A 230686-nucleotide genomic window follows, 5' to 3' on the forward strand; every position below is an offset into this window, starting at 1 on the left:
ACAACCCGAAGGCCTTCTTCACACACGCGGCATGGCTGCATCAGGCTTGCGCCCATTGTGCAATATTCCCCACTGCTGCCTCCCGTAGGAGTCTGGGCCGTGTCTCAGTCCCAGTGTGGCTGATCATCCTCTCAAACCAGCTAGGGATCGTCGCCTTGGTGAGCCATTACCTCACCAACTAGCTAATCCCACTTGGGCCAATCTAAAGGCGAGAGCCGAAGCCCCCTTTGGTCCCTAGACATTATGCGGTATTAGCAGTCGTTTCCAACTGTTGTCCCCCACCTCAAGGCATGTTCCCAAGCATTACTCACCCGTCCGCCGCTCGTCAGCAAAGTAGCAAGCTACTTTCTGTTACCGCTCGACTTGCATGTGTTAGGCCTGCCGCCAGCGTTCAATCTGAGCCATGATCAAACTCTTCAATTAAAAAGTTTTCATTCCCACTCAATTAAGAGATGAGAACTGCTCAATGAATTCTGAATTTATTTAATATCTTTCGATATTGAATTGACTGTGCCGAATAATTACCTAAATAACTATTCTGTTGGTCACTCAGTTTTCAATTGAGACTCTAATTTGTTTGCCTCGCTACGTAAGTAGTTTGGCTGTTAGAACTCAATCTGTACGAGTGCCCACACAGATGATTGCTTTATATTGTTAAAGAACGTTGCGATGATATAGTTAAACTTTATCTCGCTAGGGCTGCGCATATTACGCTTTCCTATTTTTTTGTCAATACTTAAATTTAAACTTTCTAAAAAGATTCAATCTAAGTTTTACTTAACACCCTGAGTAGCTTATGCCTCGCTATGCGTTGCGCTCTGCCGTCTCAGTGGGGTCGCATTATAGGGAGAACAGATTTTTACGCAAGTGTTTTATTTATAAAACTTTAAATAAAACACTGTTCGCTGAGTATTTGAGCTAAACATATTAAAAAAACAACATAACGAGCACTTTATTAACATTTAATGCCTTTTAAAGTGTTTGTTATAGCCTGCGCTATCAAGTAGTAATGTCTGTTGATCTGCTATTAAGCTATATATCTAAAAGCTATAGTTAAAACCAGCGTAATAACGACGACCTGAGTAGCTAGTATTGAGTAATCGCGCATCAGTGTCATTTCCTAAACGCGTTACTGATTCAGATTTAGTTAAATTAATAACCGCTGCGGTAAAGCTAAGCCCATCGTATAAATTTACGGATGCATTTACATCGAGTTGTTCGTAAGGGTCTTGGTATACATTTAATCCGCTATTTAAACCAAGTACTGTTTCGCCTCTTTTATTATAAGAAGCGCGCACATTAAAAGCGTCACCTTCATAATAAACAGAAGTGTTGTACTGATACTTTGCACTGCCTATTAATGCCGACTGACCAAACGCTTCACCATTTACTGTTACACCTGCTTTATTGGTTTTGTTATAGGTGTAGTTTGCATAAAAACCAAAACCATTATCAAACGCATGCTGAATAAATATCTCCGCGCCTTTAGATACTGCATCGGTACCATTACCTACAGTACTGTACGGAGCTATAGTAATAGTACCTGAATTTACTATATTATTTTTACCGACAAAACTTTGCTCTACATCGATCACCAATGGCACGACAAAGTTATCTACTTTTTTATGAAAAAGCGCCAATCCAACAGCAGAACCTTCGCCGTAATAATACTCAATAGATAAATCAGCTTGAACTGATTCAAATGGCTTCAAGTTTTTATTACCGCCACTGCCGCTAAAACCTGGCTGTTCATTAAATGCAGCTCTATCATCGGCCCATTCATCCGATACAAACGTAATACGCTGCTGCGCACCTAAATCGCTGTAATCAGGACGAGACATTACTTTTGCTATTGCCCCACGAATAACTAAATCGTCAGTTGCATCCCACGCTATATTAAAGCTTGGTAATATTTGAGTGTCTTTGTTTTTTTGAGTGACTAATTGATAGTCTTCTACAAACCGAGCGTCACCTGTTACTGGCTCGCCTGTTTCGTCATTGGTGTGATCTAATTGGTAGGTATATAAATCAGTAGATGAAGTAAGTGTTTTTGTTTGCACAACACGCACGCCCAAATTACCTCTTACTTCACTAAATTCAAAATCACCTTGTATATAAAAAGCCGATATTTTTTCTTCTATATCGTAAACAAAGTTATCTTCAATGCGCGTATAAGGGTTGTAGTTAGCTGTCACTAAATCACGATACTTGTCCCAGTCAACACTTGGCATTTGGTTTATGCTAAACCCACCTATTATATTTGTTTGATTGGTAAATACACCTTGTGCCAGCGGCATCCCATCATTCCATTGATAACTATCGAACTGCGTTATTCCTTGCTCACTCGCTTCACCTGCAGCAATATCAAAATTAGGATCTAAAAAAAACGTATTACCTGTTTCTCTATGAAGTGTCGCATGGCGATATTTAGCGCCTGTTCTAATGGTTTTTAAAAAGCCCCAGTCAACATAAAAATCGACATCGGCTTGATAGTAGTTTTCTTCAAGCTCGCTGCGTACAAAGCTTGAGTTTGAAGAGCCCGCATCACGACCGCCTCCAACTCCATTTTGTAAGTTGGCGAGTGTGTTTGGATCAATATTAAGTGATACGTTATCTTGCTCTAGTGACCAACCAGCCGTTTGAGCTGCATTTTGTATAGCAGTGGCGTTTTCGCCGGCGTTTGAACTTTTATATGCGGCTTCCCAGCTTTCTTCTGGCCCTCCTTCTGATTTTGTATTACCCACAACAAAACGCGCTTTAAAATTATCGCCTTCATAAGTTAAATTAAAATCAAAAGTATCTGAAGTAGATTCTTCACGTACATAACTGCCGCGCATCCACGGAAACTGCATATCATTTTCGACGCCGCTTGCCATTGCATCGTACTGCATACCTGTGACAATAGTGCCCGACTCATCAATGTTTACATCAGTTAAAAAATTAGGATTTAAAGACCACTCTGGTATATCAATCACAGATTCTGTTCTGTCTTGCCCGAGCGTAAAGCCAAAGTAATTAAATCCAAGTTCTAAACGATTTGTTGGTCGCCACTGTGTACTAAATTGAATCCCCTCACGCTCACGCTTTTCATTAAGAACAGAGCCTCGCACAACTTGTGGAAACCAAACGCCATCGTAACTGCTGCCATTTACGTCATTAATAGTATCCCAACCGTTATTGTTATCAACTGCGTTACCATTAACATCAGTTGGTTGGCCGCCACCAGTGTAACGCCAAACATTTGCATCAGTTCCGCCCGAAAGAGTTCGGTTTGTTCGCTCCTGATACGTATAGCCTACCAATACACCTAAGTCTTCGTCATCGTTTTTCCATGAATATAACCCTGTAAACTGTGGTTCGTATTCTTTTGTAACATCAGCGTAAGTACTCTCTACATTAAATACACCTGAGTTTGCATCCATACTCAAAGGTTTTCGGCTATGCATTAATACAGTGCCACCAACCCCCCCCTCATCTAAGCGTGCCTCTGGCGATTTATAAACCTCAACGCTTTCAATCATTGAAGACGGTAACAAAGCATAATCAAACGAACGCGAAGGCTCCCCTGGAGAAGATGCTATAAAATTACCATTAAGCTGTGTAAAGGTAAGTTCTGATGATAATCCACGAATACTGACAGATGAACCTTCTCCGCCATCACGCTCAATTACCACACCTGGAACACGTTGCAATGAGTCAGCCACATTTTTATCAGGGAACTTACCAATATCCTCAGCAGTAATTGCGTCTACGACAGATCCCGACATACGCTTAACATCTAAATTTTCGGCCATGCTAGAACGTATTCCGCGCACTTCTATTACTTCCATCTCTTTTTTATTTATTGCATTTAGAGCTTCTTGCTCTGCATAGGCGTAACCTGAACCAAGCGCTGAAAATACAGATAAATAAAGTGATGATTTACAAAGTTTTGAAAAAGGGAGTGAAAAATGGCGTGTTGATAACATGAGAGAGGCTGTTCCATTTAAACTTGCTTTAAACAAGCTAAAGCAAATAGTTAATCCTTTTACGTAATTATGTTACGTAATGGCAAATTTGCGCTAATTTTACATAGCCAAACTTAATCGTTTGTTAACGCAAATAAAAAATAGATTATTAAATAGCCATTACTGTTAATTATTTTAAAGATATACTTTTAATAACTTCACTAAGCTCTAAAAGGGTTGGTTTCCCTCCATAATAATTTGTATCAATATGATAACTATTGCCAACCCAAAAAGGCGCTTTAGTTGAGTTATGTCCATGTATTGAAAAGTCGACTCCATGACTTTTAACTACCTTATTTTGTTTAACTACTTCACGATCCCACAATAAAGATTGCACAATTAGCGATTTATCATCAGGGTAATTTTCCCAATCCCACGATTGTGCAAATGTATGAGACAACCCAATTTTATAACCACGATACTCAAGTACTATTGAAAGCGGTTTAGTTAGTAACTCATCGCACATAACAATGAGCTTTTCACTTGATACCGACTTGTGCCAATTGCCACCATTATCAGTCCATAATTTAAAAGCCGCTTTATCATCACTTAATAATGATTCCAACATTAAATGCTCATGATTACCTAGTATCATACATGCCCTAATGGCTTGTAAGTATGTAAATAAATCATATGTTTTATCACCGCGATCAACAAAATCGCCCAGACAAAACAAAGTATCTCTTTCAAGGTTAAAATTTACCTTATTAAGTGCGTTTTTTAAGGCCGGTAAATCACCATCAAGATCGCCAATTACAAATACTCGGCACTCATCATTAATAAATATGGCTTGTTTTGAAGATACAGCCTGAATAGCGTTAATACCTATATCCAAAATAGACTCCTATAGAATGCAATCTAAAACTTAGATTAATACTTGAGTTTATAAAGCCTTAAGGTAACACAATATAGTTGATAATTAATGAAGGTAATAAGATTTGATTGAAACTAAAAATGCATCACAGCGAACTTTAGCTACAAGCTAAATAATTAATGTAAGTAGTGTTTTTGGCCTAAATTAAAAGCGGCTTAGCAAAATACCTGACCAGCTATTTACCGGTTAACCGCACAAATTTTTCTGCTAGTTCGTCCAAGGTTTCACGCTTATTAGGATCGGGCTTTATACAGTCAATAGGGCAAACACTTACACAGGTAGGTTTATCGTAATGACCTACACATTCAGTACATTTTTGAGGATCTATTTGGTATATTTTAGCGCCCATATAAATAGCCTCATTAGGGCATTCTGGGTCGCACATATCGCAGTTAATGCATTTACTATTTATGAGTAGAGCCACTTTTTAGCCTTTTCAATTAATATCATTATAAAACAAAAAGATAGAGTTAAACTAAATGCTTTTTGACTACTTTTGATACAAGTCCAGTTCAATAATAAACCTTTATTTTTCTTTAAATCGTAGCACACATTCGTAACACACCATTTTATTTTTAGGTGTAAATTGCAGCCACGAATTATGCCTATTTTTCTCTGTTGCTTTGTTGATCTCAATCAATAAGAATCGCCGCAAGGCCTTTATTTGTAAAGGTGATAACAAAGCTAATAAATTTTTACATAAATCGTCCTGTGGCAGCGCTTACCTATAACTATATACCGCTGTCTTTGCTTGCAAACCCTATAAAGCGCTTTTCCTAGGTGGTGCAGATTAATTCCTCTAAAAACGGGAATATCCAAAATATCAGGTGCTTTTGACTTAGTGACGACTACTTTAGAACTTGACTCATTTTTAGTGTTATCAAGCATTGATGCCTAGCCAGTAAATTAATTTGTGTAATTGCGCGTTCCATTTTAATACGTGCTGAGCTATTAGCTGAGTGAACGGCTATTGTTGGTGGTACAAAGCCATCAATAAACACTGCTCGCTCAATCCAAAGTAAAACGTCATAGCCAGTGCCTTTATTATCATTTCCTAAATCATGGTCAAGGCTGAGCAGTTTTACTTTACCAGTCTTCAAAAGTTCAATCACTTCATCAGGCCAATAGGCTCTTAACCAACCGGCTGGTGTTTCTCTTTCATCATCTAAATATACGTTCATAGATTTTTATCACTGAAAAATGTATTCAGACTCTGAAAGCAATAACTAACAACCCTTTAAGCTATATAATAATAGTTATTTTCCACATGGTGCTGGAGCTTGATTACGTATAAATGCTGGTATGTCAAAAATATCAGTTGATTCTGATTTAGCTTTATTCGATTTTTTTTCTTCAGGCTTTTTGTCTTTACCCAAGTCATCAATAACCATTTTAGAACTCGCGTCCGTAGCAATAACCAGTAGCTCATAATTGGTTGCTAAGCTTTCTATTTTTGAAACACCACAAATAACCAACGCATTTGGGCTCACCTGCTGGCGCACTGTATCGGTAATGAGGTTATAACTACCTAGTGAGATTTCATCTTTGCAATTTACTTGTATTATTACACCCGTACTTGACGACATATCCACTTGATTAACCAACGGGTTATTGAGTGCCCCATCAAGCGCAGTAGTTAGCTCGCTTTCTTCATTACATTTGCCTACCCCAAGTACAGCATCACCTTGGCAATCCATAATTTTAGCAAAATCGTTTAAATCGACGTTTATTAAACCTTGAAAACAAAGCATATCTATCAACGATTTTATGAGTGAGTGGAGTATTTGGTTTGAGTGTTTAAACGCATCAAATAAACCAATATCGTTGCCTAGCACTTCAATAAGTTGATCGTTTGGGAGAGTAATAACAGCATTAGCATGCTCTTTAAGTTCATTTAGGCCAGTTTGCGCTATATTGCTTCTAAACTCACCTTCACTACTAAATGGCAATGTAGCAACAAATATAATGGGCTTACCTTGCTCACTAGCAAGTTGTGCAATGTAAGGGCTAGCGCCAGTTCCAGTACCACCACCCAACCCTGTTGCACACAGTATGATATCGCAACCATTAATAAGCGTTAAAAGCTGCTCTTTACTTTCCTCTGCTGCTTGCAGCCCAACTTTAGGATCGGCTCCTGCACCATACCCATGAGTGAGCTCTGCACCTATTAGTACAGCTTCATCACTTTGCGTATGCTCAAGCACCACTTTGTCGGTATTAACACTGTACAAGTGCGCCTGTTCAGACTCGCGTTGTTCAAAAATACTGTTAAGCGTATTACAGCCACACCCACCAATGCCAAATACACCGATTGATAAACCATCATTTTGCTGAATTAATTGAAACATAACCACTCCTTAACTTTTAAAGGAGCATAGCAAAAAGGTGCGTCAATTTTTGACGCACCTAAACTAATTCGAATTATTTATAAATGTTAGCGGTCGCTTTAAGCTTTGTAGTGATTCTTTGCCGCAGCTTTTCAGGTTTAATAACCTCTAGCCAATGAGCACATTTAAATAGCTCATCGGTTAATTGCTCGGTATCAATTGTATGGTAGGTAAGTAATACGTTTTTATCGTCAATCTGTTGCTTGTCAGTTAGCTCGCCAAGCTCAATAAACCCTTGATTAACCGCAGAGTGGCTAGGCACTTTGACAACTAACTCAATCGCTTCTTGCTTCATTCCTTTATTAATCGCACTGCGTAACGACTTTAACTGCTCAGCACTTGGCTCTCGTCGTGTTTTTTGCAAAATGTGTATATTACGGATACGGTAAACCGGCATTTGATAGCATTTATCGTGAAGCGACCCCACCATAAACTGCGCCATTAACACACCGCCTTGCTCAACTAAGTTATAAAAACTCAATTCAGCAAATTTTAGCCAATGCGCCTCATCATAAAGCACCCTATAAAGCTCAGCACTCACTGCTCGTTTATGTTTAATCGCATGCTCAAGTTGCGCAATTAACTGAGCATCAATATTCATTTTTAATAAAGGCCTAGGCAGTGTTGAAAGCCAGTCAGGCACATGACCATTAAAACGTTGAAGCGCCTGCTCAGCTTTAATATGTACGGACTGTTTAATCTCATTTGGTATCGATTGCGGTAGTAACTGCTCCAACAATAAATAATGCTCCGCTACTTCGCTGCTCATTACTTTTGAGTTGCCACCTCGCCACTGCGCGTTAATAGACCAACCATAAGGTTTACTGCGCATATCTTTTTCAAGACCAAAACAACCTTGATCGTAAAGTGATTGCAGGTCACGTTGGAGCATACGGGTTGATAATTCAACACCTCGTAGTGATAAGTTTTCTTGTAGCTGTTTGACTGAAATACTTAAAGGGCTGATAGGTATATATTCTAAAAGAGTTAGGTATCGTAAAGGTTTCATATTTATTAGTCTTATAAGCTAGTAGAAAATTATCTAATTTTCATAATATGTTATTAATATCAATTAATTCAAATATCTAATTAAATTATTACATATCAAACAAACCTCTAATATAAATTGAAATTACTAGTACTTTTGTTACTGTAAGTACATTACAGAGTCGATTTTAAATATTTATAAAGGGAAATAATATGGGAATTATAAAAAGAAGAGGAAGCTCTACAAACGCAATTTTGGTCTTAGAGTCGCCTTGGGGATTAGATGAAAAAGACAATAACAGAAGCTCTGTCGTTCCTTTCATGCAAGGAATTGCAAAATATACCGGTGATACAGAAGTCTTTCATGCAAACTTTTACGATAAAAAAAGCTTTGATTACGCACTAGATTGTATCACCCGTGAAGGCTTCAAAAATACCATTATTTATATTGCTGCTCATGGGTATGAAGATAAAATTGGGAATGTAAAGGTTGATCATATACTTGGGGAAGTGTCTTATATATCGAAACAACAAAACATAACAGGACTTTTGTTCGGCTCTTGTTTTATTGGAAAGAAAACCCTTGAAATGGAAGTGTATATTCAAGAATCAGGCCTTAGGTGGTGCATGGGATACGCTTCATCATGCAATTGGCTTGAAGGCACTATGATAGATGCTGCAATAATTGGTGCAATGATCTCATTAGAAAACGGAGATTTTGAGTCACGAGATATAATCAATTCAGCATTTGCAAATGCCATTGCTCCTTTTGCAGATAATTTCATCATCGGCGATGACTACTCTGGAGAAGCAGTATCAATTCGAGACTCTCTTAAATTTGTTTGCCAACCAGAAGGAAAAGGACACAGAGCAAAAGATGTTACTGATGATGTGTTTGAAATGGCAAACACTCTAAGGTTTGATTGATAGTAATAAGGCTTAATATTTATCAAATCAACATTACAGTAAATCTATTCTTTACAATAAGTTAACCACATAAAGAAAAACAATCATCAATCTTCACTTGCTTATTTAGCTAATTTATATAAATTAGCTAAATACTCATCTCAAAGTACACTCTTATGAACGAGCAAGTGATATTCGATAATATCAAAACAGCGTTAAACAACGCGCCACGCAATCAGTTTACTGTCGAAATGCACCTACAAATGATTAAATACGCTGATAATCTAAAAAGCATAACCGCTAAAGAGTTTTGCCAAGGCGTAGGGTTAAAAGGCAGTTTTGGCACTGAATTTTCAAAAATGCGCAACCTCACTCAACGACTCAAAGCCGCAGGCTTAAGCACCGACTTGCTCTAATAACGCTTTCACAAGGATTAAACGAAACTCCAATGGCTATTAAAAAACAGAACTCTATCCATCTCTTTGGGCAAGTTGTGACGAACTACGTGGTGGTATGGATGCCAGCCAATATAAAGACTACGTACTGACTATGTTATTTATGAAGTACGTAAGCGACAAATTTAAAGGCGACCCTTACGGCATGATAGTCGTACCAAAAGGTGCAAGCTACGACGATATGATTGCCGCTAAAGGCGATAAAGAAATTGGCGATAAAATTAATAAAATCATTTCAGCCCTTGCTGAAGAAAACGACCTTAAGGGCGTGATTGGTGTTGCCAACTTTAACGATGAAGACAAGCTCGGTAAAGGCAAAGACATGATTGACCGCCTAACCAAATTGGTAGGTATATTTCAGGGATTGGACTTATCAACCAACCGCGCTGGCGGCGACGACTTATTAGGTGATGCTTATGAGTTTTTAATACGTCACTTTGCGACTGAATCGGGTAAATCAAAAGGCCAATTTTATACGCCATCTGAGGTTTCTCAAATATGAGCCAAAGTAGTGGGAATAACAAAAGATACCCCGCAAGATGCTACCGCGTACGATCCTACATCGGGCTCAGGTTCGTTATTATTAAAAGCCAGTGACGAAGCTCCCCGAGGGCTGTCTATTTACGGGCAAGAAATGGATAACGCGACTAGCGCACTCGCTCGTATGAACATGATATTGCACAACAATACAACGGCTAAAATTTTCAAGGGTAATACGCTTTCAGAACCACACTGGAAAGACGCTGATGGCCAACTTAAAACATTTGATTTTGTAGTTGCTAATCCGCCTTTTTCAAACAAAAACTGGACTAGCGGCTTAACGCCAGAAAACGATTTATATAACCGTTTTACGTGGGACATACCACCAGAAAAAACGGCGACTACACCTTTTTACTACACATTATTAAAAGCTTAAAAAGTACCGGTAAGGGGGCAGTAATATTACCACACGGAGTATTATTCCGTGGTAATGTTGAAGCAACTATACGTGAAAACCTAATCAAGCAAGGTTACATCAAGGGCATTATTGACTTACCCGCTAACCTGTTTTACGGTACGGGCATTCCTGCTTGTATTATCGTGTTCGACAAAGAACACGCGCAAAAAGCGGTTACTAATTTTAATGAAGAGGATGAAAACCTACCAACTATTGAAGGTCGCTCTATTTTTATGATTGATGCTTCCAAAGGCTTTATTAAAGATGGCAACAAAAACCGCCTGCGCAGTCAAGACATACATAAAGTTGTTGATGTATTTAACAAAGGTTTACAGCTTGAACGCTTTAGCCGATTAGTACCGATTGACGAAATCGCTAAGAATGACTTTAACCTCAATATTCCTAGGTATATCGACTCTTCGGAGCCAGAAGATTTGCACGATTTAAGCGCTCACCTTCAAGGCGGTATTCCTAACCGTGATATTGATACCCTTGAGCATTACAGGCAGGTATTTCCAAGTATTCGAGCAACTTTATCCAAGCCAGCGCCTGACCCTAAACGAAGCGGTTACAGTCTCTGTATGCTTGAAGCCAGCCAAGTTAAAGCAGCATTCTTGCGCATCAAGAATTTAAGGACTTTGCTAGCCGCAGCTGATTGCCATTTAAAAATTGGATACCAGAAGCTAAATTAAAAGAAATTAAAGTCGGTGATAATCCAAAAGAGTTTATTTTCGATATTTCAGAAAACTTACTCAGCGCTTACGCCAATAGCGAACTACTCAGTAAATACGATATTTACCAAATACTAATGGATTACTGGGCTGAAACTCTACAAGATGATGTTTATGTAATAGCGCAATGGTAAGCAGAATAATAAAGGATACAGTCCATGCGGGCTTAATTAAACCTTATAATACCGATGCAGGAACCAAAGCAATGCGCTATGTACCACACTGGTATTAATTTGCTTGACCGTTGCTTGACTAGACAATTAATTAAGTGATTTTATAAAGCAAAAGAAACATAACAAGCTGTAATTCATAAACTTTATTTAAGTCAATTTGCTTGATTACTTTATAAATAAAGAGTTTTAATAATCTAAAATGTGAAGTTGAAATAATAACTATGACAGGAAAACTTAATAAGGACATTATATCGGTTAGCACTTTACTCAAAAAGAGTAATTTAGCTATACCCAACTATCAACGCCCTTACAAATGGACACAAGCTAACCTTGCTGATTTGCTCGGTGATTTAAAAATTTATAGAGGTAAATTAGCTTACCGCCTTGGATCTATTGTATTTCATCAACATTCAGAAAAAAAACAAGAAACGCTCGACATTGTAGATGGGCAGCAACGTACGCTCACGCTTGTGCTCTTGGTGAAAGCCTTGCTAGATGAACGGCTCAATACAAATGACTCCAATGCACAAATTAAACGTCAAGATGTAAAAACATTGCTACTCTCACTTGAGCAACCAATTAATAATTTTTTACAACGTCAAACCTTTAATAGTGATATATCGCATCGTAATTTACATCAAAATTTTATGGCAGCTAAACGCGCGGTAGCAAGAAGTGATTTTACCGAGGCCGACATTGAGTTTTTATTGAAACGCTGTGAAGTGGTTACTTTTGTACTTAATGATGTATCTGAAGCCTTTCAGTTTTTTGATTCACAAAATGCTAGAGGCCGAGATTTAGATCCGCACGACTTGTTAAAAGCCTTCCATTTACGTGAGTTTTCAGACGCTGAAACCGAATTAAAAGCCGATTCTGTACGCCATTGGGAAAGCTTAGAGAGCGGACAGCTAGCACGATTGTTTGCTAACTACTTATTTCGTATTCGCAACTGGGCACAAGGGAAATCGGCACTGTATTTTAACAAATCACAAGTGGGATTATTTAAAGGGGTAAATCTTGACCATATTGGACTTTACCCGTATGTAGAACCACTTCGCATTTCCCATCACTTTGTTGATGACTATAACGCGCAATATCAGCGCCATATTGATCATCAACATATGCGTTTTCCTTTCCACCTTGATCAAATGATTATAAACGGTAGGCGCTTTTTTGAAATGACGAGTCATTATCAGCAAAAAATTGCTGAGATAGTGAGCGATGAACGTAATAGCAAAAATAACGACCCTAAGCAGCTTATTCGCATATTAGATAACGAACTAGAACCACGTGCTTGCGAAATTTTGCACACACTAAACAACTACAGTTCACGTACACGAACAGGTGATGGCTATATACGTAATCTATTTGATTGCGCGGTGATTTTTTATTTAGATAAGTTTGGCCTACATGAGCTATCGCAAGCTATAGAAAAGCTGTTTATTTGGGCTTATAGCTGCCGCTTGAAAATGCAGGTTGTTGGTATTGAGCGCATGAATAAACATGCACTCACCCATAATGTGTTTGAGCGAATAAAACAAGCAGTACAACCAAGTGATGTATTAAATTGGCCCTTACCAACATTGAAAAAGTCTGAATGTAATGGAACCAAGCTTACCGAGATCGCTAATCTGTTTAAGGAAATGAAGTACTATGAATAATGTCCAAGCACCCAAGGTGCAAAGCAGTAAAGTCAACGCGAACAATCAGATATATAGTTACAAAGTTAAAGAGTTATTAAGTGATACTAACCGATATTTAGTCCCTATGTATCAACGTAACTATGCATGGGGTGAAGGTGAAATTAATCAATTAATACAAGATGTGTTGGATTATCAGGAAAATAAACCAAATCAAACCTATTATATTGGTACATTGGTGGTGTTTAAGCGCAAAGATGACAGCTATGAAGTCATAGATGGCCAGCAGCGCTTTACGACCCTTACCTTATTGGCTTTTGCTCTTAAACGTATGGTCACTAAGTATCAAACCTTTGATATGGGTTGGTATGACGTAGTAAATCTCAGTTTTGAAAGTCGTCAGAAGTCATCTGACACTTTTGCAAGTTTGATTCAGGGCGTTGCTTTAGAGAATCTAAGCACAGGTGACTATAATTTAGATGTAATTAATGGTTATACATTACTTGAAAAGGGCTTATTAGCGCTTGGAGCTAAGCTAGAAGGTTTTTGCTCTTACTTATTCGATAAAGTAGAAATTACTCGTGTTTGTGTACCAGAAGATACCGATTTGAATCATTACTTTGAGGTAATGAATAATCGTGGTGAGCAGCTTGAAAAGCATGAAGTGATTAAAGCAAGATTGATGTCGGTGCTAACCGATGACAATGATAAAGAATTATTAAGTAAGGTCTGGGACGCTACCGCTAATATGGAACGTTACATTCAGTATGGTTTTAACCCAGATGAGCGCCACTGCATATTTGGTAAAGACGACTGGGGGCAATTTACGCCAATAAATTATGCTGATTTAGCTGCGTGTATTGAAAGCGTAGCCAAAACAAAACAGAGCGGAAAAGTTGAAAGCGCCTCTCTTTCGCTAAATGACATGTTAGCCAAGCCACCACCGTCGTCTTTAGGGACAGATATTTCGCTTACACCTGAGCGCTTTAATAGCGTGATTAACTTTTCAAACTTCTTACTTCATGTGTTACGAGTTTTAACAAAGCAAGACATCGCATTAGACGATAAGCGCTTACTAGAACAGTTTGATAGATATTTAAAAGACAGCAACAATAAAGTTAAAGCAGTAAAAGACTTCGTTTATGCATTATTAAAGTGCAAATACCTTTTTGACCAATTCATCATCAAACGTGAATTTAGTGACGGTAAAGATAAATGGAGCTTAAAACGTCTGCATTTTTATAATACAAAAAGCCAAAGCTATATAAACACTTTTGGTGGCAGTAATAAACTAGATGATGAAGATGGCTTTAAGGGAGAAAACCGAGTATGCCTAATGTTGCTGTCGGCTTTTCATGTTTCCACTCCGACTTTGGTTTATAAGCATTGGCTCAATGCTGCTCTTCACTATCTATACAACGCAGAAGAAGTGGATTTTGAAGGTTACATGAAGCACCTAAGACGGGTAGCTAAACGCTTTATATTTGACCGTTTTCTCTCTCACCAAGAGGGTAAAGCGTACTTTGAAATGATTTATAAGTCGAAATCAAACGACTATCCAAAAAATTTAACCGCAAATGATATTAATATTGATAAGCTGTGTTTTGGGAAAATAGAGAATAACTTTGTTTTTAACTATCTTGATTATTTGCTTTGGCGAAAAAAGCGTAATTCAACAGCTGTTATTTCTGAGTTCGAGTTTACATCTAGAAGCTCAGTTGAGCACTTTTATCCGCAACATCCAATGAATGACTTCGAACCACTTAAAGGTGGTTCACTTCATGAGTTCGGTAATTTGTGCTTAATAAGTCATAGTAAAAATTCACGTTTAAGTAATTTCCCCCCTAAAACAAAACTTAATCATTTTACCGCTGGATTAAAGAAAAATCAGATCGATAGCCTAAAGCTATATGAAATGCTACAACTAATGGAGCAAGACGATAGCTGGGAAGACCCCCAAATAATAAAGCATGGACAAGAAATGCTGTCTATTTTATGTGGTTCAACAAAAACAAAAAAGAAAGCGCAAACAAGGAAGTAGTATGAGTAATGTTGGTCAATTAGAACGAAAACCCAAAACCGAGCAGTAACATTTTTCAAAGAGCAGCTAAATTACGGCTATTTAGGTGATTGGGAATACAGCAAAGGCAATAGCAACATTGAAACGACATTACTTACTAAATGGCTTAAAGCCCGAAGAACACCTGAAGCGCTTATTAAACGTGCATTACGAAAATTAGACGCTGCCGCTGCCCTAGGCGAAGGTAAAAAGCTATTTGATGATAATAAAGATGTATACCGACTACTGCGTTATGGCGTAAAAGAAAAAGAAGGTACGGGACAGCAAAATCAAACAGTTTGGCTGATCGATTGGGAGTACCCGGAAGCCAATGACTTTTCGATAGCTGAAGAAGTTACCGTAAAAGGCGACCAGCTCTCACCTAAAAGAAAGCGCCCTGATATAGTAATTTATGTAAACGGTATTGCGCTAGGCGTAATTGAATTAAAGCGCTCCTCGGTCTCAGTAAGTGAAGGCATTCGTCAAAACTTAGATAACCAGAAAAAAGATTTTATTCGTAATTTTTTTAGCACCATGCAACTGGTTATGGCGGGTAACGATACGCAAGGTATACGCTACGGTACTATTGAAACCTCTGAAAAATATTACTTAGAATGGAAAGAGCCAAATAGCACACAAGGCTTACCAGCTGCGGGGGTAACAGCAGACACTTTACTAGATACTCATCTTGCTCAATTATGCGATAAACATCGGTTTTTGCAGCTTATACATGACTTTATTGTGTTTGATGCAGGCGTTAAAAAAACCTGTCGCCATAATCAGTTTTTTGGTATTCAAGCCGCTAAAAACATGTAACAGCAAAGCAAGATGGTATTATTTGGCACACTCAAGGCTCAGGTAAAAGCCTCACTATGGTGTGGCTCGCTAAGTGGATACGCGAAAACATAACGGACTCACGAGTATTAATCGTGACGGATAGAACCGAATTAGATGAACAAATTGAGAAGGTTTTTCTGGTGTTGATGAAGAGATATATCGTACCCAAAGTGGCCAAGATTTAGTTGCCGCTGTAGTGTACTTGCTCAAAATAGGCAAGGTGTTTACTTTCAATTCGATCAAAGCTATTTAGACACATATGGTAATCTTTCGCCATTCTCACTCGCCTTCAATAGAGATGTTCAGTTAGCACCCAAAAGCCCACATAATGGATTGCATGGGGTCTTTTCTGATTGTTTACCTGATGGGTGGGGGTTACTACTACAGGACCGTGTATTCAGACAAAATAATATAATGCCTAACTTTGTTACCGCAATGGACCGCTTATCTTTTGTTGGCCATTCGGCTATGGGAGCATTTTCGTTTACACCTGAAACTCATTATGATGGCACAAATGACGATGAAGCTGGTCTTGCTACATTAGGTCAACAAGCCCAAGCAATATTTGACGGACAAACAGAAGAAGTACTTTCTGCGTTAGTGGCTGCTGGTAGCTCCGGCGGTGCACGCCCAAAAGCCCAAATTTATTTTCCTGACAATAATATACAAGAATGTAGAACAAAACCTAAAACAGGTGATGATGCTTGGTTAATAAAATTCACATCCAAAAACCTCGCTTTAGGACATGAGGAAGGGTTGTGTGAAGCTGTGTATTTAGATTTAGCTGAACAAGCGGGACTAAAACCTCCTCAGAGATTACTGGTACCCGCCCCAGAAGGGACCGGTGCAAAGCAATGGCTTGCCTTAAAACGATTCGATAGGTTTAAATTAATGGGTGATAAAATGGGCTGCAAAAATATGCATAGTGCATGTGGCTTGCTAGATGCTGATTTTCGCACACCTACATTAGATTATGAGGATTTAATTAAAGCGAGCCGTGTTTTATGCAAATCACCTGCTGCAGGGCAATTACAATTTCGTCGGGCTATGTTTAATTTATTTAGCTGTAACCAAGACGACCACAGTAAAAACTGGGCTTTTTTACAAGAAGATTCTGGTGAGTGGGATTTAGCGCCTTTTTATGATGTCACTTTTAGTCCTCACCCTTTTAACGAGCATGCTACTTCGTTTGCTGGATTTGGAAAAAACCCGCCACTAAAAGCGATTCAAAAGCTGGCCTCTGCAGCAGGTTATGCAAACTGGAAACAAGTACAAGTTGTCATATCTGAAATAGCAGAGATTATTTTAAACTTTAAAGACACAGCAAAAGCATTAGACGTAAATAAAAAACGATTAGTTTAATAGAGCAACAGCTTGATAACACGTACGCCATAAATAAGCATTTAATAGGTAGTTAATTGTATTAAGCTAATAATATTGATTTATTTATAACTCTAAAAAGGCAGCGGCAACTTTATTTCTAATTAACATTTCTAAATCTATTTCAATGACTCTAACAAGTACAACTTCAAACTACTTTTAATTTATTTGCTGAACAGATTGAGTTACATAGTTTACCAGTACCTTTATTGCAGAGTTATGAAATCAAAGTTATATAAAATTTTATTGCCTAACTTCAGTTCTTACTCCTTAATCTCTAATGAAATTTTGAAGCGTCGCTGTTAATATTGCCTACATCCTAAACAATAAAGTAATTCTGATGGCAGCTAATTATTCTCTCGATGATTTACGTTACTTTTGCACCATAGTAAAACTAGGTAGCTTTAAAAAAGCATCAGCAGACCTTGGTATGTCACTATCAACTTTAAGCCGTAGAATACGTTTATTAGAGCAAACCCTTCAATTAACGTTACTAAATCGAGATGCTCATCGGATAACACTTACGCATACTGGTGAGTTATATTACGACCGCTATCGCAAGTTATTTGACGAAGTAGAGTGTATTGAGCAAGCACTTTGTGATGAGAAAGAGCAACCTACAGGGAAAATTAGGATCTCTGCACCCATTTACATGGGTAAACATTTTTTAAGTGCTATTTTTTGTGAGTTTTTACTGCAATATCCCGATATTCAATTAGATTTACGCTTTTCCAATAATCTTATTGATATTGAAAAAGAAGGAATTGATATAGCGTTTAGAGTGAGAAACCCAGCAATTGAAGATTGGGTGATTAGAAAACTTAAGCTTACTCATAATCTGCTGTGTGTTCACCCAAATTATGATCATCAATCCATCACTCATCCTGAGCAATTAAAAGATCACCCAAAAGTTACTTGCCTTGGGTTAGCTCCGTGGCAGTTAAAAAACCAGCAAACGAGTGAAGAGTACAGTTTTAATCCAAACACGCATGTCCGGTTAGAAGTTGATGAAATTCAAATGATGAAACAAGCCGTTGAGTCTGGTGTAGGCATTAGCTACATTCCTGATTATATAGCATTGCCTCTTATTGAAGCCACAAAGCTTAAACGTATTCTTCCTGACTGGAAAAGTGACGGGCAGCCATTTTCTATACTTTATCGCGACAGAAAACAAATACCTTACCGAGTGCGATTACTGATAGACCATACACTGCAACACTTTACTAATGTGTAGCAGTGTAGGTTTTTATCATTGCAATAATTAAGCTAATTTGACGTTTAAAAACTAAGCCTTAGTACAATTACACCTAAAAATGCTGTTGCTAATCCTATCACTTCTTGGCGGGTAAACGACTCTTTTAAAACGATGCGTGAGTACAATAAAATAATTAAAATGTTCATCCCTGAAATTGCCGAAACGAGCCCTGTATTACCAATTGCAAAAGCCGATATTATTGCCACCATACCTGCCACGTTTGTTAATCCAATCAGTAATCCGCACGAAAATGTTTTACTCGCAGACCAATATGTATGAGAGCTGTCTTGCGATGCAAGTGCATTTTTACGCTTTACTAACCAGCTGACAGCAAAAAGAAAGCTGCCAAACCCAAACATAGAGGTTAAAGTTGCAAACGTATCTGCCTCAAGAAGTGTTGATTGCTTACCCATTAAATCATTAAATGCAAAGGCAAGTGCAGCAAGTAATCCCCATTGTGCACCTTGTAGGTTGTTCAACGAAATATCGCTTGAATAACGAATGATATAAAGGCCACCAAAAATAATGAAAAAGCCAATTAATTGAATTGTTGTTAAGGTCTCCTGCCACAATAAAAAAGCAAATAAAAGGACAAACAGAGGCGTTAATCCAGATAAAATACTAATTAAAGACGCCTTACCAACCGAAAACCCCTTATGCAACAAACCATTAGCAGCAAAAGAGCCAAAACCTAAAGCCAGCCCAACCGTAATGTCTGCCCAGCCATACCATGTGTGCTCAAACACCACAGTACCTAGCGCACTAATAATAAATCCAACAAAAAACACACCGAATAATAATAAGTTACGGTTAATCTTTTTTTGCGACGTCCATTGATACAATACTCCTCGAGCACCAAAAAAAACAGTCGCGAGTAATGCAAAAATTATCCACATACAAAATGATTCCTTTAAAAAGTTATGGGGTAACAGTGAGGAGCGATTTAACAACACGTGTTAAGTACGAATATCCATTATATTCGCTTTTAAAATTTTATAAATAAGCATAAACGATAAGGTAAATTCCATAAATGGTATTTAAAAAATAGCAGATGAAGATATAACTGCTCAGCGTCACTCTATTTAATAAAATAGCTTTGAGCAGTTATTAGAGTAGACTCTAACTGACCTCTTTGAATGGATTTCGGGTATCTTGGTGTGCATCTAGGTTACGCATTAATATTGCATGCTCTAAATTAATGCCCTCATCTAGCGGGATTTTTACAATGTGACCAGAGCCTTTAGCATCGCTAATACTTTCGCCCTTTTTGTTTTGCATGTATTCAAGTGTAAAAGTAATGTTTCCTTGTGGGGTCATCAGTTCAAGTGAGTGGCCGATGCAAAATTTATTTTTAACGTCTATGTTTACTAATCCGCTTTCGTCACGCCCTAGCACTTCACCTACAAATTGCTGCTTAGTAGATACCGAGTGACCGTATTCGTAATTTTGATATTCTTGATGGGCATGGCGCTTTAAAAAACCTTCGGTGTAGCCTCTATGTGCTAAGTTCTCAAGTGTTTTAAATAAGTTAGTATCGAATGGTTTACCCAAAGCCGCGTCATCTATTGCTTTTCGATACACTTGTGCAGTGCGCGCCACATAATAAAATGACTTAGTGCGCCCTTCTATTTTTAAACTATGTACACCCATTTTTGTTAACTGTTCAACATATTGCACGGCGCGTAAATCTTTTGAATTCATAATATACGTGCCGTGTTCATCCTCAAATGCAGGCATATATTCACCAGGGCGGCCTTGCTCCTCTAACATAAATACATCGTTACTCGGCGCGCCCTCACCAAGGGTAGGAATCATCTGTTTGGGATCAAACTTATGCACCATTTCACCCGTTTCGTTTTCAACGCCTGGTTTTACATCGTAATTCCAGCGGCATGCATTTGTACAGGTACCTTGGTTTGGGTCGCGTTTGTTTATATAACCAGAGAGTAAACAACGCCCAGAATACGCCATGCATAATGCACCATGTACAAACACCTCAAGCTCAGTATTTGGGCAAAGCGTGCGTATTTCCTTAATTTCTTCAAGCGAGAGCTCGCGAGATAAAATAACCCGCTCAATGCCCTGCTTCGCCCAAAACTGCACGCTTGCAAAATTAACGGCGTTTGCTTGCACCGATAAGTGAATAGGCATCGCCGGCCACTTTTCACGAACAAGCATAATGAGCCCAGGGTCTGACATAATCAGCGCATCGGGCCCCATAGCTATAACCGGTTCAATATCTTGTAAGTACGATTTAACCTTAGCGTTATGCGGGGCAATATTAGATACCACATAAAAATTTTTATTTAGTGCATGTGCTTCATTAATACCTATTTGTAATGTGTCTAGGTCAAACTCATTATTTCGTACACGTAAACTGTAACGAGGCTGCCCTGCATATACGGCATCTGCACCATAAGCAAAGGCATAGCGCATATTTTTTAAGCTCCCTGCAGGGCATAACAGTTCAGGTACAAAAGAAGTTAAAGAAGAAACAGTTGGCATGTGCGCTCCATACATCGAACCGAGTATAAGTCGGTTGCATGATTAATTAATTTATAAGTGCGGCATTATAAATCCGCCAAGCATTGTGCTTTTGATCAAGATCACAAAACTGCAATCAAACTGGTTTTTAATAAAATTAGGATTTTTCAGCTAAAGCGCGTATAATTCGCGCCCGTTAATATTCACACTTTTACTTATAAATTATTGGAGCATAAAGATGGCTTTAGAGCGTACTTTCTCAATCGTAAAACCAGACGCAGTAGCTAAAAACCACATTGGCGCTATCTACAACCGTTTCGAAACTGCTGGCCTTAAAATCGTTGCAGCTAAAATGGTTCACCTTTCACAAGAGAAAGCTGAAGGTTTCTACGCAGAGCACAGCGAGCGTCCTTTCTTTGGCGCATTAGTATCTTTCATGACATCTGGCCCAGTAATGGTTACAGTTCTTGAAGGCGAAAACGCTGTTCTTAAAAACCGTGAAATCATGGGTGCTACTAACCCTGCTGAAGCACTAGCTGGCACTTTACGTGCAGACTACGCTGATAGCATCGACGAAAACGCTGTTCACGGTTCTGACGCTGTTGAATCTGCTGCTCGCGAAATCGCGTATTTCTTCGCTGACGAAGAGCTTTGTTCACGTACTCGTTAATTCGAACTCGTTAACAAAATGAAAAGGGCTTTCGGGCCCTTTTTTAGTCATTACGTAAAGTATTCGTAAGTACATTTTTTGATATTTTACTTAATGATTAAACCGAGTGAATTGTGTACAATTCGTCCTTGTAAATTTTTATCTCCACCGTCACCGATTGAGGTTGTTTCATGACCGAGCAAAAAAAGATTAATTTATTAGATTTAAACCGAGATGCAATGCGCGAGCTATTTGTATCGTTCGGTGAAAAGCCATTTCGTGGCGACCAGGTGATGAAATGGATTTATCATTTTGGCGTAGATAACTTCGACGAAATGAGCAACGTAAATAAAAAGCTTAAAGAAAAACTTAAAAACGAATGCGAAATTGTTGCACCAGAAATATCTGTTCGCCAACAAGCAAGCGACGGCACAATCAAATACGCATTAGTACTTGAAGGCGGCCAAGAAGTAGAAGCTGTGTGGATCCCAGAAAAAGAACGTGCAACGTTATGTGTATCTTCACAAGTTGGCTGTGCTTTAGAATGTACGTTTTGTTCTACCGCCCAACAAGGCTTTAACCGTAACTTAAAAGTATCAGAAATTATTGGCCAAGTATGGCGCGTAGCTAAAGATATTGGCCTTGATGGCAACAGCGAAAAACGCCCTGTTACTAACGTAGTAATGATGGGTATGGGCGAGCCATTACTTAACGTTAAAAACGTAGTACCAGCTATGGAATTAATGATGGACGACTGGGGCTTTGGCTTATCTAAGCGCCGTGTAACATTAAGTACGTCAGGTGTAGTACCGGCACTTGATTTATTAAAAGAGAAAATTGACGTAGCACTGGCTATTTCACTACACGCACCAGATAACGCACTGCGCGATATTTTAGTGCCTATTAATAAAAAGTACCCTATTGAAGAGTTTTTAGCGGCATGTCGTCGTTACATTGATGGCTCTAAAGCAAATAAAGACGTTACAATTGAATACGTAATGCTTAATGGCGTAAACGACAGCACTGATCAAGCGCATGCTTTAGTTCAAACGCTCAAAGGTACTCCATCTAAGGTTAACCTAATTCCATTTAATCCATTCCCTGGTAACGAATATACACGTTCGAGCAATAGTCGTATTGATCGTTTTTCAAAAGTATTACAAGCCGCTGGCGTTACATGTATTGTTCGTCGTACTCGTGGTGACGATATTGACGCAGCGTGTGGGCAATTAGCAGGTGATGTAGTTGACCGCACTAAACGTATGGCGAAAAAGAAAATGCGCGAAGATAACGCTATTAGCGTGAATATTCATCAGGCATAATTGCATTAAGTGCTCGCATGTTAATTAAACCTGTGAGCACTTAAGTCGTTTATTTTTAAATAAATGATGCAACGTAAAAGCTTTTAGGTAATATAGACGCTATGGACAAAAATAAAGAGACAAGGTAATGCGATCTATACTTGCTTTAACACTATCAGCACTTGCACTAAGTGGCTGTGTTAGCGAAAGTAGCTATAACGGCAGTAACAAACCCGTCGTCAAAAATAAAATTAATAATACTGGCGCAGCACGTACTAGAATTGCTTTAGCCCTTCAATATTTAAAAACGGGTAATAACTCTCAAGCTAAATACAATTTAGAACGTGCGGCTGAATTTGCTCCTAACTTACCTGAAGTACATTATTCTCTTGCTTATTATTATCAACAAGTGGGCGAAAATCCGCGTGCTGACAAAGCATATCAAAAAGCGCTTGAAATAAAGCCTGATGATCCTAATACCCTTAATAACTACGGTGTATTTTTATGTGGTATTGATGAATACGACCGCGCTACTGATCAATTTTTAAAAGCCATTGAAATACCAAGTTATATTCGAGTTGCCGAAAGCTACGAAAATTTAGCTCTCTGTGCTATTGAATTTGACGATTTTGAAAATGCAGAAAGCTATTTTCAACAAGCACTTAATCACAGTTCTCAACGGACTTCTACATTAGTTAGCTTAGCTGCACTGTATTATGCTAAAAGTGACTTGTACAAAGCCAGCGAACTGTTAAAACGCTACGAAAGCACAGGTCGAGTATCTTCTCGTGCATTAATGCTTAGCTACCTTGTAAAAAACAGAATGGGCAGAATAGAAGAGGCTGAAAAAATCTCTAGCACTATTTTACAAACTTATTCTACAAGTGACGAAGCCTATGCACTAAAAGAAAAAAGAACACGTTTTAATGAGTTTGAAATACTGCGAGAAAAATACCGTAAAGCGCAGTTAAAAGAACTAAAAAATGACGCAAACGGCGCACACGTTAGTTCAAAACCAAAAATAAAAGTTATAAGAAAGAAGCGTTCCTCAGAGGACGGTTCAACAAGTTTAATTACTAAAAACAATGAGCCAACGCCAGTACTACCGATAGTAGTCCCTGCAGAAGACGCAAACCCTGTTATTGCCCGTACAGTGCAAGCGCAGCCAGCTCAAACAGCAATAACTAACCAAGTTGATAAAAGTACAAAGCAACTAGCAAATGCAGCGCCTACAGTTACAAACAAAGCCCCAGCGGCAAAGACGGCACCAAGTGAAAAAGTATTAACATCACGTACACCCACCGATACATCAGCAGTTATGCTAGCACTTACTACAGAGCACGACTCGGCAGATAACATTGTTCCTCAGCCAGAAAGCAAACAAAAAAGTACACCTAAACCGAGTGTTTCTAAGTCAACTGCGGCTAACGCTGTGCAAGCTCCTGCAATAACAGACGATGAAGTTAAAATAATTTCATTTGGTGCGCCTAAAGCAGCCAACTTTAACTCACCGCAAACAGCGAGTAACACGAGTTCTGTACCTACAAGATCTGCAAAAGATGAAGGCGCTGACGTGGTATTTTATGAAACTACTAAAGATGCCGGCGTATTTAACAATGGCGACTATCAAAGTAGCTCAGATATTGAGTTTAAGCCCTACAATGCAGTTCAAAAAACAGAACTCCCAATGCTTAATCCTAAAGTATCACCTTTACGCGTACCATTTCATGTAATTGCTGTTGGCGAAAACCTATTTAGCATTTCGGTGCGATACAATGTTAAACTACAAAAACTCCTGCAATGGAATGGTTTAAAAGAGTCGGATCGGGTAATGAATGGAAGTAAAATATACCTAAACGATCCTAATATTTATTACGAAATTAAAGCTGGTGATTCCCTTTACGATATTGCTACCCAGCGGCATGTATTAATTGATGAATTAATGCGATGGAATAAATTAAGTCCTGATATAGCATTAAAACCAGGGCACAGACTTTTACTAGTGGATCCAGACTCATACACATTATGAATGAAGAAAATACGCAAACACAGAGCGAACAGCCAACTGTAGGCCAAATATTAAAAAATCATAGAGAGCAAGCAAACGTTAGCATAGCGACTATTGCTGCACCGTTAAAGCTGTCTGAACTTCAAATTAAACGCCTTGAAAATGATGAATTTGCATTACTCGGCCCTATCACTTTTGTTAAAGGCTATATAAAAAATTATTGCCGTGAATTAAAAGTAGATAGCACACCTATATTAGCGATGATGCCCGCACCACCAGAGCCGACTAAGCCCGCTAATATGCAGAGCTTTTCACGCCGAACAGAAAAAGAAGCAAACGACAGTCGCTTAATGTTTTTTAGCTATTTAATTTTAGCGATTGTTATTGGCTCATCTGCTTTATGGTTTTGGCAAAACGCGACACCTATTGAAGAGCAAACCAGTAACATAAACGTAGCCAACTCAAAAATGAGCGAGCGCCAAGCCGCTCAACCCAGTATTTCAGAGCAACAGCAACAAGCCGACATTGACGACGAATCATTATTAGAATCGCAAAATACGCCTACTAAAATATCAACAGGCCCAGAAGCAGTAACAGAAACTGCTCCTATTACTTCTAACAACGCAAGCCAAGAAGATGTTAGCAGTACAATTATTATGAACTTTAACGGCGAAAGTTGGGTTGAAATTTACGATGGCGAAGGCGAAAAAATAGCATTCGGCGTTAAAAAAGCAGGCTACATTATGACCGTAAGCGGAACGCCTCCTTTTTCAGTTGTGCTTGGTAAGCATGACGCTGTAGACATTACTTTAAACGGCGAACCTGTAGATGTTTCTGCATTTCCTAAAAACCGTTTAGCCAAATTTACATTACCACTAGCAGAGTAGTCGCTATGTTTTCAGAATCTCCAATTAAACGCAGAAAATCCACCCGTATCAATGTAGGTAACGTCCCTATTGGTGACGGCGCCCCTATTGCTGTGCAATCAATGACCAACACCGACACCATGGATGTTGATGCAACCGTTGCACAAATTCAGGCAATACAAGATGCAGGTGCCGATATAGTGCGTGTATCAGTACCAACTATGGACGCAGCTGAAGCGTTTAAAAGTATAAAAGAGCAAGTAAGTATTCCGCTAGTAGCCGATATTCACTTTGACTATCGTATAGCCTTAAAAGTGGCAAAATACGGCGTAGATTGTTTGCGCATAAACCCAGGTAATATAGGTAGTGAAGAGCGTATCAGAGCTGTGGTCGATTCTGCTCGTGAGCATAATATTCCTATTCGTATTGGCGTAAATGGCGGCTCATTAGAGCGCGACTTACAAGAAAAATACGGCGAGCCTACACCTGAAGCCTTATTAGAATCAGCAATGCGCCATGTAGATATATTACGCCGCCTTGATTTTGACCAATTTAAAATATCGGTAAAAGCATCAGACGTATTTTTAGCTGTAGGCGCATATCGCTTACTCGCTAAAGAAATAGACCAACCACTGCATTTAGGTATTACTGAAGCGGGCGGCATGCGATCTGGCTCGGTTAAATCAGCCGTAGGTTTAGGTATGCTACTTGCCGAAGGTATTGGCGATACGCTACGTGTATCTCTTGCAGCTGACCCTGTTCAAGAAATTAAAGTAGGTTTTGATATTTTAAAATCGCTGCGCATACGTTCGCGCGGTATTAACTTTATTGCCTGCCCAAGCTGTTCTCGTCAAGAGTTTGATGTAGTAAGCACCATGAACCAGCTTGAAGAGCGCCTTGAAGATATTATTGAGCCTGTATCGGTTTCGGTAATAGGCTGTGTTGTAAACGGCCCAGGCGAAGCCCTTGTGAGCGATATAGGCCTTGCCGGTGCAAACCGTCGCTCAGGTTTATACATTAATGGCGAACGCCAAAAAGCACGTATAGATAACAACAACATTGTTGACCAACTTGAAGGCTACGTGCGCGACTTTATTGCTCAAAAAGAGCAGCAAACACCTATCGACGTTAAAATAGTCGAATAAATACCGCATAAAGCGCCAAACAGCGGTGTTTGGCGTTTACCTTTATAGCTAGAGGATACCCAAACGACCCCAAGATACAGAATTCAGCGTTTCACAGGCTCTTAATATCAAGGCGTTACTTTGCAAGAATGGCAACCCCTTTTAAAAAAGTAACAACGATGAGAGTAAGTGTCTGTGAACCGCCCAACGGGTTGGTTTAAAAGCGATTTATACTGCGTTATTGATTTTAACAATAGAACCACTATTACTTTCAATCAATGCCTTGCCTAAATCGCTTTTAATTCCAACTGAAACTCGCATCATGGGGTCATTTGGGTATATAATGACGGGTCAATTTTTAGCATTCTTGTTGTGTAAGCATTTTTTTATTACACATAAACAGTAATTAGGATTTATCAGTGGCAAAACAAATTCAGGCAGTTCGCGGTATGAACGATTGTCTGCCGGGCGACACGCAAGTTTGGCAGAAAGTAGAAAACATTTTACGCGAGACAGTAGCATCGTTCGGTTATCAAGAAATTCGTTTTCCTATTGTAGAATCAACCGACTTATTTAAACGCTCTATTGGTGAAGTTACCGATATAGTAGAAAAAGAAATGTACACCTTTGCCGATCGCAATGGCGACCTATTAACACTTCGCCCAGAAGGCACCGCAGTATGCGTACGTGCTGGCAACCAAAATGGCTTACTATATAACCAAGAACAACGCCTTTGGTACATGGGTCCAATGTTTCGTCACGAGCGTCCGCAAAAAGGTCGTTACCGTCAGTTTCACCAATTTGGTTTAGAAACATTTGGTATTGCCACAGCCGACATAGACGCAGAAGTTATTTTATTAACAGCGCAACTCTGGGAAGCCTTTGGTATTACAGAGCACGTTCGTCTAGAGCTAAATTCTTTAGGGTCTAACGAAGCGCGTGCAGATTACCGTGATGCGTTAGTAGCCTACCTTGAGCAACACATTGATGTGCTTGATGAAGACTCAAAACGTCGTATGTATTCAAACCCATTACGCGTACTTGATAGCAAAAACCCAGACGTACAAGCAATTTTAACTGATGCGCCTAAATTGTCTGAAAACTTAGACGCTGAATCAAAAGAACATTTTGAAAATTTATGTGAACGTTTAGACGCTGCTGGCGTCTCATATACGGTTAATGAAAAGTTAGTACGTGGTTTAGACTACTACAACCGTACCGTATTTGAATGGGTAACCGATAGCTTAGGCGCACAAGGCACTGTATGTGCTGGTGGTCGTTACGACGGCTTAGTTGAGCAACTTGGCGGCAGAGCAACGCCAGCAGTTGGTTTTGCAATGGGTCTAGAGCGCTTAGTGTTATTACTACAAGCGCTTGAGTGTGTAGGTGACATTCGTCGTAATGCTGATGTATATTTAGCAGCAATGGGCGACAAAGCAAGCATTCAAGCTCCTGCAATTGCAGCGCAACTACGTAAAGACGTACCAGGTTTACGCGTTATGGTGCATGCGGGCGGCGGCAACTTTAAAAAACAATTAAAACGTGCTGATAAAAGCGATGCACTTGTTGCAGTGATTATTGGTGAAGATGAATTAGAAAAAGGCGTTGTGACCATCAAGTATTTACGCGAGCGTAAAGAACAAGTCACATTAGAACTAGAACAAGCTAAAGCGCTATTAGCTGAGCTTATTAACGGCTAAGCGAACATTAGAGGTAAGAATGGATATTTATTCAACAGAAGAACAACAAGCAGAAGCCATTAAACGCTTTTTCCGTGAAAACGGCATTTCACTTGCACTAGGCATACTTGTTGGCCTTGGTGGCTTATATGGCTGGAAAACATATAACCAAAACCAAATTACTACCGCTGAAAAAGCATCAGATTCATATACAGCGCTTGTTGAAAGTGATGATGTATTATCTTCAGCTGATGCGTTTATTAGTGAAAATAAAGATACAAACTACGCAACACTTGCTGCATTTGTTGCTGCAAAAGACGCTGTAGAAGCAAAAAAATTAGACGTAGCAAGCGAAAAGCTTAGCTGGATAGTATCTAACACTGAAAATACAGAATTAAAAGCAATTGCGATTACACGTTTAGCGCGAATTCAAATTGCACAAACTAAATATGACGATGCATTAACTACATTAAATGCACCATTACCTGAAGCATTCAATGCAAACGTTGCCGAGCTTAAAGGCGACATTTACACACAGCAAGGTAATAAAGATCAAGCACGTACTGCATACCAAGCAGCAATAGATGCGGGTGGATTAACAAGTAACCCACTATTACAAATTAAGTTAGATGACCTAGCAGTAACTAGCCCAGCGGCATAAGGTTTTAGGTATGAAAAAATTTACAACAGCAGCCCTTGCCCTATGTATGGCAACACTGATGGGTTGTTCATCAAGTGATGATGAAGATGAACTAGTACTTCCTGAAATTGTAAACCAATTTGAAACTGACGTTGTTTGGCAAGAATCTGTAGGTGATGGCGTAGAGCATTATTTTTCTCGTTTAACACCAGCTGTTTACAAAGATACTGTATATGTTGCTAGTCGCGAAGGCCAAGTAGAAGCGCTTTCGCTTACTAACGGCGATACCAAGTGGGAAACCGATGTACGCCAAGATTTATCGTTTTGGCCATGGGCTGACAACGGTAATGCAAAATTATCAGGTGGTATTTTGCAAGCCTATGGTAAAATTTATATAGGTTCTGAACACGGCTTTATTATTGCTCTTGATCGCGAAACCGGTGAAGAAGTTTGGCGTAAGAATGTACCAGGCGAATCACTGTCTAAACCGACAGCAGGCGATGGCTTAATATTTGTAAATTTAGGCTCTGGTAAATTGTTAGCCCTTCACCCAGATACGGGCGAAGAGCGTTGGAGTTTTGAACAAGAAGTTCCACCACTAACATTACGCGGACAAAGCTCGCCAACTGTTGCTAACGGTGGTGTATTAGTAGGCCTTGAAACAGGCAAGCTAAGCGTTTTAATTTCAGACAGTGGTTACTCAGCATGGAGCGCAGAAATTGCGGTTGCTAAAGGCGCATCAGAATTTGAACGCCTAGTTGACGTAGACACTCAACCACTTATTAGCGGTCCATATGCTTACGCTATAGCTTACAACGGCAACTTAGCTGCTGTAGATATTCGCTCTGGCAACGTAGTGTGGAAACGTGAGTACAGCAGCTACCGCGAAATTGCGATGGATGCACAAACAATTTATTTAGTAGATAGCGATGGTGTTATTTACGCATTAGATAAAAATTCAGGTATTGAACGTTGGAGCCAACCCGCTCTACGTGGTTGGTACCTAACAGGCCCTGCAGTTGCAGGTAGCCACTTAGCTTTAGGCGACCAAGAAGGTAACCTACATTGGCTAAATAAAGAAACTGGCGAGCTAGTATCTCGAGAAGACTTTGACAGCTCAGGCTTTTTTGTTGAGCCAGTTGTTGCCGACGATAAGCTAATTTTATACACCCGTGATGGTGAAGTTAGTATGGTAAAAATACCAAACTAAGTTACTAATAGTCATATGGTTTTTTTAAGGCTTCGCACTGCGAAGCCTTTTGTTGTTTTTTAAAGAGGTAGTTTATGCTTCCCGTGATCGCTCTAGTTGGGCGACCCAATGTGGGCAAATCCACATTATTTAACCGTTTAACACGTACTCGTGATGCACTCGTAGCCGATTTCCCAGGTTTAACACGAGATAGAAAATATGGCCAAGCTAGTTACGATGGCTATGAATTTATCGTGGTAGACACGGGCGGTATTGATGGCTCAGAAGAAGGCATCGAAATCGAAATGGCAGATCAATCTCTGCTAGCCATTGAAGAAGCCGACATTGTTCTGTTTTTAGTAGATGCTCGTGTAGGTATGACCGTAGCTGATCAAGCCATTGCTAATCACTTGCGTAAACAAGAGAAAAAGTGCTTTGTTGTTGCCAATAAAACCGACGGCATTGATGCAGATTCAAACTGTGCTGAATTTTACCAATTATCATTAGGTGAAATACATCATATTGCAGCTGCACATGGCCGTGGTATTACCCTATTACTTGAACAAACACTTCAGCCGCTTATTGCTGAACTAGCTGCTCAAGATGAAGAAGTAACAGGTGATGACGAAGAACTAATCGACCTTTACGAAGAAGGCGAAGGTGATGATACCGATCATCAAGCGTTTGCAGACAAACCTGTAAAGCTTGCAATTATTGGTCGCCCAAACGTTGGTAAGTCAACACTTACAAACCGTATATTGGGTGAAGATCGTGTAATTGTATATGATATGCCAGGTACAACGCGCGATTCTATTTATATTCCAATGACGCGTAACGATAAAGAGTATGTGTTAATTGACACAGCCGGTGTTCGTAAGCGTAAAAAAGTAAGTGACGTAGTTGAAAAGTTCTCAGTAATTAAAACACTACAAGCAATCGAAGATTGTAACGTGGTTTTACTTGTTGTGGATGCGCGAGATGGTATTTCTGATCAAGACTTAAGCTTATTAGGTTTTGCGCTTAACTCAGGTCGTTCACTGGTTATTGCCGTTAATAAATGGGATGGCCTTGACGACTACGTTAAAGACCGTATTAAAACAGAGCTTGATCGCCGTTTAGGCTTTATTGACTTTGCACGCTTACACTTTATATCTGCACTTCACGGTACAGGTGTTGGTCATTTATTTGAATCAGTTGATGAAGCGTACGAGTCAGCAACTAAGCGTATTAGCACCGCAATGCTTCGCCGTATTATGGACATGGCACAGGCCGATCACCAGCCGCCACTTGTTCGTGGTCGTCGTGTTAAGCTTAAATATGCGCATGCTGGTGGTTATAACCCGCCACGTATTGTAATTCATGGTAACCAAGTTCACGATTTACCAGATAGCTACAAACGCTACTTGATGAACTACTACCGTAAAGCACTTAAAATTATGGGCACCCCAATCAAAATTGAATTTAGAGAAGGTGATAACCCATTTGCAGGGCGAACTAATAAAGTAACGCTTTCGCAAAAACGTAAAATACGTGCCTTTGCAAAAGAAAACCGTAATAAATAAATTCGTTAGAGTTAATTTACTACAAAAAAACGGCGTACTTTTTAGTACGCCGTTTTTGTTTTAATACGTTATTAAGAGTTACAAGCCAAGTAAAGCTAAGCGCACCAAGTTCTCAACCGTGGTTTCATGCGCACTTTTATTTTTATTAGTTGGCATAAACCTAGACGCAGGCGATTTAATAGTTATAAACCCATGATTGGTTGCCATTTCGTGGGCTAACAGCTTTCGCTCTCGGGGGGTTAAATGGTTTTCGTGTATTTTTGCCAGCTCGCCACTATCAAGCCATATTCCTGCACAACCTGGGCACTCGTCTATTTCAACCACTTTAAGCGGCGAAAAATACCGGCGCATCATTACTATACTTGTGCATTTAGGGCAATTTACTCGCGATGAGACATCCCCCTCACCTTCGGTATAATTACTCAAATACTTAAGTAAAACCTGACCATGCTTTAACTGTGGCGAGCTAAACTTAAAAATTTGGCTGTTATCAAAAATACGCCGCCTTGCGCTGACGTAAAAACAGTAATACCGCCAATTAATAACGGCTCAAGAGAGGTATTTGTGCGTGGGCATAACATTCTAAAATCCTTTTATTTTAATACTTAACTTACACTACTTTACTCAAGCGCTTTGTGAATAAGCCCAACAAGCGGCTCTGGCAATGTAATATTACCTGCAAGTACAAACTCATGCGCTTCATCTGACATTTTTTGCCATGTACGGCGAATAATCCCAATCCATTTTTCTTCATTGTAATCTGGCTTTGCATTAGCAAACCCAAGCATGTAATGCTCAATAAATACAAGGCTTGCTACGTCTTCTACTAATTGGCTGTCTGGATTACGTTTAATATTTTTTTTAGCGACTGCATCGTACACTCGGTTTTGCTCAACATCGCTGTACCCAGCTTGCTGCATAAGTGCAACAACACTACTTGCATGAAATATATAAAGTGCACTGCGCCACTGATGATAGCCCTGTTTATTCATTTCAAAGTCACTACGTGGCGACTTCCAACGCTGAATATGCTGTGCACGCACTGCAATTTTCATAAGCTCATCGGCATCGGGTTTAAATCGGCTAAGCATGTTGCTCATACGCTGTGAGTATAAATACTCTTTAGGAACACTCTCCCCATTAAGTTGCTCACTGTTAGGGTCTTGGTTGTTTGCTTCATCAATTAAGGCGATTACTTTATTAAACATGACGGTCATTTTTTATAATAAGTTTTAATCATTCTAAACGCTGGTAAAACAATAAACTAGTGTGTCACTCAGTTACGCAGTGAAATTTGTTCAATCAAAAAGTTATACTAAGAAGTACAGGTTATAAAAGTAAGCGCATTGATTAAATTAACTTGTTATTATCTTAGAAACAAAAATAACATATGTGCGTAAACTAATAAAAATCAACGCGCTAAAAATGAGAATAATATGTTTAAAAAAAGTATTTTAGCTATTTGCTTAGCTGTTACATCGCTACCAAGCCTTGCCGACAGTAACAGTGATTTAAAAACCATTATTGATAACCACTGGCAAAACGCCAAAGCTGAAAAAATATTTTTTCGTACCGACCCAGACGGCTGGAAGCCAAACGGTACATTGCCAAATTGGAGCGAGCAAGCCATTGCAAAGCGCCAAGCTTATAACAACAGCGTGCTAAAAAGCTTAGCCAGCATTGACCCAAAAACGCTCAACAACGAGCAGCTAATGAACTACCGCTTATTTAAATATGAGCGAGAAACCGAGCAGCAAAGCTACCTTTATCAAGATAAGTATTTTCCGGTTAATTTTTTAAGTGGCTGGCATACTTATTTTGCCGAAGCCCCCGCTAACATGGCATTTTTAACAACCGATGACTACAACGCATTTTTAATCAGCCTTGCCGACTACCCTCGCTTTAATCAGCAAAATATTGATTTAATGAAAAAAGGTATAAAAACAGGCTTTACTCATTACTGCAAAACTTTTGAAAATTATAGCCAAAGCATTAGCGCGCATATAGTTAAAAACCCCGAAAACAGCGCCCTTTACGAGCCCTTTACGCGTATACCTAATACCTTTAGTACAGTGCAAAAAGCAAGCTTAAAACAAAAAGCCCAAGCTATAATTGAAGAAAAAGTAATTCCTGCTTATCAGCACTTTTATGACTTTTTTAAAAATGACTATATGTCACATTGTAGAGCGCAGCCGGGCATTGCAAGCGTTAAAGGTGGGCTTGATTACTACAAATACACCGTTAATTACTACACCACAACCAATGCCACACCAAAGCAAATACACGAACTAGGCCTTAAAGAAGTCGCGCGTATTAAAGCGCAAATGCAAAATATTATTGATGAAGTAGGTTTTGATGGCACCTATAGTGAGTTTTTAGAATTTTTAGCAACCGATGAGCAATTTTACGCAAAAGATTCGCAAGACTTGCTAGAAAAAACCGCTTTTATCACGCAAAAAATGTATGGCAAACTCCCCACTTACTTTGGCCATTTACCGCGTAATACCTTTACTATTAAAGGTTCAGCAAGTCGTGGCGCGTTTTATATGCCACCGGCCGATAACCGCTCCCCAGGTACTTACTTTTTAGCCTCAACGCCTAAGCTACAGCCTTTGTATAACTTAGAAGCACTAAGCCTACACGAAGCAATACCAGGGCACCATTTACAAAACGCCATTGCAATGGAGTTAAATGTACCCGAATTTAGACGCACACTTAGCCACTCTGCTTTTGGCGAAGGCTGGGCACTTTACACCGAACGTTTAGGTAAAGAAGCCGGCTTTTATCAAAACCCTTACAGCGACTTTGGTCGTTTAGGCTATGAAATGTGGCGTGCAGTGCGCTTAGTGGTTGATACCGGTATTCATGCATTTGGTTGGAGCCGCCAAAAGGCAATAGACTACTTGGCAGATCACACCGCTTTGCCACAAAGCGCGGTGGAGGATCAAATAGATCGTTATATATCATGGCCAGGCCAAGCGCTTTCGTACAAAATGGGCGAAATAAAAATACGCGAACTGCGTGCAAAAGCCGAAAAAGAACTCGGGGCTAAGTTTGATATACGCAGCTTTCACGACACCGTAATCGGCCAAGGGTCACTCCCTATGGAAGTACTAGAAGACGTAATAAACGATTGGATAGCAGAGCAAAAATCAGCTATTTAAAAACAATACTTCAATAAGCTAAGAGGCGGTTTAATAATCGCCTCTTTTTAAAAGTCTATTAAACATCTCAAAACTAATCCCTACCCGCTTTTGCTTCGTAGAGTTAATGATTACAAAAACTTGAGCAAACCTATGAGCAAACGCATTTTATATTGGCTACAAAACGATTTACGAATAGACGACAACCCTATTTTAAGTGAACTTGCTACTGGGCAATGTACACTCGATATTGTATTTATAATAAATCCGCATTGGTTTAAAAATAATAACTACCAACAAAAACCCTATGGTGTGCATAAACAACAGTTTTTAATGCAAAGCTTATACGAGCTACAACAAATATTTATTGAGCGCGGGCAAACCCTGCATGTGCTTGAGGGCGAACCCGTATCGCTTTTAAAAGCGCGTATAAATGAGCAAAATATTGATGAAGTGGTATACAGTGAGCAATTTGGCCTGTACGAGCAACGCCAAATAAACTTACTTAAAGCACATTGTTCCAATACAAAATTTACAGGGGCGCAGCAAGATACGCTCTATAAACAAAGCGACCTCCCTTTTGATTTAAACGAATTACCTAAACACTTTACCCCGTTTCGTAAAAAGGTAGAGGCCGCTAATAACCCCATTACACCTTCTACTTTGCCAAACGGTTTGCTCCCCCAACCTATAACATTATGTGCGGCTAAACCAATTGAGCCTATTGATGACAACAACGCGATAATGCACGGCGGATTTAAAAGTGCGCAAGCTCATTTTGCGCAGTACTTTTCGGGCTTACTGCCAAGCACCTATAAAACAACTCGAAACGAGCTTGATGGCTTTAATAACACTACCAAATTTAGTACTTGGCTTGCCTTTGGCTGTTTAAGTGCAAAACAAGTGTATAAAGCCGTAGAAGATTACGAGCGAAGCAACACGGCAAACGAGTCTACCTACTGGATTAAATTTGAATTGCTGTGGCGAGAGTATTTTAAATGGCACGCACTTAAAGCAGGTAGCAGCCTGTTTAACTTTAAAGGGCAAAAACAGACTAAACCAATCACTACTTTTATACCAATACGTTTTGCAGCATGGTGTAACGGCACAACGCCTTACCCACTTGTAAATGCCATTATGGAAGAACTAAACACTACGGGTTACATTTCAAACCGAGCACGGCAAATTGCAGCAAGCTGTTTAGTAAACGAGCTTGGCCTTGATTGGCGATACGGCGCGGCTTATTTTGAACAGCAATTGATTGATTACGACGTAGCGGCTAATTGGGGTAACTGGCAATATATTGCTGGTGTAGGTGTAGATCCGCGTGGCGGTAGGCATTTTAATATTGAAAAGCAAACGACGCAGTTTGACCCAAATGGTACTTATACCAACAAGTGGCATGGGCACAGTAATAAAACACAGCAGCTCGATCACTTAAACGAAGTAGATTGGCCTATTTAAGCCAATTTACCTCCAGCAGGTTATATTTAAAACACTTGAGCAATGCCTACATTAATTGCAAAGCCACCCAAAGTTAAAAATAAAAATAAACAACCTGCTAATAACAGCGGTTTAATACCCGCTTGGCGAATTGCCCCAACATGTGTGCGTAAACCCAAAGCCACCATCGCAATGGTAAGTAATATATTATCAAACCAAACAACTGCGTTCGTAGTCACTTGAGGAATAATAGAGAGTGAATGCACACCACTTGCCACTATAAATAACACCGCAAACCAAGGAATCGTAATTCCCGATTTTTGCTCGCTGCTGTGCTTGCTGTTGTTTGTTTTTGCATGCTTTTTACTTTGCCAAAACGATAAACCCACTAAAAATGGCGCAAGCATCATCACTCTTAGCATTTTTTCTATTACTGCGGTGTCGGCCCCATTGGCACTTATCGCAGTACCCGCTGCAACCACTTGCGCTACTTCATGAATGGTTGAACCTACAAAAATACCGTATGCGTGCTCGCTCAACCCCATGTATTCAAACATTATTGGGTAGGCAAACATGCTTAACGTGCCAAACACCACCACCGTTGCCACAGCTACTGATACTTTGTGCGCTTGCGCTTTTATAACCGGCTCAGTCGCCATTACAGCTGCTGCGCCACAAATAGAGCTACCTGCGCCAATTAGTATGGTTGTTTGCTCATCAAGCTTAAATACTCGTTTGCCAAGCTGTATTGCTAATATAAACGTACCACTGAGCATAACAATATCGGTTAGTAAGCCATGCCAGCCAACGCCAGCTACCTGTGCAAAGGTAATTCTAAAACCAAATAAAATAATACCTGCTTTGAGTAAAATACTTTTAGCGTAATCAACACCTACATCGGTACGCGCAGCAATGCGCGAAAACATACTGTTACCCACAATAATGCCAAGCACAATACCAATAGTTAAAGAGCTAAATTGCGCACTTTGCATTATGGGTAACTTACTTAATGCAACAGATGCCCCCGCTAAAACAACCACCAGCAGCATACCTAACCACCAGCGTTTATCGCCGTATTGCTTAGTATTAATACCCAAAGGCTGAAACCCATTTTTAATAGCGCTAAGCATAATATTCTCTCAATTGAACAACGTTAAACTGTTGACTTCATTTTAAGAAAGCGCAAAATATAACTCCAATACATTAAAATCATGATTCGATAACTTAAGGTTATGTGATTTGAGAGGCACAATGAACTTACATGCACTTCGGGTGTTTTATACAGTGGCTAAATTGGGTAGCTTTTCAGGCGCAGCCGAGGCGCTTTTTATAAGCCAGCCGGCTGTATCTAAAGCGCTAAAAGAGCTAGAGCATCAGTTAAATATTCAACTTATAGAACGTGCATCTAAGGGTAAAAAGCTCACCTTAAGTGAAGGCGGCCAAGCCTTGTATGATCACGCCCGTAGTATTTTTGCCATTGAAAAAGCCGCCATTGACGATATTAAATCGCGTACAGGGCTTAAGCGCGGCACACTCGTTATTGGCACTAGTACAACCATTGCCAGTTATTGGCTACCGCCCTATTTAGCTAATTTTTGCGCGCAGTACCCGCATATAAAAGTAGAAGTACAAGTTGCCAATACCGCGCAAATTGAGCACGCATTGCTAGAGTGCACTATAGATTTAGCACTGGTTGAGGGCACACCTACAGAGCCACATATAATAAGTAAGCACTGGCAAAACGATTTAATGAGTGTTGTTATACCTAGTAACTTTAAGCCCACGAAAAACTTAAAAGCATGGTTAAACAATCAATTTTGGCTACTGCGCGAGCCAGGCTCTGGCACTTTAGAAATGTCGATAAAGTTATTAGCAGAGCATGGCGTACAAGCAGAGCAAAATATGCAATTGGGCAGCAACGAAGCCATAGCAAGATCAGTAGCACAAGGAATGGGCGTTGCTTTATTGCCAAATGTAGTCACTGATGATTTAGTGCAGCTAGGTAAATTAACACGCCTGAGCCAAAAAAATAACGAGCAACTCTCTCGGCCACTGTATCAACTGCATTATAAAGACAGACCGTCTTCACACGCCGCACAAGCATTCGAAAAAAGTTTATTTAGTGAGTAGTGCTCGCAATCTGTTAGTAGTGAGGCACCAGTAGAAAATTTACATAAAGTTTAATCCTTGAAGTCAAAATTTGAGCCCTTTAGTCTTTCTAATGCCTATTAGCTAAGTTAAAACTCACTTGTGTTACGTGATACACCTTTCATGCTTCACTATTAAATTAAAATAATTTTTAAACATGTGTTCAGAACTGGTATCCCTTAAATCCACATCAAAATAGTAGCCGTCTTCTAAAACTTTCAAACTCTCTAAATCATTGCAAATGCGCTCAAGAATCAAATATTTATATTTTGGCGTTATATTTTTTATTTCATCCAGAGTGAGCCCTTCGGCATCAAAATTCACAACAACTCTTAAACTGGTACCTGAATAACCATGCCTTACAAAACTAATTCTGCTATCAATTGATGAAAAAAAGGTACTGAAGTAATTTTTATCTTCCTCGTATTCCCATTAAGAAGCATCCCCCCAGATTAAGACAAAAATAGCACCAAAAACAGCTGTAGCTACATATAATTTGTTGGCATTTATCATAAACCACAATTGAACTTTTTCAGTTCGCATTAATTTCATAAGTCACATAACTTTTAAGTAAAAGACTAATAATCAAAACCAAAGTCTTGCTCATTCACATGCGTGGCTAATATAACTAGGGTTAAGAAAAATATCTTGATGCTACACCAATGCCTATAAGTAAAATAATTAATAAAACCCAATACCTTTTTGAACCATCTAAATTTTCACCGCAAACTGGGCAAGATGATGATGCGATTGGAGTCCCGTTAATATTTGTCGTTTTAACAACTGGGGAGGTAATTCCTGATTTACACTTTTTGCACTTCATAAATATCCATATTAATTATAAAAATCGCGAGTTGATGCTCACATAACGCTTAACTAATTGATGTAAAATGACAGGCTGTTATTAGCAACAAATCACAGAAAACCAAACTTTATACATCCTTTTAATTGAATTGCCATAACATGAGAATAGACCTTACAAACCCTGTGTTAAATCTTGCGCTAACGTACCCGTTGGCTTTTCAACTACCCGTAATAACTCTTTTCCATCATCTTTTACTATAAACGTAGGTGTGTATTGTAAGTCATGAGCCTGTGCAATGCCGGCATCATCGCGCTTGTTGTAACCTACGGCCACGTAGTCAATACTGGCAAGTGTAACTTTAGATTCATCAAGCAGCTTAACTAAACGCGGTACTTCGCGTTCACTGTCGTGACACCATGTACCAAATAATACAATTAGCTCCTTGCCTTCTAGCTTTTGCATTAGGGCTATATCTTGCTCGGTTGGTGTAAACGCTTTGTATTGTTCGTTAAATTTATCGTAGTCGCTTAACAGTGCCTGCGTACTTATCTCGCCAGAAAATGGCGCCGTAGCAGCGCAGCTTACAAGCGGCATACTTAAAGCGCACAGTAAAATTAATTGTTTAAACATAAGGTTGCTCTTAATTTAGGTATCAAACGACTATACCCAATATTGAGTGTGGAGTGAACAGCTCTCAGGCGTTACTTTTTATCCATAAAAAAGTTTACTTGCGATAAGTTAGTTAAATATTCTCGCCTTACGTCTTTATTCTCAGCTAGCTTATCTAAATCACCAATTAAGGTAACTAGTTTATTATGAGAATGGCTGCTTGTTTTTTCAAACTCGTCTTGCTTTTCGTCACTCTCAACACGCTCTTTTTTATTCATGTTGTAGCTGTTTTCGTTTTCTTCAAGCCAAATATCGTCAATTAAGCGAATGTCACTTTTGCTAATCGTTTGTTCTTGCATCGCCATTTGCAGCTCGTATTGATTAGTTTGTGGATTAAACTCAAACATTTTTGTATCAACATCAACTTCGTGAGATTGGTCAAGCCCCACAAGTTCTTTATTTTTAACTGCGGTACCTACGTTATAACTCTCTTCTTTGTCGTAGTAGTCGGGGCGACTGTATTGATAATCAAAGTGACTACTTACGTTTTTACTTTGTGTTAAACCGCTAAGATCCCCTAATTGGGTTTGTTCAGTCGCTTGGCTTAGCTCAATAGTGTTTTTAGGTTGATAGTCGCCGTTATCCAGCGCATATGAAAACGTAGCATCAAAATCAGCGAGCTTAGAAATACCCGATCCTAATGTATTTGGCGCTTTATTACCAAGCCCTTGGTAACGGGCATCGTTTGTAATCATATTATCAACTAAATCGGCAACCATGGCGCGCCCGTCATTAAAGTGCTGATCTGCAAGTGACTCTAAATTGCTATAACGCTCAGCCGCCGACGACATACTCGCAAAAGCACTTTTAAACAATGCAAAGCCTTGCTGCATTGCCTCATCGCCTTTGCGCCCAAATGCCGACTCTTTATCGTCTTTGGTGCTGTTTACTCGACTATCTTCTAGGCTTTGATCAAGCGACGCTAAATACTGCTGCATTTGCTGCGTGTCTTTAGCGCCAATGGTTGACATATCGAGTGCAAAATCAATGTCGTTTTGCCCACCTACTGCTTTAAACACAAGTGCTTGCTGATTTGATGCTTCATCAATGGAATAACTTAAATCAAGCGTATTCTGGGCAGTATCAAGCGCATCATTTTGCGTTGTTGAAAACGATACATTAAAACCGGCTAACTGCTCACTATTAAAGCCCGCTAAAAAATCTAAGCTCATGTCTGTTTGGTTTGGAACTATAATAGGATTAAATGAATTCTCACTCACTTTAAAAAACTCATCAGCCATTTCGCCAACACCCGCCATAACCTTCGTTAAAGCGCCATGTTCAGCCTCAGATAAATTGCCATTAACTTCGTAACTTATGCCAAAGCTATCTATCGCTTCACCGGTTTCTTCGTCATAACCTTGTGACGAATTAAAAGTGATATTTATAACATCACCTTCTTTAGTTTTTACCGAGAGCTCAAACAGGTAGTTATCGTCATCCTCGTATTTTGCGCGATTAAGGCTTTCCATGTACGGATTAAGCGTGCGCTCAACACGTTGCTGGCTTGAAGCTAAAAACGTTTTTTGCTCATGCCCAAGCTGCCCTAAGCTTAATAAAATATCGCTGGTATTAGCATAAGCACCCTGAATATTTTTAACTGATGTATTTAATCGCTCGATTAATTGGGTACTGTTTTCGTTTTTTAATAACCCCTCATGCTGAGAGCTTATTACGGTGCGCAGAGCGAGTTCTTCATTGGAGGGTTTATAGTTATTAAGGCTTGGTGTGCTCGATATTGTAAATAGTGAGGTTAATTGCTGCTGTAAAACATCCTCAACTTTTTGATTACTGGCTAGTGCTTCGTCAATAGTTTCGTTATTTAACTGACTAAGCAGCTCGTCGGTTATTTTAGGCGCGTTAATGTGTAAATCATTAATAGCTTGAAGGTCGCTGCTGGTTAGTAGCGAAGGACTCACAGAGCTTTGGTTAGTATTATTAACTGATTGAGCAAGCAAAGCGCTTAAATTAGCCTGACTGCCAAATATATTATTAACCATGATTATCCTTAATCGCTAAACCCTATTAAGTAATTTATCGGGCGCTTAGTTAAAAGCTTTAGCCTAAAGGCGCATTTTTTACCTATTATTTATACAAATAATTTATTAATAAGTTAAACAAACATAAATATAAATATATATCTGGTAAAAATAAATTGGATAAGCGTAGGTCGGATAAGCGCAGCGCCATCCGACACTCAATTAATCTACCCACCTTACTCTTAAGGGCTATTTTGTTTGCTTATTACCTTCACCTGTTTCTTTTATTCTTTGTACTAAAAAATCGACCGCCGCTTTTACCTTTGGCACTAAATAGCGCTGCTTTTGGTATAATAGATAAACGGCCATATTGGTGTTTTGCGTTATTGCCACCTCATGCTCAAACTTAAGCTCTTGCAACTGACCAGACTCAAGGTATGAGTCGAGCGCCCATCGAGTTGACATTAAAATGCCCTCACCATTACACGCTTTTTTAGCCAGCCACGATCCGTTATTTGAAATAGCGACCGCAGGCCCAGAAACATCGTGCCATTGATCATCCACTTTACATAACCATGGTGTAGGCCCCGAGGGTGTTTTAAAATATAGGCCACGGTGCTGCAGTAATTCCATAGCACTTTTAGGCGTCCCGTATTTTTGCAAATAACCAGGCGATGCAACAGGTATAAAGCTATTATCCATAAGCTTAATTGCTAACACGCGCTCGTTAGGTGCATACCCTCCACGAATGGCTATATCAACGTCGTCACGCCCAAGGGTAGAAAGCTCATCGCTTAGGCTTACATCCAGTATAATTTCGGGATACAAAACACTAAATTCATCAAGTAGCGGCATTAAAATTTTGTCGCCAAAGCCAACCATACAACTAATTGATAATCGCCCCATGGGTGTAGTTTGATAACTGCGCACTGTTTCTTGGCTCTGCGCCAGTTGCCCCAAAATTTGCTGCATATCGTTGTAATAAATATGCCCAACTTCAGTAAGCTTAACAATGCGGGTTGAGCGTTTTAAAAGCGTAGCGCCTAAGCTTTTTTCTAAATCGGCTACTCGGCGCGACAACGACGAAGGCGGCACACCAAACGCTTTTGCAGCTTTAGTAAAACTGCCTGTTTCGACTACTTTTATAAAATACCGTATAGCTTTTAGTTGATCCATGCTGCCTCTGCGTTAAGTAAGCTTTATTATTGCCTAAAAGGCAAAAGTGATTCGCATTTTCCCTTATATATAAGCAAATTAAAACAAGTAATAATAACCTTAACTTATCTACACGCTTTAATTTATTTAACGCCAATAGTTAAAGCTTAAAACCAAAGGCTACATTATGATTACTTTGCACGGCTTCGCAGCTAGTAACTATTACAACTTGGTTAAGCATGTACTTTTACACAAAGAGCTGCCATTTAATGAGCACCTTATATACAACAACGACGAGCAGTTTTTAGCTATAAACCCTATGGGAAAAGTACCGGCTATTACCACCGCTGATGGGCTAAATATTGCAGAGTCGAGCGTTATTTGCGACTACCTTGAAGAAACTTACCCAAGCAACACGCTATACCCTGAAGATTCAGCCGAGCGTGCTTTTGTTCGCCAAATTATGAAAATAAGTGAGCTTTACTTTGAATTGCCAAGCAGACGCTTAATTCCGTATGTATTTACAGGCTCCCCTGCACCTGAACACGTAAAAGACGACATTCGCAAGCTATTAACGCGCGGTGTAAACGCCCTTTGTGAATTAACGCATTTTTCGCCGTGGATAGCAGGCGAACAATTTAGCATGGCAGATATTTACGTTTACTACGTAAATACAGTGGTTAACGCATTCACGCCAAAAGAGCTTAATTGGGATGTACTGGCCGAAATCCCAGGTATGAAAGAATGGCAAGTAAAAATGAGTCAATCGACTATTGCACAGCAAATAGAGGCAGATCGCCAAGCAAATATGCCTGAGTTTATGCAAAAGGTAACAGCACAAATACAGGCAGCTCAAAGCAAATAATTACGCTATACGCTACCCATTCTCAATTTATAGGAACAGTATTATGACAGATAAAAATATCCAACTTACTTCAACTATCAGCGAAGACAATAAACTCACACTTGCCTTAAAAAACATCGAGATGCCAAAGCCAAATGCCGATGAAGTAGTTATTCGTATTGAAGCTGCACCATTAAATCCATCAGACTTAGGCGTTTTATTCAGCGCAGCTGATATGTCTACTGCAAAACAATCGGGTACTGATGAAAACCCAGTAATTACTGCTGATGTTCCAGCTCAATTTATGCCATCACTTAAAACACGTGTTGGTAAAGCAACACAAGTAGGTAATGAAGGTGCAGGCACCGTAGTAGCAGCAGGCTCATCACAAGCCGCACAAGCATTAATGGGTAAAACCGTTGCAGTAATTGGCGGCGGTACGTATCGTCAATTTATATGTGCCAATGTACAAAGTTGCTTAGAGCTAAAAGAAGGGACTACCGCCAAAGAAGGTGCATCATCTTTTGTTAACCCACTTACCGCACTAGCAATGGTAGAAACCATGCGCGCTGAAGGTCATAAAGCTATTATTCACGCGGCTGCAGCTTCTAACCTTGGCCAAATGCTAAACCGTATTTGTATTGCTGATGGCGTTGATTTAATTAATATTGTTCGTAAACCAGAACAAGAAAAATTACTGCGCGATATGGGTGCAAAATATATTGTTAACTCAAGCAGCGACACTTTTCTTGCTGACCTAACAGCTGCAATAATCGAAACCGGTGCAACTATAGCGTTCGACCCAATAGGTGGCGGCCAACTAACAAGTGACATTCTTAACTGTATGGAAGTTGCAGCTGCGCGCGATATGAAAGAGCACACAATTTATGGCTCTGATACATTCAAACAAGTGTACATTTATGGCGCACTAGACCGCGGGCCTATTACACTTAATCGTAACTTTGGCTTTGCTTGGGCTGTAAGCGGGTTCTTGTTATTTAATGCTTTAGGTAAATTAGGCACAGATACAGTAATGAAAATGCGCAAACGCGTTGCTGATGAAATCACCACTACATTTGCGAGCAACTACACGCACGAAGTGTCATTAGCTAAGGTATTACACTTACAGTCAATTGCCGCTTATTCTAAACAAGCAACAGGCGAAAAGTACTTAATTAAACCTCAAACTTAATTAAATGGGCTTAAGTAAGTATTAAAGACCGCAGCATTTAACGCAGTGGTTTTAAAATTAAAAAGCAGATGCTAATTAGGTATCTGCTTTTTTGTCATAATAAAAAGACTACTTTGTAACTACTTAAAGTCCAAGATTTAAGATAACGTCTAGATTGTCTTTCGTTCGCTATCAATATTGAGTGATGAAGATATTACTGATTATTACTGCCCAATTGGGTAACTGACTATTGTTTGATAGTCGGCTAATGCCATCATCTGGTTACCCTTTAATCCATGAAATGGGAATTCTGCAAACTCGTAACCCCTTGAGTTTAAATCTAGACATATTTTCCTATCGGTTAATATTAGTTTCCGTGCATGAGCTGGATATATACCTTCATTTTTCTTAGTTACCATAAATGCGATTGGAAAAAAGCTTAATAAACTGACAGTAGAAATATTTCCATTGTTATAAAATCCAACACACTTCGCGCTTAAATGTTTATTATAAGGGTAATACCAATAATATATATCGTGAGTATCATCAATAGCGCTATCTTCGCCAAGAACAAAATTTTTTAGTGGCTGAAAATAAGGCGAATACTGTGGCTCATCTTTACATTCTTTAACCGAAGTTGCGGCCAGAACATGACCAATCATTGCCCTTGAAAACTTTTTAGCATCAATATTTGTATTGATAAGTGTGTATGGGCTACCACTATGAAAGAAATAATCCTTTATTTGCAATGTTAGAGATTTACAGACCCTAGCCACTTCATCATCGTTACCACCTAGGTGAGTATTATTACAATTATGACAAATAGTTTTGAACTTACTACCATTTGGTGAATGTACGCCTTTAACTCTTGATGCTTCAACCTCCATCAACTCTGTAATATGACGCTGCTCAACCTTAGTTATTGTTATCGCACCTTTTGGAGGTACATGGTCTTGAGAAAGCCGGCCGTAAATACCGCAAATCAATCAAAACCCAGCTTGAATTTTTGTATGCTCAAATCGCTTTGATATGCTCTTACTATAGCTTCCCATATTTAACGTCCTTGTGTAATGAGTTAATAATTTCTTGAGTTGGTTTTAACAAATTATGTAAGAGATCGCTAATACTAAGTTTGTTAATTAACTCTGTAAAAATTGGAGGCAATAAAAAAAACGTGCTTCGTTAGTTTTATTTGAACACGAAAACAAAAAGATCCTCTTTGATCAAACTACTCAATAATTGTACTAATTAATGCAATTAGTCATAAATCTGTAACTTTGATCCGCGATAATCTCTATCCGATAAATGAATAGACTCAAGAAGATTAAGTAAGATGAGTACACCCTTAGTGCAACTAACATTTGCACAGCAATCATTTGATGATTCTATGTCTGCGGCGATGAGCCACGCTATGGAATATGAAAAGCTATCGCTAAAAGCCAATGCTGCGCATAACATTACGCTGCAGTGTGTGTTGCCTGATGGCGCAAATGAGAGCGATGTTATTTCACTAAGTGCTACGCAGCCCAGTGCGCGTGGGGCGCAGTATTTTACTGAAAAAACGCTGAGCAATGCAGACCTTGAATCTGGTACTGTAAATCTTACTTTAAGTAACATTACACAAAGCCAGTGTTTTGTAGTGCAAATGATGCTGCACGGAAAAAACACGACCTTAAAAGAAAGCCAACAACTCGATGTGTACATTAAAGCATTTGAGCAAGGCTACATTCCTGAGCAAATAAAAACTGAACACGCTAAGCCTCAAGGCGTTCGTAGCTACTTTGCGAGTATGGGGTCTACGTTTTTATCACTGTTTTAGTGCTGGCAGCACTAAAATTACACGACACTACTTATAAGTTGTTAGTCTGCAAAACTTACTTTACCCATAGTAACTCCCGCAATACCTTGTGCGGTATTACTTAGGTGTTGCTGCTCACCGGCTAGGCATTCGTTTGCTAAAATAGCAAATAACACGGCCTCTTTTGCATCAGGGTTTATACCTAAATCGTCGGTGTTTTTAAAAGCCTTAATACGTGGACAAAGCGCTGTAAGTTGCGCCATTAGTAATGGGTTATGAATACCCCCACCACTTGCATACACCACACAATTTTGTGCGCGCTCCGCACATTCGTTTACTGCATTTGCTATAACAGTAGCAGTAAAGGTATTTAAGGTGGCCATTACATCTTCATGGCTTAAGTGCTGTGTATTTGTAAGCTGCTGTGCGGCGTTTAAATACGCTAAGTTAAATACCTCAGGCCCTGTGGTTTTAGGCATTGGAAGGTTAAAAAATGCGTTATTACATAATGCATTTAATAATGGTGTATTTACCTTGCCTGCTTTTGCTATTTTTGCGCCATCGTCATAATGTTGCCCTATAAAATGCTGCTGAACGTAAGCATCCATAATGGTATTACCGGGGCCAATGTCGGAGCTAAATACGCCGTTTGCATCACCATTTTTGGGTAAAAACGTTAAGTTAGCTATGCCGCCCATATTTAGCAAAACCCGACTCTCAACAGCGCTCGAAAAATACAAATAATCACCATACACAGCCAGTGGTGCGCCCTCACCTCCTGCGGCTATGTGTTTTTGCCTAAAATCACCAATAGTTGTAATACCCGTAGTAACGGCTATTTGGTCGCTATCGCCAATTTGTAAGGTGCCATTAGTAAAGCTTTTGTGGTTATGCTGCGACTGCGGGCAGTGGTAAATGGTTTGCCCGTGGCTTGCTATTACATCAATACTTGCTGGGTTTATATTCCACTTAGCTAAGCACTGATTAACCATATTGCCATGGAGTTTACCTACCCACGGGTGCAGTAAAGTTACAAGCTCTAAATCGCACTCTCGTTTGGCAAATACCTGCTTTATTTTAGTTTTATAATCGTCGTTGTAGTCAACGGTGATAAAATTTAAAACCTCAATGTGTGTATTTAAGCCCGCGCCCGTTACTTTACACAGTGCAACATCAAGCCCATCCAACGAGGTGCCGCTCATTAAACCAATAATTAAACGGCTTGGTTTTTGGGCGCTGTTATAAAGTGCTTTAATGTGAGGGTGCATAATGGCATCTAAAATAAGTGTAATATTTTGCTTATATTAGAGGACTTTAAAACAAAGTAATAGCCGTAAACCGTTTAATTTAGGTTCTTATTGTTTAACTCTTAAATGATTGCTAAGTTAGTGTGCATACTAAAAATTTATGAAAAAATATGATCACCCTCAGAGAGTTTAAAGCCCAAGACGCGCCTTTTATTATAAACACCCTAAATGATGAACAGGTGACGCGTTTTCTATCGTCAAAAATTCCGTTTCCGTATACGCAAGCCGATGCTGATTGGTGGATAAACCAAGGCTCAAAAAACGGCGTAATTGATGCAACGGCTAAGGCCATTGTTGTAAATGGGCAATTTGCGGGCTGTATTGGTGTAACTCCCGGCGAATTTGAATACAGCCACAGTGGCGAAATTGGTTATTGGCTAAATAAAGCCTATTGGGGGCAAGGTATTATTACACGCGCTATTGAACTTATATGCAATGAAGCGTTTGCAAGCTCACACTTAAACAGAATTTTTGGTGCAGTATTTGCTGGTAATACCGGCTCAATGAAAGCACTTATTAAAAGTGGTTTTGAGCAAGAGGCTGTGCTTAAACAGGCTATTTATAAAAACGGCGTATTTTACAATAGCCATATTTTTAGCAAGCTAAAATAAGCCATTTAGAATAAATACTCTGCAAAGCTTGAATTACCAGTACCTCGCCCAAAGCTAATGTATTGAGGTAAAAATATATATTTACACTGCTTAGCGCGCATTATTGTTTAGGTTAGATATTAATTTAACGCATAAACATTCGCTAAGTACATTCACTTTAAGAGGAGATTTTTATGTCTGCAACTAGTCGTCAACTTACTTTAGCATCACGCCCTAATGGCGCCCCGAACGAAAAAAACTTTGAACTTAAAACGGTAGAGCTTCCTGCATTAAAAGACGGCGAAGTTTTACTACGCACTATTTACCTATCATTAGACCCGTATATGCGTGGTCGTATGAGTGATGCTAAGTCGTACGCTGATCCTGTTAATATTGGCGATGTAATGGTTGGCGCAACTGTGTGCCAAGTAGAAGAGTCTAAAAACGATAAGTTTAATGAAGGTGAATGGGTACTTGCCTACACAGGTTGGCAAGATTACGCCATTACCGACGGCGAAGGCTTAATGCAGTTAGGTAAAGAGCCTGCAAACCCTTCATACGCATTAGGTATTATGGGTATGCCTGGCTTTACTGCTTACATGGGCTTACTTGATATTGGCCAGCCTAAAGAAGGCGAAACCGTAGTTGTTGCAGCAGCAACAGGCCCAGTAGGTGCAACGGTTGGTCAAATAGCTAAAATTAAAGGCTGTAAAGTAGTCGGTGTTGCTGGTGGTAGCGAAAAATGCGCACATGCAGTTGAAAAGCTAGGGTTTGATGCCTGTATTGATCACAAAGCAGATGACTTTGAAGAACAGCTAGAAAAAGCCTGCGACAAAGGCATTGATGTTTACTACGAAAATGTGGGCGGTAAAGTATTCGACGCCGTAGTACCACTATTAAATACCGCAGCGCGCGTACCACTATGTGGTTTAGTATCGCAATACAACGCTACTAGCTTGCCAGAAGGCCCAGACCGATTAGGTATGCTAATGGGGCAATTGCTTACTAAGCGTATTAAAATGCAAGGCTTTATCATTTTTGATGATTACGGCGACCGTTACGACGAGTTTGCACAAGACATGCAAAAATGGCTACAAGACGGAAAAATTCAATACCGTGAGCACATGGTAGAAGGCATCGAAAATACAGTAGACGCGTTCAACGATATGATATGCGGTAAAAACTTTGGTAAAACTGTGGTTAAAATTAATAACCCACTTTAATTTTAAACGGCTTGTAAGGCAAAGCCCTTACAAGCCACAAAAGGACTGACATGATTAAACTACACCATTTAAATAAATCCCGTTCTAAACGTATAATTTGGCTTTTAGAAGAGCTAGATGTTGACTACGAAATTGTGGCTTACCAGCGCAATAAAGACACCTTCCTAGCCCCTGACGAACTAAAACATATTCATCAACTTGGTAAGTCTCCGGTAATTGAAGATGGCGGTTTAATTATTGCCGAATCAGGCGCTATTACCGACTACCTTATTACTAAATACGGTAACGGTAAATTTGCTCCAAAAGTAGATACCGCTGAATATGTTGACTACCAGCAATGGCTGCACTTTGCAGAAAGCTCAGCAATTTTACCGCTTTTACTTAAAATGTTTGTACTAAAAGACGGTGCTAAAACACAGTTTTTAGAAGGCTATGCAGACGCTGAAACAGCTAAAGTAATTAGCTACTTTAATGACCGCCTAGAAGGTAAACGTTATTTAGTGGGCGATACCCTAACGGGCGCTGACTTTATGATGTCGTTTATTGTTGAAATTGTTAAAAACTCAGGTCAATTAGCACACTTTAAAAACCTCGTTAAGTACGACGAGCAATTACAAAGCCATGAGAAGTTTCATACAGCTAACGAGCTAGAAGCAAAGTACGACTAACTACTTTTATATAATCTTTTATATAACACTAAGGGGCATTTAGCCCCTTTTTAATGCCTGTAAATATGCCTGTAAAATAGCCCCACCAAAGTTACGCTTGTAAACTAAATTAACAAATACCCCCTTATTGCTAATAAAGCTTCAGTTTATAGGGCATAATGCCGATATTATTTTGAAATTATCACTAATAATACTGGCTCCCCTTACTAGTATTAACTCAAACTTGGAATCATCCATGACAATAAATATGCGTTTAGCGACCGGTTTTGGCGTAATTTTATCAATGATGCTTATTTTAACCATCATTGGCATTTCGCGCGTTAGCCTTATTAATAATAACATTACCCACATGACCGACGTAAACTCGGTAAAGCAACGTTACGCAATTAACTTTAGAGGCAGTGTACACGACAGAGCAATAGCCGTGCGCGATGTAGTGCTAATTACCGATCAAAGCAGTTTAAGCACCGTGTTAAATAACATACAAGAGCTAAACGCTTTTTACCAAACATCTAGCCGGTCTATGGCCGAGCTAATGGGTAATATGAATAGTGAAGAGCGCGCTTTAATTAATAAAATAAAACAAATAGAGCAGCGCACTCAGCCTTTTATTCAAGGTGTTATAAACGCTAAAAGCGCAGGAAACCTAAACGAAGCTGAGCGTATTTTATTAACCGATGCGCGCCCTGCGTTTACCCAGTGGCTAAATGTTATAAACCAATTTATAAACCTACAAGAACAAGCAAATCAAACCACGACTATTGATACTCTCGATATTGCCAGCTCGTTTAAAATTTGGATGATTTCGCTCACCGCACTTGCTATTTTACTCGGTGCAAGTGTTGCGTACGTTATTAGCCAACTGATCAGAAAGTCAGTAGGTGGTGAACCACAAGAAGCCGCTGAAGTAATTGCCCTTATTGCCCAAGGCGATTTAAGAGGTGATGTACAGTCGTGTTGCCCAAATAGCATGATGGCTTCTGTAGGGGTTATGCAATCTAAACTAAAAACTATTGTAGATAGCATTATTAACTCATCTGAAGAGCTTTCTACTCACTCTGCAAGCGTAGCGTCTGGTTCGCAGCAAGCACTTAGTGCCGCTGACGCACAAGTAACTTATACAAACTCGGCAGTAAGTAGCCTAGAAGAAATGAGCCAAAGTATTCATGCCGTAGCCGATTCAGTTAGGCAAACAGAAGATAACTCAAAAATAACCGCGCAATTATCGCAGCAAGGCAGTATTGCTGTGCAAAAAGTAGCAGCCGAAATTGAGCAAATTTCAGTAACCGTAAAAGCCACAGTTACCCAAGTAAATGTTTTGCAAGAACATGTAAAACACATTGGCGATATTTTAAGTGTGATCCGCAGTATTTCTGATCAAACAAACTTGCTTGCACTCAATGCGGCTATAGAAGCAGCAAGAGCAGGCGAAACTGGCCGAGGTTTTGCTGTTGTAGCTGACGAAGTAAGGCAGCTTGCCCAGCGTACTGGTGATGCAACAGGCGATATTGAAAAGATGATTTTGCAAGTACAAGAAAACACGCAAGCGTCGGTAACAGCTATGGAAACCACAGTACCACAAGTAGAAAATGGCCTAACACTTACTCATGAGGCCAACCAGTTACTTAACCAAATACAACAACAAGCTAACGACTCATTAAGTAACGTGCTGGAAATTGTTGAATCAACATCAAATCAAGTAGCTACAGTGGCGCAAATTAGTACCGGCGTTGAAGAAATTGCCAGTATGTCCAAAGAAACCAGCATGTCGCTTAACAGTAACGCTCAAGAAGCCGTTGCATTAGCCGACCTTTCAAACACGCTTAAAAAGTATATTAGCTACTTTAAAGTTTAATTTTTATAGTAAGTAATAAACAAAGGGGCTTTTAAGCCCCTTTGTTGTTTATGTACTTTAATAATAGCGGACTATATACCGGCTAAATCGCGCTCGGTAATACACTCGTCTGAGGCCATTTCAAACTCGCGGCAAACTAATGGGCGGTTTTCGTAAATGGAGCACATAAGCGTATTGCGGTCGAGTGCTTGGCACCAACCGTCCTCAGCGCGTTTCATTACTTCGCTGCCCCATTTATCGTATTCAATGTAGTTAAAAGGCACGCCGGTGTCGGTTACTATGCGCACTTCTAATTGGCAACAACAGGCTTGGCAGTTAGCACACGTAACAGGCTCTGGGGTAGTAGAAATATTTTCAACGGGAATAACAATATGAGGCATAGTGGCTTACTTTTTTGAATAAGCCACTAGGATACAGTAACTAATTTAACGCGCTAGTAGTTTTGCTTTTATATCGCTGTAACGCATCTGCTCGCACAGTGCAAAACCACTCAATTGGCGCACTTTATTACGCGCAAATAATGGCACACTCATCCCCGCTAAAAAGCGGCATTGGGTTTCAATACCCACATTGTGATTACCTTTGTCTGCCATATGCACTAAAAACTCATCTACCTTTTGATAAATAAGCTGCTCCTCAATATATGCAGGCTCTATAGAGTATTCAAGCTTAACCGCATGGCCTCTACACACGCTACAATGCCCACATTGCTGTGGTGCATTTTGATCGTCAAAATAGCGCGCTAAGTTATAGCTTAAGCAACTTTGCAGCTCAAAAAAGCGCACCAGTGCAGCAATACGTTTAATTTCGGCTTGTTCTTTGTCACTAAAGTAGTCGTGAAGCTGCTGGGCAAGTTCTGGGTTATTTATAACCTCGCTATGCACTTTGTATACTTGGGTAATACGTTTGGTTTCGAGCGTTATTAGATTTTTTTCGGCTAGGTAGTCAAGAGCAGCCACTACGCGTTTTCGATCAACCTGCGCGGCTTGCGTAAGGGAGTCAAAATTAAGCGTGCCCCATATTTTTTTAAAATCGGTATGGCTAAATATTTGTGTTAAAAATGCTTGACGTTGCTCGTCAAATTGGCTTAGTAGCTCGTTTTTATCAACCAAAAATTTGTATTTAAAATCGGCGTAGTAAGCATATTGCGGCGTTATAGCGCCTTGCATTTCAAGCTGTACAAGTAAGGTTTTAAGTGCCAGTTGCCTAATATTACTTTCACTCGATAAGCTATATTCTTGCATTTCCCATTGCTGGTGGCTTTGGCGAATATCGTTAATTACGTATTCAATACCGCTAAGCTCTGGGGTGTCGCCATATACAAAGTTTTCTACCGTATTTAGGCCGTCTAGGTTAGCAAGCGTGTAGCAGTTTGATGGATTGCCATCGCGCCCTGCTCGGCCAATTTCTTGGCTGTAGTTTTCAATCGATTTTGGTAAATCGTAATGTATAACAAAGCGAATATCCGACTTATCAACGCCCATACCAAAGGCTATGGTTGCCACCACTACGTTAATTTTACCCGCCATAAAGTCATCTTGAATTTGCCAGCGTAGCGTATCTTCAAGCCCCGCATGATACGCCACCGCGTGCACACCTTGTGCACTTAGCACATTAGCAACTTGCTCAGCGCTTTGCTGTAGCGTTACATACACAATACCTGGGCCATTTTGCGCGCGCACAATGTTGGTAAGCTCGGTGTTTTTATCGGCTGTTTTAACGCTCAACACACTTAAATCTAAGTTTTCTCGATAAAAGCCCGTTTGCACAATGCACTCAGGCGATATAGCAAATCGCTCTGCCATATCGCGTTTAACTTTTTTAGTCGCTGTTGCCGTAAGTAGCAACACCAAAGGAATATTAAGCTCTTCGCGGTAACGCGGTAGTTTAAGGTAGTCGGGTCTAAAGTTATGGCCCCATTCAGATATACAGTGCGCTTCGTCTACCACTAACATCGAAAGCGCCACTTGGCTTATAAACTCTCTAAAACGCTCGTTTTTAAAGCGCTCAACCGACACCATTAATACTTTAATTTTACCGTTTCGCACATCATTCATTACGGTGCTGCTTTGCATTTGATCTTGGCTCGAATCAAGGCTTGCCGCGTAAATACCTTTGCTATTTAAAAAGCTAATTTGATCTTTCATCAATGCAAGTAAAGGCGAAACCACTAACGTTAAGTTTGGTAAATGCAACGCAGTTAATTGATAGCACAACGATTTACCCGAACCGGTCGGAAATATAGCCAACGACGATTGACCATTTAAAAGCTGCTCTATAGTTTGTTGTTGCCCTGTTCTAAATTGGCTAAAACCAAAGTGCTGCTCAAGTGATTGAATTAGTGGCGTGGTCATAAATGTCCTTTTTGGTGTTTTAACAGCAATTTAACTGCACAGCTAAACTATAAGAAAGTGAGTATAACTTATATGCCTTTATTCAGCATTTTTTGCTGACATATCCTTTATTTAGGCGCAGACTAATAGCGTAAAAATAAATAGTCACGTTTGCCAAAAATAACTTTTTGCCATACCCAAGTAACCTCAAAACACTAAAAATAATACAGATTATTTGGGTATATTATTTTTGAGGGCAACGTTATGAATATTACTACACCTAAAATCGTCGTTATTGGCGGTGGTGCTGGCGGATTAGAACTCGCAACGCAATTAGGTCATAAATTAGGAAAGAAAAAACAAGCTGAAATTCTACTAATAGACAAAAACCGTACCCACATATGGAAGCCGTTACTGCACGAAGTAGCGACAGGCTCTATTGACCCCGATTTAGATGGCGTTGTGTATTCAGCCCATGCTGCAAAACACCACTATAACTTTCAACTTGGTACTTTTTGCAATATAGACCAAAGCAATAAAACAATTACCCTTGCACCACTTTTAGACGAGCTAGGCCACACAATTTTACCAGAGCGCACAGTGCGCTACGACCACCTTGTTATTGCTATTGGCAGCGTAAGTAACGACTTTAATACCCCAGGTATAAAAGATCACTGCTACTTTTTAGATTCAAACCAACAAGCAGAGCGCTTTCAGCACTCATTACTAGATAGCTTTACCCGCCTTCACCAAGACGACAACCAACAGCAATCACTTAATATTGCCATTGTAGGCGGCGGTGCTACCGGTGTTGAACTCTCGGCTGAGCTTTATCATGTGTCTGAACTATTAAAGCTTTATGGCTTAACAAATATGTCGTCTAAGCGATTACATATTCATTTAATAGAAGCCGGCCCACGTATTTTACCTGCATTACCAGAGCGTATTGCCGTAAGTGCTAAACGTGAGCTATTAAAACTTGGCGTAAACGTACGCGAGCAAACGCAAGTAAAAGAAAGCACAGCACAAGGCTTTATCACCAAAGACGAAGAACACATTGATGCCGATATTATGGTGTGGGCAGCAGGCGTAAAAGCACCTGATTTTATAAAAGACTTAGGTATTTTTGAGCTGACTCGCAGCAACCAAATTCAAGTAAACGAATTTTTACAAAGCACCGTAGACGAAAGTATTTTTGTATTAGGTGATTGCTGCGCATTTACTCAAGCTGATGGCAAGCAAGTACCGCCTCGTGCACAATCGGCGCATCAAATGGCGCAGTGCGTCGAAAAAAATCTCATCGCAACGTTAAAGCAGCAACCACTACGCGGCTTTAAATACAGCGACCATGGCTCGCTTGTTAACTTATCAAGCTATAGCACCGTGGGTAACTTAATGGGCAACCTAACCAGCAATACCTTTTTTATTGAAGGTAAAATTGCCCGCTTTATGTATATATCTTTATACCGTATGCACCAACGCGCCATACACGGTAGCGCAAAAACCTTTGCATTATGGATAAGCGAAAAAGTGCTGCGAGTAGTGCGCCCTAAAATGAAGTTGCACTAAATCTATACTAAATTAAAGACAGTAATGCAGTTTTAGCGGTATTACTGTCTTTAATTTTTAACATTGTCTGTATAGAGTACTTAAAACAACTAAGGAAATTGGGTTATGACGGGTAAAACGCTAATTTTTAACTTTGATGGTACCGGTAGCGAGCCCCGTGACGCAGAACAATTTAGCTCTGATCATTTTAAAGAAGACTCTAATATTACCAACATTCTAAAATTGCATTTGCTGCTTGGCGGTAAATTAGAAGACTCCCCCGTTACTCCTTTTGCTAACCAACTCAGTTTTTATTATCAAGGTATTGGCACTAAAGGCAGCCGCCTTAAACGTATTTTAAACCAAACCTTAGCACCACGTAGTGACGACGTAGCCAGTATTTTAAATCAAGCATTAAGCGACTTTAAAGCGCACTACCTAATAGGCGATACCATACTGCTAACGGGTTTTAGCCGAGGCGGTGCACTTGCTAGGCGTTTTGCCAAAATCCTAGAACCTTTAATTGCTAATAGTGTTTACGTATGTGTGTTTGATACCGTTGCCTCTATTGGCTTATCAAAAGTAAGTAAAGCAACACGTGGCGCAGAGCACGTTATTTTTGAAAATCACACCATTGCCAACAACATTACTCAAGTGCTGCACTGCGTAGCCCTTGACGAAAAACGCCGCGCGTTTGAACCCACACTCATGAACCACCAAAACAACATTACCGAGCTATGGTTTGCAGGTGCGCATTCAGACATTGGCGGCGGTTACTACCGCGATGGCCTAGCCGATATTAGCTTGCGCTATGCACTTGAGTGGTTAATAGAACAACCACTTAATATATCGTTACTCACTAGCCACGATATAGATTACGAAACCCTACTCCCCGATAGCAACTTAGTAGCACAAGATGACGTAACAGTAACGCCCGATCCGCTCGCATTAAGTCATCAACAAAACTACTTTTGGTTTAACCCGTTTTTTAAATTAGTAGATAGGCAGTGCTATGTATTAATTGATGACGAAGCCAGCAACCTTGAGCCTTTAGTGCACTACAGCGTAGCCGAACGCATTAATAAGCTAACCAGTTACCGCCCAGAATCGCTTAAAAAACTGCATTACAAAATTAGCTACAACGACAACACCACACTTAGCTTTATTGGTTTAAGCCAACATATAGAACTGGCTAATCAAAACATGAACGTGCTGAGCATTAACCAAAGCCAAGATGTAATGGTATTTGCCTCTGAGCAATACAACGCAACCGGCCTTATGTTAGAGCAAGGCGCTACGTACCGCTTTACCTCATACCCAAATCAATACTGGTTTGACGATGGTATAAAGTGCACACCATTAGGCTGGAACCGCGATAACGTACAACTTGGCGTAAAAGAAATCCCAATGGCCGTGCTTGAACCATTTAGACGATTTCCTCGTGCACAATGGTTTTCACTCATTGGTGCTATAAATAAAAACGACGACCACCTTTTTGAAATAGCCAACGGCGCCGACATTAAAATAGATAAATCTGGCGAGTTTTGCCCATTTGCAAACGACTTAAGCCGCTTTTATGGCGCTAATGCCGGAAAAATAAAAGTGAAAGTAACCCGGCTGGAATAAGAGGTTGCAAGTATTTTAAAATGTAGGCCAGAATTTACATCGCGCTTTGGCTTTATAAAAACACCATGCGAGGTATAAAACCTCACCTACAATAATTCAAACGCTTATTCGCCTCACGTAATGAGGCGAATAGCAGAGTTAATTGCCTCATTACTTTTAAGCGCCATATTGAACAGTAATTCACTTTCCTGTGGTAAAAAAGTATTTGTAAGCGAGGTATAAAACCTCACCTACAATAATTAAACCACCGCACTCAACAAACCCGTAGGTGCGATTTTATATCGCGCTTTGGCTTTTAAATAAGACCAAGCTAAACACCTATAGGCGCCCAGCTTGCTCGCGCGAAAAGCGTAGCTTTTAAATGTAGGTGGGAGTTTCTCTCGCGTTTTTTGAACTTAAGCAGTATTCTTATTCGGTACTTCAATGATATTCTAAGCAAATACATGATTGAAAGGACGCCTCATGATTCTAAAAGATAAAACCCTCATCAACAGCAACTCATCTAAAATACAAGCAGGTCAAAAGCAAGAGCTCGACGTTGCCTTTTATTTACGCCGCGCCTTTAAAGATCATAGTCAGGTATTTGTGTTTAACGATGTAAAATTTAAACACAATGGCGAAACCGCACAAATAGACCACCTAATCGCATACACCTATGGCTTTATTCTTATCGAATCTAAAAGCATTACAGGCGAAGTAACGATTAATGAACATCAAGAATGGAGTCGCAGTTATCGTGGTAACTGGCAAGGTATGCCATCGCCAATAAAACAGGTTGAATTACAACTAGAACTATTAAAAAGCCTAATGCGCGACAATGCACCTAACCTACTCACTAAATTATTTGGCAAGCTGCAACAGGGTTTTGGTGGCAGAGAGTGGCATAGTATTTGTGCAATATCGAGCAATGCCATTATCAATCGAGAAAACACACCAAAAGCAATTGAAGATCGATTGGTTAAATCAGAATTTATAACTGATAAATTACTCGAAATAATGAAGCTTCCTGCGTCTAAACCTAATGCGCTTCATCTTTTTACAACAAACGTTCGACCTTGGTTCAGTGAAGAAACACTCGATAGAATTTGCCAGTTTATTTTAGATCAAAATATATCACCTAACTTACAAGAGCCTTCATATGTACCTGCAGAAATAAGCGAATCAGAATCTGTATACGATGAGAGCTTAATAGCGACTAAGCAAGCCATTACTGAACAAGTAAAAACTGATCTAATCAAAGAGATAACATTAGCTTGTAAGCAATGTAATAGCTCGACCAATTTGCAGCCTCTTTCTGGGCGCTATGGCTACTTTGTAAAATGCGGTAATTGCAGTACAAACACACCAATGAAATCACCATGCCCTGAGTGCTCAAGCATCAATACTAAAACAAGCAAACGTAAAGAAAATTACTCTTTAATATGCAAAGATTGTGAGATAAGTACGCCTATTAAGCTTTCGCATTTGTAGGTGCGATTTTATATCGCGCTTTGGCTTTTAAATAAGACCAAGCAAAACACCTGTAGGCGCCCAGCTTGCTCGCGCGAAAAGCTATAGGCGGGAGTTTACCTCGCGCTTTTTGTTTGTAATTTAAAATATATGCGCTTTCAAAGGTTTTTTTAACCTCTGAGAATATTCACGATTAAGATTAGGAAATTGCTTATACATCATCTTTTTTAATTGCTTTTCAGATAGCTTATTACAGAGAGATTCTTGCTCAGCAAGCATTATATTCTTAAGTAACGATCGCCCTGCTCGAGTATCCATTAAAAAGTAAATTGCAGCCCAACTGCTTGCATACAACTTACTGGTATCACCTTTTTTCCACGAGTTATCCAAACCCACTAACGAATCAATTAAAAATACACTTTTAGTAATATTGTTATTTTTCGTCCATGAACTATTCGGCTCAACAATAACTGTTTGCATATTATTTTTAGTAAACTCAAAGTATTCTGCAAATCCCTCATTAAACCATCTCGGGGTGTAGCCTAAGACCGCTTTATTAATAGCGTGCACTGCCTCGTGTACCGCAGTTCGCATTGCACTGTGTGCATTATCATAATGAATAAAAGCAGAATTACTCGCGTGAAAATACATACCCGCAGTGTTTGTAGGGTCACCTCCGCGTTGCTTAATTGCGGCCTCATAAGCGCGGCGCGTAGGCAATACCGTTAAATTAAGCTTTACCTTTTTAAGTGCATGCACGCCAATAATCTGTCCGTATACTTTAAATACAGTATTGAGTTTTATGCGTAACTCTTGGTTAAATGACGAAGGTAAATTAGGCGTATTTAAAGTGAGGTCAAAGTAATCTAGCGGTTCAATAAAACCAGTATCGTAAGTTGCTACCGCAAAATCCGGTTTTTTATCACTAAAGTGCGGCACACCGTCACTGTCCGTCCACGTAAATATATCGCCATTACGCTTATATTTAACCTTTCCCAACGATACATCCACGCAGCGTGTATTGTTAGCTTGCGATAAATGATTATCGGCAGGTACTGATACATTTTGTAAAGTTGCCGAGCTTACATTTTTAAGCTGTTTAGTTGTTAACGGTTCAGTAGTTACCTGCGACGATAAACTACTATAAATTCGTTTAACCTCGCCTATAGGATCATGATAATTAAATACCCGCCCAGTAAAATGATTAGCAATGAGCGCCGATGCAATTAGCAGCACAAAAAATACAAACACCACACGTAATTTTGTTTTAAACATCTTTATGGGCGCCCTTGCCACTGTGCTTCAAACAACTCTTTTTGCTTACCCCGATACTCGCTACACCATACAAAGTCGGCCGACTTCATCCCTTTCTTACGGCAACGTTTGGGCAATTTATAAAATTTTGACCAAGCATCAAGCTTAGCGGCATCTTTATAGCTATCGCTATGCAAAGACATGTTTGATACTTTTTGATTGAGTAACCAATTGCTATTAGGCGTACGATTTGGGGTAGAAGAAGTAGCCTGATAAGCACTACCACTCATTTTAGGCTTACTGCAGTGATTAGCAAGTAAGGTAAATAGCGCTTTATCGCGTGCAGTTAAACGCTCACCTTCTTTATTACTGTAGCCACTTCTAAATTGAGAGCGAATAGCTTCGCGCTGCTTTTTAATGCTATCGCATTGGGCTTGTGTGTAAGCATCACCAGCTTGAGGAAAAGTTGTAAATACGCTAATAAATACCAGTAAAATCCATTTAATCATTATTCATTCCCTGAATTAAAGCTTTAAAATAGTGTACCTATAAATGTGAAAAAACACATCAATATTACTAATCCCAAAAGTAAAAATTAAACCACCACACTCCACAAAACCGTAGGTGCGATTTTATATCGCACTTTCTCTTTAGTAACTAGCCCATTACCTCAATCAACGCTACAAAGCCCGCCTAAACACCTGCAGGCGCTCAGCTTGCTCGCGCGAAAAGCGAAGCTTTTAAAATAATTTACTTATATCGCATTGGCGACGGCAACCAAAGAGAAGTAACCGCCGACTTCTCTTTGGAATCACACGGCGCCCCTCAATTTCACTTATCCTTAAACAAATAATTAATATGAACGTAAACGCGATGAAAGCACAACTTTCACATCCCTGTACGCTGCCCAGTTCGGGTATCCCTACCCTCTCGTTCAAAACTACGTTTTTCACCCATTTACAAGCATCGCTTTCCTCGAATCCATGCAAGGTAATTACTCATTAATTATGTGTTTGCAGGTGAAGTTGAAAGGGGGAAATGTCTGAACAGCGGCCTTAAAATTTACTGTAGGCGCTCAGCTTGCTTGCGCGAAAAGCGAAGCTTTTAAAATAATTTACAAATATCGCATTGGCGATGGCAACAAAGGGGCGCATAGCGCCATGTGTTCATTCTTGAAATACATTATTTCAATAGCTTTATATACCTGAAAATTCTTTCATCCATTTTAAAACAGACTCTTTATTTGGCGTGTAGTAACTTAAATGCGGTAAACCTATTATTGCCGTTGACCTACCATTAATATTAGCTTTGAAACCATAACATTGCCTCTCTCCATGCCCTGCTGGAATAGTTTCAAAAGTATTTAAATTACTTTCATCACAGTACATCGATTTTAAAAAGCCAAACGGTGAGTGAAGTTTGCCATTACCAAAAGTGATGATTACTTTTGGTTTCACTATTTCTATAACAGCTTGATGAAAAGGCCAAAAAGTACCTGCAAAGCCAAAGTTATAATCCTCGTGAGAGGATGATTTTGAAGTGGTAAAAATTAAGTTGCTAGCGCATACATCAGCTACACTTTGACCCAGTCCTTCAAGTAAACCTTGAATTCGCTTTTGAAGTGGGGCGGAACCTTTTGCATATTTATTGTTGCCTTGCTTAGAAGTCGATTTCTTTTTGGGCTTTTCCCATTCTTCATCTAAAAAGGCATTACTCGTGCGAACTAGTGTATCTGCCATAAAATTACCTAACTTGCATTCACCAGAACCACCAGGGTTTAAACCTAATAAATACACATCTCCTTTTTAAAGGTTTCATGCGAGCTATAAATCCCCTCACCAAAGCGGTTATATAAATGACCAAATTGCTGTGTAGCTATGCCTAGCAGCTGTTCCTTCTTAATCCCTATATCCATATTTATTCCTTTTTTCCTAGTAAGACTTTATTGCAGGGTATGATTTATACATTAAAAAAATGTAATAAACTAATTAAATGTCGAGAGTACTAACTGTGAAATTGTCTTAGCACCAACCTTAAAATTAGCTGTAGGCGCGAAGCTTGCTCGCGCGAAAAGCGAAGATTTTAAATTGCCTTACTATCGTTTAAGGCTCGCTGCACCACTTGATAGCAAATAGCACGCTGCTGCTCTTGATTTAAGCTAACTTGTCGCATTGAAAGGATCGTTTTAACTATTTGTTTATGAGAAACGATTGGAAAGGTTGGTCTCTGCTTTAGTTCCACAAACCAACCAGGAAAGCATAAAACAGGTAAAACCGGAGTATTAAAACCGGTTGATTCATAAAGCCATTTATTCACCCAATTAGCTTGATTTTGAGCTTGCTCTAACGGCTTACTTTCAAACCAAGAAGGAAATGCTAAATGGTTATTCTCAAATTTAACTTTGTAATTTGTATCGTCTTTTATTCGTTTATGTCTGCCTTTGGTTTCAATAGCAAATATTCCATTTGGCCCAACAACTAAATGGTCAATATTAAAACCATCTGCTTGTATATCATGAAATACCTGATAACCGTGTGACTGTAATTCTATAAGCTCTGAAGCAACTGCTAATTCTGCATCACGTCCTAGTTTTAGCTTTATTAAGTCGTTAGATTTAACCCAAAGCTTTCGTGCCACATACGTTAGTCCCAATGCGATCACGATAATTAAAAAGTAATTGAGCTTGCCGCTGGCAAACATTTCAGCAATTCCTTTCAAAGCAAAAGGCATGGTGACTATCAAAGCAGACAAAAAGACTAAGCCTATTACATCTAAAACTTTATCATTAACTTGTTCATTAAGTGTCTGCGCTGCAACACGTTTAAGCTTTTTACGATCTACAGGTAGTTTTGCATTCTTCTGATGAAGCCATATTTTGATAAACAAAACACCTAATAGTGAATAAACACTACCAATAACAAATAAAAGGCTTAAACCTTGGTTTAATAAATCATCCATGATGAGTTCCTATAATCACAATGTTTACTTTATACCTTAAAAACAGGTACATGTCGCATCATTCAAACCCACACTACAAAGCTCACCTAAACACCTGTAGGCGCCCAGCTTGCTCGCACGAAAAGCGAAGCTTTTAAAATAATTTACAAATATCGCGTTGGCGATGGCAACCAAGGGGCGGATACCGCCGACTTCTCTTTGGAATCTCTCGGCGCCCCTCAATTTCACTTATCTTTAAACACTAAATTAATATGAACGTAAACGCGATGAAAGCACATCCATGTGCAAGCATCGCTTTCCTCGAATCCATGCGAGGTAATTACTCATTAATTATGTGTTTGCAGGTGAAGTTGAAGGGGATAATTTCTTAGCATCGTCATTTTATTGCTCTCTCGGCTAATACTTAACTCACACGTTTGTTCATGATTAATAGTAATTTAGTCGATTAATACTTGTAGCTGTACCGCATTTCAGTAAACTAACCACTCGCAAACAGGGAGTGGTTTTAATGCAGCAAATTGGTATTTACGAGCAGTTAATTACGCAAGTAATTGAGCAAAACTTAAATCGTGATCAATTTTATGTGGGTGAGCGCCAGCTTGAAACGGCCGAAGCGGCAACATGGCTTTCACGCTTTTTAAGCAAACTTGTAACGCATGCAATCGATGCCATTCCCAACTCAAACGAGCGCCTACAAGAACAAATTAGCCTAGCTAACAGCCTTGTACTTTGGCTTAAAGATCATATTCGCGATGACGAGCTAATTAACGAAAATCTTATCGACAGCCAAGGCCGAATACTTACCGCGCTGTTTAATACCCAAAACCCTATTGCGGCGAATCTTAAAGATTACTCAAGCGATATATTCCCGCTAACGGGGCTTACACAAAGCGAGTTATTTAGCGGTGCTAATGCAGGTATATCGCTCGAAACCGAACTAAAGCGCGAGATTAAATCGTCCGATACTATTTACTGGCTGGTCTCATTTATAAAATGGACAGGGCTGCGAATTTTTAAAAATGAGCTTGAAGCGTTTACCAAAAGCGGCAATAAACTCAAAGTAATTACTACCTCGTACATGGGCGCAACGGATGCTAAAGCCGTTGAGTTTTTAGCAAACCTACCAAATACCGAAGTAAAGCTAAGTTATAACAATCAGCAAGAACGCCTACACGCAAAATCATATTTATTTATGCGCAATACGGGTTTTCATACCGGTTATATTGGCTCGTCTAACTTATCGCATTCGGCGCTTACCAGCGGCCTTGAGTGGAACTTAAAAATTACCGCGCAAGAAATTCCGCACATAATAACTAAAACCAAAAGTACCTTTGAAACCTACTGGGAATCAAAAGACTTCGAGTTATTTACAGGTGCTGTTGAGTGTAAAGAAAAGCTCATTAATTCACTTAACGAGCAACGCGGTGTTGGGCAATCAAGCAGCCAGTTTTATTTTGATATAACACCAAAAACGCATCAGCTCGCTATTTTAGAAAAGCTAAGTGCTGAACGCAGCGTACATAATCGTTTTAAAAACTTAGTAGTTGCTGCTACCGGCACAGGTAAAACAATAATATCGGCGTTCGACTTTAAAACTGTTTACGATAAAAACCCAAACGCACACTTTTTGTTTGTAGCCCACCGAGAAGAAATACTTAAACAAGCGCAAAGCGCTTATCGCGGCGTGCTTAAAAATAACGACTTTGGTGAGCTGTGGGTAGGTAACTACAAACCACAGCGCTACAACCAATTATTTGCATCAATCAAAACGCTGAACAGCCAAATTGAATCGCTCAATTTAACCCACGATTACTACGACTATATAGTGATAGACGAAGTACATCACGTAAGCGCGGCCAGTTATCGCGCTATTTTAAGTTACTTTACGCCCACAATATTACTTGGCTTAACCGCTACACCAGAGCGACAAGATAGCGCAAATATACTCGATGATTTTTGCGGTGTAATAGCCGCCGAAATACGCTTGCCAGAGGCAATAAACCAGCGCCATTTATGCCCGTTTCAATACTTTGGATTGGATGACGACACCGACCTAAGCCAAATAACATGGCGAGGCGGCCGTTACGATATAAGCGAGCTAAGTAACCTTTATACAGGGGAGAACAGCCGCGCTAACAAAATTATATCGAGCTTGGCTGATATCGTAACCAACGTACACGCTATTAAAGCACTCGCGTTTTGCGTAAGCCAAAAACACGCTGAATTCATGGCGTCTAAGCTTAACTTAGCAGGCATAAACGCCGATGTACTGACCAGCAAAAACACCAATGAGCGCGCAGCTAAACAGCAAGCACTACGCCAAGGCGAAGTACAAATACTTTGCGTGGTTGATATTTTTAACGAAGGGGTCGATATTCCAGAGGTCGATACCTTACTATTTTTACGCCCAACTGAAAGCTTAACACTGTTTTTACAGCAGCTCGGCCGTGGCTTGCGTTTACCTGATAACAGCCAAAAGCAATGTTGCACCGTACTCGACTTTGTTGGCAATGCGCGCCCAGAATACGACTTTGCTAGCAAGTTCCGCGCATTGATTGGTAAAAGCAACCAACCAATAAAAACCGAGGTCGAAAACAACTTCCCGCATTTACCGCTGGGTTGTCGTATAGAACTACAAAAGCGAACACAACAAACAATATTAAAAAATATTCAGCAAGCCATAAACAGCAAACGCCGTTTACAACAGCTGATCAATAGCTATCCGCAACATACCAATGACGCGCTTACACTAAGTAACTTTTTACGTATAAACCCACAAGTCACCCTTGAAGATATCTACAAACCAAAAGATAAAAAACTCGGCGGCTGGCACTGGTTAAAAGGCGATGAAATACCAGCAGAACAAGCCGATATTTACGCCGCGTATTATCGCGCTATAAACACCCAATTACTCGGCTGCGACTCACTCAGTTATTTATGCTTTTTACGTGATTTATGTAATAACAACTTTAGCTTTACCCCAACAGCACAAAACCAACAGTACGCGCTTATGGCGCATTACAACTTTTGGGATAACACAGGTACAAGTTTAGGGTTTAAAGCGCTTGAACAAAGCTTACAAATACTTAAACACAAAGAGTTACAGCAGGAGCTTAACCAAGTAATTGCGCTTTTAATAAAACGCATTCACCAGCAAGAAAGCGATTTAGCATGCCTACCTAATCACGCAATAAAATTACACAGCCGCTACACCCGCCAGCAAATACTCGCAGCATTTGGGGCGCACACGTTTGATAAAAAATCGACTGCCCGCGAAGGCGTTTTAGAATTTAAAAACCAAAACTTAGAGCTGTTATTTGTAACACTTAATAAGTGCGAAAAAAGCTACTCGCCTACAACGCTGTATCACGACTACGCAATCAGCCCCACCCTGTTCCATTGGCAAACACAAAACAGCGCCCGACCAGTACACGGCCGCGGCCTAAGTTACATTCAGCACCAACAAACAGGCAAAACCATCCTGTTATTTGTGCGAGAACAAGGCAAAGATGAAAACGGCCGAACTATGGGGTTTGTAAACTACGGCGAAGTTAAGTACCAAAGCCACAATGGCAGCCAACCGATGAATATAACGTGGAAATTAACCAACCCCATGCCAAGTGAGATGTGGCATGAGGCTGGGAAGTTGGCGGTTGGGTGATGAGCTAAAACTTTGATTAAATCAAATTTTAAATATTTTTAAGGAATAACAAATGAAAAGTTTACGTGGCCTTGCTCTTGCCGCCTTTGTAATAATGATATCTGTATTATGTAGTATAATTGCTCAATTCGGCTTCTCACCAGATTCACCGATTGAGCAATGGGGAGCTTTTGGAGATTTCATTGGAGGAACATTAAATCCCATTTTTGCCTTTCTATCATTTATTTGTTTATTAATGACAATTGTTTTACAAAATACAGAACTAAAAGAAACAAGAAAAGAGTTTACCCGTGTAGCAAATGCTAATGAGCAGCAACTTTCACTTATTTCCAACCAACAACAAAAAGATGATACTTATAAAGTAATTCAAAAAGTTACTGAGCGTCTTAACAAAAACTACAATGAAAATAGATTCAAAGAAAAAACTCTTTCTTTACATAAAATTATCTTGGGTGGTGCAGATTATAATAAAAACCTCGATTTCAAACTTCTATATGACGCATGCAATGACACTAGTAGTGACGATTATAAAATCATTAAATACATTGAAAAAGATCTTTTCTTATTAAAAGATCTTCTTGAGAATTATGACAAGTTAACTAACTTAGAAACAGGGAAACCCAACCCATTAGTTAACTTTTATCGAAATGAGTATAGCGAATTGGTTAAAGCATTAGGCTCAAATGGACTTATTAGCCATAATTTATTGTACAACATCTTCTATTATTAATAATCAGCATCATCAATAAAACCTACCGGCAAACCATTTAATCGTTCTGAGTTGTAGTGGGCAACGATAAAACCTTTTAGGTCATTTACAATATGCTCAGGGACATCATTATCAACTAAGATAAATTGACAAGTTTTATTATTAATTTCATATTTTTCGGCCAATCCAATTATGAAATCATATATATTTTTATATTTAGCTGGATCTGATACGGCTTCACTTCGATCAGCATCAAGATTACTTACTTCTTTATATTTTTGCTCTTTAGTTTTACCTAAATACTTACCAACAGTATCAATCATTAAAAATGATGGGTAATTGATCTTATTATTTAAAGCTTCTTCCATCAATGAACACATATAACCGATTCCTACTATGGTTCTTAAACCACCAGATGTAATATCAGAATATTCTATATCTCGGACTCTTGGATAAAAAGTTTTTTTGTCAAAGCTCACTCCTTTAGGTGACTTTATGCGAATAAAGCGAAGATAAGACTGCAAGCTATCAGCTAAACTTTCTAGAATTTCTGTCATTGTTGGTGTACTTTTACGTAGTTCCTCTAGTTGTTCTTGTAAACTTATAATACTTTTTTCAATAGACTCTTTCGATATTGATAAATTATTATGCTTATTTCTTACCTTTAATCTTGAAACGAGCTCTTTGCGGCGCTGATTTAATTCTCCAAGTGTTGAAACAAATATATCTCTTTCAGCAATTTTGGGGGTAACTGCCGTGTTCTTTTCTTGAAGTATGTACGCTTCTTGCTCAGCAGCTTCTATCTCTTTTAATTTTAATTGACAGTTTTCCCAATCAAACTTTGCTTTGTTTGCAATACTTTCCGTTTCTTTGGCTCTTCTTTTGAGAAGATTTATTTCACTATATATTTTCTCATTAGCAATTATTTCAAAATTTTCTCTAGCAACGGTAACTTCAAAAGTATTATCGCAAACAGGACATAATTCAATCTCTTGCTCAACCTCACCAATAATCTTTTTCGCTGAAACAGACGCTTTATATTTACTAATATCATTTAAATAATCATTTTTTAGTCGGGTAAACCGTTCAATCTTTAATTGGTGTTCCTGCATATCTGCATTAATAACTCTACGTTCCATTGCTAAATTTGCCAATTCAGTTCTTAAGGCTTGATATATTTCAGGATCTTCTGCTTGTGTTTCATTCAATTTAGCTATTTCTTTACTAATATTCAGTATTTCGGCATCTACAGCGTCTATTTCATCATCTAGTGTCGTAAGCGTGCCAAATTCTGCATCTCGTAAAAACTCAGAAACAGTTTTGAATGTTTTATCTAGCTTATTTTTTTGATTGGTTTTCTCAGAAATAAGCCCTTCTAAATTACTAATGTTACTGTCTAAGGCGTTAAAAATGTATTTAAATACTTCTTTATTTTTTGTTTGTACAGCCCAATTATCAGACTTGAGAAACTTTTCACTACCTAAAACATCTTGGTTGATATAACTATACTTAAAAAGATCTCTAAAGCTCATTCTAACTTGTTTGGAGTCATCTTTAGTTGGTGCTTCTTTAAGTTTTACCCTACTAAAATTCAAAGCGTCTAACAAAAAGTCTGAGTAAAATCCCGCCTCTGGATATTCTGTATTCGGACTGAAATTTGGTAAGTAGTTTGTAGCTGCATATTCACCTATTTTATCATACGCACAAGGATATACTTCAACCACTCGATTTGGATTAAAAAGATCACGTTTGATTGTATACCTATCTTCATTAAGTGTTACATCTAACGCTGCGTACCTTCCTGCTAACTCAATTTCAGGATAAGATTTAAATTTCTTTCCACCTAATAAGTAATCAATTATATTAAGTATGCTTGATTTCCCTGTCGCTGAATCCCCGTAAATTATATTCACACCAGGGTTGAAATTAACTTGATAATTTTTATTCCTACCAACGACTATAACCTGATTAATTAAAATATTACTTGCCATTAAAATGCGTCCATTCTCATTATTTGCCCTAGTATATTGTTTAAACTGCTTTGACTTAAGCTCAATGTTTGTTTTAGTTTGTTGCAGTTAAGTGCTACTTCTTTGAAATAGTTTTCAGTAAATAAATCTGAAAGCTCATAACCCTTAGCTGTTAACTGATAGAAAAAACCATCATTTTTTTTATATTCTACTTTTACTAAACTTTGAGCCGTAAGAATTGTTAATAATGATTTCAACCCTTCTCTATCAAACAATGGATCTAAATTTGCAGAAATAGAAGCTATAGAATATGAATTTCGTTCACTAAGTAGCACCTTTGCTTTGCCCAAGATTTCCATCACTTTATTAAGCTTTACAGGGTTTTTTACCAAGAAATAATAAATATGTAGACGTTCATTATTTAACTTCAAAGTTTGTCGTTTTGTGTGACTTAAAGTTCTAACTATGATAATCAAAATTGCAAGATTTAGATTTAAGTCATTTTCTGGATTTATAAAGGGTAATTTCATTATTAATTACCTGTTTTAGGATTTAAACTCTGTTCTTTACACCACCAAATATCAAGCTCTTGATTGTTAGCCATCTGATGTAACATGCCTTTTTTATGATACAATCTTAATGCTGGTATAAAGCTTTTCAGTAGTGTCGAGTCTTGAGCAGATATCCTGCTATGTACCTCTGATAAGAGTTGACCTGAATTCATATTCCCATCAGCCAGATACATATCATAACAATCTTTATAGAGTTCACGTATATTCTCTATCATCTCTGTGAGATACTTTTGATCGTATTTTGAACTAAGTAACTTACGCATATATTCAGCATTAAAGAATAACTCTTTCGCATTATCTCTAGAGTGTTTTGCAATATCCGCGACAAGCATTTTAAGTACAAAAATCTCTTCTTCATATTGAGTGCAATCTGATAACGACTGACGACCAACTTCATATAACTTAGTATGTGTATGCTCTTCAATTATAAAGTTTTTTACAATACTGCAAACAACTGAAGTTGAATTCTCTGGTTTAGAAATAGAGTTATGGTCATCAGGTACCGACACCACATCTTTTTCAATTTTATCAACTGCAACTGCACTATGCTTTGTCACTACCTCGTCGTAAGTACCATACAAGTATTTAGTAGTAGGTTTTTCATCTAAATTAACCCAATTTTGGTTCAAATTATTAATAAATTGCTGAACTGGATTTAAGTTCTGTATTTGAAGGTTATTACTTATTAATTTGCCATACACAGCCAGCTCAGACCCCTGATGAGGTACAGCTAAAGAAACAAATAACCTAACACAAGTAGTACCACTTTTAGAGATATCGTTATTGATCAAGTTTTTTGTAATTAATCCCCCCATGCTATGAGCCACAATATAGATGTTGTCATATTGTTTTAACGTAAAACGTATATGAGTTGATAAGTTATTAGACAACTCATCGATGTCCAAGTTTTTTTCCTTTTTATGTGTGACTCTTCTTATTATGGCTTTTAAACGACGGAGCTTTACTTTCGCGTCAGCGAAAAGGTTTAGCAGTGTTGTAAAGTAACTATATGAGGCAATATCAAAATTTTCTTTGATATAATCATCCTCTAATAAAAGAGAAGCAAAAGATTTACCGTTGGCATTCACCCATGTTGTTTCTGAATCACCAGTAAAGCCATGAATAAACAAAATTAAATTCTTACATGACTCTTTTGATTCATAAAAGGTGAAGTTTTCATCCTGCATAAATTTTTCCTTTAGACATTTGTCATTACCATCCTTAAATAAGTAGCTAATGTTGCTTTGAATAGTAACAATCTAGCCATTGAAAAATTAAAATCATAAAAAGTATGGAATATATTAGTGCCTATATTCATAACCTTTAATCTACCAGCACACGCCAATTCCCCGTGATCACACCTGAAACTGAGTTAATGATGAGTAATTTACAGCATGGATGCTGTACAAAGCGTAGCTTGGCCATGGATGGCCTATCTACGCTGGTTACGTTCACATCATTAACGTAAGTTGAAGACACTGTGTGATCCTCGGGTGCGCCGTGGGATTCCAAAGGGCGGTCGGCGGCAGCCGCCCTTTGGTTGCCATCGCCAACGCGATATAACCTCGAATAGAGGTTTTTTAATCCTTTAAACTCACATCAAAACACCAATTTATGAACGCGATATAAAATCGCACCTACACATTAATTACGCCGAAATTTAAAAGCTTCGCTTTTCGCGCGAGCAAGCTCTGCGCCTACAACCCAAAGCGCGAGGTAAACTCCCGCCTACGGCACGAACTACAAATTATTCATTACACGTCATACCTTGGCTTTTCTTCCGCCACTAAATCAAACCCTGCACTTGGTTGCTGATATTTAAAACCTGGCGCCTCTTCAAAATAACCTTTGGCTACCCACAATTTAGCGCTGTTAGCTTGCGCTACTTGGTAGGCCCAATTGCTAACCGAAAGCGACTTATTTGAATCGCAATTAAAGTAATTACTCAGTTCACTTGTTAAATGCTGGCTATTAACTACTAAATTTTGTTCTTGCCAACGTTCGCGGTGAAGTTGCGCAGCTAAAAAGTCACTTTTACTGTTATTACAGGTGCTGTGTGCTGCCACAAAGTTATGACCTAAATCATTTGCGTAGCGAGCAAACGGTATAAAGTGATCAACCTCGGTTTTACTGTTCAACGGTTTTTGGCAATAAAAACAATTACCGTGCTGAAGCTCTATCAACACAGGCTTGGCCTTACTCAGTGCATTGCGATCAAAGCCGAATAAAAATTCGTGTAATTGGCTTTGTGGGCCAATTAAGGCTTGATTATGCTTAATACTTTGAATTTTTTGCAGCCATGCATTTTTTGCTAAATAAACAACTAAGTCGTAAAAACGCCTAAAGCAGCCTGCAATACCTTCATTTAAGGTGATGTATGATTGGCCTTTAATATGGGGATACAAGAAGCACTCTTCTTTGCCATTTAATTTTTGTAATAGCCAAAGCGGGCCGTCTTTAATGGTTTGTAATGTTGAGCTGCGTATATTTTTCCAACTGTCGCTCTTTTTTAATTGGCTAATTGAATTAATATTATTTAATTTTGCATCATGAAGCGTAGTTATAATTTTGGCTTGTTTATTAGAGTTGGTATTTTGTAAAAGTAGTTGCTCTCTATTATTACCAATTGCACCAAATGGCGACGCTTGGTGCCAATATAAAGTAATAAATTTGTCGACTAATTCATCAAATTTTATTTGTAACTGTGCTTGCGGATCCGCGTGGTGTTTTTCGATACTAATATCAGCCAGTGCATGTAAAAGTGCAAACTTATAAGTAGCACTAAAATCACCTTCAACTAATAAGCGCTGAATGTAAGCAATAAAGTCGAGCTGTTGTTGCATTGATCCAATCATAAAACGTGTACTACTTTTATAAGCGCATTTAACCACACTTCACTTTCGCGCTCTGGTCGCTTGTCAACACTTTGCCATTGTTTAATAACTTTTAACTGCGTAGCGCTAAGTAAATGCGTTAAAGCATTTTCGTTTAAATCGGTAAATTCACGGCCATTATGCACACGCTCTGTATCGCCATATTTAAACGATACATACAAAACGCCATTCGATTTAAGCGCATTTTGTAGGTTTAAAAACACCTGCGGTAACTCAGCTTTTGGAACGTGTAATAAACTAGCGCAGCACCAAATACCGTCGTATTGATTTACACAATCTAGCTCTTGGAATGTTTTAACCGCTACAGGTTGTTGTAAGTAACTGCTTGCCAACTCTGCCAGCTCTGGGCTTGCGTCAAATGCACTTACAGTAAAACCCTGCGCTTTAAAAAAAGCGGCATCGCGCGCACTGCCACAACCGGCATCTAAAATACTCCCGTGCTGTGCAACGTGCGGTAAAAACTCAACATAAAGCGCCGACACGTCAACGTTAAGTGTTGAGTCGCTAAAAGCTTTGGCATTTTGGTTGTAATAAGTAAGTGTGGTGTTTGACACGAGACTCACCGCTCCTTGGCTAATCGTTTAACAGCTAAGGCACTGTTAATACTGCATTCATTATTTGTTTAATCTACAGGAACAAGCGCATTAAATATAGGCTTAATAAGTAGAAATTTTTAAATTAATACGCCATTGTTATTAAGCACTGATGTTAAGTGATACATACGCAGTATAAAATTTAAAATGCAATACAAACGCCCTTCTATAAACACCTGCATACTGGCATTCTCATAATTACTGATGGTTTTTACATATTCACACAAACCCGTGCCGCTAAAATACAAAAGCTGGTTTATACTGTTTTAATAATAAACAAAAAATTACTCTTTTTGAGGCGCAATGAATAAAATAAAAACCGTATTACTGTGTTTGCTATCTAGTACCTCTTTGAGTGTTTTTGCCTGCGAAAGAACGCTCACCGTTGCCTCGCACGATGCCTTTTGGCCACCTTATGTAATGGGTATGAACGGCCAGTTACAAGGTAGTGAAGTAGATGCGTTAAACATTATTTTTAAAGACTCCCCTTTTTGTTTTGAAGTTAAAATGTTGCCAAATTCTAAACGTGCTTTTACAGAGATTAGGCATGGCCGAATAGATTTAGGATGGGCGGCAAGTTATACCGATAAACGTGCACAGTTTGTGCACTATACCAACAGCTATCGCACTGAGGTAATGCGCTTATACCAAAATAAAAACAATACGCATAAAGTTAAAAGTTTGGCTGATATTTTTAACCAAGGTTTAACCATTGGCGCTAATTTTGGTAGTTACTATGGCGCTGAGTTTGAGCAATATAAATCAACCCATAAAAGCCAAATAGAATACACCAGCGCAACCAGTAAACGCTTTGAAATGCTTAATAAACAACGCATTGATTTTGCCATTGAAGACGAGCTTGTTGGCACTTATTTTAGTAAGCGAGGTATAAGCTTGGTGGCTATGCCCAACTTTAATGCAATAAACAAAGACGACATTCACTTAATGCTTAGCAAAAAAACAGTGTCGGTTGACGACGTTAAAGTAATTAACCAGCTTATTTTGCAAAATAGAGCCGCACTTAAAGCGCTATTTGAGTAACACGTTTGTAAGGACCTTGTATGAAAACTTTACTAATGGCGTTTATTTTTTTATTTACTCAATGTAATGCCCTCGCATGTACTAAAACATTAATAATGGGCACCAACGAAACCAATTGGGCGCCATATTTAATTAAGCAAGGTGATAGATTTTTAGGCACAGAAGTGGATGCTGTTAAGGCTATTTTTGAAGATTCAAAATTTTGTATTAAATGGACTTATTTTCCGAGTTTTTCGCGTGTTCAAGCTGAGCTTAAAAATGGTCGGGTAGATATAACCTATGCGGCAAGTTATACAAAGCAACGCGCTCAATATGCGCACTTTAGTTTGCCTTATCGCGAAGAAATAATGCTGCTTTATAAACACAAAGATTCAGCTGATGTAACCAGCTTGGCTGATCTTTTTAGTCAAGATTTTACAGCAGGTATTAACCGAGGAAGCTTTTTTGGTGATGAGCTTGAACAACTCAAAACCAAATATTCAAAACAGGTCGTACTTACTGCTCAAGCAAATAATCGATTTACCATGTTAGATAAAAAACGAATCGACTATGTTATTGAAGACTCTGCGGTTGCGCAGTACTTTGTAAAAAAACACTCCTCAATTTCGCAGGTAAAAACTATTACACCGATTAACGTTAACAATGTGCATTTTATGCTAAGCAAGAAGTCGCTCACACTTGATGACGTGGCAACTGTTAATCAGTTAATTACTAAAAATGAGGCAGCTATAAAGTCAATTTATCAACCTGTGCATTAAAACATAGGTGATAACTTAGCTATTTGGTGCCTGCTCTTTAATGTTGCTTGGTGGCTGGGAGTATATTCAACGCCACATACGCTAAAAATAGTGACTTAAAACCGAGAATTGCCGTTATTTTTACTTGGTTATAAATTAGCTGCCTTTTATCTTTCATTCGTTGTGGCTGATCTGTATAATTCGCCAGCTAATTTACCCTATTGTCTGGTTCTTGTTTGTGGCGTTTTGCTGCAGCGTACTCCTGTCAGTACTAATCTAGGATTACCTTTTTTGATCTCCACCGCAAATATTACGATGCAGTTTGGCGCAGAGCCGTTGTTTGAAAACATTTCAGCTAAATTTGGTAACGGTAACCGTTACGGTTTAATTGGCGCTAACGGCTGCGGCAAGTCGACTTTCATGAAAATTTTAAGCGGTGCGCTTGTTCCAAGTGCGGGCAATGTATCTATTACTCCAGGGTTAAAAGTAGGTAACCTAAGCCAAGACCAGTTTGCTTTTGAAGAGTTTAGCGTAGTTGATGCCGTAATTATGGGCGACGTAGAGCTTTGGAAAGTAAAGCAAGAACGCGAACGTATTTACTCGTTACCAGAAATGAGCGAAGAAGACGGTATGAAAGTAGCCGATCTTGAAAGTGTATTTGCTGAAATGGACGGTTATACGGCAGAAAGCCGCGCTGAAGAGATTTTGCTTGAAGCGGGTATCGATAAAGAATTTCATTACGGTTTAATGGCAAACGTTGCTCCAGGTTGGAAACTACGTGTGCTTTTAGCGCAGGCGTTATTTGCAAACCCTGACATTTTGCTACTTGATGAGCCTACCAATAACTTGGATATTCATACAATTACGTGGCTTGCTAACGAGCTTAACAAACGTAAATGTACGATGATTATTATTTCGCATGACCGTCACTTTTTAAACTCGGTATGTACACACATGGCCGATATTGATTACGGTGAGCTGCGTATTTACCCTGGTAACTATGAGAAATTTTTAGAAGCTGCGGGCTTACAACGCGAGCAACTTTTAGCTGAAAACGCTAAAAAGAGCGCTGAAATTGACGAGCTACAAGACTTTGTTAACCGTTTTGGTGCTAATGCTTCAAAAGCTAAGCAAGCAAGTTCACGCGCTAAAAAAATGGATAAAATTAAGCTTGATGAAGTTAAATCTTCAAGCCGTATGAGTCCATCGCTTTCGTTTGACGAAGGTAAAAAAATGTATCGCCAAGCGCTTGAAGTTAATAAGCTTGGCCATGGTTTTGATGGCGAAACGTTATTTAGCGGCGGCGACTTTTTACTTGAAGCAGGCGCTAAGCTTGCTGTAATTGGCGAAAATGGTGTGGGTAAAACTACATTTTTACGCTGTTTAGTAGATGAGCTTAAAAGTAACGAAGGCGAAATTAAATGGTCTGAAAATGCGAGCTTTGGTTATTGCCCGCAAGACAGCACTAAAGATTTTGATAACGATTTAACGTTGTTTGATTGGATGTCGCAATGGCGTACAGCTAAGCACAACGATTTAATGGTTCGTGGCATGTTAGGCCGTTTGTTGTTTACCGCAGACGATTCAAACAAAAAAGCGCGTAACTGTTCTGGTGGTGAAAAAAATCGCCTGTTATTTGGTAAATTAATGATGCAAGACGTTAACGTGCTTGTTATGGACGAACCAACTAACCACATGGATATGGAAGCCATTGAAGCGCTTAACAACGCGCTTAAAGACTTTGAAGGTACGCTTATTTTTGTAAGCCATGACCGTGAGTTTGTTTCGTCATTAGCTACGCGTATCATTGATATTAAAGATAAAAAAGTAATCGACTTCCAAGGTACGTTTGACGAATACCTAGCAAGTTGTGAAGAGAAAAAAGCGTAAACTTTTTCTTATTGCTTATAAAAACGGTGCTAAATTTAGCGCCGTTTTTTTATGTGTGGTGAATAGTTAAATTAGGCGTTTTCATATAACCCTTGTGGGCGCGTAGCTTGCAGGTATGAATAGCTCAGTCAAAAGCCCTATTTGATCGGTGCTATTTAAGCCGCGATTAAATAGGACTCTTGTCCTGAATGCTTGTTGTTGCGTTTAAACGAGCCTTTGCCTTTTTTAGCTTTAACTACTTGTGGTTTAAATAATTTAGAGGTGACCATTGCCGCTAGCGCATTGTGGTTTATAACGCCTCGCCCTGTGTCTACCGCGCTGGTGTTTGCGGTTTTTGCTTTAGATTTTTTAGTCATATATTTCCTATTAACTAATGGTTACTTTAAGTAAAACTTGGATTTAAATAATAAAAAGGCTTTTATATTAGCCTATTTAAGAGATGGCGATTGTAGGCTTAATTTTCAACCGCGCAAGTATTTTTAATGCCCAATAAGTGTTTTTTTATAATAAAAAAGTATAAAAAAGCGCAGTTAATAACTGCGCTTAATAGATAACCTGAACTCTGGATAATAAATCTATCTCTAGCAGCTATTTTCAGCGCTAACTGCGTTGAATTTACTTGCAATAGGCTAGCTATTGACGCGTAAATTCGCCTTGTTTTCACTGAAAACCTCTGGCTAGAGAAATAAGCTTAAATATCATCATAATAAAATATATTGGTATATCTCTTAACCAGAGTTCAGGTTAAATAGTTTTTAGCTTTAATTAAAAACTAAAGCTTACTTTTGCGTAGTACGTTCTGCCGTCAAAGCCGTAAGGTAATGCACGTACAGGATATTTAAATGCGCCGTTGGTGATAAAATTAAGTACTTCGTCATCACCTAATTCATCTGGCGTTTCGTCAAATACGTTATCGGCACCTACCGAAAGTGCAAACATGTCATTAATTTGGTAACTAACGTTTAAATCAACTAACACCGCAGACTCAACCGTACTTGTTGGTTTAAATGAACCCGTAGGCGAAAGCTCACCTGGTAATGAAATATGGTCGTTACCAAAGTATTTTACGTCTGTTTCGCCAAAGTAGTTAAAACGAATGGTTGATGTGTAGGCATCGCGTTCGTAGTCAAACGTAAGCGTTGCACGTTCGCTCGGTTGTCCGTCGGTAAAAAAGCTGCGTTGTAAATCATCAAAAGCAACCGCTTCAGGAATACCGTCTTCAGCGTTTACGCCGTCAATTTTGGTATCGTTTAGGTTACCTGCAAAAGTTACTCCTAAATTACCGCCTTCAACTTCTGTGCGGTACGATGCAATAATATCAATACCTTGCGTAGTAGAATCAACTGAGTTTGAGAAGTAGTTAGCTTGCACAGCTCCCGTTGCTTGTAGCGCTGCAACTGCATCACCGCTAAACGATACGTCGTCAGCGGTAAGTAAGCTGCCAAGTGTAATACGGTCTTCAATTTCTACACGGTAAAAATCAACCGTTAACGAAAGCTCGCTTGTTACATCGTAAACAAAACCTGCACTGTAGTTTGTTGAGGTTTCAAGCTCTAAGCTATCTACGCCTAACGCACTTGGGAAAGCGGTCCCTGTGTTTGCCGTGAACGACTGCGTTAACGTGCCGTCTGAGCCTAAGTTAGTTGTAAACGCTGTATAACCACTTTGTTGAAGTGATGGCGCTCTAAAACCAGTAGATACTGCACCACGTACTGCAAAGTCATCTGAAAATTCATAACGTGTTGCTAATTTACCAATTAAATCATCCCCAGCATCTGAGAAGTCTTCATAACGTAGCGCACCACTTACGTTCCATGCGTCGGTGATCATGGTTTCTACGTCTACATAAACTGCGTAGCTGTTACGGTCGCTGTCGTTAGCTGCTTCAGGGCGTAGGCCGTTATAAGCTTGAAAACCACACTGTGCAAATTGATCCTGATCGTTTACAGATGGGTACGAGGTATCCATATTTGCTAAACCACACGCGTACGATGCTTCATCGCCAGGTACTATTTCGTAGTTTTCTTTACGGTATTCGGCGCCTACTGTTACGTATAAAGGCTCACTACGGCCAATATCTACAATACCGTTTACATCAAGGTTAACCGTTGTTTGATCAAATCTAAAACCACCTGAGTAACCACCAGTAGGGCCTGCGTTTGCTGCAATGTCGGCATCGCTTGCACTTGGGTTGTTAAATAAATACTCAGCCGCGTAAGAAGCGTTTAATGTATTACGTGATGTAAAATCGTATTGGTTTTCGCCATAAACAGCCGATACATCGTAAGTCCAATCTGTGTTTATATCGCCTTTAAAACCAAGCGCTACTGAAATATCTTGTGCTTCGTTATATATGCGCGGTAAAAAACCATCACTATATACTTGAGTTACGTTTTTAGAGGCTTCGTTAAAGTTACGGTAAAAACCATTACCCAGCGCCGTACGCTCTGAGTAGCCACCAAACGAGTAAAGCTCACCGTCGCCCATTGGTAATGCCATGTTGTAAAATAACGACGTAAATTCACTTTCTGAGTTACCTTGGCCCCAGCGTACATCTTCACTTAGCGTACCTGGTTCAACATTAAGCGAACCACCCGTATCGCGCTCTGCGCGGTTAGTGCCGTCTGCATCACGGTACTCAAGCGATAGGTTAATAAAGCCGCCTTCGTTACCTAATTCAAAACCACGGTTTAAACCTGCTGAAATAGTGTCGCCGTCACCTTCACTTGTGCCGCCGTATTGTACAAAACCCGTTGTAATACCGGTTGAGTTATTAAGAGATAAGTTAATTACGCCTGCAATAGCATCAGAGCCATACTGCGCTGCAGCGCCATCGCGTAATACTTCAACGCCTTTAAGCGCTGTTAGCGGAATGGCGTTCATATCGGTACCCGCAGCGCCTGCACCTACTGTACCATTAAGGCCAAAAATTGATTGGTTATGACGACGTTTACCATTTACTAATACAAGGGTTTGATCTGGTTGTAAGCCGCGAAGTGTCGCGGGTCTAAATAAATCAGAACCGTCTGATACTTGTGTACGCGAAAAGTTAAACGAAGGTGCTGTCGCTTGTAGGCTTTGGCCTAGCTCGGTAAAACCACCTTTAGTTAAATCATCTGCGTCAATTAAATCAATAGGAGAAGAAGATTCTGTAGAGGTACGGTTAGATACACGCGACCCTAATACAGATATTTGCTCTATGTTTTTAGCAGCTTGCACTGGTGCTTCTTCTGCGTTAACAATGCTTGGTGCGCTAAACGCGAAAGCAACGGCTACAGCAAGTGTGTTTAAACGGTATGTTGACATAGTGACGACCCTGTTTTTTTGTATTCTTAATAATATGTGTGTGGTTATGATGCTCATAACCTGTTGCAAACATCCTAGCAACATATGCAAACAAAAAGAAATGAAAAAACTAAATATTTGGTATAAGTATGCAAATAAACTTCAAGATAAGAAAAAACCACATCAAATTGATTGAAATGTGCGCTAATAAAGAATTAAACATCACAAAACAGAATGTTTAACGCTTTACTTACAATGCGGTTTTGTTCGTTATTTTACCCTTTTAAAGGAAATAGGCAGCGGATGGTCGTACCTGTGCCTAATATACTGTTAACTTCTATTTTTCCACCGTGATCGCTCACCATAGCGTATACAAGTGTCATACCCATACCGGTGCCTTTTCCGACTTCTTTTGTTGTGTAAAAAGGGTCAAACATATGCGCTATTGTGTCTTCATTCATTCCACAACCGTTATCTTTTATTTCAATACAAATATTTGTGTTTAGTTCAAAAATATTCACTTCGATAATGCAGCCTTTTTCTAAATCTAACTCGCAAGCTTGCCAAGCATTCATTAAAAGGTTTACAAAAATCTGATTAATGGACGATAAATTACACCAAATGAGAGGTAGGGGTTCAAACCGCGTTTTTATTTCGCATAATTTAAGTTTGCTACTCAATAGCCTTAAAGCATTATTAGCGCCCGTTGTTATATCGGCTAATTGTTTATCTTGCGAAGAGGTGGGGTGGGCAAAGTTTAATAGGTCATGCACTATTTGTTTAATTCGTTTAAGTCCTTCAACGCTGTCGTTAATTTGTCCCTGCAAATTGTTATAAATCCACGCGAACGGATACTGTAAATTGAGTATATCGATTTCGTGTTTAAAACGGCTCTCTTTAATTTCGTTATTTAAATATTGTTCGTTAAGTTTTAGCAGCGCTACCAGTAAAGGGCTTGCGTTTTGTAGGCTCTCTACGTTACTCATTGCATAGGCAAGTGGGGTATTTATTTCGTGGGCAACGCCCGCGCTCAGTGTACCTAAGGTCGCCATTTTTTCTGTTTGTACAAACAGCATTTGCTGATGTTCTAAGTCGGCTACTTTTTTTTGTAGTTCATTATTTATGGCAACTAAAACGCTACTTTTATCTTTGAGTAATTGCTCTGCAGCTAAGCGCAGCTTTTGTTCGTTTAAAAAAGCACGTTCAAAATTACCATTTGATCCATCCATTCCCTTCATCCATATAAGTAACTTTATACTTAACGTTTAGTCGTCTGTATGCAAATTTGCAACTTTAGTGTGGACAAGGCCTAATATTATGCATGAGTAATTATCCACTTATTACTAATAACCCCGTTATGTAAGTACCACTTAATATAAAAGGTAGGCTCAAACACACCATAGAATATTTTTTTAAGCTATTATTTAACCAGAAATAATTTAAAGGCGACTCAATGACTCAAGTAACACCAAGCACACCAATAAATCAGGTTGATGTACTTTGCATTGATGATGATGAAATAGTACTACGCACGTTAACACGGCTACTTGAAGTAAATGGCCTGTCGGTTATTGTTAGCGATAACCCGCAAAGCGCACTAACGCTTTTTAAAAATCATGAATTTGGTTTAATTATCAGCGATATGCGTATGCCGGTAATGAACGGCGCCGAGTTTTTAGAAAAAGCACGTGCGCTGGCACCCGATACTCAACGCATTTTATTAACCGGCTACGCCGACATACAAACCACCTTAGCGGCTGTTAATCAGGGCCAAATAAATGGTTATATTCAAAAGCCTTGGCAAAACGATTTATTACTTCGTAGCATTAGAGATAGCCTAGAAAAATTTGCACTAAAAAAACAAAATAAAAAATTAGAGGCACAAGTTAAAGCGCAAAACCAAGAGTTGCTAGAGCTTAATAATTCGCTTGAGCAACGAGTAGAAAAACGCACCTTACAAATCAAACAGGTTTTAAAAAAGCTTGAAGACGCCAACGAGCGCGAAAAACAAGAGCATAAATCGACCGTAGAGCTGCTATATAATTTTGTTAACGCAAACCCTTACCTAGATGGCAACAAAGCACAAAATATTGCTAATACCTGTACACAAATAGCACTTTATTTAAACTTGTCGCAAAAAAGCATTGATCTTGCCCCGATGGCTGGTTACTTAGCGCAAATAGGCTTGCTTGCTATGGATCCAGATCTTTATAAAAAACCAGTTAACCGCTTAAATGAGCAACAACGTAAAACCTTTTATACTCACCCAAGTACTGCACAATTAATGTTAATGCCCGCAATGCATTTACATGACTTATCAGATGCTATTTATTATCAGTTTGAGCGCTTTAACGGAAACGGAATGCCCAAAGGCCTTGCCGGAAACGACATACCGATAGGCGCTATGGTGCTTGGTTTAGCGCGCGATTACTGGGATGCGTTTGAGCAGAGCAATGCAAGTGATGAAAAGCAGCGCCACGATGATGCACTCGAAAGTGTAAAACTTTATAGTGGATCGTTTTACCATCCTAAAATTGTACGTGCACTTGAAGCAAGCCATGCAAAATTACATGAACAAAAAAGCACCGCCGGATCAGTGCTAATTTGTAATGCCCATGAACTTAAAGATCAAATGGTACTCGGCCATGCTCTACACAGCCATACGGGTATAATGTTACTGCCTAAAGGTCATGTATTTAGCCGTAAATCGATAGAAAAACTTCAACAGCTAGAATCGAAAAAACCAACCCCATTCAGAATAATGGTGAAAACTGCTAAATGATTGATCTAAATTGCAGTTTTTTTCGTTACAATGTGCATAAAATAGATTATTGAATTTGCTTGAAGGAGCACTCTGTGTCGCGATTTTCTGCGGTTACTGACAACCCCCATGATGGGCGTTTTAACCAAAAAACGGGAATACTGCTAACTAACTTAGGCAGCCCTGATGCACCAACAGCGGCTGCGCTTCGTACATATTTACGCGAATTTTTATCAGATCCACGCATTGTAGAAATACCGCGCTTGGTATGGATGATAATTTTACATGGCATTATTTTACGCGTACGCCCAAAACGTTCGGCTAAATTATATGAAAGTATATGGACCGAAAACGGCTCACCACTTACCCACATTACTCGCCAACAAAGCGTAAAGTTGAATACCTTATTAAAAGAGCAAGGTTATACCAATACAGAAGTAGTAATGGCAATGCGTTATGGCAACCCGTCAATAGAGATAGGCCTTGAAGAACTTCGTGATAAAGGCTTAACGCGTATAATTATTTTACCAATGTATCCGCAATATTCTAGCCCAACTACGGGTTCTACGTTTGATGCGGTATCAAGCGTATTGCGTAAATGGCGTTGGGTGCCAGAGCTTCATTTTATAAATGGCTATCATAAAAACCCCCGTTACATTGAGTCGCTTGCTAATAGTATTAGTGAAGATTTAGAAGCTAATGGTATGCCACAAAAAATTGTTTTTTCGTATCACGGTATGCCAAAATTGTTTTTAGAGCGAGGAGATCCGTACCATTGCCTATGTTTACAAACCACGCGTTTAGTTGTCGAAAAACTAGGCCTTGATAAAGACAAAGTAATTAGTACTTTTCAAAGTCGATTTGGTAAAGCCGAGTGGTTAAAGCCTTATACCGATGCGACGCTTGAAGCCCTGCCTGATGAGGGTATTACCGATGTAGCTATTATCAGCCCTGCTTTTAGTGCCGACTGCCTAGAAACACTTGAAGAGCTAGAAGGTGAAAATCGTGAAATATTCGAAAATGCAGGAGGTAAAAAATACCGTTACATAGCGGCACTAAACGACAGAGACGACCATATTGAAGCTGTGTTTGATGTTATAAAACCTATGTTGTAACCCAAGCTTACTAAAGCTAAATATATTTCGCATTAAGCGGTGTTAAAATTAACACCGCTTTTTTTGTTTTTAAGGCTTTTAAAATATTTAGTTAATTAATTCACAAAGAGGTTAAGAGGCGCTGCGCTTTTAGAGTAAGTGATACATATTGGCTGATCTGGTTTTTCTCAGTTATTACTGATTACCTTATCTTTGTGAAAGAAATTACTTATATTTTTAATAATAATTAAAATAAATAAAAATGTACGTTTGAGGGGAGGCAATACCTAAGCAACGACAATTAAACGCTATCGCTTAAAGTATAAATCAATCGCTTTTGTGAGGAGCTCGTCGAGTTGTTCTTCAAATTCTTCAATATTAATATCAAAGTGCTTTAAGTAAGCCCGAGCCTGAGCAAGTGATAAATTACGGCTGTTAACGCTATATTGTCGCTCGTCTATGGTTTTATCGTAACGAGGTAAAAATACAAATTGGCCATAAAAGGGGGATTTAATATGCTTGTTTGCAAAACGACAAAAATCTTCAATATGCTCAGCACCCTTAGGTCCAAGGCAACCTGGCTCAATGCGATACATTAAGCGAATTTTTTTGTCGTCATTTATTTGCATTTAAAGCCTTTATCTAAAAAACAGTACGCGTACTATTTTCCCATCTTTAATTTGATAACTCGAAATAAGTTCTGAGCGTTTATCAATTACGTTTTCGTCAGTTGAGCAGGTTTCTGAAAGTTCGTGATCAATCACTATATCACCGTGCACTATGCGCTTAATTGGTGATGAGTGAATACACTTTAACTTTTTAAACATTAGCCCATAACGTTCTATTAGTTTTTCTTTACCTTTAAATAATAGCTCATTAGGGAAAATATAAAACTCAACATCTTCGGCATATACACGAAGAAACTCTTCAATGTTACGTGCGTTATATGCTTTAACTAATCGCTCTACCACAGCAAGTGATTCGCGCGATTGTTTAGCTTTAGTTTGCTGCTTAACTGTAAGAGCCTCTTTTGCTTGCGTTACAGCTTTTTCAGCTTCGGCTACAGCCACTGCTTTTTCTATTTTATTTTTAGGCTTTTCAGCAGGTTTAATTTGCTCGTTACCCAGTACCTTTGAATCGTCTGGTTTAGTTGCATCAATTATTGGCTTTTTAAGCTCTGGTGCTTTGTATTCAAGCGTATTTACTTTGTCGTCAGTGTTGGTTTGAGTTACTGATTGCTCATTTTCAACTTTTGGTTTTTCAACGCTTGTTTGAGCTTCAACCTGTGGCTCTTTTTGCTCAGGGTCGCTTTGCTCTGCGGCATAAGTAATTAGCGCAACGGTAGTGATTAAAGAGGCTAAAATAATAGATAACGGTTTCATAACTTTCCTAAAATGAACACTAAATACGTGTAATACCAATTAAATTAAATAAGTCATCTACTATAGCGTTAAAAAATAGCACTATAACAAGGCGAAAATTGTGACATATAGATGTTCTATATGAATAACTTTTAACGCAGTTAGTGAGTTATTTAATGCAATAGAATGATCATATTTTTGATAAAATTGGTATAAGGGTGCAACATAGCAAATTTTAACGTTATCGGGTAGTTAATACCACCACTGAAGCCTACCAGTACTGCTCTACCGTAATATTGCCGGGGTTTTTACGGCGGTTACGCGTAAAATTTTTATCGAGAAGTAGCGCGGTTGTGTCTTTTACCATTTGTGGATTTCCGCAAATCATAAATTGCGCGTTACTAGGCTCAGGGTTTAATTTTACATATTCAAACAAGCCGTTGCTCTCAATTGCGTTAGTAATTCGCCCACTTAAGCCTTCCAATGGCTCCTCTCTACTTACAACCGGAATGTAGTTGAGTTGTTCTGGGTACACTCTTAATAGCTCGTTAATAAGTGCCTGATAGCTTAAATCGTTATTAAAACGCACACCATGCACTAAGTTTATGCTTTTGTATTTTTTCCATACATCAGGCTGTTGTAATATTGATAAAAAAGGTCCTATGGCGGTACCTGTTCCTAACATCCAAAGCTGATCGCTTTGTGGTATTTCATCAAGGGTAAAAAAGCCAGTTGCGTGTTGTTCTATAAGTACGGTTTCGCCAGGTTGTAATGTAGCTAAACGAGGAGAAAGCAAACCGTCAATTACGTTGATAAGATAAAACTCGAGATCGGGATTTTCGGGTGCATTTACATAAGAATAAGCACGAGCAATGCGCTTGTCGCCATCCATTATCGAAAGCTTTGTAAACTGCCCTGCTTTAAATGGCTCTACGTTTGCATTTACGGTTAGGCTAAAGAGTGTTTCGCTCCACCATGTTACGCTTTTTACTGTTGCTTCAACCCAGTTAGACATAGTTACCCCTTGGTTTAGCTAGTTATATCAACCTGCAATAATACCTAATCAATTTGAGAGATTAAACCGCACGTTAACTTCGTTAAAAATTTCTCATTTATGACTGCATGGATGCAGAAGGTAGAGCAATGCAGGAGCAATTAGTGATAACAACTAAATAACGAAACTTTACCTTGTTATCGACACGATTTTCTTACCTCAAAATAGACAACTTAATTAAGCTAATTGGTATTAAGTTTTAAATGACTCACTTAAAAGTAAGTTTTATTTATAAACACTAGCATTAAGTGACAAAGACTTACAGCTTCACGGGCTAACAAAAAGTTGTGTTTATGAGTTAGGTTTTATAGGAGGTAATATGATGTTGTAGGCACAGAAGTTTCTCACGCGATCAGTAAAGCTTCTAACTACTTAACCAGTTTAAAAACTGCGTTTTTAAACTGCCCCGCGTTTGCAATTAAATTAAACTAAAATTTTATACTACCTCGTAGTGCTTTGTTTTGGCCGTGTTTGGTTTTTTTATCCATACGTTTGCGTTGTGAATTACGGCTAGGCTTAGTAGCTCGGCGCGCTTTATTGACAACGGTAGCACTGAGTATTAAATCTTTTAAGCGTTTAAGGGCATCTTCGCGGTTTAGTTCTTGTGTGCGGTGGCTTTGCGCTTTTATTATTAAAACGCCTTCTTTAGTAATGCGCGAGTCGTTTAGCTTTAGTAGTCGCTCTTTGTAAAAGTCAGGTAACTTTGAGCGATTAATATCAAAGCGTAAATGAATAGCACTGGCTACTTTGTTAACGTTTTGGCCACCGGCACCTTGCGAACGAATAGCGGTTAGCTCTAGTTCCCATTCATCTATAGTGACAGTATTTGAAATAGTTAACATTACGTTCAGCTCTTATCGACAAAAATGCATTATAACATTTGTAACTATATTTGTGCTGAATCAGCTTAAGTTATAGGACTTTAAAGTATTTATACTACTTTATAGCCTAAATACACCTAATACTTTAGTTATGTATTGGCAAGCGCTTACATTTAGTTTTAAATAGCGTTAATTAAACAACAGGAAATGCTCAATGAAAAAAATACTTGTATCACTTAGCTTATTAGCGATGAGTTTCTCAAGCCTTGCAGAGGATATTAACGAAGGTCAACTTCAAAGCTATATGAAAGCACTGCCAGCGGTTACTAACTGGGCAAGCAGCCAAGAGTCGTTAAAAGACTTAGATTTAGCAAGTATGCTAGGTGGTTCTGCAGATCAAAGTGTTGGCGAACAAAGCTCTTTAGCTAACAGTGCATTAAGCATGATTAAAGAACAAGACCTGTACAAAAGCTTTGCGAGTGTTACAAACCGTTACGGTTTTACGCCAGAGCAGCTAGTAACTGTAGGTTCTGAAGTATCAATGGCTTATATCGAAAATCTTAAATCGGGCCTTTCGGCTGATAATCAAGAAACTGCTAATAAAGTAATGAGCGGTTTTCAAAGTATGAAAAGTGCTAAAGATAAAGGCGCTAGCTCATTAATGGGTTCGTTTGGTAAGTCATCAAGCGCAGCTGAGGAGTCTACAGAATCTTTAGTAAGCGAAAACAACCTTGAACTTGTGAGCGAATATATGCCACAACTACAAAAGCTTTTTGCACTTTTATAAGTTTTATTGCTTTAAAAAAGCGGGCTTGTCTAGCCGTGAAATTAAAACGCATAAAAAACGGGGGAGTATTTAATACTCCCCCGTTTTTATTTAGCGTACAGATTATTTAAGATCGAACCTGTCTGCGTTCATTACTTTTACCCATGCATTTACAAAGTCATGTACAAAACGTTCTTTATTATCGTCTTGTGCATAAAACTCACTTAGTGCACGTAAAATAGAGTTTGAACCAAACACTAAGTCTACGCGTGTGGCAGTCCATTTAATGGTGCCTGTTTTGCGTTCAACAATATTGTAAAGACCTGGCTCAAGTGGCTTCCAGTTGTTTGCCATGTCGGTTAGGTTTACAAAAAAGTCGGTAGATAGCGTGCCTACATTATGAGTAAATACACCATGTTTAGTGCCTGCGTAGTTTGTGCCTAGTACACGCATGCCGCCCACAAGTGCAGTCATTTCTGGTGCTGTTAAGCCCATTAACTGGCTACGCTCTAGTAATAACTCTTCAGCTGATACTGCGTAATCTTTTTTCAGCCAGTTTCTAAATCCATCGTGAATTGGTTCTAATACATCAAACGATTCTGCATCAGTCATTTCGTCTGTTGCGTCTCCTCGTCCTGGTGCAAATGGTACTGTTATATCAACACCGGCTTGTTTTGCCGCTTGCTCTACAGCCGCTGTGCCACCTAAAACGATTAAATCAGCCATGCTTACTGGCTTAGATAAACCCGCTTGTACTTTTTCAAGGGCACTAAGTACACTTGCTAAGCGCTCTGGCTCGTTACCTTGCCAATCTTTTTGTGGTGCTAGACGAATACGTGCGCCATTGGCGCCACCGCGTTTATCAGAACCACGATACGTACGCGCGCTATCCCACGCTGTATTTATTAAATCACTCGCGCTTACACCGCAATCAAGTAGCTGTGTTTTTAAGCTTGAGATTTCATCGTCTGATAATGTGTAATCAACTGCTGGGATTGGATCTTGCCAAATTAGGTCTTCGCTTGGCGCGTCTTTACCTAAGTAACATGCTTTAGGACCTAAATCGCGGTGAGTTAGCTTAAACCATGCACGTGCAAATACATCAGAGAAGTATTCAAAGTCGTTATAAAAACGCTCAATAATTTTACGGTACGCAGGATCCACTTTCATGGCCATATCGGCATCGGTCATCATTGGGTTTAAACGAATTGATGGGTCTTCTACATCTACTGGTTTGTCTTCTTCTTTAATATTTACAGGCTCCCACTGATGAGCGCCCGCTGGGCTTTTAGTGAGTTCCCATTCGTAATTTAAAAGTAAGTGGCAGTATCCGTTATCCCATGTTGTTGGGTGTGTAGTCCATGCGCCTTCAAGGCCCGAAGTTACAGTATGACGACCAAAGCCGCCTTCTTTAGTGCTGTTCCAACCTAAACCTTGCTCGTGTACATCAGCTGCTTCTGGCTCTGGGCCTAAATGCTCTGCTTTACCATTACCGTGAGTTTTCCCCACTGTATGGCCGCCCACTGTTAATGCTGCGGTTTCTTCGTCATCCATTGCCATGCGCGCAAATGTTTCGCGTACATGAGCCGCTGTTTTAAGAGGATCTGGTATACCATTAACACCTTCAGGGTTAACGTAAATTAAGCCCATTTGTACCGCCGCTAATGGGTTCTCCATTGTGTCTGGTTTTTCTACATTGTCATAGCGTTCATCACTTGGTGCTAACCATTCTTTTTCAGCTCCCCAGTAAATATCTTTTTCTGGATGCCAAATGTCTTCACGGCCGCCCGCAAAGCCATAAATTTTTAGCCCCATTGATTCGTATGCCATGTTACCTGCAAGAATAAATAAATCGGCCCATGAAAGTTTGTTACCGTATTTTTTCTTAAGTGGCCATAAAAGTCTGCGTGCTTTATCTAAGCTTGCGTTATCTGGCCATGAATTGAGAGGTGAGAAACGTTGGTTTCCGGTACTTGCGCCGCCACGACCGTCAGATAAACGGTACGTACCCGCAGAGTGCCATGCCATACGAATCATTAAACCACCGTAATGACCCCAATCGGCAGGCCACCAATCTTGGCTATCGGTCATAAAGGTTTTTAAGTCGGCCTTTACTTCGTCTAAATCTAAAGATTTAAATGCTTCTGCGTAGTTAAAATTAGTACCGTATGGATTTGATTTAGTATCGTGTTGATGAAGAATGTCTAAGTTGAGTGTGTTTGGCCACCAATCGGTGTTTACTTTAGAAACAACTGAATTACTACCGTGCATAACAGGGCATTTACCCGCTGTTGGGTTGCTCATTGTGAAATCCTTATAATAGAAAGGTAAAATACTTAATCAATCAGTATTATTGCTTATGTGTTTATAACTTTTTAAAAAGTAACGGTTATTTTTATTTAATAGGCTTACTTTTACTCAGCTTACCTACCTAAGTTCTTACGTATTCTTAATATAGGCGTATAAATTATGCTACGCCAGCCTCAACATACTATTTAAAACGATTGCTCCAATTTATATTTTTGATTGCCCTTACGTTAATGATGTATTTAACAATAGGCTTAAAGTCGCGTTTAAAATAATAGTAAAAAGGTCAGATGGCGCTCATATAAGGTATTACGCAAAATAAAAATACAAATCGGTGAATCAACCTTAACCTTTTTACTAGACCTGTGATCGAATTGAAAAATTTCGGCGTAATGGTGTGTGAAGGGTTTTAAAGTGGCTTTAGTTTACTAAAGTGCACATTGGAATACCCCCCTTCGCCATGAAATTGTAGTTAGATAGTTATAATGATAAAGGTGCATTACTTAAGCCCAATGCACCTTTACTTTATAAACCGAATACTTTGAGTATTCTTATATTTTTAACTAATTGAATTGAATTAAGTATTTGTTCATAAAGATTCAGTTAGTATGAAGTTGTTCTCCTGTGAATCCCTACGACATATTGTTGTTTTAAGCAGTTTTCGCCAGCTCACCTTGAGCTGGTTTTTTTTTGCCTATTTTTACTTAAATTACCTGAGCATGAGTAATATGCTTACGCTTTACTCTATTATTGCTAAGGTCATAAGGCTAAAAAATTCTTACAACTATTGCTCCTATCTAAATTCGGTCAATTTTAATCCTGAAAAGTAAACACGCCCTAGTGCCATTAAGCCCTGCATGTTAAAGTTATTACAGTAATTAATTTAATTAGGCGTACCAATGCGTTATTACCTATCTGTACTTTTTGTTTGTTTAACTTTGTTTTCGGGCATAGTGAATTCTGCTGAAGAACAATCAGCTTCACCTACTGCACAACAAGAACAGCAAGCTCTTCAACAACTCAAAGAGCCTATGTATAAGCCGCTAATGGAGCGTTACATATTAGATGAGCTAAAAGCAGTTAGGCAAGATCAGCAAAAGCTTCGTGAAGATGTAACTAAGCAGGTTACTCATGCGCAGCTTGATACTGCCGATCGCGCATTAACGTACACTACAGATACCATTAATAATGTATTTTTTATAATTACCGCTACGGCGTCGATTTTGGTTTTAGTGGGTTGGAACTCGCTACGTGATGTTAAAAACAAAGTAGAAGATATTGTAAATACACGTGTGAGTGTAATTACAGACGAGTATGAAGACCGATTAAAAATTCTTGAAGAAAAACTACGCGTACGCTCAGAAGAAATTCTTAGCAACCAAGAGCGCATATCGGTGACTAACGAAGTTCATTCGTTGTGGATGCGCGCAAACCTAGAAAGTGATTTTGCAAATAAAATTGAAATTTTTGATGAAATACTCAATCGCAAACCAGAAGATGTGGAAGCCATTGCTTATAAAGCCGATGCACTACTAGAAATTAATGAAACAGCACAAGCCATTGAGCTGTGTAATCAAGCTATTGATATAGATAGTGATTATGGTTATGCCTATTGGCAACGAGCATGTGCTTATGCACTAACACATAAGCATGCTGATGCCTTAGCCGATATTAAAATGGCGCTTGAATACTCTCCAAACTTACGTAATGAACTATTACATGAAAGCGCATTTGCAAGCCTACATGACAACGACAGCTTTAATACGATAGTAGCGGGTGAAGCCGTTTAAGCACTAAGTATTTAGCCTGTATGATTAGGCGCAACATCATAAAAAAGGGCCTTGGCCCTTTTTTTGTTTTTAAAGATAAAGTTTGTGTGTAATTAAGTAATTAGAAGCTTCGCTTCTCGCGTGAGCAACCTCTGCGCCTACAACACAGCGAATCACGTCAAAATGCGATGCAATATTGTATAGTGGCTCATTTTCTTCAGGCATAAAAAAAGCCGCATAAAATGCGGCTTTGGAGGTTTAGTCTCACTTCACTTTGGGCGTGTCTCCAAAACTTAGTGAATACGTTACCAAGGAACTGTTATATTTAACCTGAACTCTGGATAATAAATCTATCTCAAGCAGCTATTTCCAGCGCTAACTACGTTGAATTTACTTGCAATAGGCTAGCTATTGACGCGTAATTTCGCCTTGTTTTCACTGTAAATCTCTAGCTAGAGAAAATAAACATAAATATCACTTTTGATTCAATACGTTAGTAAATCTCTTAACCAAAGTTCAGGTTATTTAGTTAATTAGATAGACTCTAATGCAATTTTAACCATTTCGTTAAAGGTGCTTTGACGCTCATCAGCAGGTGTTGCTTCACCGGTAATTACGTGGTCACTTACTGTAAATAATGCCATTGCGTTTGCGCCGTATTCAGCTGCAACGCCATATAAACCGGCTGTTTCCATATCTACTGCTAGCATGCCTAACTTGTCTAAGTCTTTATAGAACGAGTCGTCTGCTTGATAGAATGTGTCTGTCGTAAATACGTTACCTACTTTTGCTTCTATTCCTAGCTCTTTAGCGGCGTTTACACCGTTTAAAAGTAAGTCAAAGTTAGCAATAGCAGCAAAATCGTAGCCACGAACACGTGCACGGTTTACGTTTGAATCTGTGCTTGCACCTTGTGCAAAAATTACGTCACGGATTTTGATATCTGTGCCAATACCGCCACACGTACCAATACGTATAATATTTTTAACGCCAAAGCTTACAATTAGCTCACGTGCATAAATAGACATTGATGGAATGCCCATGCCTGAACCCATGATGCTTACTGGCTTACCTTTGTAAGTACCAGTGAAACCGTACATGTTACGAACACCTGTAACTTGTACTGCATCATCTAAAAAGTTTTCAGCAATATATTGCGCACGTAGCGGATCGCCTGGCATTAATACTGTTTCGGCGAAATCACCAACGTTTGCACTGATATGCGGAGTACTCATTAATTGTTTTCCTTTTTATTTGGCGTTGTTAGCTCATTTAAAAAGCTGTCGCCGTAATCAAGCGCAGATAAGTTAAACCACTGTGCCAGTGTTTGACCGATATCTGCAAAGCTGTTGCGTTCACCTAGTGGTGTGTTACTCATACCTGGTTTATATGCAATAACCGGTACGTATTCGCGAGTGTGCTCAGAACCTGGAAAGGTTGGGTCACAACCGTGATCTGCAGTGATCATTAATATGTCATCTGCATTTAACTGCTTTAGTATAGTTGGTAAATAGTCATCAAATTCTTTTAATGCTTTTGCATAACCTACTGGGTTACGGCGATGACCAAATTTTTCATCAAAATCAACTAGGTTAGTAAATATTAAGCTATGTTCTGGTGCGCTTTTCATTACTTCACTGGTTTTTTCTAGCAAGTTCATAAGCCCAGGTGCTTTATGCTTTTGGGTTATGCCCTGATGCGCGTAAATATCTGAAATTTTACCAATACTAATTACTTCGCCGCCGTCTTTTGCTAACACATCTAGCAATGTTGGTGCTGGCGGAAGTACTGAATAGTCGCGACGGTTACCCGTTCGAGCAAAGTCTTGGCTATTTGAACCCAAAAATGGCCGCGCAATCACTCGCCCTATATTCATTTCATCAAGTAGCGCCCGTGCGATTTCGCAAACTTGATAAAGCTTCTCTAGGCCGAATGACTCTTCATGCGCGGCTATTTGAAACACGCTATCAGCTGAGGTGTAACAGATTGGTTTACCTGTTTTTACGTGCTCTTCACCTAGCTGTTCTAAAATGGTTGTTCCCGACGCATGGCAATTGCCTAAAATGCCAGGAATACCAGTACGAGCTATAAACTCGTCTATAAATTCTTGTGGGAAACTTGGCTGTGTTTTTGGGAAATATCCCCAATCAAATAACACAGGTACTCCTGCCATTTCCCAATGACCTGATGGCGTATCTTTTCCGCTAGATAATTCTTTAGCGTAACCCCATGCTCCTTGAGAAGCTTGGCGGTCTGAAATTAAACACGGTTCTCCACCGGCAGCTTCACATGCATCCACTAACCCAAGTTTTGATAGGTTAGGAAGCGATAATGCAGCGCCTGTTTCGTCGTAATATGCTTTTAGTAAGTGAGCGAATGTATTAGCCCCAAGATCGCCGAATTTATCTGCATCTGGTGCTGCACCGATTCCTAGGCTATCTGCCATTAAGATAATTGCTCTTGCCATTTTGACCTCACTTTGATTCTAGGTGGTTACTTTATCCGCTGATCGATTTTTCCGTACAGGACAAAAGTCCTGTTTCATAAAACCTAAACATTATAAATTTGCATTCTTAAGCGAAGCAAAAGAGATTAATCGTGTCTTTTTTGCTATTGTGATCTACCAACAATATATCCTTCTGTGTGGGTGAGAACTTTAGTGACACGAACTACTATTATAGCTATTGCAGGCGCGTCTGCGTCGGGCAAATCTCTTTTTAGCCAAACTATATACAATGAATTGGTTAATGAGCTTGAACCAGGCGCTATCGCCATTATTGAAGAAGATGCTTACTACAAGGATCAGTCGCATTTACCGATGGCGCATCGTACACAAACGAATTACGACCATCCTGATGCATTTGAACATGCGTTAATGCTTGAGCATTTAACACAGCTTCGTAGTGGAAATTCAGTTGAAGTACCAACGTATGATTATGCACAGCATACACGTAGCGAGAAAACTCGCCGAGTGCCTGCTGCTAAAATACTCATTGTTGAAGGTATTTTATTATTGAGTGACAAAGCGCTTAATAAAGAATTTGATATTAAGGTGTTTATAGATACGCCTTTAGATATTTGCTTAATGCGTCGTATGCAACGTGATATGGAGCAACGAGGCAGAACATTACAATCTGTTGTTGAGCAGTATCAAGCAACTGTTAGACCGATGTTTTATCAATTTATTGAGCCTTCTAAGCATAACGCAGATTTAGTTGTGACTCGAGGCGGTATGAACCGCGTTGCCATTGATATAATAAAAAGTAAGATAAAATATTTACTACAAGAATAACAACGGGAAACATTTGTATGACAACATTTATGAGCTTAGTAGGCATGTGTGTGCTACTAAGCATTGCCTTTGCGGCATCAACTAATCGCAAGGCAATTAATTTAAGAACCGTTGGTATAGCATTTGCGATGCAAGTGGTTATTGGCGGTTTTGTCCTGTTTTTTGAAGCAGGAAAAAATGTGTTAACGAGCATGTCAGCAGCCGTATCGTCGGTTATTGGTTATGCAAACGACGGTATTGGATTTTTGTTTGGCCCACTTGCCTCACAAGACACATTAGGTTTTATTTTTGCGATTCAAGTTTTGCCCGTTATCGTGTTTTTCTCAGCACTTGTTGCTGTGTTGTATCACCTTGGGATTATGGATTGGATAATTAGGATTTTAGGCGGTGGTTTACAAAAATTATTGAAAACCTCTCGCACAGAATCGCTTTCAGCGACGGCAAATATTTTTGTTGGCCAAACTGAAGCACCGCTAATAGTTAAGCCATTTATAGCAACGATGACTAAATCGGAATTGTTTGCAGTAATGGTAGGTGGCTTAGCCACTGTGGCAGGCTCTGTAATGGCCGGTTACGTTATTATTGGCGTAGATCTTAAGTATTTAATAGCAGCGAGCTTTATGGCTGCTCCTGGTGGTTTTTTAATGGCAAAAATGATTGTGCCAGAAACTGAAACACCTAAAGATAACTTAGCAGATCTAGATTTAAATGATGACGATAAACCAGTTAATGTAATTGATGCAGCTGCATCAGGTGCAGCAAACGGTATGCATTTAGCACTTAATGTAGGTGCAATGTTACTTGCTTTTGTAGCGCTAATTGCACTACTAAACGGTTTATTAGGTGGTATTGGCGGGTGGTTTGATTACCCAACATTAACGCTTCAAGAAATATTAGGCTATTTATTTGCTCCTGTTGCATGGTTACTCGGTGTACCGTGGGATGAAGCAATTATAGCCGGCAGCTTTATTGGTCAAAAGATAGTAGTAAACGAGTTTGTTGCTTACTTAGACTTTATAAATTATCGCGATACGTTAAGCGCGCACACACAAGCAATTGTTACTTTTGCTCTATGTGGCTTTGCTAACTTATCATCGATAGCCATTTTACTAGGTGGGTTAGGCGGTATGGCGCCTAGTCGGCGGAAGGATATCGCACGCTTAGGGCTCAGAGCAGTGTTAGCAGGATCTATGGCTAACCTTATGAGCGCAGCAATTGCTGGGTTTTTCCTCTCGCTAGCTTAGAAACTTATTGAGATGAACTCAGGTGTTGCAAAACAAGAGGATAGCGCTTTAAGGGGTTAAAGCTCTATCTGACTTGAACGATACTTCACCAAGGGCCGCAAGGCCCTTTTATCGTTTTAGGGCTTTAATTTTTTAGCCTCAACTACTTTAAACCTCAAGCCACTTATCTATCTAACATCCTTTATAGTTATACATAACTCAAATAAACCAATACTTTAATTAGTACTTTTTGCGTCTCACCTTTTGTGTTTTTTATATTTTAAGCCACACTTGATATTACTCGTATTAATTGAATGATGACTCTCGAACGTGAAATACCTTCTTTATCTTTTATGCTTAATAAGCTCTGTATTTATTCATGCTAAAGAGAGCTTATTAGTAGTTACTGAATTAGCACCACCGAACCAAGTATTAGTTAATGGAGAAGTTACAGGCGTAGGTACTGAGTTTATTAGGGATATATTTAAAGAAGCAGAGCTTACGCCTAATATTCAAATGTACCCGTGGGCACGCGCTTATAAGATTGCGAGTGAACTCAAAAACACCTTTATATACAGCCTTGCTCGCACTGTAGAGCGAGAAAACAAATTTTATTGGATTGCGCCAGTTGGCAAGTTTCATTTAGGCTTTATTAGCCTCGCAGGGCGCTGCGACATAATTATTAATAATACCGAACAAGCAAAAAACTACAAAATAGCAATGCAACGAAACGACTTTTCTACTCAAACACTTTCAAAGCTTGGTTTTGAAGTTGTATTAACTAGTGATATTCAAAAGTCATATGATCTATTACTTGCTAAAAAAGTAGACTTAATTGTGGACGATCCTCTTTATATGCAACAAATGAGTGACTACTTAAAGCTTAAAAAAGGGTACTTAAACTTTATTTATAAAATAGACGAGCTAACTGTTGATGCCTATTTAGCCGCTAATAAAGAAACGAACTCTGATTTAATTGAAAAATTACAAGCTGCTTTTTTAAAAGTAAAAGAGGATAAAGGTCTCCCTTACGGAAAATAAATTAGTGTGGGTAACGATATTTTTAGACGTTAAAATCTTTCATTTTTAACTTTATATATTCTTCATAAAATCTCTTTATGACACGCTCAGCTACTGACTTATTAAATGCTATATAATTGCCAGCAAACTTAGGAAGAGGCAATTCTTGCACTTCACTACTTCATTTGCTCTATATTCAAAAAGCTCCAGCTATACTTTATTGTAACTTTTGAGCCTAAAATTAGATCAATTTTTCTTTTAAAAACAAATCTATATATTGTTTTTAGTCTTCAAAAACTAGTAAGTTTTCACCCATTCTAAAACCAATTTCATCTACAAATCATTCGTATATACCCCCTATTACTATTCCTAAAGAAAACTGCTTTGCATCTTTTAGATTATTTATACCAATCCCAATAAATAGCTTATCCATTTTACTTGCTAAAACAACTCATTTCTTTGTTGTCAATTTCGCAAAGGGAACAACCATTTACGCCTAGAACTGAATTATTTTTTCGGCGTAAAATTTAGACCACATACTTAATGGAATTGGTATAACTTACTTATCAGCTTTGAGCTTATAAAAGAAAGTTTGACTCGCGCCTAGCGGCCCAGCCCAATAAAATGGTGGGTCACGTTCGATGTTTTTAATTATTGAAACAATGCCAAAGTAAGGGGCTTTTAAACTAAGTTATAAGCACACTTCCAAAGTAGCAATTTAAACTCGCAGGTTATATCAATAGCTGTGCAAATATCTTTTACAATATTGAGAGTACTACTAACAAGCTGGTCTTTGTCGTTTTGAAATTATAAGGGAGAAATGTTCGGTATAAATTACAAGCTTAAACTCACTTGCATTAGCACAATGGCTTAGAAGAATAGAAAAACGAATATTAGGAGGGGCTAAATAATAGCAATATCATTTAGTTAATTTACATTGATAATGGGCGTTGCTTGGTTTGAGTCAAATTTCAGACACAAAAAAAGCGCCTTAAGCGCTTTTTTTCATTTTACTTAAAAAGTAAAATTATACAGCTGTGATGTTATCAGCTTGTGGACCTTTTTGACCTTGTGAAAGAGTGAACTCTACACGTTGGCCTTCAGCTAAAGTTTTGAAACCTTCGCTTTTGATTGCTGAGAAATGTGCGAAAACGTCTGGGCCATTTTCTTGCTCGATGAAACCAAAACCTTTAGACTCGTTGAACCACTTAACTGTACCTGATACGATGTTAGACATTGTAATATCCTGATATAAAATAAAAAATATGCTCATAAGAGCGGGTGTAGCAAAAAATGAGATGGTACTTTAAAAACTTCAGGACGGTACTACAAGTATTACTTATACAACATCGAAATGGAGATTTATAGCTTACATGCTTTCTTTCTAGCTGCAGCCCACTATATAGATTTTTTAAAACATGTCAAGTACCTATCTATAATCAGAGTAATAAACAACCAAAGTCGCTTTTATTGGTTATTAAAATTCAAACTCTAATGCGAGCCTAAAACTATGATTTTTTTCTGATTGGCTTATCTCAGTGATAAAACCCGCTTCCCACTTTAATTGCTTTTGCCCATCAAAACGCTGTAAACCTATAAAACCTGGGCCTATACCAACAAAGTCTTCCCCTACATACACCTCAATAGACGGCTGAAAAGCAGAGCGATATCGATAGCGATATTGTGCTCTAAACTCACTTTCCCATTCATTTTTAATATCCTGCCCCCATTCATAAACCAAAAAAGCATTTAATGTTAGGCTTGTTTTTCCAAATTCTTTTTCGATAACAAAACCCGAGGTTGCCTCAAATACATCTTCGTTATGCTTTTTCTCAAGCTCAAATAATGCGCCCCAATCAGCCCATAACTTACCTTGCTCAATTAGTTGCCAGCGTAGTTCAAGCTCATAAGCTTCTAAACCAAAGTCGCCGTTATCATCTCGCTCACCAACTATGTAACCTTCTAATGCCATTGTATCGTTAATAGCTCCACCACCACCCAAACGCTGCGCGAGTATGTTGCCACTATCTGTTTGGTGCGACACTAACCGCCATTCAAACTCTCGCTCAAAAGGTAAAACATAGGGGTGATATACCTTATCAACAACGATTCCATCGGCCTTTGCTGGGATTGAGAATACCAATAAACAAAAAACGGTAAAGCTAAGCGCTAAATATAGGTTGAGTGCTTTCATACACGCTCCTTAGTTATTGAGGCCGAAATAACATAACAAAGTAATAAAAATATCACGCTACTTGTACTATATATAAGTACACTCATTAGATCAGGGGTAGCCTCGTAACCAACAAGAGCACGCAATACGCGGCCTAGCTCAGAGTTTTCGTTTAATAAATCACGTAAATCCCACACGGTTGCGGTGTTGGTAATTAAATCTATTTGGCTTGCCAAATCCAGTGCAACTAATAACTTAGCCGCGCTGTTAAAAGCAAGCAAAGTAAAATGCGGATACATACCAAAGCGGTGCTTAATTGCATTCATTAAAAAGTACAGCAATACGCTAAAACTTAAACAAATTCCAACACCTAATAAAGTGCCAATAAATAAGCTTTGCCCTGCATCATTATTTTGCCAAAAACTGGTGAGGTAAATAATATAGTGGCTTAAATACAATGTTATTGTGCTTATAACAGCAATATAGAAAGCCGCTGATTTTTGCTTTATTGCAAATACTAATACGGCAATAAATATAGTAATACAGAGCCCTATTTGTGAGTACTCTAACCCTTGGTGCTCAAACCACTGGCTCACCCACGACGCACTTTGCATGTACAAAAACGACATGAGCGCGCCAATTAATAAAGCAGACCCTATTTTAAAAGCGCTTTGTTTTTTAACTACTTGTAGTAGCACTAATAAAATAGCCACCGGTAGTAATTGATTAAGGATCATGACTAAACTAGTTATTAGCATGCTGCGCCCCTTCATCACCAACTATAACAACGCCCCTTGCTGTATTTGGCGAAAACTCACCAAAAAATTCGTAATGCCCTTTACTCAGCGGTCCTATATAAATAATGCTTTTACGATTTGGGTAGAGTACTTTTTCTCTGTTTAGATCAAAGCTATCAAACTCTTCTGGTGTGCTATCTTGGTTTTCGATCAATAGTTTTACTTTTTTATTTGCGGGAATTGTAATTTGTGAAGGATAGAACAAATGATCTTTTAAAATAATAAGGTACTCTTTACTCGCCGCGTTAAACGACAAAAATAACAAACAACAAAGGCACTGATTAAATAAACGTTTAGTCACTTTTTACTCCTGTAAAAGTAACCTTAACGGTTAGCCCACCTAAATAACTATTCGCTAGATGAATAGTTGCGCCATAAATAGCAATTATGTGTTGAACAATAGCCATACCTAAACCGGCACCTTGCTCGCCAGATGGATGCTGATCGCCACCTACTCGATAAAAACGATTGAATATTCGCTCTTTTTGCTCTTCAGTCATACCCGCACCAGAATCATCAATTTGCCAGCTATAGCTGTTATTATTTGATGCTAATTTAATTATTATTTGACCATTATTGGGGGTGTATTTTATAGCATTGCTAAGTAAATTAGCGATGAGTGTGGTTAATGTAAACTCATCACCATTAATTACAAAATCATCACCTTCAAGACTAATAGTTTGGTTTTTTTCATCTATTTTGTCGTATTGCTCCGATACGACTTGTTGAGTAATCGTTAGCAATGATTGTTCGCTAAACTGCCTCTGCCATTGTTCAGGCTGAGTGCGCCCTAAAATTAGCATTTGTTCGACAATATTACTTAAGCGATTAATGCCCTGCGACATAGCTTGTAATTCTTGATGGTCTTGCAGATTACTTTGTTTATTAGCCAAATTATGTACGTTAATTTTTAAACTACTAAGCGGGGTACGTAATTCGTGAGCTGCATCTGAGGCAAAAAATCGCTCCCGTAAGTAAGCGGTTTCTACGCGTTTAAATAAGTCGTTTAAACGATTAATAACCGGTTTAATTTCTTCGTCAGTTACTTGCCAGTTAATCGGCGTAAAGTCGTTAGCTTGGCGAGACGCTAACTGCTTAGATAATCGAGTAAGAGGGGCTAATGCGTATTTAACAAAAAAGCTAATAAAAATAGCAAGCAGAGGGACTGCCCATAGCATAGGTAACATTGCAGATAAAATAACGGCTTCAGCTAATTCAAAACGCTTTGCCATAGGTTCAGCAACGATGATTTTACGGGTGTTTTTACTCATCACAAATACCCGCATACGCTGCCCTGCTACATTGGCAGTTTGAAAGCCCTCGCTAAAACTAATTTGGTTATTTGATAAACTCGATGAGCCACTAAGTAAACTATTATTTTGCCAAATTTGATACAACAACTGAGCACTATTATTACTTACTTGTACTGCATTTGTGCTTAGTGCTAATGGTTGCTCAATTAAAACGCCAGCCACTATTTTAAGTTCATTATCAAGCAAGTTTTCGCCGTGGTGCATGCTTTTTTGATAGCCTTTTACTAAAGCTAAAAAGCAAGTTAGCACCATCATTGAAAGTAAAATTAAGGTCAGGCGTTTACGAATAGACATTTTCAACCTCGAAAAACAAATACACTCTAACGCTTACCAACCACGTAGCCAATGCCACGTAAGGTTTTAATAAAATCGCTAGGGAATTTTTTACGAAGATGATGAATATGCACCTCTATGGCATTAGAGCCAACTTCTTCACCCCATTGGTAAAGTTTGTTTTCGAGTTGTTGTTTTGATTGCACCCTTCCCTGATTTTCCATCAGCGCTTTTAAAAGCATGTATTCTTTTCGCGGCAGTGTAAGTGACTGCCCACTTAGTGTAACTGTATGAGCTGATGTATCCATGACTACATCACCACAGCGCAATAAGCTTGATTGTGTTTGGTTAATGCGCCGGCTTGCTACACGTAATCGAGCAAATAACTCAGCAGGGTCAAACGGCTTTGCAAGGTAATCGTCAGCGCCCATATCTAGCCCTTGGACTTTGTCGTCAATACTGCCGCGAGCAGTTAAAATAACCACCGGAATAACTTTTTTTTGTGCTTTAATATGCTTTAAAACTTGCGAGCCGTCGCCATCAGGTAATCCTAAATCGAGAATAACAAGCTCAATTTCATCACTAGAAAGGCACTCTAAGGCATGCTTAACTGTGCCACTATGCTCTACGCTGTAGCCCTCTTGACGCAAAGAGCGAATAAGCCCTTGCGCCACTAAATGATCGTCCTCAACGAGTAATAAATGCATTATGTGTTTATCTTTTTAGTTTTTTATCTACTTTTACCAATAGCTGGCTTATTGCTTGTTGGCGATATTTATCTGCTTTTGCACGAGTATCACGAATGCCCGCGGCTTGTGCTACAAGTAGTCGTGCTTTAGCTTGTTTATAATCGCCTTCGTCATACAAATATTCACCGTATAAGTAATTAGTATCAATGCCTTCGAGATTAAAAGCGAGCGCTTGTTTAAATAATTTTTCAGCTTTGTCGTCATCACCAAAACCAATTGGCCAGCCAGGTACTTTGCTGTAAAGCGTTGCAAGGCTTGCGTAAGCTGAGCCATTTAATGCACTGCCATCAATCGAGAGTGCATTTTCAAGTGACGCTTTAGCCTCTTTTGCTAAACCAAGTGCGCCCAAGCCTCCTTTTGCGCCAGCAAAGCTGGCTAACACAATGCCATTCCAAATATGTGTTTGCGCCGAGCTTGGATAGTTTTTAACAAATAACGCGCTTTGCTCACTTAGTTGTGTAAACGCGTCAATTTGCGCATCGTCTTGAAGTTCGTAATTAGCAATTGCCCACTTTTGTTGAATATCGCTTAAGTCTTGCGCTTCATCTGCGTGCACTGCGGTTGCAAATACAGAGGTTAGTATTAAATAAAATGCGAGTGTAAATTTATACATAATTTTGCCCTTGTGTGTTTGTTAACTTAAAAAACGTTTAATTTTAGGAAGTTGCTTTGCAATAGCGTTATCAACAATGCTTGGGAATACGCCATTTATGCGTGCAAATAATTTTTCAGGAAAACCAATAAAGCGCCTTGCTTGGTTTGAACTTATAAGTGTTAATAACTCTTGAGCAACTAATTCTGGCGAGTCCATTTTATTACCGAGTTCTTTATTCATTGCACGCGCTTTACTGCTATTAATAGATGTATCTGTTGCTCTTGGTGCTAAATAGGTCACTTTAACGCCTGAGCCATTTAACTCACGCGAGAGCGCTTCTGTAAAGCCACGTAAACCAAATTTACTGGCGCAATAAAGCGTTTGAAACGGGTAGCCAATACTGCCAAAGGATGATCCCACGTTAACAATAGTGCCTTTGGTATACGCTAACTGCCCTAAAAATAGCTGGCATAACTTAATAGGCACCGACAAATTAGTAATGAGCATATTATCTATTTGCTCATTACTTGTGTGCTCAAGGCTTTGCATTGTATTTATACCTGCGTTATTAATAAGTAATTTAACGCCGCCGAGTTGCTTGGCTTTTATTGCTAGGTTAATACGTGCTGTATCGTCGGTTAAATCGCCCGTAAATATTTCACTGTCTGGGCATGCACTGCTCAGTTTTTCAAGGGCTTGAGTATTTCGCCCTACAAGCAGTAACTTCCACCCTTTTGCATATAGGGCTTTAGCAATAGCTTGCCCTATCCCGCCTGTTGCACCAGTTAATACACATAAAGAGCAACTCATGCCAATTTGCCTTGCGCACTTGCTTTAAAAAAGGGCTCGTCATCGAGTCCACGAAATATATCGCCGTATAAACGATAAAAGCGCTTTGCACCATGAATTATGGCTTGTTGATCCGTCTCGTCTGTTATTTGGTTCATAAGGTTTTCAAAAAACTTTACATGCTCTATATCAAGCGCGCCGTGAGAGGTTAAATAACTAAATGCTTTTTTAGGTAAGCCCACAGCATTTGAAATATTTGAAGCCGCGCCATCAGCAAGCGCTATAGAAGTGCCTTCAAGCACATGCACCATGCCAAAAAAGCTCAATGGATTTTTACGTGTAATGGAGTCGTACGCATACGACACCATCATTTCGGTAGCGTATTGTGGCTGACTACACCGCACTGTCTCTTTGTCAAAACCACAGGCTGCAATATCATTAAGTACCCACTCTTGATGACCAATCTCTTCTTCAATGTATTCTGCTACTGCTTCGCGCAGCCATTCTTGATCGTCGGTTAATCGTGCACCAACCGACATCATTAATGGCACAGTATGCTTAACATGATGATACGCTTGCGCTAAAAACGAGGCGTATTCTTCAAGTGATGCTTCGCCTTTAAAAACACGCTGAATAATCGGCGCTGCAAGCAGGTAGTTTTGCTCTTGTTTAGTTTGCTCTTTAAGGGTGTTAAAAAAATCACTCATTAATTACTTCTCCAAGTCGGTAAAATTTATCAAACACAGTATGGTACTGCTTACTTATGGCATCTCGTTTTGGGCGATTATTTGTGGTTAATAATCCTTGTTGCACACTTAATGGGGCAGCTAAACGATGCCACTTTTGAATTCGAGCATAGTCGGGTAGTTGTTTATTGATTGTGTTAATGTATTGCACTAACGCTGGGTTACTTAGCTTTAAATCGGCATAAATAATGGCGGTTAAAAAARGTCGACCTTCACCAAACACAACCGCTTGTAAAATACCGCTTTGACTGAGCAATAGTGATTCAGGCCACTCGGCACTAATATTGCGCCCCATGCTAGTAATAATTAGATTTTTTAGGCGGCCTTTAATAAATAAAGTATTTTGACGCTGCTCGACTAGATCGCCGGTTGCATACCACTGGTTTTTGTTGTGAGGTTGATGATTTAAGTAGCCTAAAAACAAATCGCCTTTTATAAAAAGCTGGCCATTTTCAGTTTTGGTTTGAATATGAGGTAACACAGAGCCGGCACTGTGCAGGTTATCGTTTGCGGGCGTATTTAAACTAACTACAGATGCCGCCTCAGAAAGGCCATAACCTTGGTAAACCGGCAAGTTTAAGCTACGCGCTTTGGTTAATAGCATTTCGCTGACAAGCGCACCACCTACAGCAATAAACTGTAACGAGCACGGCGGTTGCCACCCTTGCTCTGCAAAAGCGACTAAGCATGCTAATAGTTCAGGCACTAAAATAAGCGTATTTGGCTTAACTTTATCAATAGCAGCTATAAGTTGTGCGGGCTGTTTTAAAGCACTTCCAACAAAGCCTAATTCATCTAACGGCATTAAATGCACTGTACCGCCACTTTTTAAAGGGGCATACACACCAGCTATATTTTCAAGTAACACAGCAAGCGGCAATAAACATAAATGAACAGGCTTTTTAATATTAATTTTATCGCACAGAGATTGAGCCACCTGCATTTGGCTATTTGCAGATAAACACACGCCCTTTGGTTGCCCAGTAGAGCCTGATGTAAATGTTACTTTTTGAGTTTCTGGAAAATAACTTACGGGTTTAGCTACAACGATTTCGTAAATATATAATGTGTAACACTCAAATAAAGTAATTGATGCAGTCGGCTCCCCGAGTAAAGGGTTTAGTGTGTCGCTCATAAATATATTAGCGCCGCATTGCGCTAGTACATATTGAGTTTGTTGCTCATTAAAAAAGTGAGCAATTGGCACAGCCACTTTATTAGAAACCGCAGTAGCAGCATCAATAACAAGCCAAGCTGGCGTATTATCGAGCTTATAAGCGACACATTTGCCGCTAAAGCTTTGTAGTATTTTTACTACCTTTTGTATTTGCTGGTTAAACTCACCACCGTTAATTTTAAGTGTTTGCTCTTTATTATGGGTAATAATTAATGGCGATACTGCATGGGTATTATAGTAATTCATACATTCACCAATGCATTTACCAAAGAATTGATATTTGAGTGGTTTTGCTGCATTAAACTATAAAGCATTGGGGTATTTAATACTTGTTGGTGAGCTTGCTCTAGGCTCACAATGCATACTGTTGGTTGGTTAGCGTAATAGCTGCCCCACTTTAATGGGTTCTCAACTACAAAACTGCTCGCAAGTGCAATTTCGGTACACGTAACACCAAGTAAGCGCAATAAAGCACGCACTTTGTTGGTTGCACAAAACACCAAATGCTTTGCTCCCACACTTTGCAGAGCTTCGTTAACAATAATAAAATGCGCAAGTGTAGCTCTTCGATTTGTAGAGCAGAGATTACCAAGTTCAAAAATTTTATTACGAGAGATACTCTCATCTAAAAAATCTTCAACAGGTGATGCTAAGTATTGCTCAATAAACAATGGCGAAGTTGCTTGCCTAAGCCCTAATGTGCACTTTCCTTGTTTGGTAACGTATTGGCAAAGTAGAGGCATAAAAGAACTAAGCTTAGCGTTATACGCAACTAAAAAACCTTCTTTCACTGTATTTTCGAGATTTTTTCGATGCGCATCATTAATACGTGCACTAATAAGCTGACTGTTATTTTGTGTTAGATCTAATGGTGTAGAAGTGTGGGCTAATTGCATAAGCTCGCTCGTTTAAATCTGTTTATATTTCAGGATTTAAACTTAAAGAGTGAAACTTAAAGAAAACTTAAGGGAAGTAATTTAAATGAAAAAAGCGCCTTAACCACTACATTAAGACGCTTTTGGATGAAAACTTTAATTTACTAACTATTAAAAATTATAAGCTAACGACATTTTAAATTGAGTTGGCGCACCTGGGTAAACCCATAAAGCGTTGTAGCTACTCTCTGCGTAATCTTCATCAAAAATGTTATTAACACTGATATTAAGCTCGGTTTGCTCGGTTAAATTAACTTGACCAAACACGCCTACTAACTGATAGCTTGGTAGTCTAAAACTTAAATCGGCGGCATCACCTAAACGGCTACTGGTGTATTGGTAACTTGCACCAAATTCAAGCTCTTTACCCATTAATGCTGTTTGGTGGCTAAGCGTAAGATTTAGGTTATTTTTTGGTACATTTACCAGCGGGCTGCCTTTTTCAATTGGCACGCCCCAATCGGCATTAATAATGTCGTTTGCTGTGGTGGCATCTATATAGGCGTACGATAAGTTAAACGCAGTTGCATCAGTAATATAGGTGTTTAAATCAAGCTCAAAACCTTTACTGTTGGCTTTACCAATAGGCGCTGAAAAACCTACGTTTACAGGGTCTGCCACTAACATATTACTTTTAGAGGCATCAAAAAATGCCACAGTACCGTTTACGCCTAAGTATTCAAACTTAGCGCCTATTTCAAACGAGTCGCTGTATTCAAAGCCAAATGGGTCGCCGCTTGCATCAGTACCGCTCAGTGGCAAAAAGCCTTCTGAGTAACTGCTGTAAAAGGTTAATGCGTTATTTAGCTCGTACACTACACCAACACGTGGACTTACTTGGCTTTCAGAGCTTGTTGAAAACACGCCGCTGTTGGTTTCTAAAATGTCTTGGTCAACGCTGTCAAACCTTAAGCCAACTAATAGCTTAAATTTATCGGTAATATCCATTTGGTCTTGAATATAAATACCGTATGCGTTTTGCTCTTCGTCGTTTTCGTAAAGTAAGCTAACTGCTGGGCGTTCAACATCGTAATTTGGTTCAAAAATATCAACAGTATAAGTACCATTACCGCCACGGTAGCGTGAAAGCGCTGTACGTAAATCGTATTTATACGCATCGGCTCCTATTAATAAGTGATGCGTAATGTCTGCTGTATCTAAACTTCCGCTAACTTCAAACTTAACGCTTGTATCTTCTACTTCGTAGTCGCGATAGCGCTGCTGTCGTGTAAGCGTGCGGCCATCGTCAAATAACGATTGGCGCGATGGCGAAAGCTCAGCATCCGACGAAAACCCCGTTAAGGTAGAGCTACGATAATTTGCACCTACAACAAGTGACCATTCGTCGTTAATATCGTGATTTAACGTAATTTGATGACCACGAGAATATACCTGCGTGTCGCCATCGTTTGGATTACCCAAATAGCGAGAGCTTGGTACAGTGTCAAAATCGTTATCGAGAACTACAACACCACGGTCAAATAACTGGGCTAAATCTACGTATTCAAACTCATACGTTACACTTGTCGAGGCGTTTATTTGATGATAAATAGACGGCGTAATCACCTTCTTATTGGTGTACACCTCATCGCGGTAGCTGTCGCTGTCTTGCCACGCGCCATTTATTCTAAACGCAGTGGTGTCGTTAATGCCGTTAGTGTAATCGCCTTCAACACGGTTAAAGCTGTCGCTGCCTAAGCTTAGTTTCATCTCGCCTTGGGGCTCAAACTGTGGCTTTTTAGTCACAATATTTACAGTGCCGCCGGGCTCTGAACGCCCATAAAGTGCTGAGCCTGGGCCTTTTAATACTTCTATGTATTCAATGTTTGATACATCGCGCGGACCACTAAAACCACGCCCACCGCTAAAGCCATTAATTAAATAGCCTGACGGCATGTTTTCGTTACCCGAAAGGCCACGAATAGAAAAGCTATCCCATAATGCGCCACTGTTATTTTTTCGCGAAATACTCGCCGAAAAATCAAGCGCGTCTTGTAATTCGGTAATGCCTTTTTGATCAAGCGCGGCGCTGCTAACACTTACAATAGACTGCGGCATTTGTTTTTGAGGAATGTCGCCACGGTATGCTTGTTTATAAGTAACCGATATTTTTTCAATTTCTTCGGTTTGCTCTTGTGCAAGTGTTTGCGCACTAATGCCTAAACAGGCTAAGTAAATTAAAGAGTACTTCATGATGATAAGGGAATTAAAAAAATGTTATATTATAACTAAAAGTTTACCATGTGTTACTTTGTAACAAAACTACTTTTTTGAATTTAAAAATTGCATTAGCAGCTTTGTATACATCACGTTAGTATGGTGATCTACTTAGGTTACTTAACGATAATTATATGAGCATAAAAACAAACGCATTAATTTACTTTTTAGCCTTTTGCAGTGGTTTTTGCATTATGGGAATTGAGCTTTTAGGAGGGCGTATTCTTGCTCCTTTTTTTGGCAGTAGCGTACATATTTGGGGCAGTATAATTACTGTATTTATGCTTAGCCTTTCTTTTGGTTATTTGCTCGGCGGTAAGCTCAGTACAAAAAATGCATCGCTTACTAAATATGGCTTAATATTTTTAGTTGCGAGTATTATGGTAATGCCTATTACATTGTTTTCGCAGCCAATAATGGAACTTATATTTACCCATATTGAAGATAGCCGCTACGGGTCGCTCTTAGCGTCAACAGCACTATTTTTTATACCTACCGTTATTTTAGGAATGATCTCGCCCTACTCTGTGCGCTTACTGGTAACCGATAGAGATAAAAGCGGGCAAGTAGCTGGGCGTTTATACTTTGTAAGTACGCTTGGCAGTGCACTAGGTACTATTATTACCTCTTTTTACTTTGTGCTCGCGTTTGACGTAAATACTATTATTAGCGCCTTTGCTTTAACGCTTGGCTCACTAGGTATAGTCGCGATTGTAGTTAATACCTTAGTTAATAATAAGGAGTTGGCTCATGCTTAAATATTTATTACTGCCGTTAATTGCATTTTCGGGTTTTGCGTTTAGTAACGTTATTCATGAAGAGCGATCGCTTTATCGCAATATTATCGTTGAAGAGACTCGCGACTTACGTTGCCTTAAATTTAATACTAAAAGTAGCCAAACAAGCCAAAGCTGTATGTATAAAAACAATCCCGACAAACTTGTTTTTAATTACACAAAATTGACTTTTGCCAGCCTTTTAGTAGCCGATAACCCTAAAAATGTACTTATTATAGGATTAGGTGGCGGTACGCTCTCTAATGTTATTCATAAGCTATACCCGACTGCAAAAATTCATAACGTAGAAATAGACCCCGCAGTAACTAAAGTTGCCCGCGATTACTTTAACTTTATAGAAACCGACAACGTTACATCAAGCGTGCAAGATGGCCGTATTTTTATAAAACGTGCCGCGATTAAAAAGCAAAAGTACGATTGGATTATTTTAGATGCATTTAACGGCGACTATATTCCGGAGCATTTGCTTACTAAAGAGTTTTTTGAAGAAGTACAAAGCGTATTGGCTGATGGCGGTGTTATAGCTGCAAATACGTTTTCGAGCAGCAAATTATACGAGCACGAGTCGGCAACGTACCACGGCGTATTTGGTGACTTTATTAACGTAAGCCGCCCTAATCGCAGTAACCGTATTATTTTAGCGGGCATTAAAACTATGCCAACGCAGGCGCAAATTAACAAGCGTATTAGCGCTCTTGCACCACGCTTAAAAAAATACGATGTAGATATAAAAGCAATAAGCACCTATATGCAAAGCACCAAAAACAACCAAGACTGGCCAGCTAATACCAAAATACTTACCGATCAATACTCCCCGGCTAATTTACTTAACTTTTAAAGCTAGTATTGTGAACTATCTAAAACGCGGTTTACTGCGTTTTAGATATAACTCATGAGTTGCTTAAATTTACTTTCGGTTATTGGTACAACAATTGGTAACTTTATAATATCATTCTAAAAATTATACTTAGATGTTCGTAATGAACTTTATAAGTGCATTACAGCAATATGCTGTTTATAAATTATGGGTATCAACATGTTGGAAGTTATAGGCATTATTGCCTCAGTATTAGGAATACTCGCATTTTTTGCAGTCGCACCGAAAGATTTACTCACTAACTTTAAAAGCTGGTTTGTAGAACCTGTTAGCTCTATTAGTAAGTACAAACATAAATTAGACATAAAAGAATTATTTGATTTACTTAACGTAGAAGATATACGCCCTGAAAACATTTTTGTTAAAACGCCCTTAAAAAGCAGTAGCTTTGATTCGGAGTTACTTGATTACAATACAAAGCTTCCAAATGAATTAGAAATCCTAAAACAAAAAGAAATAGCAGATAAAAAAGCACATTCATCATTAAACGGCTTAACGTTAGATAATAATGGATCTTTTGGTCTTAGGCGTATTGATGTAAGTAGACCTGAGGGTACAAATGGTAAACGTAATAATATTTACAAACTTATATTAGAGCCAACAGATTACTTTAGTTTTGTATTTCCAAATTTATGCCTAGAAAAACCCTATTACAGCGATGTGACTCAAGAAAACCATACTCTAAGAGACATGCTTTCGTTAGATAAAAAAGTATTGTCTATATCAACAATGAGGAATTTTCCGCAGGTACAGTTTAAAGTTGGTACAGGTACGTTAGTCGTTACTAAAGATGGTTATGTAATTTGCTCTGTTAGATCTATGAGCCAGTTTATTGCAGGTAAGCAGAGTAATGATGAAATATCAGTACATTTGTCTGCTGCTGAAGGTATGTACCGTTCCGTAAACAATCCACTATGTAGCGATATTAACGACCAAAACAAACCCTCACCTTTTGCAACAAGTGCTCGTTCGCTTAAAGACGAACTTAATTTATCTGATGAACACTTCGACACTAAAAATATAAGTTGTATAGGATATTTTACTGACTTAAAAAGAGCGCAGCCATTTTTTCTGTTTTACTTACAGCTTAATCTAACAATTGATGAGTTTTTCTCTATTTATTCTAATACAAGCGCTGATATACATGAAAACGAAGCTATTTTTGCTTTACCAAGAAATTTCGAAAATCTAAATAAGTTATTCTCGGGTGTATCTTTTAGCGAGTTAGATACTAAATATCCTACGATATACGCTGATTTTTTTACAACTAACAGTGGTACAAAAGTGAGAATTGCTTCAAACCATGCAAAAGCAGGTTTCGCTGCTTATGCCTTCAAAGATCTTGGACCCATCACTCACAGCATGATTTAATATTTTATTACTTCTTTAAAAAAATACAGTGGCTTTTAAGTAACCTTAAAGATTAATACTATTTAAAAACCACTATTTCATTCCCGATTTTAAATTTTAAAATATCTACATTTTGATACATCACCATATATTTACTTAGCAAGCTAAGTAATGATAACATAGTTAGCCTGCTAACTATGTTGAGATGGCTATGCCTACACAAAAACCTTTTCACGAAACGCTCGATTTAACAATTATCGGCAATATGGGTCGGGTTCATCGTTTATGTCGCGAAGCAGCAACTATTGCTGTTGAACCTTTAGGGCTTACTCAGTCGCGCTGGACTGCATTAATGCATATAAATATGCGTGGTGAGGGACTAACGCAACTTGAACTTGCTAATAGCTTAGGGATAGAAATGCCTTCATTGACCCGTACGCTTAAACAATTAGAGGAGCAATCGTTAATTGTCCGCCGTATAGACAAACACGATAAGCGCATTAAAAGACTCTATTTTACCGAGCAAAGTGATGCCATCTTGCACTCGTTGCAAGAGACTATTACCGATATAAAAAATCAGTTATACAGCGGTTTATCTGTTGAGCAACTAGATGCGATTGCATTTGGTTTAATCAAAATAGAGCAAAACGCGCTTAAATGTATTCAAGTTAATAAGTAAGGCTAAAAATGACACCGGATCAAAAATTTGCACGCTATGTAAGGTTTTCTCTCATAGGATTTATCATAGTATTTATTTACTATTTAGTGGCCGATATGGTTTTGCCTGTAACACCACAAGCACGTGTATATCACCCTGTTGTGCAAATATCACCTCAAATTAGTGGCCGAGTCACTAGTGTGCAAGTTAGTAATAACCAATCTGTTAAAGCAGGCGATATATTATTTTGTATCGATGAAGGCCCATACAATTTAGCCAAGGAACAAGCTCAACTAGCGCTTGATGATGCTAAATTACAAAATAAACGCCTTGATACTAATGTTAAAGCGCTTGAGGCACAAATAAGTGCTGCAAACGCTAAACAGCATGAGCAAAAACTATTAAAAAGTAGAGGCGAAAAGCTCTATAAGCAAAAGTCTATATCGGAGCAAGAGCTTGAAAGCATTCGTGCTAATTTTGAAGCCAGTAAAGCAAATGTTGCAGCTCTTGAAGCGCAGTTAGCTGAAGCGGTTTTAGCAAGAGGTGACTCAGGTAACAAAAACTTAGCCATGCGCCATGCTGCTAACCAGTTAGCACAAGCTGAACTGAATTTATCCTATACAAAAGTGCGCGCATTAAGTGACGGCGTAGTTGCTAACTTACAATTATTAGACGGCGCGTATGCTGTTGCAGGTAGCCCATTATTAGCTATTGTCGCTAAAAAAGCCGACTTAGTTGCTGACTTTAGAGAAAAGTCACTCTCAAATATGAAGCAAGGCACACAAGCGCGCGTAGTATTTGATAGCCGCCCAGGTGAAGTTTACGACGCAATACTTGAAACATTTGAAGCTGGCGTTAGCAGCGGTCAACTTAGCGCAAATGGTTTACTAAGTTCAACAGAAACCAGTAATCGTTGGGTGCGTGATGCACAGCGTCAACGCATTCACTTAAAGCTCATAAATCATCAAGACTTAATAGCAAACATGCCTAGTGGCTCACGTGCAACAGTACAATTATTACCAGAATCAACAATTGGGCAATGGTTTGGCTCTGCGCAAATCAGGTTTATTAGCTGGTTACACTACATTTATTAATGGAGGCTTTATGACTCAAATTGTTAGCCAAGGCCCACAATTAGACTCCAATGGCCTTCGCCAAGCACTGCGCATTGCAGGTGGGTGCACCCTTGGCTTTACTATTAGTAAATTAATGAACTGGCCTAATGGTATATTTTTTACCGTTTATCCTATGTTGATATTGGGCATGGTACCTACGTTAAGTCGTGGGCTTATAAATCAATTTATAGCATCTGCTGCATTTAGTGCACTTATAGTGCTAATAATGCAGGGATTGTTTTCTCACTTGCCAGTCGTTATGACATTGTTAGTGTTTGGTGTTTTCTGCTTTTTATTTCATAAAATGAGTAGCGGTAGCGCCTTTTTATTTGGCGCTTTAAGCGTGATCAGTCTTTCTATTCAGCTACACTTTTCCAGCTATGTTGATGAAGGAAGTAGTATTTATCCGTTAATTTTAACTAATGGTTTGGCTATATTTTTAACCGTTATTATTGGAGCATTAATGCATGGCCTATTTCCTGATGTAACCGCAAGGCCCGGGCGAGTAATGCCAGCTAAAGCAAAAGAAAGTATTCGCCATGAGGTATTGCTATGCTCAACCGTGGCTACGCTATCTTTTGTGGTTTTTCAGGTTCTTGATTTACAAGACTCAATATCTGCGCAGGCAGCTTCTGTGCTTATTTTGTTTTCATTGTGCTGGAAAGCCGCAGGTATGGCCGGTTGGCAACGAGCAATTGGAACGCTTATAGGCTGTAATGCTGCGTTACTATCGCAACTATTTTTGTATAGCCACTCTGATTTTTTACTTTTTCCGATAGCTATTTTATGGATACTTTCGTTTGTTTTTGCGCGCTTTCATATTTTAGGCGGAGGCATGCCTGGTATAGGTTTTGGTGTACTGACTACGTTTGGTATTTTATTTGGAAATTCACTCGGACCAGGCCAAGATCTTGTTTATAGTGCAATGTACCGATTTAGCTCGGTATCTGTGGCTATAATTTCAAGCTTATGTGTAGTGTATGTTATGCACCATATCCTTAATCGGTTTAGTGTAACTCGCCATCATACTTATGATTAGATGAACCGTGTTTTGTAAAATTAAAGGCTGCAATTGCAGCCTTTAGTTTTATAAGCTTAGTTAAGCTATTTTTATGATATAAATAAACTATAATTTTGTTTTAAATACTGACCAGCATCTCTTTGTACACAATAAAGTTTTTAGTCTTTTTGGGTGATAAGGAGCGTAAGCACACCCGCTATAATTCCCCAAAAGGCAGACCCCACTGAGAGTAATGTTAAGTTAGATGCTGTTACTAAAAAAGTAACAATTGCGGCCTCAGTATATTCAGCCCCACTAAGGGCTTGCTGCAAACTATTAGCAATGGTGCCAAATAGCGCAATGCCCGCCAAAGCTAGAATAAGTGCTTGGGGTAAACTTGCTACCAAGCCAACTAATGTAGCCGCGCACAACGCCATTAAAATATAAAATACGCCAGCCGCTATACTCGCCCAATAACGTTTATCATGATTTTTATCCGCTTCATCACTCATACATATAGCAGCAGTAATCGCGGCTAAATTAATAGAGTAGGCTCCAAAAGGAGCGCTAAGTATATTTACAAAGCCAGTAACATTAAGAGATGCAGATATAGGCGCTTTATATTTATATGCTTTTAAAACAGCAATACCCGGTAAATTTTGCGAGGTCATGGTAACTATATAAAGTGGTAAACCTATGCTAATGCATGCTTGCAAGTGAAAAACGGGTTCAATATAAGCAAATTCGCTCATTTTCCAGTGCAGTGCGCTGGTATCAATATGGCCCATTTGCCAAGCGAGTAGTACACCTATAATAAGCACACTTAACATAGCAAAGCGGGCAAAAAAGCGTTTACCAATAAAGTACATCATAACCATCAAGCCAATCACTAAAGGCATGTCGTTCATAAAATTAAACACATCAATACCAAAGGTAACAAGCACGCCAGCTAACATGGCGCATGCAAGCTCACTTGGAATACGGTTCATTATTTTTTCAAACCAGCCCGTAACCCCCGACAAAAACACGAGCAATGCACTGAGCATAAACGCACCAATAGCCTCGTTTAAGTTATACCCTTGGGCACTTGAAATAAGTAATGCAGCTCCCGTGGTAGACCATGCAATTAAAACAGGTACTTTGTAATAGTACGATAAACCAATTGACGTTGTGCCCATCACTAAACCGAGCATTAAAATCCAACTAGCTACTAAATCGGGCGTGCCACCAAGGGTTATCACTACCTGATAAATCAATGCAATAGAACTCGAAAAACCTATAATTACAGCCACAAGTCCTGCTGTAATTCGGTTAAGCAACTGATCAGACACCTTCATAAATTCCTCGTAATGCATTTATGCAGCACACAACATACGTGCCCAATAATTACATTGCAATTAGCGATTAGTTTACAAAAGGTGAAATAAATTCACTTTTTATTTTTTATTGTAATTAACGCCAAAAGTTACTTTTAACCATTGTATTTAACTAAACAAACAAGTACCCGTAAATGCTCCAAAGCCCGCATAAACACTACTAAAAACCAATACTAAAAAGAGTAAAAAACACACCAAAAATAAATATCCCTATATTTTATAAGGAATTATGAAATTCAGAAACAATTCTTTTCGGTTACATTTATTATCTTGATCTAATCCATTTAATAATATAAAAAGTAACAAATAGTTAACCAAAAACACCAAAAGAGAAACAAATGAAGAGATCTGTCGTCTTACTAATTGCTATTCCATTATCGGCATTTGCAGTTTATGGGCTATTTTTTAATGCAGATGAAACGGGCGAACCTATCGCGCCTGTTGCTATTGATTTTGTTCCTATTGATTTACAAAAAACGCGCAATACACATCCCCCTGCACCTATTGATATGAGTAAAGATCCCATTACCGTAAAACCCATTGTTGCCCCTGACAACAGTTTACCGTTTGAAGAATTTGATGCCGTAAATCGTCTATCCGACAAAGCAAAGCAAGTGCTTATAAACGCAAAAGTTTTACCTACCGACTTACATAACGAAGCCTACATTGAGTTTGATTTAAATTCTTTACAGGCGTTAGAAACTGGCGAAAACTTTGATTTAGCTATTCCGCAAACAGCCGAAACATTCACCGCAGAGGTGACTAATGTGGTTGAGTCTGAGAATGGCGATAAGAGCATATTTGGCCAAATAGTGGGTGTTGACGGCCGCATGCATAATACCGTTTTAACGGTAGGTAAAGATGCCGTATATGGCCAATTTACTGCCCCCTCTGGCAATTATGTATTCGAAAGTAAAGGTAAGTACGGATGGATTGCAGCAAAACGCGATTTATATAAAAGCCACATAGAGCATGAAGTAACCGCGCCAAAACCCAAATCAGATAAAAGCATTGATATATTTGCACCAAAAATTGATGGCTAACCAAAAAATATAAAAAGCAATTAAAGCCGCACTATAAGGCAGCTTTAGTGTGTCTGCTTTTTATGATCTCAACCAAGTTAAAAACAAGTTCCAACCACAACAAGAGTAAGGAAATACAATAATGAAAAAAGTAATCACAACAACCGCACTAGCTGCGGCATTGTGTGCAGCAAGTGTTGCGCAAGCAGAAACAATCGATATAGGTATTTTATATACCGACCAATCAGCTGCTGCAACTAGTAATATTGACACTAAAATAAATCAATTAATTGCTTTTAGTAATCAGGTATATAGCCAAAATGGCGTTGATATAACACTACGCTTAGCTGGCAAACAAAACTTAGGTGACTACGCAGTAACGCCGTCTGAGGATTGGTTAGATTCGGTTACAAATAGCAGCTACGTAGATGGTTTACGCAGCGATTGGAAAGCCGACATGATTGCCGTATTAGGTACTGGTCAAAGTGCTGGCAATGGGCTTATTTCATGTGGTTTAGCATGGGTTGGCCAAGGCACTAATGGCAATCTATATAGCTCAATGAGCAGCCGTATGTACTCAATCACTGCAATTGATTGTGGTGCAACGACATTTGTACACGAACTTGGTCATAACCAAGGTTTAGCGCACTCACGCAAACAAGGTGACACATCTGGCGGTGTATATGTAGATGGCATGGGTCACGGCGTACAAAACGAGTTTGCAAGTATAATGGCTTACCCGCACGTTTACGGTAGTGCAACTCAGTACGATTACTTCTCTAACCCTGCCTGGAGCGTAAACGGTATTGCATTTGGTATTACAAACCAAGCGCATGCAATTCGCACAGTTACGGCTACAAAAACAAGTATTGCTAACTTTAAATAAGTAGCGCAGTAAAAAGTGGGCTAAATAGCCCGCTTTAAAGTTTTAACATGTTCTTCCCTGCAGAGCGCTTACGCGCTCTTTTTTATAACATTAACAAAAATTAATGTTCTGTCCACCTTCTTGATATACATGGTTAAGTACACTTACTCCATCAGCAATAGTTATTAACTTGGAGTTCCCCATGACCAACCAATCAATTAAAAATACAGCAAAACTAATTTCATTAAGTGCTATTACACTTGCGTTAAGCGCATGCGGCAGTAGTTCGTCAAATAACGACAACAATGAGCTAGCTGCTTCAGCTAATTTACCGAGTGTGATCATAGGGCAAGTAACAGGCGTAACGTCGGATTCAATTACTGTAAACGATCATATTATTGCAGCAGGCTCAGCAGAAGTAGAAATAGAGGGCAATAACGCAACTCTTGCTAATATAAAACAAGGGATGATGGTAGAAGTAGAAACAAATGGTGCCCGCGCAACTGAAATAGATTACGACCCCGTATTTAAAGGTCCTATTAATATAAAAAATGATCAAGTAAATATCGCAGGAATAACACTTAGTAACTTAAACAGCAGTGACTTTAGTCAGGGGCAATTATTTGAAATAAGTGGCTACAGTCATTCATTAAACTCATTAACGGTTACCTACCATACCCCTATTACTAACAGCCAATCAGAGCTTGAAGTGCAAGGTAGTATTACCAATTTAAACCAGCAATTACGCACATTTAATTTAGGTGATTTAGTTATTAACTACCAACAAGCTGATATAGACGGCACGCTAAGTAATGGTCAACTTGTTGAGGTTGAGGGTTTTTATAATAATGCAATATTTACCGCAACCGAGGTTGATGCAGAGCAAAGCCTTAGTTTTACCGATAATATAGACACCGAGCTTGAAGGCGTAATCACCTTTGTAAATAACAATATGAGCTTAATAACATTAAACTCGCATTGGCAAGTTAGCATTAATGATCAAACTCAATTTGAAGATGGCACCACAGCCAATCTTGTTGTTGGTCAAGTTGTTGAGGTAGATGGTGTATGGCAACAAGCCAATAATAAATTACTTGCTCAAGAAATAGAATTTGAATCAACAAACATCAATTCAAGTACAACTAATCAGCAGTTTTCGGTAGCCGGTATTGTTAGTTACGAGCAAAATATAGCGACAATAAATGGCATTGAATTTACATTTAATAGCCAAACTGTATTTGAGGATGGATTATCGGTTAATACTCTAGATGGGCAGTGGGTTGAGCTTGAAGGCACTTATAACAATGAGCAAAACAGCGTAAGCGAAGTTGAACTAGAGGACGATACAAGTGAGATTAACTTAACCGGTTTAGTGTCGACAAATCAAAATCAGCAAGCAACGCTTTGGGGTTACATAAGTGAAGATAACTCTTTAACGCAATATTTAAATCAAACCGTAGAATTAGAATGCCAATGGGTTGCAAGCAACCAAGTAAGAGCATGCGTTTTAGATGACTAGTAGCAATATAAAGCGCTGATATAAAGAATAAATCATACGACTAAATAAATGTGTTTAGCCCTCTTATTTGGTAGGCTAAACACATTAAAACAAGAGCATACTTACATGAAACATATTTTTTTGAGCGCCTTATTTTTTTGCAGCGGATTATGCCATGCAAGCAGTTCTGCAATTTTTGACAAACTTAATAATTCAAACGAGCCATCACCACAGAGTATTTTAAAAAATATAGAAACCGAATACCTAAATACAGCCGTTATTGTAGAGTTTGAGCTAGAGTTCGAAAAAGGACAAACCACCTACGAGGTAACACTTTTTGAGCAAAAAAATAATCGCTTTATTGAATTACTAGTTGATGTAAAAGGTAAACTTATTGAGCTTGAATATGCCCCGCCAGAGCTTGATGAAGACGACGAAGTTGCAGCTGCTAAATTAATGCGTAAAAAAAATTACCGCATGTATCAACTTGTCCAGTCGTTAGATTCAACACAAACACAGTACTTAATAGAAGCTCAACTTGAGCAAGATATGGGCGTAACTTATATGGTTGCCACGTTTGTATCGTTAAAAGGGCGTCATAAAAAAGCCATTGATCTCGCAACAGGTAAAAACCTACCACTACTGCGTTGGGGCAATTAATGAAATTACTTTTGGTTGAAGACGACAAACAAAACCGCGAGTTTTTATACAAAGCCTTTAGCGAGCTAGGCTATACCGTAGATACCGCACAAGACGGTCAACAAGCATTATTAATTGCCACATGCGAAGAACATGACGCGATTATACTAGACCGAATGCTACCAAAGCTAGATGGTTTGCAAGTACTTGCTGCGCTTAGAGCAACAGGAAAAACAACGCCGGTGCTAATACTCTCGGCACTTGATAAAGTAGACGACCGAGTTGCAGGCTTAAAAGCAGGTGGCGATGACTACCTTATAAAGCCTTTTGCATTTTCGGAATTGGCTATTCGGGTAGAGAACATAATTAAGCGCCCTTTTCATAACCAACCACCGCAAACCGCATTAAGTTTAGCAAACGTAAACCTCGATTTTCGTCATCATAAAGCAGACGTAGCTGGGCAAACACTTAACTTACAACCTAAAGAATTTAAACTTTTACATTTTTTACTCGATCATAAAAATAAACTCGTTACGCGCACTTTGTTGTTTGAGTCGGTATGGGAATATAATTTTGATCCTGGCACAAATGTAATAGATGTACACATAGCAAGGTTACGTAAAAAGCTAACATTGCTTGGTGCAAAAGTACAAATAGAAACAATACGAGGCGTTGGCTACCGATTACAAGTAGAGCAAAATAATGATTGTTAACTCCAACCTTTGGCAACAATTTAACCCGCGTTTTAGTTCTGTATGGCGACTTACACTCGCGTTTGCCACCATTACATCGTTTGTTTTAGTGCTATGCATTGTGCTTATATATCAGCTGTTATTGGGCGAGCAAACACGCCAAGTAGAAAGGCGTTTAAACGCCGAGCAAGTTCGTATTGAAGGGCTTGCTAATGAATTTGATAAAGCCTCTTTTTTTCAGCAACTAGCGGTATTTCGTAACGAGGGCGAAATTTTAATATTTTGGCAAAGCGATGACGAGCAATTTCAGCAATTAAGCTTTTTACCTAACGATATTCCAAAGTTGCCAAACACCCTTGAGTTTCCTGTGCTCGACACCCAACGTGGGCAAATTAGGCTACTTACCACCGGTATTGTAAATACCAAACATGGCAATATTGTTATTGCCACAGCCACCGAACATTTAAGCCGCTTAATTACTGAATTTAAAACCATTGCAACCTGGGCTTGTTTGGTCAGCTTGTTACTTACCTGTGTGTTTGGCTATATTTTTGCGCGCAGGCATTTAAGGCGTGTAAATTATTTTAATAACGTAGTAGAACAAGTCCAAAAAGGCGATTTATCGGCGCGTGTAGTGCATAAACAACACGGTGATGAGTTTGTAAAACTAGCCAAACATATTAATACCATGCTCGACACCATCGAAGAAAACTTTGCCTTAGTGCAAGGCATTACCGATAACATAGCACACGATTTAAAAACCCCACTTACTCGATTGCGCTTACAACTAGAGCGCCAAGCAGTGCAGCAACCAGAGCTTGGGCTTGAAATAGAACAGCTTGATACTGTATTACATACCTTTGATGCCATGCTTAAATTGACTCGCCTTGAGCATGGCCAATTTCCGTTAAAGTTAGAACCTATAAACTGCCAAACACTTATTAATGACTTAATAGACATATTAGAGCCCAGTGCACAGCAAAATCAGCAGCATATAAATGTAATTAATCAGGGGGAGTTAGTACTTCAAGGCGATAAAAACTTACTTTTTCAGGCTTTATTTAACCTGGTCGAGAATGCTATTAAATACGCAGGTAATGGAGCAACTATACACATTACGATTACCAGCAATCATATAAATATTAGCGATAATGGAAAAGGCGTAGAGCCCACACAATTATCACAACTCACTAAACGTTTTTATAGAGGCGATCCGGCAAGGCAAAAAGAAGGCTTTGGATTAGGTTTAGCCACCGTAAAAGCAATATGCGAACGCCACCAACTTGTGCTTACTTTAACAAGCGACGAACGCGGCTTTACCAGCACTATAAGTGTACGTAGCTAATAAGGAGAACTAGCACTGTTAACTAGCGCAGAAACTAGCACAGGTAATGAGTATAAATATCTCTCTAGTTAAACATAAAAAAAGCGGCTATTAGCCGCTTTAAATCTAACAAAACCGATCGGCTTAATGCACAACCACTTTTTGCTTAATTGCTGGCATTAATGTTTTACCATTGCCATCTACCTTGTTTAATAGTTTTAGTCCCATCACTTTTGCAAGTACTGGGTAAATATCAAGATTACTTACCTCTTTAATATTCATACCTTGCTTAAACGCAGGACCAACAGCAATAAATGATGCTGCCATATCATCGGTATATGCATAACCGTGAGTCCCTAAATAGGTTGGTTTTTTTCCACTGGTAAATACCGCTGGCGCTGTAGTTTGCACCACAATATCGCCTACGCGAGTGCCTTTATTGTAATGATACGCTGCTAACTGCTCGTCAGTTAATACTGTATAACGACCGTTTGACGCATCCCGTAAGCGTGCTTTGTAACCTTCAATATCAGCATTTTTAGCATCAGGCTGGGTATATATAAGTAAACGTGGGCCCGTATTTTTAACTAAAAAGTTTTCATCTTGAGGAAGTGTTGTTACATCAATGCTTTTATCTGGATCTATACTCGTCATACCATGATCCGAGACAATAACAAGGTTTACGTCTTGCTCTAATTTGCTTAGGCGGGTTTGTAGTTGTCCCATTAATTCATCAAGTTGTTTAACTGCATCGCGTGTTTGTGGAGCGTCTGGCCCAAATTCATGGCCCATGCTATCAACTAGCGAAAAGTAACTCGCAATAAAACGTGGGCGCTGTGCTTTTGGTAAACTTAACCATTGAATAATTTGATCAACACGGCTTTGGTAATCGCTGTATTTAGAATAGTGATAAAAGTAATCTGGTGTCATGCCGTTAAATAATGCATCTGACTCAGGCCAAAAATACGTAGCCGATTTAAGTCCCTGCATTTTTGCTAAATTCCAAAGCGGAATACCCTTTACCCATGTGCTATCGCCCAATGCTTTGCCCATACTGTAACAGTCGTTTTTACGCGCTTTATCACAAAAGCTATTATCAACAATGCCATGGTTTACTGGCAGTAAGCCCGTAATAATAGAAATATGGTTAGGAAACGTTTTAGTCGGATAAACAGGTATTAGTTTTTGTGCACGAACACCGCGCTCGGCCATTGCTTTTAAATTTGGCGCACCGTGTTTTTCAATATAATCCCAACGCAGGCCATCAATTGATACTAGCACCACAGTTTGCTCTTTTGCAGCAAACGCGCTGTTCATTCCTAACATTAGGCAAATTGATACTGCCTTTAAAATCCACTGTTTCATTATAAACACCTATAAATGCACAACAATTACTCAAAAAATTATTTTAAAGCAAGTTGTTACTTTATGATACAAACTGATAGATTAAACCCTGTATATTAAAGACAAATGACTATGTGCTAAAAACTATGCCAGTCATCAATTGTAAAAAGGATTAGTATAAAGATGACCATAGATTTTAGTAAAAAAATAACGCCAGCACGTATGTATCGCACAACTTCTAACTTACAAATGGCGCTAGAAAGCGACCGTGGACGTATTATTAATAGTGCTGCTATTCGCAGGCTTCAGCAAAAAACCCAAGTGTTTCCGCTTGAACGCAACGCAGCTGTACGCTCTCGCCTTACTCACTCGCTTGAGGTACAACAGGTTGGTCGTTTTATAGTGCAACGTATTTTTGCTAATTTAAGCTACCAACAACAAAAAGATTACGGCTTAACCGACCTAGAACGCCCACTAGAGAGCTTAGTAGAAATGGCCTGCCTAATGCACGACATAGGCAACCCACCATTTGGACATTTTGGCGAAGCCGCTATTAACCACTGGTTTAATAACAACCTAGCAAGCGTAACACCCGAGCGCTGTAAAGAGCCAAATACCGGTATAGGTGTTGTTTTTAAACACCTTGCGCTTGATATTTGTAACTTTGAGGGCAACGCTCAAGGCATACGTATAATTCATTCGCTGCAAACGCTTAATTTAACCTACAGCCAAAGTGCCGGTATTTTAAAATACACTCGCCCTGCGGGGCTTGATACAAAAGACATTCCGCAAAATAAAAACTATTTAATGAAAAAAGTAGGTTACTACTACAGCGAAAAAAACTTTGTTGAAGCGCTACAAAATGAGCTCACTATTGAGCCTTACTGCCGCCATCCTGCAAGTTATATAATGGAAGCTGCCGACGACATTTCGTATTGCCTAGCCGACATAGAAGACGCCATAGAAAAAGACATAATAAGCACTGAGTTGCTGTGCGAAAAACTTAAAAGTAGTTACAAAAAAGTATTAATAAATCTGTTAATCGACGATGCTCAACATCAAAATTTTGTAGACAAAGCCGTAGACTACGCACTAGAGCGTGCACAAGCACAACCGTATAACTTTAACAGCGAATTTTTTATATACCTGCGCGTAGCACTTTTACATCCGCTAGTAAATCACGCTGCAAAACGCTTTATCGAAAATATAGAACCTATTTACCATGGCGACTTTAACCAAGCACTTTTAGAAGATAGAAGCCATCTACACGCTGTAACCAAAATGCTAAAGCAAGTGGCACTTGAGCATGTATTTTCAAACAAAGAAGTCGAAAAATTAGAGCTACAAGGGTATCGCATAATTAATGGTTTGCTCGATTGCTACAAGCCGCTACTTCAATTAAACAGCGATGACTTTAGGCGTGCACTAAATGGCGATTCACGTTTATTAATTGAGTCGCGACTTGTTAAAAAGCTCTCTAAAAAGCACTTAAATAGTTATCAACACGCAATAGATGCCATGCAAGAAGAGCCCGATCACTTTGCAGCGTACGAATTTTATTATCGCTGTAGATTAATTCAAGATTATATAAGCGGTATGACAGACCAATTTGCTTACGATGAATATCGCAGCCTTATGGTTATTGATTAGTTGTATTACTCTGGATAATTTTCAATTTTGCGCTTAAAATCAAACTATTAATATTTAAGCGCGCATAACTTCATGATATCAAAACTAATTAGATTTACCCTTTGCTTTACCTTATTTTATAGTGCGCAAAGTGCTGCATACAACGAAGCTATGTGCATTTTAATTAAACAAGAAATGCAGCAAAACAGTAATAATAAAGCGGGTCAAAAATATCGTAAGGCAGCGCGTGATTACAAAAAAAACTGTAATAAGCCAAAAGAAATTCAAGCACAACCTAAGCCTCAAATAATAGAGCCAAAGCCTGCTATTATTACTCAGCCACAACCTAAAATTGTTGAACCTGCCCCTATAATTAAACCTACTGAAGAAGCTGTTAAAGAAAGCATCAACGAGCAAACGTTTAATTTAACTAATGATCAAAAACAACAAATAAACGATCAGCTAAATACCAATAGTAACGAAATAGTAATTGATGCAGAGCCAACAAAAGCAGCACCCGAGCAAGTAGTTACAGAGCAAAAAAACGAAGCTGTGATAGAGCAAGTAAAACCGGCAACGCCAGAGCAAAGCGTGCAACCTACGCTTGAAAAGCCTGTACCTGTAAAACCAGCACCTGTGTTAACTCAACCAGCGCCAGTAATTGCGCCGCAACCTGTAGCACAAAGCCCAACCTCGTTACTTTTACCCACTTTAATACTTGTTATAGTAATACTTATTGGCGCTATGATAGTCGTGCGCCTGCGCCGTGCAAAACAAAGTAAAGCGATGGCAGAACCGACTATAGCGGCTCCACCTGAAGTTAAATCAGAAAAAATTGCTACGCCAGTTAAACCTGAAACTAAAACAACAGAGCCAGTACAAACAACAAAAGAGCCAGAGATTGAGCCTGTCGCCATCAACGGAGTAACTAAAAATAATAAACCAGTTGAAAGCAGCGTAGCGACAAATGAAGAGCCTTTAGAGCCTTTAGAGCCTACGAACACTGCGCAAAATGCTGATGTTGAACATACTCCACCGCAAATTTCAGATGAGCAAAACAACGTAACTACACAAGTGCAAACAGGCGAAATTGAGCCTGCAAAAATAGAGCCAGCAGATACTTTAGATCAAACAAGTACCGCTACGTTTAACGAAGTAAAACAAAAACCTGAGCCTAATACAGCCGAGTTTGAAGCTGCAGCAAAAACAACCTTAGAGCGAATTAAAAATGCCAGCAGCTTTAATGAGCCAGAGGTACGTGACTTTGACCCAGATGCAAAGCCCGTAAAAAAACAACGTAAGCACCATACAGCGCAAGTAACGGAATCTGCGCCAATAGAAACCGAACATAACACTGTAGAGCCGGTTATTAATACTCCTGAGCCAGTAACAGCGAGTGAGCCGGTTGTAGATTTACACGTACCAGAGCAAATATCTGACGCCCAATCGACTACATATACAACAGAGCAAGACTTTAAAGAACCAGAGGTACGTACATTTAATCCAGATGCACCATTACCTGGTGAAAAGCCGATGCCTAAAAAACAAAGCGCAACACCTGAGCGAGCACAAATAACACCGCCAGTTGATGAGCCAGTAAATGAGCCTAAAAAAGCAGACAGCAGCAATCCATTTGCTAACTTATCGTTAGACTCAAGCTGGGATCCTGACTCGACTGAAAAGCCCAAAATAGAAGAGAAAAAACGCGCCCCTAAATCGCAAGCATTGATAGATGCAGAAGAGCGCGCTAAAAATATGCAAACCAAAGAGTAAATTTTAAAGTAGCGCCTCATGTGCTGAGGCGCTATTTTGGTAACTAAATAATTAACTGCTTATTTTACCGTATTACTTACACTCTTATCCCCCTAAAATGCGCCTTAGTAATTAGAAGCTTCGCTCCTTGTGCGAGTAAGCTCAGCGCCTAGTGCAATATTCAAGCTTGAGAGTGTTTTATAAGCCTACAACTTGTTGGCGCGATGGGCGCGGTCCATATATTTAACTGATAGTATTTTAGACTGGAGTTTACGACTACGTTATCCGTAGCCATAAATTAAAGTAACTTGGTCAACATGCCCCAATTAAAAGCCCTCTTTAACAGCCCTAGTGGTACGTTTATTTTTAAGCTTTAACCCGCCAACTAATAACAGTGGCCCTATAAACATGGCAAGGCCATACACCCCACCGGTAACCGCGTATTCTGGTTTATTCAAAAAGCTAATAGCAATTAAAATAGCCAAAGATGCATTTTGAATTCCAACCTCAATTGAAAGCGTCAGCGAATCAGTTAAATTTAATTTTGAACATTTAGCAATTAGCCAGCCAACAACCATTGAACCAATATTAAGCGCTATGCACGCCCAAAATACATCGTTAAATGAGCTAACTAATAAATCGCGCTCTTTTATTACTAATGCAGCAATCATCATAAGCATAAAAAAACAACGAGAAGCGTCTAAAAAACGGCTCTGTTTTAATAGCAAAATCACTTTTAAAGTGACGTAACCAAATGCCTATAGCAACTGGCACTAAGGTAATAAAAAATAGCCCTAATGAAGTAGTTAAAATAGAAAAGCTAACATCGCCCGTTGGGGCAAACTGGCCCATAGCAAAGCCAATAATAAACGGTGTGGTTATTATACTAATTGCAGTAGAGGCGGCTGTTAAACTTACCGAAAGCGCTAAATTAGCTTTAACAAGCTGACTTACTACATTAGACATAGTACCGCCGGGGCAAGCAGCTAATATCATTAAACCAATAGCGATAGGCGTTGCTAGGTTAAGTAAATAACACAGCCCTAATGCTAATAAAGGCATTGCTACAAGTTGGCCTATTAAACCCATGACAATGCCAAGTGGGCTTTTAAATAGACGAGTAAAATCGGTTGTTGTGAGCCCAAGACCCATACCAAACATAATAAGTGCAAGGGCGAGTGGAAGTATTACTTCAGTTAATATAGATGCATTCAAATTAGGCAGCCTCGTTTGTTATTGTTTTTAATTGGAGTGTTAATTTTTAAGTTAACTGTATACCAATTCGCTTAATTAAGTGATCTATTTTGAGGATGGAAAAACGTGTTGATAGCTAGCCAAAAAATTCGCTATTTAGTTGTTATAAATGAGAGTTTTTTAACACAGGTAGCGACACGTTTAGCCCCGCAAAATGATTAAGTATTATTGCGGATTGATATAATGCCCCTTTACAATAACTAGAAGTATTACTTATTTAAAATAGTAGCAATGCGTTCACCTAGCTCTGGAAGTACATCTTGATCAAACCATGGATTCTTTTTAAGCCATATATTATTGCGCGGACTGGGGTGTGGAAGCACTAAATAATTTGGCCAATACTCACGCCAAGATTTTACTAACTCCGTAAGTGGCATTTTCTTAGTCTCCGGTAAATGATACGCCTGCGCGTATTTACCAAGCACTATTGTAAGCTCAATATTTGGTAGTGCAGCCAATAATTGCTCGCGCCATGCTGGGGCACATTCTTTTCGAGGTGGTAAATCACCCGTTTTACCCTTACCTGGGTAACAAAAGCCCATAGGTAAAATAGCTATATTATTGGCATCGTAAAATTCATCACGTGTTAGTCCAAGCCATTCTCGCAGGCGGTTGCCGCTTGCATCGTTAAACGGCACACCTGTTTCGTGAACTTTGATTCCAGGTGCTTGGCCTGCAATTAAAATACGTGCGTTTGGGTTAAATTGTATAACAGGGCGAGCCCCTAAAGGTAAATTAGGTTCACAGATCACGCATTTACTAACTTGGTCTATTAATTGGTGACTATTCATGTTTATTTGGCCTTAAATGCTTAATATTTATCCTAAATGGCCATTTAGGATGAATGAGTTGGTAAAAAATCGGTTTATTTTAATTAAAACGAGCGTTAGTTAGTAAAATCGTGATCTTTGAGCTCATTCGCTCTACAGGCCCTTTAAAATCTAGTGTTTCTCTGCCCATACAGCAAATTCATTGCCGCTCGGCTCTGCAAAATGAAACCGGCAACCACCCGGAAATTCAAAAATAGGTTTTAATATTGTGCCACCATGGAGTTGTACTTTTTTATACGTGGCGTGAATGTCGTTACTATAAAAAACCAATAGCGCAGCACCGTTTTGAGTTAGCGATTTAAGCGGCGCATTAAAAAAGCCACCATCAAGCCCTTGGCCACTAAACGCCGTGTATTCTGGGCCGTAATCGGTAAACTGCCAATTAAATGCACGACAAAAAAAGGCCTTTGTTGCGGGTAAGTCGCATGCAGGAAACTCAACGTAGTTTAATTTTTCGTGATCGCTCATCGTTATTCACTCTTTATTTTTACTCAGTTTATTAACCTTAAGCTTTACATAGAGCCTGTGCAATATCATTAAATAATATCAGATCAGTATTTTACTAAGTAATTAAGTAAGCATAACTTACTTAAAAGTTAAATATCATAAATGAGAATAACTATCTTTTGTATTTGTAACATATATAATAGCGCCTTTGTTTTATTCTCAGCTTTAAATAAAGGGATTAATTAACTATGCAGGCACCTTTGCACAGTGCGCCATTCGATAAGGTTAACGTGATTGCGCTTATGGTAAAAAGCGTAAGCAGTTATCGAGTTTTGGTATTTTTACGTTTTTTTATTGCCATAATTGGTGGCTATGCTTTTACCTCTGCAAGTACTGCGTTATTAAGCTTTGTGTTGCCAATAGCTAAACAAGACGCTGTGCTTTTTAGTGTTTCAATTAGCATTTTAATTTATGCCGTTGTATTTATTTATGCCTTTAGCGTTAAATCATTAAAAACAGTGTGGATCAGTATTTTACTAAGTACGGGAGCGTTCATTAGTTTGCTTGCATTACTGAAGGGTTGGGTATGAAAGATAGCTTTTTCAGATCGATGACTTGGTTGCACACTTGGGTAGGGTTACTCGTTTGCTGGTTATTATATTTAATATTTTTTGCAGGGACTCTTAGCTTTTTTAGAGACGAAATAACGTTGTGGAATCAACCAGCCATTCATAATGTGCAAGCCCAAACACAGCGTATAGAAGCGCAAAAACAACAAATAATTACCGGATTTGATTACTTAGCTAACCATGGAGCTAACTCATCAAGCTGGCGTATTACATTACCTGAGCCGCGTATTCCATATTTAATTTATGGTTATGCAAAGCCAAAAGAACTAGGCCAGCGCCGCAGTAAGTTTGAAAACACGCAGCTTAACCCTAATACCATGCAAGAGCTTGAGCCCTTTGTAGATACTAAAGGTGGTAACTTTTTTTATCGGTTGCACTATGATTTACATTACATGGATGCAATAACAGCACGCTGGATTGTGTGCTTTGCTAGCTTTTTTATGCTGATTGCCATTATATCGGGCGTGGTTATTCATAAGCGTATTTTTAAAGATATGTTTAGCTTTAGGCGTAACAAAGGTAGCCGTACGTGGTTAGATGCCCATAACTTAAGCTCTGTACTTGCACTTCCTTTTCATTTAATGATTACTTACACGGGCATGATTACGCTCATATTTATGTTGTTTCCCTACCCTGCGCAAACGTCTTACGATAACGGCATGCGTGGCTTTTTTAACGATGTAACCCCTCGCAACACCATGACCGATAAAGCCCAAGGCGAATCATCAATGGTGCCGATTCAAAGTATTTTGGATCAGGTTTATACTAAGTGGCCTCATGCAGATATTACTCGCATACAAGTTAACCAACCAAATATGGCAGCTTCAACAATTACCGTATTGGTAAGCGCAGGTAAAACACTACGTGACCAAGCACCACGCTTAATATTTAGTGGTGCTACAGGGCAAATGGTCGCTAAAACTGATGACGAGCTAACTAGCAGCAAAGCGCTTTACGAATCACTTAATTCAATGCATACAGGGCGTTTAGCTACGTGGTTGTTGCGCTGGTTATACGTATTAGGCGGTATTGCAGGCTGTGTAATGATTGGCTCTGGCTGTATTATGTGGGCTAAACGAATTCGCGAGCGAACTAAAAATAACGTTAAACCTTCGTTTGGTTTAAAACTAGTTGAAGGGTTAAACCTAGCCACTATTATGGGACTTCCACTGGCAACGTGTGCTTTTTTTATTGCTAACAGACTACTTAGTCCAACTACCGCAGAGCGCGCCGATAAAGAAATACTCGCGTTCTTTTTAACATGGCTAGCGGTTGCTCTTTTAGCACTTATAAAGCGCGACACACTGCAATGGCGAGTTATGGCAGCTATAAATGCTGTTGCATGTTTAAGCGTACCGGTTATTAATGCACTTACAACTAACGGTAATATAGTTAGCTATTTGATGCACAAACAGTGGGCTTTATTTACTTTTGATGCACTGTTTTTGTTATTTAGTATATTGTTTTTTATACAAACCGAAAAATTACGTACTGCTAAAAACAACTCAAAAATAATCAGCCCTAGTCAATCTAATAACCTTAAAAGGCAAAAACCATGATTGATTTACTTGGATTTAGCCTATGCCTGCTCAGTTTTAACTGTTTTGCGCTGGCTAAGTATAATCATTTTAAAGATGTATTTAAAAAACGCCCTACAGAATCTCAACGTAAAGAGCTGCTATTAGCTGCTTGGATCAGTATTTTACTAAGCTTGGTGCTTTGTATAGTTACTCAAGGTGGATATGGAGCATTACTATTTTGCGGATTTATGAGCCTAAGTGTTTTAATTATAATGGTTTTTTATAATTTTTTAGTAAGCTACGTAAAGTGGTTTAGTGTTTTAAATAGCGTGTTAATTGTACTAAGTGGGTTGTTTTCAGCATTAAACTAGCCTTAGTTAGTAAAAACGTGATCCTTTATTTTCCCATAGATTAGGGCGTGTTGATCTTTGGTGGGTGAATTTGCAGCAGACTGTTTGGTATTTAGGCAAGGCAGAGCCTATGTAGTGTGGTTATTCCCCATAAATAGGCGATAACGCAGCATAAATACCAAACATGCGCTGCCCAAAGGGTTCTTTCTAGGGACGATTAACTCTTTGTTGCTCGGTTTTTACTTAGCCCACTAGGTTACAAACCTCGCGCCGCGATTTAATCGCCCCTAGATTGAACAGATTTCAATCCACAAAGATTAACACGCCCTAGGCAAAAAAAAATGGCAAGCTATATAGCTTGCCAACAATAGGGGATATTCAGTGTTTCTAATACTTGCTGTCTCACGGCAAGTACACACAATATAACCATAATATATTTAAGTTACTTTACAGTTAGATGACTCTTTTATTACTACTGTAAAGGGGCTTTACATTGTTTATTGCTTAACCCAAATTATTTCATCGGTAGCAAAGCCCAACTCTTTAGCTTTAGTTAAAAAGTGTTCTTTAAGCTCTTTGCTAACCGTTGGCGTACGCGACAGAAACCACAAGTAATCTTTGTTGTAACTGGTTATAAATGCATATTGATAGTCGGGTTGGTCAAGCTCAAAAATCACGTAAGCCCCATAAAATGGACCAAAAAACGAGACTTTAAAATGTCCGGTGTCAGTGCCTTCAACAAACTTGGCTAAGCCTTCGGCGTTATCCCATTTTTTATCATCCGTTAAATACCCTTTGTTAAGGACCTTTACTGTGCCGTCGTCGTTAATTGAATAAGTCGCGGTAACTTGCTCCATACCTTCTTCGAATGAGTGATTAAGACGCGCTATTTCAAACCACTTGCCTTTATATTTTTGCATATCAAAGTTTTTAACAGGTGTTATTCCATCAGGAGGGCTGGTGCAGGCACTAAGAAAAAACAACCCCGTAATAAGTAAACCGTATTTAATAGCCTTCATGTAAGCTCCTTTTTAAATTACATAAATAGTACGTATTATCTAAATATAGATGAGTATAAAGTTTGCTAGCCGATTAAAAAAATTTGCTATAGGATCATATTAATTCTAAAGCAATAAAAATGACCATAGCATGAAAATTTGGGTAGATGCAGACGCGTGTCCTGTTGTTATAAAAGAAATACTTTTTAGAGCTGCAGAGCGTATGAAAATCGAGACTATTTTAGTGGCTAATCACGCAATGCGTATCCCGCCGTCAAAATACATAAGTCGCGTTCAAGTATCGTCAGGGTTTGATGTAGCCGACGACGAAATAGTAAAACGCGTTGAAAAAGGCGATTTAGTTATTACGGGCGATATTCCGCTAGCAAGTGAAGTAATTGATAACGGCGGGCAAGCACTAAACCCACGTGGCGAGCTTTATACCACCGAAAATATTCGCTCAATACTTAACGTGCGCGACTTTATGGATACCATGCGCTCAAGCGGCGTAGAAATGAGTGGTGGGCCGCCGCCACTTAGCCAAACCGATCGCCAAAACTTTGCAAATAACCTCGACCGTATTTTAGCGCAAAATAAGACGAAGTAAGTGACAGAGCAAGTTGTTGGTTTAGGTGAGTATAATTTTAATGTAGCCGTGTATGTCGCAAAAGCACCGCCTATGCCCTACTTTGAAACCCTACAAAGTATAGAGCCGGTAATTAACGAGCAAATAAATACTATAAACCAGCACTGTGGTAATGGTTGGCGTAAAGTGTTTAACGTGTATGCAAAAGTGCTATTTGCCCTGCCAAGTGAGCATTACTCATTTGCTAAACAAGCCTCTACTTGGCAAGCGTATCGCGATAAATATTTACTTCAAAACGACAGTAAAACAGCCCTTTTATTTAGTGCCCCCATTATTAAAGGCACTAACAAAAATCAGCTACATATAATTGCTGGGCGTACGCACGCTAAAAACTTATTACAACAAGGTAAGTTACATGCACAATTTGATTGGCTCGACGACGAGTTTGCAATAGACACAACTAACAACATTATTGTGTGCCCATATTTTGATTACAGACAGTTAAGTAATATAAAAATTGCGAGGCTTAGCGAGCTAGTCGCGCAGCTAAAAGCCACTAAATAACACATTGTAAGGAACGACCATGGCCGGAATTTTAGAGTTAAACGAATTATTAAGATCAATGCAGCCTGCGCTTAAACAAGGTGAGTACATATTTTGCTGTTTAGCAGGTAAATTGGCTGATTATGTTCATTTAGAGCCACTTGCCACGTATGTTGAAGAAGAAGGGCTAACCCTTATTTTAAAAGCTGAAACCGCAGATAAAGCAGGTATTACTTACGAGGGTAAATATAATTTAATTACCCTTAACGTACATTCAAGCTTAGAGGCCGTGGGGCTAACTGCTGCGGTATCGACAAAGCTGACTGAGCATGGCATTAGCGCTAATGTGGTAGCTGCGTTTTATCATGACCATATTTTTGTACAAACAGACAAGGCACAAGCCGCGATGAAAGCACTTGGAGAGATTGGTTAGGATTTGCTGGCACAGCAACAATCTGATTGATGTAGATATTGGAGCGTCGGATGGCGCTTCGCTTAACCGACCTATATTTCATGATGCTCATGGCTTAAAAGTTTGATTAAATTGTCCAATATCCGCTTTATTTTTTATTACAAATAATAGTTTTTGTATCACTCAACAACTAGCTTTGATACCACCCATTTATGCAGTGGATTTTTACTGTAACGCGGATGCCATGCGGCTATTACATCAAACGGGGCTGGTAACTGTTGCAAATCAATTTTTACCAGCTCTGAGCTTACTGCGCGTGAGGGTAAAAATGCAATGGAGTCTGTAGTTTCTAGATACATCGGTACAATAGAAAAACACGGTGCCGACACAACAACATTGCGTGTTAAATCAAAGCTTTTAAACCAATCGTCAATAGAGCCTTTAAAATTTGGACGTGAAGGCGAGGCAATAATGCTTGGGTAGCTGGCTATTTGCGCAAGCGTTGGTTTAGTCCCTGCTATTGATGAGTTAGGTGAAGTAACGCAAATGTGTTGCTCTTCAAATAGCTTAATAATGGGGTAAGTACTTGGGATATAGTCAGGAAATGCAATAGCAAGGTTTACTTTGCCGCTTTCCATTAAATCGTGCAGGCTGTCTATCTCGAAGTCTCTTATTATAAGCTTTAAATTTGGCGCTTGTGCCCGGAGCACTTTAACTAATGCTGGTAAAACAACTTGCTGTGCGTAGTCGGTAGCGGCTATTACAAACTCATCCTTAACTGTTTTTGGGTCAAATATTTTAGGGGCCAGTAATGCCTGGAAATCGTTTAGTAGTTTGTCTATATCTACCGATAGCTCTTCAGCATATGGCGTAGGCACAAAGCCAGTGGTTTTTCTCAAAAACAGCTGGTCGTTAAACACATCGCGTAACTTTTTTAGTTGCTCACTCACTGCTTGTTGGGTTAAGCCCAATTTACTCGCTGCTTTTGAGGCGTTCTTCTCGCGAATGAGCGCTTGGAAAATACGCAATTGTTTTATATCTAATCGGTCTAACTTGCTCATGCTGCTGCCAGTGTTATTTAGTAATAATATTTAACTTATCACATAACCAAATTATCTTGTATCTCTTACATAAAAGGGTTGTTTCTAATTGTTAAAATACTCCCTTACTATGCTCCTACACACTAAAGTGAACAAATGATTGGAGCAAACAATGAAAACAGTAATATTAATAGGCGCACTAGGAAAAATGGGTCAAGCGGCATTAACCGGTTTATCTAAGCATAAAGTAATTACAGCGGGTCGTTCGGGCGATGTGGATCATATTGTTGATATTACCAGCGAGCAATCAATTACTGAGCTGTATGAAAAAGTAGGCCATTTTGATGCCGTAGTTAATACCGTAGGTTTATGTGAGTACGAAACGTTTGCAGATATGAGCGAAGCCCAGTGGATGAGCACTATTATGAGCAAAATGATGGGGCAAATTAACCTTGTACGCATTGGTCAAAAGTACATTGCCGATGGCGGCTCATTTACGCTAATTAGCGGTATTTTAAACGTTAAGCCGATTCCTTTTGCAATTGCTGATGCAACAACCAGCGGCGCAATAGATACGTTTGCAAAATGCGTATCACTAGAAATGCCACGAGGCACACGTATTAATGTGGTAAACCCTACCGTACTTGAAGAAGCATGGGGCGTTTATGGCGAAATGATGCCAGGTTTTCAGCCAGTACCAGGCAAACTTGTAGGTAAAGCGTTTGAGCGTTCGGTTGATGGTTTTATTAATGGCGAAGTTATTTTTGTAGACGCTTAATTGGCTCAGTCTTTCAAACAGATAGGTGAGCTTTACTTGCAGATTAATAAGCGCTTTGCATTAAAAGAAAGTGACAAAGCGCTTTAAAAACATATTCAAAACGGTGGTAAAATGAAAAAATTAATTCCAATATTTGCTATATTATTGGCTGCAGGTTGTGCCAATGTAACGCCAAGCTCGCAATATGTTAGCGAGCCAGGCGCAAATTCTAATAAAGAATGTAAAACAATACCGCGCCATAAGCACACGGTTCAGTGGTGTAAGCCACATTCTTCTAGATAAATTAAACTACATACCCACTAAAACCTAGGGCTTTAAAATACAGCTTCGGAATGCCAAATTTGCACTCATTTAGCAGTTCGCTAAAGCGCATTCTATCAAGCGGGTAAAACTCATTTTCTAAGTCATGCCCTGTTTGTGTTTTACCGGTTTCGGTTAAACCTAATTGCGCGCACGTTGTAAGCTGGGCTTCGCGCTCGAATGAAGTTTCGGGGCGCATTAAATCCGCAATATAAAGGTTTGCGTCTTTTTTAAGCCTTCCTTTAATTGCTTTTAATAACTCTTTTTTATCGCCGTTATCTTGTAAAAAATGCATTACTAATAAACATAAAACGGCATCGGCTTTAACCGATAACTTATCAACTGGACCATTATGTACATCTACGCGGCTTGTTATGCCTTGCTCATCAAATTGCTGCTGTGCGATAGTAAGCATATCGGCTGATGTATCTTGCACGGTAAATTGCCATGTTGGATTTAGTGCAGCCAGTGCAAGTACTTCTTTGCCTGTGCCAGCTCCTACTACCAAAATATGTGCGTTGTCGCTTAGTGTTGCTTGTAGCTGCGCATTAGTGAGCTGATGTAATAATTCATAACCAGGAACTAAACGGGTTATACGGCTATCGTATTGTGTTGCTTGCTCGCCTGTAAACGTTGGCATTGTATCTCCTTGTTTTCAGTAATGTTGCTTATAAAACTTCAACGGTGGAATATCCACCTGGCTTTTTGGCTACATGCACTTGAGTGGCTACGCGCTCGCTCATTTGTGTTACGTGCGATATAACGCCTACTTTTCTGCCTTGTGCTTGCAAAGAATCCAAAGCGTCCATTGCAATGCTTAGGGTTTCGCTATCTAACGTACCAAACCCTTCGTCAATAAACAAAGAATTGATTTGTACTTTGTTAGACGAAAGCGATGCTAAACCAAGTGCAAGCGCAAGCGATACTAAAAATGACTCACCGCCCGAGAGCGTATTAACAGAGCGTTGCTCGTCGGCCATGTCGCGGTCGATAATGGCAATGTCGAGTGTTTGCGCTATGGCGGTTAATTCGTAGCGTTTGTTGAGTGTTTTTAAATGGCTGTTGGCATAGTGCAGTAATATTTTTAACGTTTGTGTTTGTGCTAAGTTACGCATGGTTTTACCCGTTGCATCGCCCAATACTTTATTAAGCAAGTGCCATTGCTCTACCTGTGTTTTAAGCGTAGTTAACTCGGCTTGTTTGCCTTCAAGCGCCTTTGCGTTTTGGTTGTGTTGCTCAATAGCGGTATTAGTTGCTAGTAATGAATTTTGCAGCTGCGTTTGTTGCTCGTTTAAGCTGCTTAATTGCGTACTTAAAGCCTCTGCACTTTGTGTTGGTTTATCGCTACTGTTGTGTTTTTCAAGGGTAAGTTGCTGCTGTTTTAATGCGGCATTTGCATCTGTTAACGCTTGAGTTAACTGCTCATGCTGAGTTAAATGCGCTTTTATAGTCTCGCTACTTAGCGTTAGTAAAATTTTGATCTGTTCGTGCGTTACATTGCTAAATTGCGCTTTAAAGTCGGTAAACCACTGGTTATAACGTGCTTCAAGTGTTGCTAGTTCTTGGCTATTTTCAAGTAAGCGTTGCTCTACATTTTTAAGCGTTATAGCGTGCTCATCTCGTTGTTTTATAGCGTCGTCATAGGCTTTTTGACTCGCTTGAACCTGCGATTGCTTTTGCTCTCGCTCACTTATAAGTTTTGCTTGGTAGTCGTCTGCGCTTATTTGCTCATTATTAAATAAAGCTAAGCGCTCACTTTGTACCGCGTTTAATAGCTCTTTAGCTTTTACAAACTCTTCATTAAGTACTTTTAACGATTGCTCGCTTTTACTAACAAGCGGGCTAAGCTGCTTTATTTGCTCATTAGCTGTGTCTTGGCGCTTTTGGCTTTGTTCAAGTTGCGTTTGAGTTTGCTGATACTGCGTAACTTGCTCGTGCAGCTGGGTAAGTTCAAGCGTATTGGCCTGTAGTTGCTGCCAAAAATCACTATTTTCAAATTGGCTATTGAGCGTTGTACCGAGCTCGTTAATTTGCGTACTTAGCTCGTTATGCTTACTCGTTAACTGGCTTTGCTGATGTGTAAGCTCAAGGTGTTTATTACTCAGTTGCTGCTGTATTTGCTGCTCTGCTTTAAGTGCTGCTTGTAGCTCATTTACTTTAGTTTGCAGTGTACGTTGACGTTTTTGTTGCTCAAAGTATTGCGCTTTTTGCTGCGTTAATTGCTTATAAGTTACTTCAAGCTGATCAGGGGGCAAACTAAAAAGTTCTGTGCGAGCTGCTTGCATAGTGTTGACAATTTCAAGCCGCTTGGTGAGTGCCGTTTGTATTACTTGCTCAAGTTGCCCGTGTTCAGCAGTTAAAACGGCATGTTGAGTTTGGTGCTTATGCAGCTCGCTTTGTGCATGATCAAATTGCTTTTTAGCTATATTAAAAGCATTTTCAAAATCAGTAATTAAGTTATTTAATTGCTGATTTTGGTTTACCGCGTACGGGTGCTCGGTGGCGCCGCATACTAAGCAAGGCTCATTAGGGCGAAGCTCAGTGCGTAAATGTTCTACGTTTTCGCTGGCCCTTAAACGCGCTTGGTTAAGTGCGTACTCGTTGCCTTTAAGCGCTTGCTCGCTGGTTATTAAATTTTGGTTAAGTAAAGCATGGGCTTGCTGACTTTCATTTAACTGCTGATTGAGTACTTGTTGGCGTTGAGTGCTTTGTTTTAGTTCTGCGTTAAATTGCTTATAGCGCTCTCGCTGCTCTTTTAAGTAATCAATACTTTTTAACTGCGCGTCGCAGTGCTCTGCATTAAATTCATTAAGCTGAGTATTTAATACCTGTAATGCCGATTGCTCGTTATTAAGTAACGCCTCGCACTGCTGCACTTTATTATTTTGTGTATTTAAAAGCTCACTCTGACCCGCAAGCTCGGTATTAAGAGTTTGGCTTTGCGCAGCGTTTGCGGTTAATTGCTGCTGTGCATTTAAGTAGGTATTAAAGCTTTGCTGATAGTAGCTCCAGTCTTTGGCTAAAACATGCAGCTGTGCATGCTCATTAAGCCATTGCTGGCTTTTAGTTGAGTCGGTTTTAACAATTTCTAGCTCGTTATTACTTTGTTTAAGCTGCAAATTAAGCTCATCAAACTGAGATTGCTCTTTGGTTATTTGCGACTCAGTACCTTTTACAGCTTGAGTTTGCAAGGCAATGTTACTATCGAGCTCTCGCGCTTTAGCTATAATAGGCGCTGCATTTTGTTTTTGCTCATTGGCGTTATTAAGCAGCTCTGTATGCTTAGCTAGCGCGGTATTACGCTCGTTAATTACCGCTAAATGATCAACACTTTTAAGTGATGTTATTTGCTGATCCAACGCCGTATTTTGATCGGTTAATTGAGCAAAACGGCTGCGGTTATCTTTTATTTCAAGCGCTTGTTTAGCTTGTTTTGCCTGCTCGCTTTGCTCAACGATACTTTCAAGCGCTGAGCTTGCTTGTTGCTGAGTTTGCTGTGCTTGCAGTAAGTTTTGCTCAAGCACTGTAGCTTGCTGATACCAGTTAAGTGCTTTTTCGGTTTTGGATAACTCTTTTTTAGTGTGTTCGGTTTGCGCTTTTAAATCGGTTAACTTGGTTTGTTGTAGCTCAAGTTCATCGCTCGTTAGCAAAGTATAGCTTTGAAGGCCTGCTTTGAGCGCTTCAAGCTTTGCTACTTGCTCTTTATGGCGCTCAAAAATACGTACGCCAATACGGCTAAATTTATCGGTGCCTGTTAAACACTCTAAAAGCTGCGCTCGCTCATCGCCAGTGGCTTTTAAAAATGCAGCAAACTCATGTTGCGCTAAAAGTACGGCGCGTGAGAACTGCTCAAAATTAAGCCCTATTTTACTTTCTACTTCTTTTATTGTTTGGCTTTTATCGGCTATTAGGGTTTCGTCTGGCAGAGTTACTAATGTGTGCTCTGGTGTTTTTAGTTTGCCTGTTACTTTTTTATGAGTGCGTGAAATTGTATAACGTGCACGATAAAGCTGTTTATCTTGCCCTAAAAAGTCGACCTCGGCGTAACCTTCCCATGTGCCTCTGCGTAGCAAATTTCGCGCATCATTAAGCTTAATGCTGTCGCCATTAAACTCAATTAAGTTACCTTTATCACCGCGCAGCCTCGCCGTTTTTGTATAAAGAGCTAAACAAATAGCATCTAAAAAGGTACTTTTACCAGCACCGGTATCGCCTGTTATCGCAAACAAGCCTGCATCTTTTAATGGCGCTTGAGTAAAGTCTATTTCAGCGTCAACTATCGAGGCTAAATTATGAATACGAACTGCGGTTATTTTCATAGTTGTTCTTGCTCCGTAAGCTCGTTTATCACGTCACTTAAAAGTGCTTTTAGCTCATCGGGTACGCTTTGCCCTACCATGTCTTTATCGTTTGCGAACGCTTGTTCTAATAAGTTAAGCGGGTTGAGCATTTCAACCTCGCTTAAATCTTCAAATACGGTGTTGTCATCATTTTGCGCTGATTGCTCACGTACACGTTCAATACCACAAAATTTAATATGTTTGCCTTCAAGTGCTTGTTCTATTTGTTCCCTGAAGGTGGTGTCGGTATCGCTTGATTTAAGCTTTACACGTAAATAAGGCGCTATTGTATTTTGTGCGGTGTCGAGCGCTTTAATTTGCTCGCATAGTTCGTTTAATGGCACGCATTCCCCTTTTGGTAAAACAATTACATCGGCAGAGCGCGGAATGTAAAGGGGGTTTACAGCTGTGCTAATATCTTGTTTTTCATCAGTAATAAACTCAATAACATTTACTTGGTGCGTGTAGTTACGTTCTGAAAACGACATAGGTATAGGTGTGCCGCTGTAGCGAATAATATCGCTTTTAGCGACCTGTTGCGCTTTGTGTAAATGCCCAAGGGCAACATAGTTGGCTTGCTTACCAAATACATTGGCTGAAATAGACTCCTCACCACCTATTACTAAATTACGCTCAGAATCACTTGAAATGTCCCCGCCTTTTGCGTGTAAATGCCCCATAACTATTAATGGTGAGTTTTGCTCGTTTATATTATTAGCGTGTTCTAGTGCAAGCTCGTAAGCTTTTGCAACGCCTTGAGCATAACTAGGGCCGCTTTCAGTTTGGCTAAGTAAACTTACATCACTTGCGCGTAAAAATGGCATAGCGACAATTACAGCGCGTTTACCATTAGTATTGATGGTAATAACAGTTTCATTGGGTGTTGCGACATCAAAGCGCCCTACTACGTGTGTATCAAATTGCACTAGTAATGGCTGAGCTGCCAAAATACGATTTGCAGAGTCGTGATTACCCGCAATAATTACTACGTGTAATTGTGGGCATGCCTTTTTGGCGTCTTTAATAAATTGATAAAGCTGATTTTCGGCGCTAGCGCTTGGAGTCGCTGTATGATAAATGTCGCCAGCAACTAAAAGTAAGTCTATTTGTTGTTCAACAAGAGTGGCTAATAACCATGTAAAAAAAGCTTGATGTTCAACACGGCGATCGTGTTCGTAAAATTGTTGGCCAAGGTGCCAATCTGAGGTGTGGAGGACTTTCATGTAGCGCTCTTAATAAAACCGTAAGAGCGCCAATATACCCAAGGCAGTTAAAGATGCAAGCCTAAGCCGTGCATTACCTTAGGTTAAACTATACCAAGCTGAAAAAACAACCGGTAATGCTAAAAGGGCCATTAATAATGGAATTTTTAACGTTTTAGTTTGTTTTGCGTGTAGCGCCTTTAATGCATTAGTTTCGTTGCACGCTGCTACTTTATCGATATAAAAATAACCCGAATCGAGATACTGCTTACAGTTATTCTCACTTGCTGGAACCGCAATTAGTTCTTGTTGTTTTTTTAGGATGTAAAAATCCATAAGCCCACCGCATTTCTTGCTAGTAATCGATATTAATTTGAGGATAAATGTGACGAATTTATTTGCCTCAAATAAAAAGGTTGGCGATTTTAAATATAAACTGCACTAAAGATCAACCTAAAATTACACTATTTATCATTTATCGTAAAAATAGCGAATATTAAGGAAGTTCGGCAATATTTGAGCCAATAATTCAGCTGTTTTCACTGTGTTTTTGTTCAGTAGAGTGGGCTTTTAGCCCATTTTTCTTGTTGCAAATTAGAAATATTAATACGTAGTATTATTGGTTTACCTGATAATGCTAAAGCAATACTTTTTTAGCAAAGTAGCTAAAGTTAATGTTCTTTTTCAAGCTCTATAACTTTGTATCTATTCGCTCAAAACCATTATTAAAACCCGCTTTTGTAAACCCCCTTTACAGTATTTATTTAGTCGTATTTTGTTACAAAATAATTGTACTTTTCAATCTAAAAAATTAAGTGAATATCACCCTAAAAATACGGTACTTGGTCGCTAATTTATTGAAGCTCACAAGTATATTTGTCAAAGTATGCTCACAAAATTATATTAGGACTAACAATGAAAAAAATAGGTCTTACGCTAAGTGCTTTTATATTGCCTTTGGCAATATCTAGTGCGGCTATGGCGTCTTCAGTTGAGCAAACAAAAGGTACTTTTGTTGATAAATTTCGTCAATTAGACGAAGCGCTTCCTACACCCAATGTTTATCGTAGTGCCGCTGGCGAACCAGGTGAAAAATACTGGCAGCAACGTGTAAACTACGACATTGATGTAAAGCTAGATGAAAAAAAGCACCGTATTACGGGTAGCCAAAGTATTGAATATAAAAATAACTCTCCGCATACACTTAAATATTTATGGTTACAGTTAGATCAAAATATTTTTAAAAGTGACTCTATTGCCGAAACAACTAAAACGTTTAAAAGCACTTTAAAAAGCCTACCAGCTCAAAAGCCTGCTAAATTAAGTTTAGGCGACTTACGCCGTCAGCAATTTATGAGCGACAATGAACTGGGTTATACAATCAGTGGCGTAAAAGATGACGATGGTAAAGAACTGCGCGTAACTGTAGTTGATACTTTAATGCGCATTGATTTAAACGAGCCATTAAAACCAGGTAAAGAAGTCGAATTTAGCATGAACTTTGCCTTCAACATTGTTGAAGAAGATGCAGTGGGTGCACGTTCTGGTTACGAGCATTTTGAAGAAGATGGCAACGACATATTCTTAATTGCTCAGTGGTTCCCTCGCTTAGCGGCTTATACCGATTACGAAGCATGGACAAACAAGCCATTTTTAGGTTCTGGTGAGTTTACGCTTGAGTTTGGTGATTATGATGTTGAGATTACTGTTCCTGCGGATCATATTGTATCGGCAACAGGTAAGCTTGATAACGCGAGCAAAGTACTAACAAGTACTCAGCGCAAACGTTTAAAGCAAGCTGAAACATCTAAGCGTCCTGTGTTTATTGTTAACGCAGAAGAAGCGCTAGAAAACGAAAAAGAAGGCACCGACAAAACTAAAACGTGGCACTTTAAAGCAGAAAATGTTCGTGACTTTGCTTGGGCATCGTCTCGTAAGTTTATGTGGGATGCAAAAGGTTATCAGCAAGGTGGCGACGTTCAGCCGCTTGTAATGGCTATGTCGTTCTTCCCTAAAGAAGGTGGTGACTTATGGAAGAAATACTCAACTGAAGCGGTAGTACACACGATGGAAGTGTACTCTAAGTATTCTTTTGATTATCCATACCCAACCGCACAGTCGGTTAATGGACCAGTTGGTGGTATGGAATACCCAATGATCACCTTTAACGGCCCACGTACTAAGTTGCAAGATGATGGTACTCGTACTTATTCTCAGGCTGAAAAGCGCTTTTTACTTGGCGTAGTTATTCATGAAGTTGGTCATATTTACTTTCCAATGATTGTTAACTCAGATGAGCGCCAATGGACGTGGATGGATGAAGGCTTAAATAGCTTTTTAGATGGTGTTGCTGGTCGTGAATGGGATCCTACTATTCCTTGGGGTGTTGAGCCTCGCGATATAGTGAGCTACATGAAGTCTGAAAACCAAGTACCAATTATGACTCAGTCAGACAGCGTATTACGTTTAGGCCCAAATGCTTATACTAAACCTGCAGCTGCGCTTAATATTTTACGTGAAGTAATTTTAGGCCGTGACTTATTCGACTTTGCATTTAAAGAGTATGCTCAGCGCTGGAAATACAAGCGCCCTACCCCAGCTGATTTTTTCCGTACAATGGAAGAAGCCTCTGGTGTTGATTTAGATTGGTTTTGGCGTGGCTGGTTTTACACCACAGATCATGTTGATATCTCTTTAGATAAAGTGTATCAACTTCGTTTAGACACTAAAAACCCTGATATTGATTACAGCCGTTTACGTGATATTGAGGCAGACAAGCCTACGTCATTATTTGTTGAGCGTAACCGCGCCGAAGGTAAAAAAACATGGGTTGAGCAAAATCCTGATGTTACCGACTTTTATGACGAAAACGACCGCTTTACTGTAACCAATAAAGAACGTAACTCGTACAATAAGTTTTTAAAAGGTTTAGAGCCGTGGGAGCGCAAAACGCTTGAACGTGCTTTAGAAGAAGATAAAAACTACTACGTTATGGAATTTTCAAACCTTGGTGGTTTGGTAATGCCTATATTGCTTGAGCTAACATATGAAGATGGCACAACTGAAGAGCGTTATATCCCTGCTGAAATTTGGCGTCGTAATTATAAAAATGTTCAAAAGCTAATTGTGACCGATAAAAACAAACCGCTTGTATCAGTTACTGTAGATCCAGGCTGGGAAACAGCTGACGTAGATGTTGAAAACAATAACTACCCTCGTCGTATTATTCCTTCACGTATTGAAGTGTTTAAAAAGGAAAAGAGTAAAGCTAAAGTAAGTCGCGATATCATGCAAGATATTAAAACTGAGCTTAAAACCGATGAGAAGAAAGACGAAAAAGATGACGGTGGGGAGCCGCAATAATGCGCTTTTTGCTTATTATTGTTTGCCTTTTAGTTGCTGCGCCAAGTATGGCGCATCAACTAAAGTCGTCAGTTACAACCGTGCTTTTTAATAAACGAACGCATAATGTTGAATTAATGCATCGCTTTTATTTACATGATACCGAACACGCCGTAGGAACATTATTTGAAGGCAAAATCGATATTATTAGTAATAAAGCCGACCAACAGCGTTTTGCTAAATATGTTGAATCGCACGTTGCTCTACAAACGTTAAGTGGTGAGCCTTTACCACTTAGCTTTGTAGGGGCGCAAGTAGATGGTAAGTTTTTTTGGGTTTACCAAGAAGCACCAATTCCTGAAAACATTGAAGGAATTAAAATGAGCAATGGCGCGCTTCGTGATTTATGGCCATCTCAGGTAAATATGGTAAACGTTGAGGGCAAAGGTAAGATTAAAACCTTAAACTTTGCACAAGATGATACTTGGCTCGAAGCCCGCTTTGAGCAAAATTAATAGTTAAAACTTCCCCAACCGACGCGCACAGCAGTTTATGTGCGCGTTTTCTTCATACGTTTAAACTGCATTCATATTTGATCTGTTATTTGTAAATTTACGTAAAAATTGGTAGTTCAATTTGTATATTTACCTTTTTTTGCGCATGATATATCAAGCACTTAAATTACTTTGTTATCAATAGATTGATAATGGTGCGTATTAATATTTAAATATAGTTAGTTTCATTTATCCCTCTGTATTTACCGGCCTAGGGCATAAGCAGTAGAGAATTTTATGTTTAAATTTCATTTAGTAATAACTAAGTTCAGGGAATGATATGACTACTCAGGTTGAGGCTATTTATGGTGTGATTTTTGATTTAGATGGGACATTAGTTTCATCAGAATTAGATTTTGCATTAATAAAGGCCCAAATAGGTTGCCCTTGCGAGCAAGACTTACTTGATTACATTGCTCAGTTGCCCTCACCGTATATGCGTGAAGAGGCAATGAATATAGTTCACCAACACGAATTAATAGACGCTCAACATGCCAGTATTTTACCTGGCGTGAGTGAAGCTATAAATGCTTTAAAGTCTAAAAATATACCGATGGCAATTGTTACTCGCAATTTTGATAAAGCGGCTGCAATTAAATTACAAAATAACCCACTTCCTATTAGTACAGTTTTAACGCGAAGCGATGCTCCTGCAAAACCAGATCCTAGTGCTTTGAATGCTATTGCTACACTTTGGAACATTAATGCTAGAAATTTACTTTATGTAGGCGATTACCTTTACGATATTCAAGCTGCGCATAATGCAAATATGCGCGCGTGTTTATACGCTCCAGAGTTAACGCCAGCCTACGCCGATCAGGCAGATTACGTTTTGCATGACTTTGCGGAATTAGTAACATTAGTTGAGAGTTATTCTGAAAAAATAGAGTTATGTTAAATAGCATGCCATTTGATTTATTCTGACATAAGTTTGTAGTTATAAAAGTTTTTATTAATCAAGTTTTGCCCATTGCGGAGCTAGCCCAATACGTTTTGAATTGGTAAAATACCGCAAAACGTAACGTATTCATTAGGGGCACAAAATGGGCAGAGCATTTGTAGTTCGTCAAAGTTCTATGATCAAAACAGCCAATGCAAAAACAAAAGTAAACTCAAAGTACGGTAAAGAGATTTACGTTGCAGCAAAAAGTGGTGATCCCGATCCCGAAGTAAACCAAACACTTCGCCGTCTAATCGAAAAAGCTAAAAAAGACCAAGTACCCGCACACGTTATCGAAAAAGCAATTGAAAAAGCAGCCGGTGGCGCAGGAGAAGATTACTCTGTTGCCCGTTATGAAGGCTATGGCCCTGGTAACTGCATGGTTATTGTTGACTGTTTAACAGACAATCCGAACCGTACTATCAAAGATGTACGTTTGCCATTTACTAAAACAGACTCAAAAATTGGTACTCCTGGCTGTGTAGCGCATATGTTTGATCATTATGCGGTACTTGGCTTTGCAGGCGATGACGATGAAGTCGTATTAGAAGCATTAATGATGGCTGATGTTGATGTAAGCGATGTTGAAGCCGAGGACGGTAAAATATCAGTATTTGCACCGCCAACAGAATACTTCAAAGCTAAAACAGCCCTTGAAGACGCATTTGAAGGCATTAACTTTGAAGTTGACGAAATTACGTTTATCCCTCAAGTTAATATTGAAATTGAAGATGAAGAAGTTATTGCTAACTTTGATAAGTTTATAAATATGCTTGAAGATTGTGACGATGTACAAAATATTTATCACAATGCCATTGTAAAAAATTAAACGTAAATGGTTAAAAGCTTTAAAAAGCGTGTTTTGTGTATGCAAAACACGCTTTTTTACGTTTGAATAAATGTTAGATATTCATGTGTATTATGCTTATTTGAGTATATATTTTTAAAATGCCACATAAGCGCTGTTTTTTAATTTCAGGCGATAAAAAACCAGCTTAAAAGCTGGTTTAGTACTTAATTTTGATTAAGCAGTTAAAGCGTATTCGATTTTTGTGCTTTATATTTTATGCGGTAGCTATGTAGTAGTGGTTCAGTGTAACCACTAGGTTGCGTTACTCCCTCTAAAACTAAGGCAGTAGCAGCTTGAAACGCAATACTGTTATTAAGGGTTTCTTCGCTTGTTGCCATGGGCGTATACGCAGTGTCATGCTCGTTTTGTCCATCAACCACTTTAGCCATTTTAGCCATTGTTGATTTTATTTGCGCCTGTGAGCAAACGCCATTTAGTAACCAATTAGCCATATGTTGGCTTGAAATACGCAGTGTGGCTCTGTCTTCCATTAGCCCAATATGGTTAATGTCAGGTACTTTTGAGCAGCCTACGCCTTGATCAATCCAACGTACAACGTAACCTAAAATACCTTGTGCGTTGTTTTCAAGCTCACTTTGAATATCTTCTTTTGAGAGCGTTTTAGGGTCTGCCATTAGCGGCGGTGTAAGCAGATCATTAAGGCTAGCAATAGTACGTTTAGCAATACTTTGCTGCTCAGTAAATACGTTTATATCGTGATAATGCATTGCATGCAGGGTAGCGGCTGTAGGGGAGGGCACCCATGCAGTATTAGCGCCTGATTTAGGATGCGCTTGTTTTTGCTCCATCATTAATGCCATTTTATCTGGCATTGGCCACATGCCTTTACCTATTTGGGCTTTATGACTTAAGCCACAAGCAAGACCAATATCGACATTGCGATCCTCATAGGCTTGTATCCATGATTGCTGCTTAATCTGTGCTTTTGGAAGCACAACGCCCGCTTGCATAGAGGTATGAATTTCATCGCCTGTGCGGTCTAAAAACCCAGTATTTATAAATACAACACGCTCTTTAGCTGCATAAATACAGGCTTTTAGGTTTACAGAAGTACGGCGTTCCTCATCCATAATCCCCATTTTAAGCGTATTTTTAGGTAAGCTTAGTGCTTCCTCTACTAAGCTAAATAAAGTGTTAGTAAACGCCACCTCTTCAGGGCCATGCATTTTAGGTTTTACTATATTAATACTTTGCGCGCTTGAATTTTTTATACCTGTTTTTTTATTTAGGTCGTGCAGGGCAGCGGTGGCAGTAAACATCGCATCCATAATACCTTCAAATACCGGTTGATTGTACACATCGGTAATAGCAGGGTTCGTCATTAAATGGCCAACGTTTCTTACAAACATCATGCTGCGGCCTTTTAAAGTAATTGTACCGCCGTCAAGTGAGGTGTATGTTTTATCACTTTGTAGGGTACGCTCTACGGTTTTATCGCCTTTTTTAAACGATTCAACTAAGTTACCTTGCATCAAACCTAGCCAATTTTTATAAACCTGTACTTTATCTTCTGCATCTACTGCAGCTACAGAATCTTCACAATCCATAATAGTGGTGAGTGCCGCTTCTAATACCACATCTTTTAAGCCAGCTTTATCTGCTTGGCCAATAATGTGATGGTGATCGATATGTAGCTCTATGTGTAAGTCATTGTTTTTTAATAACACTACGGTTGGGTTTTGTGCTTCACCTTGATAGCCAATAAGCTGAGTTGGATTAGCTAATGTGGTTTGAGAGCTGTCACGCAAGGTAATTAAAAGTGCGCCATCGACTACTGAGTAATTCGTGCTTTCTATATGCGAGCCATTGGTCAGCGGCAATGCTTTATCTAAAAACTGGCGAGCGTAGGCCATTACCTTAAAACCACGAACAGGATTGTAGGTATTACCTTTTTCAGCCCCGTCATCTTCGCTTAACACATCAGTACCATATAAAGCGTCGTATAACGAGCCCCAGCGAGCGTTAGCGGCATTAAGTGCAAATCGTGCGTTACTTACAGGCACAACCAACTGAGGGCCTGCTGTAAGGGCTACTTCGGGCTCTACATTTTGGGTTTCAATTTCAAAATTGACAGGCTCTTTTACTAAGTAACCAATATCTTCCAAAAAGGCTTGGTATTTAGCGCTATCCCAGGTTTTATTAGCAATATGGTAGTCGTCTATCTGCTGTTGAAGCAGCTCTCGCTTTTCAAGCAGTGCCTTATTAATCGGGGTAAGTGTTTGCACTATATGTGCAAAGTTCTGCCAAAATTGATGCTCACTTAAGTGAGTGCCTGGTAGTAATTGATTTTTAACAAAATCAGCGAGTTGTGTGTCTACGCTGAGTCCTGAATGTGTGAGAGTGTGGGACATAGTTGCCTTCCTTTAAACGGTCGCGATGTTGTTGTGTGCTAGTGCGTTAAGGCAACAATAACTCAAAAAGGCAATGTTGAGTGCTTTTTAGCCATTCACAAAATATATAGCCACAATAACAACTATAAATTTACTAAATCTAGAAAAGGAGCCTAATGTTGAATTAAGCGCTACGGAGCACACACTCCTAGCCACTCTCACAACATTAAAATAATTTATACCAATCTGCTTATATATGGGGTCTATTTAACGTTAAGAAAATTACGCTAGAGCTAGGCAAAAATTTTTGTATCTAGTTATTCTAAATAAAAAAATTTTTAACGACGTTATAGTGCAATTTAATTCGTTAAATTGATCAAAGATTTATGCAGGTTGGTATTACACACTCGTTCGAAGGATTTTATTATGACAACATATCAACGCGAAACAGACACACTCTCTACTCTTTGCCAATCACAAGGCAGCCCATGGAAAGCGATTAACCCTGAATACGCAAGCCGTATGCGTTTACAAAACCGTTTTCGCACAGGGATTGAAATTGCGCAATACACAGCAGACGTTATGCGTGAAGATATGGCTGCATATGACGCCGACACAAGCCAATACACGCAATCTTTAGGCTGTTGGCATGGTTTTACTGCTCAACAAATGATGATGGCAATTAAGCGCCATCAAAAAACAACCAAACGCAGCTATGTATACTTAAGTGGCTGGATGGTTGCAGCGCTTCGCTCTGCATTTGGTCCGCTGCCAGATCAAAGCATGCATGAAAAAACATCGGTACCTGCACTAATCGAAGAAATTTACACGTTTTTAAAGCAAGCAGATGCACGCGAACTTGACCACTTGTTTAACGACTTAGATGAAGCAAAAGCGAACGGCGGCGATGTTCAAGCTGTTATCGATAAAATAGATAACTTTGAAACCCATGTTGTGCCAATTATTGCTGATATCGACGCTGGCTTTGGTAACGAAGAAGCAACTTATTTACTGGCTAAAAAAATGATTGAAGCCGGTGCGTGTGCCATTCAAATAGAAAACCAAGTATCTGACGCTAAACAATGTGGTCACCAAGCGGGTAAAGTTACCGTTCCACACGAAGACTTTTTAGCAAAGATTAACGCAGTACGTTACGCCTTTTTAGAGCTAGGTATTGATAACGGTATTATTGTGGCGCGTACAGACTCACTAGGTGCAAGCCTTACTCAAAAAGTACCTGTGTCGCAAACACCAGGTGACTTAGCAAGCCAGTACAATACATTTTTAGAAACCACGCCAATTAACGGTGTTGATGACTTAAATGAAGGCGACACAGCAATGAAAATTAATGGCCAGTTATGTAAACCAACTCGCCTAGATAACGGTTTATTCCAATTCCGCGAAGGCACTGAAAAAGATCGTGTAGTACTAGATTGTATTACGAGCTTGCAGTCGGGCGCTGATTTACTGTGGATTGAAACAGAAAAACCACATGTTAAGCAAATCGCTGAACTGGTAAATCGTGTAAAAGAACACGTACCAAATGCAAAACTGGTATACAACAACTCGCCTTCGTTTAACTGGACGCTTAAGTTTCGTGAGCAAGTGTATCAAGAGTGGGAAGAAGCAGGTCGTGACCTTAGTGCTTACCCAAGCCTTGGCGACAATAAAGGCCTTATGGCACCAGAAATGGATGCAACAGAGCTTGCGCAAGCAGCCGATTTACTAGTGCAAAACTTCCAGCGCGATGGCGCACGTGAAGCAGGTATTTTCCATCACTTAATTACTCTGCCTACGTACCATACAGCTGCGCTAAGCACTGATATTTTATCAGAAGGTTACTTTGGCGATATAGGTATGCTGGCTTATGTACGTGATGTACAACGCCAAGAAATTCGCCGTGAGCAAGCTTCTGTTAAGCACCAAGACCTAGCAGGGTCTAACATGGGCGATACGCACAAAGAATACTTCTCTGGTGATAACGCGCTAAAAGCCGGTGGTGAAGACAACACCATGAACCAATTTTAATTCCTAACTAGATAGTGTTACTCAAGGGCCAATAGGCCCTTTTTTATTGCTTTAATTTTAAGATCAGATTTTAACTAACCTGAGCTCTGGTTAAGAGGTTTACTAACGTATTGAATCATGGCGATATTTAAATTTATTTTCTCTAGCCAGAGATTTTCAGTGAAAACAAGGCGAATTTACGCGTCAATAGCTGGCCTATTACCAGTAAATTTAACGCAGTTAGCGCTGAAAATAGCTGCTTGAGATAGATTAATTATCCAGAGTTCAGGTTAACTAAATCATGTTGGATCACTATTTAACTACCTAAGTAAATTTACAGATCAGAGTTTAACCAACCTTTCATAAAACGGCATATTTGGGATGATTTTGCTGTAAAAAGCGTTTACAACAACTTTAAAAGGCAGATAAGTGACTGATTTTTGCTTTAATAGACAAACTTAGCGAATTTATAAACCGATTTTTTACTAACTTCTCCGTGCGATAAAACAAAATTTTACTAACTGAGAGGCTATAAACAGTGACTCAAACCGATTTTTTACCAACTCAAGTTACAAAAAATGCTATAAACCGAAATTTTACTAACTGAAGTTTTAGCTAAGTCCGATATTTAACTGTCACAGAAGTGTAAAGGGGGTTTACAGTTTAAATGCTACGGCGGTAAATACAAAAGCCACTTATTTAAAGTGGCTTTTATTTGAGTTATAAGTTTATTATTTAGTGTGTTTATCAAACCACCATTGAATATAAGCAACTTTGGTCATTAAGTTTGATGGGCGAGCTGTAATACCGTGCGATGCATCAGGAATTCGCACCATTGCAGTATCAACACCTTGTAACTTTAATGCCTGATAAAACTGCTCAGTTTCTGATATTGGTGTACGGTAGTCAGATTCCCCAGTGAGCAACATAGTAGGAGTTTTAACGTTTCCTACGTAGCTAATGGGCGAGCGTTTCATGTAGTGCTCAATGTGATCCCACGGTTTACCCGGAAACCAGTAATCAGCAAAAAATGGGTAAAAATCTGCAGTTAGTACAAAGCTGATCCAATTAATAACCGGTTTGGCAACTACAGCCGCAGTAAACCGATCGGTATGACCTACAATCCAAGCTGTTAGCACGCCGCCGCCAGAACCGCCAGTTACAAACAATTTAGACTCATCAATAAACCCTTTCTCTATTAGCGCATCAACGCCCGTCATTAAGTCGTCAAAATCGTTACTTGGGTAATTGTGATGAATAGTTTGTGCAAACTCTTTACCGTATGAATCACTACCACGTGGGTTCATGTATAAAACTACATTGCCTTTAGCTGCAAACAGTTGAATTTCAGCGCTAAAATGTGGGCCATAATTAGCAACTGGACCGCCGTGTATTTCTAGTATTAACGGATACTTTTTACTGCTATCAAAATCTGGTGGGTAAGCAACCCAACCTTGGATTGGTAGCTCATCGTGACTTGATTTAATCCAAATTTCTTCCACTTTAGCTAAAGCTTTGTCCCCTAATGCATCTGCATTAAGAGTAGTTAAACGCTGCGCTTTGCCGCGTTTAACTGTTGCTATATCAGCAGGGCGCTGGGTATCGGCAAGGGTAAAGGCTACCTCGCCATCTTCGCTTACATCAAAGTCGCCACCAGAATAAGGGCGTCCAAAGGCAACGCTGCCAATTTGCTCCGTTATTATTTTACGCTTACCACTGCGTGGTTGATAGGCAAGGGCAGTTTGGCCTTTATCGGCGTAACTAAAGTACACACCTTTTGAATTTGCACTCCACTTTATTTGACCTACGCTACGGTCAAAATTTGGCGTTAAGCTAGTTGTGTTACCTGTTTTTAAATCACGAATATAAAGTTGAGCATTTTCGTAATTAGTGCGTGTATCGTGATAACCTGTGTACGCTAAGTAACGGCCATCGGGCGATACTTTAGGCTGCTCATCAGGACCATCTCGGTTAGTAATTTCGGTTATAGTTTGCGAGGCCAAATCAAGTTTATAAATTTCATTATTTGTGAATTTTAGCTGGTTGTTTTTATGCCTGTTCGCAGAAAAATAAAGCGACTTACCATCGTTACTAAAACTTACATCGCCTGCGTTATCAAACTCATCATAAGTGAGTTGTTTAGCATTACCACCATTAGCATCTATGGAAAATAATTGGCTAAAACCTTTTTGCGTGTAACCGCCACCATCTGAACGGTAATAAACATCATCAATAAATTTAGCAGGCTCTGCCCACGTTGCGCCTTTTGGTTTACCTGGTAAGCTCACTGGCGCTGAAGTAGCGCTTGGAACAAACATGCTAAATATTAATCGGTTAGAATCAGGGCTCCATGTAATGGCTCTTGGGCTAGCGGTTAAGTTGCTAATTTTTGCCATAGCACCTGTTTTAAGCCATTTTATATATATTTGGCTGCTACCATCGCGGGTTGATATAAACGCAAGGCGTTGACCATCAGGAGAGAGTACTGGCGAATAATCCATATGCACGCCAGAGGTTAGCGGCTGCATTTGCTTGGTTTTGTAATCAACAGACCAAATATTACCTACTTTACGATCTGTTTTTATATCCATGCGGTTACGCACAAAATAAACCGTTTTACCGTCTTCGGTTATATCTATTTGATTGGCGTACTCTAAATTAAATACGTCTTGTAATTGGAGTGTATTTGTTTCAGCGTAGGCTAAATTGCTACAGCCTAAAACGAGGCTACTACCAAAACTAAGAGCTAAAAGCTTTTTCATTTATGATCCCTGTTGTTACTTTTTTTAATTTGCTAAGTAGTTATATGTTAGGGATTATTAAATTAACAGTAGGATGCGATGAAGCTCTTATTTAAATCTATGAGTTAAAGCTGTAAAGGGGGTTTACAGCTTCTATTTGTGGTTGTGTAAAAATATTTAGTTAGCTGAGTTACAAAGGGCTTTTATATCTTTTATAAGCGCTATGCCATCAGCATTGTCGCCATGTACACATAAGCTATGGGCATTGAGCGTTAGTTTTTTTCCAGTTCGTGTTGTCACGCTGCCATCACATAAAAGCTGAGTTACTTGTTTTAGTAATGCAGCTTTGTTGTGAACGCAACCCTCAAGCTGTCGTGAAACTAAATGCCCGTCGTCGGTGTACTGCCTATCGGCAAATGCCTCTAGTATTAACTCAACTCCTGAATCTTTAGCTATTTGAATGTGCTTATTGGCATTTTTAGTCGCCAAAACCATTAGCTTTAAATCTATTGGGTAGCTGGCAATTGCATTTATAACGGTGTGTAATATTTGCTCATCAGCCATCATGTCGTTATAAAGTGCGCCATGGGGTTTTACATAGCTAAGTGTTAAACCTTGTACTTTTGCCATGCCCTCAATAGCGGCTATTTGATAATGCAGGCAATTTGTAAGCTCTTTTTCGCTAAGTGTCATTGAGCGTCGACCAAAGCCCTGCTTGTCTGGGTAGCTTGGGTGAGCACCAATTTGTACGTTATGTTGCTTGGCAAGTACAAGAGTGTTTGCCATTACGTCGGCATCACCTGCATGGAACCCACACGCAATGTTAGCCATATCAATATGTGGCATAACGTCATCGTCTAGCCCCATTTTCCACGCGCCAAAGCTTTCGCCTAAATCACAATTGAGTTTCATAATTAGTGCGCCTTTTGCGGTTTTATTGTGACAGGTAATACGCCGTTGGCCGGTGCTTCTCCTAGTAACACTTTTGCAAGTGCGGTAAAAGCAGGGCCAGATACAATATCGTTTTTATCTACATCAATATTATATGCGTACGATGCCAGTACGGCATTTGCATAATCGCCAAATTTAGCAATGTCATAAGGGGCTCTCAGGCTTATAAAAACAGTGCTTTTATTACTCTGCTTTGCCATATTTAATAATGACTCAAGTGCTTTGGGCTGCTCTGCATTATTAAGTGCAAAATTTGAATCATCTTTTAAATCATCCATACCGCCAATTTCGACCGCACTTTGATTAGGTGTTGCATTACCGGCGATAACTACATCAGCGGCGTGTATTTGTGCTTTTGCGTGTGCAGGGTTAAACCCTTGTAAACTGCTACAGCTATAGTTAACTTTTTGCTGGTTGATAGCTTCAATCGCTTGCTGCATTGCCATACATTTACGCGTGTCGGGCATAATAATATGAACATTACTTCCTGCTTTTAACTTGAGCGGCAAAGTACTGTTATTATTTTTAACCTGCGTTATTGCCTCTACAGCAAGCTGCGCTTCTATTTCACGATGTGCTGCATTGCCAATTGTTTGCTTAGCATTTATGAGCGCGGTAATAGGGTCAAAATTAGTGTTTAACCTAAATTTATTTTTAAGTGTAATTATACGCTGTGCAGATTGTGCTATTTCTTGCTCATCAAGTTGGCTTGATTTAACCGCTGCAACAAGCTCTTTAATAAGGGCATCGAGCTTGTTTAAATCATCCGGTGTTCTAATTTCTACGGGCATTAGGGCAATATCAGCTCCAGCTGCAAACGTATTTATTACCGCTTGAGTTGGTGTAAAGAAGTTACTAATACCAGCCATATCAAGCGCATCAGTTACTACAACACCTTGGTAATTAAGCTCGCCACGTAAAATATCAGTAATGATTGCGCGCGACATTGTTGCTGGTTTTACCATAGTTTTGCCATTAACACTTACAAACGTTGTGCTATCGAGCGCGGGATATTGAATATGCGCCGTCATTATCATGCCTGGGTTTTGCTTGGCGATAATATGTTTAAACGGTGCTAAGTCTTGCTCGTAAATAACCTCTTTTGCATGGTTTACTTTAGGTAAACCTGTATGGCTATCTACGTTTGTATCACCATGACCTGGAAAGTGCTTTAACGAGGTAATAACGCCGTTGTTTTCAAACCCTGCAACCTGTGCGGCGCCTAATTTACTCACTAATGCTGGGTTTTCACCAAACGAACGTACGTTAATAACAGGGTTATCGGGGTTCATGTTTACATCAACCGTGGGCGCGTAATTTACATTGATACCCAGCGAATTTAGTTCTTTAGCTATAACAGTTGCTGTTTTTGTCGCAAAGCTTGTTCCATGTTTTTTGTATGTTGCGCCAATCGACATATTACCGGTAAATGAGGTGGCAACATCGCGTGGTAAACGTGCTACACGTCCGCCTTCTTGATCTATTGATATAAATAGTGGCAGCTTACTACTGGATTTACTTGCAGCTGTTTGCAATTGACTATTAAGCGTAATAGTTTGCTCTATTGATTGAGTATTTTCTGAAAATAAAATAACCCCACCAATGTTATACTTTGTCACTATGTTTGCTAACTCACTTGGCAAACTAGTCATTGGCGTTCGGCATTGTTTACTCGCACCTTGCTCACAGTAATAGCGAAAGTCGAGTATTAACTTTTGACCAAGCTGCTGTTCAAGAGAAAGTGTTGATTTAGCGAAAGAAGATTGTAATGGCATTAAACACCCAGATAAAAAAACGATAGACGATACAGCATACTTATTTAGCAAAACGCTCTCCAAAGCAAAGGTTTAGTCGTACTTATGTTATGCAAATATTTGTTTAGCTTAACTACTTTTGTAAACAACCGCAAAAGCGATTGTTATAAAGGCTACAACATAAAAGCATTTAATTAAGTTAGCTAACTTAACTAATAAACACTTTAAATGGGTATAATGCTTAACTTCGTATAATACGCGCTGAATATTGTGCTTTGGGATGCAAGCTTTGCTATATAAATTATTACCTGCTTTAAATTTAAGATTTCTTATATTGCTACTCGCACTCTCTGCAGCACTGAGCACATTGGTAGGGAGTTTTTATTCTACCTATCAGGTTCAAAAAGAGCAGTTAACATCATACACGCTAAAAAGTAATTTTGCCTATGCTCAAAAACTAGCCTCTGCTACTGATAACTTTTTAAAGTCTGCGCTTCAGCAGCTTGAATACTCAGCTAAAATTATTGAACAATCACCAAATAACTCCAAATTATTAAACGATGAAGCTATTCGTTTAAATCACCAAACTGATAGCTTTAACTCTGTTGTGATTAATTTACATGGCGTAATTGCTGCTACGTCACCTCGTTTAAAGAGTATAATAGGCCAACAAATACAATCACCTGGCGCAATAGAGGCGTTAAAAGAAAAACGCCCATTAATTAGTGAGCCTTATTTATCGGCAGCCAATAATTTCATTGTTTTTATATCGCACCCGTTGTTTGATTTTGAAGGTAAGTATTTAGGGTATATTGGAGGCTCTCTTTATTTAAAAGAGAAAAACATTTTAAATGAGCTTCTAGAGCAGCATTACTATAAGGGTGGCTCATACCTTTTTGTTGTTAGCTCAAATAAGCGCATTTTATATCATCCAGAACCGTCAAGAATAGGTAACGTTGTTACTAATAATCGTGTAATTGACGCAGTTACAAATGGCGAAATGGGTACTTCAACCGTTATTAATAGCCTAAATAAACCAATGCTCGCAGGCTATGCCCCCGTTACTTTAGCTAATTGGGGAATAGTGGCGCAAAGACCATTAAAATCAACGCTCTCCTCTCTTGATACATTAACTATTGAAGTGATTAAACAAACAATACCAATGGCATTAGTCACGTTTATTTTTATTGGTTTATTTGCACACTTTATAGCAAGACCACTAAAACGCTTAGCCAATAACGCAAATACACTCGACGATCCTTCAAGCTTAGAAAAGCTTAAAAATGTGAAGTCGTGGTATTTCGAAAGTCAAAAACTAAAATTAGCAATGTTAAGAGAAGTAACTTTATTACAAGCTAAAATTGGTGTGTTACGCCATGACTCACAAACAGATCCCTTAACAGATACGCATAACAGAAGAAGCTTAAACGGCTTACTTAACCAGCTTATGCTAAAGCAAACCCCGTTCGCTATATTAGAAATTGATATCGACTTTTTTAAACGTGTTAACGATACTTTTGGGCATGACAAGGGTGACGAAACTTTAGTTTCGCTAACAAATATAATTAAAAAACTATCAAGAAGAGACGACATAGTATCGAGAATCGGCGGTGAAGAGTTTGTCCTTGTGTTACCTAATGAAGACAGCCAAAGCGCTTTTAAAATTGCAGAGCGCTTACGTAAAACAGTAGAATCAACAGAGATGGACACTATTGGCAACATCACTATCTCTATAGGTCTTGCAACTTGGCCTGAGCATAGTGCTGATATTGCCCAAGTATATAAATGTGCCGATAAAGCGCTATACCATGCTAAAGAGCATGGCCGTAACCGATGCGTAGTGGCCGAAATTAGCTAACCCCAAATTAGCTAAGTAATACTTTGAATTTAGCTTAAATTGATAAATACTTTACAGTGAATACATGAGTTTATTAAGCCAGCCATCTGCTTTTGATGGCTTATAAATCATTACAATATCCTCACTGTAGTGACTGTTAACCCCCTTTACAGTTAATTTTGTAAACCCTAAATCGTCAATAACAAAGTTAGGTAAATACGCCAACGCCAAGCCACTTTGTACCACCTCTATTAATGCACTGTAATCGCTACATCTAAATACAATATTGCGCGGGGCAATTTCATCTTCCCAACCGTCGGAGCCAATACCTTGCTCTAGGCCGCACAGCGGTGAAAATAATGGGCAAGCAAAAGCCCCATGAAGTAGTTGGTTTTTATTGAGCGTTAATAAACCTTTTTGTACTAGCTGATGCGCAGCGGCCGCAGCCACACTAAATCCAGTATTAAATACATCAACCGCAACTAAATTAGTATGTGAGCTGTTATTTAATGCCTCGCGAGTAACTAGCGCAACATGCGCCGCCCCTGACGCTACTTGGCTTATGGCTTCACCTTCAAACACATTATTAATACGTACCGAGCAAGGCAGGTTGCTAAGTGGTGTAAGCAGCCTCTTTAAACCACTTTTAAGTAAAATTGCAGGACCAGCAATAACCGCATTAAATTTATGGTTATCGCTTTTAAAGCGACTGGTAAGCTGCTGGTAATTATGAACTAAATCGCTGCTATGCTTAACAAATTCTTTGCCTTTATCATTAAGTACTAAGGTTTTTCCCACACGATTAAACAGCTCTGTGGCTAAGTTTGCCTCAACCTTTTTTAGCGTTTTAGAAAGCGCCCCTGGGGTAATATTAAAATGCTTAGCGGTTGTATGCAGGTTTTGCGAACCCGCCATATGAATTACTTTTTCAATATCATCTAAATGCATAGCGCCAAACCGTATTGATTAAAAGGAAACAACTAATAACTTATTATCGATTATTTATACATAAAAATCAGCTTATAGTATCGCCATATTTATTTTTTGGGTATTAACATGAAAAACATACTGTTATTTTTTATTTTATTTTCGAGCTCGGTACTTGCAAACACACATCAACACAATTCACAAAGCACACACAAAGCCCACAGCTACGTTGGGTTTCATGGTATGGCACTTATCTTAGCTGGCGATAAAATACTTGCCAGCCATCTGCCTTTATACGCCCCTCCACACGACTACCAAATAGTGTATGAAGTAACTACAAATAACACCAACCTAAAAAAAATCAAAAGTGTTTTAAAAAAAGCAGCAAACGAGCAAAGGTTGATCACCATTTTACCAGCCAAGTTTGACCTAAACTTATTAATAAATAAGAAGACACCCACCTTAAACATAACCGTATTTAACGGCCATTTTGAACGCGGTGGCAAAGAACTTTTTACTACAAAGCTAACCTTTAAAAACCCGTTATATGTTGAGAAGGTCACGACAGATAAAGCACAAAAAAATGCATTTTCGTTAGTAAAGCTTACAGAGCAGCAAGGCTTGATAATTCATAAAATACAAAGTAAACCAAGTTATGACTCGTTAAGCTTAGTGCCACTGACTAAAGGTGAATATAATGGGGAGTTAAAGTGTAATACTGCAATTAATACAGCGCTTAAAAGTAAGCTAGAGGCATGTTTTAAAAGCGTACCAAGCTATCTAGAAACAAAAGATTTATCGGTTAATTAATTTATAAATAGCCAGCGCTTTTTAGCTTTAAAAGCACTGGTTTTATAAAGTGTTACTTCGCATTAAGTGTGTACAAATTTGCTTAAACATACTTGCCATTAAGTAATTTAACTTTAGTAAATATGTGGCAGATAAACGCTAATTAAAACTCATAGCTTATTTTGGCTGAAAAGTTACGTCCAGGTTGACTGTATTGGCTAAAATCAGCGCCTTGTGATTGCCCTGCAATTAGCTCAAAAGGTACATATTCTTTATCAAGCAAGTTAAGTACACCTACATTTAGCTGCCACGCTTGCCACTCGTAATTTGCGTATAAATCAACAATGCCATAGCCATGCCCTTGTGTGGTTTTATCGCCGTTTGCATCAAGCACCACATCCGATTGCGATTTAGCTAAACGCCATGCAGCGGTCCAGTTAATATTACCGAGTTCTGTACTTAACAATATTGAGCCGTTTAACGGGCTAATGCTGGTAAGTGGCTGATCGGTTTCTTTGTTTTCACCATCAACGTAGGCAACGTTTGCCTCTAGTAGTATATTTTCAGCGACATACATGGCAATTTCTGCTTCTACGCCACTTATTTGTGTTTCGCTAATATTTTGATATTGGTACAGCGTTTTGTTTACGCCAGGAATAAACGTTGGTTCAACACCCACTACAGCCGTTTCTATAAAGTCATCGTAGGCTGCATAAAAAGCACTTAAATTTACGCTAATATCGCTGCTTACGTATCGTAAACCAAGCTCAAATGAGTCGCTGCTTTCTGGGTCTAAATCGGCGTTGGGGAGTATTTGATAAAACGGCTCAACGCCGTGGCTTTGATAGGCTTGGTCGTGCGGCGGTATTTTAAAGCCTCGTACGTATTGCCCATACCACGATAAGTTATCATCTACTTGGTAAATAACACCTAGCTTAGGCGAAAAAGCCGACTCGGTAATATCATCAAGCTGTGCATCGGCGTATAGCTCATCATTTTTAGCCTCTAGGGTGTAGTAATCATATCGCACACCCGCAATAACCGACCACGCGCTATTATTAAACGACATACTGTCTTGTACATAGACGCCAATTAAAGAGGTATCGGCACCCGGGAATGCTTTTTGTTTTTGATCGGTAAAATCAACGGTGCCATCGGCTAAAATACGTGTTTTAAAACGTGGGCGGATGGTGTCGTATAAGTCTATATCAACTCCGTATACCACTTCGTGATCGGCGGTTTCTCCTTTAAGGCCTTTATTAAATACTGCTTTTAAACCTAAAATATTTTGCTCAAAACGGTAGTCGTTATAATCGGTGTAGGTGCTTGAGCCACTAATTTGATCGCTTTGCTGCTCGTAACTACTGTAAGACACTTGCCCGTACCATTTATCAAACGCAGCGGTTGCTACCTCTGAATGGTAATCGAGCGCCAACGACCAGTTAGTGTCGTCTTCTTCGGTTTCTTGAACAGCAGGAGTAATTACTTGCTCAGTTGTTTGATTAAAGTAATCGAGGGTGTATTTAAGTGTGCGCTTTTCATCCAGCTGTTGCTCAAGTTTAATTAATAAAGCGTCTGATTTCGCATCATAACCGGGTAAGTTTTCGTCATAGTTTTGTACTTCTTCGCTGTCGCGGTGGCTATACACTGCGCTTACTGCAAAATCGCCTAAATCTTTTGCAGCGGTAATATCGGCTGCAACTTGGTTACTTTGACCTTGATACCCCAGCGCCATTTTTACAAAGCTGTCGTTATTTTTTAAATAATCACTAGGGTCTTTAGTGGTTATAACCACAATGCCACCGAGTGCATCAGAGCCATATAAAGATGACGCAGCGCCTTTGGCGACTTCTACTTGTTTTACGCCAGCTACATCAAAGTAATTACGGCCAACTAAATAACCCCCTCCGCCTGCGTAGCCATCGTTAGTGCGTCGGCCATCTTTTATAAATACAACACGGTTACCGCCAACACCACGTACAGTAAGTGTTTGCGCGCCTGCGCCACTGCCTGTGGTTGCAATGCTTGAATCGTATTTAAACATGGTTTGTAAATCTACAGCGAGCTGGCGCTCTATGTCTTGCTCGGTAATAACAGTTACTGAGCCTGTTACATCTTTAAGCTTTTGTTCAAAGCGTGAGCCGCTCACAACAATATGATCGTCAATTATATTTTCGGCAAATGCAGTGCCTGAGCTAAGTAATAAGGTTGCTATAGCAGTAAATTTAAATGCAGGGGGATTCATTTTAACTCCAAATGATAATAGTTATTATTTATGGCGAGGATGTTACAACTAAGTCAAATTAAGATCAATTAATTATGATAATCATTTTCATTTAGATTTAACTAGTTATAATAGCCAAAAAATAAAACCGGAGTATGGAATGAAATACCTATTGATATTGTTTGCTTTAATGGCTCAACCTGCACTTGCACAGGAGCGCGTTATTAGTGCTGGCGGCACCCTTACAGAAATAATTTATGCGCTGGGCAAACAAAGCACCCTTGTAGCGGTTGATCAATCTAGCATGTACCCGCAACAAGCTACGCAATTACCGCAAGTGGGTTATTACCGCGATTTAGCGGCAGAAGGCGTGCTTTCTATGCGCCCAACCACCTTGTTAGCGCTTGAAGGAGCTGGGCGAAGCCAAGCACTTAAACAAATTGAGGCAACAGGGGTTAAACTCATTCATTATAAAAAGCCCACCTCAATTAACGAACTACTTGAGCTAATAAAACACCTTGGTGACGATTTAAACGCCAAGCAAAAAGCACAAACACTTATTACGCACATAACAAAATCGCTGCCCGAAAAAGCAAAACAGCAAACGCACAGTGCGCTATTTTTACTCTCAGCTAATGAGCGCGGGCTTGTTGCTGCAGGGCAAGAAACCGTTCCTAATTTATTATTTAGCTATGCAGGCATTACCAATATAGGTGCTACGCATTCAGGCTTTAAAGCAATTAACACTGAGGTGCTTGCTGTAAACCAGCCCGACTTTTTAGTCGCCCCAGCCCATGTTGTACACAGCCTTGGCGGTAAGCAGGCTTTTTGTGAGCAACCTACATTACGGTTATTAAAAGCCGCGCAAAGCTGTAACTTACTTGTAATGGATAGCCTACTTTCGCTTGGCATGTCGCCGCGTATTGCCACAGCAATTAATGAGCTTAGCGAGTACAAAGCCCAGTTATGAACACCCTAACGTTAAGTCGCTTTGTGCCTATAACACTTAGCCAACCCCATAAATGGATGCTATTAGCCTCTGTTTTTATTTTTGTTTTGGCGCTACTAAGCATAGGGTATGGCCCTGCCGGATGGGATTGGCGTTTAGCCATTGCTTGGCTTGCGCCCGAGTACTTTAACCAGTTTGATGCCATGCAAATTAATGTAGTAATGCAAATACGTTTGCCGCGTTTTATGCTTGCTGTGCTTGTAGGATTGGTGCTTGCCCAAACAGGCGCGTCAACGCAAGCGCTGTGCCGCAACCCATTGGCCGATCCATCTATTATTGGCATTAGTGCCGGTGCGGCCATGGTTGCAGTAGCATTTATTGCACTTAGCGCGCAGTTTAATTTTAACGCTCAGCTGTATTTACCTTATGCCTCGTTTTTAGGGGCGCTTGGGGTTACCTCGCTGGTATATTTTATTGCCAAGCAGCAGGGGCAAATAAATATCACCACACTTATATTGGTGGGGGTTGCCATTAACGCATTAGCATTTGCGGTTATTGGGCTACTGAGCTTTTTTGCCGACGACAGCGCACTACGATTAATAAATTACTGGACCATGGGATCACTAGGCGGAGCAAGCTGGAGCACTATTATTCAAGCTGCACCGCTACTGCTTATTAGCCTTATTGGCCTTTGGCGGTTAAAAGAGCCCATGAACTTGCTCCTAATTGGCGAATCCCAAGCTCAGTACCTAGGAGTAGACACTAATAAACTTAAATTATATGTAATTATACTCGTTGCATTAGGAGTAGGTGCTGTTGTAGCGCTTACTGGTTTAATAGGGTTTGTTGGTTTAGTAGTCCCGCATATTGCCCGCTTAATGGTAGGGCCGCATTTACGTAATATGCTGCCGCTTTGTATGTTAATTGGCGTGGTGGTATTGCTACTTTCTGACTGGTTAGCACGCATTGTTATAATGCCCGCCGAGCTACCTATTGGCATTATTACCGCGCTTTTAGGCGCGCCATTGTTTATTTATTTAATTGTTAAAAATAAGCGAGGTTGGTCATGATCACGTTTGATGATTTAAGCGTTGGCTTTGGCAACCATACCGTTTTAAACACCATTAATGGCAGTGCTAAACAAGGGCAACTTGTTGCACTACTTGGTGAAAATGGCGCGGGTAAATCTACCTTGCTGCATACTTTAGCAGGTATGCACTCCTTTACAGGCAGTGTACTTTTTAATGCTAAGCCACTGGCTGCTCATGCTAAAAAACGCCTTGCCACACAGCGCGCAGTGATGATGCAAGCAAACCACGTTGGGTTTGATTTTACAGTATTTGAGCTTATTGCAATGGGCCGCTACCCGTATGTAGAGTCATTAAAAATGCAAAGTGAAAAAGTACATAAATACGCCGCAATTATGGATTTAAGTAATTATTTAAATCGCCGCGTAAGTGCGCTTTCGGGCGGGGAGCAACAACGCGTGCATATGGCGCGTACTTTAGCGCAGCTAAATGCTTTTACACAATCGTGCGAGCCAAAACTCATGCTGCTTGACGAGCCTACATCAGCACTTGATATGCGCCACCAACATGTTTTGCTCAGCTGCGTTAAAGCCTTTGTAGAGCAAGGCAACAGCGCCATTATTGCAATACACGACCTAAATTTAGCCAGCCTTTATGCAACCGACGCTATTTTACTGCACAACAAAAAAGTGCTGCAAAGCGGGCCTATAAACACCGTATTAACTGAACAAAACTTACAACAAATGTACGCCATGAAACTGCACGTAAACCCTCATCCTTATAACGATGCACCCATGGTTTTTTCTCAACGTCAGGAGTTTTTATGAGAGAGCAAGCATTAAACGATGCACGCACCTTGGTTTACAAAACCAATGCCGGTGTCATGTCGACCATTTCTAACAATTTACGCGGCTACCCGTTTGGCTCAGTAACACCTTATATGTGCGACGAACAAGGCCGAGTTTACTTTTTTATTAGCGATATAGCCCAGCACACTAAAAACCTAAAACACGACTCTCGTATGAGCCTCACTGTTTTTGATGCCGCCAACTACGGCGATCAAAATGAGCACGGGCGAGTAACGCTTGTAGGCGATGGTTCTGTTGTGCCAAGTGAGCAAGCACACACTTTACTTAATAACTATATTGCCCTATACCCGGAAGCCGCTAGCTATCGCAATGCGCACGACTTTCAATTATGGCAACTAGACGTAGTGCGCGTGCGCTACATTGGCGGCTTTGGCAAAATATTTTGGCTTGAGCAAAACGAATGGCAAGGCGAGGCAAAAAACTGGGACGAAAGCCAGCAGCAAAGTATGATTAACCACATGAACGACGATCATCAAGATGCTATGTCGCTCATATTAATGCAGCACTACAGCGTAGCTGATAACACCCCAATAATGAGCGGCCTATTACCCACAGGCTTTTATATACAAAGCCAAAAGCGTAATTACTTTATTAACTTTAAAACCCAGTGCAACAGCCCGTTAGAGGTACGTAAAGCGCTGGTTGAGCTAACCAACCAAGCTCGTAGTAACTAAACTAAATACATGACGACATAGTTAACCTGAGCCCCAGTTAAGAGATTCACCAACTATGTCGTTATTTTATAAGCAAGCTGTTTGCTCGCCTCGCTTGCCTAACGCTTTAAAAGCCGCTTGTTGATGCGCTTTTTGCACATAACGAGGAGGCAAAGGGTTAACCTGCAACTGATACCCAGTTTGATTAGCTTGCACACTTGTTACCGGCGATATCCAAACAACATTTAACTCTGGCGCTAAACGCTTAATAACACGCGCTATACCTTCGCCATTTTTTACATGAAAATCGCCCGCTATATGCATTACCTGCGCATCTTTATGATTATTTAAATAATTAACAATAGACTCAGCCATGGTTTCATCCCAGGTCACTTGCGCAGCATAATAGTTTTCGTTTTGACTTGGCGTACCATGGTGCATTGAGGTCATAAAGCGTTGTTTATAATCACTGGGGGAGGTATCAATAGTGGCTGCAATGTAGCGGCGTTGTTTATCATCAAGTTTATTTAGGTAACTTATGCCTTGCCTGCCAATACACGTAACAATATTTTTAGGCGCATTTGCAGCGATTACATCGCTATTGTTCGTTTTAGCCAGCTCTACCAGAGCACGGTAGTCACTTTTGTAATTAGGCCACGCTTGGGTGTTATCAATTAAGTATTGCTCGCCAATTTCACCCTTAACGTACTGGTTTAAAATAAGCTGCTCGGCACGGCTAAATTGTTCAAGCGACAGAGCAGTGCGTTTATTACTTTTACTTAATTGCTCAAATAACTCAGCCTGAAATAAATGCACGCCCGGGTGTGTATGCCATTCACCTACTAAAACCACATCGGCATTTAATAGCGTGGGCTCTAATAATACCGAGCTAACAGGTTTTGCTTGTGCATTATAAAGTGCTGAGTAATATAACGATGAGCTTTTAACAGGCGGCACAGTGGTTATACTACAACCACCCAAACCCATAACTAACGCCAGAGTTAACATAGACTTTTTCATACACACCTTTTAAAACCTGTTAATACAAATAATTATCAATATCATATATTTATAATCCGTATTAAGCCAGCCAAAAACAGGACAAAATAAATAAGTAAAGAAGAGCAAATAACGCATTGTAGAGTGCAATTGATAGACAGTTAAGGGCGTTAGCTTAGTCATAATAAGAGGACACTTCCCTCTTTTTTACATGTTTATATAAATAACAGAAAGCATAATATATATAGCTGGCAATGACTTAAACTGTTTGCTATTAATATAAGTTCACAAAGTAAGGACGTTTTCGCGCTAAAAAAGGGAAAGTGTCCTCTGATAAAGTTGTTATATGGCAAAGGAAGCTATGCGATTCATCCTCACAATTTCACTCTTATTTATAGCTGGTTGCACCAACCTCAAATACCAGCCTGAAGGTGGGCTTGTAAAAATAGAGGTTCAGAAATTAGTACCTACAGAAGATTGTAGTGGCAAGGGTATTCGTGCATATTCGGTAAAAGGTTCTAACGAACGTCATTTGCTAGAAAAAGAGATATTTTATGTATCTCCCGGCAACTGGGAAATTGCTTATTACCCAACCTATGAAGAATTACAAAATGATATGTGTGAAGAAATGGAGAGGCTAATAATTCATGGGGAATACACTATTTCTTATGAGTTTAAACAAGGTTTTAGTTACTTCATCTACCTAAACAAAGAACGTGAAGCAGGCATTAAGCAAAGTGCCATATAATAAGCTAATAAATAAGGACAAAAACAGTTTGCTGTTTTCGTCCCTCAACATTTTAGCAAACAATTTTTTGCCCATTATTAGACCGTTTTATGCAAGGAGTTTTGTGGAAACCTTCTCTTAAAATCACGAATTAATTGGCTTATTTGAATGTGAGCCTATTTTGACTGATCCCGAGCAAGAGCACTGGTTTTACAATCAACTTATATTCCACACTGTTAGATGTGATGATGCTTTAACAGTCAAAATTAATGGGGGTTATGGTGATTTATCAATTTTATGAAAGCAAGGTACACGTGAGTTAATGAACTTTAAGTTTAAGAAACTTAGTAGTCTTGAGGTTCAGATGCAAACTAATGATGAATTTCTAACTGCAATTGGTTCATTCTATGATTTTGAAATGTTAGTTAAGTTGCGACTAAAACCCCAAGTTGCCATTGAATTAAAGCAGTTGAGTAATTGCATATAACAACACGCCCTGAAGTGGACGACCAGTAAAATTTAGCTATTAATTGCAAATTTTAAAAATGATGGGCATCACGTCTTTAGTCAACAGCAATTTGCCGCTTAAGACAGCGTTCTACGCTTAGTCTAGTTTAGTTGTGATTAACTATTAGGAGTAAACTTTGAATAAAGGTATTTTGTTATTTCTACTCACCGTACTTTGTACCATTAATTCTGCGAACTCCGCAGAGACAACTTGGAAAACCCAAGGTTATGGTTACGTTTTTCATACTGTAGACAATAAAACAACAGCCTTTGATTTAACAACTAAGCATTGCTTGGAAAACCACTTTATCACCGATGAGTTTGAACAAATCTCGTTCATTGAAGAAACACAAAAAGTGAATAAAAATACTCGCTTACTTAACTTTGGTGGTTTGTTTCCGTTAAAGCTAACGAAATTAGACAGTTTACCTGCTCAATGCCAATCCAAAAAAACTGTTAGTATAAAAGACAAAAACTATGAATTTAATGCCAGTATTGTTCTTAACGTTCTAATGAATAATTTTGAAGAGCACTATGCATTTTCAAAAGATAAAAATATCAATTGGGTGGAGCAGAGAAAACTTTGGCAAAAAAGAATAACCTCAAAAACTACGCAAGATGAGCTATTTAGTATCATAGATGACTTTCTTAAAGAATTACGCGACGGTCATGCCATATTACTCAATCAAGAACTTGATAGGCTTTCACATTACTCACCAAGAAAGTGGTCATTTTGGGATGAATTAAAAGCGTACTCAGTAAATTACCCTCAATACTCAACTTACTGGGAATTACATACCGCATTAATTAAAAAGTCTCAGGAAAACATTAATAATTACATTGATAAAAAATACTCCACTCTTCAATATCACGATAATTTTACCTTAGCAAAAACGCCTCAAAATATTGCCTATTTAAAAATAAGTAACTTTGATGATTTCTCAAATAATGACGTAAAAGCAACAAAAGAGGTTATGGAGATATTTACGCCTATCATCAAACAAAGCAATGGTTTAATTATTGACTTGCGTTTTAGTATGGGTGGAAGTGACTTAGTGGCATTTTCTATTTTATCTTACTTAATAGATTCAGAATTAGCCTTGGGGGGAAAACAGTTTAAAACATCGACAGGCTACAGTGAACTTCAAAAAATTGTTGTCGTCCCATCAAAAATTAATAATTACACAGGAAGTATTGTTGTTTTAACTAGTCAAAAAACACCTAGTGCGGCTGAAGTATTTCTTTTAGGTTTACAAGCTAGAGGCAATGTTACTTTTATTGGTGAAAGGAGCTACGGAGCTTTTAGCGATGCGTTAACAAAAGCTTTGCCTAATGGTTGGGGGATCACATTATCAAATGAAAGGTATCTCAATTCTTATGGGGAAAATTATGAAAACATTGGATTGCCTGTAGATCATGAATTTGTATTTCTTAATGTGAACAATATTGAAAGCGGAAAAGATGTGCAGCTTAATGAGGCAATTAAAGCTTTTAGATAGGTGCATTCAGCGCATAATGAGGCATCACTAATGTCCGCAATTGGCACTCTCCGTCACTCGACAACATAAAATGTTGATAATAATTGGCAAGGTATTTTACTGTGTCGGATGGCGCTTCGCTTATCCGACCTACACTGGCACATACACGGCTGTCAGATTTAATTGAATCCTATTAATCAATTTCGACAACTAAACTTATCCCCGTAATTACGGCCCTTTAACAACCACGTTTAACAACAAAGCGTTTTTAACATTAGAGCGCGTTGATTCTGTAACCCCTTTTAATAACTAGTTAAACACTCTCAATTATTATCTTTTTAGGACTCTATCAATATGTTATATTATAACAGCTAATGTATTTAGCTCTATTTAAATAAGGGTTAGTTTATGAAAGTGGTTACTCAAGGGCTCAGTGTTGCCCTGCTGTTAGGGTTGGGTTTTAGTGCTTATGCGCAAAAACATGTGCATGGAGAAGGTGAGTTACTTATTGCTCAAGAGGGCAATGTGCTGCAAATGCAGTTTATTATTCCGGCTGCTGATGCGCTAGGTTTTGAGCACCAAGCTGCTAACTCATCTGATAAAAATGCCATTAACGTACTTGCTCAGCAATTAAGAAATAGTAGCCACGCTATTGATATAAAAGGGCAGTGTATTTTACAAAGTACCGAAAACTCACTTGCTCACAGCCACAGCCACAGTGAGCACGATGAGCACGATGAGCACGATGAGCACGATGAGCACGATCATCATAATGTTGAAGCCACCTACAATTTTAACTGTAAAACACCGGTTATGGGCTTTTCGGTCACGTTATTTAACTTAATGCCTTCGCTGAATGCACTTAACGTGCAATGGATTAGTAATACGGGGCAGGGCTCAACAGAAGTAACGCGCAGTAATCCTGTAATAAGCTGGCAAAGCTAATATTTAGCCGCCAACTCACACCCATTAAACATAAATTGCTGACTAAATAAGAGCCGTAAGCATGAAAAGCCAACTAATAAAAAATGCCCAATTGGTTAACGAAGGTAAAACGCAACGTGCTGATGTACGCATTACCAATCAATTTATTGAATGTATTGCCCCTAATATCACCCCGAGCGAAAACGATGATGTAATTGACGCGCAAGGTGCGTACTTACTGCCGGGCATGATAGATGACCAAGTGCATTTTAGAGAGCCAGGTCTTACCCATAAAGGCTCTATATTAACTGAATCACGTGCGGCAGTGGCCGGCGGTATTACAAGTTATATGGAAATGCCTAATGTTAACCCCTCAACCACAAACAAAGCTGCGCTTGAGGCCAAATACGCCATAGCCGAGCAGCATTCTTATGCCAATTACTCTTTTTACCTTGGCGCTACAGAGCACAATTTAGATGATATTAAAGCGCTCGACCCTAAAAAAGTATGTGGCGTAAAAGTGTTTATGGGCGCCTCTACCGGTAATTTATTAGTAGAGAACCCACAAGCACTTGAGGGGATATTTCGCGAATGCCCTGTGCTTATAGTTACCCACTGCGAAGATGGAAAAACCATTAGCAAAAACAATCAGCGCTATGAGCAACAAGGCATTGTGCCTAGTATTACCGACCATCCAAAAATACGCGACGCAGAGGCGTGTTATGCCTCATCGTCGTATGCGGTGTCGCTTGCTAAAAAATACAATGCGCAATTGCATGTATTACACATAACCACCGAAAAAGAGCTGAGTTTGTTTACTAAAGGCGATATTGCCAATAAAAGCATTACCGCAGAAGCCTGTGTACACCACTTATATTTTAGCGAGCAAGATTACGAAGCGTTAGGCAACTTAATAAAATGTAACCCTGCCATAAAAGCTAAAACCGATCGTGATGCGCTAATAAACGCAGTTAAAAATAATCAAATAGATATTATTGCCACCGATCACGCTCCGCATACATGGCAAGAAAAACAAACCGATTATGTTAACGCGCCAGCAGGTTTGCCATTAGTAGAACACGCACTTTTAAGCTTACTAGAACACGTTAAACACAACCGCTTGAGCATTGAACAAGTAGTAGAAAAAACCGCACATAACCCCGCGCTGCGTTTTAAAGTAGATAAACGCGGCTTTATAAAAGAGGGTTACTACGCCGACCTAGTGCTGGTAAGTACACAACAAACCACAAAGGTGAGCCATGACTCTTGCCGCTACCTTTGCGGTTGGACGCCTTTTGATGGCGTTGAGTTTTCATCAAAAATAGTAAGCACGTGGGTTAATGGCGAGCGCCTTTACGATGGCAAAACAGTCTCTAAACCTAGCAAACCTGCCATGCCTCTTGTTTTTAATCGTTAATTGGAATAGTTAAATTTATGAATGCTAAAAGCCATTTGCCAGATATTACTTCGCAGAATAATTCTCTTAATGCACAACCTTTACAATGGGTAGGGATGGAAGGAATTTCGCTGCCTTTGCATGTTTTACCACACGATTGCGAACCTATCCATACGCACGCCAAAGCCGACATATTTGTAAGTTTAAATAAAGCCGAAGCCAAAGGCATACATATGTCGCGTTTGTATTTGCATCTTAAAGAGCAACTTGTAAATCAGCCTTTAACGGGCGAAAGTTTAACCGCGTTACTAAATACTATGCTGTACTCTCAACAAGGCCTAAGCTTAAGCGCTAAAGTAAATTTAGCCTTTGAGCTAACACTTAATAAACCTGCGCTTTTGTCAAATCAGTCGGGGTATCAGGCGTATCCGGTGAATGTATGTAAAACCATTGAAGACGGTGAAATTAACACCGAGCTTAGCCTTACTATTGCTTATTCAAGCACGTGCCCGTGCTCAGCCGCGCTTTCACGAAAAGCATTAAGCGATGCCGTAGCAGAGCAATTTACAGAGCAGCACGTTGATAAAAACGCATTGCTAGAGTGGCTTTCATCAGAGCAAGGCAGTATTGCTACACCACACAGCCAGCGCTCGTACGCGTACATAACAATGCGTATTAAAGGTGAAGAGCTTCCTGACTTACCTGCACTTATTACACAACTAGAAAGTGCGATTGGTACGCCTGTTCAAACCGCAGTAAAACGCGAAGACGAACAAGCATTTGCCAAGCTTAATGCCGAAAACTTACTTTTTTGCGAAGATGCCGCCCGCAGAATCAAACTGGCCTTAGAGCTAAAAACCAACATTTTCGACTACCACTTTAAAGTTGAACACCAAGAAAGCTTACACGCTCACAACGCTGTTGTGTACGACCAAAAGTTTTCGCAGCAGCGTGTTATTTAAAACCTTAATTTGCATATTCAGTAGGATAAAAAATGTTAAGAAAAAACCCAAACGGCCACATGCCAAGTGTCGCACAAAGCGCATTTATAGACCCAATAGCCATTGTGTGTGGCAAAGTAATCATTGAAGACAATGTATTTATTGGCCCTTATGCGGTTATTCGCGCCGATGAAGTAGACGACACTGGCGATATGCAGCCAATTATTATTAAAAAAAATTCAAACATACAAGATGGCGTGGTTATTCATTCTAAATCGGGGGCTGCGGTAACGATTGGTGAGCGCACGTCTATAGCGCACCGTTCAATTATACATGGCCCATGCAGCGTAGGGGATGATGTATTTATTGGCTTTAATTCGGTAGTATTTAGATCGCATGTGGGAAATGGGTGTGTAGTTAGGCATAACTGCGTTGTTGATGGATTAGATTTACCTAAAAACTTCCATGTACCACCAATGACCAATATAGAACCCGGCTTTGACTTAAACAGTATAAGCAAAGTGCCGCCAGAGTATTCAACATTTTCTGAATCGGTGGTGTCTGCAAATCACGATTTGGTAAAAGGTTACAAGAAATTGGCTAATGAACTCTAATAAGCAAATGCTAAAAGCAATACCCACTAATATTATTAGTGGGTTTTTAGGTGCCGGAAAAACCAGCGCTATTATATCGCTACTTAAAACCAAACCACGTACTGAACGCTGGGCAGTATTAGTAAACGAATTTGGCGAAGTAGGTATTGATGGCGCGCTACTTAATGGGCAACAAAGCCCAAACAGCGGTGTATTTATTCGCGAAGTATCCGGTGGCTGTATGTGCTGTACCGCCGGCGTGCCAATGCAAGTTGCACTTAATCAGCTGCTAAAACAAGCAAAACCAGACAGGCTTTTAATTGAACCCACAGGGCTTGGCCACCCAAAAGAAGTATTACAAACACTTTCATCATCGCATTATAAAAATGTACTGAGCTTACAAAAAACAATTACTTTAGTTGATGCCAGAAAGCTCAATGACTCGCGTTATACAAGCCACGCTACGTTTAACCAACAAATTGATATTGCAGATATTATTGTAGGTAACAAGCACGATTTATACGCTCAAAATGACGCTGAAACATTAACTGATTACGTAATAAGCCGCGCAAACCAAACACAGCAAATTGTATTTACTACTCAAGGTGAAATAGCGCCTGAGTTGTTAAAAGGTGAGTGCGGCTATAATCAATCAGCGCCTTGCACTGCGCATACTCATACAAACTCAGGCATTAATACCCGTGAAGCGCCGTTACCCACAAATGGCATACTTTGCATTAAAAATAGCGCTCAATGCTATCAAAGTATTGGCTGGCGTATTAGTGCAGCACACATATTTAGTAAAAAAGCGCTGCACGCTTTGTTTAGCAATTTAAAAGTAGAGCGAATTAAAGCCGTTATAAAAACAGACGAAGGGTTTGTAGGCTTTAACTTAGCGGAACAAGCCTTAACCGTTACCCCTTTAAACGATTGCCAAGAAAGCCGTATAGAAATAATAGCGATACAAATTAACTCTATGTGGGGGCAACAACTCATGAACTGCTTAATTAATAATAAAACCAACTCAGAGAAAACTAACCATGAACACATTTAATGCATTAACCATTGCTTTAGTCAGTGCGCTTAGTGTTGGCTGTACATCTAACCTAGCCAAAAATACTAATGAAAGTTTTTCAGCGCAGCCGGCCTCGCAGCTACAAGCTCAAACTCTATCCGCTTTAAAAATAGCGACTTGGAACGTTGAGCACCTTGCATACCCAATAGATACAGGTTGTAGAGCCAGAACGCCAAGCGAAATAGCAGCAATGAAAGCGTATGCAAAAAACTTAGACGCCGATATTATTGCACTACAAGAAGTGGGATCTAAAGCGGCGTTACAGCAGATATTCTCTGAAGACGACTGGCAACTAATTATGTCTAGCCGAGCAGACAGCAAAGCCTATACGTGCCGACAAACGGGGGCTTTATCAACCCAGCAAAAAGTAGCCTTTGCAGTAAAAAAAGCAATACCTGTACTCAATACAGCTTCTATAGACCAATTAGGATTAGCAAGAGCAGGGCTGCGCTACGGATTACAAATAACCGTTAATACACAGCAAGGGCCAACCGATATACTTAACGTACATATGAAAAGCGGCTGTTTTGTAGACGACTACTTAAAAAGCGACTCACCCGCGTGTAAAACTTATGCACAACAAGCACCGGTGCTTAATAGCTGGGTTGAAAAACACGAAACAGCAGGCACGCCTTACGTAATATTAGGTGATTTTAACCACCGTATATCAGCGCCTTACAATAGGTTAACCCGCACTTTATTAAGTGATGAGCGCTCAACAAGTATTACGACCAGCCAATTATTAGGGTGCCAAGCACGCTATCCTGCGCCTATCGATCACATTATTGTTGGCGGTATGAATGCGAAAAATATTACAAAGTCGGCCCAGGTGCATAAATTCAAAAATATGGATAACAAAGCCATGTTGAGTGACCACTGCGCTGTATCGGTTTCGCTTACTGCTAATGCGCACTCACTGTCGTCGGCAGTGTTATGGCAAACAACCAGTAAAGAGTACAAAGCACTAGCAACTACAACCTATGAGCAAGCAAAAGCAGCGGTAATGCAATTGCCAAACACAGCGCATAACTGGGTGGCCGTGATGGATGTTGATGAAACCGTGCTTGATAATTCAGCTTATCAAAAACAAACCGAGCTTAACGGCAAAGGGTATACGCCACAATCTTGGCAGGCATGGGTTGCAAGCGAAAAAGCCACACTGGTACCTGGTGCTAAATCGTTTATAGAAACAGTGTATAAACACGGTGGAAAAATAGCGCTTGTTACTAACCGTAATAAACAAAACGATTTGCACACATGGAATAACCTTAAAGCCGTTGGCTTGCCTATAACGGTTGAAAACACCTGTTTAATTGGCCGTTCAGAGGCTGACAAAAACGCCGTTAATAACAACGAATTTATTAACGATAAAGACTTGCGCCGCCAACAAGTAACACAAGGCACAGCTGATTGTTTTTCACCAAGTGGGCAAAATAATAACTGGCAGCAGCCACAGGTTATTAAGTTTCAGGTGGGGGATAACATAGAAGATTTTAGCGGCGTAACACAAGAAAGCGCCAATATAAAAACGCTACAACCCAAGCTTGGTAAATCATTATTTTTACTACCAAACCCTATGTATGGTTCGTGGTAAATACTATTAAAAAGGAAGAGTAATATGACCGAAAAATCACCAGCCCCAACAGGCTCAGGCTGCAGCAATACAAGCTGTTGCCCGCCACCGCAAAGCCCTGTAACACGTGATGCGCCAAAGGTAGGGCGAAACGATCCGTGTGTATGTGGTAACGGCCGTAAATATAAAAAGTGTTGTGGTAAAAACGCATAAATTGCAGCAAAGCTGCTTTTAATTTAGGCATAAAAAAAGGGCTAACATTACGTTAGCCCTTTTTGTATTTAACCTAAATGTAAGTTATATCAACTGGCCGCCACACTTATTTTTTGTTCAAGCGTGAAGGGCTTTGCATTTAAAATACCGTTAATTTGAATAACAATTTCACTATTGCCTGCCTTATTTGCCACATATTTTAAACGATGAATACCCCGGGTACTGGCAAGTTGTACAGAAGCAGCCCCAGTTAATTTAATATTTTTAGGGGCAACAAATTTTACACTTACCGCGCTGTAACGTTTAGGTACTAAGTAACTAAAGCTTGCCGTGCTGGGGCTACCCACTTTTACTTGCGCTTGTTTGGCATGTTCAAACGAGAAGTTTTGTAAAATAGGAGGCTGAAAGTGTTGCCGAGCAAAAGGGTGAAACTGATTTAACCCCACGCCCGCATGAAACTCACACGCACCAGCGCCTAAAGAACTCAAAAAAGCTAAACCGCACAATCCTCGTTTTATATTTATGTATTTCACTTTAATCCTCGTACGGTAATATATTGTCTAACTTAAGCTGGTAAGCCGATGTGCCTAATTCGTTTTCAACGGTGTTTATCGTCAGTGTGCCTTCAAACCAAAATGCGTCATACAGGCTTTTAAGATCAACACCTTGATCAAACTTAACGTAAATTATTTGATTAGGTGGCGGCGGTGGCATATGCAGGCACGCGCCAAAATAAGGCACAATAAAAAATTCGCTAATACGTTTACCTTCTTCTGATTCAAGCGACACTATAAAGCCAGGTATACGCAGCTTTTTATTGTTGTAACTTTCAATCACTCGTACTGAGCTTAAAGCTTGCTGATAGCGTTTATCTTGCTCGTTATCAAACGGTTTAGCGTCTAGGCTATTTAATGTGTCTTGCTCTGAGCCATCTTCAATTTCGGTTAAATACTCTGGCGGATTAAGCAATGCGTCTAAATCATCTTTAGGCATTAACTGAATCCACTCAATTTCTTCGTAACTTGTACTTTGAGCCGCTGACTCACAAGTAAATACTAAACTGGACAAGGCAATAACACACCAAGCAACCATGTTAGTTACATATTTTGACATATTTTTATCTCAATTAGTTTATTGCTCGACTAAAAACGTTATAACATATCAACACTTATCAAACCATAGGAGTCTCATCGTGCCTAATACAATTTCTTCGGCCTCTACTCCCTTAGCAATACATATTGACCAACTTAGCTATAAGTACCACAAAGCAGATAAAACCTCGTTTTATATTCCTAACTGGCAAGTAACGCAGGGGGAGCAGGTATTTTTACATGGCGAATCTGGCTCAGGTAAAACTACATTACTTAATTTATTAGCAGGGGTGCTCACACCGCAAAGTGGCGATATAGCCTTACTTGAGCAAGCACTTTCAACGCTTTCGTCAAAAAAACGCGATAAATTTAGAGCGCAAAACATTGGCGTGGTGTTTCAGCAATTTAATTTAATACCGTACTTAAGTGTGTTAAAAAACATTCAACTGGCTAGCTACTTTGCAAAAACGGGCAATACGCAAATAGAGCAAGAGGCGAGCGCACTGCTTTTAGCGCTTAAATTACCGACGACTATTTTGCACAAAGCAGCAAATACATTAAGTGTTGGCCAGCAACAGCGTGTAGCTATTGCCCGCGCTTTAATAAATAAACCTAAACTGTTATTAGTTGACGAACCCACCTCAGCATTAGACGCCGCATCGCGCGATGCATTTATGACCCTGCTAATTGATTTATGTAAGCAGCACAGCATAACGCTTGTATTTGTAAGTCATGATATGTACTTAAAGCAATTTTTTGAGCGCAGCGTAAATGTAACTTCGCTTTTAAAAGAGGAGAGTAGCAAATGCTAGTATCGTTAGCATGGAGCAGCTTAGCCAGTAGACGTAAATCGGTCATACTTACTTTTTTATCATTACTAATAAGTATAAGCGTGCTTTTGAGTGTTGAGCATATTCGCCAGCAAGCCAAAGAGAGCTTTAACAGAACCATCTCTGATGTAGATATGATTGTGGGCGCACCTAGCGGGCAGTTAAACCTTTTACTTTATTCGGTATTTAGAATGGGCAGCCCTACCAGTAATATTGATTATAAAAGCTATGAAACCCTAAAAGGCAGTTCATTAGTCAAATGGGCAATTCCCATTTCGCTTGGCGCGCACCGTGGTTTTAGAGTAATGGGCACCAATAACAGCTATTTTGAACACTTTAAATATGGCTCTAAGCAACCACTTACTTTTAATAGCGGCCAGCCATTTAACACATTATTTGAAGCGGTAATAGGAGCCGATGTAGCCAAAAAGCTCAATTATAAAATTGGCGACAGCGTAGTCATTGCTCATGGTATTGGTAACACAAGCTTTACCCATCATGACAATACTCCCTTTATTATAAAAGGCATACTTAGCCCCACAGGCACACCGGTTGATAAAACCATACATGTAAGCTTAAACGCCATTGAGGTCATACATTTATCACCGACAAAACAAGCTAAATTACTTAATAATGTAGACTCAGTAAACACCACACCCGAGAGCATTACCGCAGTAATGCTGGGTTTGAAATCTAAGTTTTCAACCTTTAAATTACAGCGCGATATAAACAATTATAAAGCCGACAGGTTAATGGCAGTGTTACCCGGTGTTGCCATGACCGAGCTTTGGCAAATGATGGCAACGGTTGAAAACCTGCTGCGCATTATTGGTATTTTGGTATTGGTATCGTCGCTATTTGGCTTATCAACCATGTTACTTGCCTCTATGGCGCAGCGTAAAAACGAAATTGCCGTGCTACGTGTATTAGGCGCAGGGCCAAGCATTATTTTTAGCTTAGTACTGGTAGAGGCGTTAATTTTAGTAATACTGGCAAGCATAGCTGCAACGGCTTTACTAGGTTTAACTTTATGGCTTTTAGGTGATTGGCTAGGCGCTACTTATGGCTTATTTTTAAATGCAAACATGTTTAATGTAGATACTTTAAAAGTAATCGCCGTTATTACTGTTGCGGCTATTATTACCTCAGCTATACCCGCGTATGAGGCCTATAAAAATGCGCTGCATAGCTCGCTGAGCGCTAAAAGTTAGTACCTTTAAAAATTGAACCTCCTAATAAGCAAAATGGCCGCAGTAATAAATACTGCGGCCTTTTTGGTAACAATATCCCGTATTAATGTGTACAGATGTAGAGATTAGTCTCCAAGTAAAATATACATTATCTTACTCTTTTTAATCTGAGCATATCGTCGTTAAACTACACCATACGCTAGCATAGCGTCAGCTACTTTTATAAACCCTGCTATATTGGCGCCTTTGATATAATCCACTCTACTTTTATCATCGCCGTGGTGCACACACTGGTTATGAATGTTTTTCATAATGCCATGGAGTTTTTCTTCCAAATCCTGTTCAGTCCAAGACATACGAATACTGTTTTGTGACATTTCTAGAGCAGAAACGGCTACACCACCTGCATTTGACGCTTTTCCTGGAGCATATAAGATATTATTATCTTTAAACAATTCAATAGCTTCGGGAGTGCATGGCATATTAGCGCCTTCTGATACCGCAATGCAGCCATTATTGAATAATAGTTTAGCATCAGTACCCGTTAATTCATTTTGAGTTGCACAAGGAAAAGCCAAATCAGACTTAATACTCCAAGGTTTTTGACCTTCTAAGTACTTGCTTTTAAACAACTCTGTTGCACCTGAAAGTCGTTGCTTACGGTTTATTTTCAGATCTTTTAGTAGCATAAGTTTTTCTTGATCAATTCCATCAGGCACATATAGTGTGCCGCTAGAGTCTGAAACTGTTAGCACTTTGCCCCCAAGTTGAATTATTTTCTCGGCACAGTGCAATGCGACATTTCCTGAACCAGATACTAACGCAGACTTACCTTTTATTGAGTGACCGGCGTGTTTAAGCATTTCTTCCATAAAATAAGCATTACCATAACCCGTTGCTTCTGTACGGATAAGGCTTCCACCAAACTCTAAAGCTTTTCCTGTTAATACACTTTCAAATTGATGAGTAAGTCGCTTATATTGGCCAAATAAATAACTAATTTCTTTGCTACCAACACCTATATCGCCTGCGGGAACATCAGTATTTGGACCTATATGTTGATAAAGTTGCGTCATAAAAGACTGACAAAATCGCATAATTTCCCTGTCAGACTTTCCTTTAGGGTTAAAGTCAGCTCCTCCTTTACCTGCACCAATTGGTAATGTAGTCAAACTGTTTTTAAATGTTTGTTCAAAGCCTAAAAACTTTAATACACTTAAATTTACAGAATGGTCAAACCTTAAGCCGCCCTTATAGGGTCCAATAGAATTATTAAATTGCACCCTATACCCTTTATTGATTTGAATATCCCCCTGATCATCTTCCCAAGCAACACGAAACGAAATAACTTTATCTGGTTCGGTCATACGCTCTAAAATACGGGCTTTTTTATATTTAGGGTTTTGATTTATAAAAGGGATCACAGATTCTGCAACCTCTTTAACCGCCTGATGGAATTCGCTCTCGTTAGGGTTACGTTTAATTAGCCCCGCCATAAAGTGCTCTATTGTTAAATCTTCATTCATTTTTAATTATTCCTATTAATATGGCAGTAGCTTACTTATAAAGTAGCTGCTGAGTTTTATTTGTTGGTATAAAAGCTTTAAAATTATATTTAATATAAAAATTTGGAAACACCTGGTAAAAATAACATGTGATTAATTGCTCTAGCATCTTGTGCAATGCAGTGTTCTCTAAATTTCGGTAGTTATTACTATGCTTTAAGCTCATCGAAGTAAGTGAGCTTTGGAGGCTCTGATACTAACTGGCTGAGAGTTTCAAGCCCTCCGGTTTCGGTTCTCCACGCTAGATATTTCTCGTTATATGCACGAGAATCCCAATTTTCTATGGTTGTTAGGTGTAAAAGGTCATCTTGATTTTGAACCAGTTTAATATCAGAACATCCATCAAATGCTTTTGTTTCTGGTATAAAAACTGCTAAAACATCTTTTAACTCTTGCAGTTTTTCTGGTTTGGCTTTTAACTCTAAAATAACTTTAATAGACATAATTTTTCCTACAATAAATTAAGTAAACAGGGTCTAACACGCTAACTTGTAACGTTTCATATAGAGATTTTATAGAGTATTTTTAACAAGCTGAAACAATAACATTTTGTTAGTGATACATGATTTATTGGTTGTAGGCTCCACTTTAACAATATGCCCTAAACTGCAAATTGATAAAACGAAGACAAGCTTAAGCACTTTGAAGTGGTAAATATTTCAAGCATAAGGCTAGAGCTTGTTGACCTTTCATGGTTGAATTTCAAGCAGTGCGTTTGGTTTTTAGGCAAGACAGAGGTTGTGTAGTGTGGTTATTCCCCATAAATAGGCGATAACGCAGCATAAATACCAAGCATGCGCGGCCCGAAGGGTTCTTTCTAGGGTTGATTAACTCTTTGTTGCCGACAGGGATGTAGATCAGAGACGTGAGCAGGACGCGGAAGCTTTACTCGTTTTACTTAGCCCACTAGGTTATAGACCTAGCGCCGCGATTTAAGCGCTCCTAGATTGAAAGACTTCAATCCACCAAGGACAACACGGCTTAATTCAAAAAGGAAAAACCAATCACTTTTTACTGTGTTACGGTTAATTAAAAAGCTAACTTATTGATAAAGACAGCTTTATCGTTGCTGAAAACCATAAATATGTAAACCCAATAGACTGTGGTTTACATAAAATTGATTTAACCTCTCAATGAAGGCTTTTTCCATTGCTTATGCTTAGCCACACTATCTAAAGGTGTTTGAGCAATAGCGTTGGTATAGTTACTCATCGTTTTAACCGCAAGCCCGAGCACAACCTCTAATGCTTGTTGCTCACCATAACCAGCGTCAAAGAAAGCACTTAAAGCATAAGGTTCAATGCTCCCTCTGGTTCTTAAAAAATCTCTTGTAAAAAGGCGTAAAGCTTCTAATTTTATATCACTTAACGGACTGCCATTTCTTAAAGCTTCTACATCGTCATCTGACATACCTGATTGCTCTGCAAGCAGAGTGTGCCATGGCATGCAATATTCGCAATTATTTTCAAAATTAGCGGCTTGGTAAACTACCTGTTTTTCTTTTAATGACAAACTGTTCTGATTAAACTGATCCCAACCTACCATATAAGAAGTTAACAAAGTGGGCGCCTGCGCCATTACACCTTCAACATTAGGGATTAAACCGAAGGCTTCTTTAGCTGATATCAAATTATTTTTTGATGCCTCTGGTGCTGTTTTTTCATTAAAAATTTGAAATGGTTTTACTGCATGTACTGTCATATTAAATTCTCATAAAAATAGTCAACTTGTCAGTTTTAAACGCACAAAATAGACTGAGCTACGCTGAACAGTTAAATTTAAAACCTCAGCGATAAACTCACTGAGGTTTTAGTACTTATTTGTAATGTTTGTTCTTAGCAATTATTACTTATGCATCTACAAACAATACTTGACCAGTGATAAAACCATCTACAGAACGCTCAAACGCCTTACCTACTAACTTACTCGGTACAGGTTCAAATCCAGGCATCATTTCGCCATAAACATCCCACGCCTCTGTTAGCACTGTTGGATTAATTGAGTTTATACGAATGCCACGTGGTAATTCATAAGCAACTACTTTTGCAAAGGTATCAATTGCACCACTTGTTGTTGCATCAGCAATTGCATAAGGAATTGGCTTAACATTTAAGATGCCGCTAATTAACGTGAAAGACCCGTTATCAGCTATGTATTCTTGACCAATTCTAACAAGGTTGATTTGCCCCATCATTTTGCTCATAACAGTACTCATCCATTGGGCTTCTGTCATTTCAGTAAATTCTGCATATTCACAAACACCAACAGTGTTAACTACGGCATCAAAGTGACCCACATCTTTATAAAGATTGCGAATAGACTCTTCACTTGTAATATCAACAATATGATCTACATTACCAGAACGGCCCGCAGTGATAACTTTATGCTTTCCTAATCCACTTAAAGCCGCTTGGCCCATTTTTCCTAAAGCACCAATTAAAATTACTGTTTTCATGATTTTCTCCATCTGTGTTGTATCAATGACAGCTATGTTAAGAGACTGCTCAAACAAATAGAAACAATAACACTTTGTAAGTGATACATGATTTTTTGGTTGAATCGATAAATATGTAGGGCTGACTAAGATGACGATAAACAGCGCTATGCTAAAAACGAAATTTTTAATAAGTGTGCCATTCACCATCCAATTTTCATGCGCTTCTCAATTAGTGCCTCATAGACTCCTCGTAATACAAATTCGGCTGGTAGCATTAACAAATTAGTATTGTTTAGTTCTACTCAAGTACCTATGTATTATTTATGCTGATAAATAGCACAAACAAAATGCTATTAAAAATCTGAACAATTTAGAACGATCTTGTGAGCCATCCTAGGTAGTGATGGGGTTTGATCTTGATACGTTAAAACAACACCTTTGTCATAAAAAATTAAATATTGAAATTTTGACTTAAGCACAACCCATACTGCTCTATGAGTAGTAAATGGCTTTGTAAATATCATTTATTGGAGATAGAAATAGTGAAAGCATCAGACTTATTCGTAAAAGCATTAGAACAAGAAGGAGTCGAATATATATTTGGTATTCCTGGAGAAGAGAATCTAGATCTACTTGAGTCAATTAGGCGCTCAAACATTAAATTGATTCTTACAAGACATGAACAAGCGGCTGGATTTATGGCAGCAACTTATGGCAGATTGACAGGCAAAGTCGGCGTTTGCTTATCAACCTTAGGGCCAGGTGCAACAAACTTAGTTACCTCAGCAGCCTATGCTCAATTAGGTGCGATGCCAATGCTAATGATTACCGGACAAAAACCTATAAAAGCGAGTAAACAAGGCAGATTCCAAGTACTTGACGTGGTCGATATGATGAGACCATTAACAAAATATACAGCACAAATTGTCAGTGGAGAACGAATAGCCTCGCATGTACGAGAAGCATTTAGAGTAGCAAGTGCAGAGCGCCCAGGAGCAGTCCATTTAGAGCTACCTGAAGATATTGCAATTGAAGAAGTAAGCGCAAGCCTCATTACTCCAAGCGCCATCCGTAGACCTATAGCAGAATACAAAGCTATTGATAAAGCTATAAGTTTAATCGAACTAGCTAAATCGCCGCTATTGCTTATTGGGGCTGCAGCGAACCGCAAAATGACCAGCAAAATGCTAACTCGCTTTGTAAATGAGTTGAAAGTTCCCTTTGTAACTACTCAAATGGGAAAAGGTGTTATTGATGAATCTAATCCGCTATTTTTAGGTAACACAACACTTTCAGACGGAGATTTTGTCCATCGCTCAATTGAAAATGCAGATCTCATTATAAATGTAGGTCACGACGTAGTCGAAAAGCCTCCTTTTTTTATGCGCTCTAACGACAAGCAAGTAATTCATATTAATTACAACGCTGCAGAAGTAGACCCAGTTTATTTTCCGCAAGTAGAAGTTATTGGCGATATTGCTAACAGCGTATGGGCTATTTTAGAGAAAATAAAGCCTCAGCCACACTGGGATTTCGCATATTTTGAAAAAGTAAAAAAAGCCGAAGAAAAAGCACTGCCGCATAGCTGCAATGATGATCGTTTCCCTATTTATCCTCAACGTTTAGTGGCCGATGTAAGGCAAGCAATGCCTGACAATGGGATCATTGCATTGGACAATGGTGTTTATAAAATTTGGTTTGCCCGAAACTATAAAGCTAAAAAGCCCAATACAGTGCTACTTGATAATGCTCTAGCAACAATGGGAGCTGGATTACCATCGGCTATGGCAGCTAAACTTGTTTACCCAGATAAACCTGTTCTTGCTATTTGTGGCGATGGTGGCTTTATGATGAATAGTCAAGAGCTTGAAACAGCCATTAGACTCGATCAACATTTAATTATTCTTATTTTGCGAGATGATGCATATGGAATGATAAAGTGGAAACAAGCAAATATGGAATTTGAAGAATTCGGATTAGATTATGGGAATCCGGATTTTGTAAAATATATTCAAGCATATGGTGGTAAAGGTCATAGAATCTCTTCTGCCAATGAGCTACTACCTTTAATAAAAGCGTGTATGAATGAGCACGGAGTTCATTTGATTGATATTCCTATCGATTATAGTGAAAACGATCAAATTCTTAATCATGATCTTCGAGAATTAAGCAGTAAAGTATAAAAGGCCCAAATTATGCTGAATAAAAGTTATCCGTATTATCTCGCTAACCAAGCTGTATTTGCTAACAAAAATTTACCTATATCAGATAAATACACTGGAGAAATCGTTACTCATGTAGCAATGGCTGATAAGACAACCATTGACGCTGCAATTAATGCTGCGGTAAAAAGTCAAAAAGCCTTGCAAGCTATGGCACCCTATGAGCGACAAGATATATTGCTGTATTGCGTAAAGCGTTTTGAGGAGCGTTTTGAAGAACTCGCCATGGCATTATGTATTGAAGCTGGCAAACCAATAAAAGATGCTCGGGGCGAAGTTCAAAGGCTGATAGAAACATTTAAAGTGGCAGCCGAAGAAGCAGTCCGAATTAACGGGGAAATGATTAATTTAGAAATTACCCCTAGAGCGAAGGGCTATACAGCCATAACAAAGCGTATTCCTATCGGCCCTTGCTCGTTTATTTCACCTTTTAACTTCCCTTTAAACTTAGCTGCTCACAAAATTGCACCTGCATTAGCCGTGGGGTGCCCATTTATTTTAAAGCCAGCGAGTCGCACACCTATTGGGGCATTATTAATTGGGGAAATATTAGCAGAAACAAACTTACCTAAAGGGGCTTTTTCTATATTACCTTGTAGCAGAGATGGGGCTGATTTATTTACAACAGACGACAGGTTAAAGCTGCTTAGTTTTACTGGCTCACCAGATGTAGGTTGGCAATTAAAAGCAAAAGCCGGAAAAAAACCTGTTGTGCTTGAGTTAGGTGGCAACGCTGCGTGTATTGTTGATCACGATACAGACGATATTGATGACGCTATTGAGCGTATAATATTTGGTGCATTTTACCAGTCAGGACAAAGCTGTATAGGGGTTCAGCGCTTGCTTGTGCACAGTGATATTTATGATTCGTTTAAACATAAATTAATCTCAAAAGTAAGTAAGTTAAAAATGGGTGACCCTAAAAATGAAGAGACCTTCATTGGCCCAATGATAGCGGAGTCAGAGGCTAGTAGACTAAAAACCTGGATTGATGAAGCAATTCAAAAAGGAGCTAAACTACTCATAGGTGGTAAAAAAGATGGCGCTTTTTTAGAGGCTACTGTGCTAGAAAATGTAGCCGACACTGCACTTATTAATATTGAAGAAGCATTTGGGCCTGTTGTCACTTTATCCCCATTTAATGATTTTGATACAGCCCTTGAACAAGTCAATAAAAGTAAGTTTGGCTTGCAAGCAGGTATATTTACTAAGGATATATATAAAATACAAAAAGCGTGGGATGTATTAGAAGTTGGTGGTGTTGTGATAGGTGACGTACCTAGCTTTAGAGTAGACAATATGCCATACGGAGGAGTAAAAGACTCTGGTATTGGGCGTGAAGGTATACGTTCTGCAATAGAAGATATGACGGAACTCAGATTACTAGTTATAAGAGATAAATCCAAAGGCTTATAAGTACTGACACAAAATCAATGTATTAGGGCGTGTTGATCTTTGTGGATTGAAATTTGTTCAATCTAGGGGCGATTTAATCGCGGCGTGAGGTTTGTAACCTAGTGGGCTAAGTAAAAACCGAGCAAAGCTTCCGCGTCCTGCTCACGCCCCTTACCTACATCCGGTAGGCAACAGAGAGTTAATCGTCCCTAGAAAGAACCCAATGGGCAGCGCATGTTTGGTATTTATGCTGCGTTATCGCCTATTTATGGGGAATAACCACACTTCATAGGCTCTGTCTTGCCTAAAAACCAAACATACTGCTGCAAATTCACCCACCAAAGTTCAACACGCCCTAGTGAAAGTAATTTTCAAAAATAGCATTCACATAGTTAAGGCTTCTAATATTGTTTTTTAATAGTAGAGGCAATAGTATTTTTAAATACTATTGCCTTTGTTTTTAACATGATGTTTTTTAGTAAGCGCCTGCGCTGTATATAAGCTCGTAGCTGTGGCTGTAAATCTCAAGGATGTTACCAAACGGGTCTTCCATGTAGAGCATGCGATATGGCTTTTCGCCAGGGTAGTAGTAACGTGGCTCGGGCATACGTTTTTTACCACCTGCAGCAACAATACGATCCGCTAAGCCTTCTACATCTGGGTCTTGTACACAAAAATGAAAGATACCGGTTTTCCAGTATTCAAAATTGTCTTTAGGGTTTTCTTGGTCTTTAAATTCAAAAATTTCTACACCAATACGGTCGCCTGTTGAAAGGTGCGCTATTTTAAATTTTTCCCAATCTGGACCAAATACATCAGTACACATTTCGCCGATGGGGCTGTTATCTTCAGTGATCACGGTAGGCTCCATTATGGTGTACCAGCCCATCACTTTAGTGTAAAACTCTACTGCTTTTTCAACATCCGGTACTGAAATACCAATGTGCGAAAAACTACGTGGATATGTATGACTCATAATATGTCCTCTTTAACGTGTGGCTTATCTTAGTTGATGGAGTAAGTTTACGAATCAGCCTTTATTAAGTAAAATTATCATTAATCATCATTTTGAGTACGTTTTGTAATGATAAATCCTACATGGTTAAACACATTTTGCACCTTGGTTGAGGTAAATCATTTTACCCAAACAGCCGAGCGCCTTTTTATGACCCAATCTGGCGTAAGTCAGCACATTAAAAAGCTAGAGCAGCAAGTAAACTGCGCGCTATTAGAGCGCCACGGTAAACAATTTACCCTTACCGTACATGGGCAAAATTTGTATCAACAAGGCAGTTTATTATTAAAAGAATGGCAATTTTTAGAACAGCAATTAAAAGATGATTCGCCTTACAGCGGCTTGGTAAAAATACAATCGCCAGGTAGTTGTGGGCTACAATTTTATAGCCAGTTGTTAGCGCTGCAGGCAAAGCATACCGAGCTTAATATTGATTATCGCTTTGCACCCAATACAAGCGTAGAGCAAGCCGTAGCAAACCACAGTGCCGACATAGGGTTTTTAACTCAAGCTCCCACACTTAGCGAAGTTACTAGCCACAAAATTGGTAAAGAAACCTTATTATTAGTAACGCCCGCACATATTAAAAACCCAACGTGGGAGGTTTTATGTGAGCTTGGCTTTATTGGCCATCCCGATGCAAAACACCACGCGCAGCTGCTACTAAGCGAAAACTACAGTGAGTTTGAACATGTTGATCAAATTAAGCGTACGGGGTTTTCTAACCAAATAAGTTTAATACTGGAGCCGGTAAGTTTAGGGCTGGGTTTTACGGTTTTACCTGCGCACGCTGTTAGCGCATTTAATAAACCTGCGCTTATTAAAACGCATCATTTGGCTAATCCGATTAGCGAAAATATTTATGTGTGCCATCACCGAAATAGGCCATTGGCAAAACGAATGAGTACGGTAATTGAGTTAATAAAGGCAGGAGTTAGTAGTTAGGTTATGTTTAAACACAAAGCGCGCTCTAAATAGTTAAAACGTAACCCCCCTTTACACCGACGATGTAAAATTTAATACCGAGCATAAAGGGGATGTAGTTAAATTAGTTAATGCTTTCTAATTTAGCTTTTAAATCGAGTAAATCGGTTGCTATGGTATTTGGCTGTATTTCCCAAGGATCAAAAATGGATTCTTCAGAGCGTTGAATCCACGCCGCGCGCATACCGTGCGAAATAGCGCCAGTTACATCAAAAGGGTTGCTTGATACAAGCCATGTGTTTGCGCCGGTTGAATTGGTTTCGCGTAAAAAGTGACTATAAACCCCTGGGTTTGGTTTAAAGGTTTTAACGTCGTCGGCGCTTACTACGCCTTCAAAATATTCACTTATTCCTGCAGTTTCTAGCAAAGTATTTACTGCATCGGCTGCACCATTTGAAAATGCAAACAAACGGTAATCTTTTGCTTTTAGTTGCTCAAGACCTGCTTTTACATCATCGAACGCAGGAAGTGTTTTATAAAGCTCTAGCAGTTGCCCCTTTTGATCTTCACTTAGCTCGGTTTTATGCGCTAAGCAGGCGTAATCGAGTGCGTGTTTTGTACATAGCGAAAAGGGAATATAATTTTGCATTAAGCCACGTCTAAACGAATACTCTAGTTGCTTTTCGCGCCATGTATTTGAAAATGCTTGGGCGTTGTCGCCAATCATGTCGTCGAGTAAGGACAGCACACCATGGGTATTAATGAGCGTGCCGTATACGTCAAATGCAAGTGTAGTTGCCATGTTTGCTCCGCAATAAAATAAATTAAGTTGGTTTTAGGGTACTTGCTTACAGCTTAACTTAATTTGAACGAACGCTCAAATTAATAAAACTTATAAGCATCGAGTGCTAAAATATCCATTTCTATATCTTCATGTATTTTTTCGGCTTTACCGTCACTACTTCCAAGCGCTGCAAAAAGAGGTAAAAAATGCTCTGCAGTAGGGTGATTAAATAAAGCATGGGGTGCTTCATTTAAATAGTTAAGTAACGCTTGGGTGTTTTGCGCTATTAATTTTTGTTCGACCCATTGAGTAAACTCATTAACCATTTGAACGCGATTAGGCGTAGGTGGTTTTTTAAATATTTCGGGTAGGTTATGGCTAATGCCACCTGAGCCAATAATTAATATGTTTTGATCGCGAAGCGGTGCAAGTAACTGCCCGTATTCGTACATTGCCTTTGCGCCTAAACGGGTATTAATAGACACCTGCACAATAGGTATATTTGCCGCTGGATACATTAACCGCAGTGGTATCCACACGCCATGATCCCACCCTTGCTTTGCATCAAGCACAGCTTTAATACCTTTAGTGCTAAAACGCTGTGCAATGGTATTGGCAAGTACGGGTTCACCTGGTGCAGGGTACAGAATTTGATACATGTGCGCAGAAAAATTATAAAAATCATGGATAGTCTGCGGTGCATTACCGGCAGTGATCACTATGTCGTGTGTTGTTTTATCGTTAGCAATATCAAAGTGCGCCGAAAAAATAACAATAGCGCTCGGTGTTTTAAGGGTTTGACCAAGCGATGTTAAAAAATCAGAGGTTGCCGATTGCTGTACCGCCATCATTGGCGAGCCGTGAGATATAAATAAAGCGGGCTGAGTCATGCTATTCCCTAATTAGTCGATTTTAATATAGCAATTTTATTACTTTTTAATTTGGTGATAAATGTGCTATTTATTTATAAATTACAAACAAAATATTGTTAAAAATGGATAAGCTAACCACCATGAAGGCCTTTTTAGCCGTTGTGCAAGAAGGATCGTTTTCAAAAGCTGCCGACAAACTCGATATTTCTCCGCAGTTAGTCAGCAAGTATATTTCTGCGTTGGAAGACAATTTACACACGCGTTTATTGCACCGTACAACGCGAAAGGTAAGTGTTACAGAGGCCGGAAACCAATATTATCAGCGCTGCCAACAGGTCGTTATTGATATTGAAGATATGGAAAACTCACTCAATAACTTAAGCGAAAATGTATCGGGCGTGTTGAGTATTAGTGCGCCTATGTCGTTTGGGGTTAAGCACTTGGCAACGTTACTGGTTGATTTTCAAAAGCAGTATCCAAATTTAAAAATAGATTTACGATTGACCGATCAATTTGTAGATATAGTTGAGCAAGGTATTGATATAGCACTGCGTATTGGTACGTTAAAAAACTCAACATTAATAGCGAAGAAAGTAGCGCCTATTCGCTTAGCAATATTTGCATCTCCTGCCTATTTAAAGCAAAACGGCACGCCAACCACATTAGAATCGCTGCAAGAGCATAACTATTTACGCTATGCTCACGCCGAGCCTACAAAAAGACTTAAAGGCTATGATGAGCTAAAAAATGAATTAAAGCTTGAAAGTAACTTAGTAGCTAATAATGGTGATTTGTTACTAAATACAGCCATTGCAGGAGGCGGTATTACCATGCAGCCTACGTTTATAGCAGGTGAGGCACTGGCTCAAGGTAAAGTGGTACGTATTTTAAAAGACTATGAACCCGAGCCAGTGGGGCTTTACATGGTATATGCAAACAGGCAGTTTTTACCCAGTAAAGTACGTGCATTTGTTGATTTTACCAGTGGCTATTATGGCGATATTCCTTACTGGGATTTAGGAGAGTGATATGTCGATAACTAATCAATTAACGTTATTTGTAGATGTAGTACAACAAGGCTCATTTGCTAAAGCCGCGGCACTGCATGATATGGATAATTCGTCGCTGTCTAAACAAATTAAAAAGCTCGAAACCAGTTTAGGTGTGCAACTGTTAAATCGCTCAACGCGCTCGTTTTCGCTCACTTCAGCAGGAGAGGAAATTTTAGCGCAAGCGCATATTCTTATCGATACACTTTCAGATATCCATAGCATAGCCGACTCGTATCAGGCAAAGCCAAAAGGTATTTTGCGCATTACCTCGGGTATGTTTTTTGGTCAGCAGTATATTCAGCCCGCTATTAATATATTTATGCAAAAGTATCCTGAGGTAAAAATAACCCTCATGCTTGACGATAAGCGTAACGATATTATTGCCGATCATTACGATTTAGCCTTTAGAATAGGCAAACTCAACGACTCTAATTTAATGGCTAAAAAAATTGCTAATATGCACTTTGCGCTTGTTGCATCACATGATTTTATAAAAAAGCACGGAATGCCTACCACACCAGAGGATTTATTAGCTTTACCCGCTATTATTTATGGCAATGGCGATGTAAGTCTCGACCAAGTTAAGTTAAGTACTGAGCCTCATGGTGATGAGCAAAAAATACATAAAATGAAAGGCAATTACAAAGTGAGTGATGTACGCGCTATGGTCGATGCAGTAAAAGCAGGGCTTGGGTATGTAATGCTCGATTTATTTAATTTAGAAGAACCTGTTGATAAAATGGGCCTTGTGCCGCTTTTAACTAATTATAAACTATCAACTATGGGCACAGGTATTTACGCGCTTTACCCTCATCGTAAACAAACCCCATTGGTAAGTGAGTTTATTAAAACCGTGCAAGAGTACATTGGTACACCGCCATTTTGGGTTGAACATATGCCTAATTACAAAGAGTTATACAAATAATAGATATAAAAAAGCCCCGTTAGGGGCTTTGCTTTGTGTACTCAAAATGTACTTATAGAGTGGTTATTTAAAAACCCTCTAAAACAACTTTACCTTTAGCCGTTTGCGTTTCAAGATGCTGATGCGCTTTACGTAAATTAACGGCGTTAATAGTGCCTAAATGCTCACCAAACGTTGTTTTAATCAGGCCTTCGTCAATCATCGCCGCTACGTTATTTAAAATAACGTGTTGCTCTTGCATATCGTCTGTTTTAAATAATGAACGAGTAAACATAAGTTCCCAATGTACCGACACACTTTTATTTTTAAATGGCACAATATTAAGTGTTTCAGGGTCATCAATAAGTGCAAATTGACCTTGCGGCTTCACTACTTTTTCAATTTCAGGTAAGTGTTGCTCTGTATTGTTTAAGCTTACTACGTAATCTACTTCGCTTAAGTTTTTAGCTGCAAATTCTTCACTTAATGGATTACGGTGATTAACAATAGTATCGGCACCTAAATCTTCTAACCACGATATAGTTTCGGGGCGAGAGGCGCTGGCAATAATATTTAATTTAGTACGCTGCTTTAACAGCTGTACCATAATTGAACCCACACCACCGGCGGCTCCAATAACCAAAATGCTTTTAGAGTCATCATTTTCCGCTACGTTTAATCTATCAAACAACAACTCCCATGCCGTAAGGCTAGTAAGAGGAAGCGCTGCGGCTTCAAAGTTAGATAACGTCGTTGGCATTTTACCTACAATACGCTCATCAACTAATTGAAACTGTGCATTACTACCTGAACGCGTTACATCGCCGGCATACCAAACTTTGTCGCCAGGTTTAAATAAAGACACATTTTCGCCAACAGATTTAACAACGCCTGTCGCATCAAAACCAAGTACTTTGTATTCTCCTTCTGGCGCAGGCATTGATTCACGAATTTTAAAATCAGCCGGATTAACAGATACTGCTTTTACTTCCACTAAGATATCGTGGCCGTGTGCTGTTGGCATTTCAAGTTCGATGTCTTGAAGTGATAGCTCGTTTGAAACAGGTAAGTTTTGTTGATATCCAATTGCTTTCATGTGTTTTGCCTCTAGTCGTTTAATTCGCTGTGTTGATGACGCTATTTTGGCTTTATCGGCGCAGTTAAAAAAGAGGTAAAAAACCCAATCATTATGGAAGTAATATTCCACAATAGAAATTTTATAACAGCCCTCGTAATACACTTCGAAGCGCTTTAAACACTTTTTGATTACTATGCCGCTGATGCTGTAATACATCAACATTAGCCAACCAACCCATTTCTTCAAACTCAAGTGGAAGTTTAACCAGCTCACCACTTTGTACTGCATCTAGAGCTACATGGTTTGGTAATAAGCACCACCCGTTACCTTGTATTGCTAGCTCGAGTAATACAAAGTAATTATCGGCATACCAAATCTCTGGGCTAATTTTTAGCTGAAAGCTGCTTGTTTGTGTATTGCGCGAACGAAGAAGAAGTTGTCGATGTAGCCGAAGGCCATCCATATTTTCACATCTGATCCCCGCTAAAGGGTGCGATTTAGCAACATATAAATCAAATTTTACCGATCCAATACATTCATAGTCTAAGTAACTCGGTATATTTAATTCACTAAAAATAATACCCGTTATAGGCTTTCCGCTATTTAGCATGTCAATTATGTCATGGCTCGATGCACTTAAAAACTCAAGCGATACATAAGGATACTTAGTTTGCAGCTTGCTAATAATACTTGCGATAGTTTTAAATGGGATCCCTTCGTCAAGTGCGATAGTGATTTCGGTTGGTGTTTTTTCGTTTAGTGCTAATGCAGAGCTTGTTAATCGCTGGTGTTGATTAAGCACAGCCTTAGCCTGAGGTAGTAACTGTTTACCGGCATCCGTTAATTGTGGATAACGCCCTGTACGCTCAAATAATGTTGCATTACAGTCTATTTCTAAATTAATAATATGCTGACTTACTACCGACTGCGCTTTACTTAAACTACGCGCTGCGGCCGAAAACGATCCAGCCTCAACGGTAGCTACAAATGCCTGAAGTTGTTCAATACTAAACATATCGCTTTTACCGATACTATCTAACTAACATGTATCTTAATAATGAATGAAAATAACCGTCTCGTCATTCACTTAAGAACTTATTTATATATGAACACATTAGAACGTATTTTTCAGGCCCTAATATTTGAGATGATTGCATTATTTATTATTGTTCCTGCATCTGTTTATCTTGGTGGGTTTGCAACAGGAAAAATGGCAATAGTAGGCATTGGTTTATCAATTTTTGCCATGTTGTGGAACTACATTTACAACATAGTGTTTGATAAAATAGCAGGGCATAACCGAAAAGATCGCAGCTTACTAACCCGTGTTACTCATGCATGTGGCTTTGAGCTGGGTATGGTTGTAATAACGCTGCCAATGCTCGCTTGGTATTTAAATATTACATGGCTGGCTGCTGCAGCATTAGAAGCAGGCTTTTTAGTATTTATACTCATTTACACGTATATCTTTAATGTACTGTACGATAAGCATCAGCCATACAAAAAGTGGGTTAATAAATCGCAATGTGCTTGATAAGCTAAAGCTAACTCACATACACTTCATAAAACACATAAAAATAAGCCCGAATGGATATTCCTAACATTGGTTTTAACCATGATAAGTCAGCGCAAGCTGAGCTTGAAATATTGCCTCTTAGTAATTTGTATGAGCGAGACATAATTTCTCACGACCCGCAAATGCCGCATCGAGTCTCGTTTTATATGATTATTTATATAGAACAGGGCAGTGGAAAGCACATGGTTGATTTTATACAATATTCATTTAAGCCAAACACACTTATTTTTTTACAACCCGACCAAGTGCACGCGTTCGACTTTAGTAAGCAACCAACAGGGTATGTTGTATTGTTTACGCAAACATTTTTAGACCGCGTGCATACCAATATGCGCTTACCAAATTACACACCAACCTATTTAAACCAACAACATACGCCATTACTTGACTTAAATACGCATAGCCAAGCACGAGTATTGAGCGCAATAAACGAAATGAAAATAGAAATAGCGCACCCACAATCAGACCCACTCATAGTAATGTATTTATTTAGTGCGCTAGCTTTAGGGTTACACAGGTTACGTCCACAATTACGCCACGATAAAATAAATCCAGAGCAAAGTATTAAGCTAGGTACATTTTATACTTTGCTACAAAGCCATTTTTTAACTATTCGCGATGCTAACTGGTATGCAAACAAACTGCATACAACCTATAAAACCCTTAATAATATTTGTAAATTAAGTACCGGCCTTACAGCAAAGCAAATGATTGACGCGTTTACCTTAATAGAAATAAAACGCCGCCTAGTTATAAGTAATATAACAACCCAAAAACTGGCCTACGACTTTGGCTTTGATGACGCTAGCAACTTTGTTAAATACTTTAAAAAGCACACAGGGGCAACGCCAAGTCAATTTCAGGCAGCTCATAGTAAGGCTATTTTATAATAATGGCTTAGGTTCAACTTTTACCATTTTAGCGCCCATTTACACTCTACTGTACATTTTAAACATTACATAAAATGCCCGCATACAAACATATTAGGGCATTACAATGAAATCACTATTTACTCGCAGTATTTTAGCCACAGCAATTGTTAGCTTAAGTGCATGTGCAAGCGTTGGAAAAAACACTTCAGATCAAGCAGCTGTTAGCATTACCGATAAAGCTGTTGCGGTTATTTCAAGTATAGAAACAGGCGATAGAAAAGCGATTAGCTACATAAATCCAAACCAATACACACAACATAACTTAGACGTTAAAGATGGCCTTGCTGGTTTTGCACAAGCAATGCAACAATTGCCAAAAGGCAGTGTAAAAGCACAAGTAAAACGCGCCTTTGCAGATGGTAACTACACAGTAACCCATACCGAATACAATTTTTTTGGCCCAAAAGTAGGCTTTGATATTTTTAAGTTTGAAAACGGCCAAATTGTTGAACATTGGGATAATCTACAAGCTATAGCATCTGCAAATCCAAGCGGCCGTACTCAGCTAGATGGTGCAACAACCATTACCGACTTAAATAAAACAGCCGCTAATAAAGCGCTGGTTAAACGCTTTGTGAATACCATTTTGATTAACGGTAATATGGCAAAAATAAACGACTTTATTAGCAATGAAAAAGGCGCGTATATTCAGCATAACCCAGCAATAGCAGACGATTTAAGCGGCTTAGGTAAGGCGTTGGGGGAGTTAGCTAAATTAAACATGCCAATGGTAGTGAGTAAAAACCATATTATTTTAGGCCAAGGCAACTTTGTACTTGCAGTAAACGAAGGTACATTTATGAATAAGCATGTATCGTTTTATGATTTATTTCGTGTAGAAAGTGGCAAAATTGTAGAACACTGGGACACTATTGAAACTATTCCTGCAAAAGCACAATGGCAGAACAGCAACGGTAAATTTGGTTTTTAATTAAACCAGACTAGTGCATGTTTGATCTTTGGTGGGTGAATTTACAGCAGTATGTTTGGTTTTTAGGCAAGGCGGAGCCTATGTAGTGTGGTTTTCCCTATGAATAGGCGATAACGCAGCATAAATACCAAACATGCGCTGCCATTTGGGTTCTTTCTAGGGACGATTAACTCTTTGTTGCCTACAGGATGTAGGTAAGGGGCGTGAGCAGGACGTGGAAGCTTTGATCGGTTTTTACTTAGCCCACTAGGTTACAAACCTCGCGCCGCGATTTAATCGTCCCTAGATTGAAAAAATTTAAATCCACAAAGATCAACACGCCCTAATTAGCCCTACTTGATTTATTAAGTAGGGCTAATTTACTCTTTGTACAATTTACCGGCTAACTGTAATGGGGGTTTACAGTAACTTTTTGCGTTATACATTTAGCTCTTTTAATTTATTCCAGACGCTCTCGCCGCCAGGGTGAAGCGCAGCATGATACCGATACGCATAATATGTAATAGGCACGCAATGATGCTTTTGGCCAACCACAACTAAACTTTTCTCTTTTAGTTCTTTAGTAATTACGTAGTTTGGTAACCAAGCAATGCCGTTACCCTCTAAAGCTTGTATTTTTAAAAGCTCTGTCATCGACGATACAAATACTTTTTTAAGTTTAGAGCCCGATATTATCGGCTCTAACTGCCTCCCCATATAAGAATCTAAACTGTAAGCTAAGTGAGGTACAAACCCATCACTTTCTAGATTGTATATTGCTTTACCATTTGCATTGCATGCACTCACTGGCAATAACTCTGCATTGCCTATTTTTTGATGACTAAACGGAGGTAACTTTAATCGTTCGTTATCAAAAGCAATAAGTAGGTCACATGCGCCCTGCTCGAGCGTAGCAGTGGCTTTATCAACATCAATGGCTTCTATATTAAGGACTACCTTACGATCGCTTTCACTATGAAAGTTCGACAGCTTTAGCGCTAAAAACGTAGCTAATGAGTGCGCTGCAGCAACCTTTACCGAGTGAGTTTCTTCAGAGGAAAGTTCTTCTAACATACTCACTGAGGTATTCATTTGGTTTATTAGATTACGCGCTGTTATATGAAATATTTTACCGCTTGAGGTAAGTGCAATTGGTAAGTTTTCTCTGTCTATTAACTCTGCACCTACGGCTTCTTCTAACGCTTTAATTCGTCGGCTAAAAGCAGGTTGCGTTATATGCCTTAGCCTTGCGGCCTGAGAAAAGCTTTTTGTATTAGACAAGGCCAAAAAATCTTCTAACCATTTACTCTCTATATTCATAATACTCATTCAAGATATGCAATTTAAGCATGGGCTGTAAAATAATAGCATTATTCAAACTAAATAAAACACTATAAATTAAGTCTACAAACTCAATAACTGGAAAGCAATCATGCTCAGAACTCTTGGAGTATTAGGCGGAATGGGGCCTTTGGCTACTGCCTCATTTATGAATCAGGTAATTGCGCTATCACCTGCTAAAAATGATCAAGAGCACATACCTATGTTTATAAGGAATATCCCGCAAATTCCTGACCGAACAAAATTTTTAATGGGTATTGAAGATGAAAACCCATTGTTTGAGCTAAAAAAAGGCTTTAAAGAGCTAACAAGCTTAGGTGTAAGCTGTATTGTTGTACCGTGTAATACCGCGCATTACTGGTACGACGCATTAACTCAAAATGCCGATGTACACACCATTAGCATTATAAAAAGCGTTATTAAACAAGTTAAAGCAACCACTAAGCAAAGAGTGGGTATTTTAGCCACTACAGCCACACTAAATATGGGTATTTATCAAAACGCATTTGAGCAGCACAATATTGATTTTATTGAGCCAAACACACAGCAGCAAATGGCTATTATGGATGGTATAACAGCTGTAAAAGCAGGGGATTTAAATACAGGGCGCAACTTATTAAGCAAGGCTTACGAGTCAATGCTTGCCCAAGGTGCAGATTGCGTGTTGTTTGGCTGCACCGAAATACCACTGGTATTAGCCACACAAGCTAAGCAATCGCCTGATACCTGTTTAGATACCATCGCTATTTTAGCGCAAGAGTGCGTTAACTGGGCGTATGCAGATTACAAAAAATCAGCACATTCATTGTCGAATGTAGCTTAAAAGGATGTGCTTAATCAAAAGCACACCGTTGAGTTAGTACTTATACAGGCGCATTTTGCTCGATGAGGTTTTTAGCTTTTAACTCACTCCAAAATGCATCTGGAATAGTTACCTTCATTGACGCAACATTTGCATTAATTTGATCTGCAGTACGCGCACCTGGCACTATTGAGGCCACAGTGGACGGTGCTTCTGCAAATTGCAGCGCTGCTGTTTTAATGTCGATGCCATGCTTGGTAGCAACTTCACTAATTGCATTGTACTTTTGCTGCATAGGCGCAGGAATTTTAGGTGAGTAATTAAAGCGATTTCGCCCAGTTAAAAAACCTCCATTGAGTGGCGCCCCAATAACGGCGGAGATCCCTCGTTTATCAAGCATAGGGAAGGTTTTATTAAGTGCTTCTTTGTGATCTAAAATAGAGTACTGCAGCGCTAATAAACAAATATCGGGATCTGACATATCAAGCGCTTTGTAAACGGCATGCGGTGTATTAACACCAAAGCCCCAACCTTTAATTATTCCCTCGTCGCGCATTTTCGTAAGCTCAGGAATCGCCCCTTTTGCCGCTTGATCAAAGTACTTAAGCCAGTCGTCGCCCATATCACTATTTTGAGGCGATAAATCGTGAATATAAACAATATCAAGCGACGCCACGCCAATTCTTTGTAGAGTATCCTCAATTGAACGACGCGTGCCCGAGGCTGAATAATCATACTTATAATGAAACGGTGAATGATCGGCCCAGTGCCAGCTATTTTCTAAAGGCTCAGCAGAGGGAGTAAGCAAGCGCCCCACCTTGGAGGATAAAACAAAGTCTTCGCGTTTTTTATTACGTAATAAATCCCCAAAGCGCCTTTCACTTAGGCTTAAACCATAAAACGGAGAAGTATCGTAATGCCGTATGCCTGCGTCCCACGCAGCATTTAGCATTGTTAAGATTTCTGTATCGCTAGATATGGTGTTAAAGCCGTTACCAGCCGCTAAACCGCCTAGCCCCATTCGTGCTTCAGGGCGATAATGTTTAGCGTTTGTAACATCGTTGGTTGGTAGGCGTGCACTTTTATCAATTGGGCCCTTAGTTGGCATAAGTTGCCCTTGAGACATTTTTACTTTTAGCTGCTCAGCCAATGCTGATGCACTAAAAATAGAGCCCAAACTTAAAGCTGCTCCTGCTTTTATAAAGTTTCTGCGAGATACCATGTAACCTTTCTCCTTGAGTAACGTTAAATATCTACGCTATACGCTAGTATAAATTTCAAGCAAAAACAACAAAAGCAGTTAAAATAAAGTTTAATATTATCAACAAGATGAGTTGAATTAACAAGCACTGAATAGGTGTTCTATTTAACATTAATGAATGATTATTTAGATTGTTGGTACAGTAATTAAACATGCACAAAATGGTGCACTTTAATAGCTTGATAAAAAAGCATTCTTCCACCATGGTGCACCTTTTAATACCAACAAACACAATATTTAAGTGGTTACATTTATTACAATGTATACATAACTAAACAAAAGGTAAAAAATTAACAGGCAAAACTAAAAGCTTAATTAAGCTCTTTAGTAAAGCGCTTACGGTAGCGCTTTGTAAGCTTAACTGAGCGTATTTGATCGCTTATCAAAGTAAAAATAGCGGAGGCATTTGCTTTAACGTGTTTGCCTTGGCCAACTCGGCGAATTTGCCTTTTTAGCAGTGCCATAGTGGCAAGCCCAGCAAGAGTTTTGTCTTTAAAGGTAACACGCGGCATAAGCAGGTTTTGCGTTGGCTGTGTTTGCCAGCTATTAACTAAATTTGGCTGATAGGCCAGTGCAGTGGCCATACCAACGAGCGCTACGCCTGAGTTAATTACTTTATTTGCCACATCTAATCGGCTAATGCCACCGGTGGTCATAATGGGTATGGTTGATTGCTCGCTAATTGCTTTGGCAAACTCTAAAAAGTACGCCTCACGTGCAAGTGTTCGCTCATCGCCTGTTTGGCCTTGCATAGCCGGTGCTTCGTAACTTCCGCCCGAAAGCTCTACAAAATCAACCTTTAATGTGCTTAGCATATTAACAACCGCTTGTGCGTCACTTGGTTCAAAGCCACCGCGCTGAAAATCAGCTGAGTTAAGTTTTATGGATACCGAAAAACTCTCGCTACAATGTGCTTTAACGCTTTTGGTAATTTCAAGTAATAAGCGGGCGCGATTTTCAAGGCTACCGCCCCATTTATCATCTCGTTTATTAGTAAGAGGAGATAAAAACTGTGCTAATAAATAGCCATGTGCAGCATGTATTTGTACGCCATTAAAGCCTGCTTTTTCAGCCTGTAAGACTGTTTGTGTAAAACGCGTGACTACATCGTTAATATCACTTTGAGTCATTGCCTTTGGCTGAGCAAATAAATGTGAATGTTTACCCACATCAAGCGCAATGTCTGAGGCACTAAAGACTTTTCCGCCCATATTTTTAAACACTTAGCGACCAGGGTGATTAATTTGCATAACAATTTTACAATCGTTTTGTTGCGCTAAGCGCGCAAGTTCTGCACATGCTGTTATATCTGCTTGTTGCTCAAGTGCTAGGCCTCCTGGACCTATCATAGCAAGATGATCGACCATAACATTACCGGTAATAATTAACCCGCAGCCGCCCTTTGCCCATTCACTGTATATATTTTTAAGCACTTGCGATGGCGTTTGGTTAGCCTCTGCGAGGTTTTCTTCCATGGCTGCTTTTACTACTCGGTTTTTAAGCGCTAAGCCACTTGGTAAAGTAAAAAAGGTAAATGCAGCGTGTTGTTTATTTTCAGACATTACGAAAACCATAAATTGACATTACAGGCACTATAACCTTAAAGTCAGCTTTAAGGTCAACCACTCATATTTAAGCTAAGTTTAGGGCTAGGCAAAAAAGAAGCATATGCCATTAATTAAACTTGGGGAGTCTAGAAGGTCGATTTAGGCAAATAGAGAGGACTATTTAGCGATATAGTTTGCTCTTCTTCTTAAATACTCATCATGCAATGAAAGACTAGATGCTTTACAGATCCCAGCAACCTGATCTAACCAGAGTAAGTACTCAGTCTGCCGATTTAATGTCCAACCGGATGGTATTGCTGAAGCATTAGAGCACAAATCCGCTAATTTGATACGCTTTACCGAGTTTGGCTTTTTAGGAAGTGCTTTGAGCGTTTCTTCTCGTCGCTCTGCTAAGCATAACGATTTATCGTCTGAAAGTGCTTCTACTAACTCCAGAACACGATGACCACAGGTTTTATAAACTTCTTCTGTCGTGACGTCAGTGTCCTCTAAAATATCATGGAGTATTGCGGCGCATAGTTCTTCGTCGTCATCAACTCCAGCTATATCAGCAAGCAGGACTGCAACTTCTATCAAATGATTAATATAGGGCGAACCATCTGATTTTCGCTTTTGCTGCTCATGATATTTTGAAGCCAAAGCTAGTGATTTAATTAAAAGCTTGTTTGAGCTCATTTTGCAACCTTAGAGTAATATTTATTATAGTTAAAACTGCAAAGTACAACTTCTTAGGTTGAACTAAAATAGCACTTTGAACGTAGCCTCTAAATTTTAGGAACAGGCAAGTCTTGCATAACCACCTAAATTAGAATTACTTTATGTATTCATCATATTGACGTTGTAGTTCTAACCAAGTTGCAGCGCCAACTTTTGTGGTTTTTTCTAGCTTTGTGGCAAGTGTAGAATCAACAGCCAAATTCCCTACCATAAATTGCTTAAGGGTCTCAATTTCTATGTTTGATTTATCAGCGAGGTATTGATTGCCCTTGGATTCAAATTTATCTAAGCAATTTCGCTTAAAAAAGTTTGAAGGGTGTTTTCGAAAGCCACCATCGGGTCGTTTTACTAGCTTTAAATCCTTTAGAGGAATCCTTTTGCTGAGCTTTATAAAGTTATAATTAGTCATGTGATTTATTTGCACTCCTTTTTATAACTTAATGGTTTTTCTAAAAAAGGCCTACATTAAGTAGGCCATTACGAAAAAGTTTCTCACACTTTTTCTTCTGCCCCATCACGGAAGCAACACATGCTAATAATATAAAATACTTGCGACAGAATAAGTCGCAATATCGTTGTTTTTATTAAATATCGATCATCTAGTTACTCAACGCAGTAAGTTTAAGAAGCCCACCCATGCATTTTTTGAATCAGGCTTTCTGAGAGTGAAAACAAATAACTCAACGGAACCTCCGTTAATGAGCATATTAGTAATTGTTGTTAACTGTTCAACATCTTGAGGGTCTGAAATAAGCGTGTCGTCATCTAAAGATGCTTGCAAAGCAAACTTACTATCAAAGTCTCGACGGTCTAAATTCAAGTAAGCGATTGACTCATCTTGATGTTGCGCTCGCAGTTTTTTAATTTCTTTAGGGTGTTCATCCTCACCTAATTCTTTTAAGAGAAAGTCAATTTGATAGTCATTGATATTAATCTGCCAGCCTAGCTCAGTTTTAATTGCTTTATTATTTAACAAATCTTGTTCAAGGTCGTATTCATCAATAACAGGTGGTTTATTTTCATGATAAAAATCCAATAAATGTTGTGATAACTTTTCACTCAATTGAAATTCTTTTTTGTCGGTTAATGTATGGGTCAAACAGTTTAAAGACTGCCATTTTCTTTTTCTTAAGGTATCTAATAACTCATTAGCCACTTTTTTTGCTGGAAATTCGGCATAATCTTTCTGATTTATATGCCCTTCGTACTGAACGGCAAACAACTCTTTATCGCTGTTGTTAATATTTAATATATCATCAACATAAATCCAGTGAGGCTTAGAATGTTCATCGGTAACGCCATCACTTGTTACTTTATAAGCTAATATCATTTGCTTGATTTTTATAGGATCGTTGGTATTTATTGGAATGAGGTATTTTATTTTTCGACTTGGAGTGATTAACAGGCCATCATTTTCAAATGAGCTGTACAACGTACTATTTTCATAGCTTCTAATGTGAAAGTCTGCTTTCATTAAATTTCCTTGCTGAATGTTTATTTAATAATAGAGAAGCTTGAGGGCCTAAAACATGGGTTGCGGGGCTTTTAAACAACTTCCTTATCATCGTTATCGCGCAGAGTAACCCAAAGTACACCGCTATAAAAGTGCTTTTATATATAAAATAGTGCAATTACCCTATATACATAGATATTGTAACCTACTGTTATTATTTAATTTATGATAATATTTCTGCAATTTTAAGTTATGATAAGCGCCCAAAGTTGATGCCAACGGCTAAAGGAAAGACTCTCCCTCGCATTATTAATATGATGCAACTCATCCCCATTACTCCTAGATGGACAACGGCCAAAATTCTACAGTCAAGCCTTGAAGATAGAGGGTTTACAGTCACAAAGCGAACTGTAGAGAGAGATTTAGTGGAAGTAGCTGACTTATTTGGACTAGTAAGTTCAGATTCACCTGACGGGTACAAATGGTCTTATTCAAGAAAACGTTCTGATATCTTCTTACCATCTATTTCTGCAGAAGAAGCTTTATCACTTCAGCTAGTAGAACAACACCTCCAAGATTTTTTCCCAAGGGAAGTGTTTTCTCAGCTTGATGCAATTTTTAAAAAGTCAAAAGATACGCTGGTAAGATCACAGTTATTGCACTCATGGCCATCGAAAATTGCGAGTTTGCCACATGTTTTAGCTTTTAAACCATTAAACATTGATACTGGAATTAAATCTCTAATTACCCAAGGAATATTAGAGCAAAGAAAAATGGAGATAACTTATGGTGGTTCCGATTCTGTCCATCTTATATCACCGCTAGGTATGTTGATAAGAGACACTAAGCTGGTTCTTATTTGCTACTTTTATGACTATAAAGAACCTAGACATCTTCTTTTTCATCGAGTTAATAGCGCTAAAATATTAAATGAAACGTTTGATACTGACTTTAATACTTTAAAATACTCTCAAACAGGTGCTGTTGGTATATTAGTAAATGCAGAGAAAATTGAAGTAAAACTCGCTGTAAAAGGCTATGTCAAAGAGCTATTCCAAGAGTCAGCTATTAATGCTAGTCAGAAAATTAATAACGAAAGGACTTTGCCTGATTTGACTACTCAAAATGATTGGGTAGATGTTTCTATTCAATTACCCCATACCTTAGAGTTGGAGAACTGGCTCATGGGTTTGTCAGATCACATTATTGTAAAGGCACCAGAGCAGCTAAAAGCCAGAGTTATAAGACGGATGATAAAATCATTAGGGCACTATGGAATTAGCACCGAATAAAATACGCGACCTATTTTGTCGTAGTTAGGCCTTAAGGTATTTATTTGAAATAATTAAGATAATTGGAGAAAGTAATGTCTTGTTCTTGTCAGGTTAAAAATTTAGAAACCGTTTTTAAAGCAAAATACAGAAGATTGCTCTTTCTCGTATTTTTAATAATTTTTGCTAGCGGGCTTACAAGTTATAACAAAGATAAAAAAATTCAAGAACTAGGAGCTGCAATACAAAAGTTAGAGAACTCAGTTCAAACTATTAAAAGTAAAAATAGCGCTTACATGGAGTAAGGTTGTAATGTGTACTACTGAGCGTTCTAATTTATTAAAGTGAAGTAGATCGCTCGTTAACTTTAAGGTCAACTGTCATTTTAGGTTAATGGGTAACAATGAAAATAGGTGAACTAGCTAAACAAAGCGGCACAGCAGCCAGCACTATAAGGTATTACGAAAGCATAGGTTTGCTACCAGCAAGCGTAGGTAACAGCAATGGCTATCGCCAATACACAGCAAATAGTGTTGAGCAGCTAAAAGTAATTAAGTTTGCACAAAGCTTAGGGTTTTCACTTGAAGAAATACCCACACTAGGTAAGCCAAACAAAGGGCTAGATCACACTGCTATTATTGAGCGTCTCACTCAAAAACAACATGAGGCCAATGCACGGATAGAGCAGCTACAGCGTAAATCAAAACGTATTGGTAGTTTAATTACCCTGCTAGATGCAAACTGGTCTAAAGGAGAGTGTATTGGCGATCAAAAAATAAATGAGTTGTTGAATGAGTTGGAATACTAAAGGCGTGACCTCTAGTTTAGTGCCTGATTACCATGAAAATTTACATAAAGCGTTTGTAAGTTGACAGGCACTAGAGGCCACCCAACCGCAATAGTATGAGAACTTACACCCCAAAATAGTGTTTCTACGTAATATACGTCTATGTATTCAATTACTTTTGCATCTGCATTTAATAACTTTTGAGCCATGTAATTTAAATAACGCTGGGCTTGTTTAATATTACCGAGAGTAACAGCGTGTGTTGTGGCTTTAGAAAATGCCTCCATTTTAAACGTGGTTTCATCTTCATTGTAGATGCTCATTAACACTTTAACTTCAGGAAATTGAACGCTGATTTCGTTCAATAAGTTATAAACTACGTCATCAGTTTTCATAAATTGAACTCCGCGCTTAAAAGTGCAAAGCATTTAAGATCGTGAAATTGCCCTTTCCAAAAACCACTTTGTCGTCTTATGCCTTTTGGATTAATAAGGGTTAACGTTAACCTTTGTGAACTCAGTAACGGGAAAATCATTAACCCTCCTTTAATTTATAAATGAAAAGCTACTGTATACTAAGCCTAATCAAGCTCTAACTGGGCTTTTTCTACGCTTTCGTTTGGTAACTCTTTTTGAACCGATACACCTAACTCTTTAAATTCTGATGCTTGTTTAATTAAATTACCTTTACCACGGTATAGCTGCGAAAATGCTTTATCATAACTTTCTTTCGCTTTATCAAGCTGCTTACCTACGCCCTCCATGCTCAATAAAAAACCATTGAGCTTGTTATAAAAACGCTCAGCTCGGCTTGCCAGCTCTTTTGAGTATTTAGTTTGCTCTTCAAAACGCCAAAGCTGTTTAACAATATTTAGACTAGTAAGCAGGGTCGTGGGTGTGGCTACCAGTATGTTTTTTTCGATTGCTTGTTGGTAAATATCGCTTTGATATTTGAGTGCTTCTACAAAGGCTGATTCAATTGGTACAAACATAACCACAACTTCTGGCGAGTTAATACCAGGTAAGCGGTCGTATGATTTACTCGCAAGTTCATTAATACGCGCTGTAACGGCGCTTACATGATCTTTAATTGCTTGGCTAGCCTCTAGCTCATTTTCGGCGTTTACATAGCGTGTATATGCATTTAATGATGTTTTAGCATCAATGACTAAGTGGCGACCTTGTGGTAAGTAAACAACTACATCAGGGCGCAAGCGGCCGTCTTCAGTGTTAAACGATACTTCGCGCTTATAATCAACGCCAGCACGTAAGCCAGCGCTATCTAATACATTTTCGAGCATGAGCTCGCCCCAATTACCTTGGGTTTTCTTTTGCCCTTGTAGGGCGTTACTAAGCTTGTCGGCTTGATCTGTTATAGCTTGGCTTTTAGCTTGCAAATGCAGTAGCTCGGTTTTGAGCGCAGTGCGTTGTTTTATATCTTCAACGTGCATTGATTCCATTTTATCTCTAAAGCCTTTTAGCTCGCCTTGAACTGGTTTTAATAATTGTTCAATGCTTTCTTGATTTAAGGTTTTAAAGCTTTGTGATTTTTCTTCTAGTATTTTATTGGCTAGATTTTCAAATTCTTTTTTGAGTGTATTTTTACTTTGCTCAATTTGCGCGAGTTGCTCGCTAAAGTTTTGCTGCTTTTGCTCAAGCGTAGTGCGCATATTATTATATTCAACATCGCGTTGATTATATTGCTCGCGAAGCGCTGCAAGCTCGCCTTCGGCTTTACGCCAAAAATGATTGTATTGAATGCTTTGTTTTTCTTGTTCGCTAAAACGCGTTTTAAAATGCTGCGCTTCATCACGCTGCTCTTGGTGAGTATGTTCTAGCAATTCATGATCTTCTTGCAAGGCGCTATATTGCAGCTCTTTGTTATCAAATTGATTTTGTAACAGGGAAAGCTGTTGCTGTTGTTCGCTTATTTGTAGATGTAGCTTTTTACGAAGTTGCGTTGATACAAAACCGTAAAATAGGGCGCCTAACGCAACACCAGCACCTGCGCTTAGCCAATCAATATTAGTGAGTACTTGAGTGAGCATAAAAATAAACTTATAAAATTTAGAGACATGCCATCATAACCAATAACAAGCAACAGAAGTAGGGGAGCAAAGAAATTACAGACATAAAAAAACCAGCTCAAAATAAGCTGGTCAAATATTACTAAATTAAGTAATCAAAGGGAAAATCAACATGTGCCCGTGCAAGCTGCAACTTAAATATATTATCACCAAAATAAAAAGGATTATTGGGTGAAGCTATATAACAACAGACACTAGAGTAGACCGGGAAACGAAATAATTAATTCAAATTAACTTACGAAAGATCATTTATTTTTATTCGGGCTGATTTAAACAAATTTTGGGTATAAAAAAAGCCAGTTCAAACTGAACTGGCTTAATCATTACTAAAATTAGTAATCAAATAGGGGAAATCAACATAAAACCTGTATTAACTGCAATTAATCAACAAGCATAATTGTAGACGCCGCTCTTTGAATTAAGTTCATAAAAAGATCAAAACTTTTAAAATAAAAATTAAACGCTAAATTTTGGGCATAAAAAAAGCCAACTCAAAATGGGCTGGCTCAATCATTACTAAAATTAGTAACTAAATGGGGGGAATCAACATGAAAACTTGTATTAACTGCAATTAATCAACAAGCATAATAGTAGACGCCACTTTTTAAATTAAGTTCATAAAAAAATAAAACTTTTAAAATAAAAATTAAACGCTAAATTTTGGGCATAAAAAAAGCCAACTCAAAATGGGCTGGCTTAATCATTACTAAAATTAGTAACTAAATGGGGGGAATCAACATGAAAACTTGTATTAACTGCAATTAATCAACAAGCATAATAGTAGACGCCGCTTTTTGAATTAAGTTCATAAAAAGATCAAAACTTTCAAAATAAAAATTAAACGCTAAATTTTAGGCATAAAAAAAGCCAACTCAAAATGGGCTGGCTTAATCATACTAAAATTAGCAACTAAATAGGGAATCAACATGATGCTTGTGCTAACTGCAATTAACCTACAAGCATAATAGTAGACGTCCGCTTTTAAATTAAGTTCATAAAAAAGATAAAACTTTTTAGAGCAATTTAATTTTTAATGAGCGACAACATTTGTTGCTCATCAAATTTAGTAAAGCTCATTGATTTATCGGTAAATAATGCATCTACAAGCGCTTGCTTATCTTGTTGCATTTTAAATACTTTTTGCTCTATTGAATTATTCATTACGAGCTTATAAACAAATACTGGGTTAGTTTGGCCAATACGGTAAGCTCTATCTGTCGCTTGCTTTTCTACGGCAGGGTTCCACCATGGATCAAAGTGAATAACGGTATCGGCTTGTGTTAGGTTAAGGCCTGTTCCGCCGGCTTTTAAGCTAATTAAAAACACGGAGGTTTTACCATTGGTAAACTCGTCGATTACTTTATCTCGTTGACGCGTTTGTCCTGTAAGCATACTAAAGTTAATGTTTATTTCTTCAAGGCGTTGGGCTATTAAATCGAGTGCCGATGTAAACTGACTAAATATAATAATCTTTCGACCAAGGCTTAGCATAAGCGGTAAGTGTGTTGTTAACCATTCAAGCTTAGCGGAGCCTGCTTGAGTATCTGGGTCTATTAATTTAGGGTGGCAACAAATTTGCCTTAACTTTAATAGCGCTTCTAGAAAAGCCAACTTACTTTTTTGCACGCCTTGTTCGGCAAATAAGTCTATTAGCTTCTCTTCTAATGAACGTGTAATGCCTTGATACATTTCTTTTTGCTTAGGTTCAAATTCAAACTCTTTAGTTAGCTCTGTTTTTTCTGGCAGCTCTTGAGCAACTTGCGCTTTAGTACGGCGCATTATAAAGGGCATAATTAGCGCTTTTAACTGCTCTGCACGTTCCATATCAGCTTCACGCTCAATAGGTGTTTGAAAGTGCTGCTTAAAGTGGGCTTGAGACCCAAGTAACGATGGCATAGCAAAATCGAGTAACGATTTAAGCTCAAATAAATTATTCTCGATTGGAGTACCACTTAAACAAAGTTTAAAGTCGGCATTTAAGCGTTTAACTAATCGCGAAACCTGTGCAGTATCGTTTTTAATATATTGTGCTTCATCGAGTATTATATTTTCAAAATATAATGGCGAATAATATGCAATATCACGCTTTAAAAGCGGGTATGTAGTAAGAATACATTGCGCTTGTGCTAAGTGTTGTAAAGGATCGTTACGATTTGATCCGAAAATAGTGGTTACTTTTAAACTTTTAGCAAACTTAGTAATTTCGTTTTTCCAATTACTTACCAAGCTAGTTGGGCATACTATAAGTGTAGGGCCTGCTTGTGGGCGGTTAAATGTGCTCGCTAAAAATGCAATAACTTGGAGTGTTTTACCCAATCCCATGTCGTCAGCTAAAATACCACCTAATTGATGACGCTTTAAAAAGCTAAGCCAATCAACGCCTTGCTGTTGGTACTCACGCAGTGTTACTGAGTCATTTAAGCCATGTAATGAAACCTTAGGCATTGCCTTATCGGTATTATTTAACTCTTGTAAATATAGATCAAGTGAATCGTCGTGAAGCTCTACGTTAATAGCTGTGTGCTTTACTAGTTCTGGTAAATACGAAAGCGGAATATTAAATTCGTCACGTGTTTTTACAAATTCAAAGCGTTCTTTAAATTCGTTTAATAAGTTAATAGCAGACTTATTAATAACCCCAAATTGACGACCAAGCGGGTAGTAATAAAATAATTCACTTTGTCGATTTAATGATTGATATAGCGGATCAGCATTAGTAAACAACAGCGCTGCTTTTGCGTCACACAACAATACTTTACAGTGCATTTGATGCCCTGCTGCACGGTGCACATGTAAACTCACTTCACACTGTGGATTAGGGCTTGTTACTTTACTTACACTGACTTGCCAACCACGCTGCTTAAAGCTGGGAAATACTTCGTATATTAGCCAATGCAAATGGATAGGAGATTGCTTTGTAAATACAAGTTCACTTTGTAAACCCCCTTTACAAAATTCAAACCCTAGATTAATTAGCTCGTTAGTTACGGTGTTTTCAAATGCACTATTTATAGTACTTGCTGGGGCAGAACCAGCTAAATAGTTTTTATTTTTATACTTAAATAACAGCGAAAGTGATAAACCTTGCTCGCCCATTTTTACTTTTAAAACAGCGTTACTAGATAGCTTAGGTAACGTTGGCTGCAAGTTAGTAGGGTGCGGTATAACACCTGCACCAAAGTTATCGGCAAGCTGTTTGTATATTCTGTCAAAATTAGCGTCATGCAAAGCAGGCATAGTTTGTAAATGCGCTATTTCGTCTGCACTCAATGGTGTACGAAGACGACCCGCTTTTAAATGATCTAAATCGAGATAAGTAGGTGGTGTTGTTTTTAATAAAGCCCAGTTTTGGGTTTGCTCAAGCTTAATAACTAATTGTGATAGGTCTTTGTCTTGCTTCCAACTAAAACTCAATGCTTGACCAGATTGCGCTTTAATTGGCACGCGAGAGCGCTGAAAAAACAAACGCTCTGTAGCTATCAATTGTTGTAGGGCACTAAAGCCCCACTGTCCTTTTAGCTCAATACTTCCTACTGCATTTTGTGAACGTATCCAACTAAATAATCTAAAGTCACTTTCGAGTAAGTCACTCGGCGTTACAAAACTATTTAACTGCTGCTCAGTGAGGTTTCGGCCTAACGTGTAATTCTTTTTAGTCTCAACATTCGCTATTTTAGGTGTTAAAAATACTTTGTTATTTTCAATATCTAATACAAATAATAATACTTGCGACGGTGTAGTTTGCTCACCACTTTTAAGTGCGCTTAATTCACTAAACCAATCATTAATAAAGTAATCTTCGCCGTACTCACCAGAATGCTCTATTTTAAGCTTAAATAAGATAGCTGCTAAATGTCGGCATTTGGTTTTTGCATTACACGTACAGTGTGTATCAACAGAATAACCAGTTGGTACTTTACTGATCTCAATACGTTGGTTAAATGATGATCCGTTATCCACTTGCACGGTAGAGTCTACAACAGAAAAATTTGGGGTATGCTCTAGCCAGGTGATTTGACCTTTCTTGTAGTACTCTTTGCCTTTATCTAAGACATTTTCGCGGAAAAGTTTTTTAATAAAGCGTTCAGACAGAGGAAACTGGGTAGCCTGCTCATTTTTAATTTCTTCAAAAATAGCCATTAAATCATTTTTTGATAAGTTAGCAGACATGTCACTCTAAGCATTAAATTTTAAAAATAATTCTGCCAGTATATGCCTTATGTGCTCTGAGCTAAAGCACTATTAACAAGTTATAAACTGGTTGGAGCTGATAGCTTAGTAAAAAATCGGTTTGTAGGTAAAAATGAGTATAAAAATGCGTAAAATATTAGACATTACATACAAATATGAAGATTAAACCACACGTTATAGATCACAATTTTACTAACAATAATAACAAACCAAGAGCAAATAGCTAAAAGGGGGTGATTAGTTAGTAAAAAAGTGATCTTGAAGAGGAAATATGATTATTTAAAGTAGGATTAGGCTAGTAAAGATCAGATTTTTACTAACAAAACAATCTGTCAGATCAGTATTTAACTAAGTAAACATGTCTGACAGATCATTATTTAACTAACTAATTGAAGGCACTTAATAACTTAGTTAATTGTTCTAAGCGCTTGTCTGTCATCACTTTATTGTCAATTTTTATAGACACATCACCACTTTTTAAATTGCGTTGTACCGATACAAACTTATTTTCAAGTACAGCTTCACGCTTAACAGCAACTTGAGGCTCAGCAGTTAGGCATTTAGTGATTGCCATTGCACGCTTGTCGTCACTTGTAATGGCTTTTAGCTCTTCATCACTAGCTAGATCACTAACAAGTTGATTAAACGCCTCTTGGTCTCTCTCCTTTGCGCTCATGAGCTTTTTAGCCACTTCGCGACCCACGTGATTCGCAGTAGGGTAGAGTGAAATAACTTCAGCAGGTATTTGTTCATACGCTTTAACAGCATCTGCAATGGCGGTGTGTGATACACCTTCAATTGCAGCAATCTCTCTGTAAGACCCTTTTTTACCTTGTTCAATAAGCTCGTTTTTAGTTTGCTGGTAAGCTTGTCCTAGCTCCCATAAGCTCGGGGCAATGTACTGATCTGAAGATACAGCTAAAATTTTAGCGTCTTGCTCAGTAAAGTCACTTGAACTAAGTACTAAATAATCGGCGTTACCTAAAATACAGGCCATACGACGGCGAGAACCCGCTAAAACTAAGCTCTTATCTCCCTGATCCCAAAGTAACGCAGGGTGCTGATTACGGCCATCATCGCTAATGGCAGGTAAAATATCCGATACTGACTTTTCGTTTAGAAGTGCTTGTACACGGCGGTTTTTACCGTATACACCTGTTGTAGATTCAATGTCAGCGTGTGCGATCACTTTGCAAACAAGTGTAATTTGGCGCTCAGGATCGCTCGGTGCTGGCATGCGAATTACATCACCAGCATTTGCTTGTTCAAGTAATGCGTCAAGGCTACTACTTCCTACAGCTGTTGCAAATGGATCTAAGCGGGTGTCATTTTTACGTTTTTTAGCCATTTTTATTTAACATCCTTACTTAGGGGTATTGAGTGTTGATTGAGTTGACTGCCAATTTGAACGAATAAGCATTTCTAGCTCATCGACCACATCTTTAATATTTTCTTGAGCACGCATTAGTGATTCACGGCTTGCTAAGCTGTCTGACGCTTTTTGATCAAAAATAGTATTGAAAGACGAAGAGCTAGCTGTAATCGCCGAGCTGTGGTTGATTGGATAACTCATAACTTGGCGACCGAATGCACTACGAACATCTTTAACGATATCGCGCTGTGAGTGATTACCTTTTACATAGTTGGTAACTAAAAACTGCATAAAGTCCCATCCCTCATGGCCAAGTGCCGCAACGGTATGGTAAATCTCACCTAGTCGTTTTAAATATTTATTATTAGCATCAAAGTCTACAGCTTCTGGATGAACAGGGATAAGCATCGCAGTAGAAGCCATTAATGCATTATAAAACATAAAGTTAAGAGTTGGAGCTGTATCTATTAAAATAATATCAAACTCGTCTTTTACAGGGTCAATTACTTTTTCAAGTAACTTATGGTAATGACGAGTTTGTTCATAATTTGAGGTGTCTTTAAGTAATGTTGCAGTTTCGTGCTCAAAGTAAAAATCGTCCATACCTGACGGTAGCACACGAATATTAGGGATATGAGTTGATAAAAATGAGTTTGAAACAAATTCAGGCCATGTTTCACCCTCATCTAAATCTATACAATCACGCATTAAATCCCCAACAGTAATTGGGTCATGCTCGCTTGAAGGAAAAAAGCTTGAAGAAGAGCCTTGAGGATCTAAATCAATGATACCAATGCGATAGCGCTTAATATTTGTTGTTGCCAGCGCTGCTGCAATATTAACCATGCTGGTTGTTTTGCCACAGCCACCTTTGAGGGAATTAATGACAATAACTTGCAGTTTGTCATCACCAGTACGATGATCTGGTTTAATATCCATAATATCAGCCATAGCAAAAATGTTTACTAATGTGTAAGCATAATGACCATTGGCGCCGCGTTTTATGTTTAAATCATCAAAGTCACCGTTGTCATGGCGTCTTTTTAAAGTACGATTATTACAACCTAATAAATCGGCGGCTGCTTTTTGCGTATAAGTTCTTAATTCTTTTTCTTCTGATTTAAGATGAGCACGATAGTGCTGAATACGACCTTCTAATGATTTTTCAGCTACTTCGGCAGTTGCTTTTAAAAGCCGGTAGGTACTTAACGCGTTATTATTGATAGACATACTTTCTTCCTCAAAGTTAGGCAGTTAGTATAATGTCCATTCAATTTGCTGTAAACAACTATTTAAGACGACATGCATTTTAAAAAGAAGACATTTAAAAATACTTTTACACTTTTAATATTGCTTAGTATAAATAAAGAAGTTTAAAGGTGGTTAAATATATAAGGTAGTAAAGGTTAAGGGTCTTAAATTAACACTTAACATTATGATTAATATAAACAATATAAAAAAAAGCAGATCAGCGTTATACTTGGTTAAGATCAGATCTTTATCTACCTGCAGATCACCTTTTTACTAAGCCTTATTTTATAAATCAAGTTATGCACAGGTTGCGCATAAAGTTATGAACAAAAAGAGCCCTTGAGATCAATTTTTTACTAAGTAAATTATAAAGTTATGCACCAACCTTAGCGTCAATAGGGCCGTTTAATTAGTATAGATCTGATCTGTACTTGGTACAGATCAGATCTATGCTAACTCGATAAGCCTTTATCCACAGGGATATTATTTTTAGCATGAATTTGTCGTGCTAAATTTTAAAATAAAGCCATTGTGATGGACAAAATAACAGCTGAGTTAGTAAAAAACAGATTTGAGATGGCCTAGTTAGTAAAAATATGATCTGAAATCGCAAGTTATGTGCATTACTTAGTATAATAGTGATCTAAACGTTTTATTTAAAGTCAGATCACTTTTATACTAACTTAAACATTTAACTTTTGTTGTTTAATGTGTTGTTATTAGATGTCGCAATAAAAATGGAAATAAGAACAATGAGCCGAAAGGTCAACATCTCGGTAGATAATTTGCCCGATACACTCAGGGGCCAAATCCACGGGGTGGAAAGTGCAATAGATAACGAAAGTTTAGCACTATTTACAGACAACAAAGACGTGCGAATTTCTATTGAAAATGCAGCTCATGGTTTACGTGCATATTCAAACACCTTTAATCATTATGATTTGTGGGGCCGTTTTGTTCGCTCAGGCTATAAAAAACTGCCACTTGAAGAAGCGCCTAAAAAAACAATCATTACGCGTAAAATATCCGAGAAAGTAGATGGTATTTTATACGATGGTGAGATTAAAATTACGCCAGCTGTTGTCAGTACACGTAAAGATGGCGAAGATATTGAGTATCTTGTTTGGCCATCAGACAGAGAAGAAAAAGTAGAACGCGCACTTATTCGCCTAGCCTCTAAAGGCAAAATAGTTAAAATTAATTTTAAGTCCGGTATTCAATACGCGGTTGTTTTTTCTATGAACGAATTAGCGCAAGAGCTTAAAGCGGTAGGGCAGTCAATGCCATATCCTGCAATTAAAGAGTCACTTGAAGCATTGCAAGGTTCTAAACTTTCATTTAAATACTCAGCAACCGATACTAAAAATTCCGATATAGATGATTCGTTTTACGAGTCAAATATGAACTTTTTATCGTCACTTCACTTCAGTGGCAAAAAAGGTCAAGGTGGCAATGTAAAGTGTGTGGCCTGTTTAAATGCGTTTGTTCATAACATGATTGATAACCTTGAATACAAAGGATATTACTTCAATAGCGCCCAAGAATTAAAACGGGGATTGTCGCGTTGGATGATGCTTCGTTTGTATCATCTTTGGCGTTATGCAGCTCCAGGTAAAACGTATCATTTTAGATTACTTTCTATTATGGAAAAATACGGATCTATTTATTCAACCGATGATATTACGGAAAATAAATTAAAAGCGCTTCGTCGTGATATGACCACCACAATGAAAGATTTGATTGAAAAAGGTGCTATATCAGAATACAGCATTACAAACGTCAAAGACGACAAAACTGGTAACATTATTGATTATACATATGAAATGCATCCATCTGATCAGTTTTGTGATGAAATACTTACACTGAATAAACACAACAAACGCATTGAGATCCAAGGCGGTAAACGTATTGTTGAAAATGCAGTGCTAATTGATGAAGATAAAATAGAAGAGATAGTAGAAAAATAATAAACGTTATTTTAAATACTGTACATTTACTAAAAAGGCCACATATTGTGGCCTTTTTAACATAATAGCTATCGGTCAACTTGTTCTAAATATAGCCTATCAACTAAAAAATCATACTCACGTTTGCGTGGATGAGCTTCGGGTTTTTTATAATCAGGTAAAATACCTAGTTTAACGTCTGGTTCTGGATTAATCAGAATAAATGGTAATGCGGCGCTCACATGATAGCGGTTTTGTGCTGTGTATCTCACATTAACTTGAGGGCTTACGCGAGTAGGGCGACGAATTCTTAATTTTTCCTTTTCACCTAAACTAGCAACCCGTAATTGTTCTTGAGCTACAAGTGATTGCCATTTTTGTTGATCTATCATTCTTGGGTTTCGATAACTTGCCGATTTGTCGAGCATTTCGAGGGCCATTTTTTTAGTCAACGTTTTAGTTGCGTGCTTGTGCATCCAAGTAAACCTAACGGAAAATGGTGATTTGCTCTCACTGTGAATTTTACGATAAGCAGCAAGCGTTATTAAATTTGGTATTGCATTATGAACAGCCTCAAATCGGGCATCGTTATTATCAATTGCTAATATGCACTCTTTGAAATTAGCTTTAGCTTTGTTAACTTGCGCTATACGATTATTTAAAGCTTGTTTATCTGCATTTTTAATAACGAGTAAACCAGGGTGCCTTTTTAACACGCGACTGCTTAAGCCGGATTTTTTATAAATGTCAGAAAAGGAGTTTAGAATTGCCTTTTGAGCCGGCGCTCCAGTTATTTTAGAAACAAGTATGGACTCAGGAATCTTATTTTCATCTAAACTACTTACATCAGGTAACTGATAGTACTCTGCTTTGGAAAACTCACATTCGTTTATTTCCTCAATTAACCTTAAAGTTAATTCGTTCATTAAATCAAACTGACTTCTAATTTGCACCTTAGTAACCACGACACACCTTAAAGAACACATCTTACAGTCTTTATATTATTGCACGCACTTTGCTTTTTGTAAATATCACATAAGAAGTACTCGGTGCTCAGATTAACTAATAATTTATAATAAGTATGATGTGTTCTTTACAAAGTAAATACTTTAATTTATTCATGTAATTTAGTACTGTTTTATTGATTAAAGAGTTAGTTCGCTAAGAGCTTAGTTTCTCATATGGTGTAATAAACGAAAGATGTATAAATAAAATTGGTGCGGTTAAGTTCTAAATAATAGTGTTGAGTTTGGTTGTTTCTATAATTAGTGGTTAACATTATGACATATTTTAACTATGGGGTTATCATCGATAACCTTAGAATGTCACACATGCTTTTTACTTGAGAACCATTTAAGGCATCTCTGGCAGTTAGTTTTTTAGTTATGACAACTTGCTAAATAACGCTGGCGGCAGGGTGGGAAGGTAAGCGGTGAATCAGCAAGGTTATGCTACTAGCTTTAAAGTACATATAAATGAGCATTACAAAACCCCTTATCATATATTTAGATTTGCACATAGCCCTTGCTAGCTAATAATTAATTTAGCGCGTAAAGTTAAGATTACATTTAATGCAATTTAAGTATGATGTGTTCTCTCCTAAAATACATATAATATACCCTTGTGCCTTATTTATTCTCAATGTGTTAAAATTGAACCTATTAAACTCTAATTGTATGTTTTTAATCACTTTAGTTTATTTAAAATATAACTAAAGTGATTGTTATATAACCACCTAAGTTAAGTAAAATTACTTTTATACTTAACTCATAACTAAATAATTGGAAAATAGTGAATTTAGTCCTTGAACATAGGGGTCTGCATACGTTAATTTCTTCTTATCAGGTAATGTAGGAATGAGGAAAAATTATGTCATCGTGGAACCCAAATAGCTGGAGAGAGCTGCCAATACTGCAGCAGCCACAGTACCCAGATCAAGAAATACTAAAATCAGTAGAAGGCCAATTAAAGACGGCTCCGCCTCTAGTGTTTGCAGAAGAAACAAGAAGCCTATTCAAACAACTTGAAGACGTGTGTGAAGGGCGTGCATTCTTACTTCAAGGTGGTGACTGTGCCGAGTCGTTTAGCGATTTTAATGCCGCTAATATTCGCGACACGTTCAAAACTATCTTACAAATGGCTGTTGTATTAACTTATGGCGGTAAATGCCCTGTAGTTAAAATCGCACGTATGGCAGGTCAATACGCTAAACCTCGTTCAGCAGACTTAGAAACAATTAATGGCGTGTCTTTACCATCTTACCGTGGCGACATCATTAATAATATTGAGTTTACAGAAGAAGCTCGTGTACCGGATCCACAACGTTTAATGACGGCTTATCATCACAGTGCCGCAACGTTAAACTTATTACGTGCATTTGCACAAGGTGGCCTAGCCGATCTTCACCAAGTTAACCGCTGGAACATGGGCTTTGTTGCTGCAAATCCACTTAAAGAAAAATACCAACAACTTGCAGATAAAATTCAAGACGCACTAGAGTTTATGGAAGTGTGCGGAATTAACTCTACAATTGCGCCAAGCTTAAAAGAAACCGACTTATACACTTCTCACGAAGCTTTACTACTTGGTTACGAAGAGGCACTAACACGTCGCGACCATTTATCGGGTGATTGGTACGATTGTTCTGCTCACTTTGTTTGGATAGGTGAACGTACTCGTCAACTAGACCATGCACATATTGAATTCTTTAAAGGCATTAAAAACCCAATTGGTGTTAAAGTTGGCCCAGGTATGGACCCAGACGACCTAATTCGTTTAATTGACGCATTAAACCCAGATAACATTCCTGGTCGTTTAACGCTAATTACGCGTATGGGTGCAGACGTACTGCCAGAAAAACTCCCAGCACTAGTAAGAAGAGTTCAACAAGAAGGCCGAAAAGTAATTTGGAGTTCTGATCCAATGCACGGCAATACTGAAAAAGCGACTTCAGGTTACAAAACGCGTAACTTCGATAATATCATGCGCGAGATCAGTCAATTCTTCGCAGTACACAAAGCTGAAGGCTCATACGCAGGTGGTGTTCACCTAGAAATGACAGGTCAGCACGTAACAGAATGTACAGGCGGTGCTTACGGTTTATCTGACGATGACTTAGCACAGCGTTACAAAACTCAGTGTGATCCACGCCTTAATGCCGACCAAGTATTAGAGTTAGGCTTTTTAGTCGCTGATTTACTAAAAGATGCACGTAAATAATCTTTATTGATACAAAAAAACCGCTTAGTTGCGGTTTTTTTTATTTCAAATTTGAAGAGTAAGTTAGTACTTACGTCGCTCTAAATCTGTTTCTATCAATATTTTTGCAGATATTTCTTCAACAGAATGATGCGTAGAATTAAAGTAAGCTATTTTATGACGCTTATACAACATTTCCACTTCGCGCACCTCAATACGGCACTGTTTAATTGAAGCATACTTAGAGTTCGCCATACGTCGATGCCTAATGGCCGCAAGTCTCTCAGGGTCAATCGTGAGTCCAAATAACTTATGTTTATAAGGGACTAAACATTTAGGCAAACCTTCATTATCTAAATCTTCTTCTGTAATAGGGTAGTTAGCCGCTTTAATACCGTACTGCAGTGCCAAATATAAGCTTGTCGGTGTTTTACCACTTCTGCTAACGCCAATTAAAATGATGTCTGCTTCGGAAAAGTTTTTAATATTGCCGCCATCATCATTCATAAGTGCATAGTTAACTGCATCAATTCTAAAGTCATAACTTTTTTCGTGGATAGAGTGCGTACGGTGCATTTTTGGAACAGGGGCTACATCTAATTCTTTTTGGATTTTTTCACTGTATGTAGTTAAAAAATCATAGGTAACCGCATCAGCCGATTTTATAATTTCACTCAAACTATGATTTACAAAAGTAAAGAAAACAAATGGCTTTTCACCTGTTTTTGCTGCAGTTGCATTAATTAATGCTTTAATCTCTTGCGCTTTTTCTTCAGTTTCTACAAATGGAATTGTTTTATGATTAAAATCGATAGGAAACAACGACAAAGTCGCATGCCCAAACACCTCTGAAGTAATTGCTGTTCCATCTGATATATAAAAAGCAGTTCTCATAATTAACCTTTTTATTGCGTTTAAATCCCTAAAATGGGTTTCCCACGGTTTACGTGAGGACTATTGCCAGTGTAGAATGATGGCGACCTTTATAAAAGGTTTTCTTTCTTAACTCTCACAGTTAGACCTACAATTTGTTTTTTTTGGAGAAAGATCCGTGCAAGAATACGTTCTCTGGTATCAAGAGCTTGGTATGCAAGATGTTCCTCGAGTTGGCGGTAAAAACGCGTCACTTGGCGAAATGATTTCAAACCTAGCAAACGCTGGTGTACAAGTACCGGGTGGTTTTGCAACTACCGCAGATGCTTTTAATGAGTTTCTAGATCAATCAGGACTCACCGCCAAAATTCATGACATCCTAGACACACTTGATGTTGATGATGTAAATACACTCGCTAAAGTAGGTGCCGATATCCGCCAATGGATAATCGACACACCATTCCAACCAAACCTAGATAAAGCCATTCGCGACGCATATAGCCAACTCCATGGCGATACTTCAACAGATGTTTCATTTGCAGTACGTTCATCAGCTACCGCTGAAGATATGCCAGATGCATCATTCGCAGGCCAGCAAGAAACTTTCCTTAACGTTGTCGGTATCGATTCAGTCATGGTCGCTATTAAACACGTATTTGCTTCATTATTTAACGACCGCGCAATCTCATATCGTGTTCACCAAGGTTACGATCACCGTGGTGTAGCGTTATCAGCAGGTATACAGCGCATGGTACGTTCAGATAAATCAGCATCTGGCGTAATGTTTAGCATTGATACAGAGTCTGGTTTTGAAGACGTTGTATTTATTACATCAAGCTACGGCTTAGGTGAAATGGTTGTACAGGGCGCGGTTAACCCTGATGAATTTTATGTCCATAAACCAACACTCCTTAAAGACAAACCTTCAGTAGTACGTCGTAATATTGGTTCTAAAGCCATACAAATGATTTACTCAGAAGATAAAGCACACGGTAAACAAGTAGACATCGTTGATGTTGACCCTGAGCTTTCTAATAAATTTTCGATTACAGATGAAGAAGTGCAAGATCTTGCCAAACAAGCTGTAATCATTGAAAAACATTACGGTCGTCCTATGGACATCGAATGGGCAAAAGACGGAAACGACGGCAAACTATATATAGTTCAAGCACGTCCAGAAACTGTCCGCTCAAACGAAGACTCAAACGTAATGGAACGTTTTCAATTAAATGGCACAAGTAATGTACTTGTTGAAGGCCGTGCAATTGGTCACAAAATTGGTAGCGGTGTTGTACGTGTTCTTGATTCAATCAAAGAAATGGATCAGGTACAAGTAGGCGATATTTTAGTTACCGATATGACCGACCCTGATTGGGAACCAATCATGAAACGTGCAGCAGCGATTGTTACAAATCGTGGTGGCCGTACGTGTCACGCTGCAATCATTGCACGCGAACTTGGTATTCCTGCAGTAGTTGGTTGTGGTAATGCAACTGACTTAATAAAAGCGGGACAAGAAGTAACAGTATCGTGCGCCGAAGGCGATACCGGCTTTATTTACGAAGGTATTTTAGATTTTGAAATACTAACGTCACGCGTTGATAAAATGCCAGAACTACCAATGAAAGTAATGATGAACGTGGGTAATCCCGATCGTGCATTTGACTTTGCACGCTTACCGCATGCAGGTGTTGGCCTTGCGCGAGTTGAATTTATTATCAACCGTATGATTGGTGTTCATCCAAAAGCGTTATTAAATTTTGATGCTCAAACAGATGCATTAAAAGCAGAAATTACTGACATGATTGCCGGTTACGAATCACCAGTAGAGTTTTATATCACAAAACTGGTTGAAGGTATTTCAACGCTTGGCTGTGCATTTGCACCAGAGCGTGTAATTGTTCGTATGTCTGATTTTAAATCAAACGAATACGCAAACCTAGTTGGCGGCCAGCAATACGAGCCAGAAGAAGAAAACCCAATGATTGGTTTTCGTGGTGCAGCCCGTTATATCTCTGAAGACTTCCGCGATTGTTTTGCACTAGAATGTGAAGCAATAAAACGCGTAAGAAACGACATGGATATGCAAAACATAGAAATCATGATCCCATTCGTACGTACCCTTGAAGAAGGTAAACGCGTAATTGAATTACTAGAAGAGCATGGCCTTAAACGCGGCGATAATGGTCTTAAAGTAATCATGATGTGTGAGCTGCCTTCAAATGCATTACTTGCTGATGAATTTTTAGAAATGTTTGATGGTTTTTCTATCGGCTCTAACGATTTAACACAGTTAACGCTTGGTCTTGATCGTGATTCAGGTTTAATCGCACATTTGTTTGATGAGCGTAACCCAGCAATTAAAAAACTACTTTCTATGGCAATTAAAACAGCTAAAGAAAAAGGCAAGTACGTAGGTATTTGTGGTCAAGGTCCTTCAGATCACGAAGACTTTGCAGCATGGTTAGTAGAACAGGGCATTGATTCTGTTTCACTAAATCCAGACACAGTAATAGAAACATGGTTATACCTAGCTAAAAAATTAGCAAAGTAATAAATATGTAAGCTATAAATAGGTAAGCTATAAAAAATGCCAGCAATGTATTGCTGGCATTTTTTTATACTCAATTAAAAGTAAATTAACGGGCTAGTTTTTTATCTAAATAAGCGCATGATTTAGTTAACGCCTTTTGGCAAAGTGATAAGTAATGTCGCGCTTTAGGGTAGTAAAACRAAAAACACAGTAATCCCGCCATAAAAAATATAAGTGAAGGGTAAGGGCGTGTTGATCTTTGTGGGTTGAAATTTGTTCAATCTAGGGGCGATTAAATCGCGGCGCGAGGTTTGTAACCTAGTGGGCTAAGTAAAAATCGAGCAACAATGAGTTAATCGTCCCTAGAAAGAACCCATTGGGCAGCGCATGTTTGGTATTTATGCTGCGTTATCGCCTATTTATGGGGAGTAACCACACTACATAGGCTCTGCCTTGCCTAAAAACCAAACATACTGCTGCAAATTCAACAACCAAAGGTCAACACGCCCTAGGTACAACCGCAAAAAATAATCCTAGCAAAATAAATAACACGCCACTGATCTGTAATAGTAATTTTTTCATATAACACACCTCATTACTCGTTAACTTGAGTATAATTTAAGCTGCATTAAAATCGACTAAAAGAGTGTTACAAACTGTAAAATCTTCAATTTCTATTCGCCATCACCATGATATAATTAGTCAAATGCCCTAAAATATCGCCGTCATGATAGCAACAATTACACAACAAGATGCCGCGACAGAACTTGTCGCAAATTACCTAAGTACCATTGCAAACCAAGGTTTTAGTGGAGATACCGATGCCAGTTATGCAACCCGTATTACTGCTTCAACCGATAACAGTGTGTATCAGGAAATACCCCAAGGTGTTATTTTTCCAAAAAATGAAAAAGATATTCAACTCGCACTGCAAACTGCATCTCGCGACCCATTTTTATCATTAACTTTTGGGCCTCGTGGTGGCGGAACAGGTACTAACGGTCAATCGTTAACACCAGGTATTGTTGTAGATTTGTCACGCTATATGCGCGAAATCCTCGAAATAAATGTTGAAGAAGGCTGGGTACGCGTTCAAACTGGCGTAATAAAAGACCAACTTAATGACTTTTTAAAACCTTATGGTTTTTTCTTCTCACCCGATTTATCTACCAGTAACAGGGCAACGATTGGTGGCATGATAAGTACTGACGCCTCTGGGCAAGGTTCGTTAGTTTACGGCAAGACAAGCGATCATGTTTTAGGGCTTACAACTTATTTGGTCGATGGCACGCCTATGTGTACCTCATCAATAGATATCGACAAAGCAAAAATTATAGCCGAGCAAGACTCGTTAATCGGTAGTTTATATAAAACAGTTTTAGATATTTCAATTAATGAACGCGCTGCTATTTTAGCGAAGTTTCCTCGGTTAAATCGCTTTTTAACCGGCTACGACTTAGAACATGTGCTAAGTGATGACTTACTAACCTTTGACATGAGCCGCTTAATAACGGGTTCAGAAGGCTCATTAGGTATAGTAACTGAAGCAAAATTAAACCTAACACCTATAGCCGAATTTAAAACGCTTATTAATATTAAGTATGATAGTTTTGACTCAGCACTTCGCCATTCACCGTTTTTAGTTGATGCACGAGCAACATCGGTAGAAACCGTTGATAGCAAAGTTTTAAATTTAGCGCGTGAAGATATTATTTGGCATTCAGTATCGGACTTAATAACCGATGTACCAAATAAAGATATGCAAGGCCTTAACATGGTCGAGTTTAATGCAGTATCTCCCGACGACATAAAAGACAAAGTAAATACACTTTGTACATTATTAGATGAGTGCGTAGCAAATCAAATTAATGGCGTTATTGGTTATCAGTTAACCAGTGACAAAAGCGATATACTAAAAATTTACGCAATGCGTAAAAAATCAGTTGGTTTGCTTGGTAACGTAAAAGGCAGTCAAAAACCCTTGGCTTTTGCAGAGGACACCGCTGTACCGCCTGAAAATTTAGCAGATTATATTGTCGAATTTAGAGCATTACTCGACAGCCATAATTTACAATATGGTATGTTTGGCCATGTTGATGCCGGCGTTTTACACGTACGCCCAGCACTTGATATGTGCGACCCAGAACAAGAAAAACTACTGCGAACTATTTCAGATCAGGTAGTAAAACTAACCGCTAAGTATGGCGGTTTAATGTGGGGCGAACATGGTAAAGGTTACCGAAGTGAATATAGTCCTGAATTTTTTGGTGAGCATTTATATACGCAACTTCGTAAAATAAAAACAGCTTTCGATCCTAATAACCGTATTAACCCCGGTAAAATATGTACTCCTATCGATAGTGAAGACTCACTAGTTAGTGTTGATGGACAAAAAAGGTCGCACTTCGATAAGCAAATATCAATAGAAGTTAAAACCAGTTTTAACAATGCGATGACCTGTAATGGTAATGGCATATGCTTTAATTACGATGAAAATTCACCTATGTGTCCATCGTATAAAGTAACTGGCGATCGTCGTAATTCACCAAAAGGACGCGCAAGTTTAATGCGCGAATGGCTTCGATTACAAGAGTCAAAAAATGTAGATTTACTCGAAGTAGAAAAGCAACTTAACAAAGGTGAAGTAATCACCTGGTGGGAACGTTTTGTTCACAGCCGCGAAAAACGAAAAGGTATTTACGATTTTTCTCACGAAGTAAAAGCGTCAATGGATGAATGTTTAGCATGTAAAGCATGTACAACTGCCTGCCCAATCAAAGTAGATGTTCCTACTTTTCGTTCGCGCTTTTTAAATTATTATCATAGCTATTATGCGCGTCCGCTAAAAGATTACCTTGTTGGTAACATAGAAAGCAGCGCGCCATTGATGGCAAAGTTTGCAAAAGTTATCAACCCAATTGTTAAAACATCATTAGTAAGTAATGTTATTAAAAAAACAGTTGGCTATGTTGATACACCACAGTTAAGTATTCCTGCACTTTCAAAGCGTATTACTAAAACACAAAAATTTGATTTTGATTTATTAAATAAATTAAATGCAGAGCAACAAAGTGAATACGTATTAATAGTACAAGACCCATTTACGAGCTTTTACGAAGCCGAACTAGTAGAAAGTTTTATTACTTTAATAACCCAACTTGGCAAAAAACCAATGCTATTACCTTTTAAACCAAATGGTAAACCGCAACACGTAAAAGGTTTTTTGCATGAATTTAAAGTTACAGCTAAAAATGCAGCTGAGTTTTTAAATAAATTAAATGATATTAATGCACCGCTAGTCGGTTTAGATGCGTCACTCGTCATGTGTTACCGCGATGAATATAATACAATTTTAGAAAATAACCGTGGTGACTTTAATGTGCAACTTGCTCATGAATGGCTAGAAACACAATCGTTTAAATCACTAAGCGCAAAGCAAAATACAGATACCGAATTTACATTACTGAGTCACTGTACTGAAACAACTGCACTGCCGAAAGCAGCAAATGTTTGGCAAACAATTTTCAGTGATATTGGTTTAACATTAAAAACAACAAATACAGGTTGCTGTGGAATGGCGGGGACTTATGGCCACGAAGCACAAAATCAAGATAACTCACGTGCACTTTACGAAATGAGTTGGAAACCAATTGTAGATAAAAATAAACCAGAGCAACTTTTATCTACGGGCTTTTCTTGTCGTAGCCAAGTTAAACGTTTTGAGAAATTTAAACCAAAACACCCAATTGAATTACTCGCACAGATACTTAGCTAATAAAAGTTAAAAAAAAGGCGTAACTTAAAAATAAGTTACGCCTTTTTTATTAATACCCATTCGCTTAATTAAATGATCGTTTTTGAGGCTGAAAAAACGCCTTGATACCTCGGCAAAAATTCACTAATTTTTATAACAGCTATTTAGGTTTTTTAGCGAAACTGTCTGCAATTGGCTTTGTACTTATACCGTGAATAAATACACTAAACAAAATAGTCGTCATTGCTATTGTCGCAATTTGATATTTGTTTTCTATTTGCGTATCAATCACCATCAATGTAAAAACAATCGATGCTAAACCTCTTGGTCCAAACCACGCAAATGTAAAACGCTCTTTGATATTCAATGCCGTAAACTGCAGAGACAACATAACTGGAATTATTCTAATCAATGTTGTACTTAACAAAGCGTAAATTATAATTTCAGTATTTAATTTCGGAATAAC

At 39.0% G+C, this 230686-nt stretch carries 194 protein-coding genes, 1 rRNA gene and 5 pseudogenes (1 of these 200 cut by a window edge); 105 read left to right on the plus strand and 95 right to left on the minus strand.

Going from position 1 to position 230686, the window contains the following annotated elements; all coding sequences use genetic code 11:
* The 7 genes from EU510_RS06010 to EU510_RS06040 form a co-directional block, all read right to left on the minus strand.
* Nucleotides 1–423: ribosomal RNA gene (locus EU510_RS06010) — 16S ribosomal RNA — on the minus strand; the annotation flags it as partial.
* A 617-nt stretch (nt 424–1040) separates the two neighbouring features.
* Nucleotides 1041–3968, minus strand: coding sequence for a TonB-dependent receptor (locus tag EU510_RS06015; protein WP_149592698.1), 2928 nt, complete (start codon nt 3966–3968; stop codon nt 1041–1043).
* 169 nt (nt 3969–4137) lie between these two features.
* Nucleotides 4138–4842, minus strand: a complete 705-nt coding sequence (locus tag EU510_RS06020) for a metallophosphoesterase (protein ID WP_149592699.1) — start codon at nt 4840–4842, stop codon at nt 4138–4140.
* Nucleotides 4843–5056: 214 nt separating this feature from the next.
* Nucleotides 5057–5305 carry a YfhL family 4Fe-4S dicluster ferredoxin gene (locus EU510_RS06025; RefSeq protein WP_149592700.1) on the minus strand — a complete coding sequence of 83 codons (249 nt, stop codon included), beginning with the start codon at nt 5303–5305 and terminating at the stop codon, nt 5057–5059.
* Between the two features lie 424 nt (nt 5306–5729).
* Nucleotides 5730–6062: a cyclic-phosphate processing receiver domain-containing protein gene (locus EU510_RS06030; protein ID WP_149592701.1), complete on the minus strand. Its 333-nt coding sequence runs from the start codon at nt 6060–6062 to the stop codon at nt 5730–5732.
* Between the two features lie 75 nt (nt 6063–6137).
* Nucleotides 6138–7229 (minus strand): cell division protein FtsZ, encoded by a 1092-nt coding sequence (locus EU510_RS06035; RefSeq protein ID WP_149592702.1) that lies wholly within the window; start codon nt 7227–7229, stop codon nt 6138–6140.
* 73 nt (nt 7230–7302) lie between these two features.
* The gene (locus EU510_RS06040; protein ID WP_149592703.1) at nt 7303–8277 is read right to left on the minus strand and encodes a helix-turn-helix transcriptional regulator; all 975 of its coding nucleotides are present in this window, start codon (nt 8275–8277) and stop codon (nt 7303–7305) included.
* Nucleotides 8278–8468: 191 nt separating this feature from the next.
* Between EU510_RS06040 and EU510_RS06045 the strand changes: the two genes are divergently transcribed.
* The 11 genes and pseudogenes from EU510_RS06045 to EU510_RS06080 all read left to right on the plus strand — a co-directional run bounded on the left by EU510_RS06045 (nt 8469) and on the right by EU510_RS06080 (nt 18607).
* The gene (locus EU510_RS06045; protein ID WP_149592704.1) at nt 8469–9182 is read left to right on the plus strand and encodes a hypothetical protein; all 714 of its coding nucleotides are present in this window, start codon (nt 8469–8471) and stop codon (nt 9180–9182) included.
* Between the two features lie 155 nt (nt 9183–9337).
* Nucleotides 9338–9577 carry a transcription factor gene (locus EU510_RS06050; RefSeq protein WP_149592705.1) on the plus strand — a complete coding sequence of 80 codons (240 nt, stop codon included), beginning with the start codon at nt 9338–9340 and terminating at the stop codon, nt 9575–9577.
* Nucleotides 9578–9674: 97 nt separating this feature from the next.
* Nucleotides 9675–11245, plus strand: a pseudogene (locus tag EU510_RS06055) (N-6 DNA methylase).
* Nucleotides 11209–11418, plus strand: a complete 210-nt coding sequence (locus EU510_RS20025) for a hypothetical protein (RefSeq protein WP_262501197.1) — start codon at nt 11209–11211, stop codon at nt 11416–11418. The pseudogene EU510_RS06055 and the gene EU510_RS20025 overlap by 37 nt, the downstream one beginning before the upstream one ends.
* Nucleotides 11419–11678: 260 nt before the next feature.
* Nucleotides 11679–13118, plus strand: coding sequence for a DUF262 domain-containing protein (locus EU510_RS06060; RefSeq protein WP_149592706.1), 1440 nt, complete (start codon nt 11679–11681; stop codon nt 13116–13118).
* Entirely contained in the window at nt 13111–15138 is a 2028-nt protein-coding gene (locus tag EU510_RS06065; protein WP_149592707.1) for a DUF262 domain-containing protein, read from the plus strand. Before EU510_RS06060 ends, EU510_RS06065 begins: the two co-directional genes overlap by 8 nt.
* An 18-nt stretch (nt 15139–15156) precedes the next feature.
* A pseudogene (locus tag EU510_RS20030) lies at nt 15157–15693 on the plus strand (type I restriction endonuclease); the annotation flags it as partial.
* Nucleotides 15694–15702: 9 nt separating this feature from the next.
* A complete protein-coding gene (locus EU510_RS20035) occupies nt 15703–15972 on the plus strand; it encodes a hypothetical protein (RefSeq protein WP_262501198.1) in 270 nt (89 codons plus the stop codon).
* A gap of 56 nt (nt 15973–16028) precedes the next feature.
* Nucleotides 16029–16178: a hypothetical protein gene (locus EU510_RS20040; RefSeq protein ID WP_262501199.1), complete on the plus strand. Its 150-nt coding sequence runs from the start codon at nt 16029–16031 to the stop codon at nt 16176–16178.
* Entirely contained in the window at nt 16150–17355 is a 1206-nt protein-coding gene (locus EU510_RS06075; RefSeq protein WP_149592708.1) for a type II toxin-antitoxin system HipA family toxin, read from the plus strand. The genes EU510_RS20040 and EU510_RS06075 overlap by 29 nt, the downstream gene beginning before the upstream one ends.
* A gap of 358 nt (nt 17356–17713) precedes the next feature.
* Nucleotides 17714–18607: a LysR family transcriptional regulator gene (locus EU510_RS06080; RefSeq protein WP_149592709.1), complete on the plus strand. Its 894-nt coding sequence runs from the start codon at nt 17714–17716 to the stop codon at nt 18605–18607.
* A gap of 44 nt (nt 18608–18651) precedes the next feature.
* Here EU510_RS06080 and EU510_RS06085 read toward each other — a convergent pair whose 3' ends face one another.
* The gene (locus EU510_RS06085; RefSeq protein WP_149592710.1) at nt 18652–19524 is read right to left on the minus strand and encodes an EamA family transporter; all 873 of its coding nucleotides are present in this window, start codon (nt 19522–19524) and stop codon (nt 18652–18654) included.
* Between the two features lie 223 nt (nt 19525–19747).
* Complete coding sequence (gene yegQ / locus EU510_RS06090) at nt 19748–21133, minus strand: tRNA 5-hydroxyuridine modification protein YegQ (RefSeq protein WP_149592711.1); 1386 nt, start codon at nt 21131–21133, stop codon at nt 19748–19750.
* A gap of 217 nt (nt 21134–21350) precedes the next feature.
* On the opposite strand from yegQ, the gene ndk reads away from it, so the two are divergent.
* From ndk to der, 9 genes are all read left to right on the plus strand, one after another.
* A complete protein-coding gene (gene ndk / locus EU510_RS06095) occupies nt 21351–21782 on the plus strand; it encodes a nucleoside-diphosphate kinase (protein ID WP_002961288.1) in 432 nt (143 codons plus the stop codon).
* A 170-nt stretch (nt 21783–21952) separates the two neighbouring features.
* Nucleotides 21953–23083 carry a bifunctional tRNA (adenosine(37)-C2)-methyltransferase TrmG/ribosomal RNA large subunit methyltransferase RlmN gene (locus tag EU510_RS06100; RefSeq protein ID WP_149592712.1) on the plus strand — a complete coding sequence of 377 codons (1131 nt, stop codon included), beginning with the start codon at nt 21953–21955 and terminating at the stop codon, nt 23081–23083.
* A gap of 127 nt (nt 23084–23210) precedes the next feature.
* The gene (gene pilW, locus EU510_RS06105) at nt 23211–25091 is read left to right on the plus strand and encodes a type IV pilus biogenesis/stability protein PilW (RefSeq protein ID WP_149592713.1); all 1881 of its coding nucleotides are present in this window, start codon (nt 23211–23213) and stop codon (nt 25089–25091) included.
* Nucleotides 25088–25957, plus strand: coding sequence for a RodZ domain-containing protein (locus tag EU510_RS06110; protein ID WP_149592714.1), 870 nt, complete (start codon nt 25088–25090; stop codon nt 25955–25957). The genes pilW and EU510_RS06110 overlap by 4 nt, the downstream gene beginning before the upstream one ends.
* 5 nt (nt 25958–25962) lie before the next feature.
* Complete coding sequence (gene ispG, locus EU510_RS06115; RefSeq protein ID WP_058550522.1) at nt 25963–27081, plus strand: flavodoxin-dependent (E)-4-hydroxy-3-methylbut-2-enyl-diphosphate synthase; 1119 nt, start codon at nt 25963–25965, stop codon at nt 27079–27081.
* Between the two features lie 398 nt (nt 27082–27479).
* Entirely contained in the window at nt 27480–28760 is a 1281-nt protein-coding gene (gene hisS, locus EU510_RS06125; protein ID WP_149592715.1) for a histidine--tRNA ligase, read from the plus strand.
* A gap of 19 nt (nt 28761–28779) precedes the next feature.
* The gene (locus tag EU510_RS06130; protein WP_149592716.1) at nt 28780–29400 is read left to right on the plus strand and encodes a YfgM family protein; all 621 of its coding nucleotides are present in this window, start codon (nt 28780–28782) and stop codon (nt 29398–29400) included.
* 10 nt (nt 29401–29410) lie between these two features.
* Entirely contained in the window at nt 29411–30589 is a 1179-nt protein-coding gene (bamB, locus tag EU510_RS06135; protein WP_002961301.1) for an outer membrane protein assembly factor BamB, read from the plus strand.
* 74 nt (nt 30590–30663) lie between these two features.
* Nucleotides 30664–32130: a ribosome biogenesis GTPase Der gene (gene der, locus EU510_RS06140; protein ID WP_024597862.1), complete on the plus strand. Its 1467-nt coding sequence runs from the start codon at nt 30664–30666 to the stop codon at nt 32128–32130.
* 78 nt (nt 32131–32208) lie between these two features.
* Here der and EU510_RS06145 read toward each other — a convergent pair.
* Together EU510_RS06145 and EU510_RS06150 are read right to left on the minus strand one after the other, a co-directional pair.
* Nucleotides 32209–32711, minus strand: a pseudogene (locus EU510_RS06145) (zf-TFIIB domain-containing protein).
* Nucleotides 32712–32750: 39 nt separating this feature from the next.
* On the minus strand, nt 32751–33338 hold the full coding sequence (locus EU510_RS06150; protein ID WP_149592717.1) for a DUF4202 domain-containing protein: 588 nt from the start codon (nt 33336–33338) through the stop codon (nt 32751–32753).
* A 228-nt stretch (nt 33339–33566) separates the two neighbouring features.
* Here EU510_RS06150 and EU510_RS06155 point away from each other — a divergent pair, with 228 nt between their 5' ends.
* Entirely contained in the window at nt 33567–35294 is a 1728-nt protein-coding gene (locus tag EU510_RS06155; protein ID WP_149592718.1) for a DUF885 domain-containing protein, read from the plus strand.
* A 132-nt stretch (nt 35295–35426) separates the two neighbouring features.
* Nucleotides 35427–36737, plus strand: a complete 1311-nt coding sequence (locus EU510_RS06160) for a DASH family cryptochrome (protein WP_149592719.1) — start codon at nt 35427–35429, stop codon at nt 36735–36737.
* A 26-nt stretch (nt 36738–36763) separates the two neighbouring features.
* On the opposite strand, the gene EU510_RS06165 is transcribed toward EU510_RS06160, so the two are convergent.
* The gene (locus tag EU510_RS06165) at nt 36764–37846 is read right to left on the minus strand and encodes a YeiH family protein (RefSeq protein ID WP_149592720.1); all 1083 of its coding nucleotides are present in this window, start codon (nt 37844–37846) and stop codon (nt 36764–36766) included.
* A 121-nt stretch (nt 37847–37967) separates the two neighbouring features.
* On the opposite strand from EU510_RS06165, the gene EU510_RS06170 reads away from it, so the two are divergent.
* Complete coding sequence (locus tag EU510_RS06170; protein ID WP_149592721.1) at nt 37968–38846, plus strand: LysR family transcriptional regulator; 879 nt, start codon at nt 37968–37970, stop codon at nt 38844–38846.
* Nucleotides 38847–38969: 123 nt separating this feature from the next.
* Here EU510_RS06170 and EU510_RS20045 read toward each other — a convergent pair whose 3' ends face one another.
* The 4 genes from EU510_RS20045 to EU510_RS06195 all read right to left on the minus strand — a co-directional run bounded on the left by EU510_RS20045 (nt 38970) and on the right by EU510_RS06195 (nt 43493).
* Entirely contained in the window at nt 38970–39188 is a 219-nt protein-coding gene (locus tag EU510_RS20045) for a hypothetical protein (RefSeq protein ID WP_262501200.1), read from the minus strand.
* A 652-nt stretch (nt 39189–39840) separates the two neighbouring features.
* On the minus strand, nt 39841–40299 hold the full coding sequence (locus EU510_RS06185; RefSeq protein WP_149592722.1) for a thioredoxin family protein: 459 nt from the start codon (nt 40297–40299) through the stop codon (nt 39841–39843).
* Between the two features lie 71 nt (nt 40300–40370).
* Nucleotides 40371–42338, minus strand: a complete 1968-nt coding sequence (locus tag EU510_RS06190; RefSeq protein WP_149592723.1) for a hypothetical protein — start codon at nt 42336–42338, stop codon at nt 40371–40373.
* Between the two features lie 228 nt (nt 42339–42566).
* On the minus strand, nt 42567–43493 hold the full coding sequence (locus EU510_RS06195; protein ID WP_149592724.1) for a LysR family transcriptional regulator: 927 nt from the start codon (nt 43491–43493) through the stop codon (nt 42567–42569).
* Between the two features lie 166 nt (nt 43494–43659).
* Here EU510_RS06195 and EU510_RS06200 point away from each other — a divergent pair, with 166 nt between their 5' ends.
* Nucleotides 43660–44337: a glutathione S-transferase family protein gene (locus EU510_RS06200; RefSeq protein WP_149592725.1), complete on the plus strand. Its 678-nt coding sequence runs from the start codon at nt 43660–43662 to the stop codon at nt 44335–44337.
* A gap of 43 nt (nt 44338–44380) precedes the next feature.
* On the plus strand, nt 44381–45508 hold the full coding sequence (locus EU510_RS06205; protein WP_149592726.1) for a zinc-binding dehydrogenase: 1128 nt from the start codon (nt 44381–44383) through the stop codon (nt 45506–45508).
* 203 nt (nt 45509–45711) lie between these two features.
* On the opposite strand, the gene EU510_RS06210 is transcribed toward EU510_RS06205, so the two are convergent.
* Entirely contained in the window at nt 45712–46473 is a 762-nt protein-coding gene (locus EU510_RS06210) for a metal-binding protein (RefSeq protein ID WP_262501201.1), read from the minus strand.
* Nucleotides 46474–46820: 347 nt separating this feature from the next.
* Here EU510_RS06210 and EU510_RS06215 point away from each other — a divergent pair, with 347 nt between their 5' ends.
* Nucleotides 46821–47306 carry a hypothetical protein gene (locus EU510_RS06215; protein WP_149592727.1) on the plus strand — a complete coding sequence of 162 codons (486 nt, stop codon included), beginning with the start codon at nt 46821–46823 and terminating at the stop codon, nt 47304–47306.
* Between the two features lie 41 nt (nt 47307–47347).
* On the opposite strand, the gene EU510_RS06220 is transcribed toward EU510_RS06215, so the two are convergent.
* Nucleotides 47348–48553 carry an anhydro-N-acetylmuramic acid kinase gene (locus tag EU510_RS06220; RefSeq protein WP_149592728.1) on the minus strand — a complete coding sequence of 402 codons (1206 nt, stop codon included), beginning with the start codon at nt 48551–48553 and terminating at the stop codon, nt 47348–47350.
* Nucleotides 48554–48702: 149 nt separating this feature from the next.
* Between EU510_RS06220 and EU510_RS06225 the strand changes: the two genes are divergently transcribed.
* The 4 genes from EU510_RS06225 to EU510_RS06240 all read left to right on the plus strand — a co-directional run bounded on the left by EU510_RS06225 (nt 48703) and on the right by EU510_RS06240 (nt 52928).
* Nucleotides 48703–49203 (plus strand): GNAT family N-acetyltransferase, encoded by a 501-nt coding sequence (locus EU510_RS06225; RefSeq protein ID WP_149592729.1) that lies wholly within the window; start codon nt 48703–48705, stop codon nt 49201–49203.
* Between the two features lie 173 nt (nt 49204–49376).
* The gene (locus EU510_RS06230; protein ID WP_149592730.1) at nt 49377–50405 is read left to right on the plus strand and encodes an NADP-dependent oxidoreductase; all 1029 of its coding nucleotides are present in this window, start codon (nt 49377–49379) and stop codon (nt 50403–50405) included.
* Between the two features lie 50 nt (nt 50406–50455).
* Complete coding sequence (locus EU510_RS06235) at nt 50456–51073, plus strand: glutathione S-transferase family protein (RefSeq protein WP_024597791.1); 618 nt, start codon at nt 50456–50458, stop codon at nt 51071–51073.
* Nucleotides 51074–51308: 235 nt separating this feature from the next.
* Nucleotides 51309–52928: a methyl-accepting chemotaxis protein gene (locus EU510_RS06240; RefSeq protein WP_149592731.1), complete on the plus strand. Its 1620-nt coding sequence runs from the start codon at nt 51309–51311 to the stop codon at nt 52926–52928.
* A gap of 71 nt (nt 52929–52999) precedes the next feature.
* Here EU510_RS06240 and EU510_RS06245 read toward each other — a convergent pair whose 3' ends face one another.
* Both EU510_RS06245 and EU510_RS06250 read right to left on the minus strand, forming a co-directional pair.
* On the minus strand, nt 53000–53308 hold the full coding sequence (locus tag EU510_RS06245) for a YkgJ family cysteine cluster protein (protein WP_149592732.1): 309 nt from the start codon (nt 53306–53308) through the stop codon (nt 53000–53002).
* A gap of 45 nt (nt 53309–53353) precedes the next feature.
* Entirely contained in the window at nt 53354–55282 is a 1929-nt protein-coding gene (locus tag EU510_RS06250) for an ATP-dependent DNA helicase RecQ (protein ID WP_149592733.1), read from the minus strand.
* Between the two features lie 243 nt (nt 55283–55525).
* Here EU510_RS06250 and EU510_RS06255 point away from each other — a divergent pair, with 243 nt between their 5' ends.
* The 3 genes from EU510_RS06255 to EU510_RS06265 all read left to right on the plus strand — a co-directional run bounded on the left by EU510_RS06255 (nt 55526) and on the right by EU510_RS06265 (nt 59905).
* Nucleotides 55526–56830: an NAD(P)/FAD-dependent oxidoreductase gene (locus tag EU510_RS06255; RefSeq protein ID WP_149592734.1), complete on the plus strand. Its 1305-nt coding sequence runs from the start codon at nt 55526–55528 to the stop codon at nt 56828–56830.
* A 105-nt stretch (nt 56831–56935) separates the two neighbouring features.
* On the plus strand, nt 56936–58435 hold the full coding sequence (locus tag EU510_RS06260; protein ID WP_149592735.1) for a T6SS phospholipase effector Tle1-like catalytic domain-containing protein: 1500 nt from the start codon (nt 56936–56938) through the stop codon (nt 58433–58435).
* A 462-nt stretch (nt 58436–58897) separates the two neighbouring features.
* Complete coding sequence (locus tag EU510_RS06265; protein WP_149592736.1) at nt 58898–59905, plus strand: nuclease-related domain-containing protein; 1008 nt, start codon at nt 58898–58900, stop codon at nt 59903–59905.
* Nucleotides 59906–60025: 120 nt separating this feature from the next.
* Here the strand turns inward: EU510_RS06265 and EU510_RS06270 are convergent, their stop codons facing one another.
* From EU510_RS06270 to EU510_RS06285, 5 genes are all read right to left on the minus strand, one after another.
* Nucleotides 60026–61159 (minus strand): DUF1570 domain-containing protein, encoded by a 1134-nt coding sequence (locus EU510_RS06270; protein ID WP_149592737.1) that lies wholly within the window; start codon nt 61157–61159, stop codon nt 60026–60028.
* Between the two features lie 2 nt (nt 61160–61161).
* Complete coding sequence (locus tag EU510_RS06275) at nt 61162–61647, minus strand: hypothetical protein (RefSeq protein ID WP_149592738.1); 486 nt, start codon at nt 61645–61647, stop codon at nt 61162–61164.
* 687 nt (nt 61648–62334) lie between these two features.
* The gene (locus EU510_RS06280; RefSeq protein ID WP_262501202.1) at nt 62335–62877 is read right to left on the minus strand and encodes a uracil-DNA glycosylase family protein; all 543 of its coding nucleotides are present in this window, start codon (nt 62875–62877) and stop codon (nt 62335–62337) included.
* Between the two features lie 44 nt (nt 62878–62921).
* Nucleotides 62922–63053 carry a hypothetical protein gene (locus tag EU510_RS20050; protein WP_262501203.1) on the minus strand — a complete coding sequence of 44 codons (132 nt, stop codon included), beginning with the start codon at nt 63051–63053 and terminating at the stop codon, nt 62922–62924.
* Nucleotides 63054–63220: 167 nt separating this feature from the next.
* Nucleotides 63221–64096: a nuclease-related domain-containing protein gene (locus EU510_RS06285; protein ID WP_149592739.1), complete on the minus strand. Its 876-nt coding sequence runs from the start codon at nt 64094–64096 to the stop codon at nt 63221–63223.
* A 508-nt stretch (nt 64097–64604) separates the two neighbouring features.
* Between EU510_RS06285 and EU510_RS06290 the strand changes: the two genes are divergently transcribed.
* Together EU510_RS06290 and EU510_RS06295 are read left to right on the plus strand one after the other, a co-directional pair.
* A complete protein-coding gene (locus EU510_RS06290; RefSeq protein ID WP_149592740.1) occupies nt 64605–67757 on the plus strand; it encodes a DUF3427 domain-containing protein in 3153 nt (1050 codons plus the stop codon).
* 52 nt (nt 67758–67809) lie between these two features.
* A complete protein-coding gene (locus EU510_RS06295; protein WP_149592741.1) occupies nt 67810–68487 on the plus strand; it encodes a hypothetical protein in 678 nt (225 codons plus the stop codon).
* Here EU510_RS06295 and EU510_RS06300 read toward each other — a convergent pair.
* The 5 genes from EU510_RS06300 to EU510_RS06320 all read right to left on the minus strand — a co-directional run bounded on the left by EU510_RS06300 (nt 68484) and on the right by EU510_RS06320 (nt 74456).
* Nucleotides 68484–70457, minus strand: coding sequence for an AAA family ATPase (locus EU510_RS06300; protein ID WP_149592742.1), 1974 nt, complete (start codon nt 70455–70457; stop codon nt 68484–68486). The two genes, EU510_RS06295 and EU510_RS06300, sit on opposite strands and share 4 nt — an antisense overlap.
* Nucleotides 70457–70966 carry an ABC-three component system middle component 4 gene (locus tag EU510_RS06305; protein ID WP_149592743.1) on the minus strand — a complete coding sequence of 170 codons (510 nt, stop codon included), beginning with the start codon at nt 70964–70966 and terminating at the stop codon, nt 70457–70459. The genes EU510_RS06300 and EU510_RS06305 overlap by 1 nt, the downstream gene beginning before the upstream one ends.
* A 2-nt stretch (nt 70967–70968) precedes the next feature.
* A complete protein-coding gene (locus EU510_RS06310) occupies nt 70969–72195 on the minus strand; it encodes an ABC-three component system protein (protein WP_149592744.1) in 1227 nt (408 codons plus the stop codon).
* 567 nt (nt 72196–72762) lie between these two features.
* Nucleotides 72763–73863 carry an HNH endonuclease gene (locus tag EU510_RS06315; RefSeq protein ID WP_149592745.1) on the minus strand — a complete coding sequence of 367 codons (1101 nt, stop codon included), beginning with the start codon at nt 73861–73863 and terminating at the stop codon, nt 72763–72765.
* Nucleotides 73860–74456 carry a class I SAM-dependent methyltransferase gene (locus EU510_RS06320; RefSeq protein WP_149592746.1) on the minus strand — a complete coding sequence of 199 codons (597 nt, stop codon included), beginning with the start codon at nt 74454–74456 and terminating at the stop codon, nt 73860–73862. The genes EU510_RS06315 and EU510_RS06320 overlap by 4 nt, the downstream gene beginning before the upstream one ends.
* A 342-nt stretch (nt 74457–74798) precedes the next feature.
* Between EU510_RS06320 and EU510_RS06325 the strand changes: the two genes are divergently transcribed.
* The 3 genes from EU510_RS06325 to EU510_RS06335 all read left to right on the plus strand — a co-directional run bounded on the left by EU510_RS06325 (nt 74799) and on the right by EU510_RS06335 (nt 78163).
* The gene (locus EU510_RS06325) at nt 74799–75536 is read left to right on the plus strand and encodes a substrate-binding periplasmic protein (protein WP_149592747.1); all 738 of its coding nucleotides are present in this window, start codon (nt 74799–74801) and stop codon (nt 75534–75536) included.
* Nucleotides 75537–75556: 20 nt separating this feature from the next.
* On the plus strand, nt 75557–76294 hold the full coding sequence (locus tag EU510_RS06330) for a substrate-binding periplasmic protein (RefSeq protein ID WP_149592748.1): 738 nt from the start codon (nt 75557–75559) through the stop codon (nt 76292–76294).
* A gap of 270 nt (nt 76295–76564) precedes the next feature.
* Nucleotides 76565–78163 carry an ABC-F family ATPase gene (locus EU510_RS06335; protein ID WP_149592749.1) on the plus strand — a complete coding sequence of 533 codons (1599 nt, stop codon included), beginning with the start codon at nt 76565–76567 and terminating at the stop codon, nt 78161–78163.
* 155 nt (nt 78164–78318) lie between these two features.
* On the opposite strand, the gene arfA is transcribed toward EU510_RS06335, so the two are convergent.
* From arfA to EU510_RS06350, 3 genes are all read right to left on the minus strand, one after another.
* Nucleotides 78319–78519, minus strand: a complete 201-nt coding sequence (arfA, locus tag EU510_RS06340; RefSeq protein WP_002963106.1) for a ribosome alternative rescue factor ArfA — start codon at nt 78517–78519, stop codon at nt 78319–78321.
* Between the two features lie 409 nt (nt 78520–78928).
* A complete protein-coding gene (locus EU510_RS06345) occupies nt 78929–81469 on the minus strand; it encodes a TonB-dependent receptor plug domain-containing protein (RefSeq protein ID WP_149592750.1) in 2541 nt (846 codons plus the stop codon).
* A 254-nt stretch (nt 81470–81723) separates the two neighbouring features.
* A complete protein-coding gene (locus tag EU510_RS06350) occupies nt 81724–82677 on the minus strand; it encodes a sensor histidine kinase (RefSeq protein ID WP_149592751.1) in 954 nt (317 codons plus the stop codon).
* A 224-nt stretch (nt 82678–82901) separates the two neighbouring features.
* Between EU510_RS06350 and EU510_RS06355 the strand changes: the two genes are divergently transcribed.
* Nucleotides 82902–84230: an HD domain-containing phosphohydrolase gene (locus EU510_RS06355; RefSeq protein ID WP_149592752.1), complete on the plus strand. Its 1329-nt coding sequence runs from the start codon at nt 82902–82904 to the stop codon at nt 84228–84230.
* A gap of 74 nt (nt 84231–84304) precedes the next feature.
* Nucleotides 84305–85324 (plus strand): ferrochelatase, encoded by a 1020-nt coding sequence (gene hemH, locus EU510_RS06360; RefSeq protein WP_149592753.1) that lies wholly within the window; start codon nt 84305–84307, stop codon nt 85322–85324.
* Nucleotides 85325–85611: 287 nt separating this feature from the next.
* Here the strand turns inward: hemH and EU510_RS06365 are convergent, their stop codons facing one another.
* The 4 genes from EU510_RS06365 to arfB form a co-directional block, all read right to left on the minus strand.
* Nucleotides 85612–85932: a hypothetical protein gene (locus EU510_RS06365; protein WP_002962108.1), complete on the minus strand. Its 321-nt coding sequence runs from the start codon at nt 85930–85932 to the stop codon at nt 85612–85614.
* 9 nt (nt 85933–85941) lie between these two features.
* Nucleotides 85942–86685: a nuclear transport factor 2 family protein gene (locus tag EU510_RS06370; protein WP_149592754.1), complete on the minus strand. Its 744-nt coding sequence runs from the start codon at nt 86683–86685 to the stop codon at nt 85942–85944.
* Between the two features lie 250 nt (nt 86686–86935).
* Nucleotides 86936–87679, minus strand: a complete 744-nt coding sequence (locus EU510_RS06375; RefSeq protein ID WP_149592755.1) for a ferredoxin--NADP reductase — start codon at nt 87677–87679, stop codon at nt 86936–86938.
* Between the two features lie 467 nt (nt 87680–88146).
* Nucleotides 88147–88560, minus strand: coding sequence for an alternative ribosome rescue aminoacyl-tRNA hydrolase ArfB (arfB, locus tag EU510_RS06380; protein WP_149592756.1), 414 nt, complete (start codon nt 88558–88560; stop codon nt 88147–88149).
* Nucleotides 88561–88753: 193 nt separating this feature from the next.
* Here arfB and EU510_RS06385 point away from each other — a divergent pair, with 193 nt between their 5' ends.
* Entirely contained in the window at nt 88754–89326 is a 573-nt protein-coding gene (locus EU510_RS06385; protein WP_149592757.1) for a short-chain dehydrogenase, read from the plus strand.
* 102 nt (nt 89327–89428) lie between these two features.
* Here the strand turns inward: EU510_RS06385 and katG are convergent, their stop codons facing one another.
* The gene (gene katG, locus EU510_RS06390; RefSeq protein ID WP_149592758.1) at nt 89429–91609 is read right to left on the minus strand and encodes a catalase/peroxidase HPI; all 2181 of its coding nucleotides are present in this window, start codon (nt 91607–91609) and stop codon (nt 89429–89431) included.
* Between the two features lie 902 nt (nt 91610–92511).
* Here katG and EU510_RS06395 point away from each other — a divergent pair.
* Complete coding sequence (locus EU510_RS06395; protein ID WP_149592759.1) at nt 92512–93402, plus strand: tetratricopeptide repeat protein; 891 nt, start codon at nt 92512–92514, stop codon at nt 93400–93402.
* Nucleotides 93403–93914: 512 nt separating this feature from the next.
* Here the strand turns inward: EU510_RS06395 and deoD are convergent.
* Together deoD and EU510_RS06405 are read right to left on the minus strand one after the other, a co-directional pair.
* The gene (deoD, locus tag EU510_RS06400; protein ID WP_149592760.1) at nt 93915–94616 is read right to left on the minus strand and encodes a purine-nucleoside phosphorylase; all 702 of its coding nucleotides are present in this window, start codon (nt 94614–94616) and stop codon (nt 93915–93917) included.
* Nucleotides 94616–95848, minus strand: a complete 1233-nt coding sequence (locus tag EU510_RS06405; protein WP_149592761.1) for a phosphopentomutase — start codon at nt 95846–95848, stop codon at nt 94616–94618. Before EU510_RS06405 ends, deoD begins: the two co-directional genes overlap by 1 nt.
* Nucleotides 95849–96040: 192 nt before the next feature.
* On the opposite strand from EU510_RS06405, the gene udk reads away from it, so the two are divergent.
* From udk to EU510_RS06420, 3 genes are all read left to right on the plus strand, one after another.
* A complete protein-coding gene (gene udk, locus EU510_RS06410) occupies nt 96041–96673 on the plus strand; it encodes a uridine kinase (RefSeq protein ID WP_024596281.1) in 633 nt (210 codons plus the stop codon).
* Nucleotides 96674–96690: 17 nt separating this feature from the next.
* A complete protein-coding gene (locus tag EU510_RS06415; RefSeq protein WP_149592762.1) occupies nt 96691–97917 on the plus strand; it encodes a NupC/NupG family nucleoside CNT transporter in 1227 nt (408 codons plus the stop codon).
* Between the two features lie 309 nt (nt 97918–98226).
* Entirely contained in the window at nt 98227–98937 is a 711-nt protein-coding gene (locus tag EU510_RS06420; RefSeq protein ID WP_149592763.1) for a substrate-binding periplasmic protein, read from the plus strand.
* Nucleotides 98938–99943: 1006 nt separating this feature from the next.
* Here EU510_RS06420 and EU510_RS06425 read toward each other — a convergent pair.
* The 12 genes from EU510_RS06425 to EU510_RS06480 all read right to left on the minus strand — a co-directional run bounded on the left by EU510_RS06425 (nt 99944) and on the right by EU510_RS06480 (nt 110656).
* Nucleotides 99944–100153 carry a cold-shock protein gene (locus EU510_RS06425; RefSeq protein WP_002959120.1) on the minus strand — a complete coding sequence of 70 codons (210 nt, stop codon included), beginning with the start codon at nt 100151–100153 and terminating at the stop codon, nt 99944–99946.
* A 240-nt stretch (nt 100154–100393) separates the two neighbouring features.
* A complete protein-coding gene (locus EU510_RS06430) occupies nt 100394–101110 on the minus strand; it encodes a hypothetical protein (protein WP_149592764.1) in 717 nt (238 codons plus the stop codon).
* Nucleotides 101107–101847: an iron transporter gene (locus tag EU510_RS06435; RefSeq protein WP_149592765.1), complete on the minus strand. Its 741-nt coding sequence runs from the start codon at nt 101845–101847 to the stop codon at nt 101107–101109. The genes EU510_RS06430 and EU510_RS06435 overlap by 4 nt, the downstream gene beginning before the upstream one ends.
* Entirely contained in the window at nt 101834–102187 is a 354-nt protein-coding gene (locus EU510_RS06440; protein WP_149592766.1) for a cupredoxin domain-containing protein, read from the minus strand. Before EU510_RS06440 ends, EU510_RS06435 begins: the two co-directional genes overlap by 14 nt.
* On the minus strand, nt 102180–103493 hold the full coding sequence (locus EU510_RS06445) for an ATP-binding protein (protein WP_149592767.1): 1314 nt from the start codon (nt 103491–103493) through the stop codon (nt 102180–102182). The genes EU510_RS06440 and EU510_RS06445 overlap by 8 nt, the downstream gene beginning before the upstream one ends.
* Before the next feature lie 26 nt (nt 103494–103519).
* The gene (locus tag EU510_RS06450; RefSeq protein ID WP_149592768.1) at nt 103520–104179 is read right to left on the minus strand and encodes a response regulator transcription factor; all 660 of its coding nucleotides are present in this window, start codon (nt 104177–104179) and stop codon (nt 103520–103522) included.
* A gap of 7 nt (nt 104180–104186) precedes the next feature.
* Complete coding sequence (locus EU510_RS06455; RefSeq protein WP_149592769.1) at nt 104187–104834, minus strand: hypothetical protein; 648 nt, start codon at nt 104832–104834, stop codon at nt 104187–104189.
* Nucleotides 104835–104855: 21 nt separating this feature from the next.
* The gene (locus EU510_RS06460) at nt 104856–105626 is read right to left on the minus strand and encodes an SDR family oxidoreductase (protein ID WP_149592770.1); all 771 of its coding nucleotides are present in this window, start codon (nt 105624–105626) and stop codon (nt 104856–104858) included.
* On the minus strand, nt 105623–106312 hold the full coding sequence (locus tag EU510_RS06465) for a TenA family transcriptional regulator (protein WP_149592771.1): 690 nt from the start codon (nt 106310–106312) through the stop codon (nt 105623–105625). The genes EU510_RS06460 and EU510_RS06465 overlap by 4 nt, the downstream gene beginning before the upstream one ends.
* Complete coding sequence (locus tag EU510_RS06470; protein WP_149592772.1) at nt 106305–107774, minus strand: AMP-binding protein; 1470 nt, start codon at nt 107772–107774, stop codon at nt 106305–106307. The genes EU510_RS06465 and EU510_RS06470 overlap by 8 nt, the downstream gene beginning before the upstream one ends.
* Nucleotides 107771–108424: a thermostable hemolysin gene (locus EU510_RS06475; protein ID WP_149592773.1), complete on the minus strand. Its 654-nt coding sequence runs from the start codon at nt 108422–108424 to the stop codon at nt 107771–107773. The genes EU510_RS06470 and EU510_RS06475 overlap by 4 nt, the downstream gene beginning before the upstream one ends.
* 150 nt (nt 108425–108574) lie before the next feature.
* Complete coding sequence (locus EU510_RS06480) at nt 108575–110656, minus strand: TonB-dependent siderophore receptor (protein WP_149592774.1); 2082 nt, start codon at nt 110654–110656, stop codon at nt 108575–108577.
* 158 nt (nt 110657–110814) lie between these two features.
* On the opposite strand from EU510_RS06480, the gene EU510_RS06485 reads away from it, so the two are divergent.
* The 6 genes from EU510_RS06485 (at nt 110815) to EU510_RS06510 (ending at nt 116516) form a co-directional block, all read left to right on the plus strand.
* Nucleotides 110815–111438, plus strand: a complete 624-nt coding sequence (locus EU510_RS06485; RefSeq protein ID WP_149592775.1) for a fused MFS/spermidine synthase — start codon at nt 110815–110817, stop codon at nt 111436–111438.
* Nucleotides 111431–112315 carry a spermidine synthase gene (locus tag EU510_RS06490; protein WP_149592776.1) on the plus strand — a complete coding sequence of 295 codons (885 nt, stop codon included), beginning with the start codon at nt 111431–111433 and terminating at the stop codon, nt 112313–112315. Before EU510_RS06485 ends, EU510_RS06490 begins: the two co-directional genes overlap by 8 nt.
* A 198-nt stretch (nt 112316–112513) precedes the next feature.
* Nucleotides 112514–113725, plus strand: a complete 1212-nt coding sequence (locus tag EU510_RS06495; protein ID WP_149592777.1) for a hypothetical protein — start codon at nt 112514–112516, stop codon at nt 113723–113725.
* A 190-nt stretch (nt 113726–113915) separates the two neighbouring features.
* Nucleotides 113916–114383: a MarR family transcriptional regulator gene (locus EU510_RS06500; protein ID WP_149592778.1), complete on the plus strand. Its 468-nt coding sequence runs from the start codon at nt 113916–113918 to the stop codon at nt 114381–114383.
* Nucleotides 114384–114391: 8 nt separating this feature from the next.
* Nucleotides 114392–115456 carry an HlyD family secretion protein gene (locus tag EU510_RS06505; protein WP_149592779.1) on the plus strand — a complete coding sequence of 355 codons (1065 nt, stop codon included), beginning with the start codon at nt 114392–114394 and terminating at the stop codon, nt 115454–115456.
* Between the two features lie 10 nt (nt 115457–115466).
* A complete protein-coding gene (locus tag EU510_RS06510) occupies nt 115467–116516 on the plus strand; it encodes a DUF2955 domain-containing protein (protein ID WP_149592780.1) in 1050 nt (349 codons plus the stop codon).
* A gap of 140 nt (nt 116517–116656) precedes the next feature.
* On the opposite strand, the gene EU510_RS06515 is transcribed toward EU510_RS06510, so the two are convergent.
* Entirely contained in the window at nt 116657–117814 is a 1158-nt protein-coding gene (locus EU510_RS06515; RefSeq protein WP_149592781.1) for a benzoate/H(+) symporter BenE family transporter, read from the minus strand.
* Between the two features lie 377 nt (nt 117815–118191).
* Between EU510_RS06515 and EU510_RS06520 the strand changes: the two genes are divergently transcribed.
* From EU510_RS06520 to EU510_RS06545, 6 genes are all read left to right on the plus strand, one after another.
* The gene (locus EU510_RS06520) at nt 118192–118896 is read left to right on the plus strand and encodes a hypothetical protein (RefSeq protein ID WP_149592782.1); all 705 of its coding nucleotides are present in this window, start codon (nt 118192–118194) and stop codon (nt 118894–118896) included.
* A gap of 121 nt (nt 118897–119017) precedes the next feature.
* Entirely contained in the window at nt 119018–119761 is a 744-nt protein-coding gene (locus EU510_RS06525; RefSeq protein ID WP_149592783.1) for a zinc-dependent metalloprotease family protein, read from the plus strand.
* 181 nt (nt 119762–119942) lie between these two features.
* Nucleotides 119943–121259, plus strand: a complete 1317-nt coding sequence (locus EU510_RS06530) for a DUF5666 domain-containing protein (protein WP_149592784.1) — start codon at nt 119943–119945, stop codon at nt 121257–121259.
* A gap of 105 nt (nt 121260–121364) precedes the next feature.
* A complete protein-coding gene (locus tag EU510_RS06535; protein WP_149592785.1) occupies nt 121365–121898 on the plus strand; it encodes a PepSY domain-containing protein in 534 nt (177 codons plus the stop codon).
* Nucleotides 121898–122590: a response regulator transcription factor gene (locus EU510_RS06540; protein WP_024611719.1), complete on the plus strand. Its 693-nt coding sequence runs from the start codon at nt 121898–121900 to the stop codon at nt 122588–122590. The genes EU510_RS06535 and EU510_RS06540 overlap by 1 nt, the downstream gene beginning before the upstream one ends.
* On the plus strand, nt 122580–123914 hold the full coding sequence (locus EU510_RS06545; RefSeq protein ID WP_149592786.1) for a sensor histidine kinase: 1335 nt from the start codon (nt 122580–122582) through the stop codon (nt 123912–123914). Before EU510_RS06540 ends, EU510_RS06545 begins: the two co-directional genes overlap by 11 nt.
* A gap of 123 nt (nt 123915–124037) precedes the next feature.
* Here EU510_RS06545 and EU510_RS06550 read toward each other — a convergent pair whose 3' ends face one another.
* Complete coding sequence (locus EU510_RS06550) at nt 124038–125258, minus strand: alkaline phosphatase family protein (RefSeq protein ID WP_149592787.1); 1221 nt, start codon at nt 125256–125258, stop codon at nt 124038–124040.
* A 162-nt stretch (nt 125259–125420) separates the two neighbouring features.
* On the opposite strand from EU510_RS06550, the gene dgt reads away from it, so the two are divergent.
* Nucleotides 125421–126887, plus strand: coding sequence for a dGTPase (dgt, locus tag EU510_RS06555; RefSeq protein WP_149592788.1), 1467 nt, complete (start codon nt 125421–125423; stop codon nt 126885–126887).
* A gap of 72 nt (nt 126888–126959) precedes the next feature.
* Entirely contained in the window at nt 126960–128639 is a 1680-nt protein-coding gene (locus EU510_RS06560; RefSeq protein WP_149592789.1) for a cell surface protein, read from the plus strand.
* A 305-nt stretch (nt 128640–128944) separates the two neighbouring features.
* Here EU510_RS06560 and EU510_RS06565 read toward each other — a convergent pair.
* The 3 genes and pseudogenes from EU510_RS06565 to EU510_RS06575 all read right to left on the minus strand — a co-directional run bounded on the left by EU510_RS06565 (nt 128945) and on the right by EU510_RS06575 (nt 131170).
* Nucleotides 128945–129833 (minus strand): annotated as a pseudogene (locus EU510_RS06565) (bile acid:sodium symporter family protein).
* Nucleotides 129834–130081: 248 nt separating this feature from the next.
* Nucleotides 130082–130663: a uracil-DNA glycosylase family protein gene (locus EU510_RS06570; RefSeq protein WP_149592790.1), complete on the minus strand. Its 582-nt coding sequence runs from the start codon at nt 130661–130663 to the stop codon at nt 130082–130084.
* A gap of 150 nt (nt 130664–130813) precedes the next feature.
* Entirely contained in the window at nt 130814–131170 is a 357-nt protein-coding gene (locus EU510_RS06575) for a VOC family protein (RefSeq protein WP_149592791.1), read from the minus strand.
* 227 nt (nt 131171–131397) lie between these two features.
* Here EU510_RS06575 and EU510_RS06580 point away from each other — a divergent pair, with 227 nt between their 5' ends.
* The 3 genes from EU510_RS06580 to EU510_RS06590 are packed head-to-tail and all read left to right on the plus strand — an operon-like array spanning nt 131398 to nt 133669.
* Nucleotides 131398–131739, plus strand: a complete 342-nt coding sequence (locus EU510_RS06580; RefSeq protein WP_149592792.1) for a hypothetical protein — start codon at nt 131398–131400, stop codon at nt 131737–131739.
* Nucleotides 131736–133337 (plus strand): PepSY-associated TM helix domain-containing protein, encoded by a 1602-nt coding sequence (locus EU510_RS06585; RefSeq protein ID WP_149592793.1) that lies wholly within the window; start codon nt 131736–131738, stop codon nt 133335–133337. Before EU510_RS06580 ends, EU510_RS06585 begins: the two co-directional genes overlap by 4 nt.
* Nucleotides 133334–133669 carry a DUF3325 domain-containing protein gene (locus EU510_RS06590; protein WP_149592794.1) on the plus strand — a complete coding sequence of 112 codons (336 nt, stop codon included), beginning with the start codon at nt 133334–133336 and terminating at the stop codon, nt 133667–133669. Before EU510_RS06585 ends, EU510_RS06590 begins: the two co-directional genes overlap by 4 nt.
* Nucleotides 133670–134145: 476 nt before the next feature.
* Here the strand turns inward: EU510_RS06590 and EU510_RS06600 are convergent, their stop codons facing one another.
* Nucleotides 134146–134667 (minus strand): lipocalin family protein, encoded by a 522-nt coding sequence (locus tag EU510_RS06600; protein WP_149592795.1) that lies wholly within the window; start codon nt 134665–134667, stop codon nt 134146–134148.
* A 130-nt stretch (nt 134668–134797) separates the two neighbouring features.
* On the opposite strand from EU510_RS06600, the gene EU510_RS06605 reads away from it, so the two are divergent.
* Genes EU510_RS06605 through EU510_RS06615 form a run of 3 tightly spaced genes read left to right on the plus strand, consistent with a single transcriptional unit; the run spans nt 134798 to nt 136208 of the window.
* Entirely contained in the window at nt 134798–135253 is a 456-nt protein-coding gene (locus tag EU510_RS06605) for a YaiI/YqxD family protein (protein ID WP_149592796.1), read from the plus strand.
* Nucleotides 135254–135796: a DUF6942 family protein gene (locus EU510_RS06610; protein WP_149592797.1), complete on the plus strand. Its 543-nt coding sequence runs from the start codon at nt 135254–135256 to the stop codon at nt 135794–135796.
* A gap of 19 nt (nt 135797–135815) precedes the next feature.
* Entirely contained in the window at nt 135816–136208 is a 393-nt protein-coding gene (locus EU510_RS06615) for an ACT domain-containing protein (protein WP_149592798.1), read from the plus strand.
* 158 nt (nt 136209–136366) lie between these two features.
* On the opposite strand, the gene EU510_RS06620 is transcribed toward EU510_RS06615, so the two are convergent.
* Nucleotides 136367–137248, minus strand: coding sequence for a LysR family transcriptional regulator (locus EU510_RS06620; RefSeq protein WP_149592799.1), 882 nt, complete (start codon nt 137246–137248; stop codon nt 136367–136369).
* Between the two features lie 151 nt (nt 137249–137399).
* Between EU510_RS06620 and EU510_RS06625 the strand changes: the two genes are divergently transcribed.
* Together EU510_RS06625 and EU510_RS19885 are read left to right on the plus strand one after the other, a co-directional pair.
* Complete coding sequence (locus EU510_RS06625) at nt 137400–138005, plus strand: short chain dehydrogenase (protein ID WP_149592800.1); 606 nt, start codon at nt 137400–137402, stop codon at nt 138003–138005.
* Nucleotides 138006–138116: 111 nt separating this feature from the next.
* Complete coding sequence (locus EU510_RS19885) at nt 138117–138287, plus strand: hypothetical protein (RefSeq protein ID WP_188085404.1); 171 nt, start codon at nt 138117–138119, stop codon at nt 138285–138287.
* 1 nt (nt 138288) lies between these two features.
* On the opposite strand, the gene EU510_RS06630 is transcribed toward EU510_RS19885, so the two are convergent.
* The 4 genes from EU510_RS06630 to EU510_RS06645 all read right to left on the minus strand — a co-directional run bounded on the left by EU510_RS06630 (nt 138289) and on the right by EU510_RS06645 (nt 144183).
* Nucleotides 138289–138945: a class I SAM-dependent methyltransferase gene (locus EU510_RS06630; protein WP_149592801.1), complete on the minus strand. Its 657-nt coding sequence runs from the start codon at nt 138943–138945 to the stop codon at nt 138289–138291.
* A gap of 28 nt (nt 138946–138973) precedes the next feature.
* The gene (locus tag EU510_RS06635) at nt 138974–142624 is read right to left on the minus strand and encodes an AAA family ATPase (protein WP_149592802.1); all 3651 of its coding nucleotides are present in this window, start codon (nt 142622–142624) and stop codon (nt 138974–138976) included.
* Entirely contained in the window at nt 142621–143868 is a 1248-nt protein-coding gene (locus tag EU510_RS06640) for an exonuclease SbcCD subunit D C-terminal domain-containing protein (protein WP_149592803.1), read from the minus strand. The genes EU510_RS06635 and EU510_RS06640 overlap by 4 nt, the downstream gene beginning before the upstream one ends.
* Before the next feature lie 78 nt (nt 143869–143946).
* Nucleotides 143947–144183, minus strand: a complete 237-nt coding sequence (locus tag EU510_RS06645; protein ID WP_024600378.1) for a hypothetical protein — start codon at nt 144181–144183, stop codon at nt 143947–143949.
* Nucleotides 144184–144762: 579 nt separating this feature from the next.
* On the opposite strand from EU510_RS06645, the gene EU510_RS06650 reads away from it, so the two are divergent.
* From EU510_RS06650 to EU510_RS06665, 4 genes are all read left to right on the plus strand, one after another.
* Entirely contained in the window at nt 144763–147210 is a 2448-nt protein-coding gene (locus EU510_RS06650) for a M1 family metallopeptidase (protein ID WP_149592804.1), read from the plus strand.
* Nucleotides 147210–147704: a DUF6702 family protein gene (locus EU510_RS06655; protein WP_138490128.1), complete on the plus strand. Its 495-nt coding sequence runs from the start codon at nt 147210–147212 to the stop codon at nt 147702–147704. Before EU510_RS06650 ends, EU510_RS06655 begins: the two co-directional genes overlap by 1 nt.
* A 319-nt stretch (nt 147705–148023) precedes the next feature.
* Nucleotides 148024–148641, plus strand: a complete 618-nt coding sequence (locus EU510_RS06660) for an HAD family hydrolase (RefSeq protein WP_149592805.1) — start codon at nt 148024–148026, stop codon at nt 148639–148641.
* Between the two features lie 145 nt (nt 148642–148786).
* Nucleotides 148787–149512: a YebC/PmpR family DNA-binding transcriptional regulator gene (locus EU510_RS06665; protein WP_002959197.1), complete on the plus strand. Its 726-nt coding sequence runs from the start codon at nt 148787–148789 to the stop codon at nt 149510–149512.
* A 203-nt stretch (nt 149513–149715) separates the two neighbouring features.
* On the opposite strand, the gene EU510_RS06670 is transcribed toward EU510_RS06665, so the two are convergent.
* Nucleotides 149716–151905: a malate synthase G gene (locus EU510_RS06670; protein WP_149592806.1), complete on the minus strand. Its 2190-nt coding sequence runs from the start codon at nt 151903–151905 to the stop codon at nt 149716–149718.
* Between the two features lie 405 nt (nt 151906–152310).
* Here EU510_RS06670 and EU510_RS06675 point away from each other — a divergent pair, with 405 nt between their 5' ends.
* The gene (locus EU510_RS06675) at nt 152311–153912 is read left to right on the plus strand and encodes an isocitrate lyase (protein WP_149592807.1); all 1602 of its coding nucleotides are present in this window, start codon (nt 152311–152313) and stop codon (nt 153910–153912) included.
* A 710-nt stretch (nt 153913–154622) separates the two neighbouring features.
* Here EU510_RS06675 and EU510_RS06680 read toward each other — a convergent pair.
* The 3 genes from EU510_RS06680 to EU510_RS06690 form a co-directional block, all read right to left on the minus strand.
* Nucleotides 154623–156653, minus strand: a complete 2031-nt coding sequence (locus EU510_RS06680; RefSeq protein WP_149592808.1) for an alpha/beta hydrolase family protein — start codon at nt 156651–156653, stop codon at nt 154623–154625.
* Nucleotides 156654–156809: 156 nt separating this feature from the next.
* Nucleotides 156810–157544 carry a 5-oxoprolinase subunit PxpA gene (locus tag EU510_RS06685; protein WP_149592809.1) on the minus strand — a complete coding sequence of 245 codons (735 nt, stop codon included), beginning with the start codon at nt 157542–157544 and terminating at the stop codon, nt 156810–156812.
* Between the two features lie 2 nt (nt 157545–157546).
* A complete protein-coding gene (locus EU510_RS06690) occupies nt 157547–159358 on the minus strand; it encodes a glycoside hydrolase family 3 protein (RefSeq protein ID WP_149593285.1) in 1812 nt (603 codons plus the stop codon).
* A 313-nt stretch (nt 159359–159671) separates the two neighbouring features.
* On the opposite strand from EU510_RS06690, the gene EU510_RS06695 reads away from it, so the two are divergent.
* Complete coding sequence (locus tag EU510_RS06695; RefSeq protein ID WP_149592810.1) at nt 159672–161195, plus strand: sensor domain-containing diguanylate cyclase; 1524 nt, start codon at nt 159672–159674, stop codon at nt 161193–161195.
* A gap of 51 nt (nt 161196–161246) precedes the next feature.
* Here EU510_RS06695 and EU510_RS06700 read toward each other — a convergent pair whose 3' ends face one another.
* The gene (locus EU510_RS06700) at nt 161247–162122 is read right to left on the minus strand and encodes a LysR family transcriptional regulator (protein WP_149592811.1); all 876 of its coding nucleotides are present in this window, start codon (nt 162120–162122) and stop codon (nt 161247–161249) included.
* Nucleotides 162123–162230: 108 nt separating this feature from the next.
* Here EU510_RS06700 and EU510_RS06705 point away from each other — a divergent pair, with 108 nt between their 5' ends.
* On the plus strand, nt 162231–162911 hold the full coding sequence (locus EU510_RS06705; RefSeq protein WP_149592812.1) for a hypothetical protein: 681 nt from the start codon (nt 162231–162233) through the stop codon (nt 162909–162911).
* 142 nt (nt 162912–163053) lie between these two features.
* On the opposite strand, the gene EU510_RS06710 is transcribed toward EU510_RS06705, so the two are convergent.
* Nucleotides 163054–165135: a TonB-dependent hemoglobin/transferrin/lactoferrin family receptor gene (locus EU510_RS06710; protein WP_149592813.1), complete on the minus strand. Its 2082-nt coding sequence runs from the start codon at nt 165133–165135 to the stop codon at nt 163054–163056.
* Between the two features lie 139 nt (nt 165136–165274).
* Between EU510_RS06710 and EU510_RS06715 the strand changes: the two genes are divergently transcribed.
* Genes EU510_RS06715 through EU510_RS06730 form a run of 4 tightly spaced genes read left to right on the plus strand, consistent with a single transcriptional unit; the run spans nt 165275 to nt 168634 of the window.
* Complete coding sequence (locus tag EU510_RS06715) at nt 165275–166084, plus strand: hemin ABC transporter substrate-binding protein (RefSeq protein ID WP_149592814.1); 810 nt, start codon at nt 165275–165277, stop codon at nt 166082–166084.
* Nucleotides 166081–167133, plus strand: coding sequence for a FecCD family ABC transporter permease (locus EU510_RS06720; protein ID WP_149592815.1), 1053 nt, complete (start codon nt 166081–166083; stop codon nt 167131–167133). Before EU510_RS06715 ends, EU510_RS06720 begins: the two co-directional genes overlap by 4 nt.
* Complete coding sequence (locus EU510_RS06725) at nt 167130–167918, plus strand: heme ABC transporter ATP-binding protein (protein WP_149592816.1); 789 nt, start codon at nt 167130–167132, stop codon at nt 167916–167918. The genes EU510_RS06720 and EU510_RS06725 overlap by 4 nt, the downstream gene beginning before the upstream one ends.
* On the plus strand, nt 167915–168634 hold the full coding sequence (locus tag EU510_RS06730; RefSeq protein WP_149592817.1) for a HugZ family protein: 720 nt from the start codon (nt 167915–167917) through the stop codon (nt 168632–168634). Before EU510_RS06725 ends, EU510_RS06730 begins: the two co-directional genes overlap by 4 nt.
* Nucleotides 168635–168700: 66 nt before the next feature.
* Here EU510_RS06730 and EU510_RS06735 read toward each other — a convergent pair whose 3' ends face one another.
* Complete coding sequence (locus EU510_RS06735) at nt 168701–169633, minus strand: ChaN family lipoprotein (RefSeq protein WP_149592818.1); 933 nt, start codon at nt 169631–169633, stop codon at nt 168701–168703.
* Between the two features lie 325 nt (nt 169634–169958).
* Between EU510_RS06735 and EU510_RS06740 the strand changes: the two genes are divergently transcribed.
* The 9 genes from EU510_RS06740 to EU510_RS06780 all read left to right on the plus strand — a co-directional run bounded on the left by EU510_RS06740 (nt 169959) and on the right by EU510_RS06780 (nt 179039).
* Complete coding sequence (locus EU510_RS06740) at nt 169959–170360, plus strand: hypothetical protein (RefSeq protein WP_149592819.1); 402 nt, start codon at nt 169959–169961, stop codon at nt 170358–170360.
* Between the two features lie 623 nt (nt 170361–170983).
* The gene (locus EU510_RS06745) at nt 170984–172345 is read left to right on the plus strand and encodes a S41 family peptidase (protein ID WP_149592820.1); all 1362 of its coding nucleotides are present in this window, start codon (nt 170984–170986) and stop codon (nt 172343–172345) included.
* 387 nt (nt 172346–172732) lie between these two features.
* Nucleotides 172733–173269 (plus strand): ZrgA family zinc uptake protein, encoded by a 537-nt coding sequence (locus EU510_RS06750; protein WP_149592821.1) that lies wholly within the window; start codon nt 172733–172735, stop codon nt 173267–173269.
* 61 nt (nt 173270–173330) lie between these two features.
* The gene (locus EU510_RS06755; protein ID WP_149592822.1) at nt 173331–174665 is read left to right on the plus strand and encodes a dihydroorotase; all 1335 of its coding nucleotides are present in this window, start codon (nt 173331–173333) and stop codon (nt 174663–174665) included.
* 17 nt (nt 174666–174682) lie between these two features.
* Nucleotides 174683–175606, plus strand: a complete 924-nt coding sequence (gene folE2 / locus EU510_RS06760; RefSeq protein ID WP_149592823.1) for a GTP cyclohydrolase FolE2 — start codon at nt 174683–174685, stop codon at nt 175604–175606.
* 32 nt (nt 175607–175638) lie between these two features.
* Nucleotides 175639–176199, plus strand: a complete 561-nt coding sequence (locus tag EU510_RS06765; RefSeq protein WP_149592824.1) for a DapH/DapD/GlmU-related protein — start codon at nt 175639–175641, stop codon at nt 176197–176199.
* Complete coding sequence (locus EU510_RS06770; RefSeq protein WP_149592825.1) at nt 176189–177232, plus strand: CobW family GTP-binding protein; 1044 nt, start codon at nt 176189–176191, stop codon at nt 177230–177232. Before EU510_RS06765 ends, EU510_RS06770 begins: the two co-directional genes overlap by 11 nt.
* Nucleotides 177219–178847, plus strand: coding sequence for an HAD family acid phosphatase (locus EU510_RS06775; protein WP_149592826.1), 1629 nt, complete (start codon nt 177219–177221; stop codon nt 178845–178847). Before EU510_RS06770 ends, EU510_RS06775 begins: the two co-directional genes overlap by 14 nt.
* Before the next feature lie 24 nt (nt 178848–178871).
* Nucleotides 178872–179039 carry an SEC-C metal-binding domain-containing protein gene (locus tag EU510_RS06780; RefSeq protein WP_149592827.1) on the plus strand — a complete coding sequence of 56 codons (168 nt, stop codon included), beginning with the start codon at nt 178872–178874 and terminating at the stop codon, nt 179037–179039.
* 89 nt (nt 179040–179128) lie between these two features.
* On the opposite strand, the gene EU510_RS06785 is transcribed toward EU510_RS06780, so the two are convergent.
* Nucleotides 179129–179572, minus strand: a complete 444-nt coding sequence (locus EU510_RS06785; protein WP_149592828.1) for a hypothetical protein — start codon at nt 179570–179572, stop codon at nt 179129–179131.
* Nucleotide 179573: 1 nt separating this feature from the next.
* A complete protein-coding gene (locus EU510_RS06790; protein ID WP_149592829.1) occupies nt 179574–180152 on the minus strand; it encodes a DUF3299 domain-containing protein in 579 nt (192 codons plus the stop codon).
* Nucleotides 180153–180231: 79 nt separating this feature from the next.
* On the opposite strand from EU510_RS06790, the gene EU510_RS06795 reads away from it, so the two are divergent.
* Together EU510_RS06795 and EU510_RS06800 are read left to right on the plus strand one after the other, a co-directional pair.
* The gene (locus EU510_RS06795; protein WP_410477405.1) at nt 180232–180942 is read left to right on the plus strand and encodes an ABC transporter ATP-binding protein; all 711 of its coding nucleotides are present in this window, start codon (nt 180232–180234) and stop codon (nt 180940–180942) included.
* Nucleotides 180936–182171: an ABC transporter permease gene (locus tag EU510_RS06800; RefSeq protein ID WP_149592831.1), complete on the plus strand. Its 1236-nt coding sequence runs from the start codon at nt 180936–180938 to the stop codon at nt 182169–182171. Before EU510_RS06795 ends, EU510_RS06800 begins: the two co-directional genes overlap by 7 nt.
* A gap of 161 nt (nt 182172–182332) precedes the next feature.
* Here the strand turns inward: EU510_RS06800 and gdhA are convergent, their stop codons facing one another.
* From gdhA to EU510_RS06825, 4 genes are all read right to left on the minus strand, one after another.
* A complete protein-coding gene (gene gdhA, locus EU510_RS06805) occupies nt 182333–183676 on the minus strand; it encodes an NADP-specific glutamate dehydrogenase (RefSeq protein WP_149592832.1) in 1344 nt (447 codons plus the stop codon).
* A 188-nt stretch (nt 183677–183864) separates the two neighbouring features.
* Nucleotides 183865–184158, minus strand: coding sequence for a putative quinol monooxygenase (locus EU510_RS06810; RefSeq protein WP_149592833.1), 294 nt, complete (start codon nt 184156–184158; stop codon nt 183865–183867).
* Between the two features lie 679 nt (nt 184159–184837).
* Nucleotides 184838–185416 (minus strand): carboxymuconolactone decarboxylase family protein, encoded by a 579-nt coding sequence (locus EU510_RS06820; RefSeq protein ID WP_149592834.1) that lies wholly within the window; start codon nt 185414–185416, stop codon nt 184838–184840.
* Between the two features lie 148 nt (nt 185417–185564).
* Nucleotides 185565–186170: a short chain dehydrogenase gene (locus EU510_RS06825; RefSeq protein WP_149592835.1), complete on the minus strand. Its 606-nt coding sequence runs from the start codon at nt 186168–186170 to the stop codon at nt 185565–185567.
* A 524-nt stretch (nt 186171–186694) separates the two neighbouring features.
* On the opposite strand from EU510_RS06825, the gene EU510_RS06830 reads away from it, so the two are divergent.
* On the plus strand, nt 186695–188335 hold the full coding sequence (locus EU510_RS06830) for an acetolactate synthase large subunit (protein WP_149592836.1): 1641 nt from the start codon (nt 186695–186697) through the stop codon (nt 188333–188335).
* A gap of 12 nt (nt 188336–188347) precedes the next feature.
* The gene (locus tag EU510_RS06835; protein WP_149592837.1) at nt 188348–189790 is read left to right on the plus strand and encodes an aldehyde dehydrogenase family protein; all 1443 of its coding nucleotides are present in this window, start codon (nt 188348–188350) and stop codon (nt 189788–189790) included.
* A 454-nt stretch (nt 189791–190244) separates the two neighbouring features.
* Here EU510_RS06835 and EU510_RS06845 read toward each other — a convergent pair whose 3' ends face one another.
* Nucleotides 190245–190745, minus strand: a complete 501-nt coding sequence (locus EU510_RS06845) for a lactoylglutathione lyase family protein (protein WP_149592838.1) — start codon at nt 190743–190745, stop codon at nt 190245–190247.
* Nucleotides 190746–190853: 108 nt separating this feature from the next.
* Here EU510_RS06845 and EU510_RS06850 point away from each other — a divergent pair, with 108 nt between their 5' ends.
* Nucleotides 190854–191729, plus strand: a complete 876-nt coding sequence (locus EU510_RS06850) for a LysR family transcriptional regulator (protein ID WP_149592839.1) — start codon at nt 190854–190856, stop codon at nt 191727–191729.
* 103 nt (nt 191730–191832) lie between these two features.
* Here the strand turns inward: EU510_RS06850 and EU510_RS06855 are convergent, their stop codons facing one another.
* Complete coding sequence (locus tag EU510_RS06855) at nt 191833–192510, minus strand: haloacid dehalogenase type II (RefSeq protein ID WP_149592840.1); 678 nt, start codon at nt 192508–192510, stop codon at nt 191833–191835.
* 80 nt (nt 192511–192590) lie between these two features.
* Entirely contained in the window at nt 192591–193382 is a 792-nt protein-coding gene (locus EU510_RS06860; RefSeq protein ID WP_149592841.1) for a DODA-type extradiol aromatic ring-opening family dioxygenase, read from the minus strand.
* A gap of 104 nt (nt 193383–193486) precedes the next feature.
* Between EU510_RS06860 and EU510_RS06865 the strand changes: the two genes are divergently transcribed.
* Both EU510_RS06865 and EU510_RS06870 read left to right on the plus strand, forming a co-directional pair.
* Complete coding sequence (locus EU510_RS06865) at nt 193487–194392, plus strand: LysR family transcriptional regulator (RefSeq protein WP_149592842.1); 906 nt, start codon at nt 193487–193489, stop codon at nt 194390–194392.
* A 1-nt stretch (nt 194393) separates the two neighbouring features.
* Nucleotides 194394–195341 (plus strand): LysR family transcriptional regulator, encoded by a 948-nt coding sequence (locus tag EU510_RS06870; protein WP_149592843.1) that lies wholly within the window; start codon nt 194394–194396, stop codon nt 195339–195341.
* Between the two features lie 67 nt (nt 195342–195408).
* On the opposite strand, the gene EU510_RS06875 is transcribed toward EU510_RS06870, so the two are convergent.
* Entirely contained in the window at nt 195409–196416 is a 1008-nt protein-coding gene (locus EU510_RS06875) for a zinc-binding alcohol dehydrogenase family protein (protein ID WP_149592844.1), read from the minus strand.
* 121 nt (nt 196417–196537) lie between these two features.
* The gene (locus EU510_RS06880) at nt 196538–197413 is read right to left on the minus strand and encodes a LysR family transcriptional regulator (RefSeq protein WP_149592845.1); all 876 of its coding nucleotides are present in this window, start codon (nt 197411–197413) and stop codon (nt 196538–196540) included.
* Nucleotides 197414–197503: 90 nt separating this feature from the next.
* Here EU510_RS06880 and EU510_RS06885 point away from each other — a divergent pair, with 90 nt between their 5' ends.
* The 3 genes from EU510_RS06885 (at nt 197504) to EU510_RS06895 (ending at nt 199837) form a co-directional block, all read left to right on the plus strand.
* Complete coding sequence (locus EU510_RS06885; protein ID WP_149592846.1) at nt 197504–197932, plus strand: PACE efflux transporter; 429 nt, start codon at nt 197504–197506, stop codon at nt 197930–197932.
* A gap of 53 nt (nt 197933–197985) precedes the next feature.
* Nucleotides 197986–198864, plus strand: a complete 879-nt coding sequence (locus EU510_RS06890) for an AraC family transcriptional regulator (RefSeq protein ID WP_149592847.1) — start codon at nt 197986–197988, stop codon at nt 198862–198864.
* Between the two features lie 106 nt (nt 198865–198970).
* Nucleotides 198971–199837 (plus strand): hypothetical protein, encoded by an 867-nt coding sequence (locus tag EU510_RS06895; RefSeq protein WP_149592848.1) that lies wholly within the window; start codon nt 198971–198973, stop codon nt 199835–199837.
* 417 nt (nt 199838–200254) lie between these two features.
* Here the strand turns inward: EU510_RS06895 and EU510_RS06900 are convergent, their stop codons facing one another.
* Nucleotides 200255–201136: a LysR family transcriptional regulator gene (locus tag EU510_RS06900; RefSeq protein ID WP_149592849.1), complete on the minus strand. Its 882-nt coding sequence runs from the start codon at nt 201134–201136 to the stop codon at nt 200255–200257.
* Between the two features lie 112 nt (nt 201137–201248).
* On the opposite strand from EU510_RS06900, the gene EU510_RS06905 reads away from it, so the two are divergent.
* On the plus strand, nt 201249–201980 hold the full coding sequence (locus EU510_RS06905; protein WP_149592850.1) for an aspartate/glutamate racemase family protein: 732 nt from the start codon (nt 201249–201251) through the stop codon (nt 201978–201980).
* 40 nt (nt 201981–202020) lie between these two features.
* Here EU510_RS06905 and EU510_RS06910 read toward each other — a convergent pair whose 3' ends face one another.
* From EU510_RS06910 to EU510_RS06930, 5 genes and pseudogenes are all read right to left on the minus strand, one after another.
* On the minus strand, nt 202021–203181 hold the full coding sequence (locus EU510_RS06910; protein ID WP_149592851.1) for an aldo/keto reductase: 1161 nt from the start codon (nt 203179–203181) through the stop codon (nt 202021–202023).
* 350 nt (nt 203182–203531) lie between these two features.
* A pseudogene (locus EU510_RS06915) lies at nt 203532–204782 on the minus strand (NADH:flavin oxidoreductase/NADH oxidase family protein).
* A 162-nt stretch (nt 204783–204944) separates the two neighbouring features.
* Nucleotides 204945–205463: an HD domain-containing protein gene (locus tag EU510_RS06920; RefSeq protein WP_149592852.1), complete on the minus strand. Its 519-nt coding sequence runs from the start codon at nt 205461–205463 to the stop codon at nt 204945–204947.
* A 136-nt stretch (nt 205464–205599) separates the two neighbouring features.
* A complete protein-coding gene (locus tag EU510_RS06925; RefSeq protein ID WP_149592853.1) occupies nt 205600–205914 on the minus strand; it encodes a hypothetical protein in 315 nt (104 codons plus the stop codon).
* A 198-nt stretch (nt 205915–206112) separates the two neighbouring features.
* On the minus strand, nt 206113–206979 hold the full coding sequence (locus EU510_RS06930; RefSeq protein WP_149592854.1) for a hypothetical protein: 867 nt from the start codon (nt 206977–206979) through the stop codon (nt 206113–206115).
* Between the two features lie 251 nt (nt 206980–207230).
* Between EU510_RS06930 and EU510_RS06935 the strand changes: the two genes are divergently transcribed.
* The 3 genes from EU510_RS06935 to EU510_RS06945 all read left to right on the plus strand — a co-directional run bounded on the left by EU510_RS06935 (nt 207231) and on the right by EU510_RS06945 (nt 209037).
* Nucleotides 207231–208250, plus strand: a complete 1020-nt coding sequence (locus EU510_RS06935) for a helix-turn-helix transcriptional regulator (RefSeq protein ID WP_149592855.1) — start codon at nt 207231–207233, stop codon at nt 208248–208250.
* A 74-nt stretch (nt 208251–208324) separates the two neighbouring features.
* The gene (locus EU510_RS06940; RefSeq protein ID WP_149592856.1) at nt 208325–208534 is read left to right on the plus strand and encodes a hypothetical protein; all 210 of its coding nucleotides are present in this window, start codon (nt 208325–208327) and stop codon (nt 208532–208534) included.
* Nucleotides 208535–208632: 98 nt separating this feature from the next.
* A complete protein-coding gene (locus tag EU510_RS06945; RefSeq protein ID WP_149592857.1) occupies nt 208633–209037 on the plus strand; it encodes a MerR family transcriptional regulator in 405 nt (134 codons plus the stop codon).
* An 11-nt stretch (nt 209038–209048) separates the two neighbouring features.
* Here the strand turns inward: EU510_RS06945 and EU510_RS06950 are convergent, their stop codons facing one another.
* The 5 genes from EU510_RS06950 to EU510_RS06975 all read right to left on the minus strand — a co-directional run bounded on the left by EU510_RS06950 (nt 209049) and on the right by EU510_RS06975 (nt 217895).
* Nucleotides 209049–209411: a hypothetical protein gene (locus EU510_RS06950; RefSeq protein WP_149592858.1), complete on the minus strand. Its 363-nt coding sequence runs from the start codon at nt 209409–209411 to the stop codon at nt 209049–209051.
* 185 nt (nt 209412–209596) lie between these two features.
* A complete protein-coding gene (gene rmuC, locus EU510_RS06960; protein WP_149592859.1) occupies nt 209597–211063 on the minus strand; it encodes a DNA recombination protein RmuC in 1467 nt (488 codons plus the stop codon).
* A 1062-nt stretch (nt 211064–212125) separates the two neighbouring features.
* The gene (locus EU510_RS06965; protein ID WP_149592860.1) at nt 212126–215272 is read right to left on the minus strand and encodes a DEAD/DEAH box helicase; all 3147 of its coding nucleotides are present in this window, start codon (nt 215270–215272) and stop codon (nt 212126–212128) included.
* Nucleotides 215273–215678: 406 nt separating this feature from the next.
* Entirely contained in the window at nt 215679–216641 is a 963-nt protein-coding gene (locus EU510_RS06970) for a transcriptional regulator (protein WP_149592861.1), read from the minus strand.
* Nucleotides 216642–216656: 15 nt separating this feature from the next.
* The gene (locus EU510_RS06975; RefSeq protein ID WP_149592862.1) at nt 216657–217895 is read right to left on the minus strand and encodes an AAA family ATPase; all 1239 of its coding nucleotides are present in this window, start codon (nt 217893–217895) and stop codon (nt 216657–216659) included.
* Nucleotides 217896–218668: 773 nt separating this feature from the next.
* Between EU510_RS06975 and EU510_RS06980 the strand changes: the two genes are divergently transcribed.
* Nucleotides 218669–219883 carry a hypothetical protein gene (locus EU510_RS06980; RefSeq protein WP_024596523.1) on the plus strand — a complete coding sequence of 405 codons (1215 nt, stop codon included), beginning with the start codon at nt 218669–218671 and terminating at the stop codon, nt 219881–219883.
* Nucleotides 219884–219951: 68 nt separating this feature from the next.
* On the opposite strand, the gene EU510_RS06985 is transcribed toward EU510_RS06980, so the two are convergent.
* Nucleotides 219952–220827 (minus strand): DNA replication terminus site-binding protein, encoded by an 876-nt coding sequence (locus EU510_RS06985; RefSeq protein WP_149592863.1) that lies wholly within the window; start codon nt 220825–220827, stop codon nt 219952–219954.
* A gap of 904 nt (nt 220828–221731) precedes the next feature.
* Between EU510_RS06985 and EU510_RS06990 the strand changes: the two genes are divergently transcribed.
* The gene (locus EU510_RS06990; protein WP_149592864.1) at nt 221732–223081 is read left to right on the plus strand and encodes a class II 3-deoxy-7-phosphoheptulonate synthase; all 1350 of its coding nucleotides are present in this window, start codon (nt 221732–221734) and stop codon (nt 223079–223081) included.
* 63 nt (nt 223082–223144) lie between these two features.
* Here the strand turns inward: EU510_RS06990 and EU510_RS06995 are convergent, their stop codons facing one another.
* Complete coding sequence (locus tag EU510_RS06995) at nt 223145–223954, minus strand: pyruvate, water dikinase regulatory protein (protein ID WP_149592865.1); 810 nt, start codon at nt 223952–223954, stop codon at nt 223145–223147.
* 157 nt (nt 223955–224111) lie between these two features.
* On the opposite strand from EU510_RS06995, the gene ppsA reads away from it, so the two are divergent.
* A complete protein-coding gene (gene ppsA / locus EU510_RS07000; RefSeq protein ID WP_149592866.1) occupies nt 224112–226487 on the plus strand; it encodes a phosphoenolpyruvate synthase in 2376 nt (791 codons plus the stop codon).
* Between the two features lie 706 nt (nt 226488–227193).
* Nucleotides 227194–230241 (plus strand): FAD-binding and (Fe-S)-binding domain-containing protein, encoded by a 3048-nt coding sequence (locus tag EU510_RS07005; protein ID WP_149592867.1) that lies wholly within the window; start codon nt 227194–227196, stop codon nt 230239–230241.
* Between the two features lie 139 nt (nt 230242–230380).
* Here the strand turns inward: EU510_RS07005 and EU510_RS07010 are convergent, their stop codons facing one another.
* Nucleotides 230381–230686, minus strand: the end of a protein-coding gene (locus EU510_RS07010) for a cation:proton antiporter (RefSeq protein WP_149592868.1). The gene runs 894 nt beyond the window's last position; 306 of the gene's 1200 nt are visible here — the last part of the coding sequence; its start codon lies beyond the right edge, outside the window — the gene reads right to left on this strand; it ends in the stop codon at nt 230381–230383.

The organism is Pseudoalteromonas sp. FUC4 (assembly GCF_008370255.1).
In the GTDB taxonomy this organism is placed as follows: domain Bacteria; phylum Pseudomonadota; class Gammaproteobacteria; order Enterobacterales; family Alteromonadaceae; genus Pseudoalteromonas.

What these genes read in the sequence shown, in the direction of transcription:
- EU510_RS06015 (WP_149592698.1), bottom strand. Translation starts at nt 3,968, where the DNA reads ATGTTATCAACACGCCATTTTTCACTCCCTTTTTCAAAACTTTGTAAA.
- EU510_RS06030 (WP_149592701.1), bottom strand. Translation starts at nt 6,062, where the DNA reads ATGAACGTATATTTAGATGATGAAAGAGAAACACCAGCCGGTTGGTTA.
- EU510_RS06035 (WP_149592702.1), bottom strand. Translation starts at nt 7,229, where the DNA reads ATGTTTCAATTAATTCAGCAAAATGATGGTTTATCAATCGGTGTATTT.
- EU510_RS06040 (WP_149592703.1), bottom strand. Translation starts at nt 8,277, where the DNA reads ATGAAACCTTTACGATACCTAACTCTTTTAGAATATATACCTATCAGC.
- EU510_RS06045 (WP_149592704.1), top strand. Translation starts at nt 8,469, where the DNA reads ATGGGAATTATAAAAAGAAGAGGAAGCTCTACAAACGCAATTTTGGTC.
- EU510_RS06050 (WP_149592705.1), top strand. Translation starts at nt 9,338, where the DNA reads ATGAACGAGCAAGTGATATTCGATAATATCAAAACAGCGTTAAACAAC.
- EU510_RS06060 (WP_149592706.1), top strand. Translation starts at nt 11,679, where the DNA reads ATGACAGGAAAACTTAATAAGGACATTATATCGGTTAGCACTTTACTC.
- EU510_RS06065 (WP_149592707.1), top strand. Translation starts at nt 13,111, where the DNA reads ATGAATAATGTCCAAGCACCCAAGGTGCAAAGCAGTAAAGTCAACGCG.
- EU510_RS20035 (WP_262501198.1), top strand. Translation starts at nt 15,703, where the DNA reads ATGGCGGGTAACGATACGCAAGGTATACGCTACGGTACTATTGAAACC.
- EU510_RS20040 (WP_262501199.1), top strand. Translation starts at nt 16,029, where the DNA reads ATGGTGTGGCTCGCTAAGTGGATACGCGAAAACATAACGGACTCACGA.
- EU510_RS06080 (WP_149592709.1), top strand. Translation starts at nt 17,714, where the DNA reads ATGGCAGCTAATTATTCTCTCGATGATTTACGTTACTTTTGCACCATA.
- EU510_RS06085 (WP_149592710.1), bottom strand. Translation starts at nt 19,524, where the DNA reads ATGTGGATAATTTTTGCATTACTCGCGACTGTTTTTTTTGGTGCTCGA.
- yegQ (WP_149592711.1), bottom strand. Translation starts at nt 21,133, where the DNA reads ATGCCAACTGTTTCTTCTTTAACTTCTTTTGTACCTGAACTGTTATGC.
- ndk (WP_002961288.1), top strand. Translation starts at nt 21,351, where the DNA reads ATGGCTTTAGAGCGTACTTTCTCAATCGTAAAACCAGACGCAGTAGCT.
- EU510_RS06100 (WP_149592712.1), top strand. Translation starts at nt 21,953, where the DNA reads ATGACCGAGCAAAAAAAGATTAATTTATTAGATTTAAACCGAGATGCA.
- pilW (WP_149592713.1), top strand. Translation starts at nt 23,211, where the DNA reads ATGCGATCTATACTTGCTTTAACACTATCAGCACTTGCACTAAGTGGC.
- EU510_RS06110 (WP_149592714.1), top strand. Translation starts at nt 25,088, where the DNA reads ATGAATGAAGAAAATACGCAAACACAGAGCGAACAGCCAACTGTAGGC.
- ispG (WP_058550522.1), top strand. Translation starts at nt 25,963, where the DNA reads ATGTTTTCAGAATCTCCAATTAAACGCAGAAAATCCACCCGTATCAAT.
- EU510_RS06130 (WP_149592716.1), top strand. Translation starts at nt 28,780, where the DNA reads ATGGATATTTATTCAACAGAAGAACAACAAGCAGAAGCCATTAAACGC.
- bamB (WP_002961301.1), top strand. Translation starts at nt 29,411, where the DNA reads ATGAAAAAATTTACAACAGCAGCCCTTGCCCTATGTATGGCAACACTG.
- der (WP_024597862.1), top strand. Translation starts at nt 30,664, where the DNA reads ATGCTTCCCGTGATCGCTCTAGTTGGGCGACCCAATGTGGGCAAATCC.
- EU510_RS06150 (WP_149592717.1), bottom strand. Translation starts at nt 33,338, where the DNA reads ATGTTTAATAAAGTAATCGCCTTAATTGATGAAGCAAACAACCAAGAC.
- EU510_RS06155 (WP_149592718.1), top strand. Translation starts at nt 33,567, where the DNA reads ATGTTTAAAAAAAGTATTTTAGCTATTTGCTTAGCTGTTACATCGCTA.
- EU510_RS06160 (WP_149592719.1), top strand. Translation starts at nt 35,427, where the DNA reads ATGAGCAAACGCATTTTATATTGGCTACAAAACGATTTACGAATAGAC.
- EU510_RS06165 (WP_149592720.1), bottom strand. Translation starts at nt 37,846, where the DNA reads ATGCTTAGCGCTATTAAAAATGGGTTTCAGCCTTTGGGTATTAATACT.
- EU510_RS06170 (WP_149592721.1), top strand. Translation starts at nt 37,968, where the DNA reads ATGAACTTACATGCACTTCGGGTGTTTTATACAGTGGCTAAATTGGGT.
- EU510_RS06185 (WP_149592722.1), bottom strand. Translation starts at nt 40,299, where the DNA reads ATGTTTAAACAATTAATTTTACTGTGCGCTTTAAGTATGCCGCTTGTA.
- EU510_RS06190 (WP_149592723.1), bottom strand. Translation starts at nt 42,338, where the DNA reads ATGGTTAATAATATATTTGGCAGTCAGGCTAATTTAAGCGCTTTGCTT.
- EU510_RS06195 (WP_149592724.1), bottom strand. Translation starts at nt 43,493, where the DNA reads ATGGATCAACTAAAAGCTATACGGTATTTTATAAAAGTAGTCGAAACA.
- EU510_RS06200 (WP_149592725.1), top strand. Translation starts at nt 43,660, where the DNA reads ATGATTACTTTGCACGGCTTCGCAGCTAGTAACTATTACAACTTGGTT.
- EU510_RS06205 (WP_149592726.1), top strand. Translation starts at nt 44,381, where the DNA reads ATGACAGATAAAAATATCCAACTTACTTCAACTATCAGCGAAGACAAT.
- EU510_RS06215 (WP_149592727.1), top strand. Translation starts at nt 46,821, where the DNA reads ATGAGTACACCCTTAGTGCAACTAACATTTGCACAGCAATCATTTGAT.
- EU510_RS06220 (WP_149592728.1), bottom strand. Translation starts at nt 48,553, where the DNA reads ATGCACCCTCACATTAAAGCACTTTATAACAGCGCCCAAAAACCAAGC.
- EU510_RS06225 (WP_149592729.1), top strand. Translation starts at nt 48,703, where the DNA reads ATGATCACCCTCAGAGAGTTTAAAGCCCAAGACGCGCCTTTTATTATA.
- EU510_RS06230 (WP_149592730.1), top strand. Translation starts at nt 49,377, where the DNA reads ATGTCTGCAACTAGTCGTCAACTTACTTTAGCATCACGCCCTAATGGC.
- EU510_RS06235 (WP_024597791.1), top strand. Translation starts at nt 50,456, where the DNA reads ATGATTAAACTACACCATTTAAATAAATCCCGTTCTAAACGTATAATT.
- EU510_RS06240 (WP_149592731.1), top strand. Translation starts at nt 51,309, where the DNA reads ATGACAATAAATATGCGTTTAGCGACCGGTTTTGGCGTAATTTTATCA.
- EU510_RS06245 (WP_149592732.1), bottom strand. Translation starts at nt 53,308, where the DNA reads ATGCCTCATATTGTTATTCCCGTTGAAAATATTTCTACTACCCCAGAG.
- EU510_RS06250 (WP_149592733.1), bottom strand. Translation starts at nt 55,282, where the DNA reads ATGACCACGCCACTAATTCAATCACTTGAGCAGCACTTTGGTTTTAGC.
- EU510_RS06255 (WP_149592734.1), top strand. Translation starts at nt 55,526, where the DNA reads ATGAATATTACTACACCTAAAATCGTCGTTATTGGCGGTGGTGCTGGC.
- EU510_RS06260 (WP_149592735.1), top strand. Translation starts at nt 56,936, where the DNA reads ATGACGGGTAAAACGCTAATTTTTAACTTTGATGGTACCGGTAGCGAG.
- EU510_RS06265 (WP_149592736.1), top strand. Translation starts at nt 58,898, where the DNA reads ATGATTCTAAAAGATAAAACCCTCATCAACAGCAACTCATCTAAAATA.
- EU510_RS06270 (WP_149592737.1), bottom strand. Translation starts at nt 61,159, where the DNA reads ATGTTTAAAACAAAATTACGTGTGGTGTTTGTATTTTTTGTGCTGCTA.
- EU510_RS06275 (WP_149592738.1), bottom strand. Translation starts at nt 61,647, where the DNA reads ATGATTAAATGGATTTTACTGGTATTTATTAGCGTATTTACAACTTTT.
- EU510_RS06280 (WP_262501202.1), bottom strand. Translation starts at nt 62,877, where the DNA reads ATGGCAGATACACTAGTTCGCACGAGTAATGCCTTTTTAGATGAAGAA.
- EU510_RS20050 (WP_262501203.1), bottom strand. Translation starts at nt 63,053, where the DNA reads ATGGATATAGGGATTAAGAAGGAACAGCTGCTAGGCATAGCTACACAG.
- EU510_RS06285 (WP_149592739.1), bottom strand. Translation starts at nt 64,096, where the DNA reads ATGGATGATTTATTAAACCAAGGTTTAAGCCTTTTATTTGTTATTGGT.
- EU510_RS06290 (WP_149592740.1), top strand. Translation starts at nt 64,605, where the DNA reads ATGCAGCAAATTGGTATTTACGAGCAGTTAATTACGCAAGTAATTGAG.
- EU510_RS06295 (WP_149592741.1), top strand. Translation starts at nt 67,810, where the DNA reads ATGAAAAGTTTACGTGGCCTTGCTCTTGCCGCCTTTGTAATAATGATA.
- EU510_RS06300 (WP_149592742.1), bottom strand. Translation starts at nt 70,457, where the DNA reads ATGGCAAGTAATATTTTAATTAATCAGGTTATAGTCGTTGGTAGGAAT.
- EU510_RS06305 (WP_149592743.1), bottom strand. Translation starts at nt 70,966, where the DNA reads ATGAAATTACCCTTTATAAATCCAGAAAATGACTTAAATCTAAATCTT.
- EU510_RS06310 (WP_149592744.1), bottom strand. Translation starts at nt 72,195, where the DNA reads ATGCAGGATGAAAACTTCACCTTTTATGAATCAAAAGAGTCATGTAAG.
- EU510_RS06315 (WP_149592745.1), bottom strand. Translation starts at nt 73,863, where the DNA reads ATGATTGGATCAATGCAACAACAGCTCGACTTTATTGCTTACATTCAG.
- EU510_RS06325 (WP_149592747.1), top strand. Translation starts at nt 74,799, where the DNA reads ATGAATAAAATAAAAACCGTATTACTGTGTTTGCTATCTAGTACCTCT.
- EU510_RS06330 (WP_149592748.1), top strand. Translation starts at nt 75,557, where the DNA reads ATGAAAACTTTACTAATGGCGTTTATTTTTTTATTTACTCAATGTAAT.
- arfA (WP_002963106.1), bottom strand. Translation starts at nt 78,519, where the DNA reads ATGACTAAAAAATCTAAAGCAAAAACCGCAAACACCAGCGCGGTAGAC.
- EU510_RS06345 (WP_149592750.1), bottom strand. Translation starts at nt 81,469, where the DNA reads ATGTCAACATACCGTTTAAACACACTTGCTGTAGCCGTTGCTTTCGCG.
- EU510_RS06350 (WP_149592751.1), bottom strand. Translation starts at nt 82,677, where the DNA reads ATGGATGGATCAAATGGTAATTTTGAACGTGCTTTTTTAAACGAACAA.
- EU510_RS06355 (WP_149592752.1), top strand. Translation starts at nt 82,902, where the DNA reads ATGACTCAAGTAACACCAAGCACACCAATAAATCAGGTTGATGTACTT.
- EU510_RS06365 (WP_002962108.1), bottom strand. Translation starts at nt 85,932, where the DNA reads ATGCAAATAAATGACGACAAAAAAATTCGCTTAATGTATCGCATTGAG.
- EU510_RS06370 (WP_149592754.1), bottom strand. Translation starts at nt 86,685, where the DNA reads ATGAAACCGTTATCTATTATTTTAGCCTCTTTAATCACTACCGTTGCG.
- EU510_RS06375 (WP_149592755.1), bottom strand. Translation starts at nt 87,679, where the DNA reads ATGTCTAACTGGGTTGAAGCAACAGTAAAAAGCGTAACATGGTGGAGC.
- arfB (WP_149592756.1), bottom strand. Translation starts at nt 88,560, where the DNA reads ATGTTAACTATTTCAAATACTGTCACTATAGATGAATGGGAACTAGAG.
- EU510_RS06385 (WP_149592757.1), top strand. Translation starts at nt 88,754, where the DNA reads ATGAAAAAAATACTTGTATCACTTAGCTTATTAGCGATGAGTTTCTCA.
- katG (WP_149592758.1), bottom strand. Translation starts at nt 91,609, where the DNA reads ATGAGCAACCCAACAGCGGGTAAATGCCCTGTTATGCACGGTAGTAAT.
- EU510_RS06395 (WP_149592759.1), top strand. Translation starts at nt 92,512, where the DNA reads ATGCGTTATTACCTATCTGTACTTTTTGTTTGTTTAACTTTGTTTTCG.
- deoD (WP_149592760.1), bottom strand. Translation starts at nt 94,616, where the DNA reads ATGAGTACTCCGCATATCAGTGCAAACGTTGGTGATTTCGCCGAAACA.
- EU510_RS06405 (WP_149592761.1), bottom strand. Translation starts at nt 95,848, where the DNA reads ATGGCAAGAGCAATTATCTTAATGGCAGATAGCCTAGGAATCGGTGCA.
- EU510_RS06415 (WP_149592762.1), top strand. Translation starts at nt 96,691, where the DNA reads ATGACAACATTTATGAGCTTAGTAGGCATGTGTGTGCTACTAAGCATT.
- EU510_RS06425 (WP_002959120.1), bottom strand. Translation starts at nt 100,153, where the DNA reads ATGTCTAACATCGTATCAGGTACAGTTAAGTGGTTCAACGAGTCTAAA.
- EU510_RS06430 (WP_149592764.1), bottom strand. Translation starts at nt 101,110, where the DNA reads ATGAAAGCACTCAACCTATATTTAGCGCTTAGCTTTACCGTTTTTTGT.
- EU510_RS06435 (WP_149592765.1), bottom strand. Translation starts at nt 101,847, where the DNA reads ATGCTAATAACTAGTTTAGTCATGATCCTTAATCAATTACTACCGGTG.
- EU510_RS06445 (WP_149592767.1), bottom strand. Translation starts at nt 103,493, where the DNA reads ATGTCTATTCGTAAACGCCTGACCTTAATTTTACTTTCAATGATGGTG.
- EU510_RS06450 (WP_149592768.1), bottom strand. Translation starts at nt 104,179, where the DNA reads ATGCATTTATTACTCGTTGAGGACGATCATTTAGTGGCGCAAGGGCTT.
- EU510_RS06455 (WP_149592769.1), bottom strand. Translation starts at nt 104,834, where the DNA reads ATGTATAAATTTACACTCGCATTTTATTTAATACTAACCTCTGTATTT.
- EU510_RS06460 (WP_149592770.1), bottom strand. Translation starts at nt 105,626, where the DNA reads ATGAGTTGCTCTTTATGTGTATTAACTGGTGCAACAGGCGGGATAGGG.
- EU510_RS06465 (WP_149592771.1), bottom strand. Translation starts at nt 106,312, where the DNA reads ATGAGTGATTTTTTTAACACCCTTAAAGAGCAAACTAAACAAGAGCAA.
- EU510_RS06475 (WP_149592773.1), bottom strand. Translation starts at nt 108,424, where the DNA reads ATGCAATTAGCCCACACTTCTACACCATTAGATCTAACACAAAATAAC.
- EU510_RS06480 (WP_149592774.1), bottom strand. Translation starts at nt 110,656, where the DNA reads ATGAAGTACTCTTTAATTTACTTAGCCTGTTTAGGCATTAGTGCGCAA.
- EU510_RS06485 (WP_149592775.1), top strand. Translation starts at nt 110,815, where the DNA reads ATGAGCATAAAAACAAACGCATTAATTTACTTTTTAGCCTTTTGCAGT.
- EU510_RS06490 (WP_149592776.1), top strand. Translation starts at nt 111,431, where the DNA reads ATGCTTAAATATTTATTACTGCCGTTAATTGCATTTTCGGGTTTTGCG.
- EU510_RS06495 (WP_149592777.1), top strand. Translation starts at nt 112,514, where the DNA reads ATGTTGGAAGTTATAGGCATTATTGCCTCAGTATTAGGAATACTCGCA.
- EU510_RS06500 (WP_149592778.1), top strand. Translation starts at nt 113,916, where the DNA reads ATGCCTACACAAAAACCTTTTCACGAAACGCTCGATTTAACAATTATC.
- EU510_RS06505 (WP_149592779.1), top strand. Translation starts at nt 114,392, where the DNA reads ATGACACCGGATCAAAAATTTGCACGCTATGTAAGGTTTTCTCTCATA.
- EU510_RS06510 (WP_149592780.1), top strand. Translation starts at nt 115,467, where the DNA reads ATGACTCAAATTGTTAGCCAAGGCCCACAATTAGACTCCAATGGCCTT.
- EU510_RS06515 (WP_149592781.1), bottom strand. Translation starts at nt 117,814, where the DNA reads ATGAAGGTGTCTGATCAGTTGCTTAACCGAATTACAGCAGGACTTGTG.
- EU510_RS06520 (WP_149592782.1), top strand. Translation starts at nt 118,192, where the DNA reads ATGAAGAGATCTGTCGTCTTACTAATTGCTATTCCATTATCGGCATTT.
- EU510_RS06525 (WP_149592783.1), top strand. Translation starts at nt 119,018, where the DNA reads ATGAAAAAAGTAATCACAACAACCGCACTAGCTGCGGCATTGTGTGCA.
- EU510_RS06530 (WP_149592784.1), top strand. Translation starts at nt 119,943, where the DNA reads ATGACCAACCAATCAATTAAAAATACAGCAAAACTAATTTCATTAAGT.
- EU510_RS06535 (WP_149592785.1), top strand. Translation starts at nt 121,365, where the DNA reads ATGAAACATATTTTTTTGAGCGCCTTATTTTTTTGCAGCGGATTATGC.
- EU510_RS06540 (WP_024611719.1), top strand. Translation starts at nt 121,898, where the DNA reads ATGAAATTACTTTTGGTTGAAGACGACAAACAAAACCGCGAGTTTTTA.
- EU510_RS06545 (WP_149592786.1), top strand. Translation starts at nt 122,580, where the DNA reads ATGATTGTTAACTCCAACCTTTGGCAACAATTTAACCCGCGTTTTAGT.
- EU510_RS06550 (WP_149592787.1), bottom strand. Translation starts at nt 125,258, where the DNA reads ATGAAACAGTGGATTTTAAAGGCAGTATCAATTTGCCTAATGTTAGGA.
- dgt (WP_149592788.1), top strand. Translation starts at nt 125,421, where the DNA reads ATGACCATAGATTTTAGTAAAAAAATAACGCCAGCACGTATGTATCGC.
- EU510_RS06560 (WP_149592789.1), top strand. Translation starts at nt 126,960, where the DNA reads ATGATATCAAAACTAATTAGATTTACCCTTTGCTTTACCTTATTTTAT.
- EU510_RS06570 (WP_149592790.1), bottom strand. Translation starts at nt 130,663, where the DNA reads ATGAATAGTCACCAATTAATAGACCAAGTTAGTAAATGCGTGATCTGT.
- EU510_RS06575 (WP_149592791.1), bottom strand. Translation starts at nt 131,170, where the DNA reads ATGAGCGATCACGAAAAATTAAACTACGTTGAGTTTCCTGCATGCGAC.
- EU510_RS06580 (WP_149592792.1), top strand. Translation starts at nt 131,398, where the DNA reads ATGCAGGCACCTTTGCACAGTGCGCCATTCGATAAGGTTAACGTGATT.
- EU510_RS06585 (WP_149592793.1), top strand. Translation starts at nt 131,736, where the DNA reads ATGAAAGATAGCTTTTTCAGATCGATGACTTGGTTGCACACTTGGGTA.
- EU510_RS06590 (WP_149592794.1), top strand. Translation starts at nt 133,334, where the DNA reads ATGATTGATTTACTTGGATTTAGCCTATGCCTGCTCAGTTTTAACTGT.
- EU510_RS06600 (WP_149592795.1), bottom strand. Translation starts at nt 134,667, where the DNA reads ATGAAGGCTATTAAATACGGTTTACTTATTACGGGGTTGTTTTTTCTT.
- EU510_RS06605 (WP_149592796.1), top strand. Translation starts at nt 134,798, where the DNA reads ATGAAAATTTGGGTAGATGCAGACGCGTGTCCTGTTGTTATAAAAGAA.
- EU510_RS06615 (WP_149592798.1), top strand. Translation starts at nt 135,816, where the DNA reads ATGGCCGGAATTTTAGAGTTAAACGAATTATTAAGATCAATGCAGCCT.
- EU510_RS06620 (WP_149592799.1), bottom strand. Translation starts at nt 137,248, where the DNA reads ATGAGCAAGTTAGACCGATTAGATATAAAACAATTGCGTATTTTCCAA.
- EU510_RS06625 (WP_149592800.1), top strand. Translation starts at nt 137,400, where the DNA reads ATGAAAACAGTAATATTAATAGGCGCACTAGGAAAAATGGGTCAAGCG.
- EU510_RS19885 (WP_188085404.1), top strand. Translation starts at nt 138,117, where the DNA reads ATGAAAAAATTAATTCCAATATTTGCTATATTATTGGCTGCAGGTTGT.
- EU510_RS06630 (WP_149592801.1), bottom strand. Translation starts at nt 138,945, where the DNA reads ATGCCAACGTTTACAGGCGAGCAAGCAACACAATACGATAGCCGTATA.
- EU510_RS06635 (WP_149592802.1), bottom strand. Translation starts at nt 142,624, where the DNA reads ATGAAAATAACCGCAGTTCGTATTCATAATTTAGCCTCGATAGTTGAC.
- EU510_RS06640 (WP_149592803.1), bottom strand. Translation starts at nt 143,868, where the DNA reads ATGAAAGTCCTCCACACCTCAGATTGGCACCTTGGCCAACAATTTTAC.
- EU510_RS06645 (WP_024600378.1), bottom strand. Translation starts at nt 144,183, where the DNA reads ATGGATTTTTACATCCTAAAAAAACAACAAGAACTAATTGCGGTTCCA.
- EU510_RS06650 (WP_149592804.1), top strand. Translation starts at nt 144,763, where the DNA reads ATGAAAAAAATAGGTCTTACGCTAAGTGCTTTTATATTGCCTTTGGCA.
- EU510_RS06655 (WP_138490128.1), top strand. Translation starts at nt 147,210, where the DNA reads ATGCGCTTTTTGCTTATTATTGTTTGCCTTTTAGTTGCTGCGCCAAGT.
- EU510_RS06660 (WP_149592805.1), top strand. Translation starts at nt 148,024, where the DNA reads ATGACTACTCAGGTTGAGGCTATTTATGGTGTGATTTTTGATTTAGAT.
- EU510_RS06665 (WP_002959197.1), top strand. Translation starts at nt 148,787, where the DNA reads ATGGGCAGAGCATTTGTAGTTCGTCAAAGTTCTATGATCAAAACAGCC.
- EU510_RS06670 (WP_149592806.1), bottom strand. Translation starts at nt 151,905, where the DNA reads ATGTCCCACACTCTCACACATTCAGGACTCAGCGTAGACACACAACTC.
- EU510_RS06675 (WP_149592807.1), top strand. Translation starts at nt 152,311, where the DNA reads ATGACAACATATCAACGCGAAACAGACACACTCTCTACTCTTTGCCAA.
- EU510_RS06680 (WP_149592808.1), bottom strand. Translation starts at nt 156,653, where the DNA reads ATGAAAAAGCTTTTAGCTCTTAGTTTTGGTAGTAGCCTCGTTTTAGGC.
- EU510_RS06685 (WP_149592809.1), bottom strand. Translation starts at nt 157,544, where the DNA reads ATGAAACTCAATTGTGATTTAGGCGAAAGCTTTGGCGCGTGGAAAATG.
- EU510_RS06690 (WP_149593285.1), bottom strand. Translation starts at nt 159,358, where the DNA reads ATGCCATTACAATCTTCTTTCGCTAAATCAACACTTTCTCTTGAACAG.
- EU510_RS06700 (WP_149592811.1), bottom strand. Translation starts at nt 162,122, where the DNA reads ATGCATTTAGATGATATTGAAAAAGTAATTCATATGGCGGGTTCGCAA.
- EU510_RS06705 (WP_149592812.1), top strand. Translation starts at nt 162,231, where the DNA reads ATGAAAAACATACTGTTATTTTTTATTTTATTTTCGAGCTCGGTACTT.
- EU510_RS06710 (WP_149592813.1), bottom strand. Translation starts at nt 165,135, where the DNA reads ATGAATCCCCCTGCATTTAAATTTACTGCTATAGCAACCTTATTACTT.
- EU510_RS06715 (WP_149592814.1), top strand. Translation starts at nt 165,275, where the DNA reads ATGAAATACCTATTGATATTGTTTGCTTTAATGGCTCAACCTGCACTT.
- EU510_RS06720 (WP_149592815.1), top strand. Translation starts at nt 166,081, where the DNA reads ATGAACACCCTAACGTTAAGTCGCTTTGTGCCTATAACACTTAGCCAA.
- EU510_RS06725 (WP_149592816.1), top strand. Translation starts at nt 167,130, where the DNA reads ATGATCACGTTTGATGATTTAAGCGTTGGCTTTGGCAACCATACCGTT.
- EU510_RS06730 (WP_149592817.1), top strand. Translation starts at nt 167,915, where the DNA reads ATGAGAGAGCAAGCATTAAACGATGCACGCACCTTGGTTTACAAAACC.
- EU510_RS06735 (WP_149592818.1), bottom strand. Translation starts at nt 169,633, where the DNA reads ATGAAAAAGTCTATGTTAACTCTGGCGTTAGTTATGGGTTTGGGTGGT.
- EU510_RS06740 (WP_149592819.1), top strand. Translation starts at nt 169,959, where the DNA reads ATGGCAAAGGAAGCTATGCGATTCATCCTCACAATTTCACTCTTATTT.
- EU510_RS06750 (WP_149592821.1), top strand. Translation starts at nt 172,733, where the DNA reads ATGAAAGTGGTTACTCAAGGGCTCAGTGTTGCCCTGCTGTTAGGGTTG.
- EU510_RS06755 (WP_149592822.1), top strand. Translation starts at nt 173,331, where the DNA reads ATGAAAAGCCAACTAATAAAAAATGCCCAATTGGTTAACGAAGGTAAA.
- folE2 (WP_149592823.1), top strand. Translation starts at nt 174,683, where the DNA reads ATGAATGCTAAAAGCCATTTGCCAGATATTACTTCGCAGAATAATTCT.
- EU510_RS06765 (WP_149592824.1), top strand. Translation starts at nt 175,639, where the DNA reads ATGTTAAGAAAAAACCCAAACGGCCACATGCCAAGTGTCGCACAAAGC.
- EU510_RS06770 (WP_149592825.1), top strand. Translation starts at nt 176,189, where the DNA reads ATGAACTCTAATAAGCAAATGCTAAAAGCAATACCCACTAATATTATT.
- EU510_RS06775 (WP_149592826.1), top strand. Translation starts at nt 177,219, where the DNA reads ATGAACACATTTAATGCATTAACCATTGCTTTAGTCAGTGCGCTTAGT.
- EU510_RS06780 (WP_149592827.1), top strand. Translation starts at nt 178,872, where the DNA reads ATGACCGAAAAATCACCAGCCCCAACAGGCTCAGGCTGCAGCAATACA.
- EU510_RS06790 (WP_149592829.1), bottom strand. Translation starts at nt 180,152, where the DNA reads ATGTCAAAATATGTAACTAACATGGTTGCTTGGTGTGTTATTGCCTTG.
- EU510_RS06800 (WP_149592831.1), top strand. Translation starts at nt 180,936, where the DNA reads ATGCTAGTATCGTTAGCATGGAGCAGCTTAGCCAGTAGACGTAAATCG.
- gdhA (WP_149592832.1), bottom strand. Translation starts at nt 183,676, where the DNA reads ATGAATGAAGATTTAACAATAGAGCACTTTATGGCGGGGCTAATTAAA.
- EU510_RS06810 (WP_149592833.1), bottom strand. Translation starts at nt 184,158, where the DNA reads ATGTCTATTAAAGTTATTTTAGAGTTAAAAGCCAAACCAGAAAAACTG.
- EU510_RS06820 (WP_149592834.1), bottom strand. Translation starts at nt 185,416, where the DNA reads ATGACAGTACATGCAGTAAAACCATTTCAAATTTTTAATGAAAAAACA.
- EU510_RS06825 (WP_149592835.1), bottom strand. Translation starts at nt 186,170, where the DNA reads ATGAAAACAGTAATTTTAATTGGTGCTTTAGGAAAAATGGGCCAAGCG.
- EU510_RS06835 (WP_149592837.1), top strand. Translation starts at nt 188,348, where the DNA reads ATGCTGAATAAAAGTTATCCGTATTATCTCGCTAACCAAGCTGTATTT.
- EU510_RS06845 (WP_149592838.1), bottom strand. Translation starts at nt 190,745, where the DNA reads ATGAGTCATACATATCCACGTAGTTTTTCGCACATTGGTATTTCAGTA.
- EU510_RS06850 (WP_149592839.1), top strand. Translation starts at nt 190,854, where the DNA reads ATGATAAATCCTACATGGTTAAACACATTTTGCACCTTGGTTGAGGTA.
- EU510_RS06855 (WP_149592840.1), bottom strand. Translation starts at nt 192,510, where the DNA reads ATGGCAACTACACTTGCATTTGACGTATACGGCACGCTCATTAATACC.
- EU510_RS06860 (WP_149592841.1), bottom strand. Translation starts at nt 193,382, where the DNA reads ATGACTCAGCCCGCTTTATTTATATCTCACGGCTCGCCAATGATGGCG.
- EU510_RS06865 (WP_149592842.1), top strand. Translation starts at nt 193,487, where the DNA reads ATGGATAAGCTAACCACCATGAAGGCCTTTTTAGCCGTTGTGCAAGAA.
- EU510_RS06870 (WP_149592843.1), top strand. Translation starts at nt 194,394, where the DNA reads ATGTCGATAACTAATCAATTAACGTTATTTGTAGATGTAGTACAACAA.
- EU510_RS06875 (WP_149592844.1), bottom strand. Translation starts at nt 196,416, where the DNA reads ATGAAAGCAATTGGATATCAACAAAACTTACCTGTTTCAAACGAGCTA.
- EU510_RS06880 (WP_149592845.1), bottom strand. Translation starts at nt 197,413, where the DNA reads ATGTTTAGTATTGAACAACTTCAGGCATTTGTAGCTACCGTTGAGGCT.
- EU510_RS06885 (WP_149592846.1), top strand. Translation starts at nt 197,504, where the DNA reads ATGAACACATTAGAACGTATTTTTCAGGCCCTAATATTTGAGATGATT.
- EU510_RS06890 (WP_149592847.1), top strand. Translation starts at nt 197,986, where the DNA reads ATGGATATTCCTAACATTGGTTTTAACCATGATAAGTCAGCGCAAGCT.
- EU510_RS06895 (WP_149592848.1), top strand. Translation starts at nt 198,971, where the DNA reads ATGAAATCACTATTTACTCGCAGTATTTTAGCCACAGCAATTGTTAGC.
- EU510_RS06900 (WP_149592849.1), bottom strand. Translation starts at nt 201,136, where the DNA reads ATGAATATAGAGAGTAAATGGTTAGAAGATTTTTTGGCCTTGTCTAAT.
- EU510_RS06905 (WP_149592850.1), top strand. Translation starts at nt 201,249, where the DNA reads ATGCTCAGAACTCTTGGAGTATTAGGCGGAATGGGGCCTTTGGCTACT.
- EU510_RS06910 (WP_149592851.1), bottom strand. Translation starts at nt 203,181, where the DNA reads ATGGTATCTCGCAGAAACTTTATAAAAGCAGGAGCAGCTTTAAGTTTG.
- EU510_RS06920 (WP_149592852.1), bottom strand. Translation starts at nt 205,463, where the DNA reads ATGAGCTCAAACAAGCTTTTAATTAAATCACTAGCTTTGGCTTCAAAA.
- EU510_RS06925 (WP_149592853.1), bottom strand. Translation starts at nt 205,914, where the DNA reads ATGACTAATTATAACTTTATAAAGCTCAGCAAAAGGATTCCTCTAAAG.
- EU510_RS06930 (WP_149592854.1), bottom strand. Translation starts at nt 206,979, where the DNA reads ATGAAAGCAGACTTTCACATTAGAAGCTATGAAAATAGTACGTTGTAC.
- EU510_RS06935 (WP_149592855.1), top strand. Translation starts at nt 207,231, where the DNA reads ATGCCAACGGCTAAAGGAAAGACTCTCCCTCGCATTATTAATATGATG.
- EU510_RS06940 (WP_149592856.1), top strand. Translation starts at nt 208,325, where the DNA reads ATGTCTTGTTCTTGTCAGGTTAAAAATTTAGAAACCGTTTTTAAAGCA.
- EU510_RS06945 (WP_149592857.1), top strand. Translation starts at nt 208,633, where the DNA reads ATGAAAATAGGTGAACTAGCTAAACAAAGCGGCACAGCAGCCAGCACT.
- EU510_RS06950 (WP_149592858.1), bottom strand. Translation starts at nt 209,411, where the DNA reads ATGAAAACTGATGACGTAGTTTATAACTTATTGAACGAAATCAGCGTT.
- rmuC (WP_149592859.1), bottom strand. Translation starts at nt 211,063, where the DNA reads ATGCTCACTCAAGTACTCACTAATATTGATTGGCTAAGCGCAGGTGCT.
- EU510_RS06965 (WP_149592860.1), bottom strand. Translation starts at nt 215,272, where the DNA reads ATGTCTGCTAACTTATCAAAAAATGATTTAATGGCTATTTTTGAAGAA.
- EU510_RS06970 (WP_149592861.1), bottom strand. Translation starts at nt 216,641, where the DNA reads ATGGCTAAAAAACGTAAAAATGACACCCGCTTAGATCCATTTGCAACA.
- EU510_RS06975 (WP_149592862.1), bottom strand. Translation starts at nt 217,895, where the DNA reads ATGTCTATCAATAATAACGCGTTAAGTACCTACCGGCTTTTAAAAGCA.
- EU510_RS06980 (WP_024596523.1), top strand. Translation starts at nt 218,669, where the DNA reads ATGAGCCGAAAGGTCAACATCTCGGTAGATAATTTGCCCGATACACTC.
- EU510_RS06990 (WP_149592864.1), top strand. Translation starts at nt 221,732, where the DNA reads ATGTCATCGTGGAACCCAAATAGCTGGAGAGAGCTGCCAATACTGCAG.
- EU510_RS06995 (WP_149592865.1), bottom strand. Translation starts at nt 223,954, where the DNA reads ATGAGAACTGCTTTTTATATATCAGATGGAACAGCAATTACTTCAGAG.
- EU510_RS07005 (WP_149592867.1), top strand. Translation starts at nt 227,194, where the DNA reads ATGATAGCAACAATTACACAACAAGATGCCGCGACAGAACTTGTCGCA.